Origin of the sequence: Ruminiclostridium cellobioparum subsp. termitidis CT1112 (assembly GCF_000350485.1) — a bacterium.
Classification (GTDB): Bacteria; Bacillota; Clostridia; order Acetivibrionales; family DSM-1351; genus Ruminiclostridium; species Ruminiclostridium termitidis.
Genome location: NZ_AORV01000026.1, coordinates 173,014 through 403,699, shown reverse-complemented (window position 1 = coordinate 403,699; position 230,686 = coordinate 173,014). Strand labels below are relative to the sequence as shown.

Annotated in this window: 170 protein-coding genes and 4 pseudogenes (2 of these 174 running past the window's edge); 138 read left to right on the top strand and 36 right to left on the bottom strand. The window is 40.1% G+C overall.

From position 1 onward, the window contains the following. The 3 genes from CTER_RS08865 to CTER_RS26880 all read left to right on the top strand — a co-directional run. Nucleotides 1-425, top strand: the 3' portion of a protein-coding gene (locus tag CTER_RS08865) for a phosphatase PAP2 family protein (RefSeq protein ID WP_004624889.1). 265 nt of this gene lie to the left of the window's left edge; only the last 425 of its 690 coding nucleotides appear in the window; the start codon falls outside the window, past its left edge; the stop codon is at nucleotides 423-425. A gap of 155 nt (nucleotides 426-580) precedes the next feature. Further along, entirely contained in the window at nucleotides 581-1,399 is an 819-nt protein-coding gene (gene proB / locus CTER_RS08860; RefSeq protein ID WP_004625082.1) for a glutamate 5-kinase, read from the top strand. A 301-nt stretch (nucleotides 1,400-1,700) separates the two neighbouring features. Continuing rightward, entirely contained in the window at nucleotides 1,701-9,188 is a 7,488-nt protein-coding gene (locus CTER_RS26880; protein WP_004624947.1) for a 3-keto-alpha-glucoside-1,2-lyase-like domain-containing protein, read from the top strand. A 219-nt stretch (nucleotides 9,189-9,407) separates the two neighbouring features. On the opposite strand, the gene CTER_RS08850 is transcribed toward CTER_RS26880, so the two are convergent. The 3 genes from CTER_RS08850 to CTER_RS08840 all read right to left on the bottom strand — a co-directional run bounded on the left by CTER_RS08850 (nucleotide 9,408) and on the right by CTER_RS08840 (nucleotide 13,675). After that, the gene (locus tag CTER_RS08850) at nucleotides 9,408-11,948 is read right to left on the bottom strand and encodes a transglycosylase domain-containing protein (RefSeq protein ID WP_004624795.1); all 2,541 of its coding nucleotides are present in this window, start codon (nucleotides 11,946-11,948) and stop codon (nucleotides 9,408-9,410) included. A 262-nt stretch (nucleotides 11,949-12,210) separates the two neighbouring features. Further along, entirely contained in the window at nucleotides 12,211-12,636 is a 426-nt protein-coding gene (locus CTER_RS08845) for a bactofilin family protein (protein WP_004625060.1), read from the bottom strand. A gap of 79 nt (nucleotides 12,637-12,715) precedes the next feature. After that, nucleotides 12,716-13,675: a peptidoglycan DD-metalloendopeptidase family protein gene (locus CTER_RS08840; RefSeq protein ID WP_004625023.1), complete on the bottom strand. Its 960-nt coding sequence runs from the start codon at nucleotides 13,673-13,675 to the stop codon at nucleotides 12,716-12,718. Nucleotides 13,676-14,095: 420 nt separating this feature from the next. Between CTER_RS08840 and CTER_RS08835 the strand changes: the two genes are divergently transcribed. Further along, entirely contained in the window at nucleotides 14,096-16,420 is a 2,325-nt protein-coding gene (locus CTER_RS08835) for a methyl-accepting chemotaxis protein (protein WP_004624998.1), read from the top strand. A 214-nt stretch (nucleotides 16,421-16,634) separates the two neighbouring features. Here CTER_RS08835 and CTER_RS08830 read toward each other — a convergent pair whose 3' ends face one another. From CTER_RS08830 to CTER_RS08820, 3 genes are all read right to left on the bottom strand, one after another. Further along, a complete protein-coding gene (locus CTER_RS08830) occupies nucleotides 16,635-16,994 on the bottom strand; it encodes a phage holin family protein (protein WP_004624741.1) in 360 nt (119 codons plus the stop codon). A 138-nt stretch (nucleotides 16,995-17,132) separates the two neighbouring features. Further along, on the bottom strand, nucleotides 17,133-17,627 hold the full coding sequence (locus CTER_RS08825; RefSeq protein ID WP_004624847.1) for a GerW family sporulation protein: 495 nt from the start codon (nucleotides 17,625-17,627) through the stop codon (nucleotides 17,133-17,135). Beyond that, nucleotides 17,606-18,166: a hypothetical protein gene (locus CTER_RS08820; RefSeq protein WP_004624960.1), complete on the bottom strand. Its 561-nt coding sequence runs from the start codon at nucleotides 18,164-18,166 to the stop codon at nucleotides 17,606-17,608. The genes CTER_RS08825 and CTER_RS08820 overlap by 22 nt, the downstream gene beginning before the upstream one ends. Before the next feature lie 268 nt (nucleotides 18,167-18,434). Between CTER_RS08820 and CTER_RS08815 the strand changes: the two genes are divergently transcribed. The 28 genes from CTER_RS08815 to CTER_RS28750 all read left to right on the top strand — a co-directional run bounded on the left by CTER_RS08815 (nucleotide 18,435) and on the right by CTER_RS28750 (nucleotide 48,175). After that, entirely contained in the window at nucleotides 18,435-18,650 is a 216-nt protein-coding gene (locus tag CTER_RS08815) for a ferritin family protein (protein ID WP_004625070.1), read from the top strand. Nucleotides 18,651-18,829: 179 nt separating this feature from the next. Further along, entirely contained in the window at nucleotides 18,830-20,200 is a 1,371-nt protein-coding gene (gene rlmD, locus CTER_RS08810) for a 23S rRNA (uracil(1939)-C(5))-methyltransferase RlmD (RefSeq protein WP_004624778.1), read from the top strand. A gap of 93 nt (nucleotides 20,201-20,293) precedes the next feature. After that, the gene (locus tag CTER_RS08805) at nucleotides 20,294-21,055 is read left to right on the top strand and encodes a Fic family protein (protein ID WP_004624975.1); all 762 of its coding nucleotides are present in this window, start codon (nucleotides 20,294-20,296) and stop codon (nucleotides 21,053-21,055) included. Between the two features lie 214 nt (nucleotides 21,056-21,269). After that, entirely contained in the window at nucleotides 21,270-21,752 is a 483-nt protein-coding gene (locus tag CTER_RS08800; RefSeq protein ID WP_004624873.1) for a hypothetical protein, read from the top strand. Nucleotides 21,753-22,256: 504 nt separating this feature from the next. After that, nucleotides 22,257-22,748 carry a recombinase family protein gene (locus CTER_RS29160; RefSeq protein WP_004625071.1) on the top strand — a complete coding sequence of 164 codons (492 nt, stop codon included), beginning with the start codon at nucleotides 22,257-22,259 and terminating at the stop codon, nucleotides 22,746-22,748. 31 nt (nucleotides 22,749-22,779) lie between these two features. After that, a complete protein-coding gene (locus tag CTER_RS29155) occupies nucleotides 22,780-23,523 on the top strand; it encodes a recombinase family protein (protein ID WP_004624831.1) in 744 nt (247 codons plus the stop codon). Between the two features lie 570 nt (nucleotides 23,524-24,093). Then, nucleotides 24,094-27,252, top strand: a complete 3,159-nt coding sequence (locus CTER_RS08790) for an SIR2 family protein (protein WP_004624807.1) — start codon at nucleotides 24,094-24,096, stop codon at nucleotides 27,250-27,252. 239 nt (nucleotides 27,253-27,491) lie between these two features. Beyond that, nucleotides 27,492-27,737 carry a hypothetical protein gene (locus tag CTER_RS27515; RefSeq protein ID WP_004625015.1) on the top strand — a complete coding sequence of 82 codons (246 nt, stop codon included), beginning with the start codon at nucleotides 27,492-27,494 and terminating at the stop codon, nucleotides 27,735-27,737. Between the two features lie 8 nt (nucleotides 27,738-27,745). Further along, nucleotides 27,746-28,156: a PDDEXK nuclease domain-containing protein gene (locus CTER_RS08785; RefSeq protein WP_004624877.1), complete on the top strand. Its 411-nt coding sequence runs from the start codon at nucleotides 27,746-27,748 to the stop codon at nucleotides 28,154-28,156. 106 nt (nucleotides 28,157-28,262) lie between these two features. Next, nucleotides 28,263-29,678, top strand: coding sequence for a Wadjet anti-phage system protein JetA family protein (locus CTER_RS08780; protein ID WP_004624840.1), 1,416 nt, complete (start codon nucleotides 28,263-28,265; stop codon nucleotides 29,676-29,678). Nucleotides 29,679-29,681: 3 nt separating this feature from the next. Further along, nucleotides 29,682-30,263 carry a DUF4194 domain-containing protein gene (locus tag CTER_RS08775; RefSeq protein WP_004624942.1) on the top strand — a complete coding sequence of 194 codons (582 nt, stop codon included), beginning with the start codon at nucleotides 29,682-29,684 and terminating at the stop codon, nucleotides 30,261-30,263. Continuing rightward, on the top strand, nucleotides 30,260-31,186 hold the full coding sequence (locus tag CTER_RS28765; RefSeq protein ID WP_242834954.1) for an ATP-binding protein: 927 nt from the start codon (nucleotides 30,260-30,262) through the stop codon (nucleotides 31,184-31,186). Before CTER_RS08775 ends, CTER_RS28765 begins: the two co-directional genes overlap by 4 nt. Before the next feature lie 90 nt (nucleotides 31,187-31,276). Next, nucleotides 31,277-33,577: an SbcC/MukB-like Walker B domain-containing protein gene (locus CTER_RS08770; protein WP_242834953.1), complete on the top strand. Its 2,301-nt coding sequence runs from the start codon at nucleotides 31,277-31,279 to the stop codon at nucleotides 33,575-33,577. A gap of 8 nt (nucleotides 33,578-33,585) precedes the next feature. Further along, the gene (locus tag CTER_RS08765) at nucleotides 33,586-34,794 is read left to right on the top strand and encodes a Wadjet anti-phage system protein JetD domain-containing protein (protein ID WP_004624909.1); all 1,209 of its coding nucleotides are present in this window, start codon (nucleotides 33,586-33,588) and stop codon (nucleotides 34,792-34,794) included. Between the two features lie 153 nt (nucleotides 34,795-34,947). Then, entirely contained in the window at nucleotides 34,948-35,706 is a 759-nt protein-coding gene (locus CTER_RS08760) for a hypothetical protein (protein ID WP_004624859.1), read from the top strand. A gap of 39 nt (nucleotides 35,707-35,745) precedes the next feature. Further along, entirely contained in the window at nucleotides 35,746-36,552 is an 807-nt protein-coding gene (locus CTER_RS08755; RefSeq protein ID WP_004624938.1) for a hypothetical protein, read from the top strand. A gap of 280 nt (nucleotides 36,553-36,832) precedes the next feature. Beyond that, on the top strand, nucleotides 36,833-37,012 hold the full coding sequence (locus CTER_RS28255; RefSeq protein ID WP_165585956.1) for a hypothetical protein: 180 nt from the start codon (nucleotides 36,833-36,835) through the stop codon (nucleotides 37,010-37,012). Next, nucleotides 36,948-37,637: a WYL domain-containing protein gene (locus CTER_RS08745; protein ID WP_040760566.1), complete on the top strand. Its 690-nt coding sequence runs from the start codon at nucleotides 36,948-36,950 to the stop codon at nucleotides 37,635-37,637. The genes CTER_RS28255 and CTER_RS08745 overlap by 65 nt, the downstream gene beginning before the upstream one ends. Before the next feature lie 181 nt (nucleotides 37,638-37,818). Beyond that, a complete protein-coding gene (locus CTER_RS08740) occupies nucleotides 37,819-38,643 on the top strand; it encodes a BRO-N domain-containing protein (RefSeq protein ID WP_004624803.1) in 825 nt (274 codons plus the stop codon). Nucleotides 38,644-38,863: 220 nt separating this feature from the next. Next, entirely contained in the window at nucleotides 38,864-40,156 is a 1,293-nt protein-coding gene (locus tag CTER_RS08735; RefSeq protein ID WP_004624860.1) for a metallophosphoesterase family protein, read from the top strand. Continuing rightward, entirely contained in the window at nucleotides 40,153-41,235 is a 1,083-nt protein-coding gene (locus CTER_RS08730; RefSeq protein ID WP_004624962.1) for a GTPase-associated system all-helical protein GASH, read from the top strand. Before CTER_RS08735 ends, CTER_RS08730 begins: the two co-directional genes overlap by 4 nt. Nucleotides 41,236-41,248: 13 nt before the next feature. Next, nucleotides 41,249-42,184 carry a TRAFAC clade GTPase domain-containing protein gene (locus CTER_RS08725; RefSeq protein WP_004624977.1) on the top strand — a complete coding sequence of 312 codons (936 nt, stop codon included), beginning with the start codon at nucleotides 41,249-41,251 and terminating at the stop codon, nucleotides 42,182-42,184. Further along, nucleotides 42,184-43,041 (top strand): TRAFAC clade GTPase domain-containing protein, encoded by an 858-nt coding sequence (locus CTER_RS08720; RefSeq protein WP_004625076.1) that lies wholly within the window; start codon nucleotides 42,184-42,186, stop codon nucleotides 43,039-43,041. The genes CTER_RS08725 and CTER_RS08720 overlap by 1 nt, the downstream gene beginning before the upstream one ends. 14 nt (nucleotides 43,042-43,055) lie before the next feature. Continuing rightward, nucleotides 43,056-45,023 carry a GAP1-N1 domain-containing protein gene (locus CTER_RS08715; protein WP_004624951.1) on the top strand — a complete coding sequence of 656 codons (1,968 nt, stop codon included), beginning with the start codon at nucleotides 43,056-43,058 and terminating at the stop codon, nucleotides 45,021-45,023. Between the two features lie 338 nt (nucleotides 45,024-45,361). Continuing rightward, a complete protein-coding gene (locus CTER_RS08710; protein ID WP_004624861.1) occupies nucleotides 45,362-46,894 on the top strand; it encodes an RNA-directed DNA polymerase in 1,533 nt (510 codons plus the stop codon). A gap of 380 nt (nucleotides 46,895-47,274) precedes the next feature. Further along, nucleotides 47,275-47,853, top strand: a complete 579-nt coding sequence (locus CTER_RS28760; RefSeq protein WP_040760564.1) for a recombinase family protein — start codon at nucleotides 47,275-47,277, stop codon at nucleotides 47,851-47,853. Beyond that, nucleotides 47,823-48,050 (top strand): recombinase family protein, encoded by a 228-nt coding sequence (locus CTER_RS28755; protein WP_242834952.1) that lies wholly within the window; start codon nucleotides 47,823-47,825, stop codon nucleotides 48,048-48,050. Before CTER_RS28760 ends, CTER_RS28755 begins: the two co-directional genes overlap by 31 nt. Beyond that, nucleotides 48,017-48,175: a recombinase family protein gene (locus tag CTER_RS28750; protein ID WP_242834951.1), complete on the top strand. Its 159-nt coding sequence runs from the start codon at nucleotides 48,017-48,019 to the stop codon at nucleotides 48,173-48,175. The genes CTER_RS28755 and CTER_RS28750 overlap by 34 nt, the downstream gene beginning before the upstream one ends. Nucleotides 48,176-48,221: 46 nt before the next feature. Here CTER_RS28750 and CTER_RS08695 read toward each other — a convergent pair whose 3' ends face one another. Beyond that, the gene (locus CTER_RS08695; RefSeq protein WP_004625094.1) at nucleotides 48,222-48,467 is read right to left on the bottom strand and encodes a helix-turn-helix domain-containing protein; all 246 of its coding nucleotides are present in this window, start codon (nucleotides 48,465-48,467) and stop codon (nucleotides 48,222-48,224) included. A 117-nt stretch (nucleotides 48,468-48,584) separates the two neighbouring features. Between CTER_RS08695 and CTER_RS08690 the strand changes: the two genes are divergently transcribed. The 3 genes from CTER_RS08690 to CTER_RS08685 all read left to right on the top strand — a co-directional run bounded on the left by CTER_RS08690 (nucleotide 48,585) and on the right by CTER_RS08685 (nucleotide 50,136). Then, the gene (locus CTER_RS08690) at nucleotides 48,585-48,854 is read left to right on the top strand and encodes a hypothetical protein (protein ID WP_004624940.1); all 270 of its coding nucleotides are present in this window, start codon (nucleotides 48,585-48,587) and stop codon (nucleotides 48,852-48,854) included. 926 nt (nucleotides 48,855-49,780) lie between these two features. Beyond that, on the top strand, nucleotides 49,781-50,008 hold the full coding sequence (locus CTER_RS29150; RefSeq protein WP_341349517.1) for an HNH endonuclease: 228 nt from the start codon (nucleotides 49,781-49,783) through the stop codon (nucleotides 50,006-50,008). After that, nucleotides 49,954-50,136 carry an IS66 family transposase gene (locus CTER_RS08685; protein WP_040760562.1) on the top strand — a complete coding sequence of 61 codons (183 nt, stop codon included), beginning with the start codon at nucleotides 49,954-49,956 and terminating at the stop codon, nucleotides 50,134-50,136. Before CTER_RS29150 ends, CTER_RS08685 begins: the two co-directional genes overlap by 55 nt. Nucleotides 50,137-50,187: 51 nt before the next feature. On the opposite strand, the gene CTER_RS28250 is transcribed toward CTER_RS08685, so the two are convergent. The 3 genes from CTER_RS28250 to CTER_RS08670 form a co-directional block, all read right to left on the bottom strand. Continuing rightward, nucleotides 50,188-50,328 (bottom strand): hypothetical protein, encoded by a 141-nt coding sequence (locus CTER_RS28250; protein ID WP_165585955.1) that lies wholly within the window; start codon nucleotides 50,326-50,328, stop codon nucleotides 50,188-50,190. Between the two features lie 333 nt (nucleotides 50,329-50,661). After that, on the bottom strand, nucleotides 50,662-52,407 hold the full coding sequence (locus CTER_RS08675) for a sensor histidine kinase (protein ID WP_004624777.1): 1,746 nt from the start codon (nucleotides 52,405-52,407) through the stop codon (nucleotides 50,662-50,664). Between the two features lie 44 nt (nucleotides 52,408-52,451). Beyond that, nucleotides 52,452-53,972: a response regulator transcription factor gene (locus CTER_RS08670; protein WP_004625033.1), complete on the bottom strand. Its 1,521-nt coding sequence runs from the start codon at nucleotides 53,970-53,972 to the stop codon at nucleotides 52,452-52,454. A gap of 256 nt (nucleotides 53,973-54,228) precedes the next feature. On the opposite strand from CTER_RS08670, the gene CTER_RS08665 reads away from it, so the two are divergent. From CTER_RS08665 to CTER_RS27505, 7 genes and pseudogenes are all read left to right on the top strand, one after another. Beyond that, entirely contained in the window at nucleotides 54,229-55,575 is a 1,347-nt protein-coding gene (locus CTER_RS08665; RefSeq protein WP_004624925.1) for an ABC transporter substrate-binding protein, read from the top strand. Nucleotides 55,576-55,650: 75 nt separating this feature from the next. After that, nucleotides 55,651-56,634, top strand: a complete 984-nt coding sequence (locus tag CTER_RS08660; RefSeq protein WP_004624880.1) for a carbohydrate ABC transporter permease — start codon at nucleotides 55,651-55,653, stop codon at nucleotides 56,632-56,634. Then, nucleotides 56,635-57,456, top strand: a complete 822-nt coding sequence (locus tag CTER_RS08655) for a carbohydrate ABC transporter permease (RefSeq protein WP_004624883.1) — start codon at nucleotides 56,635-56,637, stop codon at nucleotides 57,454-57,456. A 57-nt stretch (nucleotides 57,457-57,513) separates the two neighbouring features. Next, a complete protein-coding gene (locus CTER_RS08650; RefSeq protein WP_004624772.1) occupies nucleotides 57,514-59,670 on the top strand; it encodes a hypothetical protein in 2,157 nt (718 codons plus the stop codon). A 23-nt stretch (nucleotides 59,671-59,693) separates the two neighbouring features. Next, nucleotides 59,694-62,360 carry an alpha-L-rhamnosidase gene (locus tag CTER_RS08645; protein WP_004624956.1) on the top strand — a complete coding sequence of 889 codons (2,667 nt, stop codon included), beginning with the start codon at nucleotides 59,694-59,696 and terminating at the stop codon, nucleotides 62,358-62,360. A 52-nt stretch (nucleotides 62,361-62,412) separates the two neighbouring features. Next, nucleotides 62,413-64,743, top strand: coding sequence for a hypothetical protein (locus CTER_RS08640; protein WP_004624906.1), 2,331 nt, complete (start codon nucleotides 62,413-62,415; stop codon nucleotides 64,741-64,743). 174 nt (nucleotides 64,744-64,917) lie between these two features. Beyond that, a pseudogene (locus tag CTER_RS27505) lies at nucleotides 64,918-65,039 on the top strand (transposase); the annotation flags it as partial. Between the two features lie 2 nt (nucleotides 65,040-65,041). On the opposite strand, the gene CTER_RS29145 reads toward CTER_RS27505, so the two are convergent. Then, the gene (locus tag CTER_RS29145) at nucleotides 65,042-65,155 is read right to left on the bottom strand and encodes a hypothetical protein (RefSeq protein WP_341349514.1); all 114 of its coding nucleotides are present in this window, start codon (nucleotides 65,153-65,155) and stop codon (nucleotides 65,042-65,044) included. A 616-nt stretch (nucleotides 65,156-65,771) separates the two neighbouring features. Between CTER_RS29145 and CTER_RS08635 the strand changes: the two genes are divergently transcribed. The 10 genes from CTER_RS08635 to CTER_RS08590 all read left to right on the top strand — a co-directional run bounded on the left by CTER_RS08635 (nucleotide 65,772) and on the right by CTER_RS08590 (nucleotide 75,851). After that, the gene (locus tag CTER_RS08635) at nucleotides 65,772-66,074 is read left to right on the top strand and encodes an SEL1-like repeat protein (protein ID WP_040760560.1); all 303 of its coding nucleotides are present in this window, start codon (nucleotides 65,772-65,774) and stop codon (nucleotides 66,072-66,074) included. A gap of 28 nt (nucleotides 66,075-66,102) precedes the next feature. Then, a complete protein-coding gene (locus CTER_RS28105) occupies nucleotides 66,103-66,309 on the top strand; it encodes a hypothetical protein (RefSeq protein ID WP_131469398.1) in 207 nt (68 codons plus the stop codon). 100 nt (nucleotides 66,310-66,409) lie between these two features. After that, nucleotides 66,410-68,137, top strand: coding sequence for a LysM peptidoglycan-binding domain-containing protein (locus CTER_RS26870; RefSeq protein WP_004625080.1), 1,728 nt, complete (start codon nucleotides 66,410-66,412; stop codon nucleotides 68,135-68,137). A 12-nt stretch (nucleotides 68,138-68,149) separates the two neighbouring features. Continuing rightward, nucleotides 68,150-69,022, top strand: coding sequence for a hypothetical protein (locus tag CTER_RS08625; protein WP_004624834.1), 873 nt, complete (start codon nucleotides 68,150-68,152; stop codon nucleotides 69,020-69,022). Between the two features lie 615 nt (nucleotides 69,023-69,637). Then, complete coding sequence (locus CTER_RS08615) at nucleotides 69,638-71,242, top strand: restriction endonuclease (RefSeq protein ID WP_004624891.1); 1,605 nt, start codon at nucleotides 69,638-69,640, stop codon at nucleotides 71,240-71,242. A 103-nt stretch (nucleotides 71,243-71,345) separates the two neighbouring features. Next, nucleotides 71,346-72,284 carry a DUF559 domain-containing protein gene (locus tag CTER_RS08610; protein WP_004624780.1) on the top strand — a complete coding sequence of 313 codons (939 nt, stop codon included), beginning with the start codon at nucleotides 71,346-71,348 and terminating at the stop codon, nucleotides 72,282-72,284. Between the two features lie 324 nt (nucleotides 72,285-72,608). Next, a complete protein-coding gene (locus CTER_RS08605; RefSeq protein WP_004625068.1) occupies nucleotides 72,609-73,118 on the top strand; it encodes a hypothetical protein in 510 nt (169 codons plus the stop codon). Between the two features lie 746 nt (nucleotides 73,119-73,864). Beyond that, entirely contained in the window at nucleotides 73,865-75,169 is a 1,305-nt protein-coding gene (locus tag CTER_RS08595) for an RNA-binding domain-containing protein (RefSeq protein ID WP_004624882.1), read from the top strand. A gap of 178 nt (nucleotides 75,170-75,347) precedes the next feature. Continuing rightward, nucleotides 75,348-75,506 carry a hypothetical protein gene (locus tag CTER_RS28245; RefSeq protein WP_165585954.1) on the top strand — a complete coding sequence of 53 codons (159 nt, stop codon included), beginning with the start codon at nucleotides 75,348-75,350 and terminating at the stop codon, nucleotides 75,504-75,506. 9 nt (nucleotides 75,507-75,515) lie between these two features. Next, complete coding sequence (locus tag CTER_RS08590; RefSeq protein ID WP_004624821.1) at nucleotides 75,516-75,851, top strand: hypothetical protein; 336 nt, start codon at nucleotides 75,516-75,518, stop codon at nucleotides 75,849-75,851. Between the two features lie 223 nt (nucleotides 75,852-76,074). Here the strand turns inward: CTER_RS08590 and CTER_RS08585 are convergent, their stop codons facing one another. Beyond that, nucleotides 76,075-77,007 carry a ketopantoate reductase family protein gene (locus tag CTER_RS08585; protein WP_004625016.1) on the bottom strand — a complete coding sequence of 311 codons (933 nt, stop codon included), beginning with the start codon at nucleotides 77,005-77,007 and terminating at the stop codon, nucleotides 76,075-76,077. Nucleotides 77,008-77,165: 158 nt separating this feature from the next. On the opposite strand from CTER_RS08585, the gene CTER_RS08580 reads away from it, so the two are divergent. From CTER_RS08580 to CTER_RS08560, 5 genes are all read left to right on the top strand, one after another. After that, complete coding sequence (locus tag CTER_RS08580) at nucleotides 77,166-77,720, top strand: TetR/AcrR family transcriptional regulator (RefSeq protein ID WP_004624926.1); 555 nt, start codon at nucleotides 77,166-77,168, stop codon at nucleotides 77,718-77,720. Between the two features lie 362 nt (nucleotides 77,721-78,082). Continuing rightward, on the top strand, nucleotides 78,083-78,589 hold the full coding sequence (locus CTER_RS08575; protein WP_004625093.1) for a hypothetical protein: 507 nt from the start codon (nucleotides 78,083-78,085) through the stop codon (nucleotides 78,587-78,589). A gap of 176 nt (nucleotides 78,590-78,765) precedes the next feature. Then, nucleotides 78,766-79,590, top strand: a complete 825-nt coding sequence (locus CTER_RS08570) for a BRO family protein (RefSeq protein ID WP_004624785.1) — start codon at nucleotides 78,766-78,768, stop codon at nucleotides 79,588-79,590. 86 nt (nucleotides 79,591-79,676) lie between these two features. Continuing rightward, nucleotides 79,677-80,504, top strand: coding sequence for a hypothetical protein (locus CTER_RS08565; RefSeq protein WP_004624830.1), 828 nt, complete (start codon nucleotides 79,677-79,679; stop codon nucleotides 80,502-80,504). Between the two features lie 219 nt (nucleotides 80,505-80,723). Further along, on the top strand, nucleotides 80,724-81,980 hold the full coding sequence (locus CTER_RS08560; protein WP_004625044.1) for a HEPN/Toprim-associated domain-containing protein: 1,257 nt from the start codon (nucleotides 80,724-80,726) through the stop codon (nucleotides 81,978-81,980). Between the two features lie 467 nt (nucleotides 81,981-82,447). Here the strand turns inward: CTER_RS08560 and CTER_RS08555 are convergent, their stop codons facing one another. Further along, nucleotides 82,448-83,167 (bottom strand): MurR/RpiR family transcriptional regulator, encoded by a 720-nt coding sequence (locus CTER_RS08555; protein WP_004624987.1) that lies wholly within the window; start codon nucleotides 83,165-83,167, stop codon nucleotides 82,448-82,450. Nucleotides 83,168-83,420: 253 nt separating this feature from the next. On the opposite strand from CTER_RS08555, the gene CTER_RS08550 reads away from it, so the two are divergent. The 26 genes from CTER_RS08550 (at nucleotide 83,421) to CTER_RS08425 (ending at nucleotide 134,920) form a co-directional block, all read left to right on the top strand. Next, nucleotides 83,421-84,899 (top strand): FAD-binding oxidoreductase, encoded by a 1,479-nt coding sequence (locus CTER_RS08550; RefSeq protein ID WP_004624904.1) that lies wholly within the window; start codon nucleotides 83,421-83,423, stop codon nucleotides 84,897-84,899. Between the two features lie 110 nt (nucleotides 84,900-85,009). Next, complete coding sequence (locus tag CTER_RS08545) at nucleotides 85,010-86,281, top strand: MFS transporter (RefSeq protein ID WP_004625075.1); 1,272 nt, start codon at nucleotides 85,010-85,012, stop codon at nucleotides 86,279-86,281. 1 nt (nucleotide 86,282) lies between these two features. Then, nucleotides 86,283-87,077 (top strand): electron transfer flavoprotein subunit beta/FixA family protein, encoded by a 795-nt coding sequence (locus CTER_RS08540; protein ID WP_004624869.1) that lies wholly within the window; start codon nucleotides 86,283-86,285, stop codon nucleotides 87,075-87,077. Continuing rightward, on the top strand, nucleotides 87,078-88,046 hold the full coding sequence (locus CTER_RS08535) for an electron transfer flavoprotein subunit alpha/FixB family protein (RefSeq protein WP_004624916.1): 969 nt from the start codon (nucleotides 87,078-87,080) through the stop codon (nucleotides 88,044-88,046). A 20-nt stretch (nucleotides 88,047-88,066) separates the two neighbouring features. Beyond that, nucleotides 88,067-88,846, top strand: a complete 780-nt coding sequence (locus CTER_RS08530) for an SDR family oxidoreductase (protein ID WP_004624992.1) — start codon at nucleotides 88,067-88,069, stop codon at nucleotides 88,844-88,846. Between the two features lie 27 nt (nucleotides 88,847-88,873). Further along, nucleotides 88,874-90,313, top strand: a complete 1,440-nt coding sequence (locus CTER_RS08525) for an FGGY-family carbohydrate kinase (protein WP_004624971.1) — start codon at nucleotides 88,874-88,876, stop codon at nucleotides 90,311-90,313. Between the two features lie 145 nt (nucleotides 90,314-90,458). After that, nucleotides 90,459-92,066 carry a BCCT family transporter gene (locus CTER_RS08520; RefSeq protein ID WP_200859458.1) on the top strand — a complete coding sequence of 536 codons (1,608 nt, stop codon included), beginning with the start codon at nucleotides 90,459-90,461 and terminating at the stop codon, nucleotides 92,064-92,066. Nucleotides 92,067-92,339: 273 nt separating this feature from the next. Continuing rightward, complete coding sequence (locus tag CTER_RS08515; protein ID WP_004625078.1) at nucleotides 92,340-93,131, top strand: TetR/AcrR family transcriptional regulator; 792 nt, start codon at nucleotides 92,340-92,342, stop codon at nucleotides 93,129-93,131. A gap of 43 nt (nucleotides 93,132-93,174) precedes the next feature. Further along, a complete protein-coding gene (locus tag CTER_RS08510) occupies nucleotides 93,175-94,113 on the top strand; it encodes an alpha/beta fold hydrolase (RefSeq protein ID WP_004624833.1) in 939 nt (312 codons plus the stop codon). 804 nt (nucleotides 94,114-94,917) lie between these two features. Next, entirely contained in the window at nucleotides 94,918-95,112 is a 195-nt protein-coding gene (locus CTER_RS08505; RefSeq protein WP_004624870.1) for a hypothetical protein, read from the top strand. Nucleotides 95,113-95,461: 349 nt separating this feature from the next. After that, a complete protein-coding gene (locus tag CTER_RS08500; RefSeq protein ID WP_242834950.1) occupies nucleotides 95,462-97,231 on the top strand; it encodes a cyclic peptide export ABC transporter in 1,770 nt (589 codons plus the stop codon). An 81-nt stretch (nucleotides 97,232-97,312) separates the two neighbouring features. Continuing rightward, nucleotides 97,313-98,584 carry a C45 family autoproteolytic acyltransferase/hydrolase gene (locus tag CTER_RS08495; RefSeq protein WP_242834949.1) on the top strand — a complete coding sequence of 424 codons (1,272 nt, stop codon included), beginning with the start codon at nucleotides 97,313-97,315 and terminating at the stop codon, nucleotides 98,582-98,584. Nucleotides 98,585-98,647: 63 nt separating this feature from the next. Beyond that, nucleotides 98,648-108,523 carry a non-ribosomal peptide synthetase gene (locus CTER_RS08490; protein ID WP_004625007.1) on the top strand — a complete coding sequence of 3,292 codons (9,876 nt, stop codon included), beginning with the start codon at nucleotides 98,648-98,650 and terminating at the stop codon, nucleotides 108,521-108,523. Next, nucleotides 108,516-111,569: a type I polyketide synthase gene (locus CTER_RS08485; RefSeq protein WP_040760555.1), complete on the top strand. Its 3,054-nt coding sequence runs from the start codon at nucleotides 108,516-108,518 to the stop codon at nucleotides 111,567-111,569. The genes CTER_RS08490 and CTER_RS08485 overlap by 8 nt, the downstream gene beginning before the upstream one ends. Before the next feature lie 11 nt (nucleotides 111,570-111,580). Further along, on the top strand, nucleotides 111,581-115,024 hold the full coding sequence (locus tag CTER_RS08480; RefSeq protein ID WP_004624905.1) for a non-ribosomal peptide synthetase: 3,444 nt from the start codon (nucleotides 111,581-111,583) through the stop codon (nucleotides 115,022-115,024). Between the two features lie 5 nt (nucleotides 115,025-115,029). Further along, complete coding sequence (locus CTER_RS08475) at nucleotides 115,030-118,722, top strand: type I polyketide synthase (protein WP_004624733.1); 3,693 nt, start codon at nucleotides 115,030-115,032, stop codon at nucleotides 118,720-118,722. 37 nt (nucleotides 118,723-118,759) lie between these two features. After that, nucleotides 118,760-119,137 carry an aspartate 1-decarboxylase gene (gene panD, locus CTER_RS08470; RefSeq protein ID WP_004625020.1) on the top strand — a complete coding sequence of 126 codons (378 nt, stop codon included), beginning with the start codon at nucleotides 118,760-118,762 and terminating at the stop codon, nucleotides 119,135-119,137. A 25-nt stretch (nucleotides 119,138-119,162) separates the two neighbouring features. Beyond that, nucleotides 119,163-120,419, top strand: a complete 1,257-nt coding sequence (fabD, locus tag CTER_RS08465; protein ID WP_004625064.1) for an ACP S-malonyltransferase — start codon at nucleotides 119,163-119,165, stop codon at nucleotides 120,417-120,419. A gap of 55 nt (nucleotides 120,420-120,474) precedes the next feature. Further along, on the top strand, nucleotides 120,475-124,944 hold the full coding sequence (locus tag CTER_RS08460) for a non-ribosomal peptide synthetase (RefSeq protein ID WP_004624865.1): 4,470 nt from the start codon (nucleotides 120,475-120,477) through the stop codon (nucleotides 124,942-124,944). A gap of 23 nt (nucleotides 124,945-124,967) precedes the next feature. After that, the gene (locus CTER_RS26865; protein ID WP_004624843.1) at nucleotides 124,968-126,068 is read left to right on the top strand and encodes a glycosyltransferase family 2 protein; all 1,101 of its coding nucleotides are present in this window, start codon (nucleotides 124,968-124,970) and stop codon (nucleotides 126,066-126,068) included. A gap of 25 nt (nucleotides 126,069-126,093) precedes the next feature. After that, nucleotides 126,094-127,614: a class I adenylate-forming enzyme family protein gene (locus CTER_RS08450; RefSeq protein WP_004624742.1), complete on the top strand. Its 1,521-nt coding sequence runs from the start codon at nucleotides 126,094-126,096 to the stop codon at nucleotides 127,612-127,614. 27 nt (nucleotides 127,615-127,641) lie between these two features. Continuing rightward, the gene (locus CTER_RS08445) at nucleotides 127,642-127,893 is read left to right on the top strand and encodes an acyl carrier protein (RefSeq protein ID WP_004624824.1); all 252 of its coding nucleotides are present in this window, start codon (nucleotides 127,642-127,644) and stop codon (nucleotides 127,891-127,893) included. Between the two features lie 39 nt (nucleotides 127,894-127,932). Beyond that, nucleotides 127,933-129,171 carry a phenylacetate--CoA ligase family protein gene (locus CTER_RS08440; RefSeq protein WP_004625097.1) on the top strand — a complete coding sequence of 413 codons (1,239 nt, stop codon included), beginning with the start codon at nucleotides 127,933-127,935 and terminating at the stop codon, nucleotides 129,169-129,171. 3 nt (nucleotides 129,172-129,174) lie between these two features. Then, the gene (locus CTER_RS08435) at nucleotides 129,175-130,131 is read left to right on the top strand and encodes a BtrH N-terminal domain-containing protein (RefSeq protein ID WP_004624983.1); all 957 of its coding nucleotides are present in this window, start codon (nucleotides 129,175-129,177) and stop codon (nucleotides 130,129-130,131) included. Between the two features lie 39 nt (nucleotides 130,132-130,170). Next, entirely contained in the window at nucleotides 130,171-131,145 is a 975-nt protein-coding gene (locus tag CTER_RS08430; RefSeq protein ID WP_004624748.1) for a BtrH N-terminal domain-containing protein, read from the top strand. Between the two features lie 46 nt (nucleotides 131,146-131,191). Further along, complete coding sequence (locus CTER_RS08425; RefSeq protein WP_004624855.1) at nucleotides 131,192-134,920, top strand: non-ribosomal peptide synthetase; 3,729 nt, start codon at nucleotides 131,192-131,194, stop codon at nucleotides 134,918-134,920. Between the two features lie 142 nt (nucleotides 134,921-135,062). Here CTER_RS08425 and CTER_RS26860 read toward each other — a convergent pair whose 3' ends face one another. Continuing rightward, nucleotides 135,063-135,866: an AraC family transcriptional regulator gene (locus CTER_RS26860; RefSeq protein ID WP_165585953.1), complete on the bottom strand. Its 804-nt coding sequence runs from the start codon at nucleotides 135,864-135,866 to the stop codon at nucleotides 135,063-135,065. 368 nt (nucleotides 135,867-136,234) lie between these two features. On the opposite strand from CTER_RS26860, the gene CTER_RS08415 reads away from it, so the two are divergent. The 10 genes from CTER_RS08415 to CTER_RS08370 all read left to right on the top strand — a co-directional run bounded on the left by CTER_RS08415 (nucleotide 136,235) and on the right by CTER_RS08370 (nucleotide 144,739). Next, nucleotides 136,235-137,386, top strand: a complete 1,152-nt coding sequence (locus CTER_RS08415; RefSeq protein WP_117387141.1) for a Gfo/Idh/MocA family protein — start codon at nucleotides 136,235-136,237, stop codon at nucleotides 137,384-137,386. A gap of 36 nt (nucleotides 137,387-137,422) precedes the next feature. After that, a complete protein-coding gene (locus tag CTER_RS08410; RefSeq protein WP_004624908.1) occupies nucleotides 137,423-137,887 on the top strand; it encodes a VOC family protein in 465 nt (154 codons plus the stop codon). Between the two features lie 39 nt (nucleotides 137,888-137,926). Beyond that, nucleotides 137,927-138,745, top strand: coding sequence for a sugar phosphate isomerase/epimerase family protein (locus CTER_RS08405; RefSeq protein ID WP_004624981.1), 819 nt, complete (start codon nucleotides 137,927-137,929; stop codon nucleotides 138,743-138,745). Between the two features lie 45 nt (nucleotides 138,746-138,790). Continuing rightward, nucleotides 138,791-140,149, top strand: coding sequence for an ABC transporter substrate-binding protein (locus CTER_RS08400; RefSeq protein WP_004625059.1), 1,359 nt, complete (start codon nucleotides 138,791-138,793; stop codon nucleotides 140,147-140,149). A gap of 72 nt (nucleotides 140,150-140,221) precedes the next feature. Further along, on the top strand, nucleotides 140,222-141,115 hold the full coding sequence (locus CTER_RS08395; protein ID WP_004625017.1) for a carbohydrate ABC transporter permease: 894 nt from the start codon (nucleotides 140,222-140,224) through the stop codon (nucleotides 141,113-141,115). Nucleotide 141,116: 1 nt separating this feature from the next. Next, a complete protein-coding gene (locus CTER_RS08390; protein WP_004624739.1) occupies nucleotides 141,117-141,905 on the top strand; it encodes a carbohydrate ABC transporter permease in 789 nt (262 codons plus the stop codon). Nucleotides 141,906-141,951: 46 nt separating this feature from the next. Beyond that, the gene (locus CTER_RS08385) at nucleotides 141,952-142,317 is read left to right on the top strand and encodes a tautomerase family protein (protein WP_004624852.1); all 366 of its coding nucleotides are present in this window, start codon (nucleotides 141,952-141,954) and stop codon (nucleotides 142,315-142,317) included. A gap of 24 nt (nucleotides 142,318-142,341) precedes the next feature. Continuing rightward, nucleotides 142,342-143,427 (top strand): Gfo/Idh/MocA family protein, encoded by a 1,086-nt coding sequence (locus CTER_RS08380; protein WP_004625022.1) that lies wholly within the window; start codon nucleotides 142,342-142,344, stop codon nucleotides 143,425-143,427. A 68-nt stretch (nucleotides 143,428-143,495) separates the two neighbouring features. After that, a complete protein-coding gene (locus CTER_RS08375; protein WP_004624826.1) occupies nucleotides 143,496-144,239 on the top strand; it encodes an SDR family NAD(P)-dependent oxidoreductase in 744 nt (247 codons plus the stop codon). Nucleotides 144,240-144,277: 38 nt separating this feature from the next. Then, nucleotides 144,278-144,739: a VOC family protein gene (locus CTER_RS08370; RefSeq protein WP_004624924.1), complete on the top strand. Its 462-nt coding sequence runs from the start codon at nucleotides 144,278-144,280 to the stop codon at nucleotides 144,737-144,739. Nucleotides 144,740-144,875: 136 nt separating this feature from the next. On the opposite strand, the pseudogene CTER_RS28740 reads toward CTER_RS08370, so the two are convergent. Then, nucleotides 144,876-145,045 (bottom strand): annotated as a pseudogene (locus CTER_RS28740) (IS6 family transposase); the annotation flags it as partial. Between the two features lie 113 nt (nucleotides 145,046-145,158). Between CTER_RS28740 and CTER_RS08365 the strand changes: the two are divergent. From CTER_RS08365 to CTER_RS28240, 11 genes and pseudogenes are all read left to right on the top strand, one after another. Beyond that, the gene (locus tag CTER_RS08365; RefSeq protein ID WP_040760553.1) at nucleotides 145,159-145,419 is read left to right on the top strand and encodes a hypothetical protein; all 261 of its coding nucleotides are present in this window, start codon (nucleotides 145,159-145,161) and stop codon (nucleotides 145,417-145,419) included. Between the two features lie 120 nt (nucleotides 145,420-145,539). Beyond that, on the top strand, nucleotides 145,540-147,306 hold the full coding sequence (locus tag CTER_RS26855; protein ID WP_004624963.1) for a phage tail tip lysozyme: 1,767 nt from the start codon (nucleotides 145,540-145,542) through the stop codon (nucleotides 147,304-147,306). 28 nt (nucleotides 147,307-147,334) lie between these two features. Then, nucleotides 147,335-148,477, top strand: coding sequence for a hypothetical protein (locus CTER_RS08355; RefSeq protein ID WP_004624761.1), 1,143 nt, complete (start codon nucleotides 147,335-147,337; stop codon nucleotides 148,475-148,477). A gap of 214 nt (nucleotides 148,478-148,691) precedes the next feature. Further along, nucleotides 148,692-148,919, top strand: coding sequence for a hypothetical protein (locus CTER_RS08350; protein WP_004624729.1), 228 nt, complete (start codon nucleotides 148,692-148,694; stop codon nucleotides 148,917-148,919). A gap of 175 nt (nucleotides 148,920-149,094) precedes the next feature. Next, nucleotides 149,095-149,307 (top strand): annotated as a pseudogene (locus CTER_RS29140) (response regulator); the annotation flags it as partial. After that, the gene (locus tag CTER_RS29135; RefSeq protein ID WP_341349516.1) at nucleotides 149,305-149,688 is read left to right on the top strand and encodes a winged helix-turn-helix domain-containing protein; all 384 of its coding nucleotides are present in this window, start codon (nucleotides 149,305-149,307) and stop codon (nucleotides 149,686-149,688) included. The pseudogene CTER_RS29140 and the gene CTER_RS29135, both read left to right, overlap by 3 nt. Continuing rightward, complete coding sequence (locus tag CTER_RS26850; RefSeq protein ID WP_004624907.1) at nucleotides 149,685-150,821, top strand: sensor histidine kinase; 1,137 nt, start codon at nucleotides 149,685-149,687, stop codon at nucleotides 150,819-150,821. Before CTER_RS29135 ends, CTER_RS26850 begins: the two co-directional genes overlap by 4 nt. A gap of 76 nt (nucleotides 150,822-150,897) precedes the next feature. After that, nucleotides 150,898-151,455 carry a hypothetical protein gene (locus CTER_RS08335; RefSeq protein WP_004624817.1) on the top strand — a complete coding sequence of 186 codons (558 nt, stop codon included), beginning with the start codon at nucleotides 150,898-150,900 and terminating at the stop codon, nucleotides 151,453-151,455. Between the two features lie 20 nt (nucleotides 151,456-151,475). After that, complete coding sequence (locus CTER_RS08330; RefSeq protein WP_004624796.1) at nucleotides 151,476-151,658, top strand: hypothetical protein; 183 nt, start codon at nucleotides 151,476-151,478, stop codon at nucleotides 151,656-151,658. Between the two features lie 510 nt (nucleotides 151,659-152,168). Further along, nucleotides 152,169-152,789: a hypothetical protein gene (locus tag CTER_RS08325; protein WP_131469396.1), complete on the top strand. Its 621-nt coding sequence runs from the start codon at nucleotides 152,169-152,171 to the stop codon at nucleotides 152,787-152,789. A 594-nt stretch (nucleotides 152,790-153,383) separates the two neighbouring features. Next, complete coding sequence (locus CTER_RS28240) at nucleotides 153,384-153,554, top strand: DUF6809 family protein (protein WP_165585950.1); 171 nt, start codon at nucleotides 153,384-153,386, stop codon at nucleotides 153,552-153,554. A 55-nt stretch (nucleotides 153,555-153,609) separates the two neighbouring features. Here the strand turns inward: CTER_RS28240 and CTER_RS08320 are convergent, their stop codons facing one another. From CTER_RS08320 to CTER_RS26845, 3 genes and pseudogenes are all read right to left on the bottom strand, one after another. Beyond that, on the bottom strand, nucleotides 153,610-155,961 hold the full coding sequence (locus CTER_RS08320; RefSeq protein ID WP_040760621.1) for an ABC transporter permease: 2,352 nt from the start codon (nucleotides 155,959-155,961) through the stop codon (nucleotides 153,610-153,612). Further along, nucleotides 155,961-156,668 (bottom strand): ABC transporter ATP-binding protein, encoded by a 708-nt coding sequence (locus CTER_RS08315; RefSeq protein ID WP_004624841.1) that lies wholly within the window; start codon nucleotides 156,666-156,668, stop codon nucleotides 155,961-155,963. The genes CTER_RS08320 and CTER_RS08315 overlap by 1 nt, the downstream gene beginning before the upstream one ends. 147 nt (nucleotides 156,669-156,815) lie before the next feature. Beyond that, nucleotides 156,816-157,028: pseudogene (locus CTER_RS26845) on the bottom strand (transposase); the annotation flags it as partial. Nucleotides 157,029-159,094: 2,066 nt separating this feature from the next. Between CTER_RS26845 and CTER_RS08305 the strand changes: the two are divergent. The 11 genes from CTER_RS08305 (at nucleotide 159,095) to CTER_RS08255 (ending at nucleotide 189,889) form a co-directional block, all read left to right on the top strand. Then, complete coding sequence (locus CTER_RS08305) at nucleotides 159,095-164,914, top strand: type I polyketide synthase (RefSeq protein WP_004624954.1); 5,820 nt, start codon at nucleotides 159,095-159,097, stop codon at nucleotides 164,912-164,914. A 19-nt stretch (nucleotides 164,915-164,933) separates the two neighbouring features. Further along, nucleotides 164,934-174,143 carry a hybrid non-ribosomal peptide synthetase/type I polyketide synthase gene (locus CTER_RS26840; RefSeq protein WP_004624976.1) on the top strand — a complete coding sequence of 3,070 codons (9,210 nt, stop codon included), beginning with the start codon at nucleotides 164,934-164,936 and terminating at the stop codon, nucleotides 174,141-174,143. Nucleotides 174,144-174,182: 39 nt separating this feature from the next. Next, nucleotides 174,183-182,222, top strand: a complete 8,040-nt coding sequence (locus CTER_RS08295; protein WP_004625050.1) for a non-ribosomal peptide synthetase — start codon at nucleotides 174,183-174,185, stop codon at nucleotides 182,220-182,222. A 28-nt stretch (nucleotides 182,223-182,250) separates the two neighbouring features. Further along, nucleotides 182,251-182,943: a thioesterase II family protein gene (locus CTER_RS08290; RefSeq protein WP_004624996.1), complete on the top strand. Its 693-nt coding sequence runs from the start codon at nucleotides 182,251-182,253 to the stop codon at nucleotides 182,941-182,943. Between the two features lie 21 nt (nucleotides 182,944-182,964). Beyond that, entirely contained in the window at nucleotides 182,965-183,903 is a 939-nt protein-coding gene (locus CTER_RS08285; RefSeq protein ID WP_004625006.1) for an ACP S-malonyltransferase, read from the top strand. 51 nt (nucleotides 183,904-183,954) lie between these two features. Next, the gene (locus CTER_RS08280; protein WP_004624789.1) at nucleotides 183,955-184,194 is read left to right on the top strand and encodes an acyl carrier protein; all 240 of its coding nucleotides are present in this window, start codon (nucleotides 183,955-183,957) and stop codon (nucleotides 184,192-184,194) included. 33 nt (nucleotides 184,195-184,227) lie between these two features. Next, nucleotides 184,228-185,361: an acyl-CoA dehydrogenase family protein gene (locus CTER_RS08275; RefSeq protein WP_004624734.1), complete on the top strand. Its 1,134-nt coding sequence runs from the start codon at nucleotides 184,228-184,230 to the stop codon at nucleotides 185,359-185,361. Nucleotides 185,362-185,410: 49 nt separating this feature from the next. Then, entirely contained in the window at nucleotides 185,411-186,667 is a 1,257-nt protein-coding gene (locus tag CTER_RS08270; RefSeq protein ID WP_004624805.1) for an MFS transporter, read from the top strand. A 268-nt stretch (nucleotides 186,668-186,935) separates the two neighbouring features. After that, a complete protein-coding gene (locus tag CTER_RS08265) occupies nucleotides 186,936-187,784 on the top strand; it encodes a 3-hydroxyacyl-CoA dehydrogenase family protein (protein ID WP_004624957.1) in 849 nt (282 codons plus the stop codon). A gap of 33 nt (nucleotides 187,785-187,817) precedes the next feature. Continuing rightward, nucleotides 187,818-188,861 carry an HAD-IIIC family phosphatase gene (locus CTER_RS08260; protein ID WP_004624974.1) on the top strand — a complete coding sequence of 348 codons (1,044 nt, stop codon included), beginning with the start codon at nucleotides 187,818-187,820 and terminating at the stop codon, nucleotides 188,859-188,861. A gap of 233 nt (nucleotides 188,862-189,094) precedes the next feature. After that, nucleotides 189,095-189,889 carry a carbon-nitrogen family hydrolase gene (locus tag CTER_RS08255; RefSeq protein ID WP_004624915.1) on the top strand — a complete coding sequence of 265 codons (795 nt, stop codon included), beginning with the start codon at nucleotides 189,095-189,097 and terminating at the stop codon, nucleotides 189,887-189,889. Between the two features lie 283 nt (nucleotides 189,890-190,172). On the opposite strand, the gene CTER_RS27500 is transcribed toward CTER_RS08255, so the two are convergent. Next, nucleotides 190,173-190,496: a GNAT family N-acetyltransferase gene (locus CTER_RS27500; RefSeq protein ID WP_278245910.1), complete on the bottom strand. Its 324-nt coding sequence runs from the start codon at nucleotides 190,494-190,496 to the stop codon at nucleotides 190,173-190,175. 279 nt (nucleotides 190,497-190,775) lie between these two features. Here CTER_RS27500 and CTER_RS08245 point away from each other — a divergent pair, with 279 nt between their 5' ends. The 4 genes from CTER_RS08245 (at nucleotide 190,776) to CTER_RS08230 (ending at nucleotide 194,021) form a co-directional block, all read left to right on the top strand. Further along, nucleotides 190,776-191,012 carry a hypothetical protein gene (locus CTER_RS08245; protein WP_004624849.1) on the top strand — a complete coding sequence of 79 codons (237 nt, stop codon included), beginning with the start codon at nucleotides 190,776-190,778 and terminating at the stop codon, nucleotides 191,010-191,012. Nucleotides 191,013-191,129: 117 nt separating this feature from the next. After that, nucleotides 191,130-191,579 (top strand): CPBP family intramembrane glutamic endopeptidase, encoded by a 450-nt coding sequence (locus CTER_RS08240; protein ID WP_004624968.1) that lies wholly within the window; start codon nucleotides 191,130-191,132, stop codon nucleotides 191,577-191,579. Nucleotides 191,580-191,863: 284 nt separating this feature from the next. Further along, complete coding sequence (locus CTER_RS26835; RefSeq protein WP_004625030.1) at nucleotides 191,864-193,342, top strand: helix-turn-helix transcriptional regulator; 1,479 nt, start codon at nucleotides 191,864-191,866, stop codon at nucleotides 193,340-193,342. Between the two features lie 109 nt (nucleotides 193,343-193,451). Then, nucleotides 193,452-194,021, top strand: a complete 570-nt coding sequence (locus CTER_RS08230) for a hypothetical protein (protein WP_004624867.1) — start codon at nucleotides 193,452-193,454, stop codon at nucleotides 194,019-194,021. Between the two features lie 416 nt (nucleotides 194,022-194,437). Here CTER_RS08230 and CTER_RS08225 read toward each other — a convergent pair whose 3' ends face one another. Beyond that, nucleotides 194,438-195,193 carry a response regulator transcription factor gene (locus CTER_RS08225; protein WP_004624920.1) on the bottom strand — a complete coding sequence of 252 codons (756 nt, stop codon included), beginning with the start codon at nucleotides 195,191-195,193 and terminating at the stop codon, nucleotides 194,438-194,440. A gap of 654 nt (nucleotides 195,194-195,847) precedes the next feature. On the opposite strand from CTER_RS08225, the gene CTER_RS29045 reads away from it, so the two are divergent. From CTER_RS29045 to CTER_RS08205, 5 genes are all read left to right on the top strand, one after another. After that, on the top strand, nucleotides 195,848-195,970 hold the full coding sequence (locus CTER_RS29045) for a hypothetical protein (RefSeq protein WP_278245908.1): 123 nt from the start codon (nucleotides 195,848-195,850) through the stop codon (nucleotides 195,968-195,970). Further along, nucleotides 195,952-197,331 (top strand): DUF6271 family protein, encoded by a 1,380-nt coding sequence (locus CTER_RS08220; RefSeq protein WP_341349513.1) that lies wholly within the window; start codon nucleotides 195,952-195,954, stop codon nucleotides 197,329-197,331. Before CTER_RS29045 ends, CTER_RS08220 begins: the two co-directional genes overlap by 19 nt. A 3-nt stretch (nucleotides 197,332-197,334) precedes the next feature. Then, nucleotides 197,335-198,594: a type III PLP-dependent enzyme gene (locus CTER_RS08215; protein ID WP_004624937.1), complete on the top strand. Its 1,260-nt coding sequence runs from the start codon at nucleotides 197,335-197,337 to the stop codon at nucleotides 198,592-198,594. Between the two features lie 54 nt (nucleotides 198,595-198,648). After that, a complete protein-coding gene (locus CTER_RS08210) occupies nucleotides 198,649-199,812 on the top strand; it encodes an MFS transporter (protein WP_004624836.1) in 1,164 nt (387 codons plus the stop codon). 74 nt (nucleotides 199,813-199,886) lie between these two features. Next, nucleotides 199,887-200,855: a radical SAM protein gene (locus CTER_RS08205; RefSeq protein WP_040760546.1), complete on the top strand. Its 969-nt coding sequence runs from the start codon at nucleotides 199,887-199,889 to the stop codon at nucleotides 200,853-200,855. A 486-nt stretch (nucleotides 200,856-201,341) separates the two neighbouring features. Here CTER_RS08205 and CTER_RS08200 read toward each other — a convergent pair whose 3' ends face one another. Genes CTER_RS08200 through CTER_RS08185 form a run of 4 tightly spaced genes read right to left on the bottom strand, consistent with a single transcriptional unit; the run spans nucleotide 201,342 to nucleotide 206,091 of the window. Further along, nucleotides 201,342-202,958, bottom strand: coding sequence for an extracellular solute-binding protein (locus tag CTER_RS08200; protein ID WP_004624921.1), 1,617 nt, complete (start codon nucleotides 202,956-202,958; stop codon nucleotides 201,342-201,344). A 50-nt stretch (nucleotides 202,959-203,008) separates the two neighbouring features. Further along, nucleotides 203,009-204,319, bottom strand: a complete 1,311-nt coding sequence (melA, locus tag CTER_RS08195) for an alpha-glucosidase/alpha-galactosidase (RefSeq protein ID WP_004624886.1) — start codon at nucleotides 204,317-204,319, stop codon at nucleotides 203,009-203,011. A gap of 56 nt (nucleotides 204,320-204,375) precedes the next feature. Continuing rightward, entirely contained in the window at nucleotides 204,376-205,299 is a 924-nt protein-coding gene (locus CTER_RS08190; RefSeq protein WP_278245906.1) for a carbohydrate ABC transporter permease, read from the bottom strand. Between the two features lie 6 nt (nucleotides 205,300-205,305). Then, nucleotides 205,306-206,091: an ABC transporter permease gene (locus tag CTER_RS08185; protein ID WP_242834946.1), complete on the bottom strand. Its 786-nt coding sequence runs from the start codon at nucleotides 206,089-206,091 to the stop codon at nucleotides 205,306-205,308. 377 nt (nucleotides 206,092-206,468) lie between these two features. Between CTER_RS08185 and CTER_RS08180 the strand changes: the two genes are divergently transcribed. The 7 genes from CTER_RS08180 to CTER_RS08150 all read left to right on the top strand — a co-directional run bounded on the left by CTER_RS08180 (nucleotide 206,469) and on the right by CTER_RS08150 (nucleotide 214,974). After that, nucleotides 206,469-208,037 (top strand): response regulator, encoded by a 1,569-nt coding sequence (locus CTER_RS08180; protein ID WP_004624754.1) that lies wholly within the window; start codon nucleotides 206,469-206,471, stop codon nucleotides 208,035-208,037. Then, entirely contained in the window at nucleotides 208,034-209,782 is a 1,749-nt protein-coding gene (locus tag CTER_RS08175) for a cache domain-containing sensor histidine kinase (RefSeq protein WP_004625008.1), read from the top strand. The genes CTER_RS08180 and CTER_RS08175 overlap by 4 nt, the downstream gene beginning before the upstream one ends. Before the next feature lie 188 nt (nucleotides 209,783-209,970). Beyond that, nucleotides 209,971-212,268 carry a glycoside hydrolase family 97 N-terminal domain-containing protein gene (locus CTER_RS08170; RefSeq protein WP_004624879.1) on the top strand — a complete coding sequence of 766 codons (2,298 nt, stop codon included), beginning with the start codon at nucleotides 209,971-209,973 and terminating at the stop codon, nucleotides 212,266-212,268. Between the two features lie 23 nt (nucleotides 212,269-212,291). Continuing rightward, entirely contained in the window at nucleotides 212,292-212,546 is a 255-nt protein-coding gene (locus CTER_RS28550) for a right-handed parallel beta-helix repeat-containing protein (RefSeq protein WP_004624818.1), read from the top strand. Nucleotides 212,547-212,622: 76 nt separating this feature from the next. Further along, nucleotides 212,623-213,288: a hypothetical protein gene (locus CTER_RS08160; protein ID WP_004624832.1), complete on the top strand. Its 666-nt coding sequence runs from the start codon at nucleotides 212,623-212,625 to the stop codon at nucleotides 213,286-213,288. A 95-nt stretch (nucleotides 213,289-213,383) separates the two neighbouring features. Beyond that, nucleotides 213,384-213,941: a MarR family winged helix-turn-helix transcriptional regulator gene (locus CTER_RS08155; protein WP_004624828.1), complete on the top strand. Its 558-nt coding sequence runs from the start codon at nucleotides 213,384-213,386 to the stop codon at nucleotides 213,939-213,941. 10 nt (nucleotides 213,942-213,951) lie between these two features. Further along, nucleotides 213,952-214,974, top strand: a complete 1,023-nt coding sequence (locus tag CTER_RS08150; RefSeq protein ID WP_004624930.1) for a serine hydrolase domain-containing protein — start codon at nucleotides 213,952-213,954, stop codon at nucleotides 214,972-214,974. Nucleotides 214,975-215,248: 274 nt separating this feature from the next. On the opposite strand, the gene CTER_RS08145 is transcribed toward CTER_RS08150, so the two are convergent. Further along, nucleotides 215,249-215,593, bottom strand: coding sequence for a winged helix-turn-helix transcriptional regulator (locus CTER_RS08145; RefSeq protein WP_004624749.1), 345 nt, complete (start codon nucleotides 215,591-215,593; stop codon nucleotides 215,249-215,251). 198 nt (nucleotides 215,594-215,791) lie between these two features. Here CTER_RS08145 and CTER_RS08140 point away from each other — a divergent pair, with 198 nt between their 5' ends. The 4 genes from CTER_RS08140 (at nucleotide 215,792) to CTER_RS08125 (ending at nucleotide 218,290) form a co-directional block, all read left to right on the top strand. Continuing rightward, entirely contained in the window at nucleotides 215,792-216,118 is a 327-nt protein-coding gene (locus CTER_RS08140) for a cupin domain-containing protein (protein WP_004625073.1), read from the top strand. 46 nt (nucleotides 216,119-216,164) lie between these two features. Further along, the gene (locus tag CTER_RS08135; protein ID WP_004624874.1) at nucleotides 216,165-216,545 is read left to right on the top strand and encodes a VOC family protein; all 381 of its coding nucleotides are present in this window, start codon (nucleotides 216,165-216,167) and stop codon (nucleotides 216,543-216,545) included. A 172-nt stretch (nucleotides 216,546-216,717) separates the two neighbouring features. Beyond that, nucleotides 216,718-217,215 carry an RNA polymerase sigma factor gene (locus CTER_RS08130; RefSeq protein WP_004624944.1) on the top strand — a complete coding sequence of 166 codons (498 nt, stop codon included), beginning with the start codon at nucleotides 216,718-216,720 and terminating at the stop codon, nucleotides 217,213-217,215. Further along, the gene (locus CTER_RS08125) at nucleotides 217,190-218,290 is read left to right on the top strand and encodes a hypothetical protein (protein ID WP_004625041.1); all 1,101 of its coding nucleotides are present in this window, start codon (nucleotides 217,190-217,192) and stop codon (nucleotides 218,288-218,290) included. The genes CTER_RS08130 and CTER_RS08125 overlap by 26 nt, the downstream gene beginning before the upstream one ends. A 144-nt stretch (nucleotides 218,291-218,434) precedes the next feature. Here the strand turns inward: CTER_RS08125 and CTER_RS08120 are convergent, their stop codons facing one another. Further along, nucleotides 218,435-219,853, bottom strand: coding sequence for an MDR family MFS transporter (locus CTER_RS08120; protein WP_004624744.1), 1,419 nt, complete (start codon nucleotides 219,851-219,853; stop codon nucleotides 218,435-218,437). Nucleotides 219,854-220,009: 156 nt separating this feature from the next. On the opposite strand from CTER_RS08120, the gene CTER_RS08115 reads away from it, so the two are divergent. Next, nucleotides 220,010-220,765 (top strand): MerR family transcriptional regulator, encoded by a 756-nt coding sequence (locus CTER_RS08115; protein ID WP_004624863.1) that lies wholly within the window; start codon nucleotides 220,010-220,012, stop codon nucleotides 220,763-220,765. Between the two features lie 173 nt (nucleotides 220,766-220,938). Here the strand turns inward: CTER_RS08115 and CTER_RS08110 are convergent, their stop codons facing one another. The 5 genes from CTER_RS08110 to CTER_RS08090 all read right to left on the bottom strand — a co-directional run bounded on the left by CTER_RS08110 (nucleotide 220,939) and on the right by CTER_RS08090 (nucleotide 224,812). After that, nucleotides 220,939-221,478 (bottom strand): glutathione peroxidase, encoded by a 540-nt coding sequence (locus CTER_RS08110; protein ID WP_004624838.1) that lies wholly within the window; start codon nucleotides 221,476-221,478, stop codon nucleotides 220,939-220,941. A 25-nt stretch (nucleotides 221,479-221,503) separates the two neighbouring features. Then, complete coding sequence (locus CTER_RS08105) at nucleotides 221,504-222,562, bottom strand: HAMP domain-containing sensor histidine kinase (RefSeq protein ID WP_004624913.1); 1,059 nt, start codon at nucleotides 222,560-222,562, stop codon at nucleotides 221,504-221,506. Then, complete coding sequence (locus tag CTER_RS08100) at nucleotides 222,559-223,233, bottom strand: response regulator transcription factor (protein ID WP_004624933.1); 675 nt, start codon at nucleotides 223,231-223,233, stop codon at nucleotides 222,559-222,561. The genes CTER_RS08105 and CTER_RS08100 overlap by 4 nt, the downstream gene beginning before the upstream one ends. Nucleotides 223,234-223,312: 79 nt before the next feature. After that, complete coding sequence (locus tag CTER_RS08095; RefSeq protein WP_004625028.1) at nucleotides 223,313-224,419, bottom strand: radical SAM/SPASM domain-containing protein; 1,107 nt, start codon at nucleotides 224,417-224,419, stop codon at nucleotides 223,313-223,315. Nucleotides 224,420-224,446: 27 nt separating this feature from the next. After that, nucleotides 224,447-224,812 (bottom strand): metal-dependent transcriptional regulator, encoded by a 366-nt coding sequence (locus CTER_RS08090; protein ID WP_278245909.1) that lies wholly within the window; start codon nucleotides 224,810-224,812, stop codon nucleotides 224,447-224,449. A 463-nt stretch (nucleotides 224,813-225,275) separates the two neighbouring features. Between CTER_RS08090 and CTER_RS08085 the strand changes: the two genes are divergently transcribed. After that, nucleotides 225,276-225,755: a hypothetical protein gene (locus tag CTER_RS08085; protein ID WP_165585952.1), complete on the top strand. Its 480-nt coding sequence runs from the start codon at nucleotides 225,276-225,278 to the stop codon at nucleotides 225,753-225,755. A 74-nt stretch (nucleotides 225,756-225,829) separates the two neighbouring features. On the opposite strand, the gene CTER_RS08080 is transcribed toward CTER_RS08085, so the two are convergent. The 4 genes from CTER_RS08080 to CTER_RS08065 form a co-directional block, all read right to left on the bottom strand. Further along, nucleotides 225,830-226,486 carry a hypothetical protein gene (locus CTER_RS08080; RefSeq protein WP_131469392.1) on the bottom strand — a complete coding sequence of 219 codons (657 nt, stop codon included), beginning with the start codon at nucleotides 226,484-226,486 and terminating at the stop codon, nucleotides 225,830-225,832. Between the two features lie 404 nt (nucleotides 226,487-226,890). Next, complete coding sequence (locus CTER_RS08075) at nucleotides 226,891-227,319, bottom strand: hypothetical protein (protein WP_004625040.1); 429 nt, start codon at nucleotides 227,317-227,319, stop codon at nucleotides 226,891-226,893. A gap of 82 nt (nucleotides 227,320-227,401) precedes the next feature. Then, a complete protein-coding gene (locus CTER_RS08070) occupies nucleotides 227,402-228,169 on the bottom strand; it encodes a DUF4367 domain-containing protein (RefSeq protein WP_004624763.1) in 768 nt (255 codons plus the stop codon). Then, nucleotides 228,159-228,734, bottom strand: a complete 576-nt coding sequence (locus CTER_RS08065) for an RNA polymerase sigma factor (RefSeq protein ID WP_004624950.1) — start codon at nucleotides 228,732-228,734, stop codon at nucleotides 228,159-228,161. Before CTER_RS08065 ends, CTER_RS08070 begins: the two co-directional genes overlap by 11 nt. 509 nt (nucleotides 228,735-229,243) lie before the next feature. Between CTER_RS08065 and CTER_RS08060 the strand changes: the two genes are divergently transcribed. Further along, nucleotides 229,244-230,053, top strand: coding sequence for a hypothetical protein (locus CTER_RS08060; RefSeq protein ID WP_004624990.1), 810 nt, complete (start codon nucleotides 229,244-229,246; stop codon nucleotides 230,051-230,053). 87 nt (nucleotides 230,054-230,140) lie between these two features. Here the strand turns inward: CTER_RS08060 and CTER_RS26830 are convergent, their stop codons facing one another. Further along, nucleotides 230,141-230,686, bottom strand: the 3' portion of a protein-coding gene (locus tag CTER_RS26830) for a phage tail tip lysozyme (RefSeq protein ID WP_004624798.1). It continues 501 nt past the right edge of the window; only the last 546 of its 1,047 coding nucleotides appear in the window; its start codon lies beyond the right edge, outside the window — the gene reads right to left on this strand; its stop codon occupies nucleotides 230,141-230,143.

Here is a 230,686-nt window from a genome sequence, read left to right as displayed (position 1 = left end):
TGTTCAGCATAGTTACAGGGATGATGGTATGCTTCGCCGTATATTTCATATTCCCCACCACAGTGCCCAGGCCGCATGTGCCGGGTACAAACCTCCTTCAGAAAATGGTTCTGATGATTTACGGCAATGATAAGCCCTACAACTGCTTTCCAAGCATTCATATGCTGGACACCCTGTTGATCACCATGTTTATATTCAAGCATAACAAAAACCTTATACTAAAGGTAACATCAGCCGTCATATGTGTATCCATATATATGTCCACCTGGTTTGTAAAGCAGCACAGTATTCTGGATGCGGTTGCCTCCACTATTTTAGGGATTATACTGTTCCTGGTGTTTGAAAATGAGTATGTTATCAGAAAACTTGAAAATTTGCGTGAGATATTGACCCTGCAGAAGCGGGTGAAGGGATTGTCGGAATAAAGAGAATCTTATTATAATTCATGCTTTCTTTACCAATAAGCAAAAATATTATATAATTCTTTTATTGTATAAATATTAATTATTTGTATAATTAGAGAATATATAATATTTTTTTATTTTCAAGTATATCCGGTCAGCCCGGCATGGAGGTCGCAATGGGGTTTAAAAGAGAAGAACTGAAAGAGGCACACCGTATTGTTATTAAAGTGGGAACATCCACATTGACATATGAAACCGGAAAAATAAATTTCACAAGGATAGACAAGCTTGCAAGGATCTTATCCGACCTCTCAAACCAGGGGAAAGAAGTGGTCCTGGTTTCTTCAGGGGCCATTGGGGTGGGAGTGGACAAGCTCAAGCTGCCCGAAAGGCCCAAGACCATACGTGAAAAGCAGGCCGTTGCGGCTGTGGGGCAGTGTGAACTCATGCACATGTACAGCAAATTCTTTTCCGAGTACGGGCATATAGTGGCGCAGATCCTTTTGACAAGAGATGTGGTGGGTGACGAAACCTGCAGCAGAAATGTTGTTAATACCTTTGAAACACTGCTGGCAAAGGGCATAGTACCCATAGTCAATGAAAATGACTCTGTGTCAATAGTAGAGCTCAAAGCCGGACAGAAAGATACCTTCAGCGAAAATGACACCCTGTCGGCCATAGTCGCAAAGCTTATAAGAGCCGACCTTCTAATAATACTTTCCGATATAGACGGCTTCTATGATTGCGATCCGAGAAAGAATCCCGACTCAAAGATGTTATCTGTGATAGAGGAGATAACTCCCGAGATAGAGTGCTACGCAGATGGAGCCGGAACCAAGCGCGGGACAGGGGGAATGGTTACCAAGCTCAAAGCGGCAAAAATAGCTACTAAAGCGGGGGTTAATGTGGTGCTTACCAATGGCAGCCATCCTGAATCAGTTATGGACATTATAAACGGTGACGAGATAGGAACCGTATTTGTGGGAAGGGATTAGTCAAAGAGCAATTATACGGACAAAGGAATTAAAGGTAAAATGTACCCTGTAAAGCAGTCATAAAAGATTGTTGCTTTACAGGGTTTTCCGATTTTATGGCATATCAGGGAAAGATAAACATGAATGACGGACAAATGGAAATGGAACCGGTGAACTTATGAAGAAATGATATAAAACCTAAAAAAACAGCGTAAAAATGTAAATACTTACCCTTAAAAAGCAAATATAATTTTCAGTATGTGGGCGAATATCTTTTGATACCGTGCACATGGAGAGTTATAAAACGATTGGGGGGGTATTGTTGAAAGGATTTTTAATTATTGGCAGGAAAAAATTTAGTAAAGTGCTCATTTATATGATTATTTTCGGTATGTTGATGACACTTTTTCCTGTAGCTGAAGTACGGGCTGAAACCGGCCCTTTACCGGTTTACGCTGAAGATTTCAGCGACGGTACTGCAGACGGCTGGACAACGTACAGCGGCAGTGACCCTGGCAGACAGTGGGACTGGTCTGTAAATCCTCAAAACCAGTATACGGTTTCGGGGAATACCGGAGCAAAGGCCATAGCCGGAGGCACCGATTTTCAGGATCTGGTTTACGAGGCGGATATTCAGGTAGAGGGTTTCAATGATGATAACTCGGGGCTGCTGTTCAGAGTCTCGGAGCCTTCGGGGAATGCCGGCAACGGATTCAACGGCTATTATGCCGGTATCCGGGTTGACAAAAAGCTGGAACTTGGGCGTGTCACCGGAAGTAATACCTGGAAATCCCTGGTGGTAACAGACCTGCCAACTTCCTACGGGCATATGAAGATCAAGGCTGTTGGAAACGAGATACAGGTATATTTTAATGATATGAGTTCTCCAAAGATTCAATACACAGATAATGACGGCAGTCAGATAACCTCTCCGGGTGCTATTGGTGTCAGGACGTACTGGGGAACATCCAATATTGACAATATCCGTGCAAGGGAATATTCACACATTGAGACTCAGGCTCCGGGTTTCAGCATACCGGAAGGGGCCTATAATGATCCACAGACAGTTGAGATAAGTGCTGGTGATGGTGCTGTCATACATTATACCACAGACGGAAGCATGCCCGATTCCAATTCCCCTGTGTATAGTTCACCCATTCAACTGGAACGGTCGGCTATTGTAAAAGCCTATGCCGAAAAATCTGGAGAAATGGTTTCCGAGATAGCGGCAGCTACATATATTATCGGCAGTATGACTCAAGGCTTCAGTGATGATTTTGAGGATGGCAGTGCCGACGGCTGGACAACTTACAGGGGACTTGACAACAATGAGGGAATTTGGTCGGTGTCGGCAGGAAAGTATATCCTGAATAAGCCGAAAGGAGATAAGGCATTGGCAGACGGTACATCCTACAACAATTTCATATTTGATGCGGATGTAAATCCCGGAACAGGCAATGACAGCAGCGGACTTATTTTCAGATGCAGTGAACCGGGTGACGGCTGTGACAATCTGAACGGATATTTTGCCGGAATAAATGTAAACGGTTATGTTCAGATCGGAAAGATGGACTCCAATGCCAATAATGGAAACGGCGGCTGGAAAGAGCTTTACAGGGCTGTTGCAAATGTACGTGCCAATCAGGATAACCATATGAGAGTATATGCAAACGGTTCGCATTTTTATGTTTTTGTAAATGGAGAGCCGGCAGCAGATTTTATTGATACCGATTATCCGGACGGAAGTGTTGGCGTAAGGGGCTGGAATGTCAATGGAAATGTAACCTTCGACAATATACGGATAACCGGAATGGACATGCTGCTGGGTAGTGTCGAAGCTCCGTTCTTTACTCCTGCTTCGGGGGCATTTGAGACCTCACAGCAGGTGGAGATCTCCTGCAATACTCCCGATGCCGACATCTACTATACCGTTGACGGCAGTATGCCCACTACGGCATCAACTGTTTACAGCGGTGCCATCACCTTGAATGATACCGCCACAGTAAAAGCAATTGCCGCAAAGGCGGGAATGCTGGATTCACAGGTGCAGAGTGCCACATATACAAAGCTCTCGGCCAGTTTCTCGGAGGATTTCAGCAGCGGAAATTATAATAAGTGGACCCCGTACGGAGGAACCTGGAGTGTGAGCGGCAATACATTACAGGTTGCATCAGGACAGGGCTACAAGGTAATGGCAAAAAACACCGAGTTTTCAAATGTAAGCTATGAGGCTGATTTGAAAATAACCGGCGGAACGGGAGATGCAGGTATACTCTTCAGGGTAACGGGAGCCTCGGTGGGCGGTGACAATGTTATCGGCTACTATGCGGGGATCAATGCCGGAGGAGATGCTGTGATCCTGGGGAAAATGAATAATAACTGGAACGAATTGACCAGGGTGCCGAAAACAGTAGATATTAATAAAACCTATCATTTGAAGGTAGTTGCCTATGGAACCTTGATCAAGGTTTTCCTTGACGATATGGCGACACCGGTAATCAGCTTCAATGACAATACTTATACCCGCGGCGCAATCGGGCTGAGAATATATAATGCGTCTGTAGCCTTTGGGAATATACATGCCGAAACCTATGCCGCACCTGTGCTGATAGAAAGCTTAAAGACCGCTCAGGTCACCACCAGGGCAAAGGTGGCACCAATAATGCCTGAACAGGTGACTGCGCTGCATAACAACGGCTCGGAACAAAGCGTGAACGTGACATGGGATACCATAACAGCGGATAAGTATGAAAATCCCGGGAGCTTTACCGTGGAAGGAACAGTTGACGGAACGGCTCTGAAGGCAGCGGCCAAAGTAACGGTGGCCGCCGCGCCGCTTGCTCCCGGAGAGGCTTTGCCGGTAGCAAATCAGGGTCCGCTTGTAAAGACTCCGTTTATTCCGCTTCCCCTTGGATCCGTCAAAGCAGACGGGTGGCTGCTTCAGCAGCTGCTGCTCCAGAAGAGCGGAGCCACCGGACATGCTGAAGAAATATACAGTGAGCTTGGCAGCAACAGTGCGTGGCTGGGAGGAAAGGCCCCGGACTCCGACTGGGAACGTCCGGTATACTATGTAAAAGGGCTGGTGGCGCTTGCCTATACGCTGGGGGATACCGAACTGCAGGATAAGGCGGCCAAGTGGATTGAATGGGCACTGCAAAGCCAGAAGTCTGACGGCTCCTTCGGGCCCTCCACAAGTGCCGACTGGTGGCCCAGAATGCCTATGCTATATGCAATGCGGGATTACTGCGAAGCGACAGGCGACCAGAGGGTCATAACCTTTATGACAAATTATTTCCACTACCAGGCGGCAAATTTGACGGCACGTCCCTTGACGGACTGGTCCAAGGCAAGAGTGGGGGACAACATTGATACTGTTTTATGGCTGTATAACAGGACCCGGGAAGAGAGTCTGCTGGATTTGGCAGACACGCTTAAAAACCAGGGTTACGATCATACAAGTATATTTTCAAACGACAATTTCTTTGGGTTTGGTTCCGATTTTCATCCGAACCATAATGTAAACGTATCCGAGGATATAAAGATGCCTGCCATATATTATCAGAGGTCGGGCAGCGAGGCGGACAAAGATGCCTTCAGGCTTGGCGACAGCCATCTGCTTAAATACCATGGACAGATCACCGGTATGTCGTCGGGCACTGAATTCCTGGCAGGACCCGGCTCAACACAGGGTGCCGAGCTGTGTGCCATTGTTGAAAGAATGCAGTCAAATGAAGAGGCCCAGATGATATTGGGTGATCCATATCTGGGAGACCAGCTTGAGAAAATTGCATTCAATGCACTGCTCGGAGCAATCAGCAAGGACTTTAAACTTCAGCAATACTACTCTCTGCCCAATCAGGTCCAGAGTGTAAACGGCCCGCACGGGCACAGACAGGATTATGGAAACGGCCTGCAGCCAAGCCCGGATTCAGGTTTCCCCTGCTGCCGGTTTGACATGCATATGGGCTGGCCCTACTACGTGAAAAACATGTGGGCTGCCACCGATGACGGCGGCATAGCTGCAATGGCATACGGCCCAAGTAATGTTACTACTAAAATCAACAATATACCGGTTACCATCACAGAGACTACAAATTATCCTTTTGAGGAACAGCTCCGGGTTACTGTAAATACCTCTGCTGATAACCAATTCCCGCTTAAGCTGAGAATACCCGAATGGTGCGGGCAGCCTGTTGTGGAGGTTAACGGGACTGTTCAAACGGGAGTGGCTTCGGGAGAATATTATACAATTGACAGGACCTGGACAGACGGAGATGTTGTTACGCTCAGTTTGCCAATGGAAGTTAAAACTTCAACACAGGTCAGCAATTCAATCGGTGTTGAAAGAGGCCCGCTGGTCTACTCATTGAAGATAGGCGAAAACTGGAAGAAGGTATCCGAAAGAGTTGCAGGGTATGTTGAATACGAAGTATTACCCACAACAGACTGGAACTATGGACTTATTACAGACAGCAGTAACCCGGCTGCCTCCTTTACCGTCAATAAAAGTCAGATGCCGGAGAACCCTTTTATACAGGAAACAACACCTGTTACTCTGACGGCAAGAGCCAAAAAGGTGACGTCCTGGAAACTTGGCCCCAACGGAATGGATGCCGATGAGGTGCCTTTGGGACCTGTAATTTCGGCCATGCCGGAGGAAAATGTGACGCTTGTACCCTTCGGCGCTGAAAATATCAGGGTTACATACTTCCCGAGGATTGCGGATTCCACCACTCCAATGTCCAAAAAGTATGAAGCTGAGGATGCGGTATTATCAGGCGGCGTCAAAGTGAACAACGGAGGGACCGGCTATTCAACAACCGTTTCCAATGGCAGATATGCCGGAAATATTGATAAGGCTGACAGTTCGGTACTTTTCAATAATGTGTATGCAAGAGAAACAGGTACCTATACCCTTGAGATAGCATACGCATCAGGCTGGGCGGGATATTCCACACATAAGCTGACTGTCAACGGACAGGCGGCGGGAAGTGTAAAATATTCTCCCATAGACGGATGGGGCAAATTCAGCAGAATTTATGTGCCTGTAAACTTGAATAAGGGAAATAATACAATACAGCTCACAAAGGGTGAGAATTTTGCAGAACTGGACTATATAGCGGTACTGAATGCAGAGGATACTTTTGCAGCCCCCGTACAGAAGATAACTGTCAGCGGCCTGGGCGGAGCTGCTGCAATAACTGCCAGAGGCGGAACTCTCCAGATGACGGCAGACATTTTACCTGTGGATGCAACAAACAAGGAGATAAGCTGGTCTGTAGAAAATGGCACAGGCAGGGCTGCAATTGATCAGACGGGCTTATTAAAGGCTGCCGCAAACGGAACCGTAACTGTCAGGGCAACTGCCAGGGATGGAGCCGGTGCATCGGGTACTCTGCAGATTGTAATATCAGGACAGCCCGTATACATTCCTGACTTCAGTGAGGATTTTGGGGATCAGAATACGGACAACTGGACTGCATACGGCGGCTCGTGGAGTGCAGCCTCCGGAGCCTGCACCGTCAATCCCGGAGACGGCTATAAAGCCGTTGCAAACGGAACGGATTTCAGCAACTTTATATATGAAGCTGATGTGGCTATAAGCGGGGGAACAGCAAGTGACAACGCCGGACTTATATTCAGGGTCAGTGAGCCTACTGTGGGCGCCGACAACCTGAAGGGCTATTATGCCGGAATATGCAATGACGGAAAAGTACAGATAGGCAGGTTTAACAACGGGTGGAAAGAACTGGCTGCGGCTCCCTTTGCAGTCGAAGCCAATAGGACATACCACTTTAGAGTGGAAGCAAATGGCCCTGAAATCAGTGTATTTGTTGATGACGTCTATGTGGCAGGTGCCGAAGACGGCATGTGGTCTCACGGGGCAATCGGCATGCGTACCTGGAGAGTAAATGCAAAATATGACAATGTAGCTGTTTACATCATCAGGCCTGTAGAAAGCATAACACTGGATAAAGAAACCTTAACGCTGGAGGCATCGGGGACAGCCCAATTGACTGCAACAGCCGGCCCCCATAATGCTACAGACAGAATGGTGCATTTCACCTCGGACAATGCTGCGGTTACCGTGTCAGATGAAATTTATAATGAAGAGACAGGTATGACAACAGTGACTGTTACGGCCGACAATACCGGCAGGGAGGCTATTACAGCCTCAATAACGGCGGCTGCGGAGGACCGGAGCGGCATAGCTTCAATTTGTAATGTGACAGTAAAGCCTCCTGAGAAAACAGCCGTAAATAAAATAACCGTATCAGGAGAAAATGGTGTAAATATTATATCAACAAAGGGCGGACAGCTGAAGATGCATGCTGCGGCAGAGCCGGAAAATGCTGAAGACAAGTCTGTGACCTGGTCTGTTCAAAATGGAACGGGCAGCGCTGTCATAAATGCTAGCGGTGTTCTGACGGCGGTAACCGACGGAACAGTGACGGTTAAAGCAGCTGCGGCAGGAAATCCTGCAGTGTGGGGAACCTGCACTGTAACCATATCCGGTCAAAGCAGCAATCCGGGGGACTCCGGATCAGGCAGTCCGGGCGGCGGCAGCGGTAATGGGAATAACAGCGGAAGCAGCACCGGAAGCAGCACCGGAAATTCAGTTTCAGGCGGAACACAAACACAAGCCGCTTCCTCACAGGTTGCAGTCAAGCCTGTATTGGGTGCCAACAACACCGCACTGGCAGCTGTAAGCGCAGCAGAGCTTGAAAAGGCATTTAATGCCGCTAAAGCCGACAGCAGCGGAATTAAAACAATTACACTTGAGGTTGCAAAGGTTGAGGGTGTTGGCGCCTATACCGTTGAGCTTCCGAAGCAGGTGCTTGCAACAGCCGGTCCGGCCGCCAGAATAAAACTTGCTACAGCTGCCGGAACAGTAACAGTCCCCGGCAATATGTTCGAAAATGAAGATGTGAAAGGCAGTACAATACAGATTACTGTGGGAGCGGCAGATAAGGCGTCCCTGACCGGTGAGCTGAAACAGAACGCCGGCAGCAGACCTGTTATTGAGCTTAAGGCCTCTTCAGGCGGAAATGAACTGAAGTGGAACAATCCTGAGGCCCCAATAAAGGTAGCAATTAAGTACACACCATCAAAAGAAGAGCTTGCAAACCCTGAGCATATCACTGTATGGGGTGTGGACGGCAGCGGCAGAGCAGCTGCAATACCGGACGGAAGATATGATGCCGCGGCAGGAACTGTAAGCTTCACAGCTGAACGCCTGGGCAGGTACGCAGTGGTGTATGTGGAAAAGACCTTTACCGATATCGGAGGATACACATGGGCCAGGAATGCCATAGAGGTAATGGCAGCCAAGGGTATAATAAGCGGGACCTCCGAAACGGCATATTCACCTGGGAAAAGTATCAGAAGGGCGGATTTCATGCTCATGCTGGTAAAAACACTGGGCTTGAGTGCAAAGGTGGATGGCAACTTTGAGGATGTGAAACCGGGCAGCTACTACTACGATGCCGTAGGAACGGCAAAGAAGCTGGGAATCACCAGCGGAGTGGGTGACAATAGATTTGATCCTTCCGGGTATATATCCAGGCAGGATATGATGGTACTTGTCGAAAGAGCACTTAAGGCAGCCGGAAAGCAGGTATCTGCCGGTTCTGCAGCAGACCTGGCAAGCTATAGGGATACAAACAAAATATCAGGTTATGCAGAAGACGCAATATCAGCTCTGGTCAGAGAAGGGCTCATAAAGGGCAGCGGAAATATGATAAATCCCAGAGCCCAATTGACAAGAGCAGAGGCTGCTGCGGTGATTTACAAACTGTATTACAAGTAGAATGACATTTATAACTACATTGTAAAAGTCAGTTGGAAAAAGTAATTTAACGCTGAGAGGCGGGACATGGGAAAACGGTGTCCTGCCTCTCAATATTTTTTAATGCATGGTAATTAATAAGTTTCTATAAAGAAATCCGTCTGGAACCATGTTCCGGACGGATTTCTTTTGGTGCGCCCGGTATGGGCACAGGCTATTTTGATTGAAAAGTATATCATATTAAGGTATTACATCCATCCCATCATCCGGGAGTTCCTCAATGGGTAAAGTTTCCCCTCCAATGGGAGGTACTGTAAATCCATTTCCGGTCTGGTTTTCATTTCCGGTATTTGATGATGAGGCAGGGTGTGATGTCAAGGCATTATGGATTGTACAGTACTCACCCTGCGGAAGCTCGTACATCCAGTCCTTGATTGCTGTGGCCAGGGATTTGTTGCTTGGATCCTTTGGAAGATATGGTACCGGCCTCCGGATGAATACTTTTTCCTGAACAAGATTAGGAGGGCAATATTCGGTGGCCAATAAAGGTCTGCCATAGATATCCTTGCTTGATATATCAACCTTTGCCAGAATGTGAACGTCACATTCATCTTTAGGTTCGGTTCCCTTTGCAAAATATTCGGTACTAATCCGGCTGCCTCTTGGATCACTGGCACAGTAGGGGCCGGGAAGCTTGCCGGAATCGATGCAAATGGATTTTTTCACTATGCCCTCTGGAGCGGGATCAAAATCCTTCACTTCCAGATTTGAGTGTATCCTGTTCATTACCTTGTTCCACAGTAAAAGTGCCTGGTTCCATTCGGTCTTCTTTAATGATTTAGGTGTATTGTAGCCGTACCAGGAAGCTCCTACATAGTAGGGCGAGTAGCCCACAAACCATTTGTCCCTGTAGTCCTCGGTGGTACCGGTTTTTCCGGCGGTAGGTATGGTCTTTCCCTCCTTGTTCTTCACCTGACCGTACCTTAAGTTGGTATCTGGTATATAGCCCGCAGCCGTACCGCTTGTGACAACATCCTTCATCATGCTGGTCATCAGAAAGGCCGTGGTTTCCTTGTAGGCTACATTGGATTTCTGATCCTGTTTTCTGTCAAGGAGGACATTTCCCTTGTCATCGGTAACTTTTGTATAGGATATAGGCTCAACATACATGCCCTGGTTGACAAAAGGTACAAAGGCTGCTGCCATATCCAGCGGGTTAACGCCGTCTCTTAATCCACCCAGAGCCATAGATATATAGCCTTCGTCGGGTCTGTCTATATTTACCTTTTTAAGGTATTTTATTGAGTTTTCGGGTTTTAGATAATCTCTGAAAACCTGGGCGGCAACAACGTTCTGGGATTTTGTTATAGCTTTTCTGATGTTGATAAGTCCCTGGTACGTCCCTGACTCGGCATTTGTTGGATATGGGGTATTCGGTTTGGTAGTGTCCATATAAACAGGTACGTCGTCAATTACGGTGCCGGGAGTTATCAAGCCCAGATCGATTGCCGGAGCATAAACCGCGATAGGCTTGAAGCTGGAGCCTGCCTGCCTTTTCATATCGGTAGCCCTGTTGAGCGCAAAGCTCACTTCCTTGGTTCCGTACTGGCCATACATTCCGCGTATCTGGCCGGTGGTGGGATCCACAACGATCATGGCACCCTGGGCCTGCATATCCGGATTGCTGATTTTTTCGTTTGCAGGAAAGTTCTTAATATTTGTAAATTCCTCGGTCATTATTTTCTGAATGTTGGAATCCTGAGTTGTGTATATATTCAGACCGCTGTTGTAAATTTTTATACTTGCGGCATCGCTTGAAAGATTGTATTTCTTCATTAAATCCTTTTTAACCTGTGTGAGTACATAGTCGACGAAATAACTCTGCACACTTGCAGAGCTTTTTTTGTCTTCGTCCTTGGGCTGATAGAATTTAAGCTGTTCCGCGATGGCCTCGTCATGTTCATTCTGGCTGATATAGCCCTGTCTGAGCATTTCATCCAGGATGGTTTCCTGGCGGTCCTTGTTTCTGGCCTTGTTTTTTTCACCCAATGTAGGATCGTAAAGTCCCGGTGATTTGGTTATGCCTGCAATACAGGCACATTCAGCAAGAGACAGATCCTTTACATCCTTGTTGAAGAATTTCTTTGCGGCGGCCTGAACGCCGTAGACACCTGAACCGGTAGTAATACGGTTCATATAGTTGTCAAGGATCTGGTCCTTTGTGAGAACATTTTCAAGGGCCATTGCCTGCCAGGCTTCCTGAACCTTTCTCTTGATGGTTGATTCTTCATTGCCGGTAATATTCTTAACGAGCTGCTGAGTGATTGTACTGCCGCCGTATGAAGCATTACCAAATGTTATGATATATTCCATTGCAGCTCCCACGAACCGTTTGATATCCATACCGTTATGGGATCTGAATCTTGAATCTTCAATAGCAATAAAGGCATTTCTCATATTGTCGGGTATTTCAGAATGTTCAACGAGTACTCTGTTTTCACTTCCCTTTATCTGGGCAATTTCATTTCCGTCCTTGTCATATATGAAAGAGGTAAGCTTCGTTATATCCAATTGATCAGCTGTTATGGGCGTAGCATTTTTAACATATCCAAAAACTGCTCCTCCCAATATTCCACCAAAAACACACCCTAAAGATATGAGGATAACCAACACTGTCTTTACAACTGCAAAGGTAAATTGGGCATAAGGAGAAGAGCGTTTCTTTTTCTTCTTCTTTGGCTGCTCTTCATTACCAACCGCAGCTTTTTCATTAGGTTTCATAATATCCTCCTCAACTGTTTGTAAAACATTTGTTCTCAATATTATATCACAGCGCGAAATGAGCCGCAACAAATTGCCGTGCCGGGCAATTCTTAACTTTTCATTAAGAAATGCCAGAATCACTTACATTGAGACATGTGCTCCACTCATTAATCATGTGCTCCACTTATTAATAAAATACGGCCCATACCCCTGAGATGTCTGTTTTACAAATAAAAACCCCGTCCACTTTAAGTGAAACGGGGCATAGTCACCTGTTCCGTCAGGCCTCTTCCTGACTCAGGTCCGAGCTTTTTTTAAAATCCTTTTTCTTGCCGAGCAATATCGGCTTTACAGAAGAGGCTTCAAGCATTTTACAGTTGCCGTCAAACAGGCTGCCTTCCTCGCAGACAAAGGATTTTACCTGTATATCTCCTATTACCCTGGCAGATGACAAAAGCTTCAGCAGGCCGGAGGAGAATACATTTCCCTCAATATTCCCGGCAACATGTATATTGGTTGCTGTGATGTCCCCCTTGATAACCGAGGTTTCACCTATGAACAGGTCACCCTGGACAGTCACATTTCCTGTAACCCTGCCGTCTATCCTGACTATGCCTTTGGAGGTTACATCTCCTTTGAGCTCAGTATTTGCGCCTACCAGTGTATCAAAGGTGGCCTTTCCGAAATCCGTTTGTTTATTAAACAAGTTTATTCCTCCTTTAACGGTGATTAGAGTAATTATAACTTAAAATTCAACTTTACTCTAATTCTACCATATTTTGATATTAATCAGCAGATTTTAAATTGACATACTCGGTAGGATCAACAGGTGTATTTCCGATCCTGATTTCAAAATGCAAATGAGGTCCTGTGCTGTTGCCTGTGCTGCCTACCAGAGCTATTTTTTGCCCTTTGTTTATAATATCTCCCTTTTTCACCAGGAGTTTTGAAGAATGGCCGTAAATGGTTCTGAAACCATTCTGGTGATCGATCTTAACATTGTAGCCGTAACCGTTGGAGTAACCTGCGAACTCCACAACGCCCGAGGCTGCCGCAAAAATGGGATCGCCCTTTGACGACGAGATATCCACGCCCTCATGGATCTTCCTTACTTTTTGAATAGGGTGGTTCCTCATGCCAAAGGGCGAAGTGACCGGTCCCCTGGCAGGAACAAATGTCGGGATGGAATCTATGTATTTTTCCAGCTTTTCATTGGTTGCCAGGAGCTGAGCCGTCAAATCCCCATTGTCATTAAAGTCTTTGTTCAATTGCTGAACAATATTGCCCAGCTTTGAAAGATCCATTATTGCATTGTTGCTGCTTTTTGTTGAGACAGAGCCTCTGCTGGTTTTTTTCAGATAATCGTCGGCTATGTCCGAATATAGTTTGGTGAACTCTTCAATTTTTGATTTGGCACTGGAGTTTTCCTGTTTCATATGCTCCAATTGAGTGTTGCTGAGGGAGAGCGATTCATTCTGGCTGTTGATTATTTCAGTCAGATTTTTGATCTGCTGCTGCAGCTCCTCACTGCTTATTTCATTTGCCTGTGGCTGTGAATCCTGCATTTCCTTTTGATGACCGTAGGCAAGGGCAAAAACGGCAGCGGTTGAGAAAATCAGCAAAGCAGCCAGCAGCTTTACAACCGGTGCCTTAAAGGAAATTCTTCTAACATCGTCGTTGGTATGGGGAATTATAACTATAGAATAATTCTTACCCAGTTTTTTTAAATTACTCAAAAATTTCATTTTTTAAATTACCACCATCTCAAATATTTCATTCGGGAAAATTGTTTTAAGCGCAAAATCAATAAAGATAAATATTGTTATACGGCAAACAATCATATATGATTATTTCCACATTTGCAGCATATTAACAATTACCCGTTTTAAATCAAATAAATTTTGGACGCAAATAAGCGCAGTTATCTTTTGTAGGAGTAAAAGAAGAAATAACTATAGAAGCGTAATTGGCAAATTACTATATTCTACAATAAAACGAAATATCCTTTTTTCCAGATTAAAAAAATTATTATTGCAGCAATTATTATGGTATAAACTATGGTATAATATTACCAGATTTTTTGACTAAATTTGACTTTAGAGTAAAGGATTTTTTAAAGTTATATCGAATTACTTAAATTAACTGACTTTTATTTGGAGGTTGCCATGAAAAATGTCAAGAGCACCGTTATAGGAGCTTTTAGTATAGTTGTTGTAATATCCTTGCTCTCATCGGCCATATCGTTCTTCGGCTATAATAAAGTAATGGATTCGGTAAATAATATACAGATCAACAAATCCAACCAGGACATGCTTCAGGAGTTGTCTGAGCTGTCTGCAAAAAGGCAGCAGCTGGCCACTCAAAGTGTAACCTCCATGGGATATAAGGATACCAAAGAATTTCAAGACTTTGGAGACAGTATCGACAATATTGCAAACAAGCTGTTAAACGCCGGAATCAGCCAAACCGACAAGGAGACTGTTCAGCAGCTGTCGGACATAAACAGGAAGTATGCCGATGTCTACCTGAATACAATGGCTGCCGATCTCAAGGCCTTTGACAACAAAAGCATTGCCGGGCTGTCCAAAAATGTTCAAAGCATTTATGACGATGTCCAGAAGGAGCAGCTTGAACAAAGAAACCAACTGGCTTCCGCCCTGGAAAAGGAACTGGACAGCTCATTATTTGATATCATTGAAATTAACAGAAGATTAAAGCTTATAAACTCTGACTCAAAGGAAATGGATGTTGATTTCGTAGAAGTGAAAAACCTGCTGGCCGACGTTTTAAGCAGACTCCAGACAACCGGAGAAAATACCGGAATTTCCTCGGATGAAGAAGAGGAATTGAACAAAAAAATTGAGGCATTGAAGCAGGGTATAACAAACGTAGCTTCCGACGGCCTTATGATTCTTGAGAATTCAGAGGTTTTCGGATTTGACAGGGTTTTCAATATGAAACAGTTGAAAAGTGACCTTGAGCGATATCAAAAGCTGACGGAGATTATTTACCTGACTGCGCAGAATAATTCGGAGTTGATGTATTCCGCTTCGGCATATGACGATAAATCTTCGGATATCAATAAGAATAAAGCGGCGATTGATCAGCTGCTGATAGAACTTGCAGACAGCGGCTTCAACAAAGAGACACTGGATAAAATAAAAAACCGGCATGCAGAATACGCCGCCGCCGCCGCCGAAGTGCAAAAGAGAAGTTTAATAATGCAGAAGGCGGCAATAGCCAACGGTTATACCAGCATGACAGAAATGAACAGGGAATTTACAGATAATATCAATAAGCTGAGGCTTTCCTTTAACGGGTATCTGGCTCAGGATATCAAAACCTCGGGACAGATAAAAACCGCCATATTCTGGATATTGATAGCAATAACCATATTATCCATATCGGCGGGCATGGTTCTTGCACTTGTTTTATCAAAAAAAATTGCAAATCCCATAAATTCTCTGGCAGCTATCCTGTCACGTGTTGAAAAAGGGGATCTGACGGTGCGGGCAGACATAAAGGCCGGCGGAGAGATAGGCGGGTTGGGCAGGAAGGTCAACAGTGTCCTGGACGGACAGCAAAAGATGGTGGAGCAGTTCAGGGATACCACCAATGAAATAAGCGATCTTAAGCAGCGGCTCATTGTACTGGTCAGCCAGAACCGTGAGAGCGTAAATAAAATTTCAAATAACAGGAAAAACCCTGTTCAGGTGTCGGGCAGGTCAATTGACACCGAGAGTATCATAACGGATGTAAAAAGTGTTTCACTTCAGACCCAGAAGGCTGCCGACGACAGCAAAAAAGCCATAGAGCTTGCAAAGTCCAGGGAAAAGACGGTGGAAGAAGCAGAAGTGGTTATAAATACCGTAAATGAAACTGTAAAATCCATTGCTGCTTCCATATCAAAGCTTGAGGAATCCTCTGGAAAGATAGGAGAAATAACCAATACAATTACTCAAATTGCTTCCCAGACCAACCTCCTGGCGCTTAACGCGGCTATTGAAGCAAATAGGGCAGGGCAGCAGGGAAAAGGCTTTGCGGTAGTTGCCGATGAAATACGAAAGCTTTCAAACGCAAGCAATCAGTCTGCGGGAGAAATTAAGAACCAGATAAAGGAAATACAGTCAAGTATCAGCTTTGCAGTTGAAAAAATGAATCTGGGAGTTGTCGGTGTTGAAGACGGCGCCTCCAGAATAAATGATGTAAAGGAAGGCATATCGGAGATAATTGAATCTGTAAATCTTGTTTCACAGACGATAAAGGAATCGGCTGATAAAGCCCATGATCATTATGAATCTACCATTCAGTTCATCGAGGCGGTGGATTCAATGTCAAAAGCCGTATCGGAGACTTCGGCTGCCGGTGATAATATTAATGACATAATTGAGCTGCAAACAAACACATTAAAGGACCTCGACCAGATTTCACAGCTCCTGAATGAGGCATCCGGCGATTTGAAAAACATATCCGACAGGGTGAAAATATGATGCTGCAATGCAGTTTTATACCTGTTACAAGAAAAATAGTTGGAAATTAAAGGTATAACCCTACTGCAATGTGGAATACTTAATATAACGGCATACTGATTCAAATAATAACTTTTTGTCCCTGCAAAGGGACATTTTTTTTGAAGAAGCCGGAATTTCCGGCTTCTTCAAATGACAAGTCATATAAAACCTGTTGAGTTATCCTGTCCTAAAACTACATGGCACGTCCCGGAATAATGGCATCAACCACACCGTAAATTACAGCTGCAATTAATGCTCCTATAATGGTAACATTATACCCGGGAACGATGAATTTTACGGCGTATATTATAATAGCTGCCAGTATGAAGCCGGATATTCCTCTGCCAAAAGGTGCCGCATTGATGCCGGTAATCTTATTGACCAGCCAGTCGAGCACTGCTAAAGCAACTGCGGCCAGTATTAATGAAAACCAGGATGAAATGGCGAAGCAGGGAGTTAGAAAGGCTGTTATAGCCAGTATAACTGCTCCTACAACCAAACGTAATAAGAACGAACCTAAGCCCGATTTTTCTTTTCTTTCTACTTTTTCCATAATATCTGTATCCTTTCATATTAAAGAATATTTAAACGGTCAAGTGCAATAGCTGCCCATGAAGGTTATAACTAATATATATTTTTTACACATTTTTATAAGGTATGCTGTAAAATAATGGGGTCACAAAATAAAAGTCTACTTGCTCTGATCCTGCTGTGACCGGGACTGCTCCATGTTCGGCTGCCCCTGTTGTCCCTGTTGCCCCTGCTGGCTCTGTCCCTGTGCCTGACCGCTCTGCTGCTTGCCGGTCATTCCGGAAATAATCTGGGGTATTTTGTCCATCAGCTGACCTGCGGCAGTACTGTTAAGCGACAGCAGGGATACATTGTCCTTGTCAATAACGATTACGGCATCGGTGCTTAATTTTGCACCCAGGCCAAGAGCTCCTCCAGCCATATTTCCGGCTCCGGACATTGAATTCATACCGGGTGAGATTGTAGATGAAGAACCCGGCTGGGATTTTGAAGCCGAATTGCCGCTGCCGTATCCCAAAGTAAGGGAAACAACCGGCAGGAAAGTTTTATCAGAATGGGTTACCGGCTTGCCTATAAGCCCTTCACTCTGGGTGAAACCTTCGAGGTTTGAAAAAAGTGCGTCAACATTCTGTGTCAAGCTTGTGTTTTGATCCATTGTAAGTTCCTCCTGTTTCTGTAGTATTTTATTAGGTTGGTTAGTGAGGCACCCAAGTTTACACTTGCTTCTGCATCAAAATAAATATAGTCATGGGCAGACATAAAATCCGGTATTTGACTCAGAGAATCTATATTTATAAACTGTGAAGCCGTATTAAAGGCTCCGCAGGCGATGCCTGTTGCAGAAGGATTGGTGAAGCCGTATTTTGTATTAATACTTATCTCTTTCAAATTAAATATTTTTAAAAGATCAGTTTTTCTGATACCTTTCCCACTTTTTTTGCCTCTAGAAAGTATTCCATTACTCCCGGCTTTAATGGTTTTTTTGAACAAATGCATCCGGAATATATATACATCAATCGCAGGATGCCAGTTCTCAATGGAAACTGTTCCTTTTATAAAGGGATATATCCAGTTTACGGACAGATGCATATCATTGCGGTCGGTATCAAATACTAATTTTACTTTTGCATCAAATGCAAACACAAGCAAAAGAACAAAAGCTATCACTATTAATATTATATAAACAATGCCCATGAATGGACCTCCATTCTTTAAATTTATATACTTAACGTACATCTGGTTCAGGTTTCTTATAATTTGAATTACAATAATTGGGGATTACAGTAATTGAAATTGCATCATAAAAAATCTTTTCATTATTAGAATAACCACCGGATTTTCTTTTATGTTCGCAATATTTGCATGGGTTGGTATGAAAAAATTTTTTTAAAGATTTTTAATCGTATTAAATGAATTACTTATGCGGAAAATGCAGATAATAGATTTACGGAGGTGGAGTCAAATGTCAACTTTAGATAATGAAGTTAAAATAACAACCTATGACAGACTGCTGAGAGCATGGGAAAATTCCATGGAACTGGTGCGTGATTACGAAATGTATTCCAAGAGGGTTGAAGACGGCGAAATAAAACAGGTATTCAAGGATTTCGCAGAAGATGAAGGAATGCATGCTTCCAAACTTCGTGAGATGTTATTGGACTACAGGCGGGAGCACTGATTCATCAGGCATACATCAAAGGCATAAGGGAGAGTTTCTTCAGGGTCCGCAAACCCTGGACAACGGCTCCCTTGTGCTTTTATTATGATTGCGGCAGTATTGGGGTTGTGTTATTATAAGGAAAATGACCGAATGCTTATTGTGAATTAAGGAAAGTGACAGAAAGGCTTATGATAAAAATGAAGCAGGCTTCTCAAAATTTCTCAAAAGATAAAAATTATAAAATTGAAATAACAGGCCTTACCCATGAGGGACAGGGAGTGGGCAAGATAGACGGATTTGTGGTGTTTGTGGATTCAGCCCTTCCGGGGGAAACCGTAACCGTTAAAATAGTTAAACAAACCAAGAGTTATGCCGTCGGCAAGCTTGTCAAGGTGGAAAAGCCGTCGGAAAGCAGGGTTAAACCCTTCTGCCCGGTATTCGACAGCTGCGGGGGCTGCGCCGTCCAGCATATGGATTACCAGTCACAGCTGGATTTTAAAAAGGATACGGTTCTGCAAAATATCAGGAGAATAGGCGGGCTCGACAATGTCAGGGTACTTGATACCATAGGCATGTCCAGCCCCTTCAGATACAGGAACAAGGTGCAATACCCGGTCAGCCTGCAGGATAACCAGGTAAGAATAGGTTTTTATGAGAGCAGGTCCCACAAGATAATAGACAGCACCGAATGTGATATTCAACCGGACGAGAGCAATGTTATCAGAGGACTGATCAGGGACTTCTGCAAGCTGAACCGTATAAGCATCTATGATGAAAAGACAGGAAAGGGTCTGCTCCGCCATGTTATGGTCAGAAAGGGCTTCAAAACCAATGAATTGATGGTGGTTCTGGTGGTGAACGGGGTAAAGCTTCCTCATGCAGATGAACTGATCGGAAAACTTACAGAGCAATACCCGAATATAAAGAGTATCGTGCTTAATGTAAATACCAAAAATACGAATATAATCCTTGGAGATAAGAATATATGCCTGTTTGGGCAGGAATTTATTTCAGACTACATAGGAAAATATAAATTCAATATCTCACCTCTGTCCTTTTTCCAGGTCAACCCCGTACAGACTGAAATACTCTATGGCAAAGCACTGGAGTATGCACAGCTGGCAGGAAATGAAACCGTCTTTGACCTGTACTGCGGTATCGGAACTATATCGCTGTTTTTATCCGAGAAGGCAAAGAAGGTTATAGGCGTAGAGGTGGTTCCCGACGCCATAGAGGATGCAAAACGAAATGCCCAACTCAACAACATAACCAATACGCAGTTCATAGCAGGAGAGGCGGAGGTGGTCATACCAAAGCTATACGCTGAGGGCATCAGGGCTGATGTGGTGGTGGTGGATCCCCCCAGGAAGGGCTGTGATGAGGTGCTGCTGAACACACTTGTGGAGATGCAGCCCCAGCGGATAGTGTACGTCAGCTGTAATCCGTCCACGCTGGCGCGGGACTTGAAGTACCTGCATCAGCATGGGTTTGAAGCACAGGAAGTCCAGCCGGTGGATATGTTTCCGTGGACGGGGCATGTGGAGTGCGTAATCCTGTTGCAGAAGTAATTAGAAGAATTGCTGTCTTACTATTTGTAATCAATATGCTATAATGGTGATAAAGTTAGTATATAAAAGTTTACTATGAAATGAGGTGCAATCTTGGATTTTAAAAGAATATTAGAAAAACAAAAACTGTATGAAGAGGGAAAAGATACACTTCATGAAGTTACAATTGAATCTTATAATAATGCGTTTGAAGTAGAATTTACTCATAACTCTACTGCAATAGAAGGAAATACCCTTACGCTCATGGAAACTAAAGTAGTATTGGAAGACGGTATTTCCATTGGCGGAAAAGCACTTAGAGAAATATACGAAGTCATAAATCATAAAAAAGCCTTCCGTTATGTGAAGCAATGTATCAACGAAGGGCTCCCTTTGAGTGAAAAAATAGTAAAAGACATTCATGCGCTTGTCATGGAGAATATCATAGTTGGTGGTATATATAGAAATGAAGAGGTTGTTATTAGTGGTGCCAGCCATATACCACCTGCAAGAAATGAAATGTATATTCAGATAAAGAATTTCTTTGCAGATTTAATGTATAAGAAAGATTTGAATCCAATTGAACTAGCAGCATGGACACATGCTGAATTTGTTAGAATTCATCCGTTTCAGGATGGTAATGGCAGAACATCTAGACTGATTATGAACTATCAACTGATGGGCTGTGGTTTTTTACCGATTTCTATAGCAAAAGAAAACCGATTGGATTATTATAATGCATTAGACAAATATGCAGCTCAAGGTATACTAGATGATTTTACAAATATGATTGTGGAATTGGAAGAAGCACAGCTTGATAAATATATCTCTATAATACCGGAACAGAACCAATCACATCAAATACAGCAAATGTAACAAGTATGATAATAAAATATGCTTAAAAGTATCAGACATATAGGTTTGGTACTTTTTATGATTTTAGTGAAAAAACAACGGATTACTACCGTCAAAAAAAGGTTAAACTTCAAAGCCATACAAGAAGAATGTAGAAGTAAGTCATTACAAAAACAAAAGCATAATGATCTGTAAAGAGCACAGTTCATTATCGGAAAGATAAAGTAGGTATACTATGAAAAATCAATACACTGGTGACATTGGAGACTATGGGAAATATGGCATGCTCGGATACCTCGAGAAAAATGGAATAACGATAGGAATCAACTGGTATTTAACTGAGAATGACAGTTCCAATGATGGGAAACTCATAACATATCTTGATAACAACAAAGAACGTTATCGCGATCCGGAACTGTTTGATTTACTAAAGAAGATAGTAATGAACGAAGATAAGTCGATATTGATGATTGAGCAAGCGGAGGTATTTTCATCAGCATGCTTTTATCATGATCTTATTTCAAGAGAAAATCGTAATGAGTGGCATGATAATGCACTAAAAACTTTGAAGCTATCGGAGCTTGTTTTTTGTGATCCTGATAATGGACCGATTGGCACAAAGTCTAAAGGGAGTAAAGATTCAGAGAAGTACATCTGCCCTTCGGAAATAGTGGACTATTATAATAGAGGCCAGGATATATATCCTTACATATCATAAGGGAACACAACGTTCTTATATTTTTGTTATACATCCAGAAGATGGGCGCAGATATACAGCCATACTTCAAAAATTTCTTTATACAAATGGAGCAGGGCTTTTACAGAGGAGTATCTTAACAAAAACAGTCCCTTCACCATGAGTGTGGGCGGAAAGCTTGAACTGGAAATGGATTCTGGTGTGATTGCAACGATATCTGCTCAAGAGGATGGATGGGTAACTATTCGGTTTTCAGACCAACCAGGACGGAGCACAAGGACACGTATCGACGATTTTCTTAGATATTACAGGTAACTCACGCCGCCGATAAGCCTCCTCCAAGGCACTCCCCTGCTCCCCAGGCATCTTTTTTGTAGCCTCAAGGCATGTGGAGGTTGTAGTCCTGTTGCAACGTTAAAATCATTGATGATTGAAAATGAGTAATAAACCTTGAGCGTAAGAGCAATTTTGCTTTTGCGCTCTTTTTCTTATAGTAGCTAAAATTTTATTAAGGAGGATGTTTTTATGAAAAAGATTACGTTTATCCCAGCCAAAAACTCTTCGAAAAATACCGGAAAATTGAAGGTCGCAGCATATTGCAGGGTTAGTACTGAGCGTGAAAGTCAGCAAAGCAGTATTGACCTTCAAATCAGGTATTATACCGATTTGATTCAAACAAATCCTGAATGGGAATTTGCAGGTGTGTTTTATGATTACGAAAGTGGACTTAGAAAAGAGAAACGGAATGGTTTTGATGCGATGCTTCAGAAGGCCTATCGTGGCGAAATTGATTATATCATTACCAAGTCTATTAGCAGATTATCCAGAAACGTGCTAGATACGTTAACCATTATCCGAAGTTTAAAAGCAAAAGGTATAAATATCTATTTTGAAAAAGAAGATTTGAATTCACTTGAAGCAGAAAAAGAAATAGATTTTGCATTTAATGGAGTTTTAGCACAGGAGGAGAGCAGGAATTTAAGCGAAAACGTTCAATGGATACAAACGCAAATTTGAAAGAGGGGACAATTTTGTCGGCAAACTACCTATGGGTTATAAGTATGACAATGAAGAATGGATAGTCGTGCCGGAAGAAGCTAATATCATAAGGAAAATCTATCAGTTGTATTTGGAAGGAAGCACACTGCAACAAATAAAAGAGTATCTGGAAGAACAACAGATTAAAACTGCTACGGGGAAAGAAGTATGGGCAACAGCAGTTATTCAAAAGATATTGAAGAACGAGAAATATAAGGGTGATTCTCTATTACAAAAGACCTATACGGAAGATTTTATAACAGGCAGAAAAAGAAAAAATATTGGTCAAAGAGATCGTTACTATGTAACGAATAGTCATACGGCTATTATTACCGATGAAGTGTTCGACAGGGTTCAGGAAGAAATGTCTAAGCGCGCAAGGCTAGTTCATAAAGAAGATGGTACAGTAGAATCCAGTACCAGCAAATATAATGGAAAATATCTTCTGGGAAATCTTATTGTGTGTGGTAACTGTGGTGCCTCATATCGGAGACGAACAGAACGGGGTAAGGTGGTTTGGAGATGCGCAACAAGGATTGAAAAAGGAAAAGAGGTATGTTCCCATTCACCTACTTTGGATGAAGAATGGGCTCTGAAAGTCTTGGGTGAAAAGATTTGCGAGAACGGTGTTTATGATGAAGAGGTCGTCAGAAATAAAGTTGATTGGGTTCTCGTGTTTGGTAAGAATTTAGAAATCCGGTGCAAAGATGAAAGCAAGTTTAACGTAAGTTTTTTACAAAACGAAATGAAATAAATGTAAGAAAGTAAGTAATTAGTGAAGATATCTTTTTCTATTTGCTGTTAATATTGATATGAATGATAGCAGCAAACAAAAACAGGCCGAGAATTTTCAATAGCGGGTTAATAATATGGATTCCTTTCTGAAAAAAGTATCCTGCGCAGTACACGAATTTGACGATAATCTGGTCCGCAGACTTCTACAAGGAATCAAAATTTTAAATGAAGATATGATTGAAATTCAATTTAAATCAGAGATTGTTATGAAATAGAGGGTGAGTAATAAATAAGGCAGGAATAGTCACAACTAAGTTGTTCCTGCCAAAGATGAAAGCTGTTAAGACAAAATTCTCAGTACACTGAGGGTTTTATTATTGGCAAATTTATAATAGATGTTTAAATATTCTGCAAATTATTGTCTTAAAACATAAGTGTATGTTGAAAAGTATCAGGGAGAGATATACAATTATGGTAACAATGTTATTGATAATGTTATAGTTTTTTGGGATCTTTTTATAGGATGATTTCGCTTATAAATCTGTGTATTGAATTTATATAATTTTAACCAAGGAGGGCTCCTGAAAACATGGAAAACTATATCCTGGAATTAGATGAATTTCTAAGGTCTTTAAAACAAAATAAACATGTAGCACATTCTATGGTGTCAGGTGCAGGAGCTTCTATTGAATCTGGAGTTCAGTCAGCATATGACTGTATTTGGGATTGGAAAAGAGATATTTATATTTCTCAAAACCCAGCTATGGCCAACGTATATAAAAATATAAAATTAGATAGCATTAGAAATGCTATTCAGCAGTGGCTCGATGTACAAAGCATCTATTCTGAGCGTGACTCGGATAATGAATACACTTTCTATGCTGAAAAGGCATATAAGATACCAAGTGATAGAAGCCAATATTTCCGGAGTATTATAGATAATAAGACTCCAAGCCTTGGATATAATTTGATTACATTTCTACATCAAAAAGAAATGATTAGAACCGTTTGGACGACAAACTTTGACGGACTTATGGTTAAGGCGTGTCATCAAAATAATATCACTCCAATTGAGATAACACTCGAATCACAAGATAGAATTTATAGAAAAGAAACCAAAAATGAGCTTTTATGTGTGGCATTACATGGTGATTATAAGTATGGTCCTCTAAAAAATACCGCAGAAGAGCTAGATGGTCAAAGTGATAAATTTATCGAGGCTCTAAAACATGAGTTAACAAATAGAAATCTAATTGTCATTGGATACAGTGGTAGAGATCATTCATTGATGGATGCACTTAAAAAAGCATACAGCGGAAGTGGAGCAGGTAGATTATATTGGTGCGGATATGGAAGTACCATGCCCAATAATGTAAGAACTCTTATTAATTATGCACGTTCTCAAGGAAGAGAAGCATACTTTATTCCAACAGATGGATTTGATAAAACTATGTTGAATATATGTCAAATTTGCTATGATGGAGATGCTAAAGCAATAGCAGAAATTGAAAAATTAAAAAAGCCTACTGGCTTAAATATTGTAACTTCATTTTTTAATAGTCCATCACATTCTGGTTTAAGCAATATTAATAAAATAATAAAAAGTAATCTATTTCCAATTTCTTTACCTAAAACATGCCTTCAGTTTGATATTGAATTTCCAGATAATGAAAGCCAATGGGATTATTGTAAGAGCTTGATGCAACACAATATAATTGCCGTTCCTGGTGATGGAACTGTATACGCATGGGGTGACAAAAATACAATAAATAGTGTATGTAGGGATCGCTTAAAAACAAGTATAATAGATATTCCACTAACACGGGATAGCATTATGAAAAAAGCATATCTGAAAGAAATGCTATTACGATTAATAGTTGCATCGATTGCTTCGCAATGTAACCTGTCATCTAATAACAAAAATAGACTTTGGGATAAAGATATTATTAGATTTATGACTAATGGAAAGAATATTTCTGCGTACAAAGGCATTGTTCTTTCAATTGTATTTGACTGGAAATATACTTATTTATCTATAAATCCTACATATGTATTGCCTAAAGAAATTTTGTTATCTAAAGAAGAGTGCAAATTGTTTGCCGATAATTTTTATAACAATGTGAATAATGGGAAGCCTAATTTAAACTATCATAATTATATCGAAAATTGGGTAAAAAAACTATATAAAAATGATAGATTAACATTGAGCTTTCCAGAAAATAGTCCAAATAAGGTTCAATTTTTAATTGGTGGGAAAAATCTCATGGTTGGCTTGAACAGCACAAATGCAACTGGAAAGCTAGCGTTACCGGCAGAAATAGCAGAAAATCAAATTGTTCTAGAAGGTATAGAATTTAAAGATCCTCAGCTGCTATTTTACAATCCATCACAAAATCGTATGGTAAAAGATTTTCATCCGATGCGTGGATTGCAGAATAATCAGCCATATGATTATCATATGAACAATAAAACATTTAAGCCTACCATTTCTGTAGGCATTCTTTGTCCTACTGCACATAACAAAAATTTTGAGACATTTATAAACGGTTTAAATCAATCTTATAAATCCAATTATAATATTGACTACGTTATTGATTATTCCGGGTTTAGCAACATTTATGGAGTGTCATTAAATATACCTTCGAGTAATAGATGGGTTGATCTTAGCTCTACCACTCAAAATAGTAGTTTATATGATGATGCTCTATTATTTGCGAATCAAGTAACGCATAAGATTGAGCAATTATCATCATTACCTGATATAGATGTTATTTTAATTTATATTCCCAAAGAGTTTGAGCCATATACTTCATATCAGGATGAAGTGAATCACATAGAATTTGATTTACATAACTTTGTAAAAGCATTTGCTGTCCAAAAGGGAATTTCTACGCAGTTTATCAGAGAGAAAACAATTGAAAGTGATTTAAGCTGCCAAATAGCATGGTCACTTTCTTTAGCTATTTATGTTAAAGCGTTGAGAACGCCATGGACTTTGGCAAATGTTGAAGATTCAACTGCTTTTGCAGGAATAGGCTATAGTATTAGCCATAGTGAAAATGGATCTGAAGTTTTAGTTGGGTGCAGTCATATATATTCGTCAGATGGACAAGGAGTAAAATATAAATTGTCAAAAATTACTGATGTAACATATGACTCAAAAAAGAACCCCTACTTATCAGAGAATGAAGCATATCAACTAGGACTCAATATAAAAGAACTTTTTTATAAATCATTTACTGATATACCTAAAAGAGTTGTAATACATAAGCGTACGCCTTTCAAGCCTCAGGAAATTAGAGGGATTACAGATAGTTTGTCCGGTTCTGAAATAAATATAGATCTTATAGAAATTGCTTACGAAGACGAAGCAAAATTCTTTGAATTTGGTAAGAACTATATAATTGATGGATTCCCTGTTAGAAGAGGTGTTTGCTTTCCCATAAATAAGAATACCGCTTATTTATATACACATGGTATCGCACCATCGGTTCGTAATCCTTTTTATAAATACATAAAAGGCGGTAAAAGCATGCCTATCCCTTTGAAAATAGTTAAACACTACGGAAGCGGCACATTAGAGCAGATAGCTATGGAAATACTTGGACTTTCCAAAATGAACTGGAATAGCTTTGAATTGTATTCCAAATTACCTTGTACTATAGAATCATCTAATACTATAGCAAAGATTGGATGGATGCTTTCACAGTATAATGGAGCTATATATGATTATAGGTATTTTATGTAGATTAAGGTTTAATAATGAAATGATATTTAAAAGGTATATATAAATTATATGTTGAATATAGAGGAGATATAAAAATGTTTTTTAAACCTAGAATATTTTTAAGCTCAACGTTAAATGAGAATCTAAGTATAAGATCTAAAATAGAAGATTTTTTTCCAGAGTTGGAGCTGAAGCCATGCTATATGAGAAAAATTTAACTCCATCTGTTAATGCGATGACATATAGAAAAGATATTTTGGATGCAGATTTTATCATTTTTATCAATTAAGAATCAATATGGCAATAGGACCGAAACAGGTATATCTGGGACTCATGAAGAGTTACAAATAGCATTGGAAACCAATATTCCTAAACATGTTTATATCAAACTTGAAGATGGAGATAGGGATGCTAAAGAGTTAATCAATGAAATAGATAATAATCAGATATCATATTATTATTTCAAGGATGATGATGATTTACTTAAACGAATACAAGAGGTCTGATTGATCACTTGCAGAAATTCCTGCTGGAGCTTGGCCGAAGGTTTTCTTTTGTAGCGAGGCAAAAGCGAATAACCTTTGACGGAGAACATTATTTTATTGATCTCGTTTTTTATAATTATATTCTTAAGTGCTTCGTTATTATTGACTTAAAGGTCGGAAAGCTGACACATCAGGACATCGGACAGATGCAAATGTACGTTAATTATTATACTCGGGAGATGATGAACGAGGGCGACAGCCTCCCCATCGGTATCATCCTCTGTGCAGACAAGAGTGATTCTGTTGTCAAATATACTTTACCGGAAGATAATAACCAAATTTTCGCTTCTAAATATAAACTTTATATGCCAACGGAGGAAGAACTGAAAAGAGAACTCGAAAAAGAGCAGGAATTACTGGAGAACGAACAGAAACTATAAAGAGGTTTAAAGGATATTGGACTGTTGTTTATTGAAAATATATTGATATGGATGGGCATATAATTACTTAGTTATAAATTATTAAAAAATGTAAAGGAGGTACAGGATGCAGATATTTGATATTGTTAATGAAGATTTATTCCGGCCATTAACGGGAATTAACAAAAGAAGATATGTAGATGTACTAAGTTTACTATGGGATAAATGTAAACGCATGCCAATGTATGCAGTCGAAAAAAGTACAATTATTGATGAAGTGGAATCCTATTTTATAGGTCTTGGCGAGAGAATCCTATTAGATGAATCTGATAATATGGATGATGCTGAGTTAGCATATTCTTCTGATTGCAGAGTAATTGCTACAGTATTTTTGAGGAAACTTAAAAGTACTGGCTGGTTGGATGAAAAAGAAGGCGAATATGAAAATGAGTCATCACTTGCAATAAATTATAAGATAATTCCAATCATCAGCGCTTTTATTGAAATAGTTAATCCTAAATTTGTTACATATAAAGGGAAACTATTTAAAATCTTCACACTGCTAAACAGTATTGAAAAGCATAGTAGCCCTTATGAAGCTGTGTTAAAAGAAGTATCAGAAGATATGGTTGATCTTAACCTATCCCTTCGTCAATTGGCTGCTTCGATTGAAGAACATATTGATGTGCTTACAAAAGGAAAAACTCCAGAAGAGGTTCTGAAGTTTTTTGAAAAATACGAAGAAAAAATTGTAATAGGAGCATACCATCGTTTCAAAACAAATGATAACCTGTTTTATTATCGAACGAGTTTGTATGAGCAGTTAGATCTGTGTGAGACAGATTATTTGAATATGTTGGTCAAGGACTTTTCAGTGGTTGAGCAAAAAGATGAAATTGATTCAGTTTTTGAAGTAAAGCGCTTGATAAGTAAAATGCGTGAAGACGTTCAAGAAATGGAAAGTATCATGAGAGTGATTGATAATAGGCATATCTTATATAGGACAAGGGCTGTCCAGCGGGCACAGTTCTTACTGTTATCAGATGGAAGTGTAAAAGGTAAGATAAATGGACTTTTACAGTACTATGCAACCCAAATAAGAGACAAGGATGAATTGTTTGAATATGACGAAACAACGGCAAACTCAATGTTTCAGATTTATGGCCAAAATTACTACAGTTATGAATCTTTAGCAACTCCGAGCAGTAGGAAGAAACCAACTGAAATAGAATTAATGACAAGTATAGAAGCACTAGATGCTAAAATAGTTGAAGGTGAACAAAATAAGTTACTTGAATACGCAAAAAATGCTCTTACATCTGAAAATGTTAATAGTTATGCAAAGGAAATTTTGCACAATAAAAAAGCGGTATCAGCGGGCAGTATTTTTAGGCAAGATGAATCTTGCCTGGTAAAAATAATTGGATTGTTTACTTATTCCCAGGCCTATGACAGAACATTTGATATTATAACCAAGGACAACTATGTAGTCCATGCGGGTGTGAAGTTTAAAGACTTTATTATTGAGGAAAGGAAGAAATAGTCAATGGCAGGAGATATAAGACAAGAAATTGCAAACTACTTATTGAATAATTGTTTTATTATTGGCAATGTGGATGCTACTAGAGAAAAGTATTATTATATCATTAACCACGAAGAAGCTTTCCGCGAAGTTTTTCAGCCACTAGGTTATAGTGTAGTAATTCATAGAAACCTGAGAGTAGTACAGTTAGTAAATAGTCTTGGAGCAGGAAGACTTATACTTAGAAAATATGAAAGTATAATTTTATTGATACTACGACTTATATACATACAAAAACGCGAAAGTTTATCAACCAATGAAGCTATGGTTACTGCTAGTGTTGAAGAAATCAAGAACGAATATGATAAGCTTAATTTACCAAGAAAGCTTGATAAAAAATTACTTGAGGATTCTTTGGTAAATATTAAAAAGTACAATTTAGCAATGCCACTAGATAAACTTAATGATACAGATGCTAAAATTCAAATATACCCTTCTGTCATGCTTGCTATGCCGGATTCGGGAATAACAAATGCATACGATGCAACGAAAGAATTTTTGTTAAAATACAAGAATTCAAGAGATAGTGAGGAGGACAAGGTATGATACGAATGATAAGGATGCATTTGATTAATTGGCATAATTTTGTAGACGATATCATTGACTTTAAAAACATAACATATTTAATTGGGTTGAATGCAGTTGGAAAGACAACAATAATAGATGCCATCAGATATTGTCTTACTACGAATAAAGAATTTAATACAGCGGGTAACCGAAAAAGTGCAAGAAGTTTGCAAGGCTCTGTTCATCAGAAACAACGGGCAGAGGAAAGCTACTTGCGTCCTAACCATACAGTCACGTATATCGGAATAGAATTTTTTGATGAGAGTATTAATAAGAAATATGTTATTTCAGTGCGCGTTGAATCTGAAAGTCCAAAACAAGAATTGCGCCATGTTTCACAAGATTGGTATATTTCTAAACCGGGAAATGGGTTAGATAATATGCCCTATTTTACTGTTGTTGGAAATAATAAAAGGCCTGCCTCTAGAGAGGAATTTAAATTGCCGGATAGAGGATTGGAAAAAGCACCTTCACAGGCTGAAGCCAGACGAAGAATATGCAGGACATTAGGGATAGGAGATGCAGAGGCACCGCTAGGGAAAAAATTTAATGAAGTTTTTCATATGGGGACAAGCCTGGAGGATATTAATGATATTCGAAAGTTTATCTATACCTACATATTGCCTGAGCCGGAGATCGATGTTGAAATACTTCATAAAGATATGCGTGAACTGGAACGGTTACAAGAGATATTAGAAGAAGCACAGGAAAAAGAAAAATTGCTAAAGGATATAATGGATAGACTCACGCAAGCAAAAGAATTAGATAGCAAAATAAAGGTAAATGAAGCTTTGGTTTCTTATGCAAAGTGGCAAGATGCGAAAGAAAAGCAGGATAAAAAAATAGAGGAGATAGAAGAAGCAAGAAGTAATTTTGAAAAGTGTGATATCCTATTAGATTAGCTTGAAAATAAGCAAGAGGAAGCGCAGAAATTATACGATCAAGCACGCGATGAAAAAAATAGGAACGAAGAGAACAAAGCACTAGATTACTTGAAAGATTTAGAAGGTAGTAAAGGGAAAGAATATAAAGAACTCATTCGTAAGGTTCAAAAATACAAGGATGCGATAGATAGACTTGAGAAATTAATCGTAAAATTGAATGAGTTAAACCTAAACATAAATATAGATTGCAACAGTATTAAAGATAAAGAAAATTCAGTTGATAATAGGAAAAAGACTCTTGAACATTCTAAAAGAGTATTAGTGGCTTTGCAAGAAAAAATAAAAGATAATGATGCTGAAAATAGAATGTGTAAGCGTACTATTAATAATGATATAAGATCGCTTAATGAAAGAATATCAAAGTTAGAATCCGGAAGTATGGATTACCCACCGGGCGCCGAGTATGTTAGAGATAGAATTAATCAGCGGCTAAAGGAATTTGGAAAAGAAGAAAGCGCAAAAATATTTTGTGAACTTCTTTATATGAATGATACTGAGTGGCAGAATGCAGTGGAGAGCTATTTAGGTAACCAAAGGTTTAACATTATTGTAGAGCCAAAACATTATGAAATCGCCAAAAGTGTATTTATCAAACTTAAAGATGAAGTGAAAAATATAGGTTTAGTGGACACGGTTAGATTATCACAGATTCATTTGAGGAAGGGTGATAGTTTAGTGTCAAAACTTTCAGATAAAGTTGAAAGCAGAAACCCATATGCTAAACTCTATACTGAATTTCTATTAGGAAAAGTAGTTTGTTGTGAGACTGAATCGGAGCTAGAGAATTATCATAAAAGCGTAACAAAGGATAGGTTACGTTATCAAAATTTTTGTTTGCAGAGAATGCGTTTGGTAGAAAACTATGTTGGAATGGATGCTTTACTACGGCAGTTAGAAAATGCAAAATCAGAATTAAGCAATAAGTATACAGAGCAAGATAGCTGCAATAGAAAAATATTAGAATATACTGAATTGGACAAGCAGTATCAACAGTTTATATCAGGAAATTGTATTAATGATTTGTATGATAATCTTGAGGCAGAGAAAAAGTCAGAGGTGCTTTTTGATGAAATATCTAAGATTAAAGAAAAGATAATAGACTTTGAAAAGAATCCGATTCTTAGAGCAATATTTAGCAAAATAGATAATTGTAAAAAAAATCTGGATTTGGTAATTGAAGAAATATCGGATGTGAAAAGCCAAAAAAAGTCGGCACAAGATATTATCAATAATGCGGATATGAGTATAGCTGCACTTCAGATGAATATTAATGAAGCGAAAGCCGAGTATGAAAAAATAGTAACAACTCATGCACGGTATATGGAAACGGTGAAAGAAAAATATTCAGAAGTTAGGAAAAGTAAACAACCAGATAAAATTGTGATTGATTTTGGGAATAGAAATCAGCAAGAAATATCAAACCTAAACAAATACATGAACTCAGAGTTGCTTCCTTTGCAAAGACACTTTTGCTCAACATATACTTGTGATTATTTGGAAGGGCTTGATAGTGCTAAGCAGTACCAATTAGCATTCAATTCTCTGATTAACATTGATTTGGAGTTTCACAAAGATTCTTTAAACAAAGCTAAAATTCGATGTAAGGAAAGATTCCGGAAAGAGATACTGTTCCGAATGAAGGACGATATCTTGCATGCAAAACAGCAATTTAAGACTTTAAATAAGGTAATGGAAGAACTTTCATATGGAGAAGAAAGTTATCGCTTTAGTATTGAAGGGAGTAAGGATAAGGAACTAAGCATCTTCTATAACATCATAATAGACAAAGATAATCAGCAGATTGAAAAAGACAATCAGATGTCGATATTTTCTGATACAACAAGATCTGATATTTTTGAAAGCCAGATTGAAGAATTTATGCAAAGGATTATGGTGGATGTTGAGAATCATGCTCAAGAAAATATTACAGGTAAGAAAAATGGATCCAAAGAAATTTCTATGTATGTAGACTATCGGACATATTTAGATTATGACATTATCGTTAAAAATTCTGTTACTAAACTCGAGGTACCTTTATCAAAAGTTAGCGGTGATGGAAGTGGGGGAGAGAATCAGGCGCCATTTTATGTGGCAATATGCGCCTCGTTTTTGCAGATTTATCAGCAAAATGAAAATTGCATCAGGCTCGTACTGTTAGATGAGGCATTTAATAAGATGACAAGTGACCGAATAGAACCGATGATGAGGATGTTTAGAGAACTACATTTGCAAGTGGTTCTGATATCAACTGTGGAGAAATGTACATCAATTTTCCCCTACTGCGATATCACATATTCTATTGTCAAATCAGGGTCACGTAATGCAGTCGCATCATTTGAAGGAATTTAGGTGTAAAGATGAGAGATTATTACAAATTAATTTTAAATGGATTCATAGAGATATATGAACGGCGAGAACTATATATAAATAGACAAGAGAATGTACGCGTAGTCCAAGTTGTTCCTGAAAAAGAATTTAAAGAATATACGGATAGATATAATCATGAGTCATACAGAGAGATAAATGCAGCAATAGAAAAAATAGTACGAGAAGGATTGGCAGAAGCTGTTTGCAATGCTTCTGGAAAATATTTAAAAATAAAACTAGTTGCTTCTAAAATTGATGAAATCTATGAAATACTGAAAAAGAAACCAATTCCTTTGCTATGTGAAAAAATGAGGAAAACGCTGCTAAAAGTTGATTTTCATGGAAATAAATTAATAATGGATTTCTGTAAAGATCAATGGGCATTGATGGAAGAATGTAAGGATATTCCATATGGGATTGGGTATGATAATGAACAGCTTGCAAAAGTAGTTAGAACTTTGCAGGCCATTATGGATTTGAAACAAGAGACATACGTAAGGAATTTTTCTACAGCATTATATAGGGATTCAAAAGAGTTTCAAAAGAATATGCGTAATACTATTCAAAGTATTTTATATGATTATAGCGATATTGTTGTTGAAAAAGAGAGAGTTTTGGAAATGTACAATCTCTTTGATAATCCAACTTATGTTATGATTAAGGGAAATGCTGTTATTGAGATTGGTACAACCAAAATTATTTTGTCAGAAATTGATGGCGGCATTGCGATTCCCAATGCTGCGTTAAAAAATATAATTAATTGTAAAATATGTACAGATAAAGTAATTACAGTAGAAAATCTTACAACTTTTCATGACACAGATGAAAAAAAAGGGGTTACTATTTACCTTGGTGGATTTCATAATGAAACAAAGCAGAGGCTATTAGAATTAATATACCTGCAGAATGGGGAGGTAAAGTATTTCCATAAAGGCGATTTAGATGTCTATGGTTTTGCTATATTAGAGAATCTCAAAGAAAAAACAGGTATACCATTTGAACCATTAGAAATGGACATTGAAACACTAAAAAAATTCTATCAGTGCGGATTATATAAAAAATTAACTTCTGCTGATAAAAGAGCTATGAAATTGAACAATCTTATAAAATATAAAGATGTTTTTGATTTTATGATTTTACATGATTGTAAGGTTGAACAAGAATCTGTAAAGGCATTGATGCTAATTTGTAAGGAATAAACATTTGATAATCTGGAGGAAGAATAATATTCGCACATTTTGCTTTGATAAATGTACTTTTCGCAACAGGAATACCAGTTGAAGGAGCATTGTGTCTTATTACCGAAGAGAAATAGTTGAAAACTAGGGATATTGTGGGAGGCAATAAGTGTAATGAGTGATGCTAAATTTACAGATGATATTTTAAAAATATTAGTAGAAAAGGGTGGATACGACCGTCCTATGGACTATTTGTACTATTTAACTTTATCACCATATAAATTACAAGATGACTGGAATGACGTACTTGGTTTGGCATTGAAGGAAATGAATTATCCATCCACTATGATTATAAAGGAATATCATGACATTAAATTTTTGTTTACAAATAGTGTTGAATATTATGAGAATAAGTTAAAACAAGTTCTTATTGGAGTAAATAATGAAAGTTATTTTTTTTATTTTTATATGTTAGCATGTGAATATTATGATGTTCATACGGCCATATATTGCTTTTTATATGAGCAAAAGGGAAAACGGTATGGCTCATTTTCTTTGAATGATATTGAGTTTTCAGTATTAGATGAGGGGCTGCTGAAAAATGTTATTTTTAGAGGAATAAACCAAATAGGTCGATATAAAGAGCAACTTATCTCACGTTTGGTTACAGATGGTTATATAGTTCAGTATGCTTTGTATTATACAACATATTGTAATTTTAGTGAAAATGGAAAAACAATTTTAAAAGAAGATGTTGAAAAAATTTTTTCATTACTAAATTCAATAGTTTTATTATGTACAGCAGAGCAATCAATATCTAATAATTTTGGTAATTTGAGCAAGGTAATTGTTATTGAAAATTATATGGTAGGAACAACAGAACTTGAAAATAAATTTCACAGATCAGGATATGATAGTTTTTTGGAAGCATAGGAAGCCATAATATCATACAAAACAGAAAATTGTTATCAAATGGAGAAGAATTTTAAATTAAAATATGGGTTTAATTTAAAAGAATTGGCTGTTTTCATTAATAGTAGCGATATTTTACATTTGAAAATTGAAAACGGAAGAATAATCGGAAATTTATGCGAAATAAATCTTCCTCAAGAAATATCTCAAAAAATAGTAACTTACTTTTCACAATCAGTATACCAATATTCATTAAATGATATTAAGTATAAATTTGAGCGAAATCAATTCAGATTGATTTATAAACCAATACCAATAATGAAAACTGGAGAAATGTTATTGCCATTAAAGACTTTGCTATATTATACATATTATAGAATCCAAAGAGATATTTATCATAATTTGATAAAAGAATTAGAAGCCGATAATGGTATATTCCATAATAAGTTGACAGATGAATTAGTAGATAGGATATATGAAAATATAAATAATAAAAAAATTAAATGTATGAAACATTATTATATTAAAAATTGCGGAAGTAAGTTAAAAGAAAGGGAAATAGATGTACTTTGTTTATATGAAGATACAGTGTATTTAATAGAATGTAAAGATGTGGATGCCCCATTTGAGCCATTTGGTATATTTAATGATAATAGAGAACTAAAAAGTTTCTTAAAAATTTTACGTGAAAAAATTTTGGCTGTAGATAAACAGAGGGAAAGTTATTGCAATTTATTCGGAAGTAAAATTAGTAATGTCAAAGGAATTATTGTATATAGAGAATTTAATGGGAAAATTATAGAGGAAATGGAAACTGACTTACAGGTACTGACAGAGCATCGGTTTATGAAGTTTTTTGACAATTAAATGAGAAAGATCCTATAAAAAATATACCTTTCGCCAAGGCCCCACCAGCTTCAAACGGCATCTTTTTTGGCGTACCTTAGGGCTAAAAAATGAAAACTTTGAAGCAGACCTTGTATTCATGCGGGTTTTCGCGGTTGTAGGCTAAAAATAATTCTGAAAAGTGCTGTACCAGAAATGGTACGGCATTTTTGACTTTTGTTAATATATATCCGAACAAGGCTTGTAAAAACTGGATTTCTATTTTATTCTTAAATAAAAGAATCCCCAAAGGAGAAATCTGATGGAAAATGAAAAAAAGCCAAGGCTTTTGCTGGTTCTTAAAATGCTCCAAAGGACAGATGTTGAACATCCGCTTAACACAACGGAAATCATAAACAAATTAAAACAATGTGGTGTTGAGGCTGAACGAAAGTTCGGTTTCTACTGCGGCGCTGCTGGAGGAAGGCAGTTTCATCAATGAGTCTAATAAGGTTGAAACAGAAAGTGAACTTGAGAAGATCAGGATCCTACTCCATGCAATTACCGAAAACAAAGTAGTATCATTTCAAATAATAATGCCCCGTCAATTTAACGGAGAAGCCTTTTATCGAAACGGACATAAAAAAGAAGTAAGACCATACTACATATTTCTTGATGATGGAAAATATATCTTACTGGCTCATGATGAAAAAAGCAATGAATTGGATTGCTTTGAGATAGCTCTCCTCAATAAGTTAATGATTTTGGACAAACCTGCTGCCTCTCAGATTAATGTATGGACAGGCATAAAAGAGTACTATTTAAGGTGGTATATAGACAGAAAGCAAAATTTATTTTCCCCCAGTTTTGAAACAGCAACATTGCTTTGTGATGATATCATTCAACAAGAAGTTAAACGAAAATTTGGCAACGAATCGCTATTCTTTGAACGGCCGTTTAATAAATGTATGGCTATTGTTGATATTACAGATCGAAATGACTTTTTTCAATGGTTGCTTCACATGGATTCAAAAGTAAAAATATTGAGTACAGAAGAACTGCAAATTCAGTTTGTGGAGTATGTCCGGCGAAGATATACCGATTACCTAGAACAGTATCGTTTATAAAATCAGTGACATTGCAAAGTGTTAAACATCCTTTATTGAATAGAATTATTTATTATAACATTATGGAGGAAAATGGGAATTTTTAGCGAATAATATATTATATAAATAAAGAAACATCGATATCTTTGTATTTGATATAAATAGCTCAGACGGTGAAGTTTAAAAAAATGGGGGATACGTGGTGGATAAGGAGAATGCGATTAAATTATTTGAAGATAAAAGAGTCCGTGTTTTATGGGATGATAAAAAAGAAAAATGGTTTTTCTCTATTATTGACGTTATTGAAGTGCTGACTGGAACTGATCGCCCCCGGAAATATTGGAGCGACCTGAAATCTAAACTTAATTCAGAGGGGAGTCAACTGTCCGAAAAAATCGGACAGTTGAAAATGAAAGCCGAAGACGGAAAAATGCGTTTGACCGATGTTGCTGACACGGAGCAACTTCTGCGTTTGATTCAGTCAATCCCATCTCCAAAAGCAGAACCTTTTAAAATATGGCTTGCAAAGGTTGGAGGGGAAAGAATAGACGAAACCGCTGATCCTGAACTTGCAATTGAACGTGCCCTCGAAACATATCTCAAAAAGGGATATTCAAAGGAGTGGATTGACCAAAGACTGAAAACCATAGAAGTTAGAAAAGAACTGACAGATGAGTGGGATAAACGAGGGGTTCAAAAAGGTATTGAATATGCAATATTGACGGACGAGATTTCTAAATCCTGGGCAGGATTAACTACCAAAGAATATAAGAATCTCAAAGGCTTAAAGAAAGAAAATTTGCGAGACAACATGACAAATCTTGAATTGGTTTTGAATATGCTTGCAGAAGCCTCAACTACCGAAATTTCCAAACAAAAAGAGCCGGAAACCTTTGAAGAAAATAAGACCGTGGCTCGGCAAGGCGGTCAGGTTGCAAATGCAGCCAGAAAGCAACTTGAAGAAACAACAGGAAAAAAAGTTGTAACAAGCAAGAATGTAAAGAGTATAAAAGAGATCAAGGAGTAGTGGAATCACTGTATTTGGTACCAGTTATGGATATAATGGGAAGTTGGGCTTAATGAGGCATGCTGAATATTATGGCAATGATTGGAAGCGTGCCAGGCTATGTTTCTCTCATTATAAGAAATAAGTACAAACACAACCATTTAAGGTAAATGTCTATGCTTATAGTACCAATAGGAAACAGGGGCAGGTACCCATTTTAACGTTGTAGGAGATGAAAATAATGCTTTCTTTTATTCATTTGTCGGATATTCATTTTAGAAATTATAGTGGAGATCCGTATGATATTGATGAAGATTTAAGAAATGAACTGATATATGATATTTCGCACTGTTTAACAAAACAGATTGCTACTGTAGATGGTGTGCTGATATGTGGAGATATCGCATTTAGTGGGAAAGCTAAAGAATATGAAGCTGCAACAGACTTTTTAGATAAAATATGTGATTCACTTAAGCTTGACAAGTCTCGAATATTTTGTGTACCTGGAAACCATGATATCGACCAAAGCGTCACAAAAGGTGTCTTGAGCGTAAAACTTTTACAAAGCAAACTTGAATCGACAGAGACCCTCGTAGCATATAGTGAATATTTAGGACAAGTTTTTCGTAACTCTCAGGATGCAGAAATGCTGTATGCACCAATAGCATGTTACAACGAAAAATTTGCGGCGCAGTACGGTTGTAGTCTTGTACCAGATAAGCTTGTATGGAAGCAAGACATCAAACTTAATGATGACTACAATTTATGTCTAATAGGAATTAACTCTACAATTATATCTAATGAAGAAGATCGCAGGAGCGATGGTACCGAACGGCCAATGCGTATAGTATCAATGCAAATACCTAATCGAAAAGATGGTACGATTTATCTTAGCTTATGTCATCATCCTCCCGAGTGTTGGGTTGACCCCGAACATAAATTAATCACGAAAATGAATGAAAGGGTAGCTATTCAGTTATATGGACATAAACATCTCCAAAAGATTCAAAAAACAGAAAAAGGATTAATTGTCGGAAGCGGAGCTACACATCCATCACGCTTTGAAGCAGGATGGATACCAAGGTATAATTGGATTACACTTGACCTTAAGCTAATTGAGAGAAAAACTGTTTTGGAGATTAAAATCTATTCTCGTGTTCTAGATAAGATGGAGAATAAGTTTGAGCCTGATAAGACAATTCTTAATGGGAAAGAGTATGAGGAGTTTACTGTAAACTTGATGGAACAAGATTCAGTTAACATGGATGAGGCAATGCTAGCAGTCGAACAAGTAGTCGAGCCCTTAACACTTTCCGTGCACTCTTGGGAGCGCGACTTTATTTATAGCTTTATGAATCTCCCATTTTTTTGCAGACAGTCGATTTTAAAAAAATTAAAACTGGATAGGCTCGAAGATGAAGGGGTAAAGCATATTGAGTTACTCGACAATATTATTTGCAGAGCAAAAGAGCAAAATTGTGTATCACAACTCTTAAAAGAGCTTGATACAGAAAGAGAAAGGATGGGAAGATGATGAATAGTAATTTTAATGAATGGTACATTGATGTATGCATTACTCGGCAGGAAGGTCAAATTGAAAAAAGAAAAGAGAGTATTGAAAAATACGCAAATAATATCTCACTTGACGAAATCATAACATTGGTAAAATTATATTATGGCATGCCAGTTGAGGTCGATAAGAAAGAGGCATTCGCATCTGTGTTCACCGCAAATGATCCAGCATTCTCTGTGAGGTATACAGAAGAACTAGCCCTTTTAGCGGGTGCTGCATTAGTGGAGATTACAGAGAAAAAAAGAGGATATGATAGTCTTGCAGAACTGTTATCACTTACTACTTTGTTCTGCCGAAAGATTGTCTCATCTGCAGGGATTATTAATGCTATAAAGAAACAGTTTGATAAAGATAGAATTGAGCTAAGGGAGGGTAACAATAATAAAGAAATTAGTTTCCCATCTAAAACGACGGTTGCTAACTTTAAAAAGCATATTGAGCAAAACGCCTGGGATGATGTCGCACCTACAAAACTCTTGGAAATATTGAGTAAATTTCAAGAGAACTTCGCTGCTTTTAAAAGTGGCTTAGATGCTCTTCAAGAAACACAAAGTGTTTATAGAGAAGACTCACAATTACTGTGGTGGATGACATCAGAATGGAGCAACACGCTAAATTGCCATCTGAAGACATTAGAAAAGGGCAGCGGATGCCTTATGCTCGGATGTGAAGCAGCTGATTTCATCTCAAACTATCCCGGTCCATACGCAATGGAAGGGGTAATCAGCAAAATGGTAAGTACATGCAAGGGCAAATCAGAGAAAATTGAACTGGCTGATCTGGCTATGAAGACATATGACACCTGTAAGGAAAATGTAATAAATAAGATAAAAAAGTCGCCTTTGATCGATCATTTGCCATTAAATAATGCAATTATTTGTTCAAGCAATGCTGAAAAAGCTGAGGAATGGTATCCAAGGTTCAAGCGAGAATTTATAACTCTTGAAAATGATATCTGTTTATCTCCGTTGGAATACGCTTGGCAAATGTATCTTGAATGGATGGCACAGCGTTGTTACGAAACATTATTGGATAACTAAGGGGGCGTAAGATATGGATGAGAATGCTGTTGAGCGAGATACTGAAAACCTGAACGGATTAGAGAATAAGCATGAAAAAAATGGGGAGGAGACCACAGTAGTTCCGCTGCCCATCGGAAGAGAGCTTTCTGCAATAGATACATATCCTGTTTCAGCAACTGAGAGATCTCGTTTCTTTGTAATTGTAGGAGCAACCGGAAGTGGAAAAACTACTCTCATCACCTCAATATACCATTTCTTTTTACTTGGAAGTTATAAGGATCAATACCTTTTTGCTGGGTCAAAGACGCTTGCGGCTTTTGAGGAACGGGCCTTTTACTTACGAACAACATCTATGCATTCTAATGTTGAGATGAGAAGAACGCCTAGAGGCTCAATCGATAGTATTTTACATCTTAGAATAAAAAAACTTGAGACAGATGAAATTGAAAACTTGCTATTTTCAGACTTCTCGGGCGAAGATTATAGTGGTGTTTCGGCAAATGTCGTTGCTGCAACAGAAGATTTTCCGATAATTGGTTCGGCAAGTCACATAGTTCTATTATTAGATGGTGAAAAAACAGCTAGCAAGAAGTATAGGTTAGCTGAGTTACAGCATATGATTCATATATTACGTGCTTTTTGGGATGGTCATCTTGTAAAAAAAGGATCACAAATTATCATTGCTGTAAGCAAATATGACCTTGTCCTTGCTGCAAATGATAGTTCTTTTGATAAATTTATGCAAAGCATCCTTGATAAAATAATAGAACAGATACCTGACTTGAGGGATAGATGCACTCTTCATCTTATTGCTTCCATGCCGAACGATACGACGAAACTTGCAGTTGGATACGGAATCGATAAGTTACTAGATGCCCTTCTTGATTCTCCTCAGTACTGTGCATACAAATATGATGCTCCTTCCTTAGAGTCACAATTTAATTTGTGGAAAAGGAGAATGGCATAATGGATTCGAAATCTTGCTTTATTTTAGGATTGCCATCTGCGGGGAAAACATCATATTTAGCAGCATTGGCATATTCCTTACAACAAAAACAAGTTGAAACAAAACTTCATTGGGAATCGTTTTCTGGAGATCACCAATACTTGGCAAGCTTGGCAGAAACGTGGCTTACGGCTGAACCAGTATCTAGGACAAGTACAGGGCTTCAGCAAACATCTTTAACAATCTGTTTAAGTGATTGTGAAGGTAAAATCTTTAATATTACTTTCCCAGATCTTTCGGGAGAAACATTTCAAAAGCAATACGTTGATCGAGAGATAGATGGATCCATGGCGGATAGTATCATTAATGGCAATGGGATTTTGGTTTTTATCAATCCGAGAGAAATTATTGAGCCAGCATTAATTTCAGAGCTTCCGTTAGAGCATAGACTAAAACCAGTTCCCAATACTGAAATTCTAGAAAGAGAACCCGCAAACGCTGATCCAACAGAAGTTCAGATTGTAGAGCTTCTACAAGACATTGAATTTTTGACCAAAAATAAAAGGTACAAAAAAGTACCTTTATCTATTATCGTTTCAGCATGGGACATAGTAGATGCTTCATATTCGATTCCTGAAACCTGTATAAGAGAGCGAATCCCATTATTGTGGCAGTTCCTCAAAGCAAATGATGATATATTTCTTACATCGTACTATGGTGTAAGTGCACAGGGTGGTTCTCTTGATACAGGTGAAGAATCCGAGTACCTGATAGACCAATTTGAAACAAATCCTGCGGAAAGAATTGTGGTTGTAAATAACGCAGGAGAAAAGTCGCATGACATTACATTACCATTGTGGGAGGTAATGAACAAATAGCTGGAGATGTTAATATGATTAAAATACACCAAGCAATATGGGGATACTCAAGTGGGCATCACTTACTAGCATCCTCTGGTTCACTTTCAAATCAATCAATAAAAATGTTAGAACCATTAACCGATTTATCCGGTTCAGAAATGGTTAGCGCATTCGACGGTTATTTGACGGGGTGCCCTTTGCAGTCAGATAACTACTATGCATTAAGCAAAACCTGGTATGCACAAGAAATGAGCCGCCCGGGATGCGTTTGGACACATACTTTGCTGTTGGAGTATAGTTCTATAACTGATCTAAGAACTATCGACTTTGAAAGCCTCTTTCAGAGACCAAACAGTAATGAAGTTGGATGGAAAGACCGGTACAGCAAGCCGATATATGTGCTTCCTCAAAGCAAAAATGAAATAATCTCTGATTCCGATGTATGTGAGTCTGCACTTAATATGTTTTTATTGATGACGTATCACTTGGAACCTATTATTATTGCAGCAACTAATGTCAAATTTTTTAATAAGGCGCTGGAATTATTAATTGTAGAGGCTGGACTGGATTTCTTTAGTGATATTTCGTTTTGTACTGGATCCTTTTCCAATAGAGCATTAAATCGAGTTCAGCTCGATTTACAAATTGTACCTGCTAATTTATCAAAATTAGTATCTCGAACAAATCAGAAAGGCGTGATGTATACAGATATTCCCAAAAACATTGGAAATCCACACAACGATACTGCTGGTAATACAATTACGCAAGAAGAATTTTACGATATAAAGAAATTCATTCTCTTTTGTAACAGTCAATATTATAGACGTTGTTATTGGGCGATGTTTGAAGAAATTTACAAAACGATTATTAATTTAGAGGACTTTTACGTTAGCAAAACAGTAAATATTCTGCAAAATCAACTAAATGACGAAGATGTTTCAACTGTGATGAAAAAAACCTTTGAAACAATATTCTTACCCATCAAAAGTAAAGATGAAAGAAATCCTAATGCCTTGATTAAAGTTTTATTTGACTTTTTAACAATAGATCAATCCATGAGTGTAGAAAATTATATTGTGGATGAAACGCTAATAAATGTGTTAAATTGGATATGGACGCAGTATCATCAACAGATGCTGGAATCACTCCCGCAGTTAATGGATCATAATCTTAACAGGGCCGGAGAGGACACAGTTAAATATATCGCTACTCTCATTGAACTTAATGACTATTCCTTGTTGTTGCTTCAAAATGCCAATATGTGTTCGCTAATGCTTCGTTTTAATTGGAAATTGGCGCTATGTGAGGATGTGTGGAAACAACCAAAAAACATACAGGTGGAAGCTTTACGAGAACTTAGAAAATTCTCAGATGAACTCAAGAAAGAGAATAACGCATGTCGTGATATCATATATCTAATATTTAAAACAAGTAGTTATGATCTTTCGGATGAGATGTATAAAACTTTTGAGGATTCTTCAATCGAAGCTTTATTTTACTGGTACGATACCAGGAATGTTAATAATTCCACATTAAAATTGTGGTATATGCTCTGCAAAAAAAACCAAGTGTTAAGTATAAACAAGTTGGAATATGTACAAAGTTCTGCGCTATTTGAAGCAGTAATCAGTGTACTTGATCCGTATGATAATAATATAAAATCAACATCACCAGAAATATGGGAAAGGCTTTATAAAAGATTCTGCCGCGATAACAGCGCATATAGTGTTAGATCAGAGTTTGCGCAGTTTGTTTTACCTATTACATTACGATCAAACTATTTTTTTTCAAAAGAATTACTGAAATTTATTTTTATAACGGTACACAAAGTACTTGCTAATGATAGTATGGAATATCGCAGATGGGAAAGGTTATCTGTCTTGCTGCCAGAAGTTGCATGGTATAATTCTTGGGATAAGTGTAAACGTTTACGCAAGGCTGCAAAACTTAGAAAATACGACATTGATTTCGGAGATAGCACATCAATTAATAAGAACTGATGACAAGTTGGTATTAGCCTGCAAAAATCAGATGTGTAGTTCACATGGTGGACATATTAAATACACACTAGGGTTTCCTCTTTTTTCTAAGTCGCTTAGAATTAGAAACTTCATTTATCCAGAGTCAGTGCAAACAAGTCGTTTTGTTATTATATTCTTTGATAGAGTAACTGACGATAAATGTTATTCCAAATGTACTTAATGAGGTACTCGTTATAGTACAAAATGAACGTTATGTAATGTTTATACTGGGGAATAAGTCCGAGCTTCATATGTGGATAATAATGGGAATATATCAAGAACAAAAGAAAATGTATATGGAGGAATAAAAATATATAATGCCTAGAAATTATACAACTATAGAAAAAGAAATAGCTGAAACAGGGTTCTTTTCTGAATATTTACCTCCCTGTTTTAAATTAGATCCCAAAGTATTTATGAGAGCTCCCTCTGAGAGTTGTGATTTGATTGAACCATATTATTTTACGATGAGTAGATATAATAATAATGATGCTAGGCGTAATATTTTTATTCCTGAAATCGGAGCGTATACCGTTGTTCGAAATTATATCAGGCAAGAAGAGATTGTTAAAGATATAATTGAGTTTACTGAAAACAATGATGCATCATTTTCTCCTATTTTAGGCAAAAATGATAGCATTATGAGACATGAACAATCATATGGTGGAACAATGACTCAATTAATGGAATTAACTCAAATGGAGGAGATTTCTACCAATTACATTGAAAATATCGTTAAAAAGATTATTAAAGCAACCGGAGCTAAGAAAGTATTAAAGCTAGATATATCAAATTGTTTTTCCAGCTTCTATATGCATATGATACCGGCAATTTTGTTAGGTGTGGAAGGAGCAGAATGCAACTATAATAAATTTTTAAAGGATTCTAATGACCAGACAATTGATAATATTTATCGAAAATATCGTAAGCTGGACGAAGTTCTTAGACGACAAAATTTGAATAGAACCAACGGATTGCTGTCTGGTCCGTTAATATCAAAAATGATAGCAGAAGGAATTCTTACTCGCATTGACAAGGAACTAAGTAGCGAGGGTATTAGATTTTCACGATATGTTGATGATTATGAAATTTATATTTTTGATGATGACAATAAGACAATAATAAGTATTTTTACAAGGGTGCTTAAAATGTATGGATTTTCTCTTAATTATGAAAAGACGGAAGTATTTGATTTCCCTTATTATGTAGCAGAGAATTTAGAAAAGATTTTTAAAGGACTCATGAAAGAGAATTTGGATAATTCAGATTTAATGGAGCTATTTAATACATATTTAATCTTGGAGAAAAACGGCACTAAAGGAGCACTCAGATATTTGCTCAAAACATTAGAGCAAAATCCGATAGAACCAACCAGCACATCTCTATATAAAGCTTATTTGTTGACAATTATTGAAAACAATGAACGTTCTTTGACAAAGGCATGTTCTTTACTTATTAAAAACAAAGAAAGTCTGACTTTAGATGAAAAAGATGTTGTCATTATAAAGCAAATGTTAAATAGACATATTAGTTATGAGCACGATTTAGAAGTACTGTGGTTGTTACATTTGTTGATCGAAACCGGCAATATTCAAATTGATGAATTACTAGTGAAGCAAATTGTAGAAAGTAAAAATGAATTGGCTAAAATTATTCTTATACGAAAAGGTTTGCTGGGCCAGGAAAAGGTAAATCAAGTAAGTAATAATGCGTTTTCTTGGATTCTAATTTATGAACTTTATGTTTCAGGCTATATAAATGAGGGAGTTCTTATATCTAAACTTAATCTGAATAAAAATTTGCTAATGTATCAATATCTTAAACAAAATAATGTGCATTTTTGTGATTGAAAAGGTTCTATTGTTATGATCTTTTCTTACATTAATAAAAGGATTTTTAATTGTATGAAACCATATCCATATAATGCGTATAACGTATATGATTTATCGCTAATCTCATAATGATAAACATCATGATGGACAAGTTGAACTGATTATATTCTTTAGCAATAACAAATAAAATTTTTAGCCCTGACTTGACACCAGCGTTTTTTACCCACTCAAGGCATGTGGAAGCCGCAGTCCTGTTGCAACGATTGAAACACTGACGTTGCAAGGCTTAACGGGGTTGATGCAAGAAATATGCTTTGACGTGAGTGAATTCCCTCACGTCTTTTCTTTTTGGTAGAATATTAATGAGGTCTCATTTTATTATATAGATGCGAAGGACAATGAAAAATGTAAGGATTATACCCGCTAAACCGAAAGAAAATAAAAAGCTTAGAGTTGCCGCTTATTGCCGGGTCAGCACCTTCGGGCCGGAGCAACTGCGCAGCCTTGAGATTCAGATAAATGCGTACAAGAAAATGATAAAAGGCCATCCCAACTGGCTTTTTACCGGTGTTTTTTATGATATTGAAAGCGGGCTTCGAAGAAGTGGCAGAAAAAGTCTAGACAAACTACTCAGAAAAGCGACAAAAGGCAAAATCGATTACATCCTCACAAAGTCAATCAGCAGGATATCAAGAGACACTCTGGAGATTTTGAAAATCACAATATTTTTAAGAGAGCGAGGGATCAATATGCATTTTGAAAATGAGAAACCGGATTCAATAGAGGCGGATAAAGAATTTGAGATTACGCTAAGGGGTATGCTGGCGCAGGACGAAAGCCGGAATACCAACGAGAATATCCAGTGGGGAATTCAGCGCAAGTTCGAAAAGGGCGAGATTTATACGAAGTATAAGAATTTCATGGCTATACCTGTGTTGACGGTGAAATGGTCATTGTGCCGGAACAGACAGAGGTAGTCAGAAAGATATTTTACTTATACATACAAGGCCAGACGTTGGGACAAATTAAAACCTATCTGGAAGCCCAAGGAATTAAGACTGTAACAGGTAAGGACATCTGGGATACAAAAACGATTCAGAGAATGTTGACCAATGAGAAATACAAGGGAAGGGTGACACAATGCTTCAAAAGACTTTCACCGAAGATTTTATGACCGGTAAGAAAAGGAGAAATGATGGACAGCGCAACAAGTATTATGTAAAGAACAGTCATCCGGCCATTATCTCTGCTGAAGTATTCGATATGGTTCAGGAGGAAATGGCAAAGCGTGCAGTGTGACTCGTTCCTAACTGAAAAGGTTAAGCACTGTTCAAATGGTATCAACTTACAAATGCAATCCATCAAAGAACACATCAAATGAGTTGATACCATAAATTTGTTTCAAAGCTAATAGAACGCTAATGCGCACACTATAGCGACCTTGCTCTATTTTAGCAAGAATATCCTCAGTCATTGGAATACCCAAAATCTCTAACTGGGCAGATGCCTCACGTTGAGATAAATTAGCCTTTTTGCGCAAAGCTTTAAGATTGTGACCGATTGAAATGTCTTGTTTTAATCCGTTAGACATAGCTACCTCCCTAAGCGAAATTTCTTTTGCTGGATAAATATATCCATCTTGATTTTACCCTAATCACCGTGCTATAATTGGATAAATATATCCAGTTTGCATATTGGGAGGCCATGAATGATGGAAAACAGCAAGAACGAATATTTGGTCAAAATCGAAGAGGCTATTAAAGAACTGCCTAACAAGGCACAAAACGCCATCTATTGGATAATAACGCATTTTGAGTTTGTGGAAGAGATGTGCAAAAATCCAGAAATGACTAATGAGGAAATCGAAAAATATAAAGAAGAGGCAAAAGCAAAGGAAGATTATATAATGCTTGCTCTTCTGTGTGCTGCACAAACGTATAAGGAAAACAGCAATGAAACAACGGAACAGGAGAACTGATAATCCAAGGAGTGGAATGACAGGGTAACGCCTTGAAACGCTCCCCTTAATACTCCGACTGGCATTTATGGCGAAAGCTTATAGATGTCAGAAGCTCGGTGAAGTCGTCTGAGAGTGACCGTAGATTGTTAAGGTTTAACAATCCGAAAACTGTCCAGAGGTGGATGGTGTCACCTACAGGTCGGAGGTCTATAAAGTACCTATGGTCAGAATGATAAATGTTATCTGACGAATCCGCGAATGTACGGGTCTATACCTTTGGGACATAGAAATGTGTTCTGGCGTTAATTCGCAGTCAGCGTGGTAAAGTAAGAATTGCATGTATGAAATACCATAGTGCGTTACAGGCGCATTCCAACTGACAGGATTATAGTGGAGACCTACGGGTACTAATGTACTTCTGGCATACCGCAACATCAAGTCAAATACCGGTAGCAACACCGCTAGAACTGACAAACTCACCATTAAGGACATTGATAAAATACCAATGGACGAAGTGGTGGAAAAAGTAAAATTTATCGTCACTGGTAGCAAATATGGATACCGCCCAAAACCAGTAAGAAGAAAGGACATCCCAAAGCCACATGACCCAACAGCGCTCCGGCCACTTGGTATTCCCTGTATATGGGATAGGTTGATACAGCAATATGTCAAGCAGTTATGGAGCCAATATGTAAGGCGAAATTCAGCGAAAACAGCTTTGGTTTCCGTTCCAATCGGTCAGTTGAGAATCGGGCAAGTACGGCGAATAAAACCCCGTTGCAAACAAAAATCTTGGTGTGCGTACACAGCAGAGGGACGAGTAGGATTGCACGATAACCTCCGAATAAACGTTCCCCTTATGATACCAACCACTAAGAGGAGCAAGCGCAGAATATGCGGATAATCGTATCTTGCTCTTCTGCGCATAATGGGGTAAATGTGCAATACTGGGCATTCCGTTTCAGCATACCAGTGAAATCCATTGTCACCACATCACACCAAAGCAAAATGGTGGCGGGGATAAATACGAAAATCTTATTCTGGTACATGAAACCGTCCATAAATTGATACACGCCTCACGAGCAGAAAAAATACCCACCTGCTTACACAGGCACTCTTGCATGCAGCAAAGCAGCGTTTTGGTGCATCAAGTGAAAAAACGCCTCAGATAAATGGGCAGTATCTTCTCTTTGATGAAGAAATTATAGAAAATACTGTTGAGCCTGTTTTTTCGGTAATAAATATTAAAAAACGTAAAGTCCCTGTCAGGAAAAAAGGTGACAGAGAAAAGGCTGACTGAAGGATTGATAAGAGAAACTGTAGAGTACGTTATTTTATGTCAGATAATTCTTTACTGGACGAATATCTGCCATGGACTGAAAAAGCACAGCTTGAATGCGGGAATAACACAGTAGATAATAGAAAGAAGAAGCCTTGGAGTGAGCCAGCCTATGAATATGACAAAGGAATATCTCAGAGGCAAATTAGACATAATAGCTTACAGCCTGGATTTTCCATACGAGCTTGATAAACGCTACCGAAAAATGCACCGTGAGGATGACCATTACTGCGACCTAATATATTAAATGTCTCTATGAAGAAGGGGTAGGACTGTATAATGAATTATCAGACACCGAATTCAAAAAACTGATACGAGAGCAATACAACTACACAAAGAAAATTGCAAGAGAAGGCTTCTGGTAAATAACAGCTTCACATCAAAACCTGTGAAGCTGTTATTTTAGGGTACGGTATGTGTTCCAGCGCTTGCCATTTACACTAAAGTATGTTCATACCCATCCAAAATGATCTTACGGACTTGGATTTAGCGAATAGGCATAATAATTGTAACAGCAGTACCCAGATTAGGGTTGCTGGATATAGTGAACCGGTAATCGGTTCCATAAGTAAAATGGAGCTTCTCCGCCACATTACCAATCCCGATTGGGCGTATTTTTGAATGTGCTGCACAAGATTCGTCTAAATTGTTTCTGCTGAGCAATTGATCAGCTTTTTCCTGTTCCATCCCGATGCCGTTATCTGTAATAACGATTTTTATATAATTATTTTCCCTGGTTACTGCTAACTCTATAAGGCCGGAAGATCCTTTGGGGCATATACCATGCAAAATAGAATTTTCTATCAGAGGTTGTAATATATTTTTGGGGATAAGGGCTCTCTCCAGTTCCCGGTCAAAGGTGCAATTAAATAAAAATTGATCCATATAACGATATTTTTGTATAATAATATATTGATTTATTACTTCAAGCTCTGTTTCTATATGTTCGAAAAGGCTGTTTTCTTCCAGATGAATACTATCCTGCAGCAAACAAATAAATGCGCTTGTGAGCTTTATAACATCCTGATTTCGGTTTTTTCTGGCAAGATAGATGACTGAATTAAGTGTGTTATAGATAAAATGCGGATTGATCTTGGTAAGCAACAACTCAAACGATACTTTTTGTTTGGCTTCCAGATTATCCAAAGCATCCTTCATATACTGCTTTGTTTTTACGACCATATGATTAAATCCGTCCGAAATATTGGCCAGCTCACGTTCGCCTATAAGTGATACAGAAATGTCCAAATCGCCGTTTGCCACGGTTCCGATTGCCTGATCCAGCTTTATTATTTGCTTTGATACATTTATCAATCGGGGGAAGATAAAAATGAAAATAAGCAATAATGCTACAATAATAATTATAATTGCCGGAATCACAAAAGGAATATCCATAATCTTATTTACATGTTGATTACTTAAAAAAGATACGATTTTCCAGTTGCAATTATTTACAACATCGGTAAAATAATAGCCGTTTTCTGATTTTTCGAAATTTGTTTTAAGCTGTTTTACTTCCTGCAGGAACTTAGTCCTTTCACCCCCGGAAAAGTAAATCATATTGTCACGCTCGTCGAATATGGCGATCTGGCTAAAGATACTGTTTTCAGTAACAATGCCTTCCATGAGAGTATCCAGATCCAAATTTATAATAACCTGTCCGATAGCTGTTGGAACCCTGTTATTGACATTATTTATGTTGAAGATGCAGCTGATAAGGTTGAGGTGAACAAAATTACTTGTTCTGGAGGGGAAAGCGTAGTTCCCTGTAAATCCAAGATACTCTTTTGAAGAATTACCCTTTAGCGCATATTTCTCAAACCAATCAATAAAAAAATCATCATAGGCGCACTCACTCCAATAAGCCGACCCGTCATTGGCAATAATGCAGTAACTGTGAATGTAATCTTTTAACAATATGTTATTTTTAATATTCTGCAACAAATGAGTCACGTTCTTCACTTTCTCCGAAGCTGATTTATAATCGCGCCGTTCAATGAATGCGCGCATATCACTGTTCAGCGATAAATATTCACTCAGCCTGTAAATTTCGTCTACAGAGTTTTCAATTTGGGTTAGATTTTTCTGTGCCTCATGATTTCCGAATTTTGCAATATTTGTTTGCATATTTGGAATAAATATATAATAAAAAATACCTGCAAATGAAATCAAAACAATAAATACAACTGCAATCAGTCGAGACATGACAGAATACTTTATTCCATGCTTCATAATCGGTATCCTTTTCCAGTGTTATTAGCGCAAGATAAAAATTATTATTTGTAGGAATGCTGATTTCGGTATTCGTACGGGGTTTTTCCGGTAATTTTTTTAAAAGTTTTGCTTAAGTACTGACTATTTGAGATTCCTATCTGTTGAGCTATATCACGTATTTTCATATTTGTACTGCAGAGCAGTTCCTTTGCCTGCAATATCCGATAATCTGCCAAATATTCGTGAAAAGCCTTTCCTGTTTCTGATTTGAATTTTCTGCCTATGTACATGCTATTGCTGTTAAGCAAGGCTGATGCTTCGCTTAAGGAAAGCCAGCTGTTATAATTTTTTTTGATATAATTAATGACAAAACAAGTAGATGCGGATAAGCCGCTTTTTAGCGTATTGCTGCGGTAAAGCTCGCTTAACTGCAGCAATAAATATTCGGATACACTTTCAACATCTAAAAGCTGTGAAATCTCTGTTTTGTTCTTTATAATATCCATGCCGAATCCCGACAATAGTAACAGGATCTGGTTAACACATTTTGAAAACAGTCCGAAATCTTCCATTTTACGAGCCCGATCCAGTACATCTGAGGTCTTATCCACCATTTCCTGATAAGAATTTAAAAACCCATCGCGGTTGATAAATGAAATATCCAACTCAGCGGCGATGCTATGGTTTATTTGCCCCGATATCTGCATTGCAGGAATTTTATGAAATATATACAACGGCAGGCACTTGTGCAATAATTCAAAATCATGATGAAGTGTCTCGAGTTTTGATGCGCGAGGGAGGTAAACAGCAAAAAAATTCATGCCAAACTTCTGAAGCAAGTCGTTCTGAATCGTATTTATAAGCTGCCGGACACAAAACAAATAGTCTTTGCCGCTCGTAACATTTTGGATACAGTTCGTCATGACAACTAAATCACCATTCTGTTCAAAAATATTTGTTGTATGGTTTTCGGGAATACTCAGCTCAACGGGGCTGCCCGTATAGGACGAGAAAAGGCTGTGTTCCTTGCTGCCCCTGAGCAGAAATGGAACAAGGGCAGTGAGCATAATTAGCGTAAACTGCTTGCGATAGGGTGATAAATGCGCCTGCTCCAGGATTGAGAGCTGGGCTGTCGTTAAATGCTGCTGAAGATAGTTTTTCAGTGCGTGCGTACGTATCAAAGTATTTTCATTTTCCTGTTTTTCTATTTTTGCTCTTACTTTTTTCATTACATCCAGAAGCTTTTCCGAAGTCATCTCATGCTTGACAAGATACGTAAAAATGCCCACGTCAATAGCCCTCTGAGCATATGAAAAATTCATATATCCGCTAAGAATTATAAAAGTAACAAATGGAACAATTTCCTTGATCTTTTTGCACAGTTCAATACCATCCATCCCAGGGAGCGATACATCCATAAATACTATGTCCGGAGAACACTGCTTCACCAGTCTCAAAGCATTGTCAGGACTATAAGCCCATCCTTCAACAATAAATCCGCTATTTTCCCAGTCAATTAGTGTTAAAAGATCTGATATTACAATAGATTCGTCATCTACGAAAGTGACTTTTAGATTTCTCATGTCTTACGCACCTTGTTTTCCATACAAATGTCTATATATTTATATAAATTTCTATATATTATTGTAAGCAAATGACCGTATTAGTATTATATCAAAAGCCCGCAGGAAACTCAATAAATATATAAATAATGTACAAAACCTATAGTTTGAAGTATTGTTTCTTTCGTCAGATTTACTAAAATTATAGATAAAGTGTGGTATTCCCGATTGAAACGGACGAATACCCGTAAATAAAACTGTAAAGGAGAAATGAAAAATGCAAACAAGAAAGAAAAGATTAGCCAGAGCACTTTCGCTGGTACTTTCGCTGTTGATGCTCCTGACTGTTGCTGCTGGGTGCGGAAGTGCAAACGAGCAGGACAATAACGGCACATCCACTCCTGCAACAAAGGCAAAAACCGGCAATGAACAGGCCGACGGCCCGGTACCAATCACAATGTGGGGATGGAACGCAGGCGAAATTGAGAAAATTGTTGATGCCTATATTAAGCTCACCAATGCAAATATTTCTCTGGATTATGTCACGGTTCAGCAGATGGAAGCCTTCCAGAAGCTACAGACAACTATTAATGCAGGCCTTGATATGCCTGACATAGTACCAAGTGAAATCAATCAGCGCGGTACTATGATGTCACTTGATATCTGGGAAGATCTGAGCAAGGAACCATTTAATTTTGATGAATCTCTTACTTTTGATTATTTTATGCCTCTGTGTAAAAATGAAAAGGGAGAACTGGTTTGCCTGCCATATGATGTTAGTACTGCAGCTTTGGCATACAAAAAAGAAATGGCAAAGCAGTACCTTGGAACAGACGATCCCGAGGAGCTCCAGAAAATGCTTCCTGACTGGGATACATTTAAAAAGGTAGGATTAGGGGTTCGTGATAAGTCAGACGGGAAAATATTCATGTTTGCCAGCCTTACAAACGTAAAGCAGATTATAGACGGCCAGAATCCGGCTCCGATCATAAAAGACAATGTGCTCGACATGGACAGCTCAGTCAGAAAGACTGTTACAAGAATGGTTGATTTCAGAGATAGCGGGATTGTTGATAATATTATCGAATCTTCACCGGCGTATAATGCATCCTATGCTGAACGCAAGCATATTTTCTATCCGTGTGCTTCATGGAGTCCCAACTATGTCATTACGCCAAATGATCCGGATGGCGTTGATGCCTGGGGCTTGATGATTCCCCCGGAAGGCTGCTTCAGCTGGGGTGGATCAGGCTTTATGATTCCGAGAAAAGCATTGCATAAGCAGGAAGCGTTTAACCTTATAAGCTGGTTCTTAACTGAAGAAGGAACGAAATCCCAGCGTGAAACTGTCAGGTTCAACATCAGCAATAGGCAAGCTTATGACGATCCGGAATTTGCAAAGTTAACTGAAAAAAGCTTTGGCGATCAAAACTTGGGGCAGATCTTGTTTGTTGAAGCAATGAAGAATATCAATGTGCGCCCTGTTTCTGTACATGATGTAGTGATCACCGATACATTCAACTTGGTAACTGAAGCAATTAACAACGACAGGACAATTGGCGTGGACGGTGCTCTTGAGATGATTGAGACAGAATTAAGAAATAAGATACCAGACTTGAAATAATAAAGAATAAGTTTGGAAGTGGAGGGGGCCCTTCACCGGGGCCCTCTTTTTCACTGAAAAAGGAGAGTGTACAATATGTCTGGTGATATAAAAAGTGCGGGTAAAAAGCCGGCATTGACAGTCAGAATGAAAAAAATACAGGGGAAACATGTCTGGCCGTATATTTTCGTACTACCATTTTTTGTGATTTATCTGGCGTTTAACTTTTATCCCATTATATACTCCTTTGTAATCAGCCTGACAGAGTGGAGTGGCTTCGGAGAGTCCAAATTTGTTGGATTTGCCAATTATGTAAATATATTTACCAAAGATCCCTATTTTTTGAAATCTATTGGCAACACTTTGATTTTCATGGCTTTTGACATTCCAATCGTAATAATAGGCGGGATTTTATTAGCGGCCATTTTAAACAGCAGTCTTCTAAAAGGCAGCAGTTTTTTACGGCTTGCGACCTTTTCACCCTATATAACGATTCCGGTAGCAATAGGAGTATTATTCAGCTTACTGTTTGACTGGAATTCCGGTATGATTAACAAAATATTAGTGGGAGTAGGTGCGATAGACAGTGGTATCAATTTCCTTGGAGTGCCCGCCCTTATGCGGGTGGTCATTATTTTGATGATTTGCTGGAAGTATCTTGGATATCATATGATATTCTTTAATGCAGGGATTTTAGGGATTCCCACCGAGCTATACGAAGCTGCGGATGTGGATGGTGCATCCGGCTTTACAAAGTTCACCAGAATTACGATACCAATGTTGCGGCCGATTATTGAATTTCTGATTATTATGAATATAATCTGGGGCTTCCAATTGTTTGATGAGCCGAAGGTGCTATTATCGCCATGGACATCTGCAAGCGGCGGAGCAGGGACGGTTGGAGGTTCTAAAAGGGCTGCACTGACCGCAATATGGAATCTTTATGATACAACCTTCGGAACACAGATGCAGTATGGAAAAGGTGCGGCGATTGCCTATGGATTGTTTATTTTTATTTCGGTATTCTCGGGTGTCGCTCTGCTGATTATAAATAGAAATAAAAGGAAGGGGGAAATTTAGGTGAAAACGAAAAAAATGAAGTCGATTGCTTTGACACTTTTTGTGTTTGTACTTGCTTTAGTTGTTCTTTTTCCCTTCTACACCATGATCATGATGAGCACTCACTACAGCGAAAATATATACAAAGGAATACCTCTGCTGCCGGGCGGGTATTTTATGGAAAACCTGAAGACGGTATTTAATGCGCATTTTGAGATATTTTATAAAAACAGCCTGATTGTATCTGTCGGTGCCACTATCCTTTCACTTGCTGTCAGCACGTTATGCGGATATGCCCTGTCAAAATACAAATTTAAAGGCGCGAATTTTCTATTTAAATTTATTTTGGTGACGATGATGGTTCCAACTCAGCTCGGGCTGGTTGCGTTCGTTGTAGAAATGAAAAAAATCGGATGGATGAATACACTGCTGCCCCTTATCATTCCACCTGCAGCTACCGGCTTCGGTGTCTACTGGATGAGAAATTATATTGCGGGCGCCCTCCCTGACGAGCTTATCGAAAGCGGACGTATTGACGGTGCAAGGGAGCCGGGAATCTTAGTCAAAATTGCTTTGCCATGTATCAAACCGGCCATATTTTCTTTGGCGCTCATGAACTTTGTAACAAATTGGAACTCATTCTTGGTGCCCCTTATTGTATTGAATAAAACTGAGACTTATACGGTTCCAATTGGAATCATTAATCTTAACTCAGCCTACAGAAATGATCTGGCGGCAAAGATCACCGCCCTTGTACTGGGAACAGTCCCATTGCTGATTCTTTTTATGGCCACTTCGAAATCCTTCATCAGGGGTATTACAATGGGGGCAGTGAAAGGATAGCATAGGGGCAAAATACCGCAGATCCGATTGAAAAAAACGATAATGCAGGAGGTTATTATGGAAAGAGCAGTATATTGTTATGGATGGCTGACGGGAAGACCAAACTGTCATCCTGTCCATACCATGAAGCATATCGGGATGGTGGAGGAATTAGCAAAAAATCATGCTACAATGTTATCCTGGAGCATGATGGGCAGCGGTGCGATCTCGCTGCCGTTTCTGGAACGGCAGATTTATGGAGAAGTTTCTCCGCAATTACGCTTCCATGGCTTTTTGAATGATAAGGAATTTAATGAGGAATGTCTGAAGAGAGGAATATTACCGTATGCTGTAGTATATCAGGCTCAGGGATGGGAGTTTCCGGTTATTTTAAACGAAGATCAGTCACGGATCCTGGAAATGAATCTGATCCGTTCGGATAAAAACACACAATGGTACGGTCTGAGAGAGTTTACAAATAACCGGTACAATAGATTATTCAATAAAGCCTTCGAAGATTATTTCCCTGACGGGCTGATTAACAGCGAGGGAGAAAAGGTAACAGATCTGTGGGAGGAATGCGCCACACGGGATATGTATGGGAAGGCTGCCCACAGTCACTGGGTTGAGGTCGATGGATTAAGCCAGACATGCTACGGTATGTGCCGGAATAACCCGGTTTGGAGAGAGTATCTAAAGAAGATTATTGAAATTCAGATTGATGCCGGCGCAATGGCTATACAACTGGATGAATCCGAAACGCCGATCTGCTCCATTGGCTATGGGGGATGCTTCTGCAAGGACTGTATGAAGCAATTCCGTTATTATCTTAAAAAACTAAATGGAAAGGGCAAATTGCCGCCCGAAATGGAAGGCCTGAATTTAGACAGCTTCGATTACGGCCTGTATTTGCGGGAGAGAAACATAGCGTGGCCTGAGGATTTAATGAACATACCGCTGTCGGAGATTTACTGGAAGTTCCTGGTGGAGACACACAATGTGCATTTACAGGAAATTATTTCCTTTGTAAAACAATATGGACAGCGACAGAAGGAAACAGACATCAAGGTAAGCGGGAACTTTTCAAACATGCATCTGATGTATTTTCCATCGCTGAAGGATGTAGATTGCTGCATTACCGAGCTGCGTCGTACGGTCTTCAAGCGTCATAACTGGATGCGGCTGGCTGTCGGTTATACAGGGGATAAACCGTTGATTCTGGCTGAAAGCCCCTATGACGGATTCATGCCGAAATTTGTTGAGCTGATCCATCGTGGACAGGCTGATGATTATTACCGTCTGTTTATTATGGAAGCTGTTGTGCACGGATGCAGTATGGCATTTCCCTATGGTGCATGGATGGGCAATAAAACAAGGGATAGTTTCCATGCTCCTTATGAAACCGGGCAGCAGGTGCAGGATTTCATATATCGTCATGATGATTTGTTCAGCAAAAAATCCGGCGCAAATGTATTGGTGCTGTACAGCTATTCTTCCTATATGATGCGTGACTGGCAATGCGGGCAGGGAGAAAATCTGGTATATACCGATAAGGATGATTTACTTTCCTACTCTGTTGCTTATGATGAGCGTGCAGCAAAGATGCCATTTTTGGACATAACGCAAAAGATGACCGAACGGCAGATCCCGTATGATGTGCTTGTGCTCGGGGATAATGAGATGGTGCCGGATACGTTCAGCGGTGAGGATTTGTCGTCCTTTGACATGATTGTAGTTCCGGATTGCAGTCACCTTACGGAAAACCAGACCGGCATTATCAGGGAGTACGCACAGCACAAACCGGTATTTGTTTATGGAAGCTATGCATGTAATATACCGGATGCGTTAAAACACCTTGATGATCAAAAATATTCCGTAATAGCAAACAGGGATGATGATCCCGGATGTTTTGAGGACTTTATAGAGTCATTCTGTGTTGAGTATGATCAACACAGAACAATCGGGTTTGATAATAACAATATCTATTTGCAAAAGGCAATCACTGAAAACGGGACTGTGGTTCATATTCTTAATTATGCTTACGATGCAAAGCAGCATAGAACTACCCCGCAAACTGTTACTATTGATATTAAGCAGGAGAATGTAAAACGTATTTCTACTTATACGCTCTCAGGAGATCCGCTGAAATATGAACTGCTTCAGCCGGCGGAACACGGTTTTGTCAGGATCAGAGTATATGATGTGCCATGCTATGGGTCAGTGAGATTTGAATAACAATTTGATGGAGGTATCATATTATGCGGCCAGTCGGGCTCAGATGTGAATATGTTGAAAATCCGTTGGGAGTTCAGTCCGCCCGTCCGGTACTTAGCTGGATGGGCAGTGATTTCCGCAGAGGTGCGCACCAGGTTGCATATCAGGTAGTTGCATCATCAGATGAGGAAAAACTGAAGTCAGGCGACTACGATTTGTGGGACAGCGACAAGATGGAGAGTGAAAAATTCTTCTGTATTCCGTATGAAGGGAAAAAGCTGCACAGCGCGCAGAGAGTTTACTGGAAGGTAAGGATATGGGATGAACAGGGTAGTATGTCCCAATTTAGCGAACCTGCATATTTTGAAATGGGGCTCCTGCATCCCTCCTATTGGAAGGGGCGCTGGATGGGCTTCCTGGGTGGGCTTATCGGAAATGGCATTCTAATGCGCTATTCTTTTAAGGTTGAAAAAGAACCGGTAAGAGCGAGAGCATATATATGCGGAATAGGATATTATGAGCTGCGCCTGAATGGAGACAGGGTCGGAGATAAATTGCTGGATCCGGGTGCGACGGATTACAGTAAAACGTTGCTGTATTCTGCCTATGACGTTACGGATGGATTAGGGATCGGGCTGAATAGCGTCGGCATCATTCTGGGAACAGGATGGGCGGGCACACCAAGAGCTTTGCTGCAGATCAATATCGAGTTTGCGGATGGCACCAGGCAGGAGGTTTATACTGACTGGGGGATAGGCTGGTGCGTTGCAAAAGGCCCTATTGTATACAACAGTATCTATGACGGGGAGGACTATGACGCCAGACTGGAAAAAGACGGCTGGGATACGCCAGAATATCAAGATACATTTTTAATTGAGCATCAGCGCCCGGAAGGCTGGAGTCTGGCAACAATTATCGAACCGCCGGGAGGAGAGCTGGTGGGAGAGATATCTACTCCGATCCGGTGTACAGGGGTGACTATACCAAAGCATATAAAAACATTGCCTGACGGTAGAGAATTATTTGATGTAGGCGAGAACCAAAGCGGATGGGTACGTATCAGGGTAAAAGGTGAGCGCGGAGCGAAGGTGAAATTAACATTTGCAGAGGTGCTGAAGCCTGATGGTGATCTGGAAATGTCATATCTTCGTTTAGCCCGTTGCCAGGATAGTTATATTCTGCGCGGGGGTAAAGGTATTGAAGAATACGCGCCCCGTTTCACCTACCATGGATTCAGGTATTTCACAGTAGAGACCGCCGGCATTGTGTCCATTGAATCAATGCAGATGGAATTTATCCGAAGCGATCTAAAACAGAATGCTGAATTTGAATGCAGTGATGAATTTCTGAACAGACTGGTTCACGTCATGTGGCATACTGACGCCTGCAATATGCACAGTATACCTACCGACTGCTGTCAGCGTGATGAAAGACATGGCTGGACCACTGACACCACGTCAAGAGCGGAAGGCAGTGTTTACCATTTTGATGTATCAAGCTTTTTCGAAAAATGGACAAGAGATGTATTTGATACGCAGGATAAAAACGGATACTTTGCAGACACGGCTCCGCACCGCTGGGGCAGGCGCCCGTGCGACCCGCAGGTAAATACCCCGATTAGCCTGCCGCTGCTTTTATATCGCGCATACGGTAATAAGAGAGTTATGGAACAAAACTATGAGAGCATGAAACGTTATATCGAAGTTTTACTAAAGGAAGCCGACGACCTTCTTATATCAAGAACAGGATTCGGCGAATGGGCATGCCCGGTGGAGGAATGCTATCCGGAGCCTTATGGAGCAGGTGCGGTTTCGAAGCATGTAACAGCTACCCTCGTATCTACGGCATACCTGCATTATTCGGTGACTCAACTCAAGCAGATGGCCGGAATTCTTGGTCACGATGAAGATGCTTTGTATTTTGAGAATCTGGCAGCCGCCATAAAGGAAAAGTACAATGCCCGTTTCTTTAATGAAGCTGCCTCGCAATACGATATGGGAAGCCAGAGCTCCAATACATTATCTGTTTCCCTTGGGCTGGCGCCTGAAAAATACCGGGAAGCTGTAATGCGTAATATAGCCGAAAACGTGGCTGAACACGATTACCATTTGACCACAGGCAACATGGGGACGAAATCCATCGTTGAAACATTGTCGGAGAACGGCTATGAGGACTTGGTATATACCATTATGACACAGAAAACGTCGCCTAGCTTCGGGTATATGCTGGAGAAGGTAGCGACAAGCATATGGGAGCGCTGGGAGGCAGATCGTAACAATAACATCATGAATTCCCAGAATCATCCCATGCTTTCTGCCTGCAACGTATGGTTCTACAAGTATTTGGGAGGGATTCGCTTCATTGACGACACAGCAGCATATCAACAGTTGCTGATTGCGCCGACAATTCCATCACAGCTTGAATATGCAAAAACAGAAATGGATATTATGGCAGGGCATGTTTCAACACACTGGAAAAAAGAGAACGAGAGCCTAATGTTGAATGTGGAGATTCCGTTTAACACTTCGGCCAGCGTAATCATTCCAAAAAAATTTGCGGTTGAAGGGGCAAAGCTGTATGAGGGGGGTAGCATCATCTGCGATTACAGCAACAACGCTTCTTTATGCCAGGGAATTACCTCTGTAGAATCCTGTGAAGACAGGTATGTGGTTGAGATTCTAAGCGGAAGTTACAGCTTTTTATTGGAATAATGAGGCGGCGTATACCACCGCAGCATAGAAGTAAATTTTGGGGGAGGTTAACATGGATAATTACATCATAGATAATAATAAAATTCGTATGCAGTGTGATGTTAAAAATCTGTATTGTGAGCGTATTTTTGTCAAATCAGACAAAGAGTGGGTTCCGGTTCTGTGCTCAGTACCCTTTGTGACCATACCGACGGATGAACGCCATTTTGCAGCATTTGCACAAGAACCCACAGAACCTTATGTTAAGATGGAAGGTGAGTCTGCCCGGATTTGTCTTGAACATCCTGATTATACTGTGAGCCGTACTATTCGGCTTTCACAAAAAGCGGATGCGGTTGATTTTACCGTGACGTTTCGTGTGAAGAAGAAAATTACGCTGCGTGCACTGGAAGATAAGTGGAACTTCCTTCCTGACCGACGCGAGCAGGATGATACATTGACAGGTCCGCTGGACTTTGTGTGGAGCCAGAGGATTAAAACATTACCTGCCGACTTTGTGTCCCACTACAACTTCAGGACACCAATTGTAATGATGCAGCAGGGTGAAATATTTGCGGGGATTGTTCCGGGACTCGAAAACGTAAAAAAGGAAGATCTGGACAAGGCACCGCTTGGGATGGATCTGGATGTTACACGTGACAGATATCCATGGATGTCATATGGCGTGATCGTGGGACAGGGAATGACCCCTGACAAGCCTTGTGAGGCCGGCCATTCGCATATTGTACGGGGATCTAATCCAGAATTCTGCAGGGTTGTACTCGATACCGGTGATGAGATCACCTACAGTTATTCAATAATTGTATCGCCGCAGCCTGTGAAGCTTGGCTATCGCTATGCGGTGCGATATCTGTGGCAGCGGTACGGAGCTCCTCAAATGGAGCTGGAGCATAGTCTGCCTAACAATCCGCGTTTTCGTGATGTTAAGACGCTTAAGCAATGGCAGCTTGAGATATGGGATAAAAATGCGGAAAATGATTATTTCTCCTATACCAAAGACGGAAAAACCGTGGGCGGAATAACAGGAAGACGTCAGGGAGAATGGTTCAGCCGGACCGATCACAAGCATGATCTCTGGTATGCGTGCTGGCTGCAGGAGTTTGTTACCGGCTACGGCACTTATTTATATGGAAAGTCGTCCGGGAAGCATAAATGGATGGAAAGAGCGGAACAGATCCTGAACCATATCTTGTCCGCGCCGCGCACGATGGGTATGTTTCCTGTTATATGCTACTATGAATCTGACGGCAGTGAAACCTGGCTGAAGGATGACGGATGGGCAGGATACCGTAACGAATTTCATACTCTGCATATGTCATGGACTGCATGGCTTATGCTAAAATGGGGTACAAAAGCATTCCCGGGGCGCATGGAGGATATATTGGAATTTTGCAAGCCCTATGCTGACTTTTTGATTGCCAGGCAGCACGAAGACGGCTGTATTCCGTCATGGTATGATGACGATGGGAATCCATCCAGGGTTCAGTTTCGTGATTTTAATGCCGAAACTGCAACCAGTGCGCTGTTTTTAATGGAAATCGGCGAGATCACAAAAAATGAACAGTATCTTGCTGTGGGGATGAAAGGGCTGGATTTCATTACAGAATACGTGATTCCGCGCAAAAGGTGGTTTGATCTTGAGACGTTTTTATCCTGTTCGAGGAAGGACTTCGATTTTTATGATTCCATTACGGCGCAGTATCCACAGTGTAATCTGTCTCAAATCCATGCATCAATTGCATACTTGAAGCGTTACCACATTACGCAAAAGGAAAGCGACCTGAAGCTCGCAGAGCAGATGGCGGACTATCTCCTTTTAACACAGCAGCTTTGGAACCATCCACTGCTTCATATCAATTCCTTCGGCGGATTTACGGTTCAAAATGCTGATAATGAGTGGAGTGATGTCAGGGAAGGACTTTGCGCCATGCTGCTTTATCAGTATTATCTGGCTACCGGAAAGCAGGAATATCTGGAGCGCAGTGTTGCTGCAATGCATGCGGGATTTGAGGTTTTACCCTATGAAAACTGGGCCCATTGCGGTTATGAAGGAATGCAATATGATTCAAGTCTTTTATGGGGCGGAGGTGTTATTCTGACTGCTGCAGAATATTTGGATGCGGAGATGGGTGCAATGGCCATTGATGCTGACGGTGGCTTCGGCACAGGTATAGATGGATGCGTCGTCAAAAAGGTGGAAGTAAACGGGGATGAGATACTCATAGATGCCACTTTTGTCGGACGGGAAGAGAACAGCCCGTTTTCCATGCGGGTATTTTCCCGCAACTCGAGAAAATATACTATTAAAATCAATGACAGGGTCATCGGTGAGTTTTCACCTGAACAACTAAAGAATAAAATTTTAATTAACGGAACGGAATAAATCAATAAAATGCTCCGCCGCAATTGAGACGGAGCATTTTTCTTGTGAAACGAATACCACACGTTCTACGTGTGGTTCCGGAAAGCTTATAGCTATGAGTGGAAAATAAAAAGCCTCCTTTAAAATAGTTGCAGGTTCGCCAACCGCAATTACAATAATAAGGAGGTTATCCAGATGGATAGTGAAAGTTTACACACAGCAAATATAATTGCAAATATCATATAGTGTTTGCACCAAAATACCGTAGACAGGTAATATACGGAAAAATAAAAGCAGATATAGGTCAAATATTAAGAAGCTATGAGCCGTAATCGACGGCTTCGTCCGAAAGGGCCGTCATATCAAAAACAGGCCCAAGCTTTTCAAAATGCTCGCCGTCTGTGCTGAAAGAGAATTGCAGTTTATCTATCATGATTTCCGCTCTGCTTGTTATAGTGACGCATTAGAAAAGACAAATTTGTGTTCCTTTATAAATTCTTTAGAAGAAGCAGATGATACTATTTTATTTAAAGATGGAAATAATATTTCGGGCGGACAAATGAAAAAGATTGCGCTTGCTAGAGTGTTAGTGAAAAACTCTAAAGTATGATGAGATTACTGCTTATAGTAGAACCAGATAATAATGATGTTATTCCCTTAATTGGTGAAACGAAATCTTCAAAAAAGAAGACCTCAAAGAAGACCTCAGGGCGGATTTTCAGAAAGATACTCTGCCGTCAAGGAATAACTAGGTTTTCATGACTGCATTTTTGTCTACCCAAGGCACGTTGAGTGCGTGGTTCTGATGACGAAATGAAGAACGAGATCTTCAGAAAAAGCGCATTGCTGAAGTGCAGGACAGCCTTGAACGTCTCAATATTAAAATCAAGCGCTGTGAGGATGTGATTGTCCCGATTGAAGATGAGTATAAGCATTCAGGATAAGCACCGGATGATAAAAGTTCTCTGCCACTGCTATTAAGCTGCGCTGGAGGACTTTTTTGAGTGTGTACATTCTTGGCGGTGAAAGTCCGCTGCGGAGGTAAAGTAATGCGTATCCGTTTGACCTGGTCTTTGCCCCCACACTCATCGTCTGGGGGCCTCGCTCATAAGCAGTTGCTCACCACTGATACCCATCTCGCGCTTAAAGCGTGGCCGGATTTACATCTAGGCCGCACCGTGATCACGGGAATTTTACTGGCTTACGTGGATCGCTTTGCCTGCGGCTGGCATCGACTTTCAACAATATCCTTTGCTCAATACATTTTGGGAAAGCTTTATCTACTTGGGAAAGACATACCGAAGAACAAAGAACTTGCAATAAAATGGCTTACGTTGTCAGCAGAATGGTAATGAGTACGCCCGATTCTTTCTGGATAATATGGATAAGTTCAGAGAACCTTCTGTGGCACTCGGAATTTCGAGGCTTATGTATCATGTGGGGAGGATGTTTGAGAATAATGTGCCAATGCCTGCTAAGAGTGCAGTTGGATTCAATGTAGATAGCAAGCTGATGAAGAAGATGAGAGAGAAGAAGGCGGGGCAGGGGTATAAGGATGAAGATTTGAAGAGGAGTCTATTGATTTAATAATTGTAATATATAATAAATATATTTAATTTCAAAATATGGATGTTAAATACTCTTAAAAATTTACATATATTTGAGTAGATTTTTAAGGAGTGATTTAATGCAGACCAAGATGCTAGTAAAAAAGCCAGAGCCAGCTTTAGGCAGGACAAATAATCCTATGAATAATAATCATAAGAGTAAGCCTGCTGAAAATAAAAAAAATGTAAGAACAACAGATTACAAGAAATTGCTGCAGATGATGCTTAATGATCCTGATGCCATAACAAGAGAAGAATTCTTGTTTTTGCAATCAATTATAGGGTACAGGCAAGCAGTAGCAGCAAGAGAGAAAGCAAGGCTACGCAAACAGCAAAGAAAGATAGGGCAAACTAATGTTGCAGTGAAGCCGACCGCATTAGGAAGATCAAATTCTGAAAATGAAAAAGATTTAGATGGGGAAAAAGAAAACACAAATTCAAGGGACAACAGCACTGAGACTCCAATACAAATGAAAAAGGACGATGACAATGCTTCAGCTTCAAGATCAAGCATGCAACATAATTTGAGAGAAGGACTTGAAGAACTATCAGGTGTTGATCTCTCAGATGTAAAAGTGCATCAGAACTCCGATAAGCCACAGCAGGTTGGAGCATTGGCATATACACAGGGAAATGATATCCATATCGCTCCTGGACAGGAAAAGCATCTTCCTCATGAGGGTTGGCATGCTGTACAGCAAAAGCAGGGGAGAGTTGAACCTACTATGCAAATGAAAACGGGTGCACTTGTAAACGACAATGCTGATCTTGAAAAAGAAGCTGATATTATGGGTCGGATGGCAACTAAAGAATACACCAGTCATGCAAGTATTCAGCAGCTAGGCCTTAAAACAAAACATTCTGGCTTGAATGAAGAAAAGATTATACAAAGAGCGAAATCAAATGAGAAAACATATGTTGTTCAAGATGGGGATGTTCTTGGCAAGATTGCACTCAAATTTAAGGTATCCATAAGCGAGCTGGTGAAGTTAAATAATTTAAAAAGTGAAAATGAAATTATTAAGGTAGGACAGGTATTAAAAATACCATTGACAGCTAACGCAAAGCCAGAGGAAAAAAGTGATGGGCAAACAACGAAAGATAAGACTGAGAAGATAGAGAACTCGACCGTTGACGATAATAAGGAAAATGAAGATACTAGCAAGGAGAAGGATAAAACTTATGTAACTAAGGAACAGTTACAGAAAATTTATATAAACACTACTGTTACTGATGAAATGGGAAAAGATTTAAATAGAGTTCTAGAGAAATACGGAATTACTAATGTGGAAAATATACAGCATTTTATTGCACAAACTTGTATTGAAACAGGATATGGCAAATCTGTGGTGGAATTAGGTTCTGATAAGTACTTAAATAGTAAAAAATATGGAAAAAAATATAGTGGAGTGGGATATATTCAGATGACATGGGATTATGCTTACGCAGCTTTTGCCACATATATGATATTACAACAATACCCAGACTTGAAGGAAGTCGCCACCTACAAAAATCCAAAAAGTAACGATAAAAATACAATATTTAATGCATATAATAAGATTGTTGCAGCAGCAGGCAAGAAAAGGTATAATATAAAAGAATTTACAGATATTGTGGATGTTGGACGTGAATATGTTAAAAAAAGTTATGCATGGGAAACGGCTGGTTATTTTTGGAGTACTAATGGTTTGACCAGCGCAAATAAAAAAACTCCTGTGGATGATGTTACTAAGGTAGTAAACAAATGGACTGATTCTTATAAAGACCGTAGAGCTGCATATGATAAAGTAATAAAGGTTATAAACTAGGAGGAGAATATATTGAAAAAGTATTTATTACTTAAAATCATCTTAATATCGTTTACTTTATTTACATTGACTTCTTGTGGACATAAAAATGTAATTGACGAGGATAGTTTTAAAAACGGAATAGAGTCTTCAACAAAAAATAGTGGCATATCTTCTGAACCAAAAGAATTATTAGAAAAAGTTTCATCAAGTACATCAAAAAAAGAGGTTGTGTCTACTCAAAACATGAAAGAGAAACAACCTTCACAGAAAGATAATAAAGCATCTTTTGACCATAAACATTATATAACAAATAAAGATTATGGAGTTGCTCCCAGTGTGCTAAAAAATGAAGATATGCCCAGACCGGAAGGGAATAAGGAATGGATAAAGAGTTTAACAATTTGTTATCCACAATTATATAATATAGAGGATATAGATAAAGAAGAGCGTATAAATGATATTTTGTTTAAAGAAGTACTTAATATACGGGATGTAATGAATAATAGAAATTATATAGAATACAACATTGATTATAGAATAATAGAGGCGAATGAAATATTAAGTGTTCTTTTTACTGGATTTATAAAATCCCCTCAAAAGGCAAACAATTTAGCGTATTCAGTAACAATTGATTTGAACAAAGAAAGGATAATGGATTTATCTGAGTTCTTTAAAATTGATAAAAGTTTTGTAGAGAGCCACCTACACAAAGATTTTAAGGTTGTTGAGAATAATTTTGAGAATTTAAAGGAAAACAATTCATATGTTGAAGAATATGTAAAGAATTACAATCAGAATACTCACAAACATGATTTCTACATTAATAATGGAACTTTGGGATTAATTATTCCAGCACCGCAAGCAATGGGATATATTTTGATTGAAGGTAAGTATCAGAATTAAATAAACAATAAACTTCAAATAAAAATTTTGTATGGATAACCGTCTTCTTAAAAATATACTTAAAATATTCTTTACTCACAAAAATTAACTTGCGTTATTGGTTTATGAGATACAGATGATACACGAATTAATTAGGCAAAAGTTACAAAAATTAAATCATAAATAAATAATGAAATGGATGTCCCTCAAATCGAGGGGTTATTTTTTTACCCTAAAATTCAAATGCAAAAGGAATCACTTATGGAGAAAAAATTTAATTTCATGAAGAACCACTATTATTCAAAACTAAGCATAACCCCCCCCTACTTGAAACGTCGCCCAGTAAAAAGGACCGCGTTTCATCGTATCGGTAGAAAAAGCAGTAAAGGAGGTAGTCTATGGGTACATACATTCATTTTACAGAGGAACAGAAAGAAAGTGCTAGTCTTATCAATCTTCATTTATTGTCCCCTTATGATTTACAGTTTGCAAATTTACCTTTCAATTTTACAAAAAAATACATAATATTACAAGAGATAAAGTTTTGTGATAACTATATTTTTACAAAAATCACAGTGAATATGTTATAATATGGATGTATTTTACAACCTTTTGCTACATTATGGGAGGTACGGAATGGGAAGGCGAGGATATGGAACCCTTATAAATGCAATGGCCAGAGAAGCTGCAAGACAACAAAGGCTAGCTGTAGCTGATCAAAAGAGGCAGATTCGAGAAGCCGAAAGAGCAAAACGTGAGGCAGTTAGACTAGCTGCGCTGAATGCAAAAGAAGAGAAACAGAGGTATTTGCAATCAAGGATTGATGAAGTTGACGAGATGAATGATGTTTTAAAAGAAAGGATATCAGATTTATCTAATATATTGATGGATACCTTGACTGTTAATGATACAATTTCGTTTGATTCTTTAAAAATACATGACGAAGGTCCTAAGTATAACCCTCATCCTACATTAACGATCACGAACAGGGAACCGAAGTTTAAAGATTTTATGAAACTTGTTAAAAGCCCTGGTTTTTTTAAAAAGTTAATTCCTGGGTGGCAGAAGCGATATGATAAAGAAAAAAATCAGGCTGAGGAGAATTTTAATACTGCAAAAGTAAAATATGAAACAGCAGAAAGTGAGCGCAAACAAAAACTTGACGAGTACAAGGAAGAATATGAAAAAGAAAAAAGTGCGTGGAATTTAAAGGTAGAGCAAAGGTGTAAAGAGGTAGATGAATTTGAACGAGCGTATAAAAATAAAGATATAACTGCGGTAATTTCATATAATTCAATGGTTTTGGAGCGCTCACAATACCCTGATGGATTTCCTCAAAATTTCAGAGTCACTTATGCCGATGACTCAAAGGAATTGGTAATCGAGTATCAATTGCCTACTGTTGAAGCTATTCCTTCAATTCAGGAATATAAATATGTCAAGAGTAAAGATACTGTGGGGGGGAAGCAGAAAAAGCAAGCTGAAATAAAAGAGTTGTATCAAGATATTATAGCGGCTGTTTGTCTGAGAACTATTCATGAGGTGTTTGAAGCCGACCAAGGAAATGCTATTGATTTGGTAACATTCAACGGATATGTTGAAACTGTTGACCCTTCAACGGGGAAGGATATTAAGCCTTTCTTAATTTCAATCAGGGTAGTAAAAGAAAGGTTCTCGGAAATCGATTTGAAAAGGATTGAAAAGAAAGCCTGCTTAAGAAACCTTGGAGCCACAGTATCACCTCGGCCTGATGAATTGCAGCCGGTAAAGCCAATTGTTGAATTCGATATGGTAGATAAGAGGTTTGTGGACCAGCAGGATGTACTTACTGAACTTGACAACAGACCTAATTTGATGGATTTAAATCCTTTTGAATTCGAAAATCTTGTAGCTAATTTGTTCAGCAAGATGGGACTTGATACTAAACAGACCCGTTCAACAAAAGATGGTGGAGTTGATGCGATTGCATTTGATACAAGACCGGTTTTGGGCGGCAAAGTTGTTATTCAAGCTAAAAGATATAAAAATCCAGTTGGGGTTTCTGCTGTGCGGGATTTATATGGCACTATGATGAATGAAGGTGCTAATAAAGGTATTCTTGTAACAACAAGCAATTACGGGAAAGATGCTTATGATTTTTCAAAGGATAAACCAATAGAATTAATAGATGGTGGTGCCCTACTGTATTTGTTGGATCAGGTAGGAGTAAAAGCAAGAATTATTTTCCCTGAAGATAATTAAGAATCGTTTAAACTGATAAGTTGCTAAAATGCTAAATTGTTTAAGTGAGTAGACAACCTACTTATCGTTGTTTTGTGTTTAGTCAATCAAAGGAAGTATCGAGGTGATAATAATACAGTTTGAAGATTTTCCACCGAAGATAAAAATGCATATTAATGGTGTGGTCGCAAAATATATGGACTCTTATGTTAGAGACCATCTTGTTTGGACACCAGAACAATTATGTGCTGATTTTGTTGCATATTTGAAGAAACTGCATTCGAGAGGCTGTTATGGTGACTATGAGCTTATTGATGGAGAAATTGCTCCGCTTCATAAAGATGGACAACTTTGGATGGTATCAAGCGATGCTAATACATATTTAATGGACAAATTTAATAGGAAATATGAAAAGCATAAGGTATTAGCAAGGAAGAAGGCTCCTCTGTTCGACAGGATTAGGTTAGGATATAGATGGGATACGACGAAATTTTATGATTTAAACTACGGTTTGAAGAACGGGTCTGACTATGAGAAAGCTGATATTGTTGAGAAAAGCACTATAGTACCTTGGACAATGGAGCATGTTAATCAGCAATTAAAAAGCAAATACAACACAGATCTCGGGAGTGTTTTAATTGAATTATCCAAAAGTGAAATAGAAATTAATTTTTATGATTATTGGTTAAATATGTATTATTCGAACCCGCTTGCACCAGCACTTATTCCCGAGGTCTGTGGTGACAGAGTTATGTATTATTGCTCCAAATTTAGAGATGAGTATGCGTTAGAAAGCTTGGAACATTGGCCTTCGACTGACGAAGTTAAGCGAATGAATATTCGATTTGATTTCGCAATAATTAACTGGCATAAACAGAAAAAGCTATTGATTGAACTTGATGGGCATGAATATCATAAAACTGTTGAGCAGAGGAATCATGATGCAATAAAAAGGACAATTGCAGCAAACAGAGGATGGCAGCTAGTTGTAATTACAGGAACTCAAATAAACAGAAACATTGACGCATGCTTTAGTAATATAAAAGAATTCCTCCAAAAATGATTAGATTTTGTAACCTATTATGTAAGAAGAAACTTATAATAAATGATAATTTCTGAAGAATTAATAAAAAGAATTTTTTCATCATTCTCCGGCTGGAGCGGAATGGGATATTGAGGTTATCTGGTGGTTTTTCAGAAGCGGAAATTGATAAAGCTTTCAATAAAGCATTTGGGAAGTATTTGATTGAGTATATAGAACTAAATATGTGGGTTTCACTAGATTTGAGATCAAATATATGAAAGATACATTGATAGTAATATATTTTATTTCTTATAGTAGGCAGTTACTTACACTCCGATTTTAGGATGGAGGTTGATAGACACTATGGAGAACAAAGTAAGCATAGAAACCATTCAAGAAATTATTGAGAAGGTGTTAACTGAGCTTGTTAAACATGACAATTATTTGTTACATAAAAAATTAAAGGAAGAGTGCATTAATCACAAGCTGGCTATACATATTGAAAAAGAAATAACAAGACGCAACATCGATAATTTTCATGTGGATATCGAATACAACAAAAATTGCAACGCCCCTAAATATGTAGAAATAAATGGTGAACAGATGTCAATCCGTCCAGACATTATTGTGCATAAAAGAGGGAGTAATAAATGCAATTTTTTGGCCATTGAAGCAAAAAAGACTTATAAATCGAAACATGACATTCAAAAGATACAAGCTTTGTTAAGACGCCCATATAAGTTTGATTTCGGATGTCTTATTTCATATCTACCTGAAAAAAGCTATATAAAATATTCAATTTTATTATTTGATAAGGAAGTTTACGAATATGTAAGCATAAATGGTATTGTACAAAAGAAGCAAGCAGTATGAGTATCAATTTCGAGAGAGAAAAGTTGGGAAATCATAGCCTGCGGACTGATTGATATTAGTTTATTCCTGAACGGCTTTTTTATTTTATAATTATTCAACAGGTTTGCAAAAATGATAAAAAGTTCAAAATTCGTAGAAAATTAAAACGGATTAGTATATAATGGAAAAGATATTTTAATATGCTTATTGGCTTTAATAATGTGCTTGTCTGTTAATTACTGCAGCTTCCATCCGCCTCACATGCCCCCGCAAAATCTTATAAAAACAAAGAGTGCATGCCGCCCCCCTACTCTTCTAAAGTTAGTGCTATAGTCTTTGTTTTGCTCAAATTCTTGAAGAGTACCATTTGGGGTAAGGGTTCTTTTGTAAACATCATCATACATCTCAATAGTACAATAAATATGTGTAAATTGCTTTTCATGCAAAGCATCAACAAGCAGTTCAGTGGCTCTCCACTTTTGCAATACAAAGCCCTTTAACTTATCAACTTTTATGAGTGAAGAGATAAAGAAGTCTTTAGTTAATTTTTTTGATATTTGGTGCCAAAATAACTATTCTAGGTCGATTCACTTTGCATTTTATACAGATGTAGTGCTCCGCTTTATTGCATTAAATATTGTATTATTATAAAAGATAATGAGAGTATTCCCTTGTCGTAAGCTGTCAGGATGTTATTCTTGCTTTCTACCACTCGTTGTGTTACTATCGTGTTAGAAGTGATAGTAACTGATAGAAGGAGCGGTATTATGAAGTTATTTGAGAGTGAAACAGTTGAATTAAAGCAAGTCTATACATCTGATCTAAAGAAAGAAATTGTTGCCTTTGCAAATACAAACGGCGGTACAATCTATATTGGTGTAGACGACAGCGGAGAAATTGTTGGTCTCGATAATGCCGACTTTGTTATGCAGCAGATATCTAACTCATTAAGAGACAGTATCAGACCAGATATCTCTATGTTTATTAATATAGAGTTAATGAGAGAAGATAGCAAGTTTTTTATTAAGCTTACTGTCAGCCAGGGCACAAAAAAGCCATATTACCTGTCAGATAAAGGACTGAAACCAACAGGTGTCTATGTTAGGAGTGGAACAACATCCGCACCAGCGTCAGAAGATGCAATCCGCATGATGATAAAAATGACAGATGGTGATTCCTTTGAGGCAAATCGTTCTCTGACTCAAGAGTTGACTTTTAATACACTAAATGAGGAATTCAAAAGAAGAGGATTAGAATTTACAGAAGTACAAATGAAAAACTTAGGCATTCTATCTTCTGATAATATTTACACAAATATGGGGCTGCTTGTTTCAGACCAATGCAAACATTCTATCAAATTTGCGATTTTTCAAGGTACAGATAAATTAGTATTTAAAGATAGAAAAGAGCTTGGTGGTTCTCTTTTTGCCCAGCTTACAGATGCCTATAAAACCATTGATTTTTATAATGGTACAAAAGCTACGTTCCATGATTTATTGCGCACAGATGAGAGAGATTACCCCGAAGATGCCGTTCGTGAAGCATTGCTGAATGCTATTGTTCACAGGGATTACTCTTTTAGTGGCAGTACGTTTATAAACCTTTATTCTGACCGTTTAGAGATTATCTCGTTAGGTGGACTAGTCTCAGGATTATCCTTAGAGGCAGCTATGCTTGGAGCATCACAAACCAGGAATGAAAAGCTTGCAGCCCTATTTTATAGAATGAAGCTCATTGAGGCATACGGAACAGGTATTAGTAAGATCCTAAGCTGTTACAAGGGGTTACCGGTACGGCCTGAGTTTGAAAATGTTGAAGGCGCATTCAAAGTAGTCCTTCCTAATATTCATGCTCAAGCTTTAAGGGCAGAAGAGGAGAAGTATCTGCCAATACTCAGATTGTTTGAAGGTCAAAAAGAAATTGCTCGCTCTGATGTTGAAGAAGCTTTGGGGAGCGGTATGACGCATGCCATTAATATGCTCAAAGAAATGCAGGAAAGAGGGCTTATCATAAAAGTCGGCAATGGCAGGCTGACAAGGTATGAGGTGAAACGAAAGGATTCTAATATTTAGAAAGAAAACCTCTGTGCCATAAAATGCTGCCTGCATCAACCGGAGGTGTCCATAGCTACGGCTATGCCTGTATGTATCAAAACTTAGGGATTAAGATGAATAAATTTGCAGGTTCTGCACAAAACGCATATAAAATTATGCAAAAAGACGATCTGATGTGCAGAAAGAGAGTGCGCATATGAGAGAATTCATCTACTGTATATTACCAGATGAACTGTTCTGCAATGGTATCATGAGCTTGGTATCAGCCATCAGGCAAGAAAACGGCATATATACGAAATACGGAGAAGACACAATCATAACACAGAGAACCTCGCCGACAGGCGATGGTATATAAGGTGATCGAATGGCAAAGCATGAGTTTGGAATCTTTGAAACGGAGCCGGAGCAAGATAAAAGGTATGATGAATATTGCCCCGAAAAATATGGCTGCATTGCAATACTCGACGATTACATTGAACCCCTGCTCGGGGAATTAAGTGTACTGGAAACCTATATTCACACCCTTTTCCGTCCGGGCAACGGGCTCGTATATTACGGCATAACATTAATACCGCCGTCATCGCTGCTCGAATTTAAGAAAATAATTGACTTAACCGGCAGAAAAGAGTTGCAGGCCCTTTCTAAAAAAATAGAGGAAGCGATGCAGCGTCATAAATTTATGATCCATTACGGAATATAAGTAACCTCTGAAATTTAGCGGGGAGTATTTTCTTACGAAGATACTCCGCTTTTTTTATGCCCTTTTTAGGGATCTAAATGTATGATATCAAAACGAATGGAGGACAACCCTATTCAAATGACTGCCGAGGATGCTATCCTTACAGTGTCACAGAACCTCCTGTCGTAGTTACTATTCTATGATGGTAGGTCTTTTCGTCATTATCCTTTTTTCTTGGATCTGCTCACTGTTCTGTAATTAAGCTTTCTACATCGTAAAGCCGTGGTGCCTTTATTCCGTACTTTCTGGCATCTGTAATAACTTCCTGTACGGCATAGCCAACTTTAAAGTGGTTATGCGCCACAAGCGCATAGGACATGCTTTTCGGAGAAAAAACAACGTGACTCATAAGAAAACTAACGACTTTCGGCGGCAGGCCGCTCAACACACTTGTCAAAAAATCAAGTTTTGAGCCCTTTGCTTTCAAAACAGGGATCATTTCTTTCAAGTTCCGGCCTAATCCATCGAGCGCTTCGCGTGAAGATATTACTTTTTCAAAACTGCCGCTTTTTAATACTTCGACTTCCATTGCAGCGTTGAATGCGAAGTGATTCCAGAGCCAACTTTTAACATCCTTTTGAACCATTATCTTAAAGCCTGCTCCAACAAAAAGCTTGCGGACCTCTAAATCTCTTTTGGTTGGCTCGGGTTCAAATGTTCCAAACTGAACTGTCTTATAAAGCCCCCCATAAAGAGTGTTTCCTTCAAACCCGCCGCCGGCACCGGGGAAGCCATAAACAATTTGACTGAGCGGAATGGGCTGAACAGCTGATTGAGGGTCTCGCCAAAAGTTATTGAAAAAAAGAACCGTTGCATTTCCAACTCGAGGAGCAAGGTATTTTACCGCACTTGATACCTGCTCGGGATTGACGCTCATAAAAATGAGGTCATAGTCGTGATTTTCGCTTATTTCTTCATGTGCTACAATAGGCCATTTTTCTTTGACCAGTCGGTCTTTCTTGCTTTGCCTTGCATCCCATATTTCTAAGTTTACATGTGAACCATATTGTGCCTTTCTACCTTCACGAACATAAAACTCAACGGTATGGCCTGCATTTTCAAACGCCCAGGCGTACAGCGTTCCTACAACACCGCGACCCAAAAATAATATTTTCATACCGTATCCTCCTGAATAATCACATGTTGATTTTTCAACAAGTGTTTGATATTCTTAGCATACTGATATGTGGAGAGAATTTCAATAGTTACAGTTGTTCCAACTGTTGAAAACTCAACACATTGTGCTAATCTGTTGAATATCTGGAGGAAAACTTTGTGGATAGAAGAATACAAAAAACAAGGCAGTCAATTATGAATACCTTCATAGACCTTTTGGCTGAAAAGGGATTTGAAAAAATAACCATCAATGACATTGCCAAACGTGCAAACATAAACCGAGGGACTGTTTATCTACATTACGTGGATAAGTTCGACTTGCTTGACAAGTGCATTGAAACATATGTTGAGCAGCTGCTACATCACTGTGCAAATAGCGCTGATACTAAATTAGACGTAAGCGCATTTCAAAGCGTATTTGAATATTTGGAGAAAAATTTTACAATATACAAGTTGCTTCTTAGTAATGAGGGAATTGGATTTTTCCGCAGCCGATTGTATGCTATCATTGCGCAAACGGTAACCGAGGTTATCGGTATAAAGTCAGAGAACCACGCATTTTCAAATGGTGTAACTACTCATTTTTTAGCTTCTGGGTTTATTGGCGTATTGGAATGGTGGATCAATAATTCTATGCCTTGCAATGTTCAGGAAATTACTGAGCAGCTTATGTTTTTGCTGGAACCATACACCAAGCACCTTGTATCACGCTAACTTAATTTGCTGATAATATTTTTACTATTAACTTGAATTGAAATGCAAAAGTAGGCAACAAATCAACTAAAAAGGGCCTATCCAGGCGACTTTATGCGAAATATAGGCTTCCGTCAAGGGGAGACCAGACGTGTACGGCATCTTATTGAGCGTATATTAAGGTTAAAAATCAAAAAAACTTGAATCAAACCTTGTATTCATGCAGATTTTACGAAAATGCGGATTGAAAACAGTTTTGAAAAGTGCTGTACCAGAAATGGTATGGCATTTTTGATTTTTATTAAAGTATATTTAGAGAATGTTTGTAAATAGAGGATTTATGGTCTATTCTTAAATAAAAGAATCCCCAAAGTAGAAATTCGATGAAAAATAAAAAAATTCCAAGACTTTTGCTGGTTCTTGAAATGCTCCAAAGGACAGATGTTGAACATCCTCTTAACACAACGAAAATCATAAACAAATTAATGCAATGTGGTGTTGACGCTGAGCGGAAGGCAGTGCTGCGAGATTTGAAAGCTCTGAAAGCCGTTGAATATAAAATTATCAAGTGTGACAATCACAATCGTAGCAATTATATGGGAGCGTACCTTTTTGAGAAGCATGAGTTGAAAATAATTGCAGATTTGGTAGCAGATGCAGCATTCCTCACTGTTCAAGCAAGTACAGCAATTTTGCAGAAAATATGGTCATTATGTTCGGTTTCCACTGCATCGCTGCTGGAGGAAGGCAGTTTTATAAATGAGTCTAATAAATGGTTGCTTCACATGGGCTTAAAAGTAAAAATCTTGCGTACAGAGGAACTGCAAATGCAGTTTGTAGAGTATGTCCGGAGAAGATACGCCGATTACTTGGAACAGTATCGTTTATAAAATCAGTGATGTCGTAAAGTGTTAAGCATACTAATAGAGATATTATTTTTATAATGTTATGGAGGAAAATGGGAAATTTTATCGAATAATATATTATTATAAGCAAAGAATTAGTGATTCTTGAATTTGATATAAATACTTCAGACAGCGATATTTAAAAAGATTGGGGATGCGTGGTGGATAAGGAGAATACGATTAAATTATTTGAAGATAGAAGAGTACGTGTTTTATGGGATGAAAAAAAAGAAAAATGGTTTTTCTCTATTATTGACGTTATTGAAGTGCTGACTGGAACTGATCGCCCCCGGAAATATTGGAGCGACCTGAAATCTAAACTTAATTCAGAAGGGAGTCAACTGTCCGAAAAAATCGGACAGTTGAAAATGAAAGCCGAAGACGGAAAAATGCGGTTGACCGATGTTGCCGACACGGAGCAACTTCTGCGTTTGATTCAGTCAATCCCATCTCCAAAAGCAGAACCTTTTAAAATATGGCTTGCAAAGGTTGGAGAGGAAAGAATAGACGAAATCGCTGATCCTGAACTTGCAATTGAACGTGCCCTCGAAACATATCTCAAAAAGGGATATTCAAAGGAGTGGATTGACCAAAGGTTAAAAACAATAGAAGTCAGAAAAGAACTGACAGATGAGTGGGATAAACGAGGCGTTCAAAAAGGTATTGAATATGCAATATTAACGGACGAGATCTCTAAGTCCTGGGCAGGATTAACTACTAAAGAATATAAGAAGCTTAAAGACTTAAAAAAGGAAAGTTTACGGGATAATATGACGAATCTCGAATTGGTTTTGAATATGCTCGCAGAAGCTTCAACTACCGAAATTTCCAAACAAAAAGAGCCGGAAACCTTTGAAGAAAATAAGACAGTGGCTCGACAAGGTGGTCAGGTTGCAAAGGCAGCCAGAAAGCAACTTGAAGAAACGACAGGAAAAAAAGTTGTAACAAGCAAGAATGCAAAGAGTATGAAGGAGCTTAAGGAGTAGTGGAATCGCTGTATTTGGTACTAGTTATGTCTATAATTGGAAGTTGGGATAAGATAAACTATTTTTAAATTAGGGGGGATCTTCCAATGCCCAATATATTTTTTGAATTATTTATTGAATCTGCTGATTTTTCTGGTAAGGATTTAAAAATTAAAAAATCTAGTGCATATAGCTCCCAATATAATACCTTAAGTATAACTGATAACGATATTGAAAACCTATATAGTAAAATTTTACGAGCTAAAGGTGATTGGGCAAGTCTTAATTTTTATAATTTCAATAATAACTTCTATATTGAAATAAGTTTGATATTTAATGCAGGTTACCAATCTGTTGAACATGAGAATATTATTAATAAAGTACTAAAAATTTGTGATGATTTTGTTAACGCTAGTAAAGTAGGTGAAGTAAACATTTACTATAATAATCTCAGTAAGCTGGAGGAAATAGCTTTTGATGAATGCTATGTATTGAGCTTATCAGAAGGAGGAGGTGGGGTTATTGATTTTGATGTAGTAAAACAAGTCCTTAATGAAAAACACCTTGATTACAATGTAGTAACCGAGAAGATAAGTAGATTCGATGGTGGGGCAAGTGGAAGTAGTGAAGAATTTATTGCTTTTTTATCTGCAACAGTTGCTTCTGGTTTAACTTGGGATATGGTTAAAATGGCATTAGCATATAAACTAGGAATTGATATTGATAGAATTATTATAACTTGTTTAAATAAAGCTAAGTTTAAAATATTACGTAGGGATATTGCTGATAAAATAAGAGAAAGATCTAAAGATTTATATTTAAAGAGATTTGAAGAGAAAAACTCAAAATTAATACTTGTCTTTGGTTGTAAGGGTACAGAAATTGAAGTTGTTTGTGATAAAGAATACAGAATTAAAAGTTTAAAAATAGGGTAATAAAACTACGAATATAAGATAGCAATTAAATATTGATTTTTAAGTACATTATTTCGGCTCTGTTTTTTTAGCATGAAGTGGGAAACTGACACAGGAAGAAAGGGATTGTAAGTCCGGCTCAGGAATGTCGCGGATGAATACGTTAACTTCCTATTATATCCACATTCCCATTGGGCTAATAATTAGAAATTTAAATTCTTCATAGGAGATAATTAATATATGGGTGAAATTGTAAGCATTAGTATTGGGTCATATTCATTTTTATCATATAAAAACACCTTTGGCGATTTATTGACTATATTTTGCCCTGAAGACCGCTGTGTTAAAGAAAGTACTGACGATGATGGTGAACCTTATACTAATTATTCTTATATTACAACAGTCGAACGTGCTAAAAAGTGCTTGGATTGTTTAGGCTTTACTGTTGAAGCCGCGAGAAATTCATTTGAGAAAAGTAAACAAGAAGAGATCGAATATCTTGATGAATATTTTGATGAGAAGTATCACTCATATGACAGTAAAACCATAAGAAGAAAATTTACTTTTGATAAATGGTGTTCAGCAGCAAAGCGGTATGCACTTATATTATCAAAAGACCGTTTTACAAAGAAATGCCAATATACAAATTTGGAAAGACAGCGTAAAAGGAAACGTCTATCTGTTGCAGATCGGATTGTACTTGACTCTTTACCATTTGAACATAATGAGCATTTCTTCGGCATCTATTTTGAATATACCTCCCGATGGGAAATATTTAGAGTTTTGTTGGATGCTTTTGAACCTAAAACGCAAATTGTGTTGGAATATACAAGTTTATTCAATGGTGGATGGTGCAATGAGTTTCCAGAAGAAGATGAATTCTGTGCATCAAAAACAATTATTCTAACTGAAGGAAAATATGACGCAGATGTATTATCAAAATCTATGGGAATCTTATATCCTTATATGAAAAAATACTATTCATTTATAGACTTTTCTGGAGCCAATGTACAAGGCAGCACTAATTTCTTAACACATTATGTCAAGGCCTTTATAGGAGCTGGCATTCAAAACAAAATAATTGCATTATATGATAATGATGCAACAGGACGTTTAGAAATAGAAATGCTGAAAAATATATGTCTTCCAACTAATTGTAGAATTATTACACTGCCATATATTGAGCTCGCTAAAAGCTACCCCACTATTGGCCCAACAGAAGACGAATGTGTTGATATAAACGGAAAGGCTTGCTCAATAGAGTTATACCTTGGAAGAGATGCTTTAACTGAAAATGGAAGCTTGATTCCAATCATGTGGAAAGGTTACATAGATAAAATATATACTTATCAAGGTGAAATTACAAAGAAGGGCGAAGTTCAAAAGAAGTTCGATAGAAAAGTAGAAGCAGCTAATCAAGATGGAATAAAAGATTTTGAAGACTGGAAGGAGATGGATTTATTGCTTAATACTATTTTTTATGCGTTTATGAAATGAAGGTGGAAGACTTCCAATTATCCATATAATGGATAGCAATATATTGGATTTTATATAACGTCCGATAAAAGGTTAAGATTTGGGGAAGATAGGTATTGCTTACCCAATAAAATTTAGCCCTGACTTGATACCAGCGTTTTTTGACCGTTCAAGGCATTGTGAGGCGGTAGTCCTATTGCAACAGTAAATGATTAATGGTTAAAAATGAGTACTAATAAAAGAGCAGGCTGTTATCAATACGATTGCTGTAAAGAAGAATTAATGGGTGATGGGAATGTATAGAAGTTCCATGTGGCGTAGATATGCTTCAACCAGAAAAAATTAAACTAAGGGCTTTTGTAGATATATTCTATAATTATCAAAACAAAATAATCTGAAATCAAAGACTAAGTTTATAGGTGCAAAACAAGACCTTTGCTGAGTCTTTTTTATACAAAAAAACTCAGGGGAGATACTATGCAAGACGCCTATTCAATAGCAGCCTTGTTCTTTCTCATTAAATTCTGAATCACCTCTTCAAGAAAAATAAAAAAAACTGTCCGTGATTTTTCATAAGGCAATAAGTCATTAGGCTGATTGTACTTGGAAAGCCAGAAAATATGGTCACACTGTTTAAACAGGTCAGTATTATATTCTTCGACTACCATAGCAACTTGACAAGACTTTGCTGTTGCAGCATTATATATACTTTCAAAGGTATGAAACTTACCAGTTACCGTAAGCAGAATAAGCAAGGTAGATTCATCTGATATTGATGAAATGGATATTTCATCAGCGACAGCGAAAATTACCTTATTTGTTACTGTTCTTAACCGATACTCAAAATATTGGGCACAAATAAGTGACGGCCCATATCCAAATAAAATAATCTTATCATGGGCTTCAATAAGAGTAATTAGCTCTTCAACTTTTTTTTCATCAAATCCGTCAATAAATTTTGAAATCCTTGTTAATTCATCAGAAGGCTCTTTGGAGGAAATTTCTCTTGCATATAGGAAATCCAAGTATTGCTTATAGTTTTCAAATCCAAGTTTTTTTACAAATTTAGATATTTTTGAAACAGAGCAGTCGCACAATTCTGCAGCTTCTGAGATTCGTATATTGGAATGTTGTCTGCTGTAATCATAAAGCTTTGCGTAAATTTGCTGCTCTAAAGGATTTAGAACACTTAAATTAACATTAATCATTTTGACACACCTCAGATTGATTTGATAAAGGTTATTTTATCATTAAGAGCATGCATTGTAAATCTAAGTGGAAAATTTTCCGATTACGACATAGAAAAAATAATAAAATAGAAAATTTTCCGATTTTTCAATTGACATTTAGCGTAACTGTATATATAATCAAAGCATGATCATAAATAATATACAAAAATAGTGCACTTAATATTATCTTTTTTGGCTATTTTTTTTATACAGAAACAAATTGGAGGAAGTTATGTTGAACACTGATATGATACTCAAAACATTAGCAGGTATGCTTTCACCGGATCAAATCAACATTAATGAAGATGATCTTTATGATGCTGCTGCCGACAGGTATAAGAAGTATGCCAAGGCTAAAAAGGTATTGGATGTGCCAAGTCCGATTGCAATTGTATATCCCCAAAATACTGAGCAAGTCAGCAAGCTGCTTATGTTCTGTAACGAACATGGAATCAACGTTATTCCGAGAGGTGGGAAGACAGCTACCGAAGGCGGTCTGGAAACTTGGAAAGAAAACACCATAGTTATAGACGCACTTAACCTTAATGAGATTATTAATATTGATACTTACAATGCTCAAGCAACAGTTCAGGCAGGTGTTGCCCTTCAAGACCTGGAAGATGAGCTTAGAAAAGTAGGTTTTACAACTGGACACTCACCTCAATCAAAACCAGTAGCAAAATTAGGAGGTCTGGTTTCCACAAGGAGTATAGGGCAATTTTCTACATTGTATGGTGGTATTGAAGATATGGTAGCAGGCCTTGAATGTGTATTTCCTGATGGTCACATTTCGCGCATAAAAAACATACCAAGAAGAGCTGGAGGCCCTGATATCCGACACATCGCCATAGGAAATGAAGGTTCTTTATGCTTCATAACCGAGGTAACAATCAAGATATTCCGATATTACCCTGAGAATAATAAATTCTACGGCTACCTTGTGAAGGATATTGATACGGGTATCAAGATTTTAAGGGAAGTCATTGTAAATGGCTTCAAGCCATCAGTGTCCAGAATTTACTCAGAGGAAGATGCAGCTCAGCATTTTTATCATTTTTATGAAAACAAATGTGTACTGGTATTTTTGGCTGAAGGACCTAAAGGAATAGTGCAAGCCACCGGTGACGCTATAGAGGAAGCTGTTGCAAAATTCAGTGATGGGGTGGTTAAGCAAGTAGACGGCCAATTAATTGAGGATTGGTTTAATCACCTGAATTGGTCTCAGAAGGATATAGATGATGAGGTTGAGGGCATGATTGAGAATGACAGCCATTCTGGATTTACAACAGAGATTTCAGCAGATTGGGAAACCATTCCAAAGATATATTATAACGTAATAGAACGTGTCAGAAATGATTTTTCAAGAGCTCACGATATTACAATGCTGGGAGGCCATTCTTCCCATAGCTATATTAACGGTACCAATATGTACTTTGTATATAACTATGATATACATTGTGCTCCTGAGGATGAAATGATTATTTATCATCATCCAATCCAGAAGATTATCGTTGAAGAAACTCTTAAAGCAGGAGGTTCTATGTGCCACCATCATGGGATTGGAAAATATCGCAGTGAATGGACTCTGATGGAACACGGAACAGCATACTATATGCTTGAAAAATTGAAACAAGCCTTTGATCCCAAGGGCATTATGAATTACGGTACAATTTTTCCTCAGGAAGAGGGAATAAAGAAGTACATTAAGTAACAGTAAGTAACAGTAAGTAACAGTAAGTAACAGTGCAACTCATCAACCACTCTCTTTAAGTGCGTAGTAGGAGTTAAAGAGAAAATCCTTTAAATTTTTTAGGAGGGCTTATGGAAAAGAGTAATTTTAAACGGTATTTTCAGTTTTTCCTAATTATTCTGGCAGCTGGTGCAATTTATCCGGTTATTTATCTGAGAACAAACTATCAGGTCACTATTCTTGAAGTATTCAACTTAAGTCAGGTACAATTAAACAACTTTTATTCAATGTTGGGTATTGCATATGTTATTGGTTATATTCCTAGCGGAATAATTGCAGATAAGATATCTGTGAAAAAACTCATAACCATATCATTATTTGGTACTTCACTCTGCGGCTTCTGGTTTGCTCAAGTACCAGATCATACATCGGTAAACATTATATTCTTCTTGTGGGGCATTTTCTCAGTATTTACTTTCTGGAGTGCACATATGAAGATTGTCAAGATGCTGGCGAAAGCTAGTGAAGAAGGTCGTTTCTTTGGAATTCTTGACGGTGGAAGAGGTGTTGTCGAAGCAGTAATGGCAAGTATAGGCCTGGCCGTTTTTGCAGCTATTCTTGGAACCAGTGAAGCCCTTCCTGATAAAAGATCTGCTTTGGTTGCCGTTGTTTATGTATATTCTGCAATAGTATTCATTGTTGCTGTTCTGATCTCTATTTTTGTTGATAGCGACAAGAAGCTTGCTGCTATGTCAGAGAACAAAGGGGAAGTTGAAGGCGAAAAGTTCCACTTTAAAGATGTTGGCAAGCTGCTTAAAAATAAATATGTATATCTGATGGGCGGAATAATTTTTATGGGATATGCAGTATTCTGGACAGTTTATTATATTGGCGGATTCCTTCAAACCAATATAGGTATTAATGCGGTTTCGGTTGGTACCATTACAGTAATAGTTCTGTGGATGCGTCCTGTAGGTGGCTTTATCGGTGGGTTCCTTGCTGATAAAATAGGTCGTCCTACTACTATCAAAATTGCTATAGGAGCAGCTGCAGCTCTTTTGATAGTTTCAGCTTTAACACCTGTTTCAGCTGCGAAACTTTTCCCTGTTATTATGGTAGCTTTGGGAATTTTCCTTTATATGATTCGTGGCACATATTGGTCGCTTTTGGGCATGTCCAAAATTGAAGCTGCAATGATGGGAACAGCAATTGGAGTTATTTCATTTATCGGGTACCTTCCAGATATTATCCTGCCACAGTTAAACAGCTTTCTTTGGGCTACATTTGGTGATAAGGGCGGTTATAATGCTTACTTCATTGTCAGCGCAGTATTAGGCTTGCTGGGTATTGCAATATTAACTGTTTATGCCAAACTAAACAGTAATGAGAAAAAGGCTCAATAATATGAAACTTATATGTGTTGTGAAGTTTGTACCCGATGTAGATAACTTCAGATATGACTTTGAAAATAATAAACTTATAAGAGAAGATATGCGCCTGACACTTAACCCGGACGATGCATGTGCAGTAGCTTTTGCATTAAAGGTTAAGGAGAAACTGGCTGGTACAGTTGTTGAAGTGGTAACTATGGCACCGGAGAAAATAATTCCTCACATGGAGGATTTACTAAGGCTTGGTGTGGATAAAGGAGTAATTTTATCAGATAAAGCCTTTGCAGGGAGTGACACCTATGTTACCAGCAAGGTACTTTCCAGATATTTGCTGGGTCAGCATTATGATTGTATCATTACCGGCACCCACGCTGTTGACGGGGACACGGCTCATGTCCCCGCTCAATTGGGTGAATGGCTTGGCTTAAATCAAATGTCAGGTATTACTCTGGTTGATATAGAAAAATTCAACAAAGATTTTGCATATGTTGATGTGGATAATGATCAGACTTATGTTACTTATGAGGTATCATTACCGGCAGTTCTCAGCTTGACAAGGGAAAGCGGTTATAAGCTTCCTTATGTCCGGAAAGGTGAGATAAACAGAGATGTAAAGTCATCAATATATATACTTGGCAGAGAAGACTTAGGCTTAAATGAAGACCAGACAGGATTAAAAGGTTCACTAACACAGGTTGTTGAAACTTACGCCAAGCAGTATGAAAAACGAGACAGGACATTGGTCAAAGCTGATAATGACGGTGTTGAGACAGTGTTCCATTATCTAAAGGAAAAGGGATTTATCTAAATGAAAAAATGTCTTATCTTTCTGGATTCTGAACAGATTCAAAACAGTATAGAGCTTTTGGAGGTTGCGCGCCAGATGTATCCAGATGAGCACTGGGAATCGTATGGTGTGGCCATCAATTATTCTCCTCTGGAAGCTCATGGTTTTTTTGATTTTATAATTCAGGTAAATGCCCAGAATATTAAACAATACAACGTAAAAGAAATAACAAATGCTATTTCCGATATTCATAAACAATATAATTTTGATGTTATTTTAATTCCAGCAACCTGGTGCGGAAGAATTCTTGCACCACGATTGGCGGTAAGGCTGCAAACAGGTTTGACAGCAGATGTCACTGAAATACGTCATAAGGAAAATAACATTGAAATGGTTCGGCCTGTATTCAGCAACAGACTTATGGCTGGCATCGTTAACAAGAGCAATGGACCTGTAATGATGAGCGTACGCCAAAATGTGTTCAAATACACTCAGAATAAAAATAAGCAAACCCAACTTGTGGAGTTTGATTATTTGTCATATGAAAAAGCAGGTATAAGGCAAGTACGTGTTTATGAAAAGCCTCAATCGTATGATATAAGAGAAAGCAGCATATTGGTTTCCGGCGGTGGAGGAGTAGGAAAAGATTTTTACCGCCTGGAGGCTTTGGCTGAAGTTCTGAAGGGACATGTAGCAGCCAGCAGGAGAATCGTTGACAAGGGGATTGCTCCACGTAGTATTCAGGTTGGACAATCGGGTAAAACTGTCAGTCCGAAGCTATATATAGCACTTGGCATTTATGGGGCTATTCAGCATGTGGAAGGATTAAAAAATGTAGATTGTATCATCTCGGTTAATACCAATATTAACGCACCCATTTGCAGTCTATCTGATATTGTTGTAGAAGGTGATGCATTACTTTTTGTTGATCTTTTGACTGAGAGAATTCTAGAATCGATGCGATATCAGAATGAGGGAAAAAATAATTAATAAATATGGAGGAAAATACTATGAAGCTATCAGATTTTAATATGGATTTCTTTTCTCTGAAGGGTAAAAATGCAATTGTAACCGGTGGAAATGGAGGACTTGGCCAGGCTTTTACCACTGCCTTAGCAAAAGCAGGTGCAAACGTACTTGTTCCAAGCCTTGCAGATGATGACGGATCTACACGTGCTCTGGTTGAAGCTTGCGGTGTAGAATATAAATTTATGGTGGCAGATATTACAGCAGATGGTGAGTGCAAGAGAATTGTAGATGAATGTGTTAATACATGGGGAAGCATTGATATACTCATTAATTGTGCTGGGATAAGTATAAATGTACAGGATGTTACCAAATATACCAGAACAGAATGGGATAAAATGATTTCCATTAATCTGACAGCAGCCTTTGAAATGATTCATGAGGCCTGCAAATACATGATTAAACAGGAAAGCGGGAAGATAATTAATATAGCATCTCTTTATTCCTTTTTGGGAGGACAATGGTCGCCGGCCTATGCATCAACAAAGCATGGTATCGTAGGCTTAACTAAGGCAATGTGCGATGAATTGGCTCAATGGAATATACAGGTTAATGCTATTGCTCCGGGATATTATGCAACACCAATGACAGAAATGACCAGAAAGAACGAAAAACGTAACGCAGAGATTCTAGCTCACATTCCTGCAAATCGTTGGGGGTATACTGCCGACCTTATGGGTACAACCATTTTCCTCGCCAGCCGTGCATCTGATTATGTAAATGGCACTACCGTAACAGTAGATGGTGGCTATTTAATGAGATAGTATCAATTAATGTAAAGAGGGTATCTTATGGAAAATAAATTTATTATTGCTATAGATGGTGGTACTCAAAGTACCAAGGTTGCTTTGTTTGATACCGTTGGAACAGAAATTTGTTCACATACAGTCAAGCTTAAGCCTATGAATCTGTACGGTGACAGCAGGGCAGAACATCCGGGAGATGACCTGTGGGACAGCTTGAAGGAAGCATGCCAGCAGGCTCTGAAAAGATTTACGGGTGACAGGAAGGATATCATCGGCGTTGGATTGGGATCCATCAGATGTTGTCGTGCTCTGGTTAAGAAAGACGGCAGTTTAGCATCACCTGTTCAAAGCTGGATGGATCTTCGATTGTCAAAACCATATGAACATGATGATAACAATGTCAGATATGTCACCACGACTACCGGTTATCTGACCTATAGAATGACAGGTGAAGCAAGGGATACAAGAGCTAACTATGTGGGTCCGTGGCCTATTGATCCAGAAACCTTGAACTGGTTTGAGGATGAAGAGAAATTCAGGACCTATACTACACCAAGAGAAATGCTGTTCGAGTTAGTGGACCCGGCTAGTATTTTAGGGCATGTTACAGATGAAGCTGCTATGGCTACCGGTATTCCTGCCGGAACGCCGGTTGTTGCTACAGCTAATGACAAGGCAGTTGAAGGTCTGGGTGCAGGGCTTGTGGATGATGGAACAGTGCTGGTATCTCTTGGAACATATATTACTTCAATGATGGTTGGAGAAGAGAATAGTGAAGGTACTTTGAATTACTGGACTAATCCTGGTGCAACACCTGGTGAATTTCTTTATGAAAGTAATGGAATACGCCGAGGCATGGCAACAGTAACATGGATTAAGGATCTGCTTGGAAGTGATATTGTGACAGCAGCAGCAGAGCAAGGTATGTCGCCGGAAGCTTATCTTGAGATGATTGCAGCCGATTTACCTGCTGGAAGTGATGGATTATATACAGTACTTCATTGGCTGGCGAGACCTACTCATTTACATGAAAGAGGAATGATGATAGGTTTTAACGGAAATCATAAAGGATCACATATGTTCCGTTCTGTTTTGGAAGGCATAGCCATGACAATGAAAAACCATACACAGGCAATGTGCGACGAACGAGGCGTTTCGCTGACAAGCATTATTGTCAGTGGCGGGGGATCAAATGGTGACCTGTTTATGCAGATATTTGCTGATGTTTATGGAGTTCCTGCTCACAGAAATGTTATTAATGGCTCTGCAAGTATGGGCGCTGCTATCTGTACGGCTCTGGCTTTAGGTGTTTACAAGGACAGACAGGATGCCATTCAGCATATGGTAAAACGCAGGGATACATTTTACCCGATTAAAGAAAATGTTGCACGGTATAAAGAAATTAATGAGAAGGTCTATAGCAAAATTTCAGATTATACAGACCAACTCCTCAGAACATCACACGAGATATTGCACAACAAATAAATTACAAGGCAGGAAAATGTCCCCCGCTTTTATAAATGGCGGGTTCCACTTACGGTTTTAAGGCGGTGAGCATACCTCCCGCCTCTTTGAATTAAGGCGTTATAATACATCACTGTGGAAAGAGACAAATTTGCGAAGGTGAGGGATTATTATCAAAAAAATAAGACCTATTGCTTTCTGGCCGCCGGTTATACTGTTTATAACGGCATGTGTATATAACTTTATTGACCAGGAACATTTTGTAAAAATGATTAATTATGCAAATGAAAAGCTTATGGGTAATTTCTCCTGGGCTTTTTGCCTTGGAGTATTAATAATGTTGGGTGTCATTGTTTATATAATGTTTTCAAAGTTTGGAAATGTTAGAATAGGAGGACGTGATGCGGCACCAATGCTGGATGATGTAAGATATTTCTCCATTACTTTAACCAGCATAATTGCTATTGGTATTTTGTTCTGGGGAACATCAGAACCCATATATCATTTGAACACTCCTCCTGAGTCTCTCCACATATCGCCGAAAAGCCCGGAAGCAGCTGTTTTTGCTATGTCAACACTGTTTATTCACTGGGGTTTTTTGCCTCTTGCTATTTACGCAGTACCTACTATCATGTTTGCATTTGCTTTTTACAATATGAAAAAGCCGTATACACTTGCATCCACCTTAACTCCTGTTTTTGGGAATAAAATTCTTGGGAAATGGGCCCAAGGAATTGATGCTGTATGTATGTATGCACTTATTGCAGGAATGTCGGCATCTCTGGGGACAGGTGTGCTGTCAATTGCCGGGGGGCTTAAATATTTAACAGGAATTCAGACAGGGGCCTTATTATGGGCTATGGTTGATATTGCAATTGTTGCAACCTTTGTTATATCATCAATAACAGGTATTTTTAATGGAATAAAAAGACTATCAGAGATTAATTTCATAATATTTTTGATTCTCGCTGTATTTGTATTTATAGTTGGTCCTACTTTTTTCATGCTCAATATAGGTGTTGAAGCCTTTGCAAATCATCTTCAGACATTTTTTACCAAAGCTTGCTTTACCGGTGCGGCAGCAAACGATCCATGGGCAGGTTGGTGGACAATTTTTTACTGGTGCAACTGGTTAGCGTGGGCGCCAATATCAGGAATGTTCCTTGGAAGGATCTCTTATGGACAAACAATCAGAAAAGCACTTATTGTTACGTTTGTTTTACCTGCTCTGTTCGATATCGCATGGATGACAATTTTCGGTGGTGCTGCTATTAAAATGGAGCTTACTAAGGGCAACTTGATGGAAGCCATTGGAGCTGGTCCTGAGTTTGGGGTTTATGAATTTTTTAATCATTATCCAATAGCATATATAATAATCCCTGTATTTATAGGATGTATGTTCCTGTCATATGTAACGGGTTCAGATGCATATACGACAACACTTGGAGGAATGAGTACAACAGGCATATCACAAGAGGATCCCGAGCCATCCTTTAAAATGAAGATTTTCTGGGGTGCAATAATTGGAGTTGTTACATGGGTTATGATTTCATCAGCGGGAGTAAATGGAATAAAAATGCTTTCAAACCTTGGAGGTGGACCGGCACTTCTGCTGGAGATAATGATATGTGTTTCACTAATAAAGGTAGCACTCAATCCCAAAAAGTACGATACGTTCAAGCAGGACTATACTGAGGACGGTATTCCCATTAAATCTGACACAAAGAAAGCTCTTATGTCTGATAAAGCAGTAAAAGAAAATATACTGGGTTAATTTATCCACAATAAAAAAAGTATCGCAACTACTTTAAAAAGTATTTTGCGATACTTTTTTGTGCACTTTATACCGCCCAAATACTGTGAAATAAATCAGTTCATTGAGTTTGTATCCGATTTAGTTATAGAATTTGAGAAGTAGCAGCTTTATTTATTTCCAGGACGCTGTGATCCATTTTATTACTTGCAATTGCCATTAATATATAATATGATATTCACATACTGATCGGTATGTGAATATCATATTATGTCTTTCTGAAGAGGTGCTATAATGAACTCTGGTGATCGGATATTGCATGCAGCAATAAACTTATTGCAGTTTAATTCTTATGATGAAATTACTTTTGCTGATATTTCTAAAGAAACAGGAGATCATTGGACTACGGTTCGAAGATACTTTGGCAGCAAGGATAAAATGAGGTCGATTCTATATAAAGAGCAAATGTCAAAAGAATATGCCATACCGGATACAAAAACGAAGATTTTGGATGCAGGCAGCCATATGTTTGCGAAAAATGGGTATGAAGGAACTTCGCTAGACCAAATAGCGAGCAATGCAGGATTAAGTAAAGGAGCGGTTTACTGGCATTTTTCCAATAAAAGTGACCTATACCTTGCAATTTGTGACCGCAGCTTGAAACAGCTTGTTAATAATATAGGTGAAAAATTTAATACTGCATTCGCTTCTGCTAATCAACTTGATGCGATAAAATCACTTGTAGAGTCAGAACTTAAATCCTGTGAGGACTATGCCGGAGAATTGCCAAGACTCTTTTTACAGTTTGTTTCCACTAATAGTGAGAAAGCAGTGCAAGAGAAATTAAGTGATTCTTTTGCCAACCTGTTCTTAGAGACTTCAAATGTTTTAAAGCAGCTGCAACAAAAAAAACTAATTAATCAGCAATTGGATTGTGAGGCATTGGCTGTATCGCTTCATGCATTAATAAATGGTATTGTGCTTATGTGGCTTATTAATCCATCGGGTGTTTTATTTGACAGGGTTTCATCTGCTGTTGCAGAGTTGCTGTGGCATGGAATCGGACCCCAAGATAGATATCTGTAAAAAAAATCTACTGACAAGATGGTGAATAGAAAGGAGGAGTAAAATGTTGATTACTGTTGTAAGCGTCATCATTATTTTAGTGGCTACATTATATTTTTACAATCAGCATAAGTTTAAAAAAGTATTGCTGTTTCCACCCAAAGGGAATTTTGTAAATGTTGGTGATATAAAGCTGCATTATATTAGCAAAGGTGATGGAAAACCTTTGGTTTTTATACATGGCGGCATTTTGACAGGTAATGATTTTGAAAAGGTGATAGATTTGGCTGCTGCCCAGGGATATCATGCTATTTCATTTGACCGCCCGGGGTATGGGTATAGCCAAAGATATAAAGACAAGAAAATGACACCTATTGAGCAAGCTGTACTAATACATGATGCACTGACTCAGTTAGATGTTCAAAAACCAATTATAGCCGGACATTCCTGGAGTGGAACCATGATTCTTGCATATGCATTACTGTATCCAGATGAGATTTCAGGCATTATAACACTATCGGCAGCTGCATATAAGGAAGGATATCCTGCAGCAAATGGAGATGCAATATCAACGATTATCAGCATTCCGATTATAGGTGATTTCATTCTCAATACCTTACTCTTTCCGCTGGGCAAAATTATGGCTGAAGGTATGCTGAAGGCTACTTTCAATCCTGATCCGATTTCTCCGGCTTATAGAGAAGACACCTTCTTATTTTGGCTTAGACCGGGCCAATTCAAAGCAAACAGAGAAGATGTATTGGCATTTGCTCCGGCAGCAGAAGAAATCCATTGCAGGTATAAACAGATCAAAGTTCCAATGGTTATTGTAGTGGGAGAGAAAGATCCGTTTGGAGTTGTAGAGCAGGCACACAGGTTGAACAGGGATATACCTGAATCTAAATTGATAGTAATACCTCATATTGGGCATATGATTCCTCAATGTCATCCGCATAGGGTAATGGAAGCTGTTTATGAACTCAATTTCCTAATGCATAAATAGTTTTTTATAGTACAAATAATGCGAACAAGTCCTATATAAATTAACGGCTTTTTCATATCAAATACTCATTCGTTTAGTCAAACCCACAAGAGAGGTTCCGTAAAGCATGCGACGCGATACACTGGATTTGATACCATAGAATGATTTGTGATATGACAGTATGGGTATGAAAAAGTTAAATTCCATAAGATTATTAATGATAATAAATCAAACACATAAACATGCAAATGAATATTCAATTTGCATTAGCGGTTGCATTGATGTGCAGCCACTTTCCTTATTTCCGGGGCATTTCCCGGTTTAAGAACGGAGAGATCACAAGTGAAGCCACAGTTGAATTTTCACCAAATAGAACGCAGAACTGTATTTCAAAAGATGAGATACAGTTTTTATTTTAAAAATGTAAAGGAGGAATAGGAAATGGACAGTAATAGATTCTTTGATGAAATTACCCGCATAGGTTGTAAAAAGTATAACATAAACAATAAAGTAAGGAAAAATAAGGAAAAATGAGGTAAAATAAGGAAAAATAGTCAAAAATAAGGTAGAATAAGGTAAAATAAAGTGGTTTTCGGTAGTATTTGTAAAAAGATTTTACCAAAACCACTTTAACTATTTTATAGCTTATGTTAGAATTAATTGGAAGATTAAAGTAGAACAAGTAAAAAGTAGAATTTAAAGTGATTTTAGTAAAAAATAGAATTTAAAGTGATTTAATAAAAGTAGAATTTAAAGTGGCTTTGGAAAAATATAAAATTTAAAGTAATTTTAGTAAAAAATATGTCATATATAAAGGTGAATATTATGAATTTTGATAAACCAATTGATATGGCTAGAGCAACTCACTATGGAAATAACTGTTATGAGGTATACAGTAAAAAACTGAAAAGAATTGTAAGGTTATTTTCATCTCTGGAATATACAAATTTTCTTACTCTTGAAATAAATCCTTCAGTAATAAGTTTTGTGAGCAACCTTAATTTAGGTTTTGATCAGTGATTATGGGTTGAGATGTAGCATTACGTTATTTTGTGTTGCTTTTTTATTATAACTAATAAATCACCAGACGGAAATGGACATTATTTGTAACCATGTATCGGCGATGTCAGATAGCAGAGTGAATACAGTGCAGATATAAATTTTTGAAAGGGTGGATGCAGTGTTTGACAATGGGTTAGGATTTACAATGATGTTGGTTTCAACCATATTTGTGTTGGTTACAACATATTACCTGTTCGTTTTATTTAAAGAAATCTTTACGAAAAAGCGGACATTTCAAGGAAATGGTGTCAAAGGTATCGAAATACTTCTGTTTTCTTTCGTGCTTTTAGGAGGCATTGGTTATTGTTTGTATAAGGCACCCTACGCACTGTACAATTCCACATGGGCATTGATTGATGAATTCGGACCGTCTTCCTTGATGAATGCAGTAAAGTGCCTGATAGTTGTTATACCTATGTTCTTTTTATATTATATGCTTTCTTATTTCTTTGTTAAAAAGGGTGATAAACCGTATTTTATGATTGTCGTCCTCAGTATTTTAAGTGGAATAGGTAATTCCATGGTCATATTTGTTATCAATGCGGCCCTAAGCAGAGTAATGAATGATGAAAGCAGAAGAGCAGGGGTTGAAAGTGGTTTATACTTATTCTATATCCTTGGTATTGCACTCTTTACTGTCAGTGCTATGGTTGTCAGAAAGAAATTAATTGTAATTACCAGTGAAGTTGTATATGACAAGAGGATACAAATCATCAATAAATTGATGCAGGCACCCTATGATAAATTTGAAGCACTGGAAGATGGAAATATACATGCAGCACTGAACAATGATACCGAGAATGTTAGCGGTTTTGTTAATGCCTTTGTGAATGGATTAACTGGAGTTATCACCCTTGTTACCTGTTTCATCTACCTGGCAACGATTAATTTTCTTGGTATGGTGATTTCTGTCCTGGTTATCTGCGGTGCCGTTGGGGCATTTTTAATTGCCAGCAAGAATGCAGAAAAGATGTTTGAGAAAAACAGAGATATTCAAAATACGTTTTTTAAGTACATCAATGATATGCTAAAAGGTTTTAAGGAATTGTACATAAATAAAAGAAAAGGAAAAGAGTTTACCAACGATATTAAGAAGAGCTGTGAAGACTATAGGGATACACGGGTACAAGCTGAATTTGATTTTGTCGGCGTATCCATACTGGGTGAGATTCTCTATATTGGTGTAGTAGGCATAGTAGTTTTTATTTTCCCATTGCTTTTCCCTAATCTGCAAAATAATACACTTCGAAACTATGTCCTGGTATACCTGTATATGGGAGGTATTGTCAATCAGGAAATTTTTCTGGTCCCCGGCGTAATGCGTGTTTTGGTCAGCTGGAGAAGAATCAATCAGTTTATTAAGGATATTTCATGCATTGAGAGCAATGAAAAGAAAGCAGACCACAAGGTACAAAACAGTAAATTTGACATTAAAGTAAAAGACGTTGTGTTCCAATATAAAAATGAGAACGGTGAAAAGTTCAGAGTGGGGCCTATCAATTGTGATTTTAAGTCAGGAGAAATCATTTTTATTTCTGGAGGAAACGGAAGCGGGAAATCCACATTGGCAAAGCTGATAACCGGCTTATACACCCCTGATGAAGGTGAAATTTCCATTAATGGGGAAAAAGCCGATCAGGAAACTTTAGGGAGCTACTTTTCCGCAATTTTCGGGGACTATTATCTATTTGATAAAATGTATGGAATTGACTACCAGTCCAAAACAGAAGAAATTCGGAAGTATCTCAAAGTACTCAGAATTGATGACAAAGTACAGGTCAAGGATGGTTTGTTCAGCAGTACCAAACTTTCAACGGGGCAAAGAAAAAGATTGGCATTATTAGTAAGTTATTTGGAAGAACGGCCGGCTTATCTATTTGACGAATGGGCGGCCGACCAAGATCCTGAATTTAGAAAGTTCTTCTATAAAGTACTGCTGCCCGAACTAAAAGCTCGTGGCAAAACAATCATCGCCATAACCCATGATGACAGTTACTTTGATGATGCGGACAAGCATATCAAGATGGAAACGGGACAAATATTGGAGTATAAAGTGAACCTGACTGTAGGTGCTTAAAACGAAGTTTCGAAGACAATTCGTGTGATAAATTTAAATAAAGGGGCAGTAAAAATGCGAAAGTACTTATTGGCAGGTTGTTTGATATTATTATTATTGTTTCAGGCAGGGTGCGGCGAAGAGATACCTGCAATAGCCGGGGACGCAAGTTTTCAGGCGGAAGGAGTCAGTATAGTAAATAAAGGAAATTACTATAATGTTGAGATTGATTTTACCTGTGGGTTGACACATAAACAGTTAGGTGAAGCTTATGCAAAAGGGATTTTAAAAGTGGTGCCCAATTATGAATCTCTGGTTGATTCGTACATAGGAGAGAATCTCACAAGCTATGAAAATAAATATGCAATGTACAGAGTAGAGGATATCAAGCCCCAGGTAAACAAGGAGTATGCAGAAGAAATCGAAGGTATGGCTTCGGTTTTTTCGGGGGGAAGCCAAAATAAGTTTAAAGATAATAAAATCTCAAAAGATGAGTTCTTTCTTTTTAACCTTTTTACCGATGCAGTCCGGGGCACTCAATGCAGTTATATTTCTGTATATGGTGACCGTTCTGACGATCATAGGAATATGGTTGCCAGAAATCTTGACTGGTACGGAGGGAGTGTAAACCAACTTCCAAAGATCCAGGCCTTCATTACTTATAAATACACGGATAAAAAAGTATATTCCATCGGCTATCTGGGATACATGGGCATACTAACAGGATTTAACGACCATAAAGTTTTTGCAGGAATTCTTGATTCAGGAACAAATGCTCCTTACTCTTCAGAGGGGCGAAGATCCTATCCGTTAGACCTTCGTTTTGCCTTGGAAAATACAAAAACCATGAAAGAAGCGGCAGAATTTATGCAGGACCCGACAAAACTCTATTCCTTTAATCACAATATTGGTTTTTCAGATCCGGATACCAGCATCATTTTAGAAAACAATTTCAGCGGAAACGGAACAAATGGACATAAGGTCAAACGTGCCATAAGAACAGAAGATTCCAAATTAAATAACAATGTTTCATGGGGAATTAAGAATTCCATTGCCTCGGTCAATTCCTTTATTCTTTATGGTAATCATGATAACCACAGCAGCAACAAGTACAATACAAAAAGATGGAATAATATTAAAAAACAACTGCAGAATAAGGGGTCAACCGTATCCTTTGAAGAACTAAAAGAGGTTGCCTGCTATGCTGATGGTTCACCCGGAACATTTTCAGAAAGTGGAGATGTATATAATAAAATGACTCTCCAAATGGTTATTTTCCAACCGGACACTTTGAAGCTTGAAGTATTTTTCCGGCCAAAGAATATAAGAAAGAATCCCGGAAATCCGGTTTTTGAGAAAATAACAGTTTCCTGATAACAAGATTGTCAACTTACACTGAATAAAAAAGATGACTATGTTTTAATTAGGGGGGAGCAAATGAACAACTATAAAACATTAACCGAATTGTTCATTTCCAGAAAAAATGAGGAACAAAAGGGGATCACATTTATACTGGGTGACACCCAGGAGAAATACATTTCCTATAAAGAACTATATCATACATCTCTAAAACTTTTATATCACTTCCAAAAGTTCGGATATAAAAAGGGCGATGAGGTTATCTTCCAAATTGATGACAATGAAAGGTTTATTTACTCTTTCTGGGCATGTATTCTTGGAGGGATGATTCCTGTGCCCATCACAACGGGAAATAACGATGAGCATAAAATGAAATTGTTTAAAATCTGGGACGTATTAAATAATCCCAAAATCATAGTGACAGCCGACTTTTTTGAAAAGCTGTGTGCGTATGCGGAAAAAAACAATATAAGTGATAAAATAGAGTGTATAAAAAGAAGTGCAGTTTTTGTGGAAGAGGTTATACAAACCGAGAATGATGGAGATATTTATCTTTCTCAATCCAATAATATTGCGTTTATTCAGTTCTCATCAGGTTCTACAGGGGATCCGAAAGGTGTTGTGATTACCCATGAAAATGTACTGGTAGACCTCAATGCCGTTATTCAATGGGATCATATTGAACCCAATGATATCGGATTAAACTGGATGCCGCTCACGCATGATATGGGGCTGATCGGTACTCATATAAAGGGTATGCTGGCATGTATGAACCAATACAACATCAATACAGCTCTTTTTATAAGACATCCTTCCTTATGGATTCAGAAGGCCAGTGAACATAAGGTAACAATCCTTTATTCTCCCAACTTTGGATACAAGCATTTTCTTAAATTCTATCATGCTGACGATAAAATAAACTGGGATTTATCAAATGTCAGGTTAATCTATAACGGAGCAGAACCCATTTCTTTGGATTTATGCAATGAATTTCTGGATAGTATGTCGGTCTATGGGCTTAAAAGAAATGCAATGCATCCAGTGTATGGCCTTGCGGAGGGTACAATTGCCGTTGCTTTCCCGGAACCAGGTGAAGATTTTAGGTTCCATGTTTTAAACCGGAATCATCTCAAAGTGGGCGAAACTATCGCAGAAACAAGCAAAGAAGATAAAGATGCAGTAATTTTTATGGATGAGGGTTATCCCATTTACAATTGCTATGTACGCATCTGTGATGAGGAAAATCATGATATTGGTGAAAATAAGATTGGGTATGTCCACATTTCGGGAGGAAATGTTACATCAGGATACTATAATAATAAAAAAGCAACCGAACAAACCATAACACAGGATGGGTGGCTAAATACCGGTGATTTGGGCTTTATGAAAGAAAAACGGCTCATCATAACCGGGCGGGCAAAGGATGTCATATTTGCTTCAGGGCAAAACTATTATTCTCATGACATTGAACGGATCGGAGAAGGTGTCGAGGGTGTTGAACTGGGGAAAATAGTTGCGGTTGGTGTATTCAACGAAAACCGCAAAGGTGACGACCTGGTCTTGTTTGTCCTGCATAAGCAAAAGCTTGAAAACTTTATTCCCATTGTTAACAGCTTAAAAAGAGTTGTAAGCGAGAAAATCGGCATTGAAGTTGCACATGTCATTCAAGTGAAAAATATACCTAAAACCACAAGCGGAAAAGTCCAGCGGTATAAACTTCGGGATAGCTATATGAGGGGGGAGTTTGACCTAGTCAAACATGAGATAGAGCGCTTACTTCAAGAAAATTTTGAAAAAAGAGAGTATGTACAGCCAAATAGCAATACTGAGAAAAAATTGGCTCAAATATGGAGTGAAGTATTAAACATAAAACAAATTGGTATTTGTGATGATTTCTTTGCTTTGGGCGGGAATTCTTTGCATATCACACAAATCGTATCTAGAATTAGAGATTCCTTTGAATTTGAATTGGAACAGGGAGAGATTTTTGAAAACTCTGACATTGAGCATTTGGCTAAGAAAGTAGAGCTTTCTCTTAAGAACCAACAAGGAAGGGTTGAACTGATAAAAAGTACTTCAGCAGGAAAAAATAGGCTGCCTCTTTCATTTGCACAACAGAGGCTTTGGTTTTTGGACCGATTGAATTCAGAGAGCCCGCAATACAACCTGTATACCGGGTTGGTATTAAAAGGAAGCCTAAAAAAAGAAGTTATTTTAAAAAGCTTTAACGCTTTGATAAAACGGCATCAGATTTTACAGGTATCTTTTACTGAAGAGAATGGACAGCCTGCTCAGGTGTTAAACAAGGATGCCCAAATGCCTATGGAATATGTTAACCTTTTTGATACTTCAGCAAATGAAAAAGAGTTAAAAGCATCAGACATTGCCAAGGAGTGGGTTTCGAAACCCTTCGACTTGGAAAAGGCTCCACTTTTAAGGGGCATGCTCATCCAAATGGATGAAGAGGAACACATACTTGTTTTAGCAATACATCACATCATTTTTGATGGTTGGTCTTTTGGCATTCTTTTAAAAGAGCTGAATTTTTACTATGAAGCATTTCTGAATCATAAAGCAGAAGATTTACCTCTACCCGGTATTCAGTATGCAGATTTCGCACAGTGGCAGATTGAAAAGTTAAAAGGGGGGAGTCTAAAAAAACAAATTGAGTATTGGAAACAAAAACTCAGCGGAAAACTTCCCGTTTTAGACTTGCCGCTGGATAAACAAAGACCACCTGTCCAGACCTATCATGGAGCAAAATTCACCTGTACAATTTCGGGAGAATTAGTGAATAAGCTGCAGCTTTATACCGGAAAAGAGAATGCAACTCTTTTTATGGTACTGCTTGCAGCATTTAAACTCATGCTTTACAGGTATTCAGGACAATTGGATATTGTAGTAGGTTCACCCATTGCCAACAGGAATAGGAAAGATCTGGAGGATTTAATCGGCTTCTTTACAAATAACATTGTTTTGCGTACTACATTCTCCAGTGAAATTAATTTTAGTGAGTTTTTAAGACTTATAAAAAAGGTGACTTTAGAAGCGTATAAAAACCAGGATGTTCCCTTTGAAAAGCTTGTAGAAGAGCTTCACACCGAACGTGATATGAGCAGAAACCCACTATTCCAGGTGTTATTCAGTTTGCAGAATTCTCCACTGCCGCACATGGAATTTTCCGAGCTCAGTGTTTCAAAAAAGGATCTGGATGCAGGATATGCAAGATTTGATCTTGCCGTAGACATTCGTGAAGCAGGCGAAGGTATGATTGTAGATTTTGAATATAATACAGAGTTATTTAATGAAGACACCATCATCCGGATGGCTGGTCATTATAAACAATTATTGAAGAATATTTTAAAAAACCCCAAGGCCAGTCTGGATGATTTTGAAATGCTTACCATTGAGGAGAAAGATACACTCATCAATAGATGGAATGATACAAAAGAAGATTATTTCAGTAAGGGTCAGAGTTGGGTGGAATTATTCACCAAACAGGCGGAAGAAACACCCCAGGCGCTGGCGGTTGTGTGTGAGAAACAGCACTTGACTTACCGGGAGCTGGATATTGAATCCAACCGATTGGCTCATTACCTGATTTCCAATGGAGTGGGAGCGGAAAGTATTGTAGGTATCTATATGGAGCGCTCGGTGAATATGCTTGTTGGGTTGCTGGGAATACATAAAGCCGGAGGGGCATACCTTCCCATGGATCCTGTATTCCCGGGAGAACGGCTTGCGTTTATGTTGGAGGATGCAAAGGTAAATATCATACTGTCCGAAAGTAAGCTTGCAGAAACTTTACCGCAGAATGATGCCAAAGTCATCTGCCTTGATGCGGAAAAGGATACTATATCCCAGTTTAGTGCTGAAAAGCCAGATAGAAATTATGAAGGGCATCATTTGGCTTATTTAATATACACTTCCGGTTCTACCGGAAATCCTAAAGGTGTTCAGATTGAGCAGCATACGCTGATTAATTTCCTTATCTCCATGGAGATAAAGACCGGAATTTGTGCGAAAGATGCACTTTTAGCTGTTACGACACTTTCTTTTGATATTGCAGGACTTGAAATGTACCTGCCGCTGATTTGCGGTGCCAAAGTAGTCATTGCAAAGAGAGATGAAGTCATTGATGGCAGCGCATTAATGGAGATTATAAATCAGCAGGATGTTACCATCATGCAGGCTACACCTGCTACATGGAGACTTTTAATTGAAGCGGGATGGAACGGTAATCAAGACCTGACAGTATTATGCGGTGGAGAAGCTCTGCCCCGGGATTTGGCAAATCAGCTTCTGGATAGATGCCAGACCCTTTTGAATGTTTATGGTCCTACCGAAACAACCATATGGTCTACATTGGAACGTATTGATTCGAAAGATGGAGATATTTATATAGGTAAACCCATTGCCAATACTCAGGTTTATGTGGTAGACAGGGCAATGAATCCTGTTCCCGTGGGAATACTCGGTGAATTGCTCATCGGCGGGGATGGACTGGCAAGAGGGTATTTAAATCTACCTGAATTAACGCGTGAAAAGTTTATTCCGGATATCTTCAGTGGGAAAAAGGGGGCTCGTCTATATAGGACGGGAGATTTGGTCAGGTTTACCCGGGATGGCAATATGGAGTTTGTGGGACGTATGGATAATCAGGTAAAAATCAGGGGATTCAGGATAGAATTAGGCGAAATTGAGACCTTGTTAAACCTCGACCCATCAATCAAAGAATGTGTGGTTGTTGCAAAAGAAGTGATTGCAGGTGAAAAAACACTGATTGCTTATATCATTCCTGTGTCGGAACAAGCTGAGGAGACCTTAAGCTCCGAGAACCTTCGTAAAAGCTTGAAAGAAAAGCTTCCTGATTATATGATACCGTCCAGCTTCATATTTTTAAATTCTTTCCCCATGACACCTAACGGGAAGATTGACAGAAAAGCACTCCCTATGCCTGAAAATATAAGGCCACAATTATCAACCCGATATACAGCACCTTCCAATAAGACGGAAGATTCGATCACAAGGATTTGGCAGGAAGTTTTGCACCTGGAAAGGATAGGTGTTAACGACAATTTCTTTGATATGGGCGGACATTCTTTACTTTTGGCACAGGTTAGAAGCAAAATAAGTAATGCCATTCATAAAGAAGTATCTATAATGGACCTCTTCCGATACCCCACAATAAGTACCCTGGCCAGGTTTCTGCAGACTGGGAACCAACCTGAACTGAAAGGGAATTCCAACGGTCGGATTTCTGGTGAAAAGAAGGATACCGATATTGCAATCATCGGGTTGAGTGGAAGATTTCCGGGTGCAGCAAATATTCAAGAGTTTTGGGATAACCTGTGTAATGGGGTTGAATGCATTTCCAGTTTTACAGACGAACAGGTATTGGAAGAAGGGGTGGATCCGGAACTTTTAAAGAAGTCAGGCTATGTAAAGTCTTGGGGTATACTGAATGATGTGGATAAATTTGATGCAAACTTCTTTGGATACAATCCAAGAGAAGCCGAAGTTTTGGATCCACAGCAGAGGATATTCCTGGAGGAATGCTGGAAAGCACTTGAAACGGCTGGTTATGACTCGGAGCGCTATCAGGGGAAGATTGGTGTATACGCAAGTGTGGGAATGAACCATTATATCCAAAACATTAAAGAAAGCCGTGGTTCTCAAGGTTTAGCCAGTGATTACCAGATTATGATCAGCAACGACAAGGATTTTTTGGCTACACGTGTCGCTTATAAAATGAATCTTGAAGGTCCGGGCATAACGGTGCAGACCGCTTGCTCATCTTCTCTTGTTGCTGTTCATCTGGCATGCCAGAGCTTATTCAATGGGGAATGTGATATGGCTTTGGCGGGTGGTGTGAGTATCAGACTCCCTCAAAAGTCAGGCTACTTATACCAGGAGGGGATGATTTTATCTCCGGATGGCCACTGCAGGGCTTTTGATGAGCAGGCAAAAGGGACCGTGGGTGGAAATGGAACGGGTGTGGTTGTTATGAAACGGCTTCAGGAAGCAATTGCGGATGGAGATGACATCAGCGCTGTTATCAAAGGTACAGCTATTAATAATGACGGGGCATTAAAAATAGGATATACTGCTCCCAGAATTGACGGCCAAGCCGGAGTAATTGCAGAGGCCCAGTTAAAAGCGGGTGTTGAGCCAGAAACCATTACCTATATTGAAGCACATGGTACAGGAACTCCATTAGGAGATCCTATTGAAATAGAAGCCTTGACCCAGGTGTTTAATCAAAGGACTGATAAAAAAGGCTTTTGTGCCATTGGATCGGTAAAAACCAATATCGGACACCTTGATGCAGCTGCAGGGGTAACGGGCTTAATTAAAACAGTATTATCTCTTCGCAATAAGAAGATACCGCAAAGCCTCAATTTCAAGAAACCCAATCCAAAGATTCATTTCAAGGAAAGCCCGTTTTATGTAAATGAGTCTCTGACCGAGTGGAAAAACAGCCAGGGGCCTTTAAGAGCAGGGATCAGTTCATTCGGCATCGGTGGCACCAATGCCCATGCTGTGCTGGAAGAGGCTCCGGTAGTTTACAGTGATATAAATAATCATTCCGAGGTCTTATTGGTTTTCTCTGCAAGAAGTAGCCAGGCTTTGGAAAGAATGATTACTAATTTTGCAAACTTTTTGAAAGCAAATAAAGAGATTAATCTGGCTGATATGGCCTATACATTGCAGGTGGGACGAAGGGAATTTGAATTTAGAAGGTTTGTGGTATGTATATCGGTTGAGAATGCAATAGAACTTTTGGAAAAGAATATAAATGACGCCAAAGCAGCAGATGCTGGAGCTTTAACCATTGAAGAGCCGGCTGAATATTCATTGGAACAGCTTGGAAACCTATGGACCATGGGAAATAAGATAAATTGGAGCAATCTTTATAAGGAAGAAAAGCGGAAAAGGGTAGCACTTCCAAACTACCCCTTTGATGGACAGTCTTATTGGGTTAAGAAGGATAAAACAGTTGATGCTGTGAAATCCCATAAAAATGAAGCCAAAAGAGCTGAGCTTTCTGAATGGTTCTATACGCCTGTTTGGAAGCAGTCCTTGAAAAATGGTGTCTATCCAAATACAAAGGACGGTACCGGGAAAGAAGTACTGCTGGTATTGACCGAGAAAAATATTTTTGCCCATGCTTTTATAAACAGACTAATAAAGGAATATACCGACACATTTGTAGCAGTCAAGGGAGAGCAATTCAATAAAACCGGAAGCAATCAATATGCAATCAATATTGACGATTATCAAGATTATGAGCGCTTATTGAGGGAATTATCCGCAATGGGTAAAACACCTGCAAAAGTGATTAACTTGCTTGGCTTAACAGAATACACAAATCCTGGCGCAGCAGAGCAGAGTATTCAGTGCGGGAAAAGTTTGTTCTATAGCATGATGCTCCTGGCACAAGCCATTGGAAGATGTGGAATGACAACTCATGTACAAATAAAGGTAATCACAAACAATTCTCAAAGGGTGTTTAATGAAGGACCTCTATATCCTGAGAAGGCATTGCACCTTGGGGCTTGCAGGGTTATTCCCAGAGAGTATCCCAATATCCGGTGCAGCAGCATTGACTGTATCCTGCCTGAGGCAGATTCTTTGGAGGCGCAGGAAGATTTAATAGAGCAGTTGATTACGGAAGTTACCATACAAACAGAAGAAGGGATTGTAGCTTATCGGGGCTTGAATCGCTGGACCCAGGAGTTTGAAAAAATGGAACTCGGGAAAGCTGCAAATCCATCTATAAAAATCAAAGAGAATGGTGTTTATCTCATTACGGGCGGTTTGGGAGGCATAGGGCTTGTTTTGGCTGAGTATCTCGCACAGGAGGCAAAGGCCAAATTAGTTCTGGCAGGCCGCTCCGAATTTCCGGATGTCGAGCTGTGGGAGCAGTGGATTACTACCCACCATAAGAAAGATACCATATCAAGGAAAATAAAAAAATTAAAACAATTACTGGCTATGGGTGCAGAAATCTATGTATGCCGGACAGATATTGCTGATTTGGAGCAGGTTCGCTCTTTACGTGAAAAGACAATAAACAGGTATGGGGCGATTGATGGAGTGATACATGCAGCAGGAAACCCAGGTGGTGGAATGATTCAGCTCAAAAAGAAAGGGCATGCGGAGCAAGTGCTTTTACCTAAGGTACAAGGTACACAGTTTCTTTATAAGACAATGAAAGAAGATAACCTTGACTTTATGATATTCTGTTCTTCATTAAATGCCATTACCGGCGGGTTCGGGCAGTTGGATTACAGTGCAGCCAATGCTTTCCTGGATGCCTTTGCACAGGCCCATGACAGCAGGCGGGGCACCCGTATGGTTTCTATAGACTGGGATAGATGGCCGGGAGTAGGAATGGCTGCTGGAACCGGATTGGGAACAGATTCAGAAGAAGAAATACACCCTCTCTTAGGAAAATGCATTTTGGAGCAGCCGGAAAAAGTGATTTACTCCCAGGAGCTATCTCCTGAAAAGGACTGGATATTATCAGAGCACCTTGTCTTAGGAATACCGACCATTGCCGGAACTGCATACCTGGAAATGGCCAGGGCTGCATTTGAGGATACAACGGGCGAAACAAATATTCAAATATCCGATGTCCTATTCTTAAGCCCTATGGCAGTAAGGCAAGGGGAGAAAAGGAAGGTTTACACCCTTTTAAATAAAAATGGAGAGGCTTATGATTTCCGTATTATCAGTCAGGAAAGCGGAGCACAGGAGGATAAGGAAAACTGGCTGGAACATGCCAGGGGGAAGATCAGCTGCCCTTCAGGTTTGGAGAGTCAAATATTTAACATCCGGGAGTTAATGGAAAAGTGCTCCGGGAAGACAGTGTACTCGTCGGAAGAACAGCAAAAGCTTTCAGAAGAATTCATCAGCTTTGGAAATCGGTGGAGAAATCTTAAGAAGTTCTCTCATGGTGAAACAGAAGGTTTCGTTGAACTTGGTCTGGCTGAGGAGTATGTTTCCGAACTTCATAGTCACAAAATTCACCCGGCTATGCTGGATATGGCTACGGGTGCGGTAAGACTGGCGGCTGGAGGAAATTATCTGCCTTTTTCATATGAAAAGATTGAAATAAAGGAGCCAATGTCTGAAAAGATTTATGGCTATATCCGATTTAAAAACGGTTGCCATTCATCCCAGGAGATCATCACCTGTGATATAGACATTTTAGGAGAAAACGGAAAACAGATTATTGGGATTAAAAATTTCTCAATGAAACTGATAGGTGAGGCAGCTGCTGCAACCATCAAGAACAGGACTTCAGTGGGATTGCAGCAGCAAAGTGAAACCGCGTTTATCAGCAAGTTGGCAGAGCAAGGGCTCCGCAGCAGGTCAGGAATACTGCATGAAGGGATTCTTCCTGCCGAAGGGCAGGAGGCATTCGGTAGTATCCTTCATGGCTGCTTCAGACCTCAAATCATCGTTTCAACGAAAGACATTATAGCTGCTATTGAGCAAGCCAACTATTTTGAACAATCCGGTATCAAAGATACCCTTGAAGAGGCTGCAGCTTCAAAAGAAAGACATCCCAGGCCGGAACTGGAAAACGAATATGTGCCTCCTAAAAGTGATACAGAAAAGAAACTGGCGGAACTTTGGCAGGACGTTTTGGGGATTGATAAAGTAGGAATTCTGGATGACTTCTTTGCATTAGGTGGAGATTCCCTGCTGTTAATACAGTTCCATACCAAATTGAAAGAAAAGTTTGAAACAGATATTGCTGTGGTCGACCTGTACAAATATAATACCGTTGCATCACTGGATGGCTATTTAAAAAATGATAATACGGAAGAGTCTCAGCCGGTTTTTGAAGAAGTCAACAGCAGGGTTAACAAACAGTTGGAATTGATGAAACAGAGAAGACAGCGCATGCAAACAAGAAAAGGAGTGGAATTTGGTGAATAATTTTGATGAAAGTAATGGAATAGGGTCAATTGCCATTATCGGAATGGGTGGACGCTTCCCCGGGGCAGCGGATATGGAGGAATTTTGGCAAAACCTTTACAATGGAGTAGAATCTGTCAAGTTTTTTAACCGTGAAGAGTTGTTAAAAATGGGTATAGATGAGAATCTATTGGATAATCCGAGATTTGTAGCAGCAGATGCTATTTTGGACGGAATGGATCTATTTGATGCCTCTTTCTTTGACTATTCTGCCAGGGAGGCTGAAATCATGGATCCACAGCACCGTCTGTATCTGGAGACCGCATGGGAGGTACTGGAAAGTGCCGGGTATAATTCAGAGCTTTATACAGGGAGAGTGGCTGTCTATGGCAGTGCAAACTTAAGCGGCTACATGATACGAAATCTATACTCCAATCCTGGATTGGCAGACACGGTGGGATCGTTTAAAATCATGCTGGCAAACGGGCAGGATTTTTTGGCTACAAAGGTATCCTACAAAATGAACCTGACAGGACCAAGCGTGAATGTAAATACCCTGTGTTCCTCATCTCTGGTGGCTGTCCATGATGCATGCCAAAATCTTATGAATTTTGGGTGTGATCTTGCATTAGCGGGGGGAGTGAGCTTCCAGGTTTCAAGAAATGAAGCCTTTTTCTACCAGGAAGGAGGAATCGGCTCTTCCGATGGTCATTGCCGTGCTTATGATTCTAAGGCAAACGGAACAGTCAGCGGAAGCGGGCTTGCAATTGTTGCATTAAAAAGGCTGGAAGATGCCATTGCAGATGGAGATCATATTCATGCAGTTATTAAGGGGACAGGTATCAATAATGACGGTTCTCAAAAGAACAGTTATACAGCTCCGAATGTTGACGGGCAGGCAGAGTGTATTGCGGAAGCTATTGCAATGTCGGGCGTAAATCCCGAAACCATTACCTATATAGATGGTCACGGTACAGGTACAGACCTTGGGGACCCCATCGAAATTGCTGCCTTAACAAAAGCTTTTCGTGCCTATACAAAGAAAAAACAATTTTGTGCCATTGGCTCGGTAAAAACCAATATTGGACATCTTGTAAATGCGGGTGGTTTGGCAAGTGTGGTGAAAACAGTGCTTTCCATGCAAAATAAAGTGATTCCCCCAAGCCTTAATTTTGAAGCTCCAAATCCCAAAATCGATTTTGAGAACAGCCCGTTTTATGTGAATACGAGATTATCCGATTGGAAAACAGATGGGTTCCCATTAAGAGCAGGGGTTAGTTCTTTCGGAATAGGTGGGACGAATACCCACGTGATTTTGGAGGAATCACCTCAGGAGGAATCATCCCAGGTTTCAAAGAGACCGTGGCAGATTATATCCTTATCAGCCAAGACAGGTACGGCATTGGAAAAGATGACTGGCAATCTTATCCGTTTTGCCAAGAACAATCCAGATACAAATCTTGCAGATGTTGCGTTTACACTGCATCTTGGAAGAAGGAATTTTAATCACCGCAGAGTTTTGATCTGCAGGGACATGAATGATTTGACAGACAAATTTGATAATATGTCACCTGTAAATGTTTTTACATATTTCCAGAAACCTAAAGTTCAGCCAGTTGTGTTCATGTTCCCGGGAGAAGGGGAATATGTCAATATGGGTGCAGAGCTATACAAAACAGAAAATAATTTTAGGAATACAGTGGACCGGTGCTGTGAAATTCTGCAATCTCAAACAGGTAAGGATGCACAGAGTGTTCTTTACCCAACTGAATCGGATAAAGAACGGGCAGCAATACAAATATCCGATGCCGGAACAGGGAGAGGAATTCTCTTTGCCGTTGAATATGCCCTGGCTCAGTTATGGATGAAGTGGGGTGTTAAGCCTGGCTGTATGATTGGCGAGGGTATTGGCGAGGTAGTTGCTGCCTGCCTATCCGGAGTATTATCCCTTGAAGATGCCTTGAAACTGGCTGTTTCAGAAGATAGCAGCCTTCCGGAAACAGTGTCCAGGATAAGTAATGGTAAAGTAAACATACCCTTTATCTCTTGTATAACCGGAGGCTGGATTACAGATACCGAGCTTGGAAGCCCTGATTACTGGATACGTCAAAGAGGTTCTTTCCGGTTTGGCGACGGCTTAAATGAAATAATGAAAGACGCTGACCAAATTCTACTGGAGATTGGACCTGGAAACAAGTTGACCATTGAAGCAGAAAAGTATAAAAATGAGGGTGTTCAACAGGCCATCCTATATTCAATGCCTGGTAAGGGTGAAGGAACTTCCGATTGTGAAGCTTTATTCAAATGCCTGGGAATGTTCGGGAATGTGGGAGGAAGAGTGGATTGGAATCAATTCTATGTTGAAGAAAAACGCCACCGTATTCCATTGCCTACCTATCCTTTTGAGAGACAGCGCTATTGGATAGAGCCAGGAAGACGGGGTGTATCAAAACCTGATGTATTGATTTCCAGGAAAGAGGATATTACCAGCAGCATTACTGACTCAGAGTTTAAGGAAGCAAGTATTACCATCACATTAAAGCTGGATGAGCAAAACCGGACAAACAGCAATGAAGAACGCAAGAAACAGTTAGAGGAATTTTTAGCTTTGAAGGAACGCTTGGAAGAGCTAAGCAAGGAAGTAAACGGTAGCTGCACCAGAATGGATGTGTCTCCTTTAGGACTAAAGACCAGTGGAGGTGAAGGGCAATTTGGCTTTGAAAGTAATGAAAAGCTGAAAAAAAGGCCGCGTCCTGATTTGGAGTCAGCTTATGTGGCACCTGCCAATGAAATAGAAAGTGCCATTATCGAAAAGTGGCAGGAGGTCCTTGGTTTTGACAGGATTGGGATCCATGACGACTTTTTTGAACTGGGCGGACACTCATTGATAGCTGCTGCAGTTGCGACAGATCTCAGCAAGAAATTTGATGTCCAAATCCCTATGAGAAAATTATTTGAAACTACAACAGCAGCAGGCATTGCACAATTGATTGAGACGTTCCGCTGGGCAACAGAAGGTGTAAAAGAGGCAGCATCCAGTGAACAACTTGAAGGTGGAACCATTTAACGGAGGGAAATATGTCTATTATTGATTTTTTAACGAAGTTGAGAAAACTCGATATAAGACTCTGGTTGGAAAATGATGCACTCCAGTATCAGGCCCCCAAAGGGGCAGTAACAAAGGAACTGCTTCTCGAAATTAAAGACAGAAAAGATGATATCCTAAGCTTTTTAAGACAGGTGAATATGGAGGCACGTACAAACAGAGAACCTATTCCAAGGACCTCAAAAGAGGACGGACAGGGAATACCTCTGTCTTTCTTCCAACAGTCCATGTGGTTCTTCAGTCAGATTACAAAGGCAAACCCTGTATTTAATATTTCCAATGCAGTAAAAATGAGCGGAACACTTCGCAAAGAGATTCTTATTCAGTCTTTAAAGGAAGTAATTGCAAGACATGAATCGTTAAGGACGACTTTTAAGAATGTTGACGGAAGACCGGTTCAAATTATAAGCCCATCAGTTGAAGTGACCTTGCATGAGATGGACTTGCGTCATATTCCGCAGGAGGAACTGGAACAATATCTTAAAAAACGCTTAAAAGAAGAAGCAAGATTTATTTTTAACCTGGAAAAAGGACCATTATTCCGATTTTGCCTTTTTGTCACAGGAGAAAATGAATATGTATTTTCCATGATTATTCATCATATTATTTCGGATGCCTGGTCTAATGCTATTTTTGTGGGGGAGTTCTTCAGGCTCTATGAGGCATTCTTAAAAGGAGAGGATTTGAAACTTCCGGAGCTGCCTATTCAATATGCTGACTTTTCTGTTTGGGAAAGAAACCGGCTTCAGGGTGAAACCCTGGAAGAATTACTGGGCTACTGGAGAAAGCAGCTGGTAAATCCAACAACCATACAGCTTCCTACCGATTACCCAAGACCTAAAAGCCAGACCTATGAGGGAGGTTTTGAACCTTTTTCGATGTCAGGGTCTTTGACAGAAAGACTCAAAGCCATTTGCAACAAGGAAGGCACTACCCTCTTTATGATTATCCTTGCGGCATTTCAGACGTTACTTTACCGTTATTCAAATCAAACAGATATCTTCACGGGTACTGTCGTTGCCAACAGGAACAGGAAAGAAGTAGAGGGTCTGGTCGGGTTTTTCATGAATACCCTTGTCCTTCGTTCCGATTTTGAGGGAAATCCCAGTTTTATTGAGGTTTTACGCAAGATTAAGAACATGACACTGGATGCCTATACATACCAGGAATTGCCCTTTGACAAGCTCCTTGAAGAATTGAAACCTGAACGTGATGTCAGCAGGACTCCACTATTTCAAACCATGTTAATATTCCACAATACACAAAAAGTTGAGTTGGAGCTGCCAGGTTTAAAAATAAATCAAATTGATGTGGAAAGTGGTATGGCTCCCTTTGATTTAAGGTTGCAGCTGGCTGAATCAGAAGATGGAATCAAAGGTGGATTTGATTATAATTCAGCTCTCTTTAAGAATTCAACCATAAAAAGATTGGGCGTTCATTTATTGAATATTCTTGAAGTAATATCCATAGTACCTGAAGAAAAAGTGTCAGATATTGTCCTGCTGACCCAGGAAGAACAAAATCAGATTTTATTGGAGTTCAATCATACGAAAGCGGATTATCCGAGGGATAGAGTGATTCATGAATTTTTTGAGGAAAATGCTTCCAATCACCCTGAGCGCGTAGCTGCAATATTTGGAAACCAACACCTGACATACCTTGAACTGAATGAGAAATCGAACCAGCTGGCAAGGCTGCTTCGCAGAAACGGCGTTCAAAAGGATAGTATCATTGGAATTATGCTGGAACGTTCCTTGGAGATGATTATAGGTATAATGGCTGTAGAAAAAGCAGGAGGAGCATACCTGCCTGTCGATCCACACTATCCCAGGGATAGAATCAATTATATTTTAGAGGACAGCGGAGTAACTCTGTTGCTTTCCCATAGAAAATTCAGTTCATTCGAAGTGAATGAAAATATACATAGAATATTTTTGGAAGAGGCTTCCCTGTATGAAGGAGACAGCTCCAATTTACCGGGGCTTGCCGGACCCGGGAACCTGGCTTATATCATCTATACCTCCGGTTCTACTGGAAAACCCAAGGGGACACTCATTGAGCATCACTCTTTGGTAAACAGACTCCACTGGATGCAAAAGAAATATCCTATAGGACCAGAGGACATTATCTTGCAGAAAACACCATTTACTTTTGATGTCTCTCTGTGGGAGATGTTTTGGTGGTCCATGCAGGGAGCAAAGGTATGTTTCCTTGAGCCAGGTGCAGAAAAGGATCCCGGAATGATTGTCAATGCGATTGAAAAGAACTGCATTACAGTGATGCACTTTGTACCTTCCATGTTGAATTCATTTTTAGAATATATCAATGATACAGGGGAAGTTGAGAGAATTGCAAGCTTAAAACAGGTTTTTGCCAGCGGTGAGGCTTTGACACCTTCACATGTCAGACTTTTTAAACGCCTGCTGGAGAAGAATGGTACCCAATTGGCAAACCTCTATGGTCCAACCGAAGCAACCGTAGATGTATCCTATTTTGACTGTATTACAAAAGAAGATCTGGACGGTATTCCTATTGGAAAGCCAATTGACAATATCAGGTTGTATATCATGGATAAAAAAATGCACCCTCAACCAATCGGAGTAGCTGGAGAGTTATGTATTGCAGGAGTAGGTTTGGCAAGAGGATATCTAAACCTTCCCGAACTGACCGATGAGAAATTTGTTCCAAATACTCTGGAGCCTGGGCAAAAACTGTACCGTACCGGTGACCTGGCAAAATGGCGGGAAGACGGCAATATCGAATACCTTGGAAGAATGGACTTTCAGGTCAAAATCCGGGGACTTCGGATTGAACTGGGAGAGATTGAAAGAGTACTTCAAGAACATCCCGCTGTCAGGGAAAGCATTGTGACTGCCTGGGAAAAACAGCCTGGCAATATGCATCTGGTGGGATATGTTGTGCATGAAAAAGGGATGGAGGTAGAATCTGGGGAGCTTCAAGCCTTCCTTGAAAAGGCACTGCCTGAATATATGGTGCCCCGTATTTATGTTTTCCTTGATACCATGCCGCTATCGGCAAATGGAAAAGTGGATCGTAAAGCACTGCCGGTACCTGTATTGGATAGCAAAACCGATTTTGTGGCCCCTCGAAATGAGGTGGAAAACATTCTGACAAATATATGGAAGGATGAGCTGGGAATTGAAAATGTGGGTGTAAATGATAACTTTTTTGAAATCGGTGGTCACTCACTGCTTTTAACAAGGGTTCACAGCCGTTTGAACAAGCAGTTTCAACGGGAGTTTTCCTTAATTGATTTATTTACCCACTCTACAATTAGTGCCCTTGCCAAATATGTCACAGCAGATAATGAAGAAGAAACCTTCCTTATGAATAATGACAGGCTACAGAAACAAAAAGAAGCAAAAAGAATGAGAAAACAAATGTTCAGGAGGTAGAAAAAATGGCTGATACACCTATACAAGATGCTCTGGAAGGAGTAGCCATTATCGGAATGTCGGGGCGTTTTCCGGGAGCCAAAAATATAAATGAATTTTGGGAAAGGCTAAAAGGCGGTAAGGAATGCATTACCTATTTTTCAAAGGAGGATGCAAGAGCTTGCGGGATTGATGAGGAAAGTATTAATGATCCCAACTATGTTTTTGCAGGAGGTATTTTGGAAAATATTGAGCTTTTCGATGCAGGCTTTTTCAGTCTAAACCCCAAGGAAGCAGAAAACCTTGATCCTCAGCAAAGGCTCTTTTTGGAATGCTCTTATGAAGCATTGGAAGATGCGGGTTACTCCTGTAATCAATATGATTACCCTATCGGTGTTTACGCGGGCAGTAATATGAGTTATTACTTTCTTTACCACCTCTTTAACAAGCTGGGGGTAAAGGATGATCTGGCTATTGCGGTAGGTAACGACAAAGACTATATGGCTACCAGGGCATCCTATGAATTCAACTTAAAAGGGCCCAGCATCAATATTCAAACAGCCTGTTCAACTTCTATGACTGCGGTTGCGATGGCTTATGAAGGATTACTGAACTATCACTGCGATATGGCTGTTGCAGGAGGAGCCGGAATAAAACTGCCTCAGAAATCAGGATATTTGTATCAGACGGGTTTTATCGGCTCGCCGGATGGGCATACCCGGCCTTTTGATGCAGATGCCTATGGAACGGTTTTTACCAGTGCAGTTGGTGTTGTTCTTTTAAAGCGTGTGGAAGATGCCATGCGGGACGGAGATCACATTTATGCAGTGATTAAGGGAATGGCTGTCAATAATGACGGTTCTACAAAGGTTGGTTTTACTGCACCCAGCAGGGAAGGAGAAGCGGAGGTAATCGCAGCAGCCCAAAATCTTGCCGGGGTTCATCCGGAAGATATCAGTTATATCGAAGCCCATGGGACAGGTACAGCTTTGGGGGATCCGATTGAAATATCGGCACTTACCAAGGTGTTTGAACAATTCACAAATAAAAAGTCTTATTGTGCCATTGGTTCGGTAAAAAGCAATATTGGACATGCTATTTCAGGTGCGGGTATTTCTGGAATGATTAAAACTGTGCTGGCTTTAAAACATAAGCAGATACCTCCCAGTATTAATTTCTCAATACCAAACCCCAAGATTGACTTTGAAAATAGTCCTTTCTATATCAATACCAGGCTCTGTGACTGGGAAACAGGTGGAAAGCCAAGAACCGCAGGAGTCAGTTCTTTTGGATTTGGCGGTACCAACGTCCATGCTGTAGTAGAAGAAGCACTTCCCATGGAAGTATTACCCTCCTCAAGGGAGTGGCAGCTGATAACCTTATCTGCCAAGGCTCCGGAAGCATTGGAACAGATGTGCCTGAACCTCTCACAATACTTTAGGGAAAATCCAACCGTACATCTTTCGGATGCCGTTTATACCCTCCATGTTGGTAGAAAAGAGTTTGAATACAGGCGTGCAATCCTGTGCAGGGATTTGGAGGATGCAGTTCGCCTTTTGGAAGCCAAGGAGGATGAAAGAGTTTTCTCCGGTGCAGCAAAAAGTACGCAGAAAGAAAATAGTACTGCCAATCATCTGATAGGAAGCAGTTCCCTGGCTTCTAAAGAAGTTTTGGCTTCCATCGGTAAGCTTTGGGTTGAAGGGGTGCCCGTTGACTGGAAAACTTTCCACAGTGATGAAAAAAGGCATAGAACGCCGCTGCCTACTTACCCCTTCCAGAGGAGGAGATATTGGGTAGAGCAATATAATAGTAAGGATTTAATGAAAAAGAACAGTATTTCATCCTCAAAAAAATCCGATTTTAATGATTGGCTTTACTTCCCTTCCTGGAAGAGAGCGGCCAATGTTCCTTTTGTCAGCAGCAAACTGGAGAAGGGCGGTACTTGGCTTATTTTCGAAGATGAAACGGGCTTAAGCGAAAATATCGTCAGAACGTTAAAAGAAGAAGGCGTTCAGCTTGTGACTGTCTCTAAAGGGCATCAATACTGCAAGATGAATCAAAGCGCATATACCATAAATCCTAAGACCAAAGAACATTACGTATCACTGGTAAAGGATGTGTTTAAAGGGAATAAACCAGGCAGCATTCTTCATCTTTGGAATGTAACAGAAGAGGAGCTTGGATGTTCAACGCTGGAGTTTTCTGAGGAATGCCTAAGTCATGGCTTTCACAGCCTGCTTTGTCTTGCACAGGCATTGGGAGAAACTATCGTTGACCATAATATAAAAATGGCTGTTGTTTCAAATAATATGCAGGTCATTTCAGATGAAAAGGTCTGTTATCCTGCAAAGGCAGTAATCACCGGACCTTGTAAGGTTATTCCGATGGAGTATAGCAATATTTTTTGCCAAAGCATCGATTTAGTTTTAAAAGGCATCGGAAGGAATGAAAAAAGCAGATTTGCAAAAGCAATACTAGCTGAAATATCGGCAGAGGAGCCTCAAACTACTATCGCACTGAGGGGAAATCATCGATGGCTGCCAACCATAGAATGTACCACCCTTGAAAGTATAAATGAAAGAAGCTGGGTGAAAGAAGGAGGTACTTATCTAATCACTGGAGGCCTGGGAGGGATAGGACTTGCTGCAGCTCTTCGTATGGCAAGGGAGGCAAAGGTTAATCTGATTCTTACCAGAAGGTCTGCTTTCCCTGAAAAAGATCAGTGGCAGGAATGGCTTGATACACACCCTGCCCAAGATGCTGCCGGCGATATCATAAAGCAAGTAAAAGCACTGGAAGCACTGGGGTCTGAGGTCATGGCAATCCAGGCCGATACTTCTGACCTGGAGCAGATGAGTGAAGTGATTCGACAGGCAAAATCCAGATTTGGCTCCATTCATGGAGTCATTCATGCAGCAGGAATTTCTGATAACGGGCTGATTCAGGAAAAACAAGCAGAAGCTGCAGACAAAGTATTTGCACCCAAGGTTGCAGGTACATTGATAATCGATGAATTATTTAAGGACGAGGATTTAGATTTTATGGCGTTGTTTTCCTCCAGCAGTTCCATTCTGGGAGAGGCAGGCTTTATAGATTACTGTGGTGCCAATGCAGTTTTGGATGCTTATGCGCATTACAGAAGTCAGATGTCAAACACTTTTACCGTATCGGTTAACTGGGATGAATGGGACGAAGTAGGAATGGCGGTGAAAACCGGCTCCAGAAGCAAAAGGCAGAAAATAACCGTTCACGAGGGACTCACATTATTGGAAAGGATCATAGCATCCAAGGCCCTGGCTCAGGTTGCAGTAGTACCGGATGATTTTATGGGAAGGCTTCAAGAAATTGAGGAATTCAGAATGTCATCCGTAAGAGGAAATAGTGGTGCTGCGAAGGTCACAAATCAGTCAAATAACAGACCGAATTTGGATGTGCCATATACGGCTCCTCAAAATGAACTGGAAGAAGTTATAGCGGGAATATGGCAGGAGCAGCTGGGTGTTTATCCTGTGGGTATTCACGATGACTTCTTTGAATTAGGAGGACATTCACTCCTGGCCACTTCATTAATTACAATTCTTCGAAAGAAGTTCCATAGAAATGTGAATCTGCAAAGCTTTTTTGAACAGTCAACTGTTGCACAGTTAGCAAAGATATTGGGAGACAGTGATGAGGATTCAAATGAACTGGAAGAAGAATTTGACGAAGGAGCTTTATAAATAAAACAAATAATTTTAAATATTGGAGGTACTGATAATGTACAGGGAAATGTTAAAATCAAAAATTCATCGCGCAGTTGTAACTGAAGCAAATCTTAATTATATAGGTTCTATAACAATTGACGAGGATTTAATGGAAAAAGCGGACATTGTTGAAAATGAAAAGGTACTTATTGTTGATGTCAATAACGGTGCAAGGTTTGAAACTTATGTTATACCCGGTAAAACGGGTTCTGGGATTATTTGTTTGAATGGAGCGGCGGCAAGGTTGGTACAGGTTGAAGACAAGGTTATTATTATTTCATTTGCTCTTCTGAATGAGGTTGAACTGAAAAATCATAAACCTACAGTGGTATATGTAGGAGATAAAAACGAAATAAAGCAGATTAAAACACAAGGTAATGATTTGGTTTGAAATATACCAAAGGAGGAGATTTGATATGAATAAAGTTGCATTGTTATTCCCCGGTCAGGGCTCTCAATACGTTGGAATGGGAAAGGTGCTTTATGAGTCCTTTCCCGAAGCAAGAGAAACCTTTGAAGAAGCCAATAACGCCTTGGGCTTTGACCTGAAAAAACTATGCTTTGAAGGTGATATGGAAGAGCTTATAAAAACGGAAAATACACAGCCTGCTATTTTAACAGCAAGTATGGCAGCCTTCAGAGTATATATGAAAGAAATTGGTATTGAGCCTGCATATACGGCTGGACATAGTCTGGGTGAGTTTTCGGCATTGTGCTGTGCAGGAGCAATAAAATTTACTGATGCAGTCAAAATCGTAAGACAAAGAGGCAAATTCATGCAGCAGGCTGTAGCAGTCGGAGTAGGCGGTATGGCTGCTGTCAGTGGGGTCAGCCAAAGTACAATTGATGAAGAATGCAGCAATGTCTCAAAGAATGGAAAGCTGATTGTGGTGTCCAATTATAATTCTCCCGAGCAGATTGTTATTTCAGGGCATTTGGAAGCTGTAGAAGAAGCAGGTGCAAAACTAAAAGCTTCAGGTGCAAGAGTGATTCCGTTAAAGGTAAGCGCACCCTTCCACAGTCCTTTAATGCAGCCTGCTGCAGACTTGCTGAAAGGGGAATTGTGCAAATATAGCTACTTTGACTTGAATTACCCTGTTTTATCCAATGTTACTGCTCTATCTTACCAGGGAAAAGAAAGTATTGTTGACAATTTGACAAAACAGATGGTACAGCCTGTCAGATGGCAAGCTTCCATGCAATATCTGCAAAATGAAGGGGTGGATCTGGCAATTGAACTGGGACCGCAGACAGTTCTTAGAAATCTCATGAAGAAGAATGCTCCACAAATCAAAACCTATTCTTACGACAATGATGCAGACATACAAGCAGTAAAGAGGAAGCTTTTAAGTGATGAACAGGATATTAGTAACGGGATGGAAGTCATTACAAAATGCATTGCTGCAGCAATTTGTACGAAGAACAGTAACTGGGATGAACAAGCTTATCAAAAGGGAGTTGTAGAGCCTTATAGAAAGATTAAAAACCTGAAGGAGGAAATATTAAAAGAGAATAGACAGCCTAGCATTGAAGAGGTTGGACAAGCCTTGGATATGTTAAAGAGTGTACTCATAACAAAGATGGTTTCTAAGGAAAAACAAATCGAATATATGGACCAGATACTGGGAGAAACAAAAGTCAAGGAAATATTCAAGAATCCTGAAGTGGGATGATTATATAGAGAAGGGTATTTTGGTTTAATCATTTGTCCTTGGGGGTGAAAATAAAATGATAGAAAATAATAGTTGTTTAAAAGAGAAGCAGCCAATAGAAAAATTTATTTCGGAGTTAAAAGCTAAGAATATCAAGCTTTGGAAAGAGGACGGGCTTTTACGGTACAAGGCTCCGAAAGGAGTCATTACAGCGGAGATTCTAAAGGATATGGCTGAAAGAAAAGAAGAAATAAAAAACTATCTTATTTCCTCTGACTTTGGTGATGCTTTTAGCAAGCCTATTCCAAAGATAGAAATGAGAGATTATTATTCCCTTTCTGCTGCCCAGAAGAGAATGTACCTGGTTAGCCAAATCGATAGTGAAAGTACGGCATATAATATGACTCAGGTTTTAAAAATAGAGGGTGATCTGGACTTAAACCATTTTACACAGGTAATTGAAAAGCTGGTGGAGCGGCATGAAATTTTACGCACATCCTTTGAACTTATTGAGGGTAAGCCGGTTCAAAAGATTCACCAGAAAGTAAGCTTCAATATAGAATACAATGAAATGGAAGAGGACAACGAAAAAGTGGACCATATAATAGGGGAGTTTATCCGTCCCTATGATTTGAGCAAACCCCCGTTATTCAGGTTTAAACTTGTAAAACTTAAAAATGCTTCAGAAGGACCTGCTTACTTACTGCTCCAGGATATGCACCATATTGTAGGAGACGGAGTATCCGAGGGTATTCTTGTCAGCGAAGTCAATGAGCTTTATGCAGGGAAAGACCTTCCGGCTCTAAATATTCAATATAAGGATTATGCTGTATGGCAGGAAAAGCTCTTGGAAAGTGAAGAGGTGGAGAGCCAAAAGCAGTTCTGGAAAGAACTGCTTTCAGGGGAATTACCGGTTTTGAATCTTCCGGCTGATTTTACCAGACCTACAGGATTTTCCTATAAAGGGGATTCGGTGTTATTTGCTTTAAACAGGGAGCTGGCAGAAAAGCTTTATCAGCTTGCAAGGGAGAACAGGGTTACCTTGTATACCGTACTGCTTACCGCATATAATATCCTCCTTTCAAAATATACAGGACAGACGGATATCATTATTGGTACCCCTTCTGCAGGAAGAAGGCATTCGGATATTCAGAATACTCTCGGTGTATTTATTAACACACTGGTGCTCAGGAATTTCCCTCAAGCTGACAAGACTTTTAGTGCGTTTTTACAGGAAGTGGGCGCAAATGTATTAAAGGTATTTGACAACCAGGATTACCAATTTGAACAATTGGTAGATGAACTGAATATCAAAAGGGATATGAGCAGAAACCCTATATTTGATACCATGTTTATTCTGCAGAACATGAATATCGGAGATGTAAAAGCCGAAGGACTTGAGATATCCGGTTATCAATACAAACGGAAAATGTCTCAATTCGATATCGAAACCATTGCAGTAGAAAGTAAAAAAGGTATTGATATTGAAATCAACTATTGTACAGATTTATTCAAGCAGGAAACTATTGAAAGGTTTGGGAGACATTTTTTAAACATATTAAATTTTATAGTGGACAATACGCAAGTCAGATTACAGGAAATAGACCTATTAGACAATGAAGAGAAGAATCAGGTACTCAATGAGTTTAACAACACCGTTGCAGAGTTTCCAAGGGATAAGACACTGCATGAGCTTTTTGAAAATCAGGTGGAAAAGACTCCTCTTAATACTGCTCTGATATTTAACAACAAAACTATGACCTATAAGGAATTAAATGAAAAATCAAATCAGCTTGCAAATGTGTTAAGAAGTAAAGGTATCAAACCTGATGATATTGTAGGTATCATGGTAGAACGGTCATTTGAAATGCTCATTGGAATTATGGGTATTCTGAAGGCTGGAGGGGCATACCTTCCTATTGATACTGAATATCCGGAAGAGAGAATAAACTATATTCTGGACGATGGTGGGGCAAAGCTTGTACTTACCAGGAAGCAATTAGAACACAAGCTGAGGTTTGCCGGAGAAATTATAGATTTGGAAGAGGAAAGTCTGTATCAGGGGGATTGCGAAAATCTTGAGAAAGTAAATAATCCAAAAGATTTAGTTTATGTAATTTATACATCCGGTTCCACAGGGAAACCAAAGGGGGTCATGATCAAACACGAAGGTGCGGTAAATATTCTTAATGGACTTCAAAAGGAGTATCCTCTGCTTGAGGAAGATACATACTTATTCAAGACGACTTTCACCTTCGATGTATCTGTTGCAGAACTGTTCGGTTGGTTTTATGCAGGAGGCAGACTGGCTATTTTGGAGTCTGGTGAAGAAAAAAACCCTCAAAAAGTGTTGGAGGCCATAGAACAGTATAATGCCACCCACATCAATTTTGTACCTTCCATGTTAAATCTGTTTTTGGATATATTTAATGAAGAGAAAACGCATACCCTTGACAAATTAAAGTATATTTTTGCATGCGGTGAAGCATTGTCCAAAGAGGTAGTCAAAAAATTCAACAAGATTACTTCAAAAGTAAAGCTGGAAAACATCTACGGACCCACCGAGACATCTATTTATGCAACCCGGTATTCATTAAATGACAGTACCTATCAGGATATTGTTCCTATCGGTAAGCCCTTTAAGAATATCAAGGCATATATTCTGGACACAAACAATAGCCTTCAACCCATCGGTGTACCAGGTGAATTATGTCTGGGGGGAAGCGGAGTCTCAAGGGGATACATCAACAGGCCGGAATTGACCTCTTCAAAGTTTATATCCAATCCATTTAGTTCAGGGGAAAAGATTTATAAAACCGGGGATCTGGTAAAGTGGCTCCCCGATGGAAACATTGTGTATCTTGGAAGGATGGACCACCAGGTTAAAATTAGAGGATTCAGGATAGAACTTGGCGAGATTGAGGCGCAGTTATTAAAGTCTGAGTATATAAAACAGACTGTTGTAGTTGCCAGGGAGGATATAAAGAGCGGGACTAAATACCTTTGTGCCTATATAGTAGCAGACAGGGAGCTCACAGTCCATGAACTAAGAGAATACCTTAAAAAAACACTTCCTGAATATATGGTGCCATCTCATTTTGTCCAAATGGAAAAACTGCCATTATCACAGAACGGAAAGGTGGACAGGAAGGCACTGCCCGAACAGGGAGGGGAATTCAATGCAGGGAAGGGGTATGTGGCTCCTACTAATGAGATTGAAAAAAAGCTTTCAGAGGTATGGCAGGAAATATTAGGTGTTAAAAAGGTAGGCATCAAGGATGACTTTTTTGACCTTGGAGGTAACTCGCTGAAGGCGATTCAAATGATGGGGCGCTTGGAAGGGTATTCTCTTAATATGCGGCATATCATGCAATATCCAACAATCGCAGAGCTCCAGAAATATGTAGTCAGTTTAAATGCCAAAGAGCATGAACTGCCCCTGATAATGAGAGAAAACATGGATATAGAGTATCACTTTTTAAAAAATGGGGAAACAGATGATTATAGTATATATCTAAGTTGTGCGTTACTTATGCTGTACTTTATTTCAAAGAAAAAACTAAAAAGTATAAAAGGCATGAGAGAATTGTTTCTGGGAGATATAGTCTCTAAAGTGATCCAAAACCCCGACGGTTCAATTTATGATGTTGATTATTTGGATTATCCATTTAGGGAAGATATTTTCAAGGTGCAGTTTTACAGAGATAAAGGATATCAGTCTATAAAAGAAATAGAGGAACTTCTTGATAAAGGAGAGTTGGTCATAGTTAATACTTTTATGCAAAGGGTACCATTTTCAGTTTATTTTAAAGGAGAAGAATCTTCTTCTGCCCCAGAATTTAATGATGAACATACTTTCCTTATTATAGCTTATGATAAGCAAAGGTTTTATTACGTAGAAATACCTCATATTATCAATTTTAATAATTATATACCATATGATGGTAACAAATCTGTGGGGATTATTGACAAAGAGGAATTACGTCCAGCATTTGATGTCTCACTTAACTTTGCCACAGTTTCTGTTGATGAACAAAAACTAAATAAAGGTTCTCAATTGAAAAAGTTAATCCAATTAACGCTGAATAACTATGAAAAAGGTGTGTTTTACGAAGAAGGGCGAAAAGTATCTCAAGGGTTTGCTGCAATACCATGTCTTATGGAACTATGTGAAAACTGCAATTTAGACTTGAATGACAGAAAGACATTCACAAGAAATACGCTAATTGAATTGTTAAATTGGAAAATCTGGATGATAGCATCCCAGAGAAAATTATTAAAATTTGCTTTGGAAGAGTATGATGAGGAATGTAATTACGAGGTCAGATTAAATCTTATGGATGGGCTTGAAGAATCATGCAAAATGTGGATAGATTTAGGATATCTCATTGGGAGAAGGAATGGAAAAGGCCAAACCATCTTTGACTCTTTCTATAAAGAATACCTGGAAGAATTAAAGAACAAAGAGGAAGAAGTAATCAATGGACTAAGAATGTTATGGTCAGCGGCAACAGTTGAACAGCAGGAGGAAAATAATATAAACTAACACCTAAACATAGGGGGATTATAATGAAAAAATACAGTTTTATTATTCCTACATACCAAAGTAAAGTCATGCTGAAGAATTCCTTGGAAGCGATAAATTTCCTGGAAGGTTATCCTAAAGAGAAATTTGAGGTCATTGTAGTGGATGACGGTTCAATGGATGGTACAAAAGACTTTATCAAAGGTGTAAATAGAAACTATGAATTGAAATATGTCTATCTTGAAAGATGTGAGGATTCATGCCGCTCCAGAGCCAGAAACTTCGGGATGAAAAATGCGGAAGGAGAAATCCTGATTTTTATTGATGCTGACATTATCATCCGTAAGGACTACCTGAAGGAGGTAGAACGGTACTACTGTACGAATAATGAGTTTGTTTTGGTAGGACCCAGAATTATGATTCCTCATGATATTACATATGAAACGGTCCAGAGTGGACAAGTGTTTGAGGAATTCACATTTGATTGCAGCCGGGTTGAATTACATGAATTCAGATGCGGGGTGTTTAATGAATTATCTTATAATGCATCTGCTATTCTGTATCCATTTTTGTATGGGCAAAGCTGCAATTTGGCAGTTCCTAAAAAGTGGCTTGAGAAAGTAAATGGATTTGATGAGGACCTTAAAGCATGGGGGTTAGAAGATATAGAAGCAGTATACAAATTGTGGAAGGAAGGCTTGAAATTCTATATAAACAGTAAATTGGAGGTTCTCCACCAGTTCCACTGGTTTGAGGGGAAAATTGTTGAAGATGACAAAATTGCCGGTGTTGAGGAGAATACAAGACTATTTTTATTGAAGCATTCCAACATTTTTAATATTCCTGAAGAAAAGGTATATGAACTGTTTAAAGGCTTGGCAATTCGATTCTGGTATGTAGAAAAGCAGGCATCTGAGTATACAAACCGAATTGTCATCGAGTTTAAGGATCGGAATACTCTGGAAGATCTCAAGGAAACGATTGCTGCATTATCCAACCGTAAAGGTCTGGAGATTGTCATCAATGATCACATTGAAGATACTGATTTGGATATATGGATTCAGTTCCTGGGCAGAAGGAACAGTACACCAAAGTACTATCCGGTTTCAAGAAAACTGCTGGTTAAGCAGCGTCAGACGGTATAGAACTTAAGGGAGGTTAAAAATCAATATGATATTTCATTTATTGGAGCAAACGGCAAAAGTACATAGTGATAATATTGCTGTATGTTGTCAACATAGGAATGTGACCTATAAAGAACTGCTTTTTAATGTAAAAAAGTTGGCAGAGAGACTATCTTTGAAGGGGATTCAAAAAGGGGACAATGTAATCATTGCAATGGACAACTCTATTGAATTTATAGAAGCATTCTTTGCAATCAATCTTTGCGGTGCAACTATTGTTCCTCTATATGTCAATATGGGAATCCACAAACTGCTGAACGTTGTAAAATTTTATGATGTTAAGTATATCATCACTCTTAGTAAATTTGAGAAAGTTTTTTCGGCTTTTCAGCAGAATGACTGCGGTATTTTATCAGGCATTTTTTACCTGAAAAATGGTGGAGAAGTGGATGACTGCCGATTTATAGAGATTTCGAGTATAGTATCTGAAGTCTCGCAGACATGTGCCGGAAAGGAAGCGGATCCGGCAATCATTCTGTTTTCTTCGGGTACAACCCAAATGCCAAAGGGAATCATGCTTTCAAATCACAATATTGTAAGCAACGTCATGGCAATTTCGGATTATTTAAAGCTTATCCCTGAAGACAAAATACTTCTTATAAAAAATATTAACCATGCTTCGAGCATCACCGGAGAAATGCTTGTCTCACTGGTAAATGGCTGTACCCTTGTTTTAACTTCCAATATGCCCACTGCATCGTTAATACTGCAGCTTATTGATGAATATAAAGTTACGGTCTTTTTTGCTGTACCTACCCTGTTGACTGCAATATTAGGTCACAGGAATTTGGAACAATATAATATATCAACCCTCAGGATTATTAATTTTTATGGAGCAAGTATAGCAGCTTCAAAGATTAGAGAACTCGCCGACCATTTTGTATGGGCAAATCTCATCTATTCTTACGGTTTAACTGAAGCTGCACCCAGAGTTACCTATATTGAAAGGGATGAATTACTAAAAAGGGAAGGCTCAAGCGGAGTTCCTATTAAAGGTGTGAGTGTGTGTATTTTAGATAACAAGGGTAAGGTACTGGGGCCTGATCAATCTGGAGAAATTGCCGTGAAAGGTCCAAACGTGATGCTGGGATATTATAAAAATGAAGAGTTGACCTGTAAAGCACTAAAAGGCGGGCTTCTACATACCGGTGATATTGGGTGTCTTGATTCAGACGGATATTTGTATGTTACAGGAAGAAAAGACAATTTGATTATTCGTTCAGGTAAAAACATATACCCTGAGGAAATTGAAAGTGTGCTTATGGGATTTAAAGGTGTCAAGGAAGCTTTAGTAAGGGGCGAAGCAGACGAGCTGGCTGGAGAGGATATTGTTGCTTATGTTGTCTTGGGCGAAGGACGCAAAATTAATATGAGAGAATTGCTGATGCATTGTAAAGACAACCTTGAGGACTATAAAATTCCACAGAAAATATTTGAGGTGGAACAACTGGAGAAGACACTCAGCGGTAAGATTGTAAGAAAACAGGACTTAAAGACAATAATGTAAAAACATTGTAAAGGGGATGGCGTTTTTATGAAAGAATGTGTAGATGAAAAGCTAAAACAAATTATTGCGAGGAATATGAGAATAGGGCTTTCTATTGACGAAATTCATGACGATTCTGACCTTATCGGGGATTTCCTTTTTGACTCCATACAGGTATTAAGGCTGATTGCCGATATCGAAAGGGAATTTGAGATGATCGTTGAAAATGAATATCTTGTAATTGAGACCCTGACGAAATACAGTGCTTTAAGGGAGTATATAGAAAGCAAAGCTTGCTGATGCATTTTAGAATATTAAATAGATTTACGGGGGGATAAAATGATGCTGGAAACTTGTGATAGGCACCTCATGATGCCAAATCCGGCTCAAAAGGAAAAGCTGGCTGGCATTCTTAACCATCTGAATACGCATAATGAGTATTACAGAGAAGTTTTCCTGAAAAATAACGTTAATCTTGATGCCAGTATAGATGAAAATTTTCTGAAACTGCCTATTACCACAAAAAAAGATATCAGGAAAAATTATTCAATCTATTTTTCAGATACCAAAGAAGAGAAATTTGGAGAGTTGACCAGCGGTTCAACAGGAATACCTGTCAATTGCCAGAAAACCAGGGCCGAACGGATGATTGCCATGTTGAATATTTGGAAACAGAGGCGAATATGGGATTCTGAAGTTGATATTACAAATTACCTGTCACTCCATGATGTAAATACATACAAAAAGGTTGGAAATCTTCTGAATTTTGAAAAAGACCACATGAAAAGGTGTTTCGGCCGGATATTGGCATTGTCCCCAAGATGGCTTTCAGGGCCTGTTTCTACATTTGAAAAATATGCAAAACTGATTCAAAATGGAGAAATGTCCTATAACAAGGGGACAATTAAGTTTTTAGAGTTGGCAGGAGAATTTGCAGACAAAAACAGAAGGCAATATATCGAAGAAATCTTTGGATGCAAGACGATTAACCACTATGGAACCATTGAAACCTGGTGTATTGCCTATGAATGCCGGATGGGCCATCTCCATGTTCAGAAAGATCTGATGTATGCTGAAACGACCAACCACAGTATACTGCATGGAGAAAAAGACATTGGGGAGATTACTGTAACAAGTCTATATAATAAGCTGATGCCAATCCTCCGTTACAATATTCAGGACCTTGGAAAGGTAGAAAACATAGATTGTGAATGTGGACAATCATCACAGGTGATTACACTTTATGGCGGAAGGACAGGCGATATGATTGCCGGAACAAAGGAAGTCCTTGGAGAAATTTTCTTTAAAAGGGGCGTTTACAAATTAATCAACAGGGGAATGGACTGTATCGATAGCTTCCGGGTGGAACAAGTGGAATTGAATAAGTTTATTATGTATATTGTTAAGCTGCCAAACTATACGGACGAGGCTGCGCGGATTCTGCTGGATTATATCCATATAGGAATTGGCAGCGAAGTGGAGGTTGAATTCAAGTTTGTGGAAGATATTCCGCCGCTTCCGTCGGGTAAGATCAAGACATTCTATTCTTTTGTTAAAGCTGGAGAAGGAGAGCGATAAAAGATGTTACAGGGGTTTGAACCACATCATGATGAGTTATATAACTGTTTGGAGGATGTTGTTGCATGTATAGCAAAAGGGTTCGAAAGAGAACATATGCTAATTTATGCAGATGCCTGGAATTTTGCTTTCTTTCCTTCAGCAGGTTCTTCGAGAAAGAGAATTATTGGTAATAGGGTAGAAGCAGGAGAATATAATGCCTGGGTTAGTTTGGAAAAATATCACGGAATCAAGTCCAAATGTCATTTCAGTCATACAATGGACCAGCAGATTGAGATATTGAAAAAAGAATTGGCTGATGGCAAACCTACGGTTTTGTGGTTGGATGGTTATTACGTTCCCTGGACGAATGTCTATGGAAAGTTACATATGAAGCATTTTTTAATTGTAGTGGATATGGATGAAGACCGGGAGATTATCCATGTGGTGGATCCTTATTGGAATCAGAATATTAATCCGTTTCCAGTGAAAAATTTTAAATTATCCATGGCAAAATGCATTACCTTTTCCCTTACTGAAAAAGAACCGGAGCTTGACTGGCGTGAGATAATAAAAAATGCTGTTTCGAAAGCGCAGGATTCAGGGGCCTTTGATGCGATGAGAATATTTGCAGATGAGGTGGAACACACCATTGATTTGAAGGCAGAGATTGAAGGCTTTGAAGAATTAAAATATAACTCACCAATCTTCATGCAGTTGGCAGAAGTATTTTTCCGCAGGTTGAATTTCGCACGGTTGATGGAATATCTGGGAGAACGAAATAATGTTTTGAGACTGGTGGAGCTTTCACACAATATGAAAAAGGTTGGAGAAGGATGGAAAAAAAACAGGGAAGTACTGGTAAAATCTATCGAAAGCAAAGAACAGAAAAAGAAAATACTTCTATTTGCAAATGAAGTAAGAACATTGGCAATGGAGGAAAAAGAATTGGCGCATGAACTTTCATTGATAGTTGGTTGAAAAGAATGTACGATTTGTTGTTTAAGGAGTTTTAGTTCAATGATTGATAATTTTAAGTTTATTCGTGAAGAGCATTATAACTGCCTGGAAAACGTTCTGGTATCGTTGATGGAGACCTGGCAGCAGGAATATGTTTTGATGTTTTCGGAAGGCTGGGGCTTTACCTATCTGCCGCCAGAAGATAAACCCTCTGAAATCCTCGGTAACTGGATAGGGGGAGGAGAATACAAGGTTTGGGAATGTCTCCGAAAATACTATGGGATTATACCTACCGTGCATTTGGAAGAGGATACCGATTTGCAGAAGAATATTTTAAGAAACGAATTAGCTGAAGGAAGGCCTGTCATACTGAGCCTTGATGCGTTCTATGCACCCTGGAAAGATGTTTTCGGCAAATATCATTTTGAACACTATAGTCTGGCTATAGCGATTGATGAAGAAAAGGGAGCGGTTTATTGTCTGGACCCGTTTGTAAACAGTCTTGCCAATCCACTACCTATGGATAATTTTATTAAGGGAAATGCAAAGTGTATCACCCTGGTCCGCAATACAAAAAAGCTGGTAAGTATTAGCCTTCATGAAATTCTTAAAAATGCAGCATTGACGATCCTCAGAGATGAGGGGGATATCAACGGAATTAAAGGAATGCGAGCTTTTGCGGACCAGATGGAGAGTTCGTTTAACCTTAAGAAAGAAATCGAAGGTTTTGAAACAATGATATGGGTTTCTCCAATCATTTTGCGCATATCGGATATTGGTGCCCGCAGACTGCATTTTGCAAGTGTTCTTCTTTATCTTGAAAAGCGCTTTTCCGGAAATAACCTGTCTTATTTCTCAAAGCAAGTAGAAAAAGCAGGCTGGGGATGGAGAAGAATAAGAAGGTTACTGGCCAGTGCCTGTGACAGTGAAAACCCAGAAGAATTCACAGTTCAAATTGTAAGTGACATAAGACGTCTTGCAGAATTTGAAGAAAGTATAGCGAAAGAAATGCTGGATCATTTCAACAGATATTAAAAAGACATACCTATCGTATCAGGTAGGTAGACAAGGTGGGTTAACGATGGAAACCTGTGTAAACAAAAAAACAAACAGACCGGAAAATGAAGAGTTTTTTTCATACTGGAAGGAATATCTTAGCGGCTTTGAACAAGATACGATCATTCCGAAATTCAACAAAGCTAACAAAAGTAATATTTATATACAGGAAGAGGTTTTCATTGAGCTGAATGAAAAGCTGACCCAAAACATGAAGGAAATGGCCCTAAGGCATCATGTATCCATGGATATAATAGCGGAAGCTATTTGGGGAATTATCCTCCAAAAATACAATAATACTAACGACGTATTATTTGGATTGGTAGTGAAGAAAAATCAGGAAGAGGACACAGTTGTTCCATTAAGAGTCAAATGTGATGGAGACACCTGTTTCAATCAGCTTCTGGCATGTTTGGAAGCACATAAATCAAAAGCGGGACAGGCTGGAACTATGGATATTAACGAAATCCAATCACGTTTGGTAGAGAACCGGAAGCTTGCCACCCATATTATGTTCATTGGTAAGCAAACTATAAAGGGAAAAGGTGAAAAATCTGCGCTTCAAAATAGCATGAGGCATTGTGGGGGTCAAGAACAGCATGATTATGATTTTTCAATCAAAATAGCTTTTGAAAATAAGATGTGCATTCAGTTTAGCTATAATGCAGCTGTCTTTGACAAAAAATTAGTAGAAGCCGCGGGAGACCATTTTACTAAAGTAGCACAAATAGTAACACAAACGGATGAGGTTAAAGTTTATGAGATAGACCTGTTAACTGAAAAAGAAAAAAATATGATTATAGGTTCCTTTAATCATACGATAACCGAATATCCCCGTAATAAAACGATACACCAGTTATTTGAAGAGCAGGTAAACAAAACTCCTAATCAGATAGCCGTTGTATTTGGACATACAAAGCTGACATATAAGGAACTCAATTTACGGGCAAATTGGCTGGCTTCAATATTGAAAGAAAGGGGTGCAGGCTCTGAAAGTATCGTAGCTATTATGGTACAACGCTCCATTGAGTCTATTGTTGGTATGCTGGCTATATTAAAGGCCGGAGGGGCATACCTTCCTATTGACCCGGGCTACCCTGACGAAAGAAAATGTTATATGCTTCAGGACAGCGGGGCAAGGGTGCTGCTGACTACGTCAGATCTTGACCCTGTTTTTGGCGTCCAGGTACCGGAGACAGTATTCCTGGATAAACATTCACCATGCCAGGCAGAGGACATTGAAGCTGGATGTACAGGTGCCCCCAATCACCTGGCTTATATTATGTATACTTCCGGTTCTACCGGCAAGCCAAAAGGTACGATGGTCGAACATAGGAATGTTGTAAGGCTGGTCAAAAACACCAACTATATCCAATTTACTCAGGAGGATCGAATTCTTCAAACAGGTGCCATTGTTTTTGATGCCTGTACCTTTGAAATCTGGGGAGCACTTTTAAACGGGCTAAGCTTATACCTGACAGAAGAGCATGTCATTTTGGATGCCAAAAAGCTTCAGAACGTCCTTTTAGAAAATAAGATAACAATATTATGGCTGACATCCCCACTGTTTAACCAGCTGTCCGATAAAAGCCCCCAAATGTTTGCAGGGCTTAAATTCCTTCTTGTGGGGGGGGATACACTTTCACCCAGACACATCAATCATGTAATGGAGAAATGCCCTGATCTTAAAATTATTAACGGGTATGGGCCTACAGAGAATACAACTTTTTCAACATGCTTCCCAATTGACAGAATATATGAGGAAAGCATCCCCATAGGAAAACCCATCAGCAATTCTACCGCCTATATTGTTGATCGATATCATCATTTACAGCCCGTGGGCGTATATGGAGAGTTGTGGGTTGGAGGAGATGGTGTTGGAAGAGGATATTTAAACAGGGAGGACCTGACCTCGGAAAAATTTATAGACAACCCATTTGTAAAAGGGGATAGAATCTATAAAACCGGGGATTTGGCAAGGTGGCTTCCTGACGGAAACATTGACTTTCTGGGCAGGGTTGACAATCAGGTAAAGATTCGTGGCTATCGAATAGAGCTGGGAGAGATAGAAAACCGGTTAATGAAGTATGAGCATATCAGTGAAGCCATTGTCATGGATATGACAGATAAAAATAAGGGTAAATACCTTTGTGCTTATTTGGTTTCGGATAGGGAATTAACAGTAGCCAAATTAAAAGAACATATTCTAAAGGAATTACCAGGCTATATGGTTCCATCATACTTTATCCGTCTCGATAAAATGCCTCTGACACCGAATGGAAAGATTGATAAAAAGAAACTTCCTGAGCCGGATACCTCATCTATTAATACAGGAGCGGAATTCATCCCTCCCAGAAATGAACAGGAAGATTCGCTGGCTGAAATATGGTGTGATGTATTGGGACTTAATAAAGTGGGTATTGAAGATAATTTCTTTAATCTGGGAGGGGACTCCATCAAGGCGGTGGAGGTGGTTGCCAGAGCAGCCGGGATCGGCATGAATCTGTCTATATCGGATATATTTAGATACACAACGATTAAAGAAATGATGGATACATGGAAAACCGGCGGACAGCAGGAAACCTTTGACCAGTTTGCAGCGGTACAGGAAAAATACAACCTGAAAGACTATCAGGTACAAGTGGACTGCAAAGGGGTAGATATGGCGTTAACCGTAGGAATTGAAGAATACCCTGTATCAAAGGAACTCAAGGTGGTAATGCAGAGGGATATAACAACATACCTTCATAGAAGCTTGCCTCTATGTGCGATACTTGCTTGCGATAAGTATCTTCCATGGTACTTCAATAACTTTATACAGGTTTTTTCATTTACAGATTCCAATGGATATGTGGAACTCAACTACCTTGAACCCAGAGATTGCTTTATTGAAATCGCAGACGTGGTTTGTTTGGGGTATCATTTATTAAAAAATGAAAAATCTATCCTTGAATTTATAATAGAGAAGCTTAATATGGGATATTACCTGGTGATGAATGTAGATGAGTTCTATCTTCCAAACAAATGGGACTACCAAAAAAATCATTTTGTGCATTCTTCACTGATCTATGGATATGACAATACGACGAAACAAATAAAAGCCATCGGGTTTAACCAGGAAAGACTTTTTACGGGACTCACTTTTGACTATAGCGAGTTTACTGATGCTTATGAGAACGGGAAAATCCATTATAAAAGTTATGCCCCATGGTGTGACTGGTCAGCTGTACAACTGATCAGACCCAAAAGTTTTGACGGAGAATTCCCTTTTAGTACAACTAGGTTTATAAATGAATTAGAGGATTACCTCCTTTCAAGAAGTGACTTAAGGAGACTTTATTCGTTTGAGTATCAGCCGGAACAAGTAGAATACGGGTTTAAGGCATACGATGTACTTATTGGAAATTTACATCGTTTGTTAGAGGGAAAGCTGACAATTGATTATAGAGCACTCCATTTATTGTCCGAGCATAAAAAATGTTTATATGACAGGCTTGGATATGTAATCTCAAAATATCAGTTATCAGGAAAAATTACCGGACTTCATAAACAATACATGGGAATTGTAGAGAGATGGAATGATATCAGACTCGAGTACCTTGCGCAATCCTTTGCGGAGTTTGATGCCAAAAGGCTGTCCCAAGAGCAGAAGTCTATGCTTCATAGTGTTATTAATAAGATCAATGAAGTTAAGAAAACAGAATATGAAATTTTACAAAAGGTAGTTAAACAATTAAAATTGAACTTTACTTAAGCACTTGAAAAAAATTCTCTCAATGGTGAAGAGAATATCTAACCTTATATCCAAAAAGTGGGACTATGTTCTAAATCCTACTTGGTTTACAAATTCAACTAGAGGCAGGAAAACTATTATCTAGATGGGGGCTATTTTACGCTTACTTATTAGTCATCCTTTCCCTAAATTCGCTGGGAGAAATCCCTTTTATTTTTTTAAAAGCACGGTTAAATGAAGACAGGCTTGAAAATCCTGAGTCAAATGCAATATCAATTATGTGTGCTTTTGGGTTCGAAATCAAAAATTCTGTTCTCTTGATACGCTCAGTAGTGAGAAAATCTATAAAGGTCATATCGGTATATTTTTTGAATAAATGTGAGAAATGGGACTTGCTGACCCCTATGTGATGAGAAACATCGTCGAGTGTAAGAGGTTTAGTACAGTTTTGTGATATATAAAGGCAAGCTTCTGTAATTAGCTTGGTAGACTTATAATCTGTTTTTGCATCATCAGAGAATTCTTCTTTCTTGGCATTGACGCAGTATTGTCCGAGTTTTACAAAAAACTCCAGGAGAAGGGAATATATACGAACTTCATTAAAAAGCGTGTCGGAAAAATAAAGTTCGGGCAATCTTTTTATTAAAAAAATCATTCTGTCGGCATCAATATTCGATGGGTCATATTTAATGCACTGATACTGGCTAAACACAGAAAAATTGCTATTAAACTCACTCATAATCATCAGTAAGTCAAGAGGGAACTGAACGAGTATAAAAGCATTTTCAGCTACATGATCAAGCGAATGCAAGTCACCAGGGTAAATTATGACCAGGTCATTAGTTTTAAGAACATGTTCGGTGAAATTAATCGTTACTTCATTATTATCATAAAGGCTTAAAAGTATTTCGATAAAAGGATGCCAATGCATCGTATTAGAAAAATTTATATCGATTTTTTTTGACACATTAATTTTCTTCCCACTGGTAAAATTCAATTTCTCGAAATAATTTTTCGTATGCATAAGCAAAAATCTCCTTTATTGGTTATATAGGTGAAGCTTTGTATACATAATTAGTCTATCAGTTATGATATCAAATAGCAATATTTGATATGTCTAAAAGAAGGATATGCATACAAAGTTGACAAAGGGCTTCAATATCAATGTTTTTTTATAGGTACAATATATACAACGAAAATAATTATAACAATATATGCACAGGTACTACAGAATTTTTAAAGAGTAAGCAGGATGTAAAATTGATAATATATTAATAGCAAGACACGTAGAAATGGTTTGCATATATATAACTTTAACAGGAAAGGGGTAATATTTTGCGAGTATTTAAAGTGGGTATACTTGGATCGGGAGTTATAAGCAGGACATATCTTGCCGATATAAAAGCATTTTACAAAAATCTTGAAGTAATCGCTTGTGCAGATATAGATGTAGAGCTTTCGCAAAAACTGGCATCGGAGTTTGGTATAAGAAAGGCATACACGACTGAAGAATTGTTAAATGATGATGAAGTTGAGATTGTAATAAATCTCACACCACCACAGTTTCATGTTGAGTTGGGCAAACGGATAATAACAGCCGGTAAACATCTTTTTAGCGAGAAACCGTTTGCACCCAATTTAAAAGCTGCAAAGGAAGTATTGGATTTAGCAGCTGCAAAGGGTGTTAAAGTTGGTTGTGCACCGGACACCTTTTTAGCGTCAGGGCTTCAGAGCATGAGATATTATCTTGATGCCAATCTTATAGGAAAGCCTTTCTTTGTCACGGCGAATATGACCACTTTCGGGGTTGAAACCTGGCACCCCAACCCTGCACCTTTTTATACGAAGTACAGCGGCCCTTTATTTGATATGGGACCGTATTATCTCTCTGCAATTGTATCCCTGTTAGGACCGATAGAGAGCATTGCGGCTCTTGATGCAAAGGGCAGCGATACCAGACATATATATGTGGGACGGGAGGCCGGAACTGATATTGAAGTAGAAATCCCCACTCATTACTCTTCCATATTGAAATTAAAAAGCGGCGTAGTTGTGAATTTTAACGTAAGTTTTGATATTTACAGGTCGAACCTTCCGATGTTTGAAATTTATGGAGATGGCGGCACGCTCACCTATCCGGATCCGAACTTTGGCGGCGGCACTCCCAGAGTGTATAGGAAAGAACAATATACCGACACAGTTTATCAAAAAACAGATGAAGCTATGGCGCGAAAAGATAGGTTCTATGAGCTTCCAGAGCTTTTTCCCAGAGTTAAAGATTATTCAAGGGGCTTAGGCGTGCTTGATCTTGCGAAAGCTATAGAAACGAACTCGAATAATAGAGCAAATGGCAGTTTAATAATGCACATTACCGAAGCCATAGAGGGAATGATGCTTTCATCTGAAAATGGCGAGTTTTACAAAATGATAACTACCTGTGAGAGGCCGGAGCCTTTAAAACCAGGTGGATATATGGATAAAGTTTAATATTTGACTGAGTAAAGTCATGAAAGGAGACAGAAAATGTCAGGAGTAATTGGAACAAATTTAGTAGCACAGGTGGGATTTATCGTTAAAGATGTGGAGGCAACAAAGAAAAAGTGGGCTGAGTTTTTAGGTGTTGACGTACCTGAGACGCAACCTATTGGTGATTATGCGGTTACAGGAACAAAGTTTAAAGGTGAACCCGCTCCAAATGCATATTGTTGGATGGCTTTCTTTGACGTTGGCCCGGGACTGCAGCTTGAACTGATTCAGCCTAACGAAGAACCTTCAACTTGGAGAAACTATCTTGAGGAGAAGGGCGAGGGCATTCACCACGTTGCATTTCAGGTTAAGGATTCAAAAACTGCTGTTGTTAATGCTGAAGCTGCCGGTTTAAAGCTGGTTCAAAGAGGTGTTTATGGTGATGGCAGCGGCGAATACAATTATTTTGATGCTCCGGAGCTAAAATGTGTAATTGAGCTTCTCGAGAGTTACAAGAAGTAATATTAACCCTAACTATAAATAGAAAGGCATGAAGCTAATATGAGACTTGGGACATCTTCACCATTAAAACACAGCAGTCCAAAGGAATGGGCTATGAAACATAAAACCCTAGGACTTGGAACTATAAATTTCCCACTCTCTTACGAAAATGATGATGCGCTTATTGAGGAGTATGTTAAAGAAGCAAAAAAAAACAACCTTGTGATAGCAGAGGTCGGGGTTTGGCGCAATACATTGGATTTAAATGAAGATGCGCGTAAAAAGGCTGTCAAGTACGCCGTGGGGCAGCTTGAACTTGCTGACAGGATAGGTTCTCGCTGTTGTGTGAATATTATAGGGGCAAGAGGCCCTCGCTGGGATGGTGCTTATAAAGATAATTTTACAAAGGAAACCTGGAAACTGGGTGTAAAGACTATTCAGGAGATCATAGATGAGGTGAATCCTAAGAACACGTATTTTACAATCGAGTCAATGCCATGGATGTTCCCGACTGGACCGGATGAATATCTGCAGTTGCTTGAGTCTGTGGACAGAGATAGATTTGCTGTTCATATGGACATTTTTAACTGGATAACAACACCAAGAAGGTATTTCTTTAATGAGGAGTTTATATGTGAATGCTTCGAGAAACTGGGTGAGCATATAAAAAGCTGCCATCTGAAAAATGTCAAAATGGAGGACGAGTATACGCTGTTTTTTAGGGAAACCAGTGCCGGAAACGGAGGGATAAATATCAAGCACCTAATCGAAAAAGGATTATCCTTTGATGAAAATATGCCGTTTATCATAGAGCATCTTAACACAGATGAAGAATATTTAAATAGTGTCACGTACATAAAGGCTCTAATGACGCCCTAAGCGTTATATATAGTGAGTAATAATAATTTAAAAGGAGAGGGTAAAATGAAAAAGACAAGAGTTTTAGCAGTGATCTTAGTTGCTTTAATGGTTATGATGACAACTGTGTTGGCAGGATGTGGCGGCAGTAAAAAGACAGAAGATACTTCCTCTGAAACGTCAGGCGAAGTAGTTTGGTGGGGGTGGACGCCGGGTTCCCCAACTAATGAACAATATATTGCAGAATTTAACAAAGAATATCCAAATATAAAAGTTACGTGGAAACAAACATCTATAGATGATTATGATGCGGCTATCAAACCGGCTTTAGCAAATGGCAAGGGTGTTGATGCTTTTGAGGTTTCAGCGGGTTCAGGAAATGGCGGCGTTAAAGTTTTTGGAGGACAGGCAATTGACTTGACTGATGCTGTAAAAAAGGCTTTAGGCGATAATTATAAAGACAAGCTCAACGAGGCATCAATCACCACAATGACTGTCAATGGTCAGTTGAAAGCACTTGGCGTCGGAACTGTATATTCAGGAAATCTCTGGATTAACAAAGATCTTTTTGATAAATATAATGTAAAAGCTCCTACTAATTTAGCTGAATGGAAAGAGGCTTGTAAAGTTTTTAAAGAACATGGTATCGATGGTTTTGTGCAGGGAGCAGGTCAAGGTGCATTTAACATGGACACTTTCCATGCAATTGCTGATAATGTAAGCCCTGGTACTTTCACAAAAGCAGCAAGAGGCGAGGTTGAATGGACTGATGACTCAATTGTCAAAGCATTAGAACTATGGAAAGGGCTGTTTGATGACGGAATTATGCAAAAGGGTGCTCTTGGCCTTAAACAATATCCAGAAGCAAACAATTTATTTATGTCTCAAAAGGCTGCTATGGTTATGATGGGGTCCTGGTATACATCAAACACTTTGCCTGATACCATGAAGGCTTCTATTGAGGCTGCATCTTCAAAAGAAGAGCCGTTCACAATGATTCCAATTGATTTCCCTGATATTGCCGGAACGGGAAAAACAGGATCCATGTTTGGCGATTTAGACTATTCAACCGCAGTGTCTGCAACATCAAAGAATGTTAAGGCTGCAACTACATTTGCTGTTTGGCTTGGAACCTCTCAGAGTGGTCAACAGATCATTGCAGATTCCTTAAACGTTGTTCCTTCTTTAAAATCAGCAACTCCGAATTGGGACAAAGTAAAACTTGTAAATCCTGAGAAACAAAACGAAGTAATCAAAAAATATATTGAAAAATCAATGGGAAGTGGCGATAACCCTCGTTTTGCAGAAATAAATGCAGATATGAACCAAAAAATGATGGATGTATTGGCTGGCGTGGCAGGAGGAACTATCACTCCTAAAGATGGTGCTGCTCAACTTGCAGGGACTCAAGCTGATAGTAAGTAAGAGATAATATTTTTTATAGGGGCCTATTTTTTCTAGTGCCCCTATCATTAAGTGTTGAGGAGAAGTATAAACATGAATAACATGAAAAAGGATAAAACATTGAAATCCAATAAAATGAACGGATTTCCGTGGATTCTTCCAGCATTTGTTTTTATTGTAGGTATTATATATTATTCAATATTTTATACATTCAAGCTGTCTACTTTAGATTGGAATGGGCTTGATCCAATTCAGACAGAAGTGGGGATAAGTAATTATACCAAGGCACTTTTTTCTGACTGGGTTTTTTGGAAAGCTATACAAAATACAATTGTTTATTTCATTTTTACATTTTTAATTCAAAACTTTTTAGGTTTTATATTTGCCGCAATTTTGCACACAAAAGTAAAGCTTGCTACATTGCATAAGTGCTTGATTTTTATACCAACAATCCTGGCACCTGCGACTATGGCGCCAGTGTTTAGATTGTTGTTCTCTCCTCAGGGAATTCTGCAGGATATATTTGACATACTTCATTTAGGCATAACTGTTGATTGGTTGGCAAAACCCAATTCGGCACTTTTCATTCTCATGATTGTTGCGATTTGGGAGTTCACAGGAATGAGTTTCATTCTATATTATGCGGCAATGAGCCAAATAGATAAAGAAATGCTTGAGGCGTCGCGCCTGGATGGAGCAGGAAACTTTAGAACTTTATTGAGCATTGTATTGCCAAACTGCAAAGGCACGACAGTTTCTCTTGCAATGCTTGGGATCATAGGTGCTTTGAAAACATTTGATATTCCTTATCTGATTACGACTGGCGGGCCAAATCACGCAACAGAATTTTTAGGCACATATATTTACAGGCAGGGAATAAGGCAATCGCATCTTGGCTATGCAGCTGCAATATCAGTAATGCTCCTTGTACTCGCATTCTGCGGTGCAATACTTATAAATAAGGTTAATAAAGGAGACGAGAAATAAAATGTTTGAAATTAGAACCTTAAAAAGTAAAGTCATTTTGCAAATCATTCTACTGATACTAACCATACCTTATGCGATTCCACTTGTTCAAATGTTTCTTGGCTCTCTCGGTGGAACAGGGTTTTTAAATTATAAGGTGGTTTGGGACACAGGTGTAGTTCCAATCTATTTTAGAAATTCATTCATCATATCATCCGGCGTAATTTTGTTGGTTTATATATTGAGTATGACAGCTGGCTTTGGGTTTGCAAAATTACAGATGTTTGGAAAAGAAGTATTCTTTTGGTTAATTCTTATTGCGTTAACTTTACCTGAAGTAATTTTGTTGTCTCCTTTGTTTGTAACATTCCAAAAGATGCATCTATTTAACACCTTCCTGGCTGTAATTTTACCTATTGCAGCATTGCAGCTGCCATTTACAATTCTGCTTACCAGAAATTTTGACAGTGGAATTCCTAATGAGTTAATGGAGGCAGCAAGAATTGACGGTGCGGGTATTTTTTTGACGTTTTGGTATGTCATCCTTCCGCTTACAAAGCCAATTGCATCATCAATTATTGTTTTGACACTCATCAACTCATGGAACGCATATCTCATGCCACTTCTGTTCCTGCAAAGCCCGGATATGCAGACGGTAACGCTGCTTCCACAATACTTCCAGGGTGAGTTTACAAATGACCAGACGAAGATATTGGCGGCAGCTGTGCTCACTGCAGTTCCTGAGATTATTGTTTATTTGTTCATGCAGAAGAATTTTGAAAAAGGCATGAGTGCGGGTGCTCTGAAATAATCGAAACAAGAGCAGAATAATAGTGAAAAGAAGGAGATAATTAATTATGCCGTTGATTCAAGTTGACTTAAAAAGGTCAGTGTTTAAGGATAAGGGAAAAGAAATATCAAGTGCAATTCATAATTCGCTGGTTGCAGGTCTGGGTATGGATACAACTGATCTTTTCCAAGTGTTTAGACCGCATGATGAAGGGGAGATTATTTTTTCGCCGACTTATGGCAATCGCGACAGACACGATTTGATAATCATTAGGATTACAATGGTTAATATGTTTTCACTTGAGCAAAAGAAAAAAACATATAAGGAACTAACAAAAAGGCTTGTTGACATTGGAATCAGGCGCGATGATATTTTAGTTTGTGTTGTTGAAAACAGTACTGAAAATTGGTCGCTTGGCGAAAGAGAAGTTTGATTGCAGAAGGGTTCATGTAAAGTTATGGAAAATGTAAAAAAAGAATTTTTACCGGACAGGTCTTATCCTGTCAGGCTGGATGAAAAAATGCCTGATACGCATAGATGGGGTATCCTTGGTTCTGGCTGGATTGCAAGCTGCTTTTCCGCACAGGTGATCAAAGCCGGTGGAAACATCGCTGCTGTTGGTTCCCGTGATTTAAAAAAGGCGCAGGCATTTAGGAGTGAGTTTCCGTCAATAAAAAAAGCGTATGGTTCTTACGAAGAGCTTATGAAAGATCCTGACATTGATGTGATTTATGTTGCAACTCCACATGCACAGCACCATGAGTGGGCGATGCAGTGCTTGCAGCACAATAAGCCTATTTTGGTTGAGAAGGCATTTACACAAAATTACAAGCAGGCGAAAGAAATTTTAGATTTAGCTAAAGAGAAAAATCTATTTGTTATGGAGGCGTATTGGACACGATTTCTGCCGCATATCATCAAGGTAAAAGAGTTGATTGACAGGGGCGAAATAGGGGACATTGTGCAGATAATTGCTGACCATGGGGTTTGCTTTCCTTTTGACCCTAAACATCGCTTATATGCACCTGAGCTTGCAGGCGGAGCTCTTTTAGACTTGGGCGTATATCCAATTTCATTCGTGCAGTTTTTGCTTGGAAACCCAACGGGAATAATCGCTGCCGGTTCTGCAACGCCAACAGGTGTGGATTCAAATGATGCTGCCATTTTAAAATATGAAAATGGCAAAGGTGCACTTGCGGTGTTAGCTTTTGGATCCCTCGCATCATCTCCCGTCACCGCTGCAATCTGCGGAACAAAAGGTAGAATAGAAATACACAGGCAATTTTACAGGCCGTCAGACTTCACTGTCTTTTATAATGACGGTTCAACCTTTGAGTATGTTTCAAAAACGCATGAAAATTATGAAGGTGGTCGCGATGGGCTTTTTGGAATGCATTTTGAAGCTGCTGAGGTGCAAAGGTGTCTTTTAGAAGGTGAGGTTGAATCTTCAGTTATGTCCTGGGAGGACACATTATCTGTGATGAAAATTATGGATGAAATCAGACGACAACTTGATTTCAAATATGAGGGAGAAACATTATGAAGATCATAAATCCAGTTAGTTTTATGTGATTTTACAGAGTAGCGAATGAAAGGGTTAGGTGGAATTTTATGAGTAAATTATTGGATAAAGAATTGTGCGTTGTCACGGGTGCGGCCAATGGAATTGGAAGAGCAATCGCAGAACGCTTCATAAGAGAAGGTGCCGATTTGATTGTGGCTGATTTTGATGTTGAAACCGCAAAAAAAGTATATGAGGGAAACAGTCAGGTTGTTGATATTCTAAAAGTTGACGCGACAAATATAAAGGATTTGGAGAAAATAGCGGAATCTGTTAAGAAGACAGGGCGCAAATTAAAGGCGGTGTTACCAATCGTTGGTAACGGACCACAAAACCCGATTCCAGAAATCACACCTGAGGAGTTTCATTTGACAATGGACCTCAATGTTTTTTCAGCTTTTTTCACGGTGCAGAAGTTAATTCCTTTTATGTCTGATAAATCTTCAATTGTTCTGATATCATCAATTGCAGGTTTTCAGGGCGGGAAAAACGCCATTGTCTATAATGCGGCGAAAGCTGCGGTCAGGTCTATGGCACGTTCGTTCACAGGAGAGCTTGCAGAAAAGGGTATCAGAGCAAATGCTATAAGCCCCGGTCCAACTGAAACACAGGCATTTACAGATTTTGTGCACGGCGATGACGAACTGAGAAACAATATAGTTTCGCAACTTCCCATAGGGCATATCGGAAAGCCCGGCGAGATTGCGGCGGTTGCATTGTTCTTAGCATCCGACGAATCTTCTTATGTGACAGGTGCTGAAATTATTGCTGACGGCGGTTTCACCAATAGATAAACAAATAGAGATTAATAGATAATACAGGGGAGAAAAAAATGGCGTTATCATCAACGAATATAGTTAAGGTTATTGTCGTAACAGACGATTTAGAAAAAACAGTTTCTGCATATAAAACTTTGCTGGGCACAGGGAAAGAGCCTGCAGGGCAGAATACAGAGCATAAAGCGGTAAGAACACCTTTTATGAAGTATAAAGGTGCCGGCATCGCTGATACCCCAATGAAGGTAGAGAGTGTTTTCAGCGATAATTTTTGGTTTGAAATTATTCAGCCTCTGGGAAATAATGACCCATGGGCAGCTTGGTTAAAAGAACATGGCACGTCAATCTGCTCAATTTGTTTGCTGTCAGACGGACCTTTGGAAGCTGACGAAGAAACTATGAAAAATGCAGGGTTTGATTCACTTTTTAAACACGAGAAGGGCTATGAAGCATATGAATATTTTGACACATCAAAAGCGCTTGGAGTTTTAGTTGAGGTGAAAGAGCAGTATAAATAATGAAAGAGGTGGCGAATTCGTTCGTCACCTCTTTTGTGCACATAAGCTAAAAATTGCAATTACTAAATATTACTTTCTGTAAGGGTTCCGGTGCAAATACTTCAAAATCAATATACCTATCACCAGAAAGTCCGTCTTTACCCTTTATTTTTATGTAGGTTTCATACATTCGCCAAGAATCATTCGTTTGTTTAAGATGCTTTCTGACATCATTTTAACAAGCATTCTATAACTAAGTGGATACTTAAAATGCCACCGGGCACATAACAATATTATTTCTGATTCAAAATGTTTCCATAAAGTCAATTAAGGTTGAAATCTTTGCCTTCAGTCGATAGTAATTGACTTTAAAATATTTATCGGATAACTTGGAAGAGTCAGGAGAAAGAAATTAAAAATAAAAAGATAAGCTTCAAAAGTTGAATTTTGAAGCATCGGATAAATCGATTGCTCTTGAACAGAACCTTGATAAAATTGGGCAGCGGAAAAATTATGTGGATTATATTGTAAACCGCCCAAGAGTTGAGAATATGGGGAGAATATTTGAGAATAATGTGCCACCGCCTGCCAAGACAGCAATTGGATTAAAGGTGGATAGTAAGCTGATGAGGAAGATGAGGGAGAAGAAGGTGGGGCAGGGGCATAAGCAGGATGAATCGAAGCAGAGTTTGTTCGTTTAAGAATTGTTATAATTTTTTTTAATGATTTTATAGTGGCTAAGTATATTTGTTTTTAAAATCGGATGTTAAAACCCCATAAAAATTTACATATATTTGAATAGATTTTATGGGAGGGATTTAATGCAGACCAAGATGTTAGTAAAAAAACCGGAACTGGCTCCAGTCAGAACAAATAATCAAAAGAACAAGCCTGCTGCAAATAAAAAAAATGTAAGAACAACAGATTACAAGAAATTTCTGCAGATAATGCTTAATGATCCAGATGCCATAACAAGAGAAGAATTTATGGTTCTACAATCCGCAATAGGGTATCGGCAGACAGTGAAGTTAAGAGAGGAGGCAAAACAACGCAAAAAGCAGAAAAAGCTGGAACAGGCTAATGTTGCTGTAAACAAAATTTCATTAGAGAAATTAAAATCTGAAATTAAAAAGGATTCAGATAGCAAAAAAGAAGCTTCAGAAACTAAGAATGATGAACAAAAAACACCATTACAAATGAAGAAGGACGATGACAATACTGCTGCTTCAAGCTCAGGCATGCAACATAATTTGCAAGCAGGACTTGAAAAACTATCAGGTGTTGATCTATCAGATGTAAAAGTGCATCAAAACTCTGATAAGCCACAGCAGGTTGGAGCTTTGGCATATACTCAGGGAAATGATATACATATCGCTCCTGGGCAGGAAAAGCACCTCCCTCATGAGGGCTGGCATGCTGTACAGCAAAAGCAGGGGAGAGTGAAAGCAACTTTACAGATGAAGTCCGGTGAGAAGGTAAATGATGATGAAGGATTAGAAAAAGAAGCTGACGTTATAGGGAGGAAATTAACTGATGAAAGTAGAAGTTATACAAATGTACAACAGTCGGGTCTTAATGTAACACAGCCTGAATTGAATAAAGAAAAGATTATACAGAGAGCGGTATCAAATGAGAATACATATGTTGTTAAGAAAGGTGATACCTTGGGTGGGATTGCAATTAAATATAATGTATCTGAAGATGAACTGGCAAAGTTAAATAATATTAAAGATAAAAATACAATTAAGGTTGGACAGGTATTAAAATTACCATTAACAGCGAAATCAAACCCAGAGGTCAAAAGTGAAGGGAATACAACGACAGATAAGCCTGAGAAACAACAGAACTCAAGTGTTGATAATAATAAGAAAAATGAAGATAATGACAAAGCAACGAATAATGACATAATAAGCAAATTAAAAAATGATTCCAGTTTGGGTCTGCCAAAAGACAAGAAAGATGCAATGCTAGATATAGCTACTATTTTACTCAGTGAGGGTTATAAGTCAGCATTTGTATCAGGGGTTCTTGGTAATGTGTTATCCGAGGGAGCCGCTGGACACTTTGAAAGTTCTGCCTACATTAGTCACCCAGAGAATGAGCCGGATTACTTGAAGTATATGGATAAACATTATAATTATAGAAATGAATTTTCTGGGAAAAATATTTCGGAAGTTGGAATAAAGAAAACGTATGATTTATTAAAAGAACTACAAAAAGGCAACTATAAAGGTAAATTTGGTCTCGGTGCTTGTCAATGGACTGGTTCACGTACAATGGATTTAATTAAGTGTTACATTGAAGAGTGTGGACTAGAGTATGATGCACATGGTAATATAAAATCAGAATATTATCCAAAAGCACAAGAATGTCGTCGAGCAGAGAATAAGATGGTTGTTAAAGAATTGAATGGAGGGTACCATTCTGTTTATAACAATTGGTTATCTAAATATAGTAAAAAAGATGATGCTGCTTATTATGCGGGTTGGATAGTATGTAAGGAATATGAAAAACCTAAGGCAGACTCATCTGATGCAAGGGGGAAAAGTGCAGCAAGAATATATAAAGTTATGATGGGCCTAAAATAATGTGACTTAGTAAGGAAGTGTGACGAAAATGAAAAGAACAACTCTAGGATTAATTATTATGGCTGTACTAATGTTAGCTGGCTGTACTAATGAAGAAACAAATAGACAACTAAATTCATTTAGTAGTCAAAACAGTAGTCGGACCAGCGGCTCAACTAGCAGTCAAGCCAGTAGTTTAATTAGTAGTCAAACCAGTGCCTCAACCTACAGTTCATCTAATTATGTTAAAACATATGACGATGAAACCCATAAGAATGTACAATATGAAGAACTTTCGTTTAATATTGGCTCTTACCATATAGTCTCTGATTCAAGCAGTAATAATATTGAAACATTTAAATGTGAAATTGATAAAAGTGAAGGATATTCTTGGACAAAAACCTATATGACCATCACAGTTCGCGAAATGGAAAAAAAAGAGCTCCACGATACGAATAGTATCGTAGCATACTTAAGTGATAGGTACCCTAATTATGAAAAAATAAATATTTACAATAATGTAACCGATAATTCTGGAATCATCAGTCTATATATTGCATCACAAGGGGATCAGACGAAATATGTAGTTTCCTATAAGGAGGCATGCTATTTAATTGAATCTGATGTTAATGAAGTTTATCTATTAAAAAATTATCCTTCAGAGTATTATGAGGTACATAATCAAAAAATAGAATGTGCGAACTCTAATATAACCACTGTTAATGAAACCATTTCCTATAATAAAAGTGAGTTTGAAAAGGCGGATTATGATATTATTCAAGGTATAAACGGAACAAAATATTCTGCTGAATTAAGCCGCGACAAGGAATATCAATATCATTTTACTTTAAAAAATGAGAAACTTGAAAATCTTCTGACATTATCTACTTATGGACAATTTGATGAGGTTATTAAGATTTTAGATGTCAATATGGATGGTTATGCAGATATTAGATTTTTGGAGGAACCAGGTACTTTTAATAATAGTTATTCTCTATATGTCTGGGATGATTCTGCCAAGGATTTTGATAAAGTAAAATGTGAAGAGATGATTTCGGAATTTGATGTGCATGATGGTTACTTGTTAAATCATCAAAAAGCAGATGCAAACTCCGTGGTTAGTCAAAAACTCGTATGGAAAAATAACAATACATTGATAAAAGCAGCAGAAGAGCAATATCATGTTGACTAAACCGAGGAAAACTATAAAGTATTGCATTGAGAGGTCGAGAACAAAATGGTTCTGATGTAAGAATTAATTTATATTAGGGCGAAGCGCAATTGCACAAATAGAGTAAGAATCCCATTGAAAAGCACACTATATTTATTTAGGTAATAGTTTGAATTCCCCTTAAATCAAGGGGCTATTTTTTTACCCCAAAATCCAAATACGAGAGGAGCCACTCATGAAGAAAACCCTTAAAACCAACCCCAACCCCTACTATGCAAAACAGAACATGAACCCCTGCTTGAAACGCCGTCCAACATTGCATCAACTACAGAATACTATTAACGTTAAAATGCTGACAATAAATGACTACATATATTCTGGGCAAAGAAACCGTCAGTTAAAAAAGATAGATGAGGACTTTAATACATTTTACAAATTGGTTACAAGTTTGCAGGGTTATTGAAATATTCGAGTGATATAATTAAATGACATGTAATGCATAAGGTGCAGGAGGAATACTATTGAAGAGCAAAAAGATACTGATAATTGAAGATGAAGAAGCTATCTCAGATTTGATTTCTTACTATCTTGAAAAAGAGGGTTTTATTACAAAAACTGCCGGCTGAGGTGAAGAAGGCTTATGTCTTGTGAGAGAATTCATGCCTGACCTGATCCTGCTTGATTTAATGCTTCCTGATATTGACGGCTTTGAAGTATGCAAGAAAATATCCGCGGATTATATTATACCGATTATCATACTTACGGCTAAATCGGATACCATTGATAAAATACTGGGGATGGAGCTTGGCGCGGATGATTATATAACAAAGCCGTTTGAAATCAGAGAGGTGATTGTCAGAATAAAGTCCATTTTCAGGCGGATTGAACTCATATCGGAAGCGACGGATACCGATGATTCTGATGTGCTCAAACTGGAGAAAGGGATTGAAATATACAAGCAAAAGCATTCGGTACTGAAAAATGGTGAGAGGATAGAATTTACCAATCGGGAATATGATCTGCTGCTGTTTTTGGCAAAAAATAGAGGAAATGTGATTTCGAGAACACAACTGCTGGACAAGGTTTGGGGGTACGATTTTATTGTGGATAGCAGAACGGTTGATATTCATGTGCAAAGGATAAGAAAAAAGCTGGATGAAAGCAAGGATGCTTCATTGATAGAGACTGTATTCGGAATCGGATACAAGCTTATGGATAAGGAGCCGGTATGAAGCTATCAATACAGCTGAAAATTTTGATTGCATTTTCCGTGATTATATTCATAGGACTTTCAGCACTCCTTTTTGTTTCATACAAGCTGACGGAACAAAACGATAACAGCATTATTAATGCCGACATGATTGCCACAAAAAAAAATCTTGACCAGTATTTGAAGCAGTATTTTCTGATAAATCACCTGGACTTTACAGGAGCTTCTTTGATATCTCAGGCTGAAGATATATCCGTGCAGCTGAGTTTTGCAATCGGAAGTGACGTGGATATATATAACATGAATGGAAATGAAATGTCTCATAACCCGGAGCCTGGTTATATAAGTATGAAAAATGAAGATTTAATCAACGCAATGAAAGGTAAAATCAGCTATGCTACCGTCACTAACGAAAATGGGACAAAGGTCAGCTTATCATATCCTATCCAGGTAAATAATGCAAATATTGGCATAATAAGATATACAAAGGACAACGTGACCCATGAGCTTAAAACTCCTATAACCGTGATTACCGGATATGCTCAGGCAATGAAAGAAAATGGATTTTCCGATAGGAATATGTATGATAAGGCAGTCTTTTATATTTCAGATGAAAGCAGAAGATTGAACAACATGGTGGTTGAATTATTGGAGCTTTCAGAGGTTTCTTCGACAAACTTCAAGTACTTCTTTGAAAATGCAGATATTGGCGAACTGGTAAGGCAGACCTGTGAAGAGATGCAAATAAAGGCAAAAAAGTACAATATAGATATACGCAGCAATGTACCGGAAAATCTTTTCTTAATATGTGACAGAGACCGGCTGAAGGGGGTTCTGATCAACCTGATTGATAATTCGATAAAATATGGGAATGTCAATTCTTCCATAGAGGTGAGGGCATACAGGGAAGGAAAGAAAGTTTTTATAAGAGTCAAGGATGAAGGAGAAGGTATTTCGGAAGATAATATGGAGAAGCTGTTCGAGCCTTTTTTCAGGGTATCAAAAAAAGTTTCCAGAGAATCCGGCAGTGCAGGGCTGGGTTTGACAATAGTAAAAAATATTGTCGAAAAGCATGGAGGAGTTGTCGAAGTCCAGAGCAAATTGAAAGAAGGCACTGAAGTAATCATAAGATTGGAGGACGATTTCCTATGTTGAAATTCATTGATTCAAAAAGCTTCGGAAGTTATTCTATTTTAACGGTCGTCTTATGTGCTTTCGTTTTAGGCTTTTTATGCTTGAAAATACTTATCTGAAAAGGAGTACCGTACCACACACGGTAGTTCTCGGAAAAGAGTTGTTCAATGAGGCTGTACCAGCTCAACAGATAGGGAATAAACCGTTAAATGCCGGTGATTATAAAAATGCAGGTCCAATAGAATACAAAAGGACTTCTTTTGTGTTTCAGGATAGCGGTGAGGCTAGCGTCACCGAAACCTGGATGGATCCGGTAACGCTGGAGAACAGGACTAATTATATCGTAACCTCGGTATCCGGTAAAATTGAGAAGAATTTCACTTATTACACGAATGACGGGACAAAGCACCATATCAATATATTCCGGGATGAAAACGGAAAGGCTGTCGGCGGCCAGGAATTTTATTATTCTCAGGAAAAGGCGGATACCGATGCCGGTGACCTGAGGAAATACGATACTTTTGCCGGCTGCAAAGCGATGTATGAGGATGCGTCGTTCTGGACGGACAAAGGCACTGTAACTTCCGACGGTAAAACCTTGAAGAAAATTTTATGCGGTAACGAACAGGAAGGAAATACAACCTGTTATACATAGATGAAGCCACAGGATTTCCGGTGAAAGAAGAAAGCTATGAAAGCGGAAAACTTATTTCTACAATGACCTATGAATTCAAGTATGCAGACCGTGATGAAAAACTATTTGACGCGAGTGGCGAAGGTGTGAAGTTGGAGCAGCTGGATATGAACAAGGTATCCAAAAAGCTGAAGGAAGTAACAAAAAGCCACTTAAAGAATTAAAGGGCGCTTAGGTATAAGTGTCTTTTTCATTTCAAAAGAGATATTGTTCATGGGTGGAAGCACGTAAAAAGATACAAACCGTTTACAAACCGGATACAAGTGCTGTAAATTTCGAAATAACCTGAGTTTATAATAAAAATATAAGATAAATCTTAGCAAATCTTAGCTTACCTAGCCGGCAGGTATATAAAAAGATTGTGATTACGCGAGCAGGCCGGTGCTGGAAACCGGCAATAAAATGCGGAATCAAAGCAGGGATTATCTTTAAAATGATTATTATAAAAACGAAAGGAAGTATTAAATCATGAAAAAAATAATTATTGCAACTGCCGTTGCAGCTGTTATGACTACATCAATGCGGTATATGCGGCGGCAAATGCCGACGACAAATCTGCGGCAAGTCTGCAAACACCAACCCAAACCGTTGCTTTGGATAATAAAGTTATCGGGGATAACCAAGCGACAGCGGAAATTAAAACAGTTTCTGAGGATAAGGAAAAGGAAGCAAAATTGGAATATACAAAAACCTCCTTTGTGTTTCAGGACAGCGGCGAGACTATTGTTACCGAAACCTGGATGGATCCGGTGACGCTGGAGAACAGGACTAATTATATCGTAACCTCCGCATCCGGTAAAATTGAGAAGAACTTCACTTATTACACGAATGACGGAGCAAAGCACCATATCAATATATTCCGGGATGAAAATGGAAAGGCTGTTGACGGACAGGAGTTTTATTATTCTCAGGAAAAGGCGGATACCAATGCCGAGGACTTGAAAAAATTCGATGTTTTTGCCGGGCGCAAAGTGATGTATGAGGATGCAGCGTTCTGGACGGACAAGGGTACTGTAATTTCCGACGGTAAAACCTTGAAGAAAATTTTATGCGGTAACGAACAGGAAGGAAATACAACCTGTGTATACATAGATGAAGCCACAGGATTCCCGGTGAAAGAAGAAAGCTATGAAAAAGGAAAACTTATTTCCACTATGACCTATGAATTCAAATATGCAGACCGTGATGAAAAACTGTTCGATGCGAGCGGAGAAGGTGTGAAGCTGGAGCAGCTGGATATGAGCAAGATGTCCGAAAAGCTGAAGAAAATCACGGAGAAAAATAAAGTGGATTAGTCAGCCGGTAACAGGCGGGAATGGATTTATAAAATGCGATAGGGAGGACAGTTCACAGCTTCATGTGGTTTCATGGGACTGATGGGCTGCCCTTGTTTTATGCTGTGATTTACTATTTCTTTACAAATAAGTATAGACCTATAGAAATTTGTAAGACTGTGAAGAAAAGTCTGTAAAATAAGCTTTCTATGATAAAATATAAAAACATAGAAGGCATTTTAAATGGGAAAAAGACGAGAGCCCATGAGTGAGAGCAAAAAGAACATAATCGCAAGTTAAAATAATCGACGCACCCTGCCGTCAAAGCCTTACCAGGCTCAAAGGGCAGCTTTTTGCACACTCAAGGCGTTCAGAAGTTGTAGCCCTGTTGCAACCCTAAAATCATTAATGGTTGAAAATGAGTAATAAACATTGAGCGTAAGAGCAATTTGCTTTTGTGCTCTTTTTCTTAGAGCAACTAAAAAATTTTAACAATAGGGAGGCTATTTTATGAAGAAGATTACATTTATCCCTGTCATAAACTCTTTGAAGAGTACCGGAAAATTAAGGATTGCAGCATATTGCAGGGTCAGTACCGAGTGCGAAAGCTAGAATATGAAGTCTATTTTGGAAGAGCTGTATGACGGGAATATATACCCCGATGAGCTGATTATTTCAAAAGACCACGAATACCGTCCACTAAACAAAAGAATATCCGAAATGCTGACAATGATTCCCATTAACAAAGTGCATAAAAATCTCCTCCTCGGCATCCATTATTACTGATTCTTGCCAAGAAGGAGATTCCTCACTGTTTGTCTTTATTATAAGTAGAACCCGGTTATTCTACACTTTTCAACGATTCAATCATGTCGATTTTCTTTACGGCTCTTCTTAAGAATAGATTACATACCGTGGTAACCAGGATGGTTATAATGATTGGGAACAGTATAGAATCTAGGCTCACATAAATCGGAAATACCATATTATCCAAGGTAAATGCCTTTAAAATGGTCTTGTATAGGTAAATACCCAATGGCGTACCGATGATCAGCGAAAAGATAGTTATGAAGAAATTCTCTGCGAAAATAAGATTATTTATTTTACTTATATGGTATCCCAATACCTTTAAGGTTGCCAATTCCCTGACTCTTTCGGTAATGTTGATGGCAGATATATTGTATATGGCTGCCGAGGATAGCACGATTGCACAAACAATCAGTACGATAATCATGTTATACAGATTCTGCAATCCGCTTTCCGTAAGTTTCTTCACATCATTTTTGGATTTTACTTCTTTAACATCATTTCTGCCGCTAAAGAAGCTGTAAACATCCTCTGCTTTTGACGGATCCTTTTCTTTAATCAGAAGAGTGCTTGGCGGACAGGTTACTTCTGCCTTTGACAAAAATGCCGGTGTACAATATATTTCCTGATTTAAGTACTGTACAGAAATGTTTGAAATTTTAGTTTTGAAAGATTTGCCGTTATAGGCCGGATCAATCAATTTCATATCCAGAATATCCCCAATGGATAACTTGTATTTTTCGGCAAATCTTTCGGCAATAATTACACCGTCATCATCCAGCGGCAGAAGCTTCCCTTTGTTGTCATAATTACTGATGAAATTGTTTTCCTTATTCGTGATTAATAAATTAAAATCTTTTTCATCTGCCAGGTTGGTGATTACCACACTGGTCTGGGCCAGTGTATTATAGTCGATTTGATCCCTGGGGATTTCCAGGCTTTCATCGTCTGCTATCGGGTCTTTATAAACCACTCTGAGGTCATACTTGTACACTTCGGTAAACTGTTTTTCAATCAATAACGCTCTGGAACCTTTATATCCGAAAGAAAGGATTAAAAAAGCGATGCAGCATATGACCCCTAAAGAGCTGTATATGGCTCTTTTTTTATTGATGAAAACATTTCTTAAAATAAGCTTGCTACCGTAGGAAAGCCTTGACCACAGGAATGTATTTCTTTCTATCAATGTCTTTTTTACTTTTTTCGGAGGTTTTATTCTCATTGCTTCAGCAGCTTTTTCACGCAATATGGTCCTGCATGACATGTAGGATGCCAGTATTCCGAAGACAACGGATAACAGCAGGGCAAGCAGTACATGATAATAGTATATGTGTATGGTGAAACCCGGCAGGGATATAATGGCTTTCACCTGTGCCATAAACAGTTGCGTGAAAAATACACATCCCAGGATTGATCCGATAATCCCGCCTGCCAGGCCTACAAAAATTGCATATCCGAGATAATGGCTTAAAATTATGGATTCTCTGGTTCCTAAAGCTTTCATAATGCCGATTTGAGTTCTCTGTGAGTCTATAAGCCGGGATAATGTCAAAAAGATTATCACGGCTGCAACACCGAAGAAAATGAGAGGAAGAACCTTTGAAAATTGATCCTGTTGAGCTATTTCACTGGTAAACTGCTTGTAGCTCAAGGTGGCATCCCTGTTTAATGTATATAAATAACTCAAATCCTTTGAAACCTCGGCGATGCTCCTGGTAATAGCCTTTAAGTCCGCACCGGGAGCCGCATCAATGAGGACTTCGTTGTAGTATTTTTCCCCTGTAATGCCGGCCATTGTGTCTTCTGAAACATAGGCGATTCCGTATTCCTTGTGGTTCGGAGGAAAGTCTGAAGTATCCCTGGATTTAATAGTATATTCAGAACTTTCACAGAGACCGCTGATTTTCAAACTGACATCTTCCTTGAAGGGAGTGCTTATTTTTATAGTGTCCCCAACTTTATAACTATGTTCCTTTGCATAGTCGGTGTCGAGAACAATTGACTGGAATTCTGACGGTTTATTCCCTTCGATTATGGTGATTTTATTGATAATATTATTTGCTGCAATGGAATGAAACTTCAAGGTAGTTTTTAAATCGTCGAATTTTTGATTGAAATTCATTACAAGGCGACCTTCAACGTTTTGAACTCCTATAATCTGTTTCAGCTTATCTGCATTCTCCGGTGAGATTTTTGAATAATTAGCCCATAAATCTGCCAGATTTGTGTTGGTAAAATAATTGTTGGCATAAACGTTGAGATTTTTTGCGAAAGTGGAGAATCCGACAAAGAAGAAAGCCCCTACGATAATGACTATCGTAATGGCAATAAACTGCCCTTTGTAATCTTTGATATCCCGTAATAATTTCAGAAATAATTTACTCATTACCATTCGATCTCCTTTATAGATTGCCTGTTTGGGTTAATGACAACACTTTCAATTTTTCCGCTCTTAACCTTGATAACCTTGTCGGCCATAGGGGCAATGGCTGAGTTATGCGTTATAAGGATAATACATTTTTTAGTTTCAGTATTGATGTCTTGAAGAAGGTTTAATACTGATTTACCGGTGACATAATCCAGCGCACCTGTAGGTTCGTCACAAAGCAGAAGCAATGGGTTTTTGGCTACAGCCCTGGCAATGGCAACTCTCTGCTGCTCACCGCCGGAAAGCTGTGAGGGGAAATTATTCAATCTACTGCCTAAACCAACTTTAGTCAGTACATCTTTCGGATCCAAGTGGTCTTTCGTTACCTCAACTGCAAACTCAACGTTTTCCAAAGCGGTAAGATTAGCGATTAAGTTATAAAACTGAAAAACAAAGCCGACTTTTTTACCCCGATAAGTTGTGAGTTCTTTTTCATTGAATTTGGTGATATCCTTACCTTCGACGATGATTTCTCCTGAAGTAGGGGTGTCCATCGCACCCAATATGTTAAGGATTGTACTTTTACCGGCGCCGCTGGCACCAAGGATAACAACAAATTCACCTTCGTCAATGGTAAAGTCCACACCATTTAATGCTTTTATCGACACTTCACCGACCTTATACTCTTTCGTAACGTTTTTGAATTCAATTAATTTTTTAACCATTTATTTTCCCTCACTTTAACCAAATTTTTTAAATAAAAAACTTTTTTTAGTAGAATCAAATTAACTCAATTTGCCAATTAAAATATTAAACTTTTAATCTTTGACAGTTTCATAAATGAGCTGCCTGAGTTCTTTTGGAAATTGAGTTTAATCATTGTCTTTCTTAAGAGGTAACATCATTGTTCCCCTCTGAGATTTCGGTGCAGCAGCAAAATCAGCACCAGTGTATCCTTTATCACCGAAAATCGTGTGGAATATGAACTTATCAGGCAAATCCCATGTAGTTTCTCGGTCATCAATATTGGCAGATGTAACAATATAGTCAGTTACTAAGTCTTCCAATGTGACAACCAGATGAAGCTTATATCCATATTAAGTTTCCTTTTTGATGTGCATTTGCCATCAGAACCCCATAACCACGAAATGTCTTGTGAAACCTAGCTCTGCCAAACTTGCAGGCTTGGATCGGAATACTGTATATTATTCTGTAAAGCTGCTTTGGCAGAACCGTTATACGGTTTATCTCTTTTCGTATTGTATCAATAACTGCTTGAAGTCCTCTGCGAACTCTATTGAACCTACCACGGCCACAAAGCCTTGGAAACAATTCCTTAAAGTTTTTTTTGCAATAGATATACCAAACGTTTTCAGAATAATGTTTTCAATCCACCGACGATGCTTATTGTAATGATTTCACTACCACTCAATAATGATTTTGACTTGTTTCGCCTGTTTAGAATGTGCTTTGGAATAATCTCTTTATAAATATCATCAATTATTATGTAAACAGTAATAATAAAAGTATTTAAAATCAGTAATCGTATTTATACAAATGAATATTCCGGCATATTCATTACCATTTTATCTTTAGTAGACCGTGAAAAGTTCATATGGATAAGCCGGTAATATGTGCTGGTCTTATTATATCTTGTCAAAGTTCAATTAGCACAAGAGGTTAAAATTAACAAATTTTAATGCCTGATTACTAAAATTAATTTTCTGTTTTATAAATTAAATGCAAATAAATTGTAAATATGCAAATAAGTTGTATATTTGTAACTAAATTATATATCAAACTTGAGATAAGTCAATAAAGATTTCTTCATAAACTATATAAATCTATAATAGGTAAACTATACAGATTACTGCCACACCGTTTTAATCTATACAATATTATACAATATTTTGAAATATTTTGGATAATTTATAAGAGATTTACCAATATTCTTTACAAAAATAGACATTAGTAATATAATATGGACTTAATTGGAGTATTATACAAATTATTACTTTAAAGTATAATTTGTGAAGTGGAAATATTGAAATATACTCGTTACAGCAGGAGTAGCAGTACATGACTTTTAAGAGAAGGTTTATGTATGTTTGGGGTTGTATGTAAGTAAAAGGCAAAGAAAATTGTGAGAAAGTATAATGTCGTAAAAAAAAGATTTTAGGATAATCATTGAATCAACTTTCGTACATATCTAATATGATGTGAACATTGAAAAATCAATAGTTTTGGGCGATAAAAAAGTCCAAGAAGAAAATAGGTTTACGCTAACAGTTGAAACTTTTTCAAGAAGTTTTCTATAGGCTCAATCCTGAAAGAGCCATTCAAAGTCCTTTTCAGCCTTGCTTTTTACAGGTAGGAACCTTTTCATGAATTATGCCGAAATTCCTGGGTTCCCTTTTGCAAAAGATGTAGCCTGGATATTCTTAAATTCCATGAATATCAACTGACAGAGGTTTTCTATAAAGCAGTTGCTTCTTAGCAGGGTCACTGATTATGCTGATGGAAATAAGAACAAAAGAGGCATATGCATGCTTACTCTTGGTTGGACGGATGGTAATACGTTTATCCCGTTGCTTTCAACCTCTTGAGTTCAGCTATTAGGCTCTTACCAAATCTAGCAAAAACATCAATTGACAAGAGAACTATTGGATTTAAATACTGAAAAAATGCACTGCCTTCTTCGCCGGATTCTGCCCTTGCAATGTTAAAGCAAACCGCTACTGTTGGCATAAAAGCAAAGTACGTTCTGTTTGACAGTTGGTTTTCATTTCCGATTAGAAATTTCAAGGCCGTTCGTACGATATGATGGTCGCTCATATTACTATTGTTTTTTCAAGGTACATCACGTTAGCGGTTGAAAACCGAAATAACATTGACTTATGAACTATTGGTACTTTGTTCCATTACTGCTGTAACGAGCTTGAAGATATCAAATTTCTTGATACCCTACAGTTTATAATATGGCTTTAAAAACTGCTTTACAGGAAAAAATATTTCTGACAAAAGAGACGATTAATGAGTTCCTGGACACTTTGTCTCTGCCTGATTATATCAAGGTAAAGCTATCAGCTGCTTCCTGTTAAAGTTACTTTATTGATAAAAAAATAAATTATTATAAAAGGGAGACAATGCAATGTTTTTGGAAGAAAAGAATTCAAAGGAAGATATCATAGCATTTTTGGTAAGACTGATTGAAGATATACTGGACACCGATATTCAGGATTATAGCAAACCGTTTATAGATTTGGGACTGGTATCGGTAGATGTTCCGCTATTTATGGCAAAAATATCAAAGAGATTCAATATCGAAATAGAAGTGTCTTCTATATTTGAGTACCCCGATGTCGATACATATGCAGGTTATATATTCAGTAAAGTGAATCCTGAAGAAAAGACAGCTGAAGCGATGAAGGATACCGATATCGACACTGTCGGCCATAAGGACAATGACGAAATTGCAATTGTCGGTATCAGCTGTCGTTTCCCGGGTGGGGCCAACAGTCCGGAGGAGTACTGGGATGTTCTGGTGAGCGGAAAAGGCGGCGTTACCACCATGCCTGAGGAAAGATGGGATGTTGAGAAATATTACAGTTCTGATAGAAACGAACCGGGAAAGATGTATACAAAAAAGGGCGGCTTCCTGAATGTGCCTATCGACAGATTTGATCCGCAGTTTTTCAATATGTCCCCCAAAGAGGCTACTGCACTGGACCCGCAGCAAAGACTGTTGCTGGAATTGACCTGGGAAGCCTTTGAAAATGCCGGGATCAATATCAATAAGCAATTCGGCAGCAATACCGGCGTATACCTGGGAATCGCCGGAGAAGAATATTCATTTGCCCACTATAAGTCGGGAGACTTAACAAAAATAGATGCATACTCCCTTACAGGAACAACCTTCAGTACCGCCTGTGGGAGAATATCCTATACCTTCGGATTCGAAGGACCATCCATGAGTGTTGATACGGCGTGTTCATCCTCCCTTACGGCCCTGCACATTGCATGTAAAGCCCTTGAAGGCGGAGAAATCGACTCTGCAGTGGTCGCAGGTGTCAATTTGATGGTATCCCCTGCACTTCATGTATGTTTCTCCAGAATAGAAGCTATATCCGAAGACGGGTGCAGTAAAAGCTTTGACGCTTCCGCAAACGGCTACGGCAGAGGAGAAGGTGGTGGTGTTCTCATATTAAAACGGTTGAAAGAAGCACAAAGAGACGGAGATAATATTTTAGGTGTCATCCGCGGGACTGCCTTAAACCAGGACGGCAAGAGCAACGGATTGACGGCGCCGAACGGGCTTGCCCAGGAGAAAGCCATCAGAAAGGTCTTGAAGGAAGCTGAATTGGATGGTTTGGACATTGACTATATGGAAATGCACGGGACAGGTACAAAACTGGGAGACCCCATTGAAGTAAAGGCAGTTGGCGAGACTTATTGCAAGGGAAGGGCCAAGGAAACTCCACTGAAAATCGGCTCGGTCAAAAGCAATATCGGTCATTTGGAAGCAGGGGCAGGTGTGGCAAGCATTATCAAGGTATTATTAGCCTTTAAAAATGACCTGATACCGGGAAATCTGAACTTTAAAGAACCCAACCCGTTCATACCGTGGGACAAGTACCCGATAGAAGTAGTTGATAAAAATACGACTTGGAAAAATGAAGGCAAGCCGAGACGGGTCGGCATCAACGGATTTGGATTCGGGGGTTCCAATGCCCATATTATACTGGAGGAACCGCCAAAGAAGGAACGAACAGAAAAGATTGACGAGGATCCGGTATATCTCCTGAAAGTATCGGCTAAGAGTGAAAAGTCACTGGCGGACAACATTTCAAATATGGCCGAATACATCAGGAACAACGGGCACATCCATATCAAAGATATTGTATATACAAACAACCTGTCCAAATCTGATTTTAAATACAGGTTTATTGTTTCGGGAAAATCGAGAGAAGAAATCATAAGTAGGATGGAAGCATACCTGGAAGATGAAAATAAAGAGGGGATCTCCACTAACCTCAACAAGGAGAACAATTCCCAGCAGGAACCCAAAATTGTATTTATGTTTGCCGGTCAGGGTTCTCAATACATCGGTATGGGAAAAGGATTATACAATTCCAGTCCGGTGTTCAGAACGGCTTTTGATGAATGTGATAAATTGTTCAAGCCATATATATTGAAATCCCTGGCGGAACTGGTATACAGCGATAAATACACCGGCAAGGATGTGGAGAAGACTTCAAACGCACAGCCCTTGATATTCTCTATCGAATATGCCCTTTGCAAGTTCTGGAAAAGCATAGGAGTAACCCCCGATATTGTTATGGGACACAGCATAGGCGAGTATGCTGCAGCCGTTGCAGCCGGCATCATGAATTTGAGTGATGCTGTGAAGTTGGTGGCCATCCGGGGCCGGCTCATGGATTCGGCGCCGGGACAGGGGGCCATGCTGGCACTATATGTCAAAGAAGATAAGGTAAATTCATTAATCGAAGGCTATAAGGACAAACTGTCCATTGCCGTTTATAACGCCCAGGACAACATCGTTGTGTCCGGGGAACTGGATGCGATTGAAGCCGTTGCAAAAGCGGCGGAGAGTAAACAAATAAAAGCCAGCAGGCTGCATGTATCCCATGCCTTCCACTCCCACCTGATGACTCCGATTTTGGGAGATTTCAAGGAAATAGCGGCACAGATACAGTTCAACAAGTCCTCCGGAGTGCAGTTTATTTCTACCGCCCTTGCAAGAGCAATCGGCGAAGAGGAAATTCTGGATACAGACTATTGGACAAACCATATTAAAGACACGGTTGACTTCTATCACTCTCTGGCTTTGATAAAGGACGCGGACAATACCGTGTATTTGGAAATCGGTGCCAGTAAAACACTATGTGGATTGGCCAGGCTGATATTGGGCGAGGAAAAGGTAATACTGAATTCAATGGACATGAAACGGGAGGACTGTGAACAAATCGGTCGCAGCCTGGGTGAGTTGTATACCCTTGGGGTTGATATCATTTGGGACAATTTCCGGACAAGCAGGGATACCACCTACAATCGGATTTCATTGCCGACTTATTCCTTCGACCGGAAATCCTATTGGATGCGGCCGATGTGTTCCCATGACGACAAGCTGCCTGACAATGTGAAACAGGATTATCACCCGGTGATCGGACAAAGGATCAGTACACCGTACTTAAAGGACAGCGTCATCTATCAAAGCACATTTACTGCGAAAAATCCCTATTTCATGCAGGAGCATGTCATCTTTGACACGGCAATCTCTCCCGCTGCCGCCCATATGGCCATGCTGATATCCATTGCCCAGGACTTCCATCATCCATCTGCGGTAAGTATTGAAAATGTTGAATTCCATTCGCCGCTGATGGCATCTGCGGGAGATGAGAGGACGGTACAATTCTTCCTGGAGAACACAAACACAGATGAAATGAAGTTCCAAATCGTAAGCAAGGAAAGTAATTCGGAAAATGAAAACTGGATTAAGCATTGTCTAGGAAATATCAATGAGACCGAAGGCAAAGGGAAGGAAAAACCGGTTTCCATTAATGGATTGCAAAATATGTTCCCCGAAGAAACGTCCGGCTTTAATATCTACAAGGTTATGAGCAAGTTCGGATTTAAACTGGGTGAAGGCTTCACAAGAATTGAAAGGGTGTGGAAGGGTAAAGACGGCGTCGGGGTTTGCTTTCTTAAGCCGAAAAATGATATTCCCGGTCTTGCATCCTATACCATCTACCCGGGAGTCATCGATTCTATCTTCCAGACGGTGTTTGCAGTATCCGAGCTGAGCAGAAAGATGGATTCGGAGGATGGAAACTACTCACTGAAAACCACCATTCCCATTTCCATGGGAAGATTGAAATACTATTACAGGGATGCCAAGAGCTACTGGTGCTATGTCAAAGTGGACAATTCACAAAAAGAGGGCGTTAAAGGGGATATTATCGTTTATAACGAAAAGGGTGAGCTTGTTTGTGAAGTGGAAAGGATCATGGCAAAACTGACCGACCGGAACAGCCTGTTGAAGGAATTGAACAACAGCGGCAGTCATTTACTTTATAATATCGATTGGATAGAACAGCCTTCAGGCAACAAAAAAAGTGAATTCAAAAGTAATGAAAAGCTCATCGTTTTCGTCGGTAAAGGACAGACCGGCCGGGCCATTTGTGAGAAACTGGGACAGCAGGGTGCGGCTCCCGTCAGTGTAGTCCCCGGTGAAAAATATGCGGAACTTGAAAAGGATGCCTACTCGGTTTCCTATACAGAGAAATCGGATTTGAATAAATTGATGAAAGAAATTACCGCCAGGTACGGCAAAGAAAAGCTTCATATTATATATGTTGCAGCGTCGGATACGGAAGAGATAAACAATGTCACTGCAGAAAGACTCTTTGTGAAAGAGAAGACGGACTGTAGTGGGTTGTTATACCTCGTACAGGCCATATCGGAATTGCAGTACGTGAATAAAACCAGGCTGAGGGTAATCACGAACAATGTCCATGGATTGGGCGGAGCTTCTGTCTCAGTTTACCAGTCAACCTTATGGGGCTTCTCCCAAGTCATCAGGCTTGAGTACAATCCATTGTGGGCAGGAATCATTGATTTTGACATCCATGCCATGGATGAAACTATGGACGCCTTGCTAAGGGAGATAAAAACAAACGGTGAGAAGCAGGTTTGCCTTGCTGCCAATAACAAGCGGTATGTTTCACGGCTGGTGAAATACTCAAAGGCTGCAGAGAAGAATGAAAAGCTCAACATATCCGTAAAATCGGATGCCACCTATATCATCACCGGTGGTACCGGCAGCATAGGAATGGTCTACGCAGAGTACCTGATAGAAAAAGGAGCGCGGAATTTGGTGCTGTTAAGCAGGAGGAGGCCCGCCGGAAACGTTTCAGATAAGCTCAATGCCTGGAATAATAAAGGTGCCAATGTCATAGTACGGCAGGCTGATGTCAGTAAGGAAGCAGAGCTTCAGGCCCTGGTGAAGGAAGTAAATGAAACCATGCCAGGGATCAAAGGTGTCGTTCATACTGCCGGAATATTAGAGGACAGAATGATACAGGAACTGAGCTGGGAGGGCTTTGAAAAGCTGTTTGCCGGCAAGGTTAAGGGAACCTTTAACTTGCATCATGCATTGAAGGATAGTGCATTGGACTTCTTCGTCATGGCATCCTCCATTGCGTCGGTGGTAGGGAATATGGGACAGGCGAACTATGCCGCTGCAAATTATTTCATGGATGTTTTTGCCAAATACAGGAGAAGCCTGAACCTGCCTGCCATGTCGGTATGCTGGGGACCATGGGCTGCAATCGGAATGGCATCCCGGAATGAAGAAAATATCAAAAGAATAGAGAAAAGGGGAATTTACAGTATCTCTACCGAAACAGCTGTGAAAATGATTGACAGACTCCTTACCGAAGACAGTTCATCGGTAGTCGTTGCTGACATGAACTGGAAGCTGTTTAACGACCAGACGGATGTAAAGGAAATAACCGAATTCCTATCCGAGCTGATTAGTCTGGATGACGTATCAGCTGTGAAGAAAGGAAAATCAGAAGGTGACATTAATATTTTAGCCCATCTAAATACATTAAAGCCCAAGGAACGATACGACTACCTGCTGAACAGCCTGCAACGCATGTCGGCCCAGATCATGGGGTTTGGCGATGCGAATCTTGTATCTCTGGATAAGGCGCTGACCGAGCAGGGAGCAGACTCGCTGATGATATTCTCTATGAGAAACAAGATAAACAAAATGGTGAGTAAGGAACCGGATATATCGGTATTCTTTAACTACCCGACATTAAGGAAACTAAACGAGTACCTGTTGACCGAGGGGATATCCTTTGAACATGATGGTGAAGCAAAAGAGGAGGAACTCGAGACGACAGACGATCTTTTATCCGAAATAAGTTCTCTGATTGACTAGGAAGCGGGGGAGAGTATATATGGAACAGGAAATTAACAAATACAAGGCTGCGTTAAAGAAAGCCGCTAAGAAAATTGAAGAACTGTCGAATAAAATAAATGAAAACGAAATCAACGAGGATATAGCTGTTATCGGTTATGGCTGCCGTTTCCCCGGAGGGGCGAATGATCCCGGGAAGTTCTGGGATATCCTGGTCAATGGTGTTGATACGGTGACAGAGATTGATAAAAGCAGGTTTGATTTTGAAAAGTATTACAGCGACGATACCGATGAAGTGGGCAAGATGAACACCAACGCAGGGGCATTTCTCAATGTACCTGTGGATGAATTTGATAACAGGCATTTTGAAATTTCCCCGCTGGAAGCAAGTGCCATGGACCCCCAGCAAAGATTGCTGCTGGAAGTCAGCTGGGAGGCTATGGAGAATGCGGGCTTGAATATAAAAAAATTACAGGGCAGCGATACGGGGATATTTGTAGGGGTAAATTCCAGTGACTACTTCAGGGCCCACATGTATTCCGGGGACACGAAAAAAATAAACTCCTATTCTGTTACTGGTATCACCTTTGGCGCTGCCTGCGGCAGGTTGTCCTACTTCTATGATTTCAAGGGGCCAGCAGTCACTTTTGATACCGCCTGCTCCTCTTCGCTGGTTGCCCTGAAAGCAGCAATGGAAAGCCTGAAAAAGAATGAATGCTCTATCGCCCTGTTGGGCGGGGTTAATTTGTTGTTAAGCCCCGAGTCTTTTATCGGCCTTTCAAAGATACACGGATTATCAAAGGATGGAAGATGCAGGGCCTTTGACGAGAGTGCGGACGGGTTCGGAAGAGGCGAGGGCTGCGGCGTTATCGTGTTAAAGAAAATGTCCCGTGCCAGAGCGGACGGTGATGTCATCAGTGCTGTCATAAAAGGGGTATTTGTGGGCCAGGACGGCAGAACAAACGGCATTGCCGCTCCCAATGGAAGCGCGCAGAAAAATGTTATCAAGCGGGCTATGGAACAAGCCTGCATATCGGCAGACGATATTGATTACGTGGAAACACATGGAACTGGTACCCCGCTGGGGGATTCAATCGAAGCCCAGGTGCTGGGGGATATTTTTAAAGACAAGAAGAATCCATTGTTGATAGGCGCGGTAAAAACAAACGTTGCCCATCTGGAAGCGGCTTCGGGAATGGCCGGGTTGATAAAGATAATCCTGTCCCTGGAGCACAATCAAATTCCGCCGAGTATTCATCTGAATAATAAAAACCCTAATATTAACTGGAGTCATATAGAGGTTGTAACCAAGCCTGTGGCATGGAAGCGGGGAGAAAAAGTAAGAAGGGCAGGCATCAGTTCCTTCGGTTTCACAGGGACATTGGCCCATGCCATTATTGAGGAGGCGCCTTTGGACAAACTGGAGGAGGAAGTCCATGAGCTGTCTTACCATCTCATGACGCTGTCCGCCAAAAGCAAAGAGGCCTTAAAAAATACCATAAATAATATGAAGGATTATCTGCGCAAATCCGGTAATTCCATCAATGACATATGCTATTCATCCAATGTTTACAAGAGTCATATGGATTACCGCCTCGCTGTGTCAGGAAAAAGCAGAGAGGATATTTTAAGTAAACTGGAGGATGATGAAAACCTCCAGGAGAATTTCTCCTGCAATGCTTTTAGGATGAATAACATAGTCTTTTTATTTACAGGCCAGGGATCTATTTATAGGAATATAGGGAAAGAATATTATGAAAGCTCCCCTGTCTTTAAAAAGGCGTTGGACGTATGTGACCAAAAATTCCGCGAGATATTAAACATATCTATTTTAGACGCCGTCTACGGGGAGGATGATAACGTCTTGCAGAAGGCGGTTTACTCTCAGCCTGTTATATTCTCAATAGAATACGCATTGACCAGGATATGGGATTCCCTAGGGATCAAAGCAATGTCCGTGGTCGGCCACAGCATCGGGGAATATGCAGCTGCATGCTATGCGGGCGTATTGAACCTGGACGACGCCATTAAAATGATTGCATATCGCGGACAAATTATGGATTCCGTCAATATAGACGGAAAAATGGCCGGGGTACTTACCTGTGCAGAAACGGTAAGAGAGGCCATCCGGGAGAGCGGATGCCAAAATGTTTTCATAGCTGCCGTTAATGCGCCGCAGAATGTCACTATCTCCGGACTGGGAGAAGAAGTGGACAGGGTCATTGAGAAAATCCAGGAAAAGCAAAGGGTATTCGTCGATAAGTTAAATATAACTCACCCCTTCCATTCTGTGCTGATGAAAGAATACTGCGTCGGGTATTATGAAAAGATCAAGGATATCCAATATTCGAAAGGCAAGGTTGACATCATCTCCTCCATCACCGGGGATTTGAAGGATGAAAGGACCTTCGGGGATGTAAACTACTGGACCAACCACCTGTGTAATACCGTTGATTTCTATAAGGCAATAGAAACAGCCAAAGAATATGGCGGCAATATATTTATAGAAATTGGCGGAGATGCAACCCTGTGCGGGTTGGCCAACCAGTGCCTTTTGGACGGAGAAGAGCTGTTCCTGCCGTCCTTAAGAAAAGGGGGAAACGGGTACAAGCAGCTTTTCGACTCCGTGAGACTGCTTTATTTGAACGGAGTAGAGATCCAATGGAGATCCTTCTATGAGCATTATAAAAGGGAAAAGGTGGACCTCCCCACCTATGCCTTTAACAGGAAAAGCTTCTGGATGGATCTGAACAGCGATATTGTCAACGACGCCACGGGCGAAGCCGCCGTGAGCAGCGCGATGAGTAAAGCCACAGTGGCCAGGGTTCTGGAATTTCGGCCCGGGGCTATTCATGAGAAAAACAAGTACGAGCCTGTAGTTCTCAACAAGCCCAAAAAGTCTTCCCATATCATCAGGGATGAGAAGACCATAGAAGCGGATATAAAGAATATTGTCAATATAATAACGGGTTTGGTTGTCGATGAAATCAACAGCCACGATAATTTATTCACACTGGGCTTTGACTCCCTGTTGTTGTTAAACTTTAAAAAGAGGATAGACACCAAGTACAATACTAATATTTCTTTGAATGATTTCTTTTTAAAGTTAAATACCGTAGAGGCCATTGCCGGGTATATCTACCAGCATATGCCCGAAACCGCTGAGACGCTTGTGGAGCAGGTACAGGAGGCGCTGCCGGATATGGGGATGTTTAACCACTATGGGAATACTCCCTATTTTGCAAATATCGAAGACCAGATTAATAGCATGCATGCCCAGTTGGAATACATCTTGGATATGAGCAGAAATGAGGTGGCCGGGAATAAAGCAGGAAGTAATGCTTACATAAGAAGTGAATTCCCTAAAACCAATAACGCAGCCATGATATTTGAAAAAGATTTCTTGACCGCCAAACAAAGGAAATTCCTGGACGATTTTATCCTGCAATATAACACCAAAACCAGGAACTCCAAGGAATATGTATCTAAGTATAAGCCGGTATTTTCGGATTGGATTAATTCCCTGAATTTCAGGACAACGATAAAGGAACTGATTTATCCCATCGTGTCCAAAAGCTCACAGGGGGCAAGGTTCTGGGATATCGATGGCAATGAGTACATCGATCTGGCCATGGGCTATGGCGTACATTACTTCGGGCACAATCCTCAATTCGTAACTGATGCCATCATGGATCAGCTGGGTAAGGGCTTTGAGCTGGGGCCCCAGTGCGAGTTGGCGGGAAAGGTCGCCGAACTGATTAGTGAATTAACCGGAGTGGAAAGGGTCGCCTTCTGCAATACCGGGTCTGAAGCGGTTATGGTGGCGCTGAGAATAGCCAGGGCAAGTAGGGGAAAAGAGAAGATCGTGAAATTCTCAGGATCTTACCATGGGGCCTTTGACGGGATTTTGACCAACACCGACGAAGAAGGACCTTATCCTACATCCCCGGGTACTACCTATGGAATGGTGAAGGATACCGTAAGCCTGCTGTATGGCTCAAAGGAGTCATTGGAGTATATCAGGGAAAATAAAGAGGATATTGCCGCTATATTGGTAGAGCCGGTACAAAGCAGGCGCCCCGGCTTCTATCCGAAGGAATTCCTTAAGGAATTAAGGGCTCTGACGGAAGAGACGGGCATTATATTGATTTTCGATGAAATGGTTAATGGGTTCAGGATACAGGTCGGAGGAGCCCAGGCTTATTTCGGAATAAAGGCGGATATCGTCACCTATGGAAAGATCCTCGGCGGAGGACTCCCAATAGGCGTCGTAGCAGGTAAAAAGGAATACATCGATACCATCGATGGTGGAAGCTGGTCCTTTGGGGATGATTCCAGGCCGGAAAAAGAGACCATCATTTTTGCCGGGACTTTCTGCAAGAATCCGCTCAGCATGGCGGCAGCCTACGCGGCCCTGTCCTATATGAAGGAAAAAGGGGACGTACTGCAGCAGGGCGTAAATGCAAAAACAAAGTTCTTCACCGAAGAAGTCAACGCGTTTTTTGAGAGCGAAAATGTACCTGTGAGGGTAAGGTACTTCGGATCGCAATTTAAGTTCGAGTCCTTTGGCAAGTATGATCTGTCCCTTTTCCCCATAGAAATGGAGTTGTTCTTCTATCTGCTGAATGCCAAAGGGGTATATACCTGGGAAAGAAGAACCTGCTGTTTCTGTACTGAAATTACCGATGACGATGTTAAAACGGTCATAGACAAGATCAAAGAAAGCATTTATGAATTAAGACAGGGCGGGTTTGAGTTTTCAGATAAAACCAGAGCGGATAATAAGGTAGTACCCATGTCTATCAACCAGAAAAGGCTCTTTTCGACCATACTGATTAATGAAGGCGATCCCTACAATATTATAGGGGCACTGGAGATTACGGGTGCAATCAACGTCGGGAAGTTGGAAGCTGTCCTGCAAAAAATAATAGAAAGGCATGAAAGCCTGAGAACGACATTATACATCAAGGATGACCGGTTTGTACAGGAAGTAAAAGACAGCATAGACTTTAAGATTGACATCATCCAAAAGGAAAGCTCAAAAGATCTGGATGAGCTGATTGAGGAGACAATCTGCTGGTTTGACCTGTTCCAGGGGCCCTTGATAAAAGTCACACTGATTCGTGTTTCACCGGGCAGGGCAATATTATTGTTTGACTTCCACCATACCATTGCCGACGGGCGGTCACTGGATATTTTTGGACAGGAACTGATAACGCTGTATTCGGGCCGAGAGCTAGGGCCCATTCATAACCAGTATTCCGATTATGTGCTGTGGGAGGAAAAATTCTTGGCGTCCGACGAAATAAAAGAATCGGAAGGTTATTGGTTGAAAAAGCTATCAGGAGAAGTGGCAAAGCTGAATCTTCCTTTGGATCGGAACTCCGGTACAATGGGCAGCATTGCAGGGGATACCGTCAGGATGACTATAGGAGAAGGCCTGGTCAACGACCTGAAGCAGTTTTCAAAGAAGTCAGGCGCATCCCTGTTCATGGTTCTGGTAGCGTCCTTTAATGTACTGCTTCACAAGCTGTCGGGAACCGAAGATATCGTCATCGGGACCCCGGTTACGAACAGGGGGAATGGTACTTTTGACAGCAACATCGGCATGTTTACCAATACAATCGTGTTGAGGAACCGGCTTTCGGAGGATAAGAGCTTCAAGGGATTCCTAGATGAAGTAAGGCAAAGCTCCTTAGAGGCCTACGCCCACATGAATTATCCCTTTAACTTTCTTATCAACCGCCTGAATGCCGACAGCAAAGGCGGCAGGAATACGCTGATAGACGCAATGTTTGTCTATGAGAATATTGATAAGAGAGTATTTAAGATTGATAATGTAGAGATAAAGACCTATGAGTATAAGTCTAAAATAGCCGAGTTCGGCTTTACAATGGAGATACTGGAAGAAAACGGCGTATTTAATATCAACCTTACCTATAAGACAGATATTTTGAACCGGGACAGTATCTCAAGATGGGGAGAATATTACAGGACAATTCTGGAAAGTATCGTGAAGGACAGCAGCATATCCATAGCGGATATCCAACTCATGACCGAGTATGACAGGCAGAAAATCCTTTGTGACTTTAATGATACCAAAACAGACTATCCCAAGGGGAAAACCATCGGTGAGTTGTTCCAGGAGCAGGCAAAGAAAACTCCGGATAAAACGGCGGTTGTATTTGGAGATAAGAGACTGATCTACAGTGAATTAAATAAGAAAGCGAACCAGCTTGCAAGGGTGCTGAGGAATACAGGCGTAGGGCCCGGCACTATCGTAGGACTCATGGTGGAACGTTCTCTTGAGATGATTGTAGGCATCATGGGTATATTGAAGGCAGGAGGGGCTTACCTGCCTATCGACCTTGAATATCCTGCGGACAGAATAAAGTATATGCTGGAAGACAGCGGTGCCAGGATAATGTTGATCCAGAGCAGCCTGGCCGGAAGAGTAACATGTGAAATAAGAACCATAGCCATTGACGATGCAAGCTTATATAAAGGAAACTGTGATGACGTAGACAAAGCCGGCAGTTCGGAAAATCTTGCCTATATTATTTACACCTCTGGCTCAACAGGTAAACCGAAGGGGACATTGATAAGTCATTACAGCGTAACCAGGGTTGTCAGGGCAACCAACTATATCGATATTGCTGAAACCGATGTTCTGCTGCAGCTATCAAGCTATTTATTTGACGGATCCGTTTTTGATATCTACGGTGCCCTGCTCAATGGAGCGACCCTTGTGATACCGGATAAGTACAGTATTTTAGAGGTTGAGAAACTGGGGTCTTTGATTGAGAAGGAAAAAATAAGCATATTTTTCACAACGACCGCGTTGTTCAACTCATTAGTGGATATCAGTATAAAATCCTTGCAAAATATCCGGAAAGTAATATTCGGCGGAGAGCGGGTATCCTTCAAGCATGTCAAAAAAGCACTGGAGATTTTGGGCCCCGGTAAAATCATACACGTATACGGGCCAACAGAGTGTACGGTTTTTGCAACATACTATCCGGTGGATCATATCGACGAAAGGGATGTAACCATTCCTATCGGAAAACCCATATCCAATACAGAACTGTATGTAGTAGGTAAAAACAATCAATTACAGCCCATTGGTCTACCGGGTGAATTGTGCATAGCAGGAGATGGACTGGCCGTAGGGTACTTAAATAGAAAAGACCTGAACGAAGAAAAGTTTGTAAACAATCCCTTCGAAACGGGCAGTATCATGTACCGGACCGGAGATTTAGTCAAGTGGCTGCCGGATGGGAATATCGAATTTATCGATAGAATCGATCAGCAGGTCAAAATAAGAGGATTCAGGATAGAACTTGGTGAGATCGAAAGTGCCTTGCTAACAATCAGCGGCATCAGCGAAGCTACCGTATTGGTAAAGGAAAGGGAAGGAAACAAGTATTTATGCGCCTGTTATGTGACGGACAATGAATATAGCGTGGAATTCATAAAGGAAAAATTAAAGAAATTCTTACCCGGTTTTATGATCCCGTCCTACTTTATAAGAGTGGAGAAAATGCCCCTGAATATCAACGGCAAGATTGATAAAAAGAAGCTTATGGAGATAGGCGGGGACATCAGCACGGCAGTAGAATATGAGCTCCCCAGAAACACCATGGAGGAAAAGCTGGTCGAGATATGGAAGGACATCCTTGGCCTGGATAAGGTGGGCATTAACGACAACTTCTTTGAAATAGGGGGCCATTCCTTAAATGCAGCCATATTAACCGGCAGAATTCATAAGGCACTGAATGTCCGTGTATCCATTAAGGATTTGTTCAGGGCTGAAACCATCAAAGTACTGGGTGCATATATCCAGGAAAATGATAAAGTAGCCTACCGGGAAATAGAAAAGATAGAGAAAAGAGAATACTACCCCGTTTCAGCTGCACAGAAACGGATGTATACGTCGCAGCAAAAGGAGAACGGAACTGCCTACAATATGTCAAAAGCCATAGAGGTTTTAGGCGAATTGGACGTAAACAAGCTGGAAAAGACGATGAAGCAGCTCATAGAGCGGCACGAGTCCTTAAGGACAAGCTTTGACATTGCCGACCAGGAGATCGTACAAAGAGTTCATGAAGCTGAAGAAGTAGATTCCAGTGTTGAAACCATCATAGTAAACAATGAGCAGGAAGTCCCGCAAAAAATAGAAGGCTTCATCCGGCTCTTTGACTTAGAAACTGCACCGTTAATGCGGGTAGGTGTAATAAAGTTGGAAGACCGGAGAAATATCATCGTATTCGACATCCATCACATTATTGCAGATGGTATTTCGGTGTCTATACTGACCAAAGAATTCAGCGCATTATACACTGACAGGGAGTTGGAGGATCTCAAAGTCCAGTATAAGGATTATTCCTCCTGGCAGTTAAAAAAGCTGGAGAGCATTGAGATCAAAAAACAAGAGGATTTCTGGCTCAAGGAGTTCAGTGGTAAGCTGCCCAAAGCCAAGCTGCCTACCGATTATCCAAGTCCCGCCAAACGGGATTTCAGGGGAGACACGGTAACCTTCAAACTGGACAGGGAGATTACGGAGAAGCTGAAAAAGATTGGACAGAAAATCAGTGCCACATTGTATATGATTCTGCTGGCTGAATTGAATATTTTATTGTCGAAGTATTGCCAGGAGGAAGACATCGTCGTGGGGACACCCATTGCCGGAAGGACCCACAGAGATCTGGAAAATGTCATCGGGATGTTTGTGAATACACTGGCCATAAGAAGCAATGTAAATAAGGAACTGAGCTTCGAAGAATACCTGGAGGCTGTAAAAGAAAAGACCCTGCTTGCCTTTGACAACCAGGAGTACCAGTTTGAAGAATTGGTTCAAAAGGTAGCTGCCAATAGTGATATAAGTAAAAACCCATTATTTGATGTTATGTTTGCGGTTCAAAATGTAACCGAGGAACAAATTGAAATGGGGACATTAACTGTCCGTTCCTATCCCTTCGCCGAAAAGACAGAAAAGTTCAATTTGACCATAGAGTGCTGGGAAAGGGATGAAGGATTAACCGTGAATGTGAGCTATGCAACCTCCCTGTATAAACGGGAAACCATAGAAAAAATCATTGAATACTACCGGTACATCATCACTTTAACATCAGGTGATACAGGTATCACTATTGAAAATATCAACCTGATTACAAAGGATGAGCTGGCGAACTTTTATCGGAACTCAGATTTGAACGACTTAAACAAAGAAGATTTGGAGTTTACTTTTTAACAGTGTACTGATAGAAAATTTGGAGAAGGCGAGATTTATATGGAGAATAAAGATTTTGAGTTGATTAATCTATCTAAAAATCATTGGGATCAAATCATAGGAAACGAGTACGAGAATATTGTTTTTGCAAAAGGGCCGAAAGACCATGAAAATAATAGAAAGGCCATAAAAGCAGACCTGGACGGAAAGGCTTCCGGCAGGATTAAAGAGATAACTAAAGATAACAGCATCATGGTGTATGTCTTTATGTTGGCTGTATACAAGATAGCCCTGTCCAGGATGTTTTCCGGAGTGCAGTTTGCAATCGGTATTCCCCAGTATATCAAAGACAAAAGCATCCCTGCCAATAACAAGTTTTTGCTGTCGCCCAACATCCCGCATAAAGGGAAAAGCTTTAAAGAAGTCCTTGTAAATGAAAAGGATGCCCTTTTAAGTGAGTATAAGTACGAGTTTTACCCCCTGGAGCAGATGTACACCGCTAATAACACCTATGAAAAAATTAATGTGTATTGTGTCATGGAAAACCTGCACAGTAATCTTCAAATAGAAGATATCCTGCATTTATCCAATAACGATATCACCTTGATTGTTAAAAACAACAAGGATTCTATCGATTTGACATTTAAAGGGGCGGATGATATAGAGGATGCCCAGGTGGATATCCTGAAAAATATTTTTATAAACATACTGCAGCATGTGATTGAAGACTTAAATGTGAAGGTGGAAGAAGTTGATATTATAAGTAAAGAGGAAATGGACAGGCTGCTCGTTGATTTTAACAATACCGATACCGAATACCCGAAAGACAAATCCATCAGTGAGCTGTTCGAAATGCAGGTGGAAAAAACTCCGGACCATACAGCTCTGATTTTCAGAGGCGAGAAGCTGACGTACCGGGAGATGAATGAGCGGGCTAATACAGTCGCCGCTTTGCTGAAGGAAAGAAATGTAAAGCTTGGCGATGTCGTTGGGTTGATGGTGGAACGATCCTTTGAGATGATTGTGGGGATCATGGCCATATTAAAGGCCGGGGGTGCCTATGTGCCCATCGATCACGAATATCCGGAGGATAGGATCAACTACATACTGGAGGATTCAAATCTAAAAATATTATTGGGACAGGGCAAGCTGTTAAACAAGGTTAATTTAAACTGTGAAGTAATCGATTTTGACGAACCGGGATTGCCCCAATCCAAGCCTGGGAACCTCCATACAGCCTTTAAAGGTGGAGAACTGGCTTATATCATTTATACCTCGGGATCAACCGGGAAACCCAAAGGGACGTTGATAAAGCAATACAGTGTAACTAGGGTGGTAAAGAACACCAATTACATCCATATAGACAAAAATGATGTCCTATTGGGGCTGTCAAGCTATGTATTCGACGGGTCGGTTTTTGATATTTGCGGCACCTTACTCAACGGAGCCGCTCTCGTGATACCGGAAAAGGAAAGCATTTTGGATATAGAGAAGCTGGGGGCTCTCATCGAGAAAGAAAAAATAAGCGTATTTTTCACAACGACGGCGTTGTTCAATTCTTTGGTGGATATCAGTATAAAATCCCTGCAAAACATCCGGAAGGTATTATTCGGGGGAGAGCGGGTATCCCTTCGGCATACCAAAAAGGCGCTGGAGGCCCTGGGTTCCGGGAAGATTATCCATGTTTACGGCCCTACTGAAAGTACGGTTTATGCCACCTATTATCCCGTGGACCATATCAGGGAAGAGGATTTGACGGTTCCCATAGGGAAGCCGTTATCCAATACAAAGCTGTATGTCGTGGGTGAAAATAATAAGCTGCAGCCTGTCGGTGTACAGGGAGAGCTGTGCATTGCAGGAGATGGCCTGGCGGTAGGCTACTTGAACAGAAAAGATTTGACAGAAGAAAAGTTTGTAAAAAATCCCTTTGAAGCCGGCAGTATCATGTACCGGACCGGGGATTTGGTTAAGTGGCTGCCGGATGGAGACATAGAATTTATCGATAGAATTGACCAGCAGGTCAAGATAAGGGGCTTCAGAATAGAGTTGGGCGAGATTGAAAGCGCCCTGCTGGCCATTGATGGGATCAGGGAAGCAATGGTGCTGGTCAAGGTACGGGAAGACAACAAATATCTGTGCGCCTATTATGTGGCGGAGAACGAGTACAGTGAGGGATTCATCAGGGATGAATTGAAAAAATCCTTGCCCGGTTTTATGATCCCATCCTCTTTCATAAGAGTTGAAAAAATGCCCCTGACCATCAACGGCAAGATCGATAAGAAGAAGCTGGTGGAGATAGAAGAGGATACAGGCAAAGCGTTAGAATACGAGGTACCCAGAAATGCAGTTGAGGCGCAGTTGGCGGATATATGGCAGGATGTCCTGGGCCGGGACAGGGTAGGCATCAACGATAACTTCTTTGAAATCGGTGGGCATTCGTTAAATGCTATCAAGGTGGTCGGCCGGATCCATAAGGAACTGAATACCGAAGTTCCGCTGAATGTGTTTTTCAACATTGAGAGTATCAAGGAGCTGGCGGAATATCTGGCTTCAGTCAACAAAAAAGAGTATAGAGGCATTAAAAAGATAGAAGAAAAGGAATATTACGAAGTATCGTCGGCGCAAAAGAGAATCTACCTGGTGCAGGAGCTGGAACCGGACAGCAACACCTATAATATTACAGAAGCCATGGAAGTGACAGGAAAGCTGGATTTGCCAAGGCTGGCCGAAGGACTGAAAAAACTAATTGAAAAGCAGGAAATACTGAGGACAAGTTTTCATGTGATTGATGGTGCCATTACACAAAAAATTCATTCCTTTGATGAGATCGACTTCCAGATAGAAGAGATACCCATATCTGAAGAAAAAGACATCAATCAAAAGGTGAAGGAATTTGCAAGGCCCTTTGATTTGAAAAAGGCCCCGTTATTAAGGGCGGGAGTGATATCATTGGAAGAAGAACGGCATATCCTCCTGTTCGATATCCACCACATTATAGCGGATGGTACATCTATCGCAATTATGCTGAATCAACTGGCCGATTATGACAAAAACGGGGAGTTTGCCGCAAGTGACATACAATATAAAGACTATGTATCATGGCAGAACAAGTTTGCCCAAACAGACGAAATGAAGGCCCAGGAGAAGTACTGGTTGGATGTATTCAAGGGTGAAATCCCGGTGATGGAAATGCCTGTGGACTACAAAAGGCCTAATATCCGGAGCTTCGACGGGGACACGGTGGTATTCAAAATAAGCAGCCAGACCACAGGCAGACTTAAAAAAATTGCGAAGGAAAGCGGCGCAACATTATACATGGTACTCCTTGCCGCATATACAATCTTGTTGTCGAAATACACCGGCAAGGAAGACATTATCGTTGGTTCACCGTCTGCGGGAAGAAACAACAGCGATTTGCAGGACATGGTGGGTATGTTCGTAAATACCATTGCCATGAGGAATCATCCCAGGGCGGAGAAGACCTTTAAGGCCTACTTGAAGGAAGTTAAGGAAAACACATTAAAGGCCTTTGAAAATCAAGACTACCAGTTTGATGAACTGGTGGATGCGCTGGGGATCACAAGGGATGCCAGCAAGAATTCTCTCTTTGATACCATGCTTGTGCTTCAAAATATCGATGAAATTAAATTTGAGTTTGGAGACTTGAAACTGCAAGGCTTCCTATACAAAAATGATATTTCAAAATTCGATTTGGTGCTGAACCTGACGGAAGAAAAGGATGAAATCAGGTGTGACCTGGAGTATTGTACAAAGCTGTTCAAGCGGACAACCATCGAAAGATTTGTCAACTGCTTTAATAATCTTTTGGACTGTATCTCAGACAGCACCGACCTGCCCTTGGGGGATATCAGTATCCTCTCACGGGAGGAAAAGGATATGCTGGTTTACCAGTTCAACAATACGAAGGTCCCTTACCCTGAAAACAAGGGCATTCACCAGTTGTTTGAGGATCAGGTTATAAAAACACCCGACAATATTGCGGTTGTTTATGAGGAGAATATACTTACGTACAAACAGCTGAATGAGGCGTCCAATCAATTGGCGCGGGTATTGCGGGAAAAGGGCGTTACCCGGAATACCATTGTGGGTATCCTCATCAACCGCTCTGTAGAGATGGTCATAGGGATCATGGCCATACTAAAGGCGGGAAGCGCGTATCTGCCCATCGACCCGGAATATCCGGAAGACCGCATTCAATATATCCTTGATGACAGCAAGGTAAGCATCCTCCTAACTCAGGGGGAGATAAAGAAGGAGTTTATCAAGGGTAAGGAAATTGTAAATATTTTGGATGATGGCGTATATGACAGAAGTAATGAAAACCTGGAAAATATCAATTTGGTGAATGACCTGGCCTATGTCATATATACCTCGGGCTCTACGGGAAAACCCAAGGGTGTTATGGTGGAGCATAAGGGAATCGCCAATTTAAAGGTCTATTTCGAAAAGGAATACGGGATAAGCGGAGAAGACAGCATCATCCAGTTTGCAAGCTGTTCCTTCGATGCAGCGGTCTGGGAGCTGAACATGGCGCTACAAACCGGGGCCAGCTCGTATATTGTTCCCCGGAGTGTCATTGATGATTTAAACAGGTTTGAAGAATTCTTGAATACCAATAAAATAACTGTGGCTACCTTACCTCCTGTCTATGCTTCCAATATAAGAGTCGAGAAAATCAAGACCATGAGGCTCTTAATCACTGCAGGGTCGGAAGCAAACTTTGATTTGGTCGGTAAGTGGAATAAGAAGGTGAAGTATGTCAACGCCTATGGCCCGACGGAAACGACGGTATGTGCGTCGGCCTGGATAGACGATGGAGCTGACTATTCCGCCCGGTTGGTTCCAATAGGAAAACCCATATATAATACGCAAATATACATCATGGACAGGAGTGGAAAGCCACAGCCTGTGGGGGTGAACGGAGAATTGTGTGTCGGCGGCGTGGGATTGGCACGGGGGTATATAAACATGCCGGAGCTGACGAAGGAAAAATTCATTTCCAATCCGTTGAATGAGGAAGAGTTCATATATAGAACCGGGGACATAGCCAGATGGCTACCAGATGGAAATATAGAGTTTTTGGGAAGAGTGGACAATCAGGTAAAAATCAGAGGCTACAGGGTAGAACTGGAAGAAGTTGAAAGACAGATGCTGTTGAATAAGAACGTCAAAGAGGCAGTAGCGCTTGCGAAGAAGGACAGTAACGACCAGTACTTTATTTCCTGCTATTATGTGGCGGATAAGGAAATAGCGCCTTCAGAGCTGAGGATGTTCCTGTTAAAAGAACTTCCCGAGTATATGGTGCCGTCCCGGTATATGCAGTTGAAGTCAATACCGAAAAACCAGAGTGGCAAGCCGGATAAAAGGCCTCTGATGCAATTGTCGGGAGAACCGGTAAGCGAGGAAAAATATGAAGGCTCGACCAATGAATATGAAGAACTCCTCATAGGCATCTGGCATGAAATTTTTGAGCGTGACGGGATAGGCATCAACGATGATTTCTTTAGTCTAGGGGGCGACTCTATCAAGGCGATAAAAGCTTTATATTTGTTGAATGATAAAAATATGACATTAAAGATGGGGGATATTTTTAAGTACAGGACCATCAAAAAACTGGCTGAAATCATGGCGCCCATGGGTAATAAACCCGTGCAGGGCGATACATTTGGCAAGTTCAAGATCACACCGATACAACAATGGTTTTTTGACTCCCATAAGATTCATCCGGAGCATTTTCACCAGGCCATTCTTTTGAAGAGCAATGAAAGCCTGAATGTAGAAGCACTGCGTGATATTTTGACCGAAATTCAAAAGTACCATGACGCATTACGGGTCCGCTATACCCTTGACGGTGATGAGATGGTGGGGGAGGTGCTGGATTCGAATTATCCCTTGAATTATCAGGTCATCTGTATCGAAGATATGGTGAAGGATAAGGAAACAGTTAATAAGAAAATCATCGAACTGCAGGAGTCGGTGAACTTTAAAACTGGACCGTTGATGAATACCCTCGTATTTAAAACAAAGGAAAGGGATTATGTCTACATTCTTATTCATCACCTGGCGGTAGACACAGTCTCCTGGGGGATATTAATCAATGATATCCAAAACCTATATCGGCAATTTTTGAACAAGCAGCCCTATAAGTTTGCCCGTAAAACTACGTCTATCAAAGAGTGGTCGGAGAGAATCCACCAATACAGCAACAGTAAGAAGTTTTTGGAGGAAATGAGATACTGGAAGGACATCCAGAAGAAAGCTGTCCAGAGCATTCCCTTTGACTTTGCCCATGATACCAATACCGTCAGGGATAGCAAAACTTGTAAGATTGTTCTTGGTAAAGAAGAGACGGAAATTCTGCTGAAGAAAATTTCCAATCAGTATAAGGCAAGTATCGTAGACATCCTGTTATCAAGTCTGTCCTCCGCTTTATACCATTGGACCGGGAACAGGGAAAATGCAGTCATTTTTGAGGGACACGGCCGGGAAGACCTGTTTGACAACATAAGCCTTCAAAGGACGGTGGGTTGGTTTACGTCCATATATCCCATTGTTTTGGAAGCGCCGGAATCCGGTGGACTGATAGAGTGCCTGGACAAGACCATGCTGGTGAGGAATTCCATTCCCAATAACGGAGTAGGATATAGCATTCTGCGGTATTTGACAGATGAGGAAAACAAGGAATACATGGACTGGAGTCTCACACCTCAGGTGGGGTTCAACTATCTTGGGGTCACGGATATGGAAAACAGGAAGGGCTTGCTGGAAGTTGTAGACAGTGAGTATGGAAGTAGTGCCAGCTATGACAGTGAAAGGCATTTTGAACTGGAACTTAACAGTTATATTAGCAATGAGGAATTGAAAATATTATTGACCTACAATTCAAAAGCATACAAGCCAGAGACTATAAATCGTCTCATCCATAGTTACAAGGAAAAGCTGCAGGCATATGCCCGAATGAATAGTGAGCAAATAGAGAAGGACAGCTTTAAGAACAACCTGAAGTATTTCATGGATAACTATAACGCTCCGGGGATCATTGTCGGTGTAAAATCTCCGGACGGAGATACGTATATTGCAAGCGAGGGACAGTCGGATATTTTCAACAAAATCAATATGAGCAGTACCGTTAACTTTAAGATCGGAAGCTTAACCAAAACCTTCGTATCAACCATAGTATTGCAATTGGTGGAGGAAGGGCTGATAGCTCTTGAGGCTTCCCTCATGGAGTATATCCCCGAGCTGCTGGAAAAGTATCCCCTGGAGAATTTCCGCAAGATCACGGTAAAAAGGCTGTTGAACCATACAAGCGGTATCAAAGACTATATAAAAAATCCTGCTTTTATCAAGAAACTGGCATTTAACAGCAAAAAGGTATGGCGGAAGGAAGAAATGGCGAACTATGGCCTGTCCATGTACTTCGATCCTGAACCCACGGACAGGATATGGGTATATTCCAGTACCGGGTATATCCTGCTGGGGTTGATCATTGAAAGAGTAACCGGGTTAAGTCTTGAAGAGAATATCCAGACCAGAATATGCAATCCGCTGGGGCTTACACACACCAAGCTGGTGAACAGGCTCGACAGCCTGGACAATTTCAGCCACTGCTATACCAATGAACACAAGCCTTCGGGGAATCTATTACAAACTGTGGTTTCATTCCTTGTCAGGATAGGCAGCAAGCTTGGCCTTGTACATACCAGAAGGGACCTGACTAACAGATACCTGACCGTGGGCTGGGCGGCAGGAGGAATGATTTCAAACGCTAGGGAGCTGTTGAAATGGCTGGATGCATTCGTAGAAGGAAGCCTGTTGAAGGACAAAAAGCTGATTCATGATTACATTGATATCTCCATGCACTATCCGGAGAATTATGATGTAAAGATGGGGTTGGGCATATTTCATGTCAACGGTATGAGCGGGCATGAGGGACACGGAGTAGGATTCCAGAATGTGATTTATAAATATAACGGGTACGGCATTGTTATTCACCTGAACCAGGAAGCCGTCGACAGGAACAATATCATCAGTGAGCCGCACCAGATCGTTAGTCAACTGATAAAGCTATTGAGATAATTTTTGTATAAAAGGGGAAGGAATTTTCATGCGATTGTTTTGTGTGCCATATGCCGGAGGGTCAAAGGGGGCTTACTTGAAGTGGAGCCAATATATAAATCCGGCGATAGAAATAGATGCCGTAGAATTCAAAGGAAGAGGGGGAAGGTTCGGGGAACCCTTTTATAACAGCTTCGGAGAGGCTGTAGAGGATATCTATTCTTACATAAAAAATAAAATTGAGAATGAGGAGTATGCAATATACGGGCACAGCATGGGGGCGATATTGGCATATGAGCTATACTATAGAATTGTTGCAGACGGCAGGAGAAAGCCACGGCATATCTTCTTTTCAGGCAGGCATTCACCTAATGTACGAAGCTATATGTACGTAAGCCACAAAATGCCTGATGCTGAATTTATGGACAGGATACTGGCCTTGGGCGGGATTCCTGATGATGTGTCGCAGAGTAAGGAAGTACTGAAGTTCTTTTTACCAATTCTGAAAAATGATATCAGAATTTTAGAAAACTACATTTATATAGGCAGAAATGAAAAAATCCAGTGTAACATATCCGTTCTTAACGGTACGGAAGACAGGATTGACCCTTGCCGCAAGGTTACCTGGAGCGATTTGTGCGATAAGGAATGCAAACTTTATGATTTTCACGGAAACCACTTTTTTATTAGCAGTTACCTAGAGGATATAGCAAAAATCATTGAAAGCGCATTACTTAAATAGTATTGATTTGGGGGTGAAAAAATGCAAGCATTATCGGATAAAAGATGTGCGTTCCTTTTCCAGGGGGTTGGAGATGAATACCAGGAGTTTTCACATTTACTCGATGAAAAACAAAAAGAATCATTAAATAGCTATTGTTCCCGGGCTAATAAGGAAATCGGTCTGGATTTGTGGAACTATCTGTTTCATTCCGCAGCAACGAAACATGACAAGATGTTCAATGACTGGATAGCTATCTATACCTGCGACTGCATTGCTTACAATACCTACATTGAACTGGGCATAAGGCCTGAGTTATTGCTCGGGTACAGTATGGGTCTGATTACCGAAATGACCTGCGCAAAATCCATTTCTTATGAAACGGGTTTGCAGATGTTGCTGACTATTTACGAATATCCCAAATTGGCTGCCAGGAAGGGAGAAGGGATGGGGGCTATCGTTGGCAAGACTTACAGGCAGGTAGATGAAATCATTCACAAAAACAACCTGCAGAGCCATGTGATGATAGCCAGCGAAAATAATGGTGAGTGCATCGTTATCTCGGGACTCAAGAGCGGCATCAGTCAAGTGCTGAAGGTGGCGGAAAATGAAGGGGCTATCAAGGTTATGGAGATAAATTCGCCGTACGCATTTCATTCTCCCTTCGCGGCCAACGGCATTGAAAGGTTTGCAGACCTGATGGAAAAGCTGCAGGTTCTTGACAGTACCACGCCCATCATGTCGGCTTTTAACCAGGATATCCTCCAACATACGCTTGAGTTAAAGAAAGAACTTGTAAAAAACATGACAAGTCCAATGCAGTGGAAAGACGGGATATTGAAATTAAGTGATTTGGGAATAGACACTTTTATTGAGGTTAGCTTGGGCGATTCCATCACTAAAATGTCCAGGATAATCAGTATAGACAATGATTTTTTAACCTATAAAAAAATTTCAAGACTAAAGACAAGCCAGTGTTAAAAGACGGTAATCGAACTCAAAAAATTTTGAAATAATAAGGGGTGTATATTTATGGAAGAAATCAAAGTAAGGGTAAGAGGGTTTTTAAGCAGATTTTTCAAGAAGCATGAATTGGAAGACAGCGAGGATATCTTTTCCCTTGGGTTTGTAAATTCACTTTTTGCGATGCAGTTGGTTATGTTTATCGAAAAGGAATTTAGCATCCGGATTGAAAACAATGATCTAGACTTACAGAACTTCAGATCAATCAATTCCATTGCGGAGCTTATATCATCCAAGAAGAGTGCCTAAAATTTAAAGTAAAGAAAGCGGGGAAGGGTTTTAATGAAGATTGAATTGACGCCTGAACAATTAAAATTACAGGAACAGTTCCAAAAATTCGTAGACAAGGAAGTTGCTCCAATGGCAGAGCAGAACGATAGAGAAGAAAGAGTGCCGGAAGATTTGATAAAAAAAATAGCTGATCAGGGTTATCTCGGTTCCATGCTGCCGGTAGAGTATGGTGGCAAAGGGTGGGATATGATTACCATAGGCTTGCTGAATGAAGAGTTTGGCAGGGGATGTTCATCGGCCAGAAGCCTGTTAACGGTTCATGGAATGGCGGCTCTCGGAATTGAAAGATGGGGAACGCCGGAACAGAGAAACTACTGGCTTCCCAAAATGGCCTCAGGCGAAATTATCGGTGCTTTTGCCCTGACAGAGCCCAATGTGGGCAGCGATGCCAAAAGTGTTGAGACTACCGCTGTTCTTGAGGATGATTACTTTATATTGAACGGTCAGAAAAAGTGGATTACCATGGGACAGATAGCGAATATATTTTTACTGTTTGCAAAATGTGAGGGTAAGCCCACTGCATTTATCGTAGAAAAATGCAGTCCCGGATTTTCATTTAAGCCCATCAATGGATTGATCGGGGCAAGAGCATCCATGCTGGCGGAGCTGAAGCTGGAAAACTGCCGGATTCCCAAGGGAAATCTGGTAGGAAGTGTAGGAACGGGATTGTCTCACGTTGCATTGTCCTGTTTGAACTATGGCCGGTATACTATTGCTTTCGGTTGTGTGGGACTGGGACAGGCCTGCCTGAAAAAGAGTGTTCAATATACACGGAAAAGAAGGCAATTCGGAGCCCCTCTCAGGGAAAACCAGCTGATTCAAAAAATGATAACCGAGATGGTGGTCAATATTAAAGCGGCGAGGCAATTATGCTATCATGCAGGTTATTTAAAGGATACAGGCGACCCGGATTATATCATGGCCACCTGGATAGCCAAGTATTTTGCTTCGAAAATGATTAACCAGGTTGCCGGTGATGCGGTACAGATTCATGGGGCCAATGGTTTCAGTCGTGAATATGATGTTGAGCGATATTTCCGTGATTCAAAAATTAACGAGGTTATTGAAGGTACTACACAAATGCATGAAATACTGATTGCAATGAACGCTTTTAGAAATATTTAGACTCAGCACTCAAAGAAACAGAATTTACGAATTAAAGGGGTAGGTATACATGAGTAAAAAAAATAATGCTAATGATAGGTTGTGGTCCATAAATTTCTTTTTGCTTTGGCAAGGCCAGTTAGTGTCGGCATTGGGGGATATTATATATGAGCTGGCCATGGGATTCTGGATATTGTACCAAACAGGGTCGACGGGGCTGATGGGTACCCTGATGGCCGCTACTGTCATACCGAGAGTGGTTATATCCCCATTTGCGGGGGTTATCATTGACCGGACCGACAGAAGAAGGATGTTAATTTTAATGGATATTATCCGGGGGGCATGTATTGTGCTTGTAGGAATTGCGGCGCTTACAGGGGTTGCACAGGTTTGGATGGTTTTTGCCGCCGGTGTTATTATTGGCATATGTGCAGCGTTTTTCAACCCGGCTGTCAGTTCGTCTATACCGGATATTGTACCGACTTCCAAACTTGTACAGGGCAATGCGTATTTCAGCATGATACGTGCAGGCTCAGGGATTATAGGGAATTCCGGCGGGGGATTGCTTTATCAGATATTGGGAGCTCCGGTCTTATTTTTGTGCAATGGCATATCCTACTTATATGCCGGATTTACAGAGCTTTTTGTAAAAATACCGAAAACAGAAAAACAAGGCCAGCAGTATCATTTTTGGACAGATATGAGGGAAGGCCTCGGATTTATTTGGGGATTCAAGGGACTCAGGGATTTGATTGTTGTCGCCGGCTTTTTGAATTTTTGTGCAAACATGGGTCTGGTGCTTTTTTTACCGTTATTTCAAAGGACCAAAGGTCTTGGGGAAACCAAGTATGGTATAGCGATGGCGCTTCTGACGGTAGGAATGCTGGTGGGAATGATTTTGACCTCTGCTGTTAATATTCGGCCTAAAGATAGGCTGAAGGTTTTCATCGGTTGCGGTATCCTATCCAGTGTTTTGTTTGGCGTTTCGGTGTTTATGAACAATTTTGTTTTTTTAGCTTTGCTGCTGTTCGTTTCGGGTACTTTTAACGCCGTTCTGAACGTGCTCGTTGAAGCAACGGTACAGCTTACGGTTCGGCAAGACATGCGCGGAAAGGTATCTTCCATCATGGGAACGGTACTTATGGGATTATCCCCGATTGCGATGATGGTCGGCGGATTGTTGGGGGAATTTTTCCCGCTGCGATATATTATAGCAGGGGGCTTTGCAGCAACCATTCTCATATTCATTATTTTTTGCTTCATGGATTCTTTCAAGAAATTCATAAAATATGATCCGGAAATGCAAAAAATTGAGAGTATTATGTAAGACTAAACCTGCATATAAAAGTCAAGGGTAAAATTTGAAAAAGTAACCACCGGATATTCCGGTAGTGTGGAAGCCATCGTTTACTCATTGCCAATCCAATTTGCTTGGTGACACGAACACTCTGGTGTGCCAGTGGTTCAATCTGATTGAAAGGAGAGAGGGTCAGATCCAATACTCCTCTTATTGTAGCTGAGGTAAGAGATGGAAGGAAACATAACTGGATGTTATGTTTGGATCCAAATATATAGTAGCAAAGGAGAGATGAAAAATGAAATTGATAGGAATCGTCGGTGCAGGGGTTATGGGAGTCGGGGTTGCGCACTGCTATGCATTAGCCGGCTACAGGGTGGTCCTTGTGGATATTACAGAGGAAATTCTGGAACATGCAAAAGAGGCCATATACAATAATGTCCGGTTCCAGGCCTTTTTTAATAAGGATTTGGCAGTGGCGGACCCTAACGAAGTTCTGGCACGGATTTGCTTTACAACCGATTATGCTTTGCTGAAAGATACGGACTATATTATTGAGAATGTGCCGGAAAAGTGGGAAATAAAAAAGGAAGTGTATTTAAAGCTGGATAAAATTTGTCCCGAGCATTGCATATTTGCAGTTAATACATCCTGTATTTCAATCACCAAAATCGCTTCCCTCACCAAACGACCGATGAAGGTAATCGGTTCCCATTATATGAATCCTGTGCCCTTAAAGCCGGTGGTGGAAGTAATTCGCGGGTATCATACCAGTGACGAGACCATTGAAGAGACGAAAGCACTGCTTGCTACTTTAGATAAAGAAGCAATTGTTGTCAATGATTTACCCGGTTTTGTTTCAAACCGTATTTCCCATCTCATGATGAACGAAGCGGCTTATGTAGTTCAGGATCAGGTTGCATCCTCAAAGGATGTGGATGAGATTTTCAAAAAGTGTTTCGGGCACAAGATAGGACCCCTGGAAACAGCCGATTTAATAGGCCTGGATACAGTGGTGAATTCTCTGGACACCTTGTACGAAAGCTACCAGGACCCCAAATTCCGTTGCTGTCCACTGCTGAGAAAAATGACAGAAGCAGGGCTTTACGGCAAGAAATCGGGACAGGGGTTTTATTCGTACCTGTAAGGCATGGGAAGTTCAAAAGGGGAGGAACTGAAAATGGAAAAAGCGAAGGATGAGAGAAAAATAAAGTGTATTGTCTGGGATCTGGATAATACAGTGTGGAATGGGGTTCTTTTAGAAGGAGATACCCTTACTTTAAGGGAAGGCGTGGCAGAGGTTATCAGAACCTTGGATGAGCGGGGAATTCTCCAGTCTATTGCCAGTAAGAACGAATATGATGCAGCGATGACGCAGTTAAAGAAATTCGGAATTGACGAGTATTTCATTTACCATGAAATCAATTGGGGTCCTAAGTCGAACTCGATAAAAAACATCGCAAAATCTATCAATATTGGTATTGATACCTTGGCATTCGTCGATGACCAGCAGTTCGAACTGGAGGAAGTTCAATATTCAGTGCCAGAAATTCTCTGTATCCATGCGGATAAAGTCAGGGAGATGCTTACTATGCCTGAATTAAATCCCCGTTTTATAACTTCCGATTCAAAGCTCAGAAGACAGATGTATATGAGCGATATCCGCAGGAATAATATAGAACAGGCTTTTGAGGGCACGCAGGACGAATTTCTGTCGACTTTAAATATGAATTTCACTATTTCAAAAGTAGGAGATGATGACTTAAAGCGTGCCGAGGAATTGACGGTGCGGACCCATCAATTGAACGCGACAGGCTATACTTACTCGTATGAAGAGTTAGACTTTTTCAGAAAATCGAAAGACCACCTGCTTCTAATTGCCGGTCTTGAGGATAAATACGGGACCTACGGGAAAATAGGGCTGTGCCTTCTGGAATGCACCAGAGACTCGTGGACGCTAAAATTATTACTCATGTCCTGCCGTGTAATGTCAAGGGGCGTAGGGGCGGTAATGATCAACCTGATTATTAGAATGGCTAAAGAAGCAAATGTCAGGTTATTTGCCGAGTTTTTACCGACGAACCGTAATCGGACCATGTATGTAACTTATAAGTTTGCGGGATTTAAGGAGGTAGGCAATAACAACGGTATAAACATTCTTGAAAATGGTCTTTCCTATATCCCGCCTCTGCCGGACTATATCAAGCTGAATGTAGAATTATAATATGATATAACAGTGAAAGATTCCATTATTCATTAAACGGGGGCATATTACATACTTGGTTTAAAAAAATATTGTATGCTACAATCGGATTTTTTATAACCATTTTTACTGGATAACCATGGTTATTGAGGAAAACGGCACATTTATCGTAAAACATTGGGTGTTTTACAATAAATGTGTCAGATATAATTTATGCACCCCGGTTTGTATATTAATACTTAGAAGGTGAGCGTATGAGTGATATAGTTAAAGTTGCAAGTATTCAAATGGACTGTCAGAGTGGCAAGGTAAAAGAAAATCTTGACAAGGCTGAAAGTATGCTGAAAAAAGCCAGAGAAAGAGGCGCAATCCTTTCAGTTTTACCTGAATTGTTCAATGTAGGTTACCAATTGGATATCATCAAGGACCTCGAATATAGTTTCAATGAAACCACCAATCAAATTTCCAAAATATCTAAAGAACTTGGCATGTATATTGCTGCGGGTGTCCTTGAAAAATGCGGTAACAATTATTACAATTCAATGTTGGTTTATAACAATCACGGGAAATTAATTGAAGTCTATAGAAAAATAAACTTGTTTTCCTTAAGCAATGAGAAAGATGTGTTCTTACCGGGAAATGAAATAAAAATGTTTCAGATTAATGACTTCAAATTTGGTGTTCTTATATGCTATGATCTTCGGTTTCCTGAGTTAAGCAGAAAATATTTAGAGGAAGGTTGCTCGGCCTTATTGATATCATCAGCGTTTCCGTCTCCACGGCTTGAACACTGGAATATACTTTTGAAAGCACGGGCAATTGAGAACCAGGTATATGTGATTGCTTCCAACAGAGTAGGAATGGATGGCAGCCTACGGTTTGTCGGGAACAGTTGTATTATTGACCCTTGGGGAGAAGTCTTGATGAAAAGGAATGAAGAGGAAGAGGATGTTTTGGTGTATGGTATTTGTAAGAATGAAGTTGATAAGGTTAGAAGCCTTATTCCTTGTTCCAAGGATAAATTATGGATGGACTCGGTTCTGAAATAAGCTTTTCAGTATTAATTTATTAAATTTATGGCGTATTTAAAAATAGCCATCAAAAAAACTGGAACTGTCAAAAAAGCTAATATAAAGTTAACTTATAGTATTAATTAAAATATTAAATTTTTGATTTATTAAACCGATGTGGATAGAATTGCATGGATTTAGGGTCAGACAGAACCTTCATCAATTCTTTTTTGTCATTCATCAGCAGTTTCCCTAAGGCATAATCTCTCAGTCCCAATTATTTATCAATTCTGGTTATTTTCAATTCGACAGGGGCAGGGATTTATTTTGTTTCTTTCCAATTATAAGCTGCAACGGTTCTTACGAAGCACTCTTTAAAGCCCAGGCGTTTATATACTTGAATTCCGTCGGTTTCAGCACGCAGTGAAATTGTTTTAATGCCTTTTTGGCGCAGGTCGAGCAATGCCTTGTCAATTGTTGCTGTTGCAACTCCTTTTCGGCGGTATTCTTCCAGTGTTGCCACTATTTCCAATACAGATGTATCCTCATGTAAAATAGTCATACAGGAAGTAACGGCTTTTCCGTTTAGCATTCCGAGGTAAAAATATGTATTTCCAAGATTGAGAATATCGGTAAACTGTTCCAGCGTAACCAGCTCGCAACCGAAAAGAGCAGCATTGACAATATCAAGCCATATTCTTAAATGTTCTTCGGTAGATAAATGTTAAGGAAAGAGATTGCGGAATGTCCATGTCCTAAAATTAAATGTAAATATCACGCTAATTGTGAACTATGTATACAGCGGCATTCAAAAAGGAAATCACGACCGTATTGTGAAAGGGAGGCTAAAAAAGTTGAATAGTGTAAAAACAATATAAATTTGAACAATATTAACTTTGTGATTAACTTTATGGGGAATTATGGTATGAAAAGATTGAAAGCACTTACTTTTCGATATCCGTTACTTTTTTCAGTACTTATCCTGGCGTTGACTATGGTTATCACTGAAATTCCCTTAAATGCTCTTCTTGAGAAAATCTGCGGTTTGCAAACCTCCTATTATCTGTCGGTAACACTTGAGCAAGCCGTGTGTGCCGCATTGGTTGCCATTTATATTGCGCGCGCGGGTATTTTGCAGCACACAGGTATGCTAAAAGCCTAAAAACGCTCTGGCTTGTCTGGCGATTCTGGTGCTTGCGGTTGTAAACGGATTCTCCCTTTTTGATGGGAGTATGACTATTGATACTTCTAAACCCCTTGTTATTTTTGTGCTGATTGCCTGTCTACAGGATTTTATGAAGAAATTCTTTGCAGGGGATTAATTCTTTCAGCCTGTATGAAAAAGTGGGGAAAAACGCAAAAGGGCATTTATATGGCGGTGATACTTTCGAGCGTGATTTTCGGCTGTTTTTTCCATGTTATTAACTTGGCTATGGGTAGGGGAGCTCTGCTTGAAGTCGTCACACAGATGGTCTATGCCACCTTTTTCGGCGTGTTTGTTGCCGCTTGCTTTATATGCATTGGCTCGATCTGGCTGGCTATTATCACGCACGCCCTGTTTGTCATGATGGGGACTCTTGATGAAATCGCGGTGGGAAACAAATTTACCGGTCATGTGCTTAATTTGAACTATTCTTTGGAAAATGCGCTGACCACTATTCTGCTTACCTTGCATCTGTTCTTGTACAGCCTTTTTTTCTGCGAAAGGTTAGACCTGAGTTTTAAATAACAAATTCGTGTCTTCACACCAGTGTTTGAAAAAGAGAACAAACCATGGTGGAAAATGTTTATTTTACTAATCTTTTAGACAACCGATTATCAGTATGGAAATGCTTGTTATAAAGTCGATGGAAGGAAGTAGCAATATATGATATGATAACGGCAAACAGGAATTTGTCAAGTAGCTTTAGAACTACAGATTATTTATATTATCGGATGACAAGACATCGTATTTTAAGACATGACTCTCCGGGTCATGCTATTGTAAAATATTCCTTGAAAGGAGGGTGCCCTGTGAACTGGATACAATGCCTGTCGAAAGCGATTCGTTATATCGAAGAGCACTTAACCGACAATATTAACATAGACGAAATATCGAGCCAAGCTTATACGTCAAGTTCGCATTTCCAGCTTATTTTTCATGTGGTGATGGGCATGACCATCGGCGAGTACATCCGCAATAGGCGACTGAGTTTAGCCGCACAAGATTTATTACAACACCATAACAGCAAAATAATTGATATAGCCATGCGGTATCAATACGATACGCAAGAGAGCTTTTCCAAGGCATTTACACGGTTTCACGGCGTTCCGCCCTCGAAAGTGCAGCGGGGAAAGATTAAGCTGTTTCATCCGCTTTCCATTAACATTACCATTCAAGGAGGATTTGAAGTGTCACGTAAACTGATTGATGAGTTTTATTGGAGCGACATCGAAGGGCAAAAGGGCGAGAAACTGACGGATGCCGAGAAATACAAAAGGATTGTTAGCTGGGCGGCTAAAGCAAGGGGGCAAAATCCGGGTGTTTTTGATGCGTTGACCGAATGGGTGCTGGACGATTCCAAGTGGAGTGACGAAAAACTCGCCGAAAACGAGCAAATTTTAATGCAGGGCGTGTTTGCGCGGTTCAAAGAACAGAACGCACAGCTTCGGGCCTATTTGTCAGAATTAGAGCTGTCCGGGGTGGTTAATGCAGCGGTGTTCAAGGCGTTGGACAGATTTGACGATGAGTTGTCGGGCGTATCGCATGATGAGCGTCTGCGTGAGACGGTTGCCAAGGTGTTTGCTGATTTTTCTGCCATGCGGGAGCGCGGTATACGGGAGCAAATTGCAGGAAATAAAACAGGTCCTGCCGGCGTTAATTACGTAGATATATTTGGGTATATCAATTATTTGAAAGACTGCGATGCAGGGGTACAGTGGGCGTTGTTTATGCCTGATATGGCAGAGAGGCAGCAAAAGGGCTTCAAGGTGGACAGCTTTGAATACAAAAAAATGTCCGCAATGCGCTTTATCGGGAGGGAAGACGCTGACTTAGACAATATGGAGGTTCGCAAGAAACTTTTCCGCACTCTGGACGCCATGGATGAGCATAAATTGGACTTTGACTATGATGTTTTGTTTATGCACCATTACGGGCTATGCGTGGATGTTGGTCCGTGGCATGGTTTTTGGGGGCGGTTTATGAAGGCTGATACCCCTGTGCCGGAAGGATTTCTCTATTTCGACTTCGTACCGCATAAACCGCATAACGATGGCAAGGCTGGCCCGCCATTCTTTTCCCAGTTTGCGTATGTCACCTTCTCCGGCGATATGGACGCTATGCACAAACGCGAGGGATACGACAGCGATGCCATGTACGACGTCACCAGAAACATTATGCTTGGGCAAGGCATAAACATTCCGTACCCGGATAAATATTGGACTGCGGAAGTATTTCTTGATGGTTGCGACAAATACAGCACCGCTTATATGTTTAGCGCGGAGCTGTAAAGGGTGTATGACGCATTGCGCGTAGAAAAAAAGTATAGCGCGAGGTAATATTTTGATGACAAACAGGAATTTGTAATGCAGATTATTTATATTTTGAGGGGGGATAAAAATGCCGACTTTAAAAAAGATAAGAGACACAATGAAAAAGCAGAAAATCAATGGCGAGATTATGGAACAAATGGACTTTGAAGCTGACTGCAATAATCCGCATAATATTACTTCTCTGATTGACAAAATGGATAAGTTGCTGACAAGGGAGCAATGTCTTTCAATTATGGAAAAACAAGGCTGTTGCAAGGGAGGTCAGCGTGACAAGGACAGTAAGGCGTTTGCCTTGGAACACACGGAGAAACCTTTTTCTGAAAAACTTGCATTGATGTCAAGTATTCAATATATGATGTCGCCTTGTCTGAATGACGATGGTACATTTACGATTACATTTGGCGGCTATCAAAACGGTGTTCACACGGGTAAAACCACTTGTTCCTGTAGTTCGATTAAGAAATTGAAACAGCCTTTTTCTGTTTCTCCTACATACTGCGGTTGTTGTGCAGGACACTTTTTATATCACTATCAAAACGCTTTGGGAGTAAAGCTGAAATTGAAAGAAATCAATTCATCACCACTTAATACAAACGGTGAAAAGCCCTGCAAGTTTACCTTTCAAGTTCTCGATTGACTCGGCTATTACTAAGCATAATGCGAAGCTTTCAAAATCCAATTTTACGAGTATGTAGGCTTGCCCGTAATGAGCATAATCGGAAGTCAAACGGTATATATGGGTAAAATTATTAAAGTACTCAAAAACAAATTGATTACGCTTGGCGAGTAAAAACAATATAGAAATGATGTGCGTTATGCTAAAGATAGAGTGCCATACAGCACTTTAGACCAATTTATCTTTTGCAAGCATCAAAAAGGGTTTCAAGGCCGGAGCCCTGAAACCCTTGATTTTACTTGAGGCCTTACCGGTTACCGGTATCAGGGGACTCTTTCGTACTATCAGATAATTTGGAAACAGGTTATAAAATTATTTGCTATACACATCAAGGTCTAATATGTGCCATTCCATAGGTAAAATAATCGAAGCGACTTTCATGTAATGTCATCTAAAGATAGATTGCTGAACTTAATCGCTTTGACAATTGCCTGTGTACCGGTTGTGGCATTATACTTTTGAAATATGTTGTGTTTATGGTATTTGACAGAACTTATGCTTAATTTCATTTCCTTTGAAATAGCGTAATCTGTGAGGCCTTTAGCCATATGTTTTAAAATCTCTATCTGTTTATCGTTTAATCTTTCAGGTGCATTTTTATCAAGGATGCTTTGCTTTTCGAACTTGAGATATTCGTTGCATATTTTATAATTGGTAAGATTTGTGATAGCAATCAATTCCGGCCTTATTGGTTGATTTGTTGTGATTACGGCAATATAGCCTATTGTTTCGCTATTATAGTCTAAGGGGATGCAATATTCATAACATTCCGATAAAAGATCGCAATAATGATGCTGGGGCAGAATATTGACCGGTCTATTCAACGTCATGCATAAAGAAACAGAGTTTGTGCCAACACTCTCTTCTAAAAAGGATGCTCCGGGAATTACGCCTGGTTTGAATGGAGTATCGCCGGCTGCCATATTGTTTTCGGCCAGTATGATTCCGTCGCTGTCGCATAAAAAATATAAACACTGTACTGAAATATAACTGCTTACTTCACTGATAGAGTCATTGTACAGCAATAATAGTTTTTTTTTAACAGTAACCTTTGCTGGAGTGCAGTTCTTCCGATATGTACCATTGGGGCACCAATAGTTGTAATCAAACCTCTTTTTACGCACCTTCTCCATGACAACAAAATTTCTTCAAGTATTAAAGGATCATTCTTCATATAAATAGCCTCCTATCACAATATTTGAAACCACGATAATCAATGAACCTTGCCCACCGTATCTTTTCTGCTATATCTACTCCAACAATCAGTGTATTTGGTGCTATTGCTTTCAGTTTTCGTACATTGTGGTACTTCATTTGCGGATTACCTCCTGGATTTTATGATTTTTGTGCGTTTGCAAGGCACACATTAATCATAACAGGAGGTTTTTCAATTCTCAAAGTCCATTTCATTCCTTACAGAATGCTTGAATAATGATTTTTCATATTGAATCTATATCAAATTTAATGTAACGAACTTCATGGTAAGTGACATTAAAAGCTAACTTGCAACAGAATTAATTATATAACAGTACTAAAATATTAAAACACTTAAAAAGATTGACATAATTTGTAGAAAGTTACAATTATGGATAACATATTTATACTTTTGACTATAAATATGTCGATTCTTTGCTTGATGCTGGGAATTTACATGTCCAGGTGGATAGTTGTGTTTTAAAATGAAAGCCTAGTATACTTTTCTTAAGGTAAAGTATACTTCCGAATTTAGATATTAACGCGATTGTTTTGCCTGCTTTTTGATGGCGAAAAGAGAAAGGAGACTAACTATGTCAGAAATATTTTTCATTAATCCCGGTGTCATCATCCATGCTGATAAAAACATATCTGAACCGGGACTGCCGCGGGGCAGCTTCAGTGAATCTCTTAAAGCATGTGGGTGCAGCTTATGACTCGCAGAGTGTGCCTGGCACTTCCCACTAATCGGGAGTGCGCTGCTGCTATATCTTTGCTGGCGGAGGAGGCGGACTATGCGGTTCGTCACTTCGGCGTCGAAGTATGTCTCTTGATTTTAGACACATGTGATGGCGAGGCGTTTTACAGGAACTTCCGGGCCACCCGGGACCTTCCCCCATACAAAAATGTCATACCAGTGCATCTCAGTTCGGCAGCGCAGAAACACCATCTCCGGAAGATCATAGACTGCGCAGGCATCAACGGCCCGGATGGGATACTGGAGCTTATGCTGCCTGATGGAGTCTCTTATGGTGCCTGCACCAACCGCGCATTTCTGATCAGCAGCAGCCTGGGATGTGATTCGGTTCATCGCAGAGACTCAGACAGCCGCTATCAAGTTGTCAACGGCACAACCGTGTTCCCGATCCATCAAGAACTCCTTTCACTTGGCAAAAAGGCCGGTGATGCGAAAGCAGCAGTCTCTGAAGTGTTGCTTGACCCCATACACGAGAGTAAGCCCGTTTCCATGGTCGGCGGCTCCTTTATTGGTGAAATGTCGGTGGATATCGGGGATATCTATGCGCTCGACCGGGAGATCTATTACGACATTGTCAGCCTATGGGCGGATAATCATTGCTCACCGGAGGAGAAACGCAAACTCGTCGACATTTCCTTCAAGGGCTGCGGTACCGACAAATTCACTCACGACCGGTCAACCCTTTCCATTGTCGATCCAATGAATATAGACATGTGCAACATCAGTTTTTATCAGGTGCACGAAGATGTTCCGCTGCCGCCTGCTACCGATACAATCGGCAGCGACTATTTCCTGATGCATGCCGTAGAATGCGCCTGTCTGCCGGGCGTGCGCCACAACAGACATATAGAGAATTTCTATACCCGGGAAAGAAAGACCGATGCCGGTTTTATGGCTTATCATATGAGACTGACGAAGTTCTTTCTCTCGATGCTCTACTTTCATGATATCTATAAAAACATGGCAAGAGCAGGCGAAGCTATGCTCGATCCGGGACATCACATATCGATTTCTCCCATCATCGAAATGACCCGGCAGAGTTTGCAGCTCAACAAAAGAGAAAATGAACATAAGCTGAATGTGCTCACTGATGCCTATACCAGACTGGGTGGACGATATGCTTCATTTGCCGAACTGATAGCAGGACAACGGCAACAGCTGCTCCTGAAGGCTGAGCAGGATATAAACGACTTTGGCGTGCTCATGGAGGTATGGGCTTCACTTATGAATGCGAGCAAGATGACCTGTCTTTCGGAAGCCGGACTGTATAATAGCTGCGTCGATATAGGACCCTCGCATCTTGAACCGGGGGGATGCTGAAATATGATAGAGAACAGAAGAATGCGGGCTGCACTGGCTGCGGCAGCAACGAACTGTGTCATCTTCGACCTGGAAGGCATCCGTATGCAGTATGACTCACTGCGGAGTGAGCTGCCTGGAGTTGAGATCCGCTTTGCTTTAAAGTCCTGCCCTGTGGACGAAGTTCTTGCTGCTCTCGCAGAGAGGGGCGCCGGCTTCGATGCCGCCAGTCTCAATGAGATTCAACAGGCGCTTCGGACGGGTGTGCCCGTGGAGAGGGTGCACTTTGGAAACACGATCAAGTCGAATCAGCAGATTGCTGAGGCCTCCCGCCTCGGCATACGGGACTTTGCTACCGACAGTCTTGAAGACGTGGAAGCAATAGCCGAATATGCTGCCGGGGCCAGCGTCTTCTGCCGCCTCTCCACCGATGGGGACGGCGCTTTGTGGGGACTGAGCCGGAAGTTCGGATGTTCAGGAACCGACGCTCTGGCGATCCTGCAAAGGGCTGAGTCCAGAGGGCTGAATGCCGCCGGGCTCTCAGTGCACGTCGGATCACAGCAAATGAAGGCAAAAGGCTGGCAAAAGGCCCTCAGTGCCATGGCTGAAACAGTGTGCAGCCTGCGCGCAAAAGGTATTATACTGAACTACATAAACCTCGGCGGCGGCCTGCCGGCATTGGGCTATACCGACCGGAGCGGAAGATCCCTTGTGCCGCCGCTGAACGACATCTTCGCCGCTATTCGCACCGGTATGAAGGAAATCAAGCGAGCTGCGGGAAAAGATCTGCACTTTATCATCGAGCCGGGCCGCTATCTTGTCGCAGACCAGGGTGCCATCAAGGCGCAGGTAATCCGTATGACAACCAGGCAGCTGCCGAATGGTGAGCGCCAATATTGGCTGTACATAAGCTGCGGTAAATTCAGCGGTCTCTATGAGACCGACGCACTGCAATTCAGGCTGGTTTTTCCCTCTAATGCCGCCGCCGAATATGTGCCGGCCATGATCGCAGGTCCGACGTGCGATAGCGATGACGTATTCCCGCATGAAAACGGCCTCATTTACGTTCCCCGGGATCTCCAGTCGGGCGACCCTGTATGGATACTCTCGTGCGGAGCATACTCGATAAGTTACATGATGAAAGGCTTCAACGGTTTCGAGCCGCTGTTGACCACTACAGTGCAGCATAAGGAAAACAGTTGGCGTACCGGTACACGCTACCCTATGCGGCAGCTCTTGCCGGAATTTGAAACTCGACGCTTAAACGGAGGTTTAGAAAAATAAAGGTAAGGTACATAAAGAAAAGTGATTCAAACAAAGCTGACAAGGAGGGTTAACATGCTCGGATCTCACAGTCAATGGTTCAAGTCTCAGGTTTCTATTGGTGCGCTATTTTTCTTCCTGGGTTTCCAATATGCCACGTGGGGGTCGCGTCTTCCGGCCATCAAGGAGAATCTGGGCCTGGATGCGGCGCAAGTTGGCATGCTCCTTCTCGCCTGTGGTTTAGGTGCGGCGCTGTCCTTCCCTCTTGTGGCAATTATGATGAATAGACTGGGCTCCCGCCGGGTTATTTATTTGTCGGCTATTGTGCTCGGTGTGTTTCTGCCCGTGCTGGCATGGGTACCAAACTATCCCATAGCGATTTTCGCTATGTTCTGTGACGGAGTCGCATGTGCATTATTGAACGCAGCGATGAATGCTCAGGGGGCTGCGCTTGAAGTGAAGTCCCGGCAGAACACCATGTCGAAGCTGCATGCAACCTTCAGCTTCGGGTCCCTGTTCGCGGCCATGTTTTCGTCAGGCGTCATGCACTTTACGGCCAACCTTTCGACACATTTCATCGGAGCGCTCGTCGTCTTGCTTTTGCTCATGATCTTTACGAAGGGGGGACTGATCAGCGAAGACATTAAGGCTTCCAGGGAAGAAAGTACATGGTTCAGGCTGCCATCCCGGCTTACGTTGTGTATCGGCTTCGCTCTGTTCTTCGGCACAATTACAGAAGGCTCCATGAATGACTGGTCGGCCCTGTACCTGGTGGAGAATGCCGGGATGTCGGCCAAGATAGCGCCTATGGGCATAGCAGTCGTGTCAATAATGATGGTGCTGGCTCGCCTGTTTGCAGACGGTTGGCGCACACGCTGGGGCGATGGACGTGTCGTTATGTGGGGCGGCGTGCTGGCCGGTTTTGGACTGGCTTTCGCCCTGTTGCTGGGAGGAGCGGTCCCCGCTTTGACCGGGTTTGCGTGTGTTGGATTGGGTATGGCGGCTGTGACTCCCTGCATCTATGTCGCAGCCGCAAAAAAAGGTCCGGACACGTTGACATTGGTTGCATCGATGGGAGAGACCGGTCTCCTGGCAGGTCCGCCGGTGATTGGATTAATTTCAAATGTCGGCAGTCTGGTTTGGGGAATGGGCTTCGTCGCCTTGTCGGCCGGTCTTGTCTCTCTTTTTGCGACCCGGATTCACTGGTCGAGCAGCAAGGACTCTGAACCCAAGATATAACTGTCAGCCGCTTCATCAGCCGCTTCAGTAGAAACAGTACGTATCGAGGTAAAATGAATATGTATGGAGGTAAAATGAAAATGACCAGAATCGAACATCCCAGCGTCAGTTTCGAAGTGACAGCGCACTGTAACCTGAAGTGCGCACATTGTGATCACGCATCCCCCTGGATGCAAAAGAAGTTTCTGTCCGTGCCCCAGTTTATGAGAGATGTCGAGCGTTTGGCGCCGGTCTTCCATGCTGATGAGATCCGGTTTGCCGGCGGCGAGCCACTTCAGCATGCGGATCTGGCCCAGATCCTTCAGATCGCGCGCAGAAGCGGTGTGGCAGACGGCATCGTAATCCTGACAAACGGCCTCCTCCTCAACAAGATCTCAGATGAGGTATTCGATCTTACGGACTGTATGGTGGTGAGCCTCTATCTGGGTGTCCGGCTGCCGTTCGACCTTGCCGAAATGGAAGCCCGGGCCGGGGACCATGGGACGAAAATCGTCTACGACCGCGTTACAGGGTTTCGGCAGATGCTGGTCAACAACCGGATCGAAAACGACCAGGCCGTGGATACGGTTTTTCGCTCCTGCTTCTCTGCCGTAAACTGCCACACCGTTTACGAGGGAAAGTATTTCCGCTGCTCCCGCAGTAATTCTCTTTCGAAGAGGATGAGTCTCGCCGGGCGAAGTGTGAATGAGCCGGTGGAATATGTGGATCTCTTTGAAAGCCGGGACCTTGAGGCCGATCTGAGGCGCTACATCGGTGAATCCACACCTCTAGAGGCATGCCGGTACTGTTTGGGCAACATTGGCCAGCGGGTACCTGCGAAGCAGCTCACTAAAGCTGAAATCCGGCAGGAGATGGCGGCACACCATGAAAACCCGGAAGAGCTGCTGGACCAGGACATCGATTTTGCATCAGTGGAAACACCTCCTCCGTTGGCGACGGGTTGGTGGCGTCTTGACTACGACATCAAACAGCAGGAACATGCGAAGCAAAACAAAGACGCAGTATTCATAACGCCGGAGCAGTTTGTTAAGGAGAGTCTTTAAAATGTGGCTCCTTACACCCGGTGGAAGAGTTTGTGTCACCGGAGGCAATGTATTTCTGAATGTGATTCTTTTTTAAATCATGTGAAGGACAAATAAATCCAGCGACTATAGGCAGTTACAAAAATATTTTGATATTGCATTTTCAGATTTATCAGAGAAACAGATGAGAGTTTTACTTTGTTGCAAATAATTTAATATTATCTCTGGGAAATAACAGATTTACCTAAAGCCGTGTTCTTTAGAGGAGTCAACATGGTTCTTAGAGAGAAATGCATTGTGATATGCTATAATTAATAATTAGTGATTTATTATTAACCATAAACTTTTGAAGGGATCAGTATGATTTAAACAAGGAGTCCCTATGAATAAGATAATAAACGAACCATGGATTAAGCAAAGAAGCATGAAAGATACCATTAATTTTTTGATATTCTTTCATGCTTATATTATACGAAATTATTTACAGCCCTTTTATAGGGGTATTACCTATTTCCATAATGCCAACTGAGCCTTATAGTTTTTGGTATATAGATCTTCAACTACGTTAGCCTTATTGGCAGCCAGTTCACCAAGCATTTTTTGGTATTCTGTATCCACTTCTGCCGATGACTTGGCATATACCATTTTTGAAAAACCGGAATCCATAATATCCTTCAATTTCTGTTCAATTAATGCTTCCTGAGTGCCGCCCGCAGGACCTATATTGTCATAGGGGGCGGTATCCCAGGTGGAATTTGCCATGGATATACGGGCATGCTGGGTGATCTTGTCAACATCGTATTTGGTAACCAGGTCATAGGGAGTGCCGTCGGAACCGTAACCGTTCTTTATAAACCATGACCATTTGCGGATACCGGTACTCTTGGAATACTCGGCCCAATTATCCTTGAATCCGGGGATAATTTCAGGCTTGGGTGTATGCTTTCCGTTAACCATATCCCAGTGTACGCCTTCAACGCCCCACATTAACAAGTATTGTCCTTCCTCACTGGCCAGATAATTAAACAGCTTGATTGTTTCCTCGGGATGCTTGTTCTTTACTGTGATGCCTATTGCATCCCAGCCAAGTGAACTGCGAGGGCTGAAAGTGGTTTTGCTGGGATCTATTCCGGGAGCGACGACCTTAAACATATAGAACTGCTTGTTTGTGTCTTTTCCTTCATCTTCCAGGAATATTCCGTTGACATCACTGGGCAGTCCGCCGTTGGAGGCGAGAACCTGGCCGCTGCTCAGCTTTTGTTTAAAGATATCCTCTTTATTTACGGCCCATTCTTTATCAAGCAAGCCTTTAAGATACAACTGGTTGATAAACTTAACCATTTCAAGATAATGTGGGTCGCGGACGCTCAGAAGTATCTTGTCGCCGTCTTCATAATAAGTTTTCATACCGTACATGCCGCGGAAGGTACTCATAACTGTTTCCATATACTCACCGTTAATAGTGAATGGAATGGCAGGTTTACCGGCAGTTGAATATTTTTCTTTAAAGTCGGTAAGAATCTTTATGAATTCGTCTTGTGTGAAATAGTCGCCTTTGGCAGCCTTTTCGCCATATCCCAATTCCTCCAGTAGATCCATGCGCATATTGATACCGCGGTCGGGATCAGGGTCAATTCCATACCAGTTGTTGAGATAATAGTTCTTCCCGTCAGTATAACGGCTCTTTGTGAGTACATCTCCATACATCTTAGTTATATCGGGCCCGAACTTATTAATCAGGTCATTCAGCTGCACCAGTGCACCGGCAGCTATATACTTTTTAACGGTATCACTTCTTCTGTCCATAAGCACAACATCCGGCAAATCTCCGCTGGTCAGCATGAGGCTCAGCTTTTCCTCCGGATTACCGGTAGGCTGCTGTATCTCAATATTGATGCCGGTTTTCTCAGTAATCTTTTTTGCTACGGGGTTGTCAAAAGCATCGCTTGTGTTCTTGTCAAAGAAGGTCAGTGTAATTGGTTCGGTGGAAAGCGGTGTTGTGCTTTCTGATGTATTTGAGGTACCTGTGGCAGTATCGGCAGTTTGCTGAGACGTACCACAGGAGGTCAGTACAAATAGTAGGGTCACGGCAAATGTACAGATTAATAAAAGCTTACGTTTCATAATATTACCTCCATTTTTTATTTTTAGCGGGTTACCACCTGCCTGTTAACTTATTTTGCATTTAAGAACATGGCAGGGGGTAAAAATTCCTTATTTAAAGCCATGAGCTCATCACACATTTTTACGATGTCATCAATGCTTAACTCAGCCGATGTGTGAGGATCCAGCATTGCGGCATGATAAACATGCTCCCGTTTTCCTGTCAAAGCAGCTTCTATTGTGAGCAGTTGCATATTTATGTTAGTCCGGTTGAGTGCTGCACATTGTTCAGGCAGTGGACCAAAATAAGTTGGTTGAATTCCATTTGCATTAACCAGGCATGGTACCTCTACACAGGCCTTATCAGGTAAGTTGGGAATAAATCTGCCTGTATTTAGCACGTTGCCGGCAATTTCAAAAGGAATGTTTGTTTCCATAGATTCCATGATATACGAAGCATATTCATGACTTCTTGTATGAGTCAGACTTTTATTGTTAATCAGCTGATCAACCTCTGCCCAATATTCTGCCTTTCCATTACCCCAGTTCTTGTAACCGTTGGTGGGGAGGTGGTAGCGTTCTTTGAGCTGCGGATATGCACGCTTATGGTAATAGGGCACGTATTCCGAACCATGAGAACTGGATTCGGTCACAAAATAACCGAACATTTTCATAAATTCATATCGTACCAAATCATTATGATCATCTGTACGGGCAAAAGCCTTCTGCTTGATTTCGGGATAGATATCCGCACCATTCCGGCAGATTTCCAGTAACCATGCCTGATGATTAATTCCGCCAATGCGCCAGGTCACACCGTCAAGCGGCATTCCCAATCCTTCGAGCAGTTCCCTGGCACAACTTTGCACACTATGGCACAATCCCACGCATTTCACACTCGTTGCCTGCTGTACCGCACCTGCAACAATAGCCATGGGATTGGTGTAATTAAGAAGCCATGCATTGGGACACACGGCCTCCATATCTTTTGCAATATCCAGCATAACAGGTATTGTTCTGAGGCCCCGGAATAGTCCTCCAATACCCAGAGTATCAGCTACAGTCTGCTCCAAGCCGTACTTCTGCGGAATTTCAAAATCAGCGATAATATACGGGTCATATGCACCGACAGCTATTGCGTTGATGACGTAATCCGCGCCTCGCAGGGCATCCAATCTGTTGGTGCACGCCTCAATGCGCGCATGGTTTCCAAGGCTTTCATTAAGGTTAAGCATCAGCCGTTCGGACTGTTGCAGTTTTTGCTGGTCAATATCAAACAGCTTAACGTGTGCATCAGCCAGTGCGGGTGTCTGCAGACAATCGCCGATTACGTTTTTGACGAATATTGAGCTTCCTGCACCGATAAAAGTAATAGTGGGCATTATTTTGTTATCCTCCTTTTATTTAAATCATACTTTGGGTAGTTTTTATGTAACCGTCATCCCTTGATTGCACCTATCATCATGCCCTTTATAAAATATTTCTGTAAAAACGGATAGACTATGATTATAGGAAGCGTCGCAACGACGGTTACAGTCATACGGATAGTTTCACTTGATACAGGAATCCTCTTGGCACCTGCCGCAAGCTGCTGGGCATCAGACAGCATATTTCCCGTCTGATATTGGTTAAGGATTCGCACTAATACAGCCGAAAGAGTGACTAATTGTTTTTTGTTGGTGTAAATATAGGAGTCATACCAGGAATTCCAATGGTTGATTGCAGAAAACAGGGTAATGGTTGCTAATACCGGTATGCACAGGGGGAGAACGATCCTGAGAAAAATCAGTAAATCATTAGCGCCATCCAACCTGGCAGATTCCTCGAGTTCAGGGGGTAAGCCCTCCATATAAGTACGCACCAGAAGCATCCAGAAGACATTGACCAGTCCCGGCAGTATAAATACCCAGAAATTATCGGTCAGATGCAATGACTTGATTACCATATAGGATGGGATTAGTCCACCGCTGAAATACATGGTAAAGATAAAGAATAACGTAAGTGGCTTTCTTCCGGGCATGCTTTTTTTACTTAACCCATATGCCAATAAAGCAATATTAAGTAATGTAAGAGGAACACCTGTCAGAGTTCTCAGTATGGTAACTTTAGCAGCGGCAAAGATCTCCTCATTGTGAAACACTGTTATATAGCTTTCAAAAGTAAAGTGCCTTGGCCATAGCATAATGCCACCACGAAGGGAGTCCCCGGCCTCATTCAGAGAAAGTACGAATATATTCCAAAACGGGAAGAAAGTCACCACAAACAGTATTGTAAGCATCAGGTAAACAAATACTTTACCTGTGATATTCGGAATTTTGTTTTTCATATACATAAATATCCCCCATAAAGTTCTGTTCAGCATGTATTATTAGAACAGATGACTGGTCTCAAATTTCTTGGCAATCCTGTTTACGGTAATAACCAGGATAAAGGCAACTGCTGATTTAAATAGTCCTACGGCTGTTGCATATGAGTACATGTTGTTTTGAATTCCATAGCGGAAGCTATAGGTGTCTATTACATCCGAAAAATCCCGGGTCATGCTGTTACCTAAAAGAAAATATTGGTCAAACCCGGTATTGAGAAGATTCCCCACATTGAGGATTAAAAGTATCACCATGGTAGGCTTAATAGCAGGAAGCAAAATATTCCAGATCTGCCGCAGACGTCCTGCACCATCCACCGACGCAGACTCAAATAATTCCGGATTTATAGCGCTGATCGCCGCAAGATAAATGATGGCGTTATAGCCCATATCTTTCCAAGTATTGGAGGCGGCAATTACCCACCAGAAATATTTGCCTTCCTGTAAAAACAAAATGCTTTCGCGGGTTATGCCCAGATCCATGAGAAGCTGATTAATGGCTCCGTTCGAGGATAATAATGTAACAATTATATTTGAGGCAATTACCCACGAAACAAAATATGGCAGGTAGGAGGATGTCTGCACTAATTTTTTGAATGAAAGGTTTTTACATTCATTGAGCAATATGGCAATGAAAATAGGAACCAGGAAACCTATTGTCAGTGTCAGTGCACTTGAAGCTAAAGTGTTACGCATGACTCTGATGAAATCCTGACCTGAGAAAAAGAATTCGAACCACCGCAGGCCTACAAACTTGCTATGAAAAAGAGAAGACCAAAAGTTGCCCATTTGCGGAGTGTACTCCACAAATGCCATATACAGCCCGGCGAGAGGTCCGTATGAAAATAGCAGTACTCCTATAAAGCTAGGTACAATCATTAAATAGTAATATTTGTGTTGCCAGATTTTACGCCGTAATGGTGTATTTGGTGTATTTATAGTAAGCCACTCCTTTCGGAACAATCTTTAAGATTTATTTAAAGATTAGCAGTGTTTTTTTAATATAACAATAACGTGTTTTAACGATTTGTACCTCAATCAAACACATGAGTAAAACAGGTTATTGACATAAAAATCAGCGAACTATATAATTGGCACAAGCATAAACGGAAAATTTTTGTGCAATATGCATTACAAGAAAAGACGTTATGTTCAGGGGGTGCATTATGTACAGTGTCGTACTTGTAGATGATGAATATTTGGAGCTTGAGCTGCTGGAAAGACAGGTACAGTGGGAATCACTGGGGTTTACGGTTGTTGCTGCTGCAAAGAATGGACGTGAAGGTCTGGAAATGGTTGAGCGGTTTCGTCCGGATGTACTTATTACTGATGTAAAAATGCCATTTATGGATGGTATAGCACTTGCTCAGCAGGTATACAAATATTATCCGGAAACACGTATCATTTTTTTAAGCGGGTACAATCAATTTGAGTATCTAAAGGCTGCATTTCATGTAGAGGCTGTTGATTATCTGCTAAAGCCGGTGGATATTGACGAATTGCATACCCTCATGAGAGTGGTAAAAAGTAAATGTGATGCAGAGAATCAGAAGAAATCCAACGATATTACCATAGCAATAGAACAGGTACGTGAAATATTGGTTTTGAATTCAGAGGATAACTGGAACAAAAAAGCCGATGAATTCCGCCAGCTATTTAATGTATTCTTCAGCACTGAAAAACAGAATACCGATTACTGCATTGCACTGGTTACTGTTGATGAAATATCATATATAACTAAATATCAAGATACCTGTATTTTTACTATAAATGATTTTCGAATGCTTTTTTCGGAATTGGTTGAGAAGCTTAATGCCATCTTCATCACCGTAAAGGAAGGTGTGTATTTGCTTATTTCATATCTGCAGCCCTGGGAGGTGATACATGACTGGAAAAAGAGAAATGAGGATGTACAGGAATACATTACAATATGTTTTTTGGAAAAACCTGTTCATGTATCCCGAATTCAGAGTGAATACAGCCGTTTATGCCAACTTAGAGACTGGCATGTTCATCATATAGGTACAGGTCATATAAAGTCGGCAGATGAAATAGAACAGGTCATAGCTTATAAAAAAAGCGCTGCTGTGCGTATGGCAGGTACATTAGACAGAGGACTTTTATTGCAGTTTATGCAGCGCGGTGAATCAGCTGGAATCAGCGAGTGGCTGGCAGCTTTTTTTAATGTTGAAGTTGAAGGCAATATATATAATCGTACTTTTGAGTTGCTGGACTATATTTATACTGTTTTTGTATCCCCAAATAAAGCGCTGGTCAATTATATGGAGGATAAACCAAAACTGTTCAGGCACCTTACACATATTGAAAGTATCAGTCTGCTTCAGGATGTAACACAGACACAGATTCTGAAGCTTGTGAATGAGATAGTGAACAAGGCGGAAGCTGATCCCTGCCAGAATATCATAAACAGCGTGCAGCGTTATGTGGAAGCACATTATCACGAACAATTTACAGTTGAAGGTCTTGGTGAATATCTGAATTATTCTCCAAACTATATACGTTCTATTTTTAAAAAATATACAGGTGAAACCTTACTGGAATATATAACTAATTTACGCATGGAACGTGCCACTCAAATGCTGCAAAACACTATCGAACGGATAAGAAATATTTCTCTGGGAGTAGGATATTCAAATCCATCATATTTCTGTTCGCAATTCTTTAAAAGGTACGGGATTACACCGCAGCAATACAGGAGCCGTATAAAAAAATGAAAAGGAAAATTATCAGATTTCTAAATCCGTTTATGAATATGCCCATGATGGGCAAACTGATTCTGATGCTTGTGGCTGGAATTCTCCCCCTGCTGATTACCTCGATTTATTCTTACACCAATACGAAAAAAATATTGATTAGCCAGACATACCAGAGTGTAAAGAATATGAACATGCAAATCAGTTCCAATATTAACAAGAACCTCGAAACATACATGCAAATATCCTCCATTGTTTACACAGATACCAACTTGAAGTCGTATTTGACAAGGGATTATCAAGAGGACTATGATTTTGTAACTGCCTATCAGTATATAAATCGTCTGATGTACAGCCTGCTGGTGGCTAACAGTTCGGTATACAATATTTCATTGTATACACATAATCTTACAATCCCTACCGATGGTAAATTTGTTCATCACATTTCACCGGACACAAGTACAATTGCTTGGCTGGCTGACCCTTCGTCCTATGGAAATATCCTGTATAAGGGTACGTCTGTAAATACCAAGGGAGAAACTGTTTTTTCACTTGGCAGGGCACTTAATTTCAACAATCAAAACTATACGTATGCTTATCTGGTAATTGATATTCCTGAATATGTTCTCTACTCACAAATTGAAAATGAGTCCCGTCAAAAAGATATTTACATAACAGATGAGAATGGTGTAATCATATCCACTAAAAACAAGGAGCTGCTTTCTGCAAAACTTGAGGATGTTTTGGGAGTCCAAGTGTTTTCTGAACCGGATAATGTTTTACAGACGGCAACAGTTAATAACAAAAAGGTAATGATTGTTTATAATGACATGATTAACGGTTGGAGAACCGTAACTATAGTGCCGCTGAGCAGCATTTTGTCCGATGCTGCAAAGTCGTCCAATCAAATTGCAATGATTTCCATACTGTGTATTGTGATTTCAATTCTGCTGCTGCTATTGATTTCAAGACACTTCTCCCATAGATTGAAAGTGCTGAACAGACAAATATCAATGATTGTTGATAATAATTTTTCTTATCAGGCCAAAATTACCAGTACCGACGAAATGGGTCAGTTGTCAGCTTCAATCAACATAATGGCCAGAAGATTGGATGAGGCTATTAATGAAGCCTACAAAAAGGAGATTTTAAGGAAACGGGCCGAACTGCATCTGCTTCAAAGCCAAATCAATCCCCATTTTCTTTATAATACTCTGGCAGGTATATCCTCTTTGGCTTTTCGTGGTGACAGCAATGAAGTAGGTAAATTTATAAATCACCTGTCACAGTTTTATAAAATTTCACTTAATCAAGGCAAAGAATACATCAGCATCGGTGAGGAAGTAAAGATAACGAAGCATTATGTGGCACTGCAGAATATGCGTTTTAAAGATATGTTTCTTTTTCACTGGGATGTGGATGAGGCTGTTTGTGAAAATCAAACTTTGAAGCTGATGCTGCAGCCATTTATTGAAAATGCCGTAAATCATGCCATCAGAGATGATGACCAGCCGCTGAATGTTTATGTCCGTATTTTTCGAAATGACCAGGCTATCTTTTTTGAGGTGGAGGATGACGGGATTGGGATTCATGAGGAGGTACTGGAATCGATTTCCCGTCATGAACTGTCCGCAGGATATGGTATCAGCAATGTTGACAGCAGAATCAAGCTATCTTATGGTGAAGAGTACGGTGTCTCCATAACCAGCCTTTTAGGAAAAGGTACAAAAGTAACCATAGTTATTCCACTCCACAAAAAGTTATAAACTGTGTCGGTTTGAGTTACGTATCGTAAATACCAGTTATTGAACATTGATAAATAAGAGATATAATCAAACCATGGGGGCATTGTTTTTTATTTCCAAAAGCTCTGGAACCCTTGATTGATGGCATGTTCAATGCAACCCAGGCGTAAATCGATTTACACTGTCAAAAATAATGAGGAGGGGTAAAAATGTTATTGAAGAAAGTGGTAAGTTTAATACTGGCATTGTCTATTATACTTATTTCTGTTCCCTCAGTTTTAGCGGTTGATGCCGGGACACAGTATACGACATCCTCGCCTGACAGCTCACTCACGGCGACTGTTTACCTGGAAGGCGGGCAGTTATTCTACACCGTTACAAAAAATGGTTCGACAATCGTCGAAAAATCGCGTTTGGGCATTAAGACCAGCAATACGGATTTCTACTCGGGAATGTCGTTCGTATCAACCGGCACATCCTCGTGGAACAATACCTATTCTATACCAGGCGGTAAAAAAAGTTTGTACCAGGATAACGCGGTACAAAGGGAATATGTCGTTTCGCAAGGCTCGGCCCAGCTTAAAATATACATAAGGGCATATAATGACGGATTCGCTTTCAGATACTATATTCCCGGGCCGGGAGCGACATACATCGAAAAGGAATATACCGAATACAATTTTCCTGACGGAACAGGCGGATGGGGGTACCCCTGGGTAAATACCTATGAGGGAACCTGGAAATATTACGGTCCCGCAACGTTAGATACCAGTACGGTTACAATGCCTTTTTTGGCGTCGATTAGCAACAACTCTTATTGGGCTTTATTTACAGAAGCGAATATGTATAACGCTGATGGTACTTATTGCCCGTCGGTTCTTACAGGGAGCGCAGGAGAGAACATGAAGCTTGCATACGCACCCGATCAGGCCCAGTACGGAACAAAGCTTGAAGTTGCTTTGCCTTTTCAGACTCCTTACAGGGCAGTGATAATAACTGACAATCTTAACGATTTGGTAAATTCAAACCTTGTGGAAAACCTGAATCCGGAGTCAAAAATCACTGACACCAGTTGGATAAAACCCGGCATAGCCGCATGGTCGTGGTGGAGTGAGGATTATTTCGGCGACCCGAATGTTCCGGAAGGATATCGTGAGGTGCTTTATTCTTATGAGCGCCAAAAGGATTATGTGGATTTTGCAGCTTCAATGGGATGGGAATATGTCACAGTTGACGCGGGATGGGCGAAATGGACCGACGGTACTGTAGCTGAACTGTGCCAATACGCCGCGGCAAAGGGTGTGGGCATTTTCATATGGGCAAGCCCGTATGTCCATACCCCATATGGTGCGAGCAGGATGAACATACGTAAATGGGCAAGTTGGGGCGTTAAAGGATTAAAAGTGGACATGACGCAAAATGACTCTCAGGTCGGGATGAGCTTTCTGGAGTCGGTAGCCGATTATTGCGCCGAGCTTAAACTCATGGTATTTTTTCACAACTCCACAAAACCGGGAGGAGAAGAGCGTACCTGGCCAAATGTAATCAGTTCGGAAGGGGTGCTTGGCGCCGAACACTATAAACTGTATTGGCCACCGGCTCCAACCGCTTATCACAATTGCGTGCTGCCGTTCACAAGAAACGTGCTGGGCTCAATGGATTACACACCCGCTGCTCTTAGTAACACCAACAAAAACACAACACAGGGCCATCAGCTGGCGTTGTCTATTGTTTATGAATCTAAAATTCAAAATTATGCCGACTCAATAGACATATACCGAAACTGGAAAGGTACTGAGCTTTTGCGGGTTATACCGGCTTCATGGGAAGAGACAAAGCTCCTTGACGGTTATCCGGGGAATTACGCCGTTATGGCAAGGCGCAGCGGTTCGGACTGGTATATCGGGGCCATAACCGACGGCGCGAGGACAATAACTATTCCCCTTTCAAGCCTGAACCTTGATCCCGGCAGCTACACGGCTTATGTTTATAAGGACGGGGCCACGGGAGAATTCATAAGTAAAGAGATAAGTACAGTGACAGCAGCTTCAACGCTGACGGTTCCCCTTTTACAAACCGGAGGCTGCGCCATTTTGATTTCAAAGACTACAGTACCAAGTATGCCCCAGGATCCTTATACTTACTATGAAGCGGAAAACGCTACTCTTGCCGGCGGTGCTTCTGTTGCAGACTGCGCCAACTGCTCCAACGGCAAAAAAGTCGGCAACCTGGGCAAAACAGCCACTGTGGAATTCAATGTGACGGTACCGACACCGGGTACATACAAAGTAAAGCTGAATTATCTGGCAGCCGATGAGAGGTGGATCAACTACAGCGTAAACGGCGGACCTGGCACACTGCTTAAATTGAGGCTGGATTCAGGAAGCTGGAATGTTGTTCGAAGCTATACTACAGACATGTATTTGAACGCTGGCAGCAACAAGATTAAGTTCTCCTATACCGATTGGGCGCCTGATATCGACAACATAGGTATTCTGGTACCTTAGTACATTTTTTGGAGGAAAAGTTTATGAAGAGGAAATTGGGAATTATCACTTCAATTTGTTTTCTGTTTACCAGTATTTTTGTACAAGGTCCGATACCGCAGGTTATGGCGGCTGCACAGACAACTTTCTACGTATCACCTTCAGGCAATGATAGTAACTCAGGAACGCAGTCTGCTCCGTTCAAGACAATAGAAAAAGCACGTGATACAGTTCGTACAATTAACAGCAGCATGACAGGCGACATATATGTTTACCTCATGGACGGTACATATGCGTAACCGACTCAAGCTATAACGGGGCGGCAGCATATATAAGTTCAGGGTTTACTCAAACAGCCGGAGCATTTCACAGATCATGTCACCGCCGTTGAACGGATTGTCACTGTGGCTTAAGGCAAATCCCTCGGTAGCTCGTGACAGCAATAATTTCGTTGACAAGTGGGCTGACCAGTCCGGCAACGGCTTTAATGCGGCACAGAGCGCTCAGGCAAATAAGCCGGTGTTTGTGCAGAATGCAATAAACGGCATGCCTGCAATACAGTTTGACGGAATTGATGACCTTTTTACGGCTGCCGGTGTAACCGGAAATTACTCCAACTGTACGATATTCACAGTAATGAAGCCCGCAGCGCTTGCAGATTACAACCAGTCCATGGGGGCTTCGGGGGCATGGGGACAGTTTAACTTCCACAGCTCTGCAAATGGTACTGTATATGCTGGTACCGACACAAATACCAGATTTGTAACAGCTGCCAACACCATGGTAAACAATCAGGTACAGCAGTTTACCTACAGGCTATCAGACGGCTCGGCAGCGCTCTATAAAAATGGAGCAGCAATTGCGGGCGGCACACAGACAAACCTTTCCAACAGAGCCTTATTTGCGGTTAGCTCATTTCCAATCCACTATTTCACTGAGTTGGCAAGAAACCGGAAAGAAAAGCTGCCGGCAAATAATATATACTATTTTAAAACATCACATCCATCCATGTTTGTTGAGGACATTCAGAATTTCTCTTAAATTAATGATTATTAGTCAATGTATTGACAATATGGCGGAAAGATGTTTAACTATAACTAGACAATATATTGACTAATTATAGTAAGGGGCACGCTATGGATTACTCTAAAGAACTAAGAGAACTGTTTTTAATGCAGCAGGCATATGCAACCTTGATGGCTGTTGCAAACAAGCTTGAAGCTCAGGATGATAAATATTATAAAGGCCTTACGTCAAGACAGTATATGGCAATATTGGCCGTTTTCCATCTCCCGCCAGAGGAAACAACGGTAAAAAATATCGCTAAAAAACTGGGGACGACCAAGCAAAATGCAAATCAATTGATTGCCGCAATTGAAAAGAAGGGGTATATTATTATATCAGCCAGTGAGCGGGATAAGCGGGCAATCAATATAAAAGTCACCGAATCCGGCATGCAAGCTATTTTAAAATCCACCGAAACCGGTGTGATTTTCATGTCAGAGGTTTTTAAGAACTTTGCTGAGCACGAACTCGATACATTATGGTATTTATTGAAGAAGGTTTACAGTTTTGATGGTGAAGAGCACGATGGATTTGAAGAAGATGCAAGCGGCCGCCTTGAAGGTGATCATTCCAATCTTCAGCTAAGGGTGTTGGAAGAATTCAGAAAAAGACGAAATGGTCAAAAATGAGGAGGGTAATATGTATCAAATTGATTCGGAAACATTGAATTTAATAAAAAGATCCTGTAAAGGGAAAAAGTATATAAAGCTGACAATCGGCCTTCTTGAAGGGAAGGATACGATGTTAAAAGTATATGACGAATCCGGTGAGATAGCTCCTGGGCCAGCATACACATATGAAATTGGATCTATCACAAAAACATTTACAGCATCATTATTATCCAAATTTGTATTTGAAAACAAGATGTCATTGAATGATTCGATCAAAAAGTATATTCCGGGCCTTGATACAGAACAATACTTCCCTACACTGCATAGAATTGCTACCCATACATCTGGCTATTCATCTGCATTTCCATTAAATAATCGGGAATATATAGGTTTATACCTGGATTTAATATTTACGGGGAAGATTCAAAAAGTAAATCCTTTGAATATGGATCTGGACAAAATGAGCATGTTAGTAAAAAAAAGCAAGCTGGAAGATGCCGATTATAAATGGAAATATTCGAATTTCGGATTGTCACTGCTGGGGTATGCAATTGGAACGGTTTCAGGCAAAGCTTACTGGGATACAATGAATGATTTCCTGTTAAATGAACTTGGTTTGGAGAATACTTATCTGGGTACATTCAGTGATAAAAATCTACATGGTTTCAATGCTAAAAATGTGGAATGCGGAAATTGGTGCTGGGATGAAAAAAACCTGGTAGCCCCGGCAGGAGCCATAAGCTCAACGGCGGAGGACCTGTTGAAATACGCCTGGTTGAATATGTTTGAAGAAAAACCATATTTGCAGCTTTGCCATAAAAAGCACGCAAATGCTTCAAAAAAATATGACATGGGTCTGGCCTGGTGGCTGCATAGAAACAATAACAATATTATAATGCACGGTGGGGGGACAGGATGCTTTAGTTCATTTCTGGTGATCGATAAAGAAAAAAAGGCTGCAGCGGTGGTTCTGGCCAATTACAGGTTGGGAATTGATTTGGATCAGAAAATCGGACTTTCACTATTGGAAGATCTGAAAAGATCAAACTAAAAAAGCAGGAGTATGGGGTAGCTATGGAACAAAAAATTGCCATAAGTCAGATTTTTGGAGGCATGGTAATGGATGACATGCGGTGATGCGGCTGATTTTCCAAATCATATAAATTTTATAGATACATCTCTAATAGTGGAGACGATAACTCTGATGACGAATTGTGATCAGAATAGCAAATAAGTAGGCTGCCAATTATATGTTATGGTTTAAAAGCAAATATGAGCAAAAAACGGATTGAGAAAATGTGCTTCTCAGCCGTTTTTTGAGTTGTTTAAAAGATGTTATTTTGCTGGTCCAGATTATTTTGTTTTAGATGTTCTATTCCCCAACGATTCATTTCATCCAAAATCGGTTTTAAGGACATTCCAAGCACCGTAAGAGAGTATTCGACCTTTGGCGGTACCTCGGGATAAACTTTTCTATGGATTATCCCATCTGCCTCCAGCTGCCGAAGCTGTTGTGTCAGCATCTTCTGGCTTATTCTGCTGATACCTTTACTGAGATCACTGAATCTTTGCGTACCATTATTAAATAGATTTCTTAGAATAAGCACCTTCCATTTGTGCCCGATCAAGTTGACTGTATGCTCAATGGGGCATGCTTTATCACATGGCATTATTATCACTCCCGCTAATTATTACTCAATACTTACTATTTGGTTAGTATAGCACAAAATAGTGCCTTCTTGCAAATAGATTGTAACACTATTATAGTGAGTATATAACAATGACTTTTAAATCAGCAGATTTGGGTTAAATTATTAATGATAGCTGAACACTAATTTTAAATTTCAAAAAGATGGGGGTAATAAGTAATGAATAAAATTAATATTGATGATATTCTTGATTTTGCAACTGAAAAAAGCGCGCGCAAGGCAATATTCAAGGAAGACCGGGTGGATACAGGACTTTTGCTTTATGCCCCGGGTCAAACGACACCTGATCATAAGCATTCTGATATCGATGAAGTCTTTTATGTAATTTCCGGTGAAGGTACAATCACGATAAACAGTGAAGAAATGCTTTTGAAAGAAAAAGATATAATTTTCTCACCTAATGGTGAGACACATGGGTTTAAAAATACCAGTTCCAACAATTGGGTTGTGTTACAGATTAAAATTGACATTTCAAAAAAGGATTAAACCATATTTATAAAAATTCAAGATTGAATACAGGAGGTATTGATTAATGTTTACACGAATTGACCATGTTGCATTTTCTGTAAAAGACAGACAAAAGTCGATTGACTTTTATGAAAAAAACTTTGGGTTCAAAAAATATTTTGAACACGGTGTTCCCGGGATACCGGACCTCGAAAAGGTTGTGTATCTTCAATTGGGCGATACTGTGCTGGAGTTTGAACATTGGACACAGGAAAAGGAGAATAAGGGGTATCATTTCTGTCTGATCAGCGATGATTTTGATTCGGATTATCAAAAGCTCAAAAGCGCAGGGATTCCAGTCGTAGCTGAACCACATATCCCCGAGCCCAGAACACCACAGGAAACCGGCTGGAAAAGAGTTGTTTTTCAGGGCCCTGATGGCGAATTAATTGAGTTCCGAGGATAAAAAATACAGAGATGCCATCAAGAAACCACTGAGTCCTGATGGCATTTTTTTATTCTCAAGACACGCGGCGAAAAACTTTTTATTCGGGATGCCCTAAAAATCACGAGAACCAAAGGCATATCTGATCCGTCTAATCTATGACCGGTCAAAATAGCAGTGAGGGGGACACACATTGACAAGTGAAGAGTTTTCACAACAAATAATTAATATGATGCAAACGCTGTATCGTGTCAGTTATTCGCAGTTATCACAAAGCTGCGACCGTAATGAGGCGGTGCAGGAATGTCTGTTAAAGGCCTGGCAAAAACGCAGCCAGTTAAAAGAGCCGCGCTATATGCAGACATGGGTTATCAGGATACTTATTAACGAGTGCCGCAATATTCAGAGAAAACGGTGGCGCGAAGTACCGCTGGATGAAATGCCGGAACGTGCCGCGCCAGCCGATGCGGATTATGAATTGCATGACGCGCTTCTCATTCTGGACGAGAAGCTGCGTTTGCCCATTATACTGCATTACATGGAGGGATTTACCGTAAGCGAGATCGCGGATATACTGCGCTTGCCGCAGGGTACTGTAAAATCGCGAATGAATCGCGGCAGAGCCGAACTGAAAAAATCATTGACCGGGGAGGGTTATACAAACCATGCAAAATATGAAAGATCTTGGTAATGCCTTTGGAAAGGCGGATAACGGCTTTGTGGATAATGTGTATCATATCCTTGCCGACATAGAGAAAAAACAGGTCAAACGGCCTGTAATTAATAAGAAACTGTGCTTTATGGCCGCGGCCATCATCAGCATACTCTTGACCGGAGTGGCATTGGCGGCGACCAATACCTGGGGCGTGCTCGATTTTCTCCACCAAAGAAAAAATGGTACGGCCGTTTTACCGCAAGCCAGCGGGATTATACAGACAAACGTGCCCCAGGCTGCCGAGCCGATGGATTTTGCATCCTTTTCGGTACGAGAAGCCGCATTCGACGGGCATAACTTCTACATCATCGTCGATGTAAAGCCGGCCAGCCATGAGTATTTGCTGATGGGGCCCGACGTCTATCCTCAAGACCCTGTGGGTAACATGGGCCCGGTTTTCAGCGGCAGGACTGGCACAATTGCCGACTACGCCAAAGCCAACGGACAAAAGATGATACAGACTAACGTTGGCGTCAGCGGCGTCAATGGAGCCGGACTCGCATATCTCCTCCAACAGGACGGAACTTTCACATATATGATAAACGGCAGTCTGATTGACGATGCCGACAAGACGGATCTGGAGCTCAAGTGCGTTGTCGCCGAATTTGAGAATCAGGACGGCCGGGAGGTAGTTTTACAGAAAAACATCAAGCGCTCTTCCTTTAACATCACTCTGGAGAATACAGGTATCAGAGAACTTGCCTCCAGCATTACCCCGGCGGAATATGTAAACTGTGGTGTCCGCATTGACAATATTATGTTAAAGGCTTCAGAATTGGCTGTTTATGCCGAAATTAGCTATACGGTCATTGATGAGGTGAAATTTGCCGCAACCGGTACCGGATTACAGTTCGAATTTTTAGACTCTGACGGAAACCGCTTACCTGACGGCGCGGCGGTAGGCGGAGGTACCAACACCAAAGACGGAGTGCATTATGTACAGGAGTCATCTATCGGTGCGATGGAGAAATTGCCGCGGGAGATAACTGTCAGGGGCTACAATATCTGGGACAAAAACAAATATGAGACAAAAACCTTTGAAATGAGATAGTCCCGGCATTAATACAGCCGCCGGATGGATTGATAAAATACAACCCATCCGGCGGTTTTGGCGTCTTATGATACATCGTTTGAAAATAAAAAAACAAGGCATGCATACGATGGGCAATGTCGGGATATTTTTCCTCCAAACATATCATTGCCTGGATTTCCTGTTAGTTAGGAACAGAGCTGGAATGAGCAATACCAGGCTAAGGGCCAGGGCTAACAGGAAACCATCGTGGTAAGCGGTGGTCATTAGTGGAATGGTTGGTGTTTTACCCTGGATTGAAAGGCTGACAACCGTTGCAAGCACTGCTGAACCAAACGCACCGCCAATATTTTGCACCAGCCGGGTTCCGACACTGGCCTGCGCAATTTCCTGGTTGACCATACCGGTGTACGCATCAGTCATCATGGGAATAGCGATACCACCGATACCTATACCGCGGATAAACAAGACAATACTCACAGCAATGAGTGAAGATGCCTCATTGAAGAATACAAATGGAATGGTGCCAACGATGGCTAATGTCAAACTTACCAGGACGACATTACGCGCCCCCAATTTGTCAGTTAGCTTGCCAATCAACGGGCGGGCAATTAACATACCGATACCTTGCGGAATCAAGATCAATCCGGCGCTCAAAACCGAGAAGCCCTTAATGTTTTGGAAAAACAAGGGTAGCAACAACATTGGACCGTTGGTGGCAATCCCTGCAAGGAACAAGCCGACCATGACAGCACTGAAATTTTTCAACTTAAATAGGTGCAATGGGAGAATTGCATGTTTCTTTTTGACAGCGGCATAAATCACGTAGATGGCTAAAATTACCACCCCGGCAGCAACATAACCAATAGTCGTGCTGTTGTTGAATGTACTATTCTTTGCTGCTTTAGTAATCCCATAAATCAAGGCGGCAGAACTGGCACCCAATAAAATGATACCAATGAAGTCAAATTTGGCTTTAACGTTAGCCGGCGTGAAGTCAGGCAGCTTCCAAATCATCAGAGAGATGGCAAGGATACCGATTGGAACATTGACAAAGAAAATATAACGCCATGACAGGAATTGGACAATCACGGCTCCAATAACCGGGCCAAGGATGGGACCCAGAACCGTCGGGATACCAATAGTCGACATCAAACGTCCCATCCGTTCCCTTCCGGCGGTTTCAACACACAAGGTAGTCACCAGTGTCATAATAAAGCCGGCACTGATACCTTGAACAACCCGGAAAATAATCAATGACTGGATACTCCAACCAAATCCCGAAGCAATCGAAGCAGCCAGGAATAAGATATTGGCACCAATCATCAGCCATTTACCGTTGAACCGCTGAACCATCCAACCTGCAAGCGGTACTGAAATTGCCATAGCTAACACATAACCTGTAATTACCCATTGAATTAAATCAAGTCCTATACTGAAATCATTGCTCAAGTGCTTTATTGCAATGTTGACCATTGTTGAATCAAGCAGGGGCATAATTGCTCCAAGCACTAAAATCCAGGCAATGTTCATGATGCTCTTTGGAATTGGCTCAAGTTTTGGGGTTTTTTCATTTTTATTCATCGTAAATAAATCCTCCTTATAATGCGGCGTTTTTTGTTTATAGCTTTTTACTTTACAAAATATCATTCTTTATTTATAATAAAGCATAATCTATCACGTTACGTTCGAGTCAAGCGTTTTCAAAAAGATTATATATTTTTTGAGGAGGGAAGGGCAATGAAAAGTGTAAATGAAGTTTGCAAGCTCTCCGGCGTAAGCCGCCGCACCCTGCAATATTATGATGAAATCGGATTGTTACCGCCCAGCGCGGTAACAGAATCGGGCTACCGCCAATATGATGACGAGAGCTTGCGCCGCTTATGGAGCATTCTATTCTATAAAGAGCTTGGTATTTCCCTTGACGACATTCGGCTGCTGCTTGAAAATCCAAAGGAAATGGAAAAAGAGATCATATGGCAGCATAAACAAATTCTGTTGGAAAAACAGGCAGGACTGCAAAAAATGATATTGTCGGTTGACCGTATATTAAATGATGAGTTTGATATTTCAATGCTGAGAGATTTTGATAAAAATAGACTTGAAACAATGAAGAAAACATATGCAAACGAACTCAGAGAGTTAATGGAAAGCAATTTCTTTCTTCCGGTAGTTAAAAGCGGCATATTACCGGGCCGTGCATCTCTCATAAAAAACGCCTCGAATATAATGAGTTTGGATTTTGGTAAGCTCATTTCTCTTTGCGGGGATGTCATACAAAAGTTTCGTGAAGCCATGGTGGATGGCCCGGAAAGTTCAGCGGCAAAAAAGGCGGTTACTGCATACAGAGAGTTGTTAAACATGTGGATTCCCTGCGATGATACAGCTTTTCGTAAAATCGGACAGGCATATTTGGTTCACAAGGAAGCATTGGACAAAAAGACACCGGGACTTGCGGAGTTTGTATATAAAGCTGTTTTGCATGTGTATCAGTAACCAGTCCCCGGTATGCTGCAGCAACAACTATCTGCTGATATGATATATCTGGGAAAATAAAAGTTGTTAAGAAAGTTACTTTAAATCAGAGGTATATGTACAATATCATATCGTGGGGCCGCTGCACTAAAATTCAGTGGCGGCCCCTTCGGATATCCATATGGTATAATTTGTTACAGCAGTTCTTTTATGTCATTTTCCAGCTGTTCGGGTTTGTAAGCAGGGGAATAACGTGCTTTAATATTACCATTTCTATCAATCAGAAATTTTCCAAAATTCCATTTTATATCTCCGGGTTTTGCAAAAGGCTTTAATACTTTGACTTTGCTTTCAAAAGACTTGGTATTTTCATCACCCTGATCCTCTGGTACCTGCTCTTTCAGCCAAATAAAAAGGGGATGGGCGTTTTTTCCGTTTACATCAATTTTGGAAAAACGGGGGAATGTTGTGTGATAATTCAACGTACAAAATTCCTCGATTTTTTCATCTTTCCCCGGCGCTTGCCCTAAAAATTGATTGCAGGGAAAGTCAAGAACCTCAAAGCCCTCCGCCTTGTGTTTTTGATACAGAGCTTCCAGTGCTTCATATTGCGGTGTTAAGCCGCACTTGGTCGCCGTATTCACAACGAGCAGCACCTTTCCTCTGTATTGGGACAGGGACACAGTTTCGCCCTTGTTATTCTTTACGGTAAAATCATAAATGTTTTCTTCCATGGGATTCATCCTTTCTATTAAATTTTTATTGATTAAGCTCATACTTAGGCAAGGTTACAGTAAAAGTGGTACCCACACCTGACTTGCTTTCACACCGGATCGACCCGCCGCAAAGCTCTACTATCCGTTTGGCAATGGCAAGACCTAGGCCATTTCCCATCTGGGTATGCGATGCGTCTGCTTGATAAAACTTTTCAAAAATCCGGCTGATATTTTCCTCAGAGATACCCATTCCCTCATCTGCTATTTTGACCATAATCTCCCTGGAGGTTTCCTCCTTCGCTGAAATCGTGATCCTTCCGTATTCATCGGAGAACTTGATTGCATTCTCAATCAGGTTCATCCACAGCTGCTGTAGCAGCTCGGGATCACCCCAATAGGTAACTGACTCCAGACAAATGTCCAAATCCAAATTTTTTTTGCTCCACTGTTCTTCCAAAAGGAGAATTACTTTGCGTATCTGCTCATCTAAGGCAAATGACGCTGACTTATCATAAATTACCTGATTGTCCAGCCGTGACATTTTCAGCATATTGGAGCACAAACGATTTAATCGGCATGTTTCTTCAATAATGACGCTGGTATATTGCCCGAATTCCTCATCCGATAGATTCCTGTCCTGCAGCATTTCCACAAAACCTTGGATTGCTGCTATGGGTGTCTTGAATTCATGGGAGACGTTGCTCATAAAGTCTTTCCGCAGATATTCCATTGTTTTGAGTTCTGCCGCCATTAGGGTGAAGTTTTCTGCCAGTGTTCCCAGCTCATCACTGCTCTTGTGATGAATTATAACTTCAAAATTGCCCTTCGCAATCTCCTTGGTTCCCTTGCTCAAGCGGATTAACGGATCAGATATAAATTTAGCGGCAAAATAGAGAAGGATAAAGCCTATGACGGCACAAGCTGTTACTGCCCCCAGCGACAAACCAATCACTGTACCTGGCGTCAGTTCCTGGCCGTCACTCAAAAATAGCATATAATATCCTGCGGCAAGCCCCAGTGAAATGATACAGGAAAAGCAGAGGATAACCAGTGCAACCAGTGTAGATTTTGCCCGGATGGAACGGGATATTTTCTTTATCATAGCAGTCTCTCCGCCTTGTAGCCCAGGCCGCGGATAGTGATGATCTGAAATTCCGGCCGATTTTCAAATTTCTTCCGAAGTTTTTTGATATGGCTGTCAACTGTGCGGTCATTGGCATCCGAGTCCATACCCCAGATTTCGTCCATAAGCTGCTGGCGGGTAAAAATCTTCTTGGGATAGCTCAATAATTTGAACAAGAGATAAAATTCTTTTTTCGGCAGTTCACAGGTCATATCCGGAGCAGTGATGGTAAGGGTATCATAATCCAGCACCACATCCCCAATCTGAATTTTATGATCGTTGGCAATTTTTGCACGACGCAGAAGTGCTTCTACCCGCAGGATCATTTCATTCATATTAATGGGCTTTACCATATAATCGTCTGTCCCGACCCGGAAGCCTTTTTCTTTGTCTTCAAAGCTTTCCTTTGCGGTGACCATAAGAATCGGCATATCATATTTTGCACGCCGAAGCATCTCTGTCAACTGGTACCCGTCAATGCCCGGCATCATAATGTCACTTATAATGAGATCGATCTGCTCGCTGTCAAGAACCTCCAGTGCCTTTTCTCCGTCCTCCGCCTGAAAAGCCTGATATCCCGCTTGTTTCAGGCGTGCCGACATGAGCGTCCTAAGGTTTTTATTATCTTCAACCACCAATATCCGGAACATCGGCCGCCCTCCCTTCTGTATATGATTATAAAGCTGCTTCAATATAATTTTCATTAAATTGTTATAATCATACTATTTTTCATACACTCTTACAACTCACCAGCAAATTTTTTAACTCGGCTTCACGTTCAAATAAGAGACAGCCGCCTTCATGCTCTCCATCCAGCAGTCCGCTGTCTTTCAACCTTCTGAAGAATTGGGAATGTATTGATTCCAATAGGCTATGCTCCTTTAAGCTGATATCGGAATATGGTGAAAAGGGACAGGGTTCTGCACCGCTGTTTGAGTTGACATGGAAGAAGCTTTTGCCGGCGGCAAGGCAGCCGCCTGCGTATTGCTCATCACCGGGAAACGAGATAAAAATCATCTCGTCAAAAGCCGACCGCAAGCTTTCCTTTGACTGTTCAAGAACCGCTCGGTCTGCTGCCGTGGGCGCAAGATGTTTAGTCTGCTTATCTACCGGTACATACTCCACGTAGAGCAGCGCCCGGCAGCCCCTGGAAAAGAGCATTTCGGCAAAGGCTGTACTCGTAACTGTACCAATGTTTTCTGTTGTTACGGTAACGGAGGCACCAAACAGAATGCCTTTTGCTTTCAGGCTGTCCATCAGTGCAACGAGCGTATCATACGTGCCGGCACCACGGCGGTCATCGGTCTGCTGCCGTCCTCCCTCGATGCTCAAAACAGGTACCACATTCCGCTTTTTATCAAACAGCTTCAGATATTCTTCATCTATCATGGTTCCGTTTGTGAAGACCGGAAACAACAGTCTATCATGCTTTGCCGCCAGCTTTATAACATCCCTGCGAAGCAGCGGCTCACCCCCGGCAAGGAGAATAAACAGCACACCAAGTTCCTCCGCCTGCGTAAAAATATTATTCCATTGTTCGCCCGACATTTGACTGTCTTCCATATGCTCGCCACAGGAATGATTTGCCCTCGCATAACAGCCCTTGCAATATAAATTGCAGTTATTGGTGATGCTGGCTATCAGAAACGACGGAATATGTTCGCCGTTTTTCTCAAAATTATCCCTTTTCATTTTTGCATTTTTGCTGGTCATCAAGTATTTCATAATAATGACAGCTTCTTTTGGATTGGTAAAGGAGGATTTAATTGCTCCTTTCACCACATTACCGATTCTGCTGCCCATATAATCTGATAGTACGAAATTCTCCTTTTCCATTATTCTCTCCTATTTACTATATTTTATCTAACACTGTCCTCCCCTGAAATGGTATAACAAATGTGACAGCGTTTCATCGCTTACAATATGCTCCATACGGCAAGCGTCCTGTTCTGCTGTTTCTTCGTCCACCTGAAGAGAAATCAGCAGCTTTTTAAGAAGATTGTGCTTACATACAACAACCTCTGCAAATCTGTGTCCTTCTTCCGTCAGTGAGATTTCGCCGTAAAGGGGTTTAATAACAAGGCCTGCCTCCTGCAATACTTCCATAGCATGATGCACACTTGGCTTTGTGACCCCAAGAAAGGCTGCGATATCGGCAGAGCGAACAAATTCCGACTTCTGAGAAAAATGATATACAGCTTTCAAATAATCTTCACTGGCGGCATTCAGTTTTTTATCTATAAGGCAGGAAATCTCCCGGCTGCTGGCTCATTGGTTTCCTCCATTCCGTAAAGGATTACAATTTAAATCCTTTCAGGTCTTATTGTAAGACCATTATAAAAGGACAATGTGACCTCAATGTGCCTTAATCGCCTGACGATTTTTTTGCTGATAAAGGAAAGGGATATCTTTTTTGCAACTTAATGTTGCGTTTCGGTTACTTGGTTGTCTTTATAATGTGAGGATTGTTAAAATATTTTGTGTATTTCTTTAACTGATAGGCGTGAAGAAAAAAAGATTTATTAAGGGAGGTGTTTTTATAATAAGTTTTAAGAAGGTAGGTACCTATCGGCGGCTTTTGCTTTTTGCAGGCCTGTTTTTATTTCTGCTTTTTATAATATACGTCAGCATCCATTTTGGCCTGCAAAGCCGCAAAGCCGGCATGCTTGCATATCCAAAGGATTTTTTGACAATGCGCTGCTTAAACCCATCCGATGATAACGCCGAGGATACTCCATTTGTTTACGCGAACGGCCAAAATGCCAATGGGCCGTTTCGTATAGTCTATTATCGTGACTTTGATACATTTGAATTGCAATATCCGTCCGGCGATTGGACTGCTTTACAAACAGTATACAAAGACGGGAATTATGTCACAAGTGAAGGCATATCTGTTGGTTCCGGCAAAAAAGATGTAGTGGCGGCTTACCAAAAATACGGCCTGGAAGAATATAATATCAGCAAGATAACATCAATGAATTTGCGTTCGCTTGACATCCTTTTGCAGGGTGTTGACCTGGCGGATACTTTCCTCTATGTGGACAATCATAATATTTTTAATAATTCTTATCAAGGTACCGATTATTGGGGCAGTCTTGAGGCTATTATCTTCATATTGGATAAGAACAATGCGGTCGTAAAAATTGTGAAGGCTGCCCCTACTTCCGGTTAAAACCAATTTGTTAAGGGGAAGTCCCGGGCGGGACTCCCCCTTGATTCTTTATGAACAAGCTATAGAAATTAGTACTAGGAAGCGTAAGGAATCAGATTGTTCAGCAAGATAGTATAGTTATAATAGTTTTTTGCAACTGAGTCTGTATATGCTATATCATTCCAGGTCTGTTTGGCATCTTTTAGATCTTTTGTACTATCTCCTATCGTTATGGTTCCGGTATGCGGGCCATCGGAACCATTAGAATGGGCGTAATAGATTTTAGTCACAATTCCACTGGAATTTTTATCAACTTGATAAATGACAAGCACATGTCCGCCATTATCAGACCGCATTGTACAACCAACCACCATATCCTGGGCCCTTGTTTTTTGTACTCCGTTGCTTGTACTTGTAAGATTGTTGGCGGATACTCCGTTTGCATAGGATACCTTAAATTGAGAATAAAGTGCGCCTTTTGTCATATCATCAGTGGTACTTGGTTTTGTGGATTCATTCAGCACAAAATAGACCAGGCCTGAACAATCCATTCCATAAATTTTCTTTTCACTGTCAGGCGCGGAGTTTATCTCGGATTGTATGGTGGCTGCTGATTTATTCCAATGTCCGGTTTGGGTATTGAAATATTTATTTCTGATAGCGTTTTGAATATCTGCATATGAGCTTTTGCCACCATAAATTCCATCATGGGATTGAAAGTAGGGTAATCTCAGTTTGATTGTTTCTGGCATTGTTGCTCCTGCTGGTAAAGTTGATCCGGTTACAGAAAAATTGGTATAAAAGCTCTGATAAGTACTGACTAATTCTTTGAAACCCATAAAGATATCACCTTTCTTTATAATAGATTTTGAGCAGGCTTTAATTGATAGAGATAATTTGGACGTAACGGATTAATAGTTGTCCAAGCTTTTAAACCGTATCATCTGTCAATATTCGCTCACTTCATACAATAAAGAGAGAGTATTACAGGATTTGTAAACTAATATTTGCAAAACTTTGATTAACAGCTTCTTCACTATTCAGGTGCTCAACAGCAGTTATACAAAAAATCACCTTTCCATTAAAATAGAGCTTCAAGCTGCTATATTAATGGAAAGGTGATTTTAAAATGGCAAATAAACAAAATAATATTTCCTCAATAGGTTTTTTCAGCGGAATAAAGAGATTCCGTTTCTATAAGAGTACCCGCAGAACTATAGACCTGAACTGTTGAGCATGCCCTGTATGTGCCGCCGGTGACATAATAATCACCCTGAACAACCAAACCTGGGCCTACGGCACTGCCTGTCCACATTTTAACCGTTGACCAGGAACCATTGGTGTTTTTTTGTAATGAAACAGTCAAATTTGCTTTATATGTGGTGCTTGCAACATCAGCCGACCCTGTACAATGTGCTTTCCCGGATGAGTCAATACCAAGTCCTGCGCTCATTTGCCATATATGCTGGAATTGGGGTGACATTACGGCTTTGGTTCCCAGGCTGCTTCCAGCTGCCGCGAATGCAGGAACTGCTAATAGGAACACCATGAATACCGTTAAACCAGTGATAACAATTTTTTTCATAACAGTAAATACCTCCTCAAGTAGTTGTCCTCTATAATACAAAGACAACCGGGGAGGTATTTTGCAACAGTATTTTTAAATTTTATTTTACGAATTTTACACCTTCAGCTATTTTTACTGCTTCAGATTTATTTATTTGACCTTGAATACTAAAAAGATGATTATCCATTGTCCATGCTATGGAAGTCACAGAATCCTTGATTGAGAGTGTTCCGTCCTGTCCGTTTATATTTACTTTTTCTATGAGTGAAGCTCCTTCCGTGTCAACTGCAATAGTGTTTGTGGAATCGTATTCAGTATATGTGATAATAGAATTATAATCTGAATTTTCAAATATCAGTTTTTTAATAGAGTCAGTATAGGTTATGCTGCCGACTTCATAGCCATCAGGCATATATGTGGGAACATAGGTATTTGTCCAATTTACAATTAACTGCTCGGCACCTTGAGTATTATTGCTATTATCATTCAGTTGAAGTGATGTATACTTGGGCTCTATGCCTATCAGAAAATTCAGGACTTGAACCCGGAATGCATGAACGCTGGCAATCATGGCGGAGAAGGATATTATTACAGCCATTAAGGCAATAGCAGTTCTCTTGAATATTCTTAAAATATGAGAGCCTTTTTGAGATTTTTTCAAGTTCCGTAAGTGCTCATCCAGTAACCTGGTAAATCTTTTCATGTTTTCAGGTGACGGAAGGTTATGGGGATCGATTTTAAGCTGTGTATTTTCCTCGAGGAATATTTTCCCGTCTTCTCTGGCCAGGTTATGCATCGCCAGCGAGAATAAACAGTTTTCATATACTTCATTTAGTTTCTTAATCCCTTCCGGATTGTTATTTGGCATTATAGCTCTCCTCCCTTTGGATAAGTTTCCTGGCATCCCGCCGGGCACGCGTCAAATACTGCCGGATGCTGTTAGGAGCAATTTCAAAAATTTTTGCTATTTCCTCATCTTTCATTTCGAGTACATATTTAAAATATAATAAGTCCTTTTTCTTTTGAGGAAGTTTTGAAACAGCGTCACTCAACAAATCCAATTCTTCCTGACGAACAAGCTCATAACCTGAATCGTTTTCAAGATTGGACAGATCAACTGCAATATCAATGTCGTCACTGTAAAATATGTGTTTTTTCTCAACCTTTTTATGTTTTATATAATTGATTGAAATGCTCCTAACAGTATAGACAACATAGGTAGTAGTTTTGCAACTATCAAATGTGCGTATTAAAGAAATTTTTTCGATAAGTTTTATGAACGCGTCATTTATTAAGTCTTCAATATCTTTATTATCATGTGTTATGCTAAAAATAATTTTTCGGGCAAGACAATAATAATTCTTATAAAGATGGAGCACGAAGGCCCTGTCATTTTCTTCAAGTTCCGTGATTGCAGCTAATAATCCTATCATTTGGTTTATACCCCCAGTCTTTTCACAGCATAAAATTGCATCAATTTATCCGATTTTTCTAAATAGATTATTTAAATCGAAGTATTTCCCGGCTTTATTGTCTGATTCTCCCCCCTCTGTTATTTTTATTATATCTTAAATGGGTTCATAACCCTAATTATACAAAAATATACAAATAATTCATACTACATTAATTAAAATATAAATAACCTGTCATTGCTCCTGACCCATATTTTATGGGGCATGAAGGGCAAAAGTAAAAAATATGAAAATATTTTTATTTTTGTTGTTGCATTTTCTCTGCATTGTTGTCTTTATTTACATGAACGTATGGTAGTTCTTTTACATATTCAAATATCCTTGCAGGGTTAATATTTTGGAAAGCAACTGTATAAACCGGTCAAAACATAAGAAAAATGGAACCAAATGATATGCTTAGTTGTCTAAAGTATAGTGAAAGATATTATTATTGCTTTTATTCAGACTTTTAAATATAGGAGTGATTGTAAATGAAACATGTACATTTTTTTAGGAGAGCAGCAGCCATTCTGTTATCGTCTGCGCTGCTGCTGGTTTTTAGCGCCTGTTCACAAAACGGCGGTGCTTCGGGCACGTTTGCCGATTCTGCAGCGTCTTCCGGCCAATCTGCTGCTTCATCTGCCGGAATTCCGCCGCCTGCGCAGTCAGGTACATCGGCTGAGATAACCACGGGTGACGCTCCGGCAGACAGCAGTGAAACGTCAGCTGAAGTCACGCTGCCGGGTAAATCACCGTTGAGCGCGTATCAGTCGGTGCTGCAAAACAAGGCAGAGTTCTTCAGCACCGATGCCAACAAAAATTTGAATATAAGCCAATTGAACCAGGCAATCAGCCCGGAAGTTACCGCAGATGTGGCAAATTTTGCAGTTATCGATATAGGACATGGAGGCACACCGGCGGTAATTCTATCGCTTAACGTTAATGGCAACAGTTATGGCGTTGAAGTTTTAAGCTATCAGGACGGTATAGTCTATGGTTATACTTTTTCTGCAAGACAATTTGGCGATCTGAGGACCGACGGGACATTTGTAGCTTCCAGCGGTGCGGCTGACGTTGGAATTTGTACAATTACTTTTGACAAAAACACGTACTCGATAGATAAATTTACTTATAGCGAATCAAATACCGATTCAGAAAACAATATGAGCGTATCCTACTTTGTTAATCATCAAAGCGCCACCGAAGATGAATATAATGAGGCTTTCAGCCAATGGCAGAAAATACCGTATGTAACGTGGTATGATTTTACTGACGTTAATATCGGTACAAAGCTGTCCTAGTTTTAGTCCTTCACGAGAAATTGCTAAAATTAGCGAAGCAGGCTCTGGTCAAACCGGAGCCTGCTTCGCTGAGAAGTTATCACTCAATTAAGAAAACGCACCCGTGTTGAAGTAATTTCTGGCGGGAGTTGCTCTGTTTGCTGCTATTGCAGCCGCAGAGTCACCTGATCTTTCATAATAATCATGAAAAATAGTGGCCAGCGTACCTGCATCAAGAGTTGATAGTCTGAACGAATCATAGGTCATTGTTGTATACCCGGAATGATTAAAAGACGAGCTGTAGAAGAAATAACCCTGACCCGGCTTCATACTTTGAACCAGCCAGTCCAATTCGGCATCCATAAGTCTTTTGGGATTGTTGGTAGCCAGTGAATCAAGTTCTGCAACGGCTGTTTTATTGCTGATCAGGCCTATGGAAGCCGCATAGACGAGAAATGGGCTGGGTACCCCATTAGAGGAATAAGTCGTCGATGTCCACTGGACTAAACCATAACCTCCTCTGGGATTGTCAAGGTATCCGCCTTCCCATATACCGGGATTAACTCTGCTTTCATGGTAGATATTGCCAAGCATACCGCAGGCAGCCTGTTTACTAAACCCCTGACCTTGCAGATAGGTGCTGATGTATTGGGC

Bases quoted from the DNA above. Each gene is read 5' to 3' on its own strand.
- proB (WP_004625082.1), top strand. From the start codon at position 581: ATGGGGTTTAAAAGAGAAGAACTGAAAGAGGCACACCGTATTGTTATT.
- CTER_RS08850 (WP_004624795.1), bottom strand. From the start codon at position 11,948: ATGAAACCTAATGAAAAAGCTGCGGTTGGTAATGAAGAGCAGCCAAAG.
- CTER_RS08840 (WP_004625023.1), bottom strand. From the start codon at position 13,675: ATGAAATTTTTGAGTAATTTAAAAAAACTGGGTAAGAATTATTCTATA.
- CTER_RS08835 (WP_004624998.1), top strand. From the start codon at position 14,096: ATGAAAAATGTCAAGAGCACCGTTATAGGAGCTTTTAGTATAGTTGTT.
- CTER_RS08830 (WP_004624741.1), bottom strand. From the start codon at position 16,994: ATGGAAAAAGTAGAAAGAAAAGAAAAATCGGGCTTAGGTTCGTTCTTA.
- CTER_RS08825 (WP_004624847.1), bottom strand. From the start codon at position 17,627: ATGGATCAAAACACAAGCTTGACACAGAATGTTGACGCACTTTTTTCA.
- CTER_RS08820 (WP_004624960.1), bottom strand. From the start codon at position 18,166: ATGGGCATTGTTTATATAATATTAATAGTGATAGCTTTTGTTCTTTTG.
- CTER_RS08815 (WP_004625070.1), top strand. From the start codon at position 18,435: ATGTCAACTTTAGATAATGAAGTTAAAATAACAACCTATGACAGACTG.
- rlmD (WP_004624778.1), top strand. From the start codon at position 18,830: ATGAAGCAGGCTTCTCAAAATTTCTCAAAAGATAAAAATTATAAAATT.
- CTER_RS08800 (WP_004624873.1), top strand. From the start codon at position 21,270: ATGAAAAATCAATACACTGGTGACATTGGAGACTATGGGAAATATGGC.
- CTER_RS29160 (WP_004625071.1), top strand. From the start codon at position 22,257: ATGAAAAAGATTACGTTTATCCCAGCCAAAAACTCTTCGAAAAATACC.
- CTER_RS29155 (WP_004624831.1), top strand. From the start codon at position 22,780: ATGGGTTATAAGTATGACAATGAAGAATGGATAGTCGTGCCGGAAGAA.
- CTER_RS08790 (WP_004624807.1), top strand. From the start codon at position 24,094: ATGGAAAACTATATCCTGGAATTAGATGAATTTCTAAGGTCTTTAAAA.
- CTER_RS27515 (WP_004625015.1), top strand. From the start codon at position 27,492: ATGCAGATTTTATCATTTTTATCAATTAAGAATCAATATGGCAATAGG.
- CTER_RS08780 (WP_004624840.1), top strand. From the start codon at position 28,263: ATGCAGATATTTGATATTGTTAATGAAGATTTATTCCGGCCATTAACG.
- CTER_RS08775 (WP_004624942.1), top strand. From the start codon at position 29,682: ATGGCAGGAGATATAAGACAAGAAATTGCAAACTACTTATTGAATAAT.
- CTER_RS28765 (WP_242834954.1), top strand. From the start codon at position 30,260: ATGATACGAATGATAAGGATGCATTTGATTAATTGGCATAATTTTGTA.
- CTER_RS08765 (WP_004624909.1), top strand. From the start codon at position 33,586: ATGAGAGATTATTACAAATTAATTTTAAATGGATTCATAGAGATATAT.
- CTER_RS08760 (WP_004624859.1), top strand. From the start codon at position 34,948: ATGAGTGATGCTAAATTTACAGATGATATTTTAAAAATATTAGTAGAA.
- CTER_RS08755 (WP_004624938.1), top strand. From the start codon at position 35,746: ATGGAGAAGAATTTTAAATTAAAATATGGGTTTAATTTAAAAGAATTG.
- CTER_RS28255 (WP_165585956.1), top strand. From the start codon at position 36,833: ATGGAAAATGAAAAAAAGCCAAGGCTTTTGCTGGTTCTTAAAATGCTC.
- CTER_RS08735 (WP_004624860.1), top strand. From the start codon at position 38,864: ATGCTTTCTTTTATTCATTTGTCGGATATTCATTTTAGAAATTATAGT.
- CTER_RS08730 (WP_004624962.1), top strand. From the start codon at position 40,153: ATGATGAATAGTAATTTTAATGAATGGTACATTGATGTATGCATTACT.
- CTER_RS08725 (WP_004624977.1), top strand. From the start codon at position 41,249: ATGGATGAGAATGCTGTTGAGCGAGATACTGAAAACCTGAACGGATTA.
- CTER_RS08720 (WP_004625076.1), top strand. From the start codon at position 42,184: ATGGATTCGAAATCTTGCTTTATTTTAGGATTGCCATCTGCGGGGAAA.
- CTER_RS08715 (WP_004624951.1), top strand. From the start codon at position 43,056: ATGATTAAAATACACCAAGCAATATGGGGATACTCAAGTGGGCATCAC.
- CTER_RS08710 (WP_004624861.1), top strand. From the start codon at position 45,362: ATGCCTAGAAATTATACAACTATAGAAAAAGAAATAGCTGAAACAGGG.
- CTER_RS28760 (WP_040760564.1), top strand. From the start codon at position 47,275: ATGAAAAATGTAAGGATTATACCCGCTAAACCGAAAGAAAATAAAAAG.
- CTER_RS28755 (WP_242834952.1), top strand. From the start codon at position 47,823: ATGGTCATTGTGCCGGAACAGACAGAGGTAGTCAGAAAGATATTTTAC.
- CTER_RS28750 (WP_242834951.1), top strand. From the start codon at position 48,017: ATGCTTCAAAAGACTTTCACCGAAGATTTTATGACCGGTAAGAAAAGG.
- CTER_RS08695 (WP_004625094.1), bottom strand. From the start codon at position 48,467: ATGTCTAACGGATTAAAACAAGACATTTCAATCGGTCACAATCTTAAA.
- CTER_RS08690 (WP_004624940.1), top strand. From the start codon at position 48,585: ATGATGGAAAACAGCAAGAACGAATATTTGGTCAAAATCGAAGAGGCT.
- CTER_RS28250 (WP_165585955.1), bottom strand. From the start codon at position 50,328: ATGTCTAATTTGCCTCTGAGATATTCCTTTGTCATATTCATAGGCTGG.
- CTER_RS08675 (WP_004624777.1), bottom strand. From the start codon at position 52,407: ATGAAGCATGGAATAAAGTATTCTGTCATGTCTCGACTGATTGCAGTT.
- CTER_RS08670 (WP_004625033.1), bottom strand. From the start codon at position 53,972: ATGAGAAATCTAAAAGTCACTTTCGTAGATGACGAATCTATTGTAATA.
- CTER_RS08665 (WP_004624925.1), top strand. From the start codon at position 54,229: ATGCAAACAAGAAAGAAAAGATTAGCCAGAGCACTTTCGCTGGTACTT.
- CTER_RS08660 (WP_004624880.1), top strand. From the start codon at position 55,651: ATGTCTGGTGATATAAAAAGTGCGGGTAAAAAGCCGGCATTGACAGTC.
- CTER_RS08650 (WP_004624772.1), top strand. From the start codon at position 57,514: ATGGAAAGAGCAGTATATTGTTATGGATGGCTGACGGGAAGACCAAAC.
- CTER_RS08645 (WP_004624956.1), top strand. From the start codon at position 59,694: ATGCGGCCAGTCGGGCTCAGATGTGAATATGTTGAAAATCCGTTGGGA.
- CTER_RS08640 (WP_004624906.1), top strand. From the start codon at position 62,413: ATGGATAATTACATCATAGATAATAATAAAATTCGTATGCAGTGTGAT.
- CTER_RS29145 (WP_341349514.1), bottom strand. From the start codon at position 65,155: ATGATAGATAAACTGCAATTCTCTTTCAGCACAGACGGCGAGCATTTT.
- CTER_RS08635 (WP_040760560.1), top strand. From the start codon at position 65,772: ATGCGTATCCGTTTGACCTGGTCTTTGCCCCCACACTCATCGTCTGGG.
- CTER_RS28105 (WP_131469398.1), top strand. From the start codon at position 66,103: ATGGATAAGTTCAGAGAACCTTCTGTGGCACTCGGAATTTCGAGGCTT.
- CTER_RS26870 (WP_004625080.1), top strand. From the start codon at position 66,410: ATGCAGACCAAGATGCTAGTAAAAAAGCCAGAGCCAGCTTTAGGCAGG.
- CTER_RS08615 (WP_004624891.1), top strand. From the start codon at position 69,638: ATGGGAAGGCGAGGATATGGAACCCTTATAAATGCAATGGCCAGAGAA.
- CTER_RS08605 (WP_004625068.1), top strand. From the start codon at position 72,609: ATGGAGAACAAAGTAAGCATAGAAACCATTCAAGAAATTATTGAGAAG.
- CTER_RS08595 (WP_004624882.1), top strand. From the start codon at position 73,865: ATGAAGTTATTTGAGAGTGAAACAGTTGAATTAAAGCAAGTCTATACA.
- CTER_RS28245 (WP_165585954.1), top strand. From the start codon at position 75,348: ATGAGAGAATTCATCTACTGTATATTACCAGATGAACTGTTCTGCAAT.
- CTER_RS08590 (WP_004624821.1), top strand. From the start codon at position 75,516: ATGGCAAAGCATGAGTTTGGAATCTTTGAAACGGAGCCGGAGCAAGAT.
- CTER_RS08585 (WP_004625016.1), bottom strand. From the start codon at position 77,007: ATGAAAATATTATTTTTGGGTCGCGGTGTTGTAGGAACGCTGTACGCC.
- CTER_RS08575 (WP_004625093.1), top strand. From the start codon at position 78,083: ATGAAAAATAAAAAAATTCCAAGACTTTTGCTGGTTCTTGAAATGCTC.
- CTER_RS08565 (WP_004624830.1), top strand. From the start codon at position 79,677: ATGCCCAATATATTTTTTGAATTATTTATTGAATCTGCTGATTTTTCT.
- CTER_RS08560 (WP_004625044.1), top strand. From the start codon at position 80,724: ATGGGTGAAATTGTAAGCATTAGTATTGGGTCATATTCATTTTTATCA.
- CTER_RS08555 (WP_004624987.1), bottom strand. From the start codon at position 83,167: ATGATTAATGTTAATTTAAGTGTTCTAAATCCTTTAGAGCAGCAAATT.
- CTER_RS08550 (WP_004624904.1), top strand. From the start codon at position 83,421: ATGTTGAACACTGATATGATACTCAAAACATTAGCAGGTATGCTTTCA.
- CTER_RS08545 (WP_004625075.1), top strand. From the start codon at position 85,010: ATGGAAAAGAGTAATTTTAAACGGTATTTTCAGTTTTTCCTAATTATT.
- CTER_RS08540 (WP_004624869.1), top strand. From the start codon at position 86,283: ATGAAACTTATATGTGTTGTGAAGTTTGTACCCGATGTAGATAACTTC.
- CTER_RS08535 (WP_004624916.1), top strand. From the start codon at position 87,078: ATGAAAAAATGTCTTATCTTTCTGGATTCTGAACAGATTCAAAACAGT.
- CTER_RS08530 (WP_004624992.1), top strand. From the start codon at position 88,067: ATGAAGCTATCAGATTTTAATATGGATTTCTTTTCTCTGAAGGGTAAA.
- CTER_RS08525 (WP_004624971.1), top strand. From the start codon at position 88,874: ATGGAAAATAAATTTATTATTGCTATAGATGGTGGTACTCAAAGTACC.
- CTER_RS08515 (WP_004625078.1), top strand. From the start codon at position 92,340: ATGAACTCTGGTGATCGGATATTGCATGCAGCAATAAACTTATTGCAG.
- CTER_RS08510 (WP_004624833.1), top strand. From the start codon at position 93,175: ATGTTGATTACTGTTGTAAGCGTCATCATTATTTTAGTGGCTACATTA.
- CTER_RS08505 (WP_004624870.1), top strand. From the start codon at position 94,918: ATGAATTTTGATAAACCAATTGATATGGCTAGAGCAACTCACTATGGA.
- CTER_RS08490 (WP_004625007.1), top strand. From the start codon at position 98,648: ATGAACAACTATAAAACATTAACCGAATTGTTCATTTCCAGAAAAAAT.
- CTER_RS08480 (WP_004624905.1), top strand. From the start codon at position 111,581: ATGTCTATTATTGATTTTTTAACGAAGTTGAGAAAACTCGATATAAGA.
- CTER_RS08475 (WP_004624733.1), top strand. From the start codon at position 115,030: ATGGCTGATACACCTATACAAGATGCTCTGGAAGGAGTAGCCATTATC.
- panD (WP_004625020.1), top strand. From the start codon at position 118,760: ATGTACAGGGAAATGTTAAAATCAAAAATTCATCGCGCAGTTGTAACT.
- fabD (WP_004625064.1), top strand. From the start codon at position 119,163: ATGAATAAAGTTGCATTGTTATTCCCCGGTCAGGGCTCTCAATACGTT.
- CTER_RS08460 (WP_004624865.1), top strand. From the start codon at position 120,475: ATGATAGAAAATAATAGTTGTTTAAAAGAGAAGCAGCCAATAGAAAAA.
- CTER_RS26865 (WP_004624843.1), top strand. From the start codon at position 124,968: ATGAAAAAATACAGTTTTATTATTCCTACATACCAAAGTAAAGTCATG.
- CTER_RS08450 (WP_004624742.1), top strand. From the start codon at position 126,094: ATGATATTTCATTTATTGGAGCAAACGGCAAAAGTACATAGTGATAAT.
- CTER_RS08445 (WP_004624824.1), top strand. From the start codon at position 127,642: ATGAAAGAATGTGTAGATGAAAAGCTAAAACAAATTATTGCGAGGAAT.
- CTER_RS08440 (WP_004625097.1), top strand. From the start codon at position 127,933: ATGATGCTGGAAACTTGTGATAGGCACCTCATGATGCCAAATCCGGCT.
- CTER_RS08435 (WP_004624983.1), top strand. From the start codon at position 129,175: ATGTTACAGGGGTTTGAACCACATCATGATGAGTTATATAACTGTTTG.
- CTER_RS08430 (WP_004624748.1), top strand. From the start codon at position 130,171: ATGATTGATAATTTTAAGTTTATTCGTGAAGAGCATTATAACTGCCTG.
- CTER_RS08425 (WP_004624855.1), top strand. From the start codon at position 131,192: ATGGAAACCTGTGTAAACAAAAAAACAAACAGACCGGAAAATGAAGAG.
- CTER_RS08410 (WP_004624908.1), top strand. From the start codon at position 137,423: ATGTCAGGAGTAATTGGAACAAATTTAGTAGCACAGGTGGGATTTATC.
- CTER_RS08405 (WP_004624981.1), top strand. From the start codon at position 137,927: ATGAGACTTGGGACATCTTCACCATTAAAACACAGCAGTCCAAAGGAA.
- CTER_RS08400 (WP_004625059.1), top strand. From the start codon at position 138,791: ATGAAAAAGACAAGAGTTTTAGCAGTGATCTTAGTTGCTTTAATGGTT.
- CTER_RS08395 (WP_004625017.1), top strand. From the start codon at position 140,222: ATGAATAACATGAAAAAGGATAAAACATTGAAATCCAATAAAATGAAC.
- CTER_RS08390 (WP_004624739.1), top strand. From the start codon at position 141,117: ATGTTTGAAATTAGAACCTTAAAAAGTAAAGTCATTTTGCAAATCATT.
- CTER_RS08385 (WP_004624852.1), top strand. From the start codon at position 141,952: ATGCCGTTGATTCAAGTTGACTTAAAAAGGTCAGTGTTTAAGGATAAG.
- CTER_RS08380 (WP_004625022.1), top strand. From the start codon at position 142,342: ATGGAAAATGTAAAAAAAGAATTTTTACCGGACAGGTCTTATCCTGTC.
- CTER_RS08375 (WP_004624826.1), top strand. From the start codon at position 143,496: ATGAGTAAATTATTGGATAAAGAATTGTGCGTTGTCACGGGTGCGGCC.
- CTER_RS08370 (WP_004624924.1), top strand. From the start codon at position 144,278: ATGGCGTTATCATCAACGAATATAGTTAAGGTTATTGTCGTAACAGAC.
- CTER_RS26855 (WP_004624963.1), top strand. From the start codon at position 145,540: ATGCAGACCAAGATGTTAGTAAAAAAACCGGAACTGGCTCCAGTCAGA.
- CTER_RS08355 (WP_004624761.1), top strand. From the start codon at position 147,335: ATGAAAAGAACAACTCTAGGATTAATTATTATGGCTGTACTAATGTTA.
- CTER_RS08350 (WP_004624729.1), top strand. From the start codon at position 148,692: ATGAAGAAAACCCTTAAAACCAACCCCAACCCCTACTATGCAAAACAG.
- CTER_RS26850 (WP_004624907.1), top strand. From the start codon at position 149,685: ATGAAGCTATCAATACAGCTGAAAATTTTGATTGCATTTTCCGTGATT.
- CTER_RS08335 (WP_004624817.1), top strand. From the start codon at position 150,898: ATGCTTGAAAATACTTATCTGAAAAGGAGTACCGTACCACACACGGTA.
- CTER_RS28240 (WP_165585950.1), top strand. From the start codon at position 153,384: ATGAAGTCTATTTTGGAAGAGCTGTATGACGGGAATATATACCCCGAT.
- CTER_RS08320 (WP_040760621.1), bottom strand. From the start codon at position 155,961: ATGAGTAAATTATTTCTGAAATTATTACGGGATATCAAAGATTACAAA.
- CTER_RS08315 (WP_004624841.1), bottom strand. From the start codon at position 156,668: ATGGTTAAAAAATTAATTGAATTCAAAAACGTTACGAAAGAGTATAAG.
- CTER_RS08305 (WP_004624954.1), top strand. From the start codon at position 159,095: ATGTTTTTGGAAGAAAAGAATTCAAAGGAAGATATCATAGCATTTTTG.
- CTER_RS26840 (WP_004624976.1), top strand. From the start codon at position 164,934: ATGGAACAGGAAATTAACAAATACAAGGCTGCGTTAAAGAAAGCCGCT.
- CTER_RS08295 (WP_004625050.1), top strand. From the start codon at position 174,183: ATGGAGAATAAAGATTTTGAGTTGATTAATCTATCTAAAAATCATTGG.
- CTER_RS08290 (WP_004624996.1), top strand. From the start codon at position 182,251: ATGCGATTGTTTTGTGTGCCATATGCCGGAGGGTCAAAGGGGGCTTAC.
- CTER_RS08285 (WP_004625006.1), top strand. From the start codon at position 182,965: ATGCAAGCATTATCGGATAAAAGATGTGCGTTCCTTTTCCAGGGGGTT.
- CTER_RS08280 (WP_004624789.1), top strand. From the start codon at position 183,955: ATGGAAGAAATCAAAGTAAGGGTAAGAGGGTTTTTAAGCAGATTTTTC.
- CTER_RS08275 (WP_004624734.1), top strand. From the start codon at position 184,228: ATGAAGATTGAATTGACGCCTGAACAATTAAAATTACAGGAACAGTTC.
- CTER_RS08270 (WP_004624805.1), top strand. From the start codon at position 185,411: ATGAGTAAAAAAAATAATGCTAATGATAGGTTGTGGTCCATAAATTTC.
- CTER_RS08265 (WP_004624957.1), top strand. From the start codon at position 186,936: ATGAAATTGATAGGAATCGTCGGTGCAGGGGTTATGGGAGTCGGGGTT.
- CTER_RS08260 (WP_004624974.1), top strand. From the start codon at position 187,818: ATGGAAAAAGCGAAGGATGAGAGAAAAATAAAGTGTATTGTCTGGGAT.
- CTER_RS08255 (WP_004624915.1), top strand. From the start codon at position 189,095: ATGAGTGATATAGTTAAAGTTGCAAGTATTCAAATGGACTGTCAGAGT.
- CTER_RS08245 (WP_004624849.1), top strand. From the start codon at position 190,776: ATGAAAAGATTGAAAGCACTTACTTTTCGATATCCGTTACTTTTTTCA.
- CTER_RS08230 (WP_004624867.1), top strand. From the start codon at position 193,452: ATGCCGACTTTAAAAAAGATAAGAGACACAATGAAAAAGCAGAAAATC.
- CTER_RS08225 (WP_004624920.1), bottom strand. From the start codon at position 195,193: ATGGAGAAGGTGCGTAAAAAGAGGTTTGATTACAACTATTGGTGCCCC.
- CTER_RS29045 (WP_278245908.1), top strand. From the start codon at position 195,848: ATGTCAGAAATATTTTTCATTAATCCCGGTGTCATCATCCATGCTGAT.
- CTER_RS08220 (WP_341349513.1), top strand. From the start codon at position 195,952: ATGTGGGTGCAGCTTATGACTCGCAGAGTGTGCCTGGCACTTCCCACT.
- CTER_RS08215 (WP_004624937.1), top strand. From the start codon at position 197,335: ATGATAGAGAACAGAAGAATGCGGGCTGCACTGGCTGCGGCAGCAACG.
- CTER_RS08210 (WP_004624836.1), top strand. From the start codon at position 198,649: ATGCTCGGATCTCACAGTCAATGGTTCAAGTCTCAGGTTTCTATTGGT.
- CTER_RS08205 (WP_040760546.1), top strand. From the start codon at position 199,887: ATGAAAATGACCAGAATCGAACATCCCAGCGTCAGTTTCGAAGTGACA.
- CTER_RS08200 (WP_004624921.1), bottom strand. From the start codon at position 202,958: ATGAAACGTAAGCTTTTATTAATCTGTACATTTGCCGTGACCCTACTA.
- melA (WP_004624886.1), bottom strand. From the start codon at position 204,319: ATGCCCACTATTACTTTTATCGGTGCAGGAAGCTCAATATTCGTCAAA.
- CTER_RS08190 (WP_278245906.1), bottom strand. From the start codon at position 205,299: ATGCTGAACAGAACTTTATGGGGGATATTTATGTATATGAAAAACAAA.
- CTER_RS08185 (WP_242834946.1), bottom strand. From the start codon at position 206,091: ATGGGCAACTTTTGGTCTTCTCTTTTTCATAGCAAGTTTGTAGGCCTG.
- CTER_RS08180 (WP_004624754.1), top strand. From the start codon at position 206,469: ATGTACAGTGTCGTACTTGTAGATGATGAATATTTGGAGCTTGAGCTG.
- CTER_RS08175 (WP_004625008.1), top strand. From the start codon at position 208,034: ATGAAAAGGAAAATTATCAGATTTCTAAATCCGTTTATGAATATGCCC.
- CTER_RS08170 (WP_004624879.1), top strand. From the start codon at position 209,971: ATGTTATTGAAGAAAGTGGTAAGTTTAATACTGGCATTGTCTATTATA.
- CTER_RS28550 (WP_004624818.1), top strand. From the start codon at position 212,292: ATGAAGAGGAAATTGGGAATTATCACTTCAATTTGTTTTCTGTTTACC.
- CTER_RS08160 (WP_004624832.1), top strand. From the start codon at position 212,623: ATGTCACCGCCGTTGAACGGATTGTCACTGTGGCTTAAGGCAAATCCC.
- CTER_RS08155 (WP_004624828.1), top strand. From the start codon at position 213,384: ATGGATTACTCTAAAGAACTAAGAGAACTGTTTTTAATGCAGCAGGCA.
- CTER_RS08150 (WP_004624930.1), top strand. From the start codon at position 213,952: ATGTATCAAATTGATTCGGAAACATTGAATTTAATAAAAAGATCCTGT.
- CTER_RS08145 (WP_004624749.1), bottom strand. From the start codon at position 215,593: ATGCCATGTGATAAAGCATGCCCCATTGAGCATACAGTCAACTTGATC.
- CTER_RS08140 (WP_004625073.1), top strand. From the start codon at position 215,792: ATGAATAAAATTAATATTGATGATATTCTTGATTTTGCAACTGAAAAA.
- CTER_RS08135 (WP_004624874.1), top strand. From the start codon at position 216,165: ATGTTTACACGAATTGACCATGTTGCATTTTCTGTAAAAGACAGACAA.
- CTER_RS08125 (WP_004625041.1), top strand. From the start codon at position 217,190: ATGCAAAATATGAAAGATCTTGGTAATGCCTTTGGAAAGGCGGATAAC.
- CTER_RS08120 (WP_004624744.1), bottom strand. From the start codon at position 219,853: ATGAATAAAAATGAAAAAACCCCAAAACTTGAGCCAATTCCAAAGAGC.
- CTER_RS08115 (WP_004624863.1), top strand. From the start codon at position 220,010: ATGAAAAGTGTAAATGAAGTTTGCAAGCTCTCCGGCGTAAGCCGCCGC.
- CTER_RS08110 (WP_004624838.1), bottom strand. From the start codon at position 221,478: ATGGAAGAAAACATTTATGATTTTACCGTAAAGAATAACAAGGGCGAA.
- CTER_RS08105 (WP_004624913.1), bottom strand. From the start codon at position 222,562: ATGATAAAGAAAATATCCCGTTCCATCCGGGCAAAATCTACACTGGTT.
- CTER_RS08100 (WP_004624933.1), bottom strand. From the start codon at position 223,233: ATGTTCCGGATATTGGTGGTTGAAGATAATAAAAACCTTAGGACGCTC.
- CTER_RS08095 (WP_004625028.1), bottom strand. From the start codon at position 224,419: ATGGAAAAGGAGAATTTCGTACTATCAGATTATATGGGCAGCAGAATC.
- CTER_RS08085 (WP_165585952.1), top strand. From the start codon at position 225,276: ATGCGCTGCTTAAACCCATCCGATGATAACGCCGAGGATACTCCATTT.
- CTER_RS08080 (WP_131469392.1), bottom strand. From the start codon at position 226,486: ATGCCAGAAACAATCAAACTGAGATTACCCTACTTTCAATCCCATGAT.
- CTER_RS08075 (WP_004625040.1), bottom strand. From the start codon at position 227,319: ATGAAAAAAATTGTTATCACTGGTTTAACGGTATTCATGGTGTTCCTA.
- CTER_RS08070 (WP_004624763.1), bottom strand. From the start codon at position 228,169: ATGCCAAATAACAATCCGGAAGGGATTAAGAAACTAAATGAAGTATAT.
- CTER_RS08065 (WP_004624950.1), bottom strand. From the start codon at position 228,734: ATGATAGGATTATTAGCTGCAATCACGGAACTTGAAGAAAATGACAGG.
- CTER_RS08060 (WP_004624990.1), top strand. From the start codon at position 229,244: ATGAAACATGTACATTTTTTTAGGAGAGCAGCAGCCATTCTGTTATCG.